The organism is Streptomyces capparidis, assembly GCF_054782095.1.
In genome coordinates this window covers 113,590-295,733 of the sequence record NZ_BAAGTD010000002.1, presented here as the reverse complement: position 1 = coordinate 295,733, position 182,144 = coordinate 113,590, and the positions used below count along the sequence as shown (strand labels likewise).

General features: G+C 74.4%; 168 protein-coding genes, 1 tRNA gene, 2 other RNA genes, 2 pseudogenes and 1 riboswitch. Of the genes and pseudogenes, 81 read left to right on the top strand and 92 right to left on the bottom strand.

Annotated features, from left to right (window positions below; translation table 11 throughout):
• The first annotated feature begins 127 nt into the window (after positions 1-127).
• The gene (locus tag ACYVO2_RS03385; RefSeq protein WP_461006021.1) at positions 128-316 is read left to right on the top strand and encodes a hypothetical protein; all 189 of its coding nucleotides are present in this window, start codon (positions 128-130) and stop codon (positions 314-316) included.
• Here ACYVO2_RS03385 and ACYVO2_RS03380 read toward each other — a convergent pair.
• A complete protein-coding gene (locus ACYVO2_RS03380; protein ID WP_461006020.1) occupies positions 291-1,184 on the bottom strand; it encodes a hypothetical protein in 894 nt (297 codons plus the stop codon). The genes ACYVO2_RS03385 and ACYVO2_RS03380 overlap by 26 nt on opposite strands.
• 94 nt (positions 1,185-1,278) lie before the next feature.
• Here ACYVO2_RS03380 and ACYVO2_RS03375 point away from each other — a divergent pair, with 94 nt between their 5' ends.
• Positions 1,279-2,106 (top strand): hypothetical protein, encoded by an 828-nt coding sequence (locus ACYVO2_RS03375; RefSeq protein WP_461006019.1) that lies wholly within the window; start codon positions 1,279-1,281, stop codon positions 2,104-2,106.
• A 9-nt stretch (positions 2,107-2,115) separates the two neighbouring features.
• On the opposite strand, the gene ACYVO2_RS03370 is transcribed toward ACYVO2_RS03375, so the two are convergent.
• The 4 genes from ACYVO2_RS03370 to ACYVO2_RS03355 all read right to left on the bottom strand — a co-directional run bounded on the left by ACYVO2_RS03370 (position 2,116) and on the right by ACYVO2_RS03355 (position 5,439).
• Positions 2,116-2,916 carry an alpha/beta fold hydrolase gene (locus ACYVO2_RS03370; RefSeq protein WP_461006018.1) on the bottom strand — a complete coding sequence of 267 codons (801 nt, stop codon included), beginning with the start codon at positions 2,914-2,916 and terminating at the stop codon, positions 2,116-2,118.
• A gap of 25 nt (positions 2,917-2,941) precedes the next feature.
• On the bottom strand, positions 2,942-3,763 hold the full coding sequence (locus ACYVO2_RS03365) for a DUF3152 domain-containing protein (protein WP_461006017.1): 822 nt from the start codon (positions 3,761-3,763) through the stop codon (positions 2,942-2,944).
• Between the two features lie 345 nt (positions 3,764-4,108).
• Positions 4,109-4,534, bottom strand: a complete 426-nt coding sequence (locus ACYVO2_RS03360) for a nucleoside deaminase (RefSeq protein ID WP_461006016.1) — start codon at positions 4,532-4,534, stop codon at positions 4,109-4,111.
• The gene (locus ACYVO2_RS03355; RefSeq protein WP_461006015.1) at positions 4,531-5,439 is read right to left on the bottom strand and encodes an LLM class flavin-dependent oxidoreductase; all 909 of its coding nucleotides are present in this window, start codon (positions 5,437-5,439) and stop codon (positions 4,531-4,533) included. Before ACYVO2_RS03355 ends, ACYVO2_RS03360 begins: the two co-directional genes overlap by 4 nt.
• A gap of 93 nt (positions 5,440-5,532) precedes the next feature.
• Between ACYVO2_RS03355 and ACYVO2_RS03350 the strand changes: the two genes are divergently transcribed.
• A complete protein-coding gene (locus ACYVO2_RS03350) occupies positions 5,533-5,985 on the top strand; it encodes an Lrp/AsnC family transcriptional regulator (protein ID WP_461006014.1) in 453 nt (150 codons plus the stop codon).
• Between the two features lie 9 nt (positions 5,986-5,994).
• Here the strand turns inward: ACYVO2_RS03350 and ACYVO2_RS03345 are convergent, their stop codons facing one another.
• The 3 genes from ACYVO2_RS03345 to ACYVO2_RS03335 form a co-directional block, all read right to left on the bottom strand.
• The gene (locus tag ACYVO2_RS03345) at positions 5,995-6,789 is read right to left on the bottom strand and encodes a VOC family protein (RefSeq protein WP_461006013.1); all 795 of its coding nucleotides are present in this window, start codon (positions 6,787-6,789) and stop codon (positions 5,995-5,997) included.
• Between the two features lie 99 nt (positions 6,790-6,888).
• A complete protein-coding gene (locus tag ACYVO2_RS03340; RefSeq protein WP_461006012.1) occupies positions 6,889-7,407 on the bottom strand; it encodes a cupin domain-containing protein in 519 nt (172 codons plus the stop codon).
• A gap of 577 nt (positions 7,408-7,984) precedes the next feature.
• Positions 7,985-8,530, bottom strand: coding sequence for a TetR/AcrR family transcriptional regulator (locus tag ACYVO2_RS03335; RefSeq protein ID WP_461006011.1), 546 nt, complete (start codon positions 8,528-8,530; stop codon positions 7,985-7,987).
• A gap of 101 nt (positions 8,531-8,631) precedes the next feature.
• Between ACYVO2_RS03335 and ACYVO2_RS03330 the strand changes: the two genes are divergently transcribed.
• The 4 genes from ACYVO2_RS03330 (at position 8,632) to ACYVO2_RS03315 (ending at position 13,205) form a co-directional block, all read left to right on the top strand.
• Positions 8,632-9,051: a nuclear transport factor 2 family protein gene (locus ACYVO2_RS03330; RefSeq protein ID WP_461006010.1), complete on the top strand. Its 420-nt coding sequence runs from the start codon at positions 8,632-8,634 to the stop codon at positions 9,049-9,051.
• A gap of 88 nt (positions 9,052-9,139) precedes the next feature.
• The gene (locus tag ACYVO2_RS03325) at positions 9,140-9,895 is read left to right on the top strand and encodes a helix-turn-helix domain-containing protein (RefSeq protein ID WP_461006009.1); all 756 of its coding nucleotides are present in this window, start codon (positions 9,140-9,142) and stop codon (positions 9,893-9,895) included.
• Positions 9,892-10,680: an ABC transporter ATP-binding protein gene (locus ACYVO2_RS03320; protein ID WP_461006008.1), complete on the top strand. Its 789-nt coding sequence runs from the start codon at positions 9,892-9,894 to the stop codon at positions 10,678-10,680. The genes ACYVO2_RS03325 and ACYVO2_RS03320 overlap by 4 nt, the downstream gene beginning before the upstream one ends.
• The gene (locus tag ACYVO2_RS03315) at positions 10,677-13,205 is read left to right on the top strand and encodes an FtsX-like permease family protein (protein WP_461006035.1); all 2,529 of its coding nucleotides are present in this window, start codon (positions 10,677-10,679) and stop codon (positions 13,203-13,205) included. Before ACYVO2_RS03320 ends, ACYVO2_RS03315 begins: the two co-directional genes overlap by 4 nt.
• A gap of 53 nt (positions 13,206-13,258) precedes the next feature.
• Here ACYVO2_RS03315 and ACYVO2_RS03310 read toward each other — a convergent pair whose 3' ends face one another.
• Positions 13,259-13,864 carry a DJ-1/PfpI family protein gene (locus ACYVO2_RS03310; protein ID WP_461006007.1) on the bottom strand — a complete coding sequence of 202 codons (606 nt, stop codon included), beginning with the start codon at positions 13,862-13,864 and terminating at the stop codon, positions 13,259-13,261.
• Between the two features lie 9 nt (positions 13,865-13,873).
• Positions 13,874-14,863, bottom strand: coding sequence for a GlxA family transcriptional regulator (locus ACYVO2_RS03305; protein ID WP_461006006.1), 990 nt, complete (start codon positions 14,861-14,863; stop codon positions 13,874-13,876).
• A 322-nt stretch (positions 14,864-15,185) separates the two neighbouring features.
• On the opposite strand from ACYVO2_RS03305, the gene ACYVO2_RS03300 reads away from it, so the two are divergent.
• Genes ACYVO2_RS03300 through ACYVO2_RS03290 form a run of 3 tightly spaced genes read left to right on the top strand, consistent with a single transcriptional unit; the run spans position 15,186 to position 19,205 of the window.
• Positions 15,186-16,583 (top strand): alpha-amylase family glycosyl hydrolase, encoded by a 1,398-nt coding sequence (locus tag ACYVO2_RS03300; RefSeq protein WP_461006005.1) that lies wholly within the window; start codon positions 15,186-15,188, stop codon positions 16,581-16,583.
• Positions 16,576-17,997: a glycosyltransferase gene (locus ACYVO2_RS03295; RefSeq protein WP_461006004.1), complete on the top strand. Its 1,422-nt coding sequence runs from the start codon at positions 16,576-16,578 to the stop codon at positions 17,995-17,997. Before ACYVO2_RS03300 ends, ACYVO2_RS03295 begins: the two co-directional genes overlap by 8 nt.
• A complete protein-coding gene (locus ACYVO2_RS03290; RefSeq protein WP_461006003.1) occupies positions 17,994-19,205 on the top strand; it encodes an MFS transporter in 1,212 nt (403 codons plus the stop codon). Before ACYVO2_RS03295 ends, ACYVO2_RS03290 begins: the two co-directional genes overlap by 4 nt.
• Before the next feature lie 7 nt (positions 19,206-19,212).
• Here ACYVO2_RS03290 and ACYVO2_RS03285 read toward each other — a convergent pair whose 3' ends face one another.
• Positions 19,213-20,385: a Gfo/Idh/MocA family protein gene (locus tag ACYVO2_RS03285; protein ID WP_461006002.1), complete on the bottom strand. Its 1,173-nt coding sequence runs from the start codon at positions 20,383-20,385 to the stop codon at positions 19,213-19,215.
• A gap of 183 nt (positions 20,386-20,568) precedes the next feature.
• On the opposite strand from ACYVO2_RS03285, the gene ACYVO2_RS03280 reads away from it, so the two are divergent.
• Both ACYVO2_RS03280 and ACYVO2_RS03275 read left to right on the top strand, forming a co-directional pair.
• On the top strand, positions 20,569-21,600 hold the full coding sequence (locus ACYVO2_RS03280; protein WP_461006001.1) for a LacI family DNA-binding transcriptional regulator: 1,032 nt from the start codon (positions 20,569-20,571) through the stop codon (positions 21,598-21,600).
• Positions 21,601-22,241: 641 nt separating this feature from the next.
• Positions 22,242-23,840, top strand: a complete 1,599-nt coding sequence (locus tag ACYVO2_RS03275) for a cellulose binding domain-containing protein (RefSeq protein ID WP_461006000.1) — start codon at positions 22,242-22,244, stop codon at positions 23,838-23,840.
• A gap of 99 nt (positions 23,841-23,939) precedes the next feature.
• On the opposite strand, the gene ACYVO2_RS03270 is transcribed toward ACYVO2_RS03275, so the two are convergent.
• Complete coding sequence (locus ACYVO2_RS03270; protein ID WP_461005999.1) at positions 23,940-24,248, bottom strand: hypothetical protein; 309 nt, start codon at positions 24,246-24,248, stop codon at positions 23,940-23,942.
• A gap of 403 nt (positions 24,249-24,651) precedes the next feature.
• Here ACYVO2_RS03270 and ACYVO2_RS03265 point away from each other — a divergent pair, with 403 nt between their 5' ends.
• Positions 24,652-25,035 carry a hypothetical protein gene (locus ACYVO2_RS03265; protein WP_461005998.1) on the top strand — a complete coding sequence of 128 codons (384 nt, stop codon included), beginning with the start codon at positions 24,652-24,654 and terminating at the stop codon, positions 25,033-25,035.
• Positions 25,036-25,124: 89 nt separating this feature from the next.
• Here the strand turns inward: ACYVO2_RS03265 and rpsN are convergent, their stop codons facing one another.
• Together rpsN and rpmB are read right to left on the bottom strand one after the other, a co-directional pair.
• Entirely contained in the window at positions 25,125-25,430 is a 306-nt protein-coding gene (gene rpsN, locus ACYVO2_RS03260; RefSeq protein ID WP_461005997.1) for a 30S ribosomal protein S14, read from the bottom strand.
• A gap of 1 nt (position 25,431) precedes the next feature.
• Positions 25,432-25,668 (bottom strand): 50S ribosomal protein L28, encoded by a 237-nt coding sequence (gene rpmB / locus ACYVO2_RS03255; RefSeq protein WP_461005996.1) that lies wholly within the window; start codon positions 25,666-25,668, stop codon positions 25,432-25,434.
• 77 nt (positions 25,669-25,745) lie between these two features.
• On the opposite strand from rpmB, the gene rpmG reads away from it, so the two are divergent.
• From rpmG to rpmF, 5 genes are read left to right on the top strand one after another with little or no spacing between them, the layout of a single operon-like run.
• The gene (rpmG, locus tag ACYVO2_RS03250) at positions 25,746-25,910 is read left to right on the top strand and encodes a 50S ribosomal protein L33 (RefSeq protein ID WP_461005995.1); all 165 of its coding nucleotides are present in this window, start codon (positions 25,746-25,748) and stop codon (positions 25,908-25,910) included.
• 44 nt (positions 25,911-25,954) lie between these two features.
• Entirely contained in the window at positions 25,955-26,206 is a 252-nt protein-coding gene (locus ACYVO2_RS03245; protein ID WP_461005994.1) for a type B 50S ribosomal protein L31, read from the top strand.
• 18 nt (positions 26,207-26,224) lie between these two features.
• Complete coding sequence (locus ACYVO2_RS03240; protein ID WP_461005993.1) at positions 26,225-27,373, top strand: CobW family GTP-binding protein; 1,149 nt, start codon at positions 26,225-26,227, stop codon at positions 27,371-27,373.
• A gap of 19 nt (positions 27,374-27,392) precedes the next feature.
• Positions 27,393-27,635: a 30S ribosomal protein S18 gene (rpsR, locus tag ACYVO2_RS03235; protein ID WP_461005992.1), complete on the top strand. Its 243-nt coding sequence runs from the start codon at positions 27,393-27,395 to the stop codon at positions 27,633-27,635.
• A 30-nt stretch (positions 27,636-27,665) separates the two neighbouring features.
• Complete coding sequence (gene rpmF, locus ACYVO2_RS03230; RefSeq protein ID WP_461005991.1) at positions 27,666-27,836, top strand: 50S ribosomal protein L32; 171 nt, start codon at positions 27,666-27,668, stop codon at positions 27,834-27,836.
• 132 nt (positions 27,837-27,968) lie between these two features.
• Here the strand turns inward: rpmF and ACYVO2_RS03225 are convergent, their stop codons facing one another.
• Both ACYVO2_RS03225 and ACYVO2_RS03220 read right to left on the bottom strand, forming a co-directional pair.
• On the bottom strand, positions 27,969-28,811 hold the full coding sequence (locus ACYVO2_RS03225; protein ID WP_461005990.1) for a helix-turn-helix domain-containing protein: 843 nt from the start codon (positions 28,809-28,811) through the stop codon (positions 27,969-27,971).
• 356 nt (positions 28,812-29,167) lie between these two features.
• The gene (locus ACYVO2_RS03220) at positions 29,168-29,611 is read right to left on the bottom strand and encodes an ATP-binding protein (protein WP_461005989.1); all 444 of its coding nucleotides are present in this window, start codon (positions 29,609-29,611) and stop codon (positions 29,168-29,170) included.
• A gap of 157 nt (positions 29,612-29,768) precedes the next feature.
• On the opposite strand from ACYVO2_RS03220, the gene ACYVO2_RS03215 reads away from it, so the two are divergent.
• From ACYVO2_RS03215 to ACYVO2_RS03195, 5 genes are all read left to right on the top strand, one after another.
• On the top strand, positions 29,769-30,650 hold the full coding sequence (locus ACYVO2_RS03215; RefSeq protein WP_461005988.1) for a helix-turn-helix domain-containing protein: 882 nt from the start codon (positions 29,769-29,771) through the stop codon (positions 30,648-30,650).
• Positions 30,647-30,838, top strand: coding sequence for a DUF397 domain-containing protein (locus ACYVO2_RS03210; protein ID WP_461005987.1), 192 nt, complete (start codon positions 30,647-30,649; stop codon positions 30,836-30,838). Before ACYVO2_RS03215 ends, ACYVO2_RS03210 begins: the two co-directional genes overlap by 4 nt.
• Positions 30,839-30,846: 8 nt before the next feature.
• Positions 30,847-31,017: a DUF397 domain-containing protein gene (locus tag ACYVO2_RS03205; RefSeq protein ID WP_461005986.1), complete on the top strand. Its 171-nt coding sequence runs from the start codon at positions 30,847-30,849 to the stop codon at positions 31,015-31,017.
• A gap of 203 nt (positions 31,018-31,220) precedes the next feature.
• Positions 31,221-32,417: an ATP-binding protein gene (locus ACYVO2_RS03200; RefSeq protein ID WP_461005985.1), complete on the top strand. Its 1,197-nt coding sequence runs from the start codon at positions 31,221-31,223 to the stop codon at positions 32,415-32,417.
• Entirely contained in the window at positions 32,414-33,481 is a 1,068-nt protein-coding gene (locus ACYVO2_RS03195; RefSeq protein ID WP_461005984.1) for a ParA family protein, read from the top strand. The genes ACYVO2_RS03200 and ACYVO2_RS03195 overlap by 4 nt, the downstream gene beginning before the upstream one ends.
• Positions 33,482-33,515: 34 nt before the next feature.
• Here the strand turns inward: ACYVO2_RS03195 and ACYVO2_RS03190 are convergent, their stop codons facing one another.
• The 8 genes from ACYVO2_RS03190 to ACYVO2_RS03155 form a co-directional block, all read right to left on the bottom strand.
• Positions 33,516-34,139 (bottom strand): GAF domain-containing protein, encoded by a 624-nt coding sequence (locus ACYVO2_RS03190; RefSeq protein ID WP_461005983.1) that lies wholly within the window; start codon positions 34,137-34,139, stop codon positions 33,516-33,518.
• Entirely contained in the window at positions 34,136-34,954 is an 819-nt protein-coding gene (locus ACYVO2_RS03185; protein WP_461005982.1) for a S8 family peptidase, read from the bottom strand. The genes ACYVO2_RS03190 and ACYVO2_RS03185 overlap by 4 nt, the downstream gene beginning before the upstream one ends.
• Positions 34,951-38,103 (bottom strand): adenylate/guanylate cyclase domain-containing protein, encoded by a 3,153-nt coding sequence (locus tag ACYVO2_RS03180; RefSeq protein ID WP_461005981.1) that lies wholly within the window; start codon positions 38,101-38,103, stop codon positions 34,951-34,953. The genes ACYVO2_RS03185 and ACYVO2_RS03180 overlap by 4 nt, the downstream gene beginning before the upstream one ends.
• A 52-nt stretch (positions 38,104-38,155) precedes the next feature.
• A complete protein-coding gene (locus ACYVO2_RS03175) occupies positions 38,156-38,371 on the bottom strand; it encodes an aroma-sacti cluster domain-containing protein (protein WP_461005980.1) in 216 nt (71 codons plus the stop codon).
• A gap of 91 nt (positions 38,372-38,462) precedes the next feature.
• Complete coding sequence (locus tag ACYVO2_RS03170) at positions 38,463-40,076, bottom strand: MFS transporter (protein ID WP_461005979.1); 1,614 nt, start codon at positions 40,074-40,076, stop codon at positions 38,463-38,465.
• An 82-nt stretch (positions 40,077-40,158) separates the two neighbouring features.
• Positions 40,159-40,920 carry an iron-containing redox enzyme family protein gene (locus ACYVO2_RS03165; protein WP_461005978.1) on the bottom strand — a complete coding sequence of 254 codons (762 nt, stop codon included), beginning with the start codon at positions 40,918-40,920 and terminating at the stop codon, positions 40,159-40,161.
• Complete coding sequence (locus ACYVO2_RS03160; RefSeq protein WP_461005977.1) at positions 40,917-41,945, bottom strand: radical SAM protein; 1,029 nt, start codon at positions 41,943-41,945, stop codon at positions 40,917-40,919. The genes ACYVO2_RS03165 and ACYVO2_RS03160 overlap by 4 nt, the downstream gene beginning before the upstream one ends.
• Entirely contained in the window at positions 41,933-43,066 is a 1,134-nt protein-coding gene (locus ACYVO2_RS03155; RefSeq protein ID WP_461006034.1) for a radical SAM protein, read from the bottom strand. Before ACYVO2_RS03155 ends, ACYVO2_RS03160 begins: the two co-directional genes overlap by 13 nt.
• Before the next feature lie 932 nt (positions 43,067-43,998).
• Here ACYVO2_RS03155 and ACYVO2_RS03150 point away from each other — a divergent pair.
• Together ACYVO2_RS03150 and ACYVO2_RS03145 are read left to right on the top strand one after the other, a co-directional pair.
• Positions 43,999-45,204 (top strand): MAB_1171c family putative transporter, encoded by a 1,206-nt coding sequence (locus tag ACYVO2_RS03150; RefSeq protein ID WP_461005976.1) that lies wholly within the window; start codon positions 43,999-44,001, stop codon positions 45,202-45,204.
• A gap of 70 nt (positions 45,205-45,274) precedes the next feature.
• A complete protein-coding gene (locus ACYVO2_RS03145; protein WP_461005975.1) occupies positions 45,275-45,967 on the top strand; it encodes a nucleotidyltransferase domain-containing protein in 693 nt (230 codons plus the stop codon).
• Positions 45,968-46,010: 43 nt separating this feature from the next.
• Here the strand turns inward: ACYVO2_RS03145 and ACYVO2_RS03140 are convergent, their stop codons facing one another.
• Entirely contained in the window at positions 46,011-46,292 is a 282-nt protein-coding gene (locus ACYVO2_RS03140) for a hypothetical protein (protein ID WP_461005974.1), read from the bottom strand.
• A gap of 160 nt (positions 46,293-46,452) precedes the next feature.
• Between ACYVO2_RS03140 and ACYVO2_RS03135 the strand changes: the two genes are divergently transcribed.
• The 3 genes from ACYVO2_RS03135 to ACYVO2_RS03125 are packed head-to-tail and all read left to right on the top strand — an operon-like array spanning position 46,453 to position 49,552.
• Complete coding sequence (locus ACYVO2_RS03135) at positions 46,453-46,896, top strand: hypothetical protein (protein ID WP_461005973.1); 444 nt, start codon at positions 46,453-46,455, stop codon at positions 46,894-46,896.
• Between the two features lie 9 nt (positions 46,897-46,905).
• Positions 46,906-48,504, top strand: coding sequence for an Eco57I restriction-modification methylase domain-containing protein (locus ACYVO2_RS03130; protein WP_461005972.1), 1,599 nt, complete (start codon positions 46,906-46,908; stop codon positions 48,502-48,504).
• 58 nt (positions 48,505-48,562) lie between these two features.
• The gene (locus ACYVO2_RS03125; RefSeq protein WP_461005971.1) at positions 48,563-49,552 is read left to right on the top strand and encodes a BsuBI/PstI family type II restriction endonuclease; all 990 of its coding nucleotides are present in this window, start codon (positions 48,563-48,565) and stop codon (positions 49,550-49,552) included.
• A gap of 51 nt (positions 49,553-49,603) precedes the next feature.
• Here ACYVO2_RS03125 and ACYVO2_RS03120 read toward each other — a convergent pair whose 3' ends face one another.
• Both ACYVO2_RS03120 and ACYVO2_RS03115 read right to left on the bottom strand, forming a co-directional pair.
• Positions 49,604-50,686 carry a hypothetical protein gene (locus ACYVO2_RS03120; RefSeq protein WP_461005970.1) on the bottom strand — a complete coding sequence of 361 codons (1,083 nt, stop codon included), beginning with the start codon at positions 50,684-50,686 and terminating at the stop codon, positions 49,604-49,606.
• 47 nt (positions 50,687-50,733) lie between these two features.
• Positions 50,734-51,510: an SDR family oxidoreductase gene (locus ACYVO2_RS03115; protein ID WP_461005969.1), complete on the bottom strand. Its 777-nt coding sequence runs from the start codon at positions 51,508-51,510 to the stop codon at positions 50,734-50,736.
• A gap of 201 nt (positions 51,511-51,711) precedes the next feature.
• Between ACYVO2_RS03115 and ACYVO2_RS03110 the strand changes: the two genes are divergently transcribed.
• Together ACYVO2_RS03110 and ACYVO2_RS03105 are read left to right on the top strand one after the other, a co-directional pair.
• Positions 51,712-52,587 carry a helix-turn-helix transcriptional regulator gene (locus ACYVO2_RS03110; protein WP_461005968.1) on the top strand — a complete coding sequence of 292 codons (876 nt, stop codon included), beginning with the start codon at positions 51,712-51,714 and terminating at the stop codon, positions 52,585-52,587.
• Between the two features lie 55 nt (positions 52,588-52,642).
• Positions 52,643-53,446 carry a nucleotidyltransferase domain-containing protein gene (locus ACYVO2_RS03105; protein ID WP_461005967.1) on the top strand — a complete coding sequence of 268 codons (804 nt, stop codon included), beginning with the start codon at positions 52,643-52,645 and terminating at the stop codon, positions 53,444-53,446.
• Positions 53,447-53,495: 49 nt separating this feature from the next.
• Here ACYVO2_RS03105 and ACYVO2_RS03100 read toward each other — a convergent pair whose 3' ends face one another.
• On the bottom strand, positions 53,496-55,715 hold the full coding sequence (locus tag ACYVO2_RS03100; RefSeq protein WP_461005966.1) for a LuxR C-terminal-related transcriptional regulator: 2,220 nt from the start codon (positions 55,713-55,715) through the stop codon (positions 53,496-53,498).
• 211 nt (positions 55,716-55,926) lie between these two features.
• Here ACYVO2_RS03100 and ACYVO2_RS03095 point away from each other — a divergent pair, with 211 nt between their 5' ends.
• Positions 55,927-56,454, top strand: a complete 528-nt coding sequence (locus ACYVO2_RS03095) for an XRE family transcriptional regulator (RefSeq protein WP_461005965.1) — start codon at positions 55,927-55,929, stop codon at positions 56,452-56,454.
• Positions 56,455-56,649: 195 nt separating this feature from the next.
• Here the strand turns inward: ACYVO2_RS03095 and ACYVO2_RS03090 are convergent, their stop codons facing one another.
• The 6 genes from ACYVO2_RS03090 to ACYVO2_RS03065 all read right to left on the bottom strand — a co-directional run bounded on the left by ACYVO2_RS03090 (position 56,650) and on the right by ACYVO2_RS03065 (position 71,550).
• Positions 56,650-57,171 (bottom strand): ParH-like protein, encoded by a 522-nt coding sequence (locus tag ACYVO2_RS03090; RefSeq protein ID WP_461005964.1) that lies wholly within the window; start codon positions 57,169-57,171, stop codon positions 56,650-56,652.
• An 83-nt stretch (positions 57,172-57,254) separates the two neighbouring features.
• Entirely contained in the window at positions 57,255-57,728 is a 474-nt protein-coding gene (locus ACYVO2_RS03085) for a cupin domain-containing protein (RefSeq protein WP_461005963.1), read from the bottom strand.
• Positions 57,729-57,880: 152 nt separating this feature from the next.
• A complete protein-coding gene (locus tag ACYVO2_RS03080) occupies positions 57,881-59,926 on the bottom strand; it encodes an MBL fold metallo-hydrolase (RefSeq protein WP_461005962.1) in 2,046 nt (681 codons plus the stop codon).
• Positions 59,923-66,534 carry a hypothetical protein gene (locus tag ACYVO2_RS03075; RefSeq protein WP_461005961.1) on the bottom strand — a complete coding sequence of 2,204 codons (6,612 nt, stop codon included), beginning with the start codon at positions 66,532-66,534 and terminating at the stop codon, positions 59,923-59,925. The genes ACYVO2_RS03080 and ACYVO2_RS03075 overlap by 4 nt, the downstream gene beginning before the upstream one ends.
• A 337-nt stretch (positions 66,535-66,871) precedes the next feature.
• Positions 66,872-70,396, bottom strand: coding sequence for a substrate-binding domain-containing protein (locus ACYVO2_RS03070; RefSeq protein ID WP_461005960.1), 3,525 nt, complete (start codon positions 70,394-70,396; stop codon positions 66,872-66,874).
• A gap of 182 nt (positions 70,397-70,578) precedes the next feature.
• Positions 70,579-71,550: a pectate lyase family protein gene (locus ACYVO2_RS03065; RefSeq protein WP_461005959.1), complete on the bottom strand. Its 972-nt coding sequence runs from the start codon at positions 71,548-71,550 to the stop codon at positions 70,579-70,581.
• A gap of 161 nt (positions 71,551-71,711) precedes the next feature.
• Here ACYVO2_RS03065 and ACYVO2_RS03060 point away from each other — a divergent pair, with 161 nt between their 5' ends.
• The 3 genes from ACYVO2_RS03060 to ACYVO2_RS03050 all read left to right on the top strand — a co-directional run bounded on the left by ACYVO2_RS03060 (position 71,712) and on the right by ACYVO2_RS03050 (position 72,616).
• Complete coding sequence (locus ACYVO2_RS03060; protein ID WP_461005958.1) at positions 71,712-71,951, top strand: DUF2277 domain-containing protein; 240 nt, start codon at positions 71,712-71,714, stop codon at positions 71,949-71,951.
• A 91-nt stretch (positions 71,952-72,042) separates the two neighbouring features.
• On the top strand, positions 72,043-72,324 hold the full coding sequence (locus ACYVO2_RS03055) for a type II toxin-antitoxin system Phd/YefM family antitoxin (protein ID WP_461005957.1): 282 nt from the start codon (positions 72,043-72,045) through the stop codon (positions 72,322-72,324).
• A 4-nt stretch (positions 72,325-72,328) separates the two neighbouring features.
• Entirely contained in the window at positions 72,329-72,616 is a 288-nt protein-coding gene (locus tag ACYVO2_RS03050) for a type II toxin-antitoxin system RelE family toxin (protein WP_461005956.1), read from the top strand.
• 42 nt (positions 72,617-72,658) lie between these two features.
• Here ACYVO2_RS03050 and ACYVO2_RS03045 read toward each other — a convergent pair whose 3' ends face one another.
• Together ACYVO2_RS03045 and ACYVO2_RS03040 are read right to left on the bottom strand one after the other, a co-directional pair.
• The gene (locus tag ACYVO2_RS03045; protein ID WP_461005955.1) at positions 72,659-74,797 is read right to left on the bottom strand and encodes a SpoIIE family protein phosphatase; all 2,139 of its coding nucleotides are present in this window, start codon (positions 74,795-74,797) and stop codon (positions 72,659-72,661) included.
• A 205-nt stretch (positions 74,798-75,002) separates the two neighbouring features.
• A complete protein-coding gene (locus ACYVO2_RS03040) occupies positions 75,003-76,301 on the bottom strand; it encodes a CAP domain-containing protein (RefSeq protein WP_461006033.1) in 1,299 nt (432 codons plus the stop codon).
• A gap of 290 nt (positions 76,302-76,591) precedes the next feature.
• Here ACYVO2_RS03040 and ACYVO2_RS03035 point away from each other — a divergent pair, with 290 nt between their 5' ends.
• Positions 76,592-78,010: a hypothetical protein gene (locus ACYVO2_RS03035; RefSeq protein WP_461005954.1), complete on the top strand. Its 1,419-nt coding sequence runs from the start codon at positions 76,592-76,594 to the stop codon at positions 78,008-78,010.
• The gene (locus ACYVO2_RS03030; protein WP_461005953.1) at positions 78,007-78,657 is read left to right on the top strand and encodes a hypothetical protein; all 651 of its coding nucleotides are present in this window, start codon (positions 78,007-78,009) and stop codon (positions 78,655-78,657) included. The genes ACYVO2_RS03035 and ACYVO2_RS03030 overlap by 4 nt, the downstream gene beginning before the upstream one ends.
• Before the next feature lie 15 nt (positions 78,658-78,672).
• On the opposite strand, the gene ACYVO2_RS03025 is transcribed toward ACYVO2_RS03030, so the two are convergent.
• A complete protein-coding gene (locus tag ACYVO2_RS03025) occupies positions 78,673-81,099 on the bottom strand; it encodes an ATP-binding protein (protein ID WP_461005952.1) in 2,427 nt (808 codons plus the stop codon).
• A gap of 186 nt (positions 81,100-81,285) precedes the next feature.
• Between ACYVO2_RS03025 and ACYVO2_RS03020 the strand changes: the two genes are divergently transcribed.
• Both ACYVO2_RS03020 and ACYVO2_RS03015 read left to right on the top strand, forming a co-directional pair.
• A complete protein-coding gene (locus ACYVO2_RS03020; RefSeq protein ID WP_461005951.1) occupies positions 81,286-84,459 on the top strand; it encodes an AfsR/SARP family transcriptional regulator in 3,174 nt (1,057 codons plus the stop codon).
• Positions 84,460-85,033: 574 nt separating this feature from the next.
• Positions 85,034-86,068, top strand: a complete 1,035-nt coding sequence (locus tag ACYVO2_RS03015) for a CobW family GTP-binding protein (protein ID WP_461005950.1) — start codon at positions 85,034-85,036, stop codon at positions 86,066-86,068.
• Positions 86,069-86,104: 36 nt separating this feature from the next.
• Here ACYVO2_RS03015 and ACYVO2_RS03010 read toward each other — a convergent pair whose 3' ends face one another.
• From ACYVO2_RS03010 to ACYVO2_RS02995, 4 genes are all read right to left on the bottom strand, one after another.
• Positions 86,105-86,515 (bottom strand): hypothetical protein, encoded by a 411-nt coding sequence (locus ACYVO2_RS03010; protein WP_461005949.1) that lies wholly within the window; start codon positions 86,513-86,515, stop codon positions 86,105-86,107.
• 71 nt (positions 86,516-86,586) lie between these two features.
• Positions 86,587-87,003: an ATP-binding protein gene (locus ACYVO2_RS03005; RefSeq protein ID WP_461005948.1), complete on the bottom strand. Its 417-nt coding sequence runs from the start codon at positions 87,001-87,003 to the stop codon at positions 86,587-86,589.
• A 21-nt stretch (positions 87,004-87,024) separates the two neighbouring features.
• Entirely contained in the window at positions 87,025-87,336 is a 312-nt protein-coding gene (locus tag ACYVO2_RS03000; protein WP_461005947.1) for an STAS domain-containing protein, read from the bottom strand.
• Positions 87,337-87,639: 303 nt separating this feature from the next.
• Complete coding sequence (locus tag ACYVO2_RS02995; protein WP_461005946.1) at positions 87,640-89,046, bottom strand: helix-turn-helix domain-containing protein; 1,407 nt, start codon at positions 89,044-89,046, stop codon at positions 87,640-87,642.
• Positions 89,047-89,421: 375 nt separating this feature from the next.
• Here ACYVO2_RS02995 and ACYVO2_RS02990 point away from each other — a divergent pair, with 375 nt between their 5' ends.
• Positions 89,422-90,444, top strand: a complete 1,023-nt coding sequence (locus ACYVO2_RS02990; protein ID WP_461005945.1) for an ATP-binding protein — start codon at positions 89,422-89,424, stop codon at positions 90,442-90,444.
• A 25-nt stretch (positions 90,445-90,469) separates the two neighbouring features.
• Here ACYVO2_RS02990 and ACYVO2_RS02985 read toward each other — a convergent pair whose 3' ends face one another.
• Positions 90,470-90,688 carry a hypothetical protein gene (locus ACYVO2_RS02985; protein WP_461005944.1) on the bottom strand — a complete coding sequence of 73 codons (219 nt, stop codon included), beginning with the start codon at positions 90,686-90,688 and terminating at the stop codon, positions 90,470-90,472.
• A 39-nt stretch (positions 90,689-90,727) separates the two neighbouring features.
• Positions 90,728-91,060 carry a winged helix-turn-helix transcriptional regulator gene (locus tag ACYVO2_RS02980; RefSeq protein WP_461006032.1) on the bottom strand — a complete coding sequence of 111 codons (333 nt, stop codon included), beginning with the start codon at positions 91,058-91,060 and terminating at the stop codon, positions 90,728-90,730.
• Positions 91,061-91,291: 231 nt separating this feature from the next.
• Here ACYVO2_RS02980 and ACYVO2_RS02975 point away from each other — a divergent pair, with 231 nt between their 5' ends.
• A complete protein-coding gene (locus ACYVO2_RS02975; RefSeq protein WP_461005943.1) occupies positions 91,292-92,113 on the top strand; it encodes an SDR family oxidoreductase in 822 nt (273 codons plus the stop codon).
• A gap of 9 nt (positions 92,114-92,122) precedes the next feature.
• Here the strand turns inward: ACYVO2_RS02975 and ACYVO2_RS02970 are convergent, their stop codons facing one another.
• On the bottom strand, positions 92,123-93,007 hold the full coding sequence (locus ACYVO2_RS02970; RefSeq protein ID WP_461005942.1) for a helix-turn-helix domain-containing protein: 885 nt from the start codon (positions 93,005-93,007) through the stop codon (positions 92,123-92,125).
• 98 nt (positions 93,008-93,105) lie between these two features.
• Here ACYVO2_RS02970 and ACYVO2_RS02965 point away from each other — a divergent pair, with 98 nt between their 5' ends.
• Positions 93,106-93,900: an NAD(P)H-dependent oxidoreductase gene (locus tag ACYVO2_RS02965; RefSeq protein WP_461005941.1), complete on the top strand. Its 795-nt coding sequence runs from the start codon at positions 93,106-93,108 to the stop codon at positions 93,898-93,900.
• Positions 93,901-94,118: 218 nt separating this feature from the next.
• Here ACYVO2_RS02965 and ACYVO2_RS02960 read toward each other — a convergent pair whose 3' ends face one another.
• The 17 genes from ACYVO2_RS02960 to ACYVO2_RS02880 all read right to left on the bottom strand — a co-directional run bounded on the left by ACYVO2_RS02960 (position 94,119) and on the right by ACYVO2_RS02880 (position 104,091).
• Positions 94,119-94,658, bottom strand: a complete 540-nt coding sequence (locus tag ACYVO2_RS02960) for a choice-of-anchor K domain-containing protein (protein ID WP_461005940.1) — start codon at positions 94,656-94,658, stop codon at positions 94,119-94,121.
• A gap of 721 nt (positions 94,659-95,379) precedes the next feature.
• Positions 95,380-96,558, bottom strand: a complete 1,179-nt coding sequence (locus tag ACYVO2_RS02955; RefSeq protein ID WP_461005939.1) for a tyrosine-type recombinase/integrase — start codon at positions 96,556-96,558, stop codon at positions 95,380-95,382.
• A 1-nt stretch (position 96,559) separates the two neighbouring features.
• Entirely contained in the window at positions 96,560-96,769 is a 210-nt protein-coding gene (locus tag ACYVO2_RS02950; protein ID WP_461005938.1) for an excisionase family DNA-binding protein, read from the bottom strand.
• Complete coding sequence (gene repSA, locus ACYVO2_RS02945; RefSeq protein ID WP_461005937.1) at positions 96,754-98,133, bottom strand: replication initiator protein RepSA; 1,380 nt, start codon at positions 98,131-98,133, stop codon at positions 96,754-96,756. Before repSA ends, ACYVO2_RS02950 begins: the two co-directional genes overlap by 16 nt.
• Before the next feature lie 102 nt (positions 98,134-98,235).
• Positions 98,236-98,487 carry a hypothetical protein gene (locus ACYVO2_RS02940; protein ID WP_461005936.1) on the bottom strand — a complete coding sequence of 84 codons (252 nt, stop codon included), beginning with the start codon at positions 98,485-98,487 and terminating at the stop codon, positions 98,236-98,238.
• Positions 98,488-98,510: 23 nt separating this feature from the next.
• On the bottom strand, positions 98,511-98,684 hold the full coding sequence (locus ACYVO2_RS02935) for a hypothetical protein (protein ID WP_461006036.1): 174 nt from the start codon (positions 98,682-98,684) through the stop codon (positions 98,511-98,513).
• Complete coding sequence (locus ACYVO2_RS02930) at positions 98,681-100,198, bottom strand: DNA cytosine methyltransferase (RefSeq protein ID WP_461005935.1); 1,518 nt, start codon at positions 100,196-100,198, stop codon at positions 98,681-98,683. The genes ACYVO2_RS02935 and ACYVO2_RS02930 overlap by 4 nt, the downstream gene beginning before the upstream one ends.
• Positions 100,192-100,383, bottom strand: coding sequence for a hypothetical protein (locus ACYVO2_RS02925; RefSeq protein WP_461005934.1), 192 nt, complete (start codon positions 100,381-100,383; stop codon positions 100,192-100,194). Before ACYVO2_RS02925 ends, ACYVO2_RS02930 begins: the two co-directional genes overlap by 7 nt.
• A gap of 87 nt (positions 100,384-100,470) precedes the next feature.
• Complete coding sequence (locus tag ACYVO2_RS02920; RefSeq protein ID WP_461005933.1) at positions 100,471-100,761, bottom strand: hypothetical protein; 291 nt, start codon at positions 100,759-100,761, stop codon at positions 100,471-100,473.
• 19 nt (positions 100,762-100,780) lie between these two features.
• Complete coding sequence (locus ACYVO2_RS02915; protein WP_461005932.1) at positions 100,781-100,972, bottom strand: mobile element transfer protein; 192 nt, start codon at positions 100,970-100,972, stop codon at positions 100,781-100,783.
• A 14-nt stretch (positions 100,973-100,986) separates the two neighbouring features.
• Complete coding sequence (locus tag ACYVO2_RS02910) at positions 100,987-101,667, bottom strand: DUF2637 domain-containing protein (RefSeq protein ID WP_461006031.1); 681 nt, start codon at positions 101,665-101,667, stop codon at positions 100,987-100,989.
• Positions 101,668-101,735: 68 nt separating this feature from the next.
• Positions 101,736-101,807: hammerhead ribozyme type II (locus ACYVO2_RS02905), an RNA gene on the bottom strand.
• 5 nt (positions 101,808-101,812) lie between these two features.
• Entirely contained in the window at positions 101,813-102,001 is a 189-nt protein-coding gene (locus ACYVO2_RS02900; RefSeq protein ID WP_461005931.1) for a hypothetical protein, read from the bottom strand.
• Between the two features lie 16 nt (positions 102,002-102,017).
• Positions 102,018-102,085: hammerhead ribozyme type II (locus ACYVO2_RS02895), an RNA gene on the bottom strand.
• Positions 102,085-102,282: a hypothetical protein gene (locus tag ACYVO2_RS02890; RefSeq protein WP_461005930.1), complete on the bottom strand. Its 198-nt coding sequence runs from the start codon at positions 102,280-102,282 to the stop codon at positions 102,085-102,087. The genes ACYVO2_RS02895 and ACYVO2_RS02890 overlap by 1 nt, the downstream gene beginning before the upstream one ends.
• Positions 102,283-102,370: 88 nt before the next feature.
• Positions 102,371-103,720, bottom strand: coding sequence for an FtsK/SpoIIIE domain-containing protein (locus ACYVO2_RS02885; protein ID WP_461005929.1), 1,350 nt, complete (start codon positions 103,718-103,720; stop codon positions 102,371-102,373).
• A gap of 5 nt (positions 103,721-103,725) precedes the next feature.
• Positions 103,726-104,091, bottom strand: coding sequence for an SCO3933 family regulatory protein (locus ACYVO2_RS02880; protein ID WP_461005928.1), 366 nt, complete (start codon positions 104,089-104,091; stop codon positions 103,726-103,728).
• Positions 104,092-104,283: 192 nt separating this feature from the next.
• Here ACYVO2_RS02880 and ACYVO2_RS02875 point away from each other — a divergent pair.
• Together ACYVO2_RS02875 and ACYVO2_RS02870 are read left to right on the top strand one after the other, a co-directional pair.
• Positions 104,284-104,469: pseudogene (locus tag ACYVO2_RS02875) on the top strand (winged helix-turn-helix domain-containing protein); the annotation flags it as partial.
• Positions 104,470-104,595: 126 nt separating this feature from the next.
• Entirely contained in the window at positions 104,596-105,015 is a 420-nt protein-coding gene (locus ACYVO2_RS02870) for a UTRA domain-containing protein (protein ID WP_461006030.1), read from the top strand.
• A gap of 1,039 nt (positions 105,016-106,054) precedes the next feature.
• Here the strand turns inward: ACYVO2_RS02870 and ACYVO2_RS02865 are convergent.
• From ACYVO2_RS02865 to ACYVO2_RS02855, 3 genes are all read right to left on the bottom strand, one after another.
• The gene (locus tag ACYVO2_RS02865; protein WP_461005927.1) at positions 106,055-106,507 is read right to left on the bottom strand and encodes a hypothetical protein; all 453 of its coding nucleotides are present in this window, start codon (positions 106,505-106,507) and stop codon (positions 106,055-106,057) included.
• A gap of 125 nt (positions 106,508-106,632) precedes the next feature.
• Positions 106,633-106,719, bottom strand: a tRNA-Ser gene (locus ACYVO2_RS02860).
• A gap of 49 nt (positions 106,720-106,768) precedes the next feature.
• The gene (locus tag ACYVO2_RS02855; protein ID WP_461006029.1) at positions 106,769-108,079 is read right to left on the bottom strand and encodes a S1C family serine protease; all 1,311 of its coding nucleotides are present in this window, start codon (positions 108,077-108,079) and stop codon (positions 106,769-106,771) included.
• Between the two features lie 332 nt (positions 108,080-108,411).
• A riboswitch (TPP riboswitch) is annotated at positions 108,412-108,523 on the top strand.
• Here ACYVO2_RS02855 and ACYVO2_RS02850 point away from each other — a divergent pair.
• From ACYVO2_RS02850 to ACYVO2_RS02835, 4 genes are all read left to right on the top strand, one after another.
• Positions 108,517-109,911 (top strand): purine-cytosine permease family protein, encoded by a 1,395-nt coding sequence (locus ACYVO2_RS02850; protein WP_461005926.1) that lies wholly within the window; start codon positions 108,517-108,519, stop codon positions 109,909-109,911. It overlaps the preceding riboswitch by 7 nt.
• Before the next feature lie 4 nt (positions 109,912-109,915).
• Positions 109,916-110,791, top strand: coding sequence for a glycerophosphodiester phosphodiesterase family protein (locus ACYVO2_RS02845; RefSeq protein ID WP_461005925.1), 876 nt, complete (start codon positions 109,916-109,918; stop codon positions 110,789-110,791).
• Between the two features lie 140 nt (positions 110,792-110,931).
• A complete protein-coding gene (locus ACYVO2_RS02840) occupies positions 110,932-111,516 on the top strand; it encodes an ATP-binding protein (protein ID WP_461005924.1) in 585 nt (194 codons plus the stop codon).
• Between the two features lie 213 nt (positions 111,517-111,729).
• Complete coding sequence (locus ACYVO2_RS02835; RefSeq protein ID WP_461005923.1) at positions 111,730-112,707, top strand: DUF5926 family protein; 978 nt, start codon at positions 111,730-111,732, stop codon at positions 112,705-112,707.
• 844 nt (positions 112,708-113,551) lie between these two features.
• Here ACYVO2_RS02835 and ACYVO2_RS02830 read toward each other — a convergent pair.
• On the bottom strand, positions 113,552-114,295 hold the full coding sequence (locus tag ACYVO2_RS02830; RefSeq protein ID WP_461005922.1) for a bifunctional DNA primase/polymerase: 744 nt from the start codon (positions 114,293-114,295) through the stop codon (positions 113,552-113,554).
• 645 nt (positions 114,296-114,940) lie between these two features.
• Here ACYVO2_RS02830 and ACYVO2_RS02825 point away from each other — a divergent pair.
• Positions 114,941-116,380, top strand: coding sequence for a PP2C family protein-serine/threonine phosphatase (locus ACYVO2_RS02825; RefSeq protein WP_461005921.1), 1,440 nt, complete (start codon positions 114,941-114,943; stop codon positions 116,378-116,380).
• 152 nt (positions 116,381-116,532) lie between these two features.
• Complete coding sequence (locus ACYVO2_RS02820) at positions 116,533-118,020, top strand: aminopeptidase P family protein (RefSeq protein WP_461005920.1); 1,488 nt, start codon at positions 116,533-116,535, stop codon at positions 118,018-118,020.
• A gap of 96 nt (positions 118,021-118,116) precedes the next feature.
• On the opposite strand, the gene ACYVO2_RS02815 is transcribed toward ACYVO2_RS02820, so the two are convergent.
• Positions 118,117-118,626: an ATP-binding protein gene (locus ACYVO2_RS02815; RefSeq protein WP_461005919.1), complete on the bottom strand. Its 510-nt coding sequence runs from the start codon at positions 118,624-118,626 to the stop codon at positions 118,117-118,119.
• 229 nt (positions 118,627-118,855) lie between these two features.
• On the opposite strand from ACYVO2_RS02815, the gene ACYVO2_RS02810 reads away from it, so the two are divergent.
• The 10 genes from ACYVO2_RS02810 to ACYVO2_RS02765 all read left to right on the top strand — a co-directional run bounded on the left by ACYVO2_RS02810 (position 118,856) and on the right by ACYVO2_RS02765 (position 129,870).
• The gene (locus ACYVO2_RS02810) at positions 118,856-119,626 is read left to right on the top strand and encodes a hypothetical protein (protein WP_461005918.1); all 771 of its coding nucleotides are present in this window, start codon (positions 118,856-118,858) and stop codon (positions 119,624-119,626) included.
• A 110-nt stretch (positions 119,627-119,736) separates the two neighbouring features.
• Positions 119,737-120,531 (top strand): YcnI family copper-binding membrane protein, encoded by a 795-nt coding sequence (locus ACYVO2_RS02805; protein ID WP_461005917.1) that lies wholly within the window; start codon positions 119,737-119,739, stop codon positions 120,529-120,531.
• A 139-nt stretch (positions 120,532-120,670) separates the two neighbouring features.
• Positions 120,671-121,345: an SCO family protein gene (locus ACYVO2_RS02800; RefSeq protein ID WP_461005916.1), complete on the top strand. Its 675-nt coding sequence runs from the start codon at positions 120,671-120,673 to the stop codon at positions 121,343-121,345.
• The gene (locus ACYVO2_RS02795; RefSeq protein ID WP_461005915.1) at positions 121,342-121,917 is read left to right on the top strand and encodes a copper chaperone PCu(A)C; all 576 of its coding nucleotides are present in this window, start codon (positions 121,342-121,344) and stop codon (positions 121,915-121,917) included. The genes ACYVO2_RS02800 and ACYVO2_RS02795 overlap by 4 nt, the downstream gene beginning before the upstream one ends.
• A 9-nt stretch (positions 121,918-121,926) precedes the next feature.
• On the top strand, positions 121,927-123,882 hold the full coding sequence (locus ACYVO2_RS02790; RefSeq protein ID WP_461005914.1) for a copper resistance CopC/CopD family protein: 1,956 nt from the start codon (positions 121,927-121,929) through the stop codon (positions 123,880-123,882).
• Positions 123,883-123,923: 41 nt separating this feature from the next.
• Entirely contained in the window at positions 123,924-125,228 is a 1,305-nt protein-coding gene (gene efeB, locus ACYVO2_RS02785) for an iron uptake transporter deferrochelatase/peroxidase subunit (protein WP_461005913.1), read from the top strand.
• Positions 125,229-125,312: 84 nt separating this feature from the next.
• On the top strand, positions 125,313-126,239 hold the full coding sequence (gene pheA / locus ACYVO2_RS02780; protein ID WP_461005912.1) for a prephenate dehydratase: 927 nt from the start codon (positions 125,313-125,315) through the stop codon (positions 126,237-126,239).
• Positions 126,240-126,772: 533 nt separating this feature from the next.
• The gene (gene serS / locus ACYVO2_RS02775; protein ID WP_461005911.1) at positions 126,773-128,050 is read left to right on the top strand and encodes a serine--tRNA ligase; all 1,278 of its coding nucleotides are present in this window, start codon (positions 126,773-126,775) and stop codon (positions 128,048-128,050) included.
• Entirely contained in the window at positions 128,047-128,868 is an 822-nt protein-coding gene (locus ACYVO2_RS02770) for an HAD family hydrolase (protein WP_461005910.1), read from the top strand. The genes serS and ACYVO2_RS02770 overlap by 4 nt, the downstream gene beginning before the upstream one ends.
• A gap of 312 nt (positions 128,869-129,180) precedes the next feature.
• Positions 129,181-129,870, top strand: coding sequence for a hypothetical protein (locus ACYVO2_RS02765; RefSeq protein WP_461005909.1), 690 nt, complete (start codon positions 129,181-129,183; stop codon positions 129,868-129,870).
• 65 nt (positions 129,871-129,935) lie between these two features.
• Here the strand turns inward: ACYVO2_RS02765 and ACYVO2_RS02760 are convergent, their stop codons facing one another.
• The 4 genes from ACYVO2_RS02760 to ACYVO2_RS02745 are packed head-to-tail and all read right to left on the bottom strand — an operon-like array spanning position 129,936 to position 133,468.
• Complete coding sequence (locus ACYVO2_RS02760) at positions 129,936-130,655, bottom strand: ABC transporter permease (protein ID WP_461006028.1); 720 nt, start codon at positions 130,653-130,655, stop codon at positions 129,936-129,938.
• A 19-nt stretch (positions 130,656-130,674) separates the two neighbouring features.
• Positions 130,675-131,592: an ABC transporter ATP-binding protein gene (locus tag ACYVO2_RS02755; RefSeq protein ID WP_461005908.1), complete on the bottom strand. Its 918-nt coding sequence runs from the start codon at positions 131,590-131,592 to the stop codon at positions 130,675-130,677.
• The gene (locus ACYVO2_RS02750; RefSeq protein ID WP_461005907.1) at positions 131,589-132,488 is read right to left on the bottom strand and encodes an ABC transporter permease; all 900 of its coding nucleotides are present in this window, start codon (positions 132,486-132,488) and stop codon (positions 131,589-131,591) included. Before ACYVO2_RS02750 ends, ACYVO2_RS02755 begins: the two co-directional genes overlap by 4 nt.
• Positions 132,485-133,468 (bottom strand): ABC transporter ATP-binding protein, encoded by a 984-nt coding sequence (locus ACYVO2_RS02745; protein ID WP_461006027.1) that lies wholly within the window; start codon positions 133,466-133,468, stop codon positions 132,485-132,487. The genes ACYVO2_RS02750 and ACYVO2_RS02745 overlap by 4 nt, the downstream gene beginning before the upstream one ends.
• Positions 133,469-133,790: 322 nt before the next feature.
• Between ACYVO2_RS02745 and ACYVO2_RS02740 the strand changes: the two genes are divergently transcribed.
• Positions 133,791-135,575, top strand: a complete 1,785-nt coding sequence (locus ACYVO2_RS02740) for an SDR family oxidoreductase (RefSeq protein WP_461005906.1) — start codon at positions 133,791-133,793, stop codon at positions 135,573-135,575.
• Between the two features lie 61 nt (positions 135,576-135,636).
• Entirely contained in the window at positions 135,637-136,524 is an 888-nt protein-coding gene (locus ACYVO2_RS02735) for a MerR family transcriptional regulator (protein WP_461005905.1), read from the top strand.
• Positions 136,525-136,631: 107 nt separating this feature from the next.
• On the opposite strand, the gene ACYVO2_RS02730 is transcribed toward ACYVO2_RS02735, so the two are convergent.
• Entirely contained in the window at positions 136,632-137,078 is a 447-nt protein-coding gene (locus tag ACYVO2_RS02730) for an SgcJ/EcaC family oxidoreductase (RefSeq protein ID WP_461005904.1), read from the bottom strand.
• A gap of 262 nt (positions 137,079-137,340) precedes the next feature.
• Between ACYVO2_RS02730 and ACYVO2_RS02725 the strand changes: the two genes are divergently transcribed.
• From ACYVO2_RS02725 to ACYVO2_RS02715, 3 genes are all read left to right on the top strand, one after another.
• On the top strand, positions 137,341-139,647 hold the full coding sequence (locus tag ACYVO2_RS02725) for a peptidoglycan recognition protein family protein (RefSeq protein WP_461005903.1): 2,307 nt from the start codon (positions 137,341-137,343) through the stop codon (positions 139,645-139,647).
• 103 nt (positions 139,648-139,750) lie between these two features.
• The gene (locus tag ACYVO2_RS02720) at positions 139,751-140,662 is read left to right on the top strand and encodes an LLM class flavin-dependent oxidoreductase (protein ID WP_461005902.1); all 912 of its coding nucleotides are present in this window, start codon (positions 139,751-139,753) and stop codon (positions 140,660-140,662) included.
• A 63-nt stretch (positions 140,663-140,725) separates the two neighbouring features.
• Complete coding sequence (locus tag ACYVO2_RS02715; protein ID WP_461005901.1) at positions 140,726-141,583, top strand: HAD family hydrolase; 858 nt, start codon at positions 140,726-140,728, stop codon at positions 141,581-141,583.
• A 40-nt stretch (positions 141,584-141,623) separates the two neighbouring features.
• On the opposite strand, the gene cydD is transcribed toward ACYVO2_RS02715, so the two are convergent.
• From cydD to hisC, 4 genes are all read right to left on the bottom strand, one after another.
• On the bottom strand, positions 141,624-145,232 hold the full coding sequence (cydD, locus tag ACYVO2_RS02710) for a thiol reductant ABC exporter subunit CydD (RefSeq protein WP_461005900.1): 3,609 nt from the start codon (positions 145,230-145,232) through the stop codon (positions 141,624-141,626).
• Positions 145,229-146,386, bottom strand: coding sequence for a cytochrome d ubiquinol oxidase subunit II (cydB, locus tag ACYVO2_RS02705; protein ID WP_461005899.1), 1,158 nt, complete (start codon positions 146,384-146,386; stop codon positions 145,229-145,231). The genes cydD and cydB overlap by 4 nt, the downstream gene beginning before the upstream one ends.
• A 30-nt stretch (positions 146,387-146,416) precedes the next feature.
• Positions 146,417-147,928, bottom strand: coding sequence for a cytochrome ubiquinol oxidase subunit I (locus tag ACYVO2_RS02700; protein WP_461005898.1), 1,512 nt, complete (start codon positions 147,926-147,928; stop codon positions 146,417-146,419).
• 421 nt (positions 147,929-148,349) lie between these two features.
• Positions 148,350-149,444, bottom strand: a complete 1,095-nt coding sequence (gene hisC, locus ACYVO2_RS02695; protein ID WP_461005897.1) for a histidinol-phosphate transaminase — start codon at positions 149,442-149,444, stop codon at positions 148,350-148,352.
• Between the two features lie 323 nt (positions 149,445-149,767).
• On the opposite strand from hisC, the gene ACYVO2_RS02690 reads away from it, so the two are divergent.
• The 3 genes from ACYVO2_RS02690 (at position 149,768) to ACYVO2_RS02680 (ending at position 153,351) form a co-directional block, all read left to right on the top strand.
• Positions 149,768-150,874: a LacI family DNA-binding transcriptional regulator gene (locus ACYVO2_RS02690; protein ID WP_461005896.1), complete on the top strand. Its 1,107-nt coding sequence runs from the start codon at positions 149,768-149,770 to the stop codon at positions 150,872-150,874.
• A 247-nt stretch (positions 150,875-151,121) separates the two neighbouring features.
• Positions 151,122-152,240: a metallophosphoesterase gene (locus ACYVO2_RS02685; protein WP_461005895.1), complete on the top strand. Its 1,119-nt coding sequence runs from the start codon at positions 151,122-151,124 to the stop codon at positions 152,238-152,240.
• Between the two features lie 259 nt (positions 152,241-152,499).
• On the top strand, positions 152,500-153,351 hold the full coding sequence (locus ACYVO2_RS02680) for a hypothetical protein (RefSeq protein ID WP_461005894.1): 852 nt from the start codon (positions 152,500-152,502) through the stop codon (positions 153,349-153,351).
• Positions 153,352-153,608: 257 nt separating this feature from the next.
• Here ACYVO2_RS02680 and ACYVO2_RS02675 read toward each other — a convergent pair whose 3' ends face one another.
• Positions 153,609-153,986 (bottom strand): phage holin family protein, encoded by a 378-nt coding sequence (locus ACYVO2_RS02675; protein ID WP_461005893.1) that lies wholly within the window; start codon positions 153,984-153,986, stop codon positions 153,609-153,611.
• Positions 153,987-154,104: 118 nt separating this feature from the next.
• Here ACYVO2_RS02675 and ACYVO2_RS02670 point away from each other — a divergent pair, with 118 nt between their 5' ends.
• From ACYVO2_RS02670 to ACYVO2_RS02655, 4 genes are all read left to right on the top strand, one after another.
• Entirely contained in the window at positions 154,105-154,422 is a 318-nt protein-coding gene (locus ACYVO2_RS02670; RefSeq protein ID WP_461005892.1) for a cupin domain-containing protein, read from the top strand.
• Between the two features lie 47 nt (positions 154,423-154,469).
• Positions 154,470-155,129 carry a thiaminase II gene (tenA, locus tag ACYVO2_RS02665; protein ID WP_461005891.1) on the top strand — a complete coding sequence of 220 codons (660 nt, stop codon included), beginning with the start codon at positions 154,470-154,472 and terminating at the stop codon, positions 155,127-155,129.
• A gap of 145 nt (positions 155,130-155,274) precedes the next feature.
• Complete coding sequence (locus ACYVO2_RS02660) at positions 155,275-155,469, top strand: DUF5326 family protein (protein ID WP_461005890.1); 195 nt, start codon at positions 155,275-155,277, stop codon at positions 155,467-155,469.
• Entirely contained in the window at positions 155,466-156,557 is a 1,092-nt protein-coding gene (locus ACYVO2_RS02655; protein ID WP_461005889.1) for a pyridoxal-phosphate dependent enzyme, read from the top strand. Before ACYVO2_RS02660 ends, ACYVO2_RS02655 begins: the two co-directional genes overlap by 4 nt.
• Here the strand turns inward: ACYVO2_RS02655 and ACYVO2_RS02650 are convergent.
• Positions 156,494-158,059, bottom strand: coding sequence for a YibE/F family protein (locus ACYVO2_RS02650; RefSeq protein ID WP_461005888.1), 1,566 nt, complete (start codon positions 158,057-158,059; stop codon positions 156,494-156,496). The two genes, ACYVO2_RS02655 and ACYVO2_RS02650, sit on opposite strands and share 64 nt — an antisense overlap.
• A gap of 192 nt (positions 158,060-158,251) precedes the next feature.
• On the opposite strand from ACYVO2_RS02650, the gene thiC reads away from it, so the two are divergent.
• Complete coding sequence (thiC, locus tag ACYVO2_RS02645) at positions 158,252-160,072, top strand: phosphomethylpyrimidine synthase ThiC (protein WP_461005887.1); 1,821 nt, start codon at positions 158,252-158,254, stop codon at positions 160,070-160,072.
• A gap of 73 nt (positions 160,073-160,145) precedes the next feature.
• On the opposite strand, the gene ACYVO2_RS02640 is transcribed toward thiC, so the two are convergent.
• Both ACYVO2_RS02640 and ACYVO2_RS02635 read right to left on the bottom strand, forming a co-directional pair.
• Complete coding sequence (locus tag ACYVO2_RS02640; RefSeq protein ID WP_461005886.1) at positions 160,146-160,634, bottom strand: MarR family winged helix-turn-helix transcriptional regulator; 489 nt, start codon at positions 160,632-160,634, stop codon at positions 160,146-160,148.
• 100 nt (positions 160,635-160,734) lie between these two features.
• Positions 160,735-161,196, bottom strand: a complete 462-nt coding sequence (locus ACYVO2_RS02635; protein ID WP_461005885.1) for a nuclear transport factor 2 family protein — start codon at positions 161,194-161,196, stop codon at positions 160,735-160,737.
• A 249-nt stretch (positions 161,197-161,445) separates the two neighbouring features.
• On the opposite strand from ACYVO2_RS02635, the gene ACYVO2_RS02630 reads away from it, so the two are divergent.
• Positions 161,446-161,961 carry a PPOX class F420-dependent oxidoreductase gene (locus ACYVO2_RS02630; protein WP_461005884.1) on the top strand — a complete coding sequence of 172 codons (516 nt, stop codon included), beginning with the start codon at positions 161,446-161,448 and terminating at the stop codon, positions 161,959-161,961.
• A 126-nt stretch (positions 161,962-162,087) separates the two neighbouring features.
• A pseudogene (locus tag ACYVO2_RS02625) lies at positions 162,088-162,579 on the top strand (low molecular weight protein-tyrosine-phosphatase); the annotation flags it as partial.
• 421 nt (positions 162,580-163,000) lie between these two features.
• Here ACYVO2_RS02625 and ACYVO2_RS02620 read toward each other — a convergent pair.
• The 3 genes from ACYVO2_RS02620 to ACYVO2_RS02610 form a co-directional block, all read right to left on the bottom strand.
• Positions 163,001-163,876, bottom strand: a complete 876-nt coding sequence (locus ACYVO2_RS02620; RefSeq protein ID WP_461005883.1) for an RNA polymerase sigma-70 factor — start codon at positions 163,874-163,876, stop codon at positions 163,001-163,003.
• Positions 163,873-164,430 (bottom strand): carboxymuconolactone decarboxylase family protein, encoded by a 558-nt coding sequence (locus tag ACYVO2_RS02615; protein ID WP_461005882.1) that lies wholly within the window; start codon positions 164,428-164,430, stop codon positions 163,873-163,875. Before ACYVO2_RS02615 ends, ACYVO2_RS02620 begins: the two co-directional genes overlap by 4 nt.
• Before the next feature lie 149 nt (positions 164,431-164,579).
• Positions 164,580-165,497: a phosphotriesterase family protein gene (locus ACYVO2_RS02610; RefSeq protein WP_461005881.1), complete on the bottom strand. Its 918-nt coding sequence runs from the start codon at positions 165,495-165,497 to the stop codon at positions 164,580-164,582.
• Between the two features lie 220 nt (positions 165,498-165,717).
• On the opposite strand from ACYVO2_RS02610, the gene ACYVO2_RS02605 reads away from it, so the two are divergent.
• Positions 165,718-167,007 (top strand): glucarate dehydratase family protein, encoded by a 1,290-nt coding sequence (locus ACYVO2_RS02605; protein ID WP_461005880.1) that lies wholly within the window; start codon positions 165,718-165,720, stop codon positions 167,005-167,007.
• Between the two features lies 1 nt (position 167,008).
• Here the strand turns inward: ACYVO2_RS02605 and ACYVO2_RS02600 are convergent, their stop codons facing one another.
• Positions 167,009-167,419, bottom strand: a complete 411-nt coding sequence (locus ACYVO2_RS02600; RefSeq protein ID WP_461005879.1) for a PPOX class F420-dependent oxidoreductase — start codon at positions 167,417-167,419, stop codon at positions 167,009-167,011.
• A gap of 281 nt (positions 167,420-167,700) precedes the next feature.
• Here ACYVO2_RS02600 and ACYVO2_RS02595 point away from each other — a divergent pair, with 281 nt between their 5' ends.
• Positions 167,701-168,591: a LysR family transcriptional regulator gene (locus ACYVO2_RS02595; RefSeq protein WP_461006026.1), complete on the top strand. Its 891-nt coding sequence runs from the start codon at positions 167,701-167,703 to the stop codon at positions 168,589-168,591.
• A 152-nt stretch (positions 168,592-168,743) separates the two neighbouring features.
• Positions 168,744-169,241 carry an NUDIX domain-containing protein gene (locus ACYVO2_RS02590; RefSeq protein WP_461005878.1) on the top strand — a complete coding sequence of 166 codons (498 nt, stop codon included), beginning with the start codon at positions 168,744-168,746 and terminating at the stop codon, positions 169,239-169,241.
• 9 nt (positions 169,242-169,250) lie between these two features.
• Here the strand turns inward: ACYVO2_RS02590 and ACYVO2_RS02585 are convergent, their stop codons facing one another.
• The 4 genes from ACYVO2_RS02585 to ACYVO2_RS02570 form a co-directional block, all read right to left on the bottom strand.
• Positions 169,251-169,976 (bottom strand): pyridoxamine 5'-phosphate oxidase family protein, encoded by a 726-nt coding sequence (locus tag ACYVO2_RS02585; RefSeq protein WP_461005877.1) that lies wholly within the window; start codon positions 169,974-169,976, stop codon positions 169,251-169,253.
• 62 nt (positions 169,977-170,038) lie between these two features.
• Entirely contained in the window at positions 170,039-171,583 is a 1,545-nt protein-coding gene (locus tag ACYVO2_RS02580; RefSeq protein WP_461005876.1) for a globin domain-containing protein, read from the bottom strand.
• 514 nt (positions 171,584-172,097) lie between these two features.
• The gene (locus ACYVO2_RS02575) at positions 172,098-172,724 is read right to left on the bottom strand and encodes an HAD family hydrolase (protein WP_461005875.1); all 627 of its coding nucleotides are present in this window, start codon (positions 172,722-172,724) and stop codon (positions 172,098-172,100) included.
• A 140-nt stretch (positions 172,725-172,864) separates the two neighbouring features.
• A complete protein-coding gene (locus ACYVO2_RS02570; RefSeq protein WP_461006025.1) occupies positions 172,865-173,800 on the bottom strand; it encodes an NADP-dependent oxidoreductase in 936 nt (311 codons plus the stop codon).
• Between the two features lie 136 nt (positions 173,801-173,936).
• Between ACYVO2_RS02570 and ACYVO2_RS02565 the strand changes: the two genes are divergently transcribed.
• Positions 173,937-174,989: a GlxA family transcriptional regulator gene (locus ACYVO2_RS02565; protein ID WP_461005874.1), complete on the top strand. Its 1,053-nt coding sequence runs from the start codon at positions 173,937-173,939 to the stop codon at positions 174,987-174,989.
• Here ACYVO2_RS02565 and dnaB read toward each other — a convergent pair.
• The gene (dnaB, locus tag ACYVO2_RS02560) at positions 174,962-176,461 is read right to left on the bottom strand and encodes a replicative DNA helicase (RefSeq protein ID WP_461005873.1); all 1,500 of its coding nucleotides are present in this window, start codon (positions 176,459-176,461) and stop codon (positions 174,962-174,964) included. The genes ACYVO2_RS02565 and dnaB overlap by 28 nt on opposite strands.
• 458 nt (positions 176,462-176,919) lie before the next feature.
• Between dnaB and ACYVO2_RS02555 the strand changes: the two genes are divergently transcribed.
• Positions 176,920-178,341, top strand: a complete 1,422-nt coding sequence (locus tag ACYVO2_RS02555) for an MATE family efflux transporter (RefSeq protein WP_461005872.1) — start codon at positions 176,920-176,922, stop codon at positions 178,339-178,341.
• 102 nt (positions 178,342-178,443) lie between these two features.
• Here ACYVO2_RS02555 and rplI read toward each other — a convergent pair whose 3' ends face one another.
• The 4 genes from rplI to rpsF all read right to left on the bottom strand — a co-directional run bounded on the left by rplI (position 178,444) and on the right by rpsF (position 180,159).
• On the bottom strand, positions 178,444-178,890 hold the full coding sequence (gene rplI, locus ACYVO2_RS02550; protein ID WP_461005871.1) for a 50S ribosomal protein L9: 447 nt from the start codon (positions 178,888-178,890) through the stop codon (positions 178,444-178,446).
• 17 nt (positions 178,891-178,907) lie between these two features.
• A complete protein-coding gene (rpsR, locus tag ACYVO2_RS02545) occupies positions 178,908-179,144 on the bottom strand; it encodes a 30S ribosomal protein S18 (RefSeq protein ID WP_182660364.1) in 237 nt (78 codons plus the stop codon).
• Between the two features lie 81 nt (positions 179,145-179,225).
• On the bottom strand, positions 179,226-179,801 hold the full coding sequence (locus ACYVO2_RS02540) for a single-stranded DNA-binding protein (RefSeq protein WP_461005870.1): 576 nt from the start codon (positions 179,799-179,801) through the stop codon (positions 179,226-179,228).
• A 67-nt stretch (positions 179,802-179,868) separates the two neighbouring features.
• Entirely contained in the window at positions 179,869-180,159 is a 291-nt protein-coding gene (rpsF, locus tag ACYVO2_RS02535) for a 30S ribosomal protein S6 (protein ID WP_461005869.1), read from the bottom strand.
• A gap of 364 nt (positions 180,160-180,523) precedes the next feature.
• On the opposite strand from rpsF, the gene ACYVO2_RS02530 reads away from it, so the two are divergent.
• Together ACYVO2_RS02530 and ACYVO2_RS02525 are read left to right on the top strand one after the other, a co-directional pair.
• On the top strand, positions 180,524-180,835 hold the full coding sequence (locus tag ACYVO2_RS02530) for a hypothetical protein (protein ID WP_461005868.1): 312 nt from the start codon (positions 180,524-180,526) through the stop codon (positions 180,833-180,835).
• Positions 180,836-180,958: 123 nt separating this feature from the next.
• Positions 180,959-182,077 carry a lipid II:glycine glycyltransferase FemX gene (locus tag ACYVO2_RS02525; RefSeq protein ID WP_461005867.1) on the top strand — a complete coding sequence of 373 codons (1,119 nt, stop codon included), beginning with the start codon at positions 180,959-180,961 and terminating at the stop codon, positions 182,075-182,077.
• Positions 182,078-182,144: the final 67 nt, after the last annotated feature.

The following is a 182,144-nucleotide window of genomic DNA, read 5'->3' as shown; positions in this document are numbered from 1 at the left end:
AGGCCAAGCGGTCTTAGGAAGACAATCGGAAGGCACACCTCCTTGGCTCACAGAACGACATGGCTACGATCCGACTTCGGCCCGGGCGTCCGCGGGCGCGCCGCTGCCGGACGGGGAGCGGGGGGACGTGGCCCGGGTGGCGGCGGCGGCGCGGTGGGCGCTGGGCGAGGCGGGGTACGCGGCGGCGTACGCGCGCGGCGGGGGGCTGACCACGGAGCTGGCGGCGGCGCTGGCCGCCGGGGCGGGCGGGGCGGGGCCGTGCGCGGACGACGGGCCGGGCGGCGGCGCCGTCACGCGCAGCCCATCCCCCTCCTGACCTGCGGCCACTTCTCCACGCCCGCGGGGGTGCGCACATACACCGCGGAGCGGTCGGGGACCGTCCACAGTTGCCAGTCCCGCAGCCGGTAACCGGTGTCCTCCGCGTCGCGGGGCAGGGCCGCCGTGGCGTCGAAGGGGGCGGTGAGCATCTCCCGCGGCAGCACGCCCTCGGGGTCGCGGGCGTACAGGCGCGCGTCGGGGCCGCGGCCGGTGCCGAGGAAGTGCGCCGTCTGCCATTCGCAGTGCTCGGGCCCGGTGTTGCTGCTCACCGCGGTGGTGGGTACCCGGCGGCCGTCGCGGTCCGTCCAGATCTCGTACGCGTCGGGCCTGGCATCGGTGAAGCTCTCCGGCAGCTCGGCCGGGTCGCAGGAGGCGGTGCTGTCCGGGCCCCAGCCGGGGCGGTGCGGCTGGTCCTTGGCGACGACGACGGCGACCTTCGTCTCGCCGGCCACGTCCAGCGAGAACAGCACCCGGTCCGGCTCCCGGCGCTCCACGCGGTAGCCGGACTCGGGCAGGCCGGGCTGCTCGATGTCGAACCAGGCGAGCAGGCCCTCCTCGGGGGTGTCGCCGCCGTCGCCCTCGCTCCACCGGTCGCCGCCTCCGCCGGAGTACACGTCCCCGTCGCACTCCAGGGCCAGCCCGGCGGCGCCCGCCCTGGCCATGATCGCCTCGGGCTCCTCCGAGTCGGCCTCCTCGTCGTCGGCGGGCTCCGCCACCGGCACGTGCAGCGGTCCGCGGTACGGGGTGGGCGGCGGGCTGCCCGACGTCACCAGGTCCGCGGGGACCTGGCCGCCGTCCCCGCCGCACCCCGCCACCGCGGCGGCCACCAGCACCGCCGCCAGGCCGCCCCCTCGCCGCACGCGCATCGCCCGCCCCCTTCTCCCCGGGTCCGCCCCGGGTGCGGCGGTTGGACGGCGCCGGGCGCGGGCCGGTTCCCCGCCCCGGGATACGGTGGCCGCCATGTGCGTCTCCACCGACCGCGCCGAGTTCTCCGGCACCACGGTGTACGCCGGGCGGGTGCGGCGCCCCGGGCACGGGCTGATCCATGTGCTGGGCTACCAGAACACCGCCGTGAACCTGGCCGCGGGCCCCAACGCGATGCTGCTGCACCTGCCCGCGCTGCCCACCGTGGGGCCGGGCAACTTCGTGTCCACGGCGGGCGTGCCCGACCTGCTGACCCGCATGGTGGACGCCGTCCGCCCCCGCTCCGTGGGCCCGGACGACGGCATCGCCTGGATGGGGTGGGACGGCGCGGAGCGGGTGCGGGTCTTCGAGCACGACGTGTACACGGTGCTGCTGGCCGCCGACCCCACCGCGATCCCGGCCGCCCTGGCCCGGGTCCCGGAGCGCCGCCGCCCCCGGCTCGACCCGGCGCTGCTGGAGTTCTACGCCGTCCACTACCCGCTGCACACCGTCGCCGTGTGCTGCTTCGACAACGCCGACGCCAGGCGGGCCAAGCCGCTGCTGCTGTGGTACGAGCCGCTGGAGCCCGACCTGCTGGTGGCGCCCGCCCTGGACTGCCACACCGGCGGGCCGCCGTCGCTGGACGCCCGGGTGCCGGTGGACCACTGGGTGCTGTTCGGCTCGGACGAGGCGCCCGCCGGGTGGGGCTGCCCCGTCGCCTACCCGCCCCGGCTGCGGCACTCCCTGCGCGCCTGTCTGCCCGACGCGGTGATCGGCGCCGCCCACACCGGTGCCCTGCCCAACGGCGACTTCGCCCTCACCCACGCCGACCTGCTCGCCGGGGACCCGGACCGGGTGCGCCGCCTGGCCCCGGGCGAGGGCTGAGCGCCGGTCTCAGCCCTCGCCGAGGAACGCGGCGAGCAGCGCGGCGAGCGCGTCGGGCCGCTCCAGGTGCAGGTCGTGGCCGGTGCCGGGCACGCTCACCGCCGTCACCCCCTCCGGCCGCTCCCGCGGCATCCGCTCCACGTCACCCGGCGGCAGGAACCCGTCGCGGGCCAGCACGACCAGGGTGGGGCAGCGCACGCTCCGCCACTCGTCCCAGAAGTCCCGCCGCGCGTGCTCGGCCAGCGCGGCGACCACCACGTCCCGCTCGAAGCGCGGCCACCACCCGCCGTCCCGCTCCGCCAGGCCGTCGGCCCAGCCCCGGCCGGCCGGGCCGCCGCCGAAGAACTCCGCCGCGGCGTCCCGGGACGGGAACGGCACCGGCCAGGAGTCCAGCCAGCGGGCGATCCGCCGCTGCCCTCCGGTGTCCCTGCCGCCGGGCCCGGCCTCCACCATCACCAGGCCGCGGACCAGCTCCGGGTGCGCGGCGGCGGTCTGCATGGCGGTGAGCCCGCCGAGGGACTGGCCGACCAGGAACACCGGTCCCAGGCCGAGGCGCTCGACGACGGCGGCCGTGTCGGCGACGTGCGCGGCGCGCGACATGTCGCCGGGGCGGCGCTCGCTGCCGCCGTGGCCGCGCTGGTCCACCGCCACCAGCCGGTACCGGCCGGCCAGGTCCGCGGTGGCCGCCGCCCACTCCCCGGCGTGCCCGGCGAGCCCGTGCAGCAGCACCACGGCCGGCCCCGGGCCGTCCCGCTCCACGCAGCGCAGCCGCACCCCGTCGCGGGTGACGGTGCGTTCGGTCCAGGTCATGGGGCCTCCCCGGGTGGTGCGGCGCTCATCCCTCCGGGTTCGGCCACGCGTTCGGGCGGCAGGTGACGCCGCCGATCGTGAGGAACTTGGTCTGCTGCATCATCACCGGGGCGAGCGCGCCCTGGCGCGGGCAGACCACGTGGCCGAACCCGAGGCGGTGGCCGGTCTCGTGGTTGATCAGCATCTGACGGTACTCGTGCATCCGGTCCGGGCCGAAGGTCTGCGCGCCCTGGGCCCACCGCCAGGCGTTGATCATGGTGCGCTCGGTGGAGGCGGAGTCGCAGGAGACGTTGAGCCGGGTGACGTCCAGGCCGGACCGGGCGCACCACTCCGCGGTGGTGCCGGGGCTGGCCAGGGTCAGCACCACGTCGGCCGGGCCGGAGCCGACCCGCCGGAACGCGCGGACGCCGCCGTGGGTCCAGCCGCGCGGGTCGGCCAGGGTGCGGTCCACGGCCTCGCGGAACAGCTCGCCGTCCAGCGGCAGGCCCTCCTCCACGTCCACGCGGTAGCGCACCACGGGGCCGGGCCCGGTGGGCTCGCCGTCGCCGCCGAGGGTGCGGAAGCGGCCGGACAGCTTCAGCGCCGGGTCCAGGGGGTACCGGGCGGCCATCCGCTCCTCGTGGCTGGGCGGGTCGGGCGCGGCCGGCCCGGACACGGCGGCCTGCGGGGTGGCGGGGCCGCCGGCGTCCGCGCTGTCCGCGCCGGCGGTGGCGGACGCCGCGGCCGGGGGCGCCGCGGACCGTCCGGCCGCCGGGGCCGGGCCCGCGCACCCGGCGAGCAGCGCCGCGGCGACCAGGGCGACGGTGGACGGAAGGAGGCGTGCGAGCCGGCTCTTCGTGTCGTTCACACCTGGTCAACCCGGCGGGCGGCGGCGCGGGTTGCCCTCGGGCGCGGCCGCCGGGATCCGGGCGCGGTCGCCGGGGTCCGGGTGCGGCCGGGCCGAGGGGTCAGTGGTCGGTGCCGGGCCCGGTGAACGCGGTGACGGCGGCGTAGCCGCCCGCGGCCAGCAGGCACAGGCCCGCGAGGGAGGCGAGGACGGTCTGGAACACGGTGTAGATCTCCATGGGACGACGATCCCTCCACCGCGGCCCCGCGCGCGTCGGCCTCCCGGGCGGTTCCCGCGGCCCGGCGTCGGCCTCCGGGTGCAGGCGCGGGTCCACCTGCGGAGGGAGCCGAACCCTGAGAACCCCGGTCAGTGGTAATACCCCTCCAGGGGGATCCGGGCCTCGTCGTACAGCGCCGGGCCCTCCAGCACCACCACCGAGGCGGGGCCGACCGGCTTGAGGGCGGTGAGCTGCTCGGTGGACAGCGCGAACACCACCCGGCCCAGGCCGGAGCGGTCGATCGCGCCCGCGCACATCCCGCAGGGCTCGCAACTGGTGTACATGGTGGTCCCGGCGGCCGTCTCCGGGTCCAGCTCGCGCGCCGCCCACCGGGCCAGCTTCTGCTCGGGGTGGGCGCTGATGTCCCGGTCGGTCAGCACGGTGTTCCAGTCCTCGGCCAGCACCTTGCCGTCCGGGCCGACCAGCAGCGAGCCGAACGGCGCGTCGCCGCTCGCGCGGGCCTGGGCGGCGAGTCCGATGGCCCGCCGCAGGAAGTACTCGTCCTCGGGGGTCACCGCTCCACCTCCGGGTCCAGGCCGCCGAGGAGCTGCTCGAACGGGTCGGCGGCGGCGCCCCCGGGGGCCAGCGCCCGGTGCGCGGCCACCGTCGCCAGCGCCTGCCAGGCCGCCTGCGGGTGGCAGGTCTCGGCCGGGTCGCCGTCGAACGGGTCGAGGACCACGGTGTCGGCGCCGAGCAGGCGCAACTGCTCCAGGTCGTCCAGGATCTGCCCGAGGGTGCCCACTCCCGCCGGGCGGTCCTCCCCGGTGACCGGCGTGTCGGTGAGCTTCAGCACGATCCGCGGCGCGAACGCGGGCACCGGGCGGCCCTGCTCGGCGGCGACCGCCTCCAGCCGCCGCTTCGCCTCGCGCAGCCACGGCAGGGTGTTCCGCAGCGGATGCCAGGCGTCGCCGGTGCGCACGGCCCGGCGCATCCCGGCCTCGCTGTTGCCGCCCACCCACACCGGGATCCGGCCGGTGCCGTAGTCCTTCTCGTTCTCCCAGGCGGCGCGGAGCGCGTCCAGGTACTCGTCGGTGAGCGCCCCGCGCCGCTCGAACGGCACCCCGAGCGCCGCGAACTCCTGCTTGGCCCAGCCGACGCCCACCCCGAGGACCAGGCGCCCGCCGCTGAGCCGGTCCAGGTTGGCGGCCATGCGGGCGGTCAGCAGCGGATGCCGGTAGGGCAGGATCAGCACCGTGGTGCCCAGACTGATCCGCTCGGTGACCCCGGCCAGCCACGACAGGGTGGTGAAGGGCTCGTAGAACGGCGCCGGGTACTGCTCGGCGACGTCCGGGGTCACCGCGACGTGGTCGGAGACCATGAGCAGGTCGTAGCCGAGTCCTTCCACCGTCATCGCCCAGCGCCGCAGCCCTTCCGGGTCGGTGCCGGGGCCGAAATTCGGGACGTTCACGCCTATTCGCATCGCCTCAGGCTAGTCAGCGGCCGACGACCGCCGGAAGGGATTCCTGCCTGACCAGCGGGGCGCTCACCGGGGAAGTCCCGGTATTTTTGGCCAATGACCATGAGTCTTGACGCGACGGACTGGGCCATCCTCGCGGAGCTCCAGCAGGACGGCCGCCTACCGCTCACCGAGCTGGGACGGCGGGTGAACCTCAGCGCCTCCGCCACCACCGAACGGGTCAAGCGCCTGGAGGCATCCGGTGTCATCACCGGCTACCGGGCCGACGTCGACCTGGAGAAACTGGGCTACCCGCTGCTCGCCCTGGTGCGCCTGAAGTACCCCGGCAGCAGACACCAGCCGCTGCACCGGCTGCTGGAGCGGCGCCCCGAGATCCTGGAGTGCCTGCGCACCACCGGGGAGGACTGCTACACGCTGAAGGTGACCGCGACCAGCATGACCCACCTGGAGCGGGTGGTGGACGAGCTGTCCGAGTTCGGCAACGCCACGACCAGCGTCGTCTACCGCCGCACGCTGCCGTTCCGCGGGATGCCCCGGGGCGAGCAGTAGCGCGCCGGATCAGCCGCCCGCCGGGGTCAGCACCACGAAGTCCGCGCCCGCCGGGTCCACGCACACCGCGAGGCGCCCCACGCCCTCCGCGTCCTCCGGGCCCATCTCGACCGTGCCGCCGTGCTCGGTGAGCCTGCCCACCACGGCGTCGCAGTCGTCCACCGCGAACACCGGGTGCCAGTAGGGGCGGCCGCCGGTCAGGCGCAGGTCCTCCGGGCGCAACTGCATGATGCCGCCCTGCATCCGCTCCTCGCCCAGCCCCGCCGGGAGGACCAGCTCGTACGCCCCGCCGTCGTCCGGCAGCGGCATCGCCTGGGTGGTCCAGCCGAACAGCGAACCGTAGAACCGCTTCGCGGCCTCCGCGTCCGTGGTGTACAGCTCCGTCCAGCACAGGCTGCCCGGCTGGTCCACCACCTCGAGACCCGGGTCCGTGCCCGGCTGCCACACGGCGAACTGCCCGCCCTGCGGGTCGGTGAACTGCGCCATCCGCCCCTCGTCCCCCATGCCCATCGGCGCCACCCGCACCCGGCCCCCCGCCTCCTCGACGGCGCGGGCCGCGGCTTCCGCGTCCGGGTGCCGGAAGTACAGCATCCACGCCGACCTGGCCCCCTCCTCCGACAGCGGCCCGAGCCCCGCGGCGGTCTTCCCGCCCACCCGGAAGAGGCCGTACCCGCCCGCGTCGGGCCCCATGGACTGGTACTCCCAGCCGAGCACCGCGCTGTAGAACCGCGCCGCGGCGTCCACGTCCGGGGCGCCGAGGTCCACCCAGCACGGGGAGCCGGTGACGAATTCGGTGGTGATCATGGTCCGTGTCCTTCCCGGTGTCCGTGACGCCAGCGTGACACCCACCCCCGCCCTTCGCCCCCCGACCGCTTCCGTCAGAGGGACGGCGCCCCCACCGCCCTACTCCGCCCCGCCCTCGAAGTCCTCCACGAAGTAGCTGTCGTGCCGGACGCGGAACTGCTTGAGCTCCTCCCCACCGCGCCGCGTCATCTCCGCCACCCGCTCGAAGTACTCCTCGCGCGGCGCGCCCGGGGTGAAGAGCATGAGCATGGACATGGGCTCGTCGGTCGCGTTCCGGAACGCGTGCAGGCCACCGACCGGCACGTACAGGAAATCCCCCTCGCGCCCCGTCACCCACCTTTCGCCGTCGAAGAGCTCCAGCTCCCCCGACAGGATGTAGAACGACTCCGAGATCGCCCGGTGGAAGTGGGCCTTCGCTCCCGGGGACCGCGGCCCCAGCACCGCCTTGTACAGCCCGAACTCCCCGCCGGTCGACTCCCCGGTGGCCAGGTAGTGGGTCGAGCCACCGGGCGAGGAGATGTCCGGCGGCGTATCCGCAGGACGGAAGACCGCGTTCACCTCACCCTTGTCACCGTGGTAGCGGGGCTCCGGGTACTGGAAGTGCTCCGGGTACGACATGACGCGCTCCTTCGTGCAGGTCTCCACCGGCATGGTGACCCGCGTCCCCGGGAGTCGGCATCCGGCCTCCGGATGATCTCGGTGGGTCCTGGGGCACCTTCCGACGACCGGCCCAGCGGCGGGGGCTCGCCCCGGGCTGCGGGCCGCCCGACTCCGTTGGCACCAACGCGTGCACAGCCAGATGCCGATCGCCCGGTCGATGAGGACGTGTGCCGCCCGCCCGTCCCGTTCCAGCGCGAGCCGCCGCCCGTGCGACGGGCAGGTGCGATCAGCCGTAGGAGGCCGACCATCCGCCGCGTGTGAAGTGGCAGACGCCGTCGGGTGAGATGTGCACGCGGCTGCCGTGGATGGGCAGGCCGCCCTCGGCGTTCAGCCGGTGCCGGATGCGTTCCCGGCACCCACCGCGGACGGGTCTGCGAGCAGTGGCAGATCGAAGTGACCGGCGGCGGACGCGTCTGGTATCTGCTGGACGCCGCCCACGACACCTGCTGGATCACCTTCGCGGGAACAGGGCATCCTCGCGCCACCGACCGCCGCTGAACCGCGGCGGAAGGCCCACCGCGCCCCGCCCCGGTTCTCAGCGCACCCCGAACGCGTCCAGCAGCGCGCGCGCCGCCTCGCGGGCGGTGGTGGCGGGGGTGGGGGTGCCGGTGAGGGCGGCGGTGGTGATGGCGCCTTCCATGAGGAGGGCGAGCTGGTCGGCCAGGGGGGCGGGGGCCAGGGTGGTCAGGTGGGCGTGGACGGCCTCCTTGTGGTCGCGGGCGGCGCGGGCGACGGCGGGGGAGGTGGCGCCGAGTTCGCCGAAGGAGTTGACGAAGGCGCAGCCGCGGAAGCCGGGTTCGGTGAACCACAGGTGCAGCCAGTCGAAGACGGCGAGGACGCGCTCGCGGGGGTCGTCCACGGCGGCCACGTGCGCGGCGAGCCGTTCCCGCCAGCGGGTGTCGCGGCGTCTGAGGTACGCCTCGACCAGGTCGGCCTTGGCGGGGAAGAGCCGGTAGAGGCGTTTGAGGGAGACGCCGGAGGCGGCGCGGACGGCGTCCATGCCGACGGCCTGCACGCCGCGGGCGTAGAAGAGCTCCTCCGCGGCGTCGAGCACCCGTGTCCTGGCGGTTTCGTCATCCATGTGCCGCCGCCCCTTCCTTGTGCGAGAACGGTCGTTCTCCTACGGTAGCGGGGAGAGCGGGAGAACGATCGTTCTCCCACCGGTCGGAGGAGAGGAAGACCATGTCGGAGTCCAGGCCGCCCCTGCCCCCGTTCACCGAGGAGACCGCCCGGCGGAAGGTGCAGCTCGCCGAGGACGCGTGGAACACCCGTGATCCGCGCCGGGTCGCGCTCGCGTACACCGAGGACTCGCGGTGGCGGAACCGGGACGAGTTCCTCAGCGGGCGGGAGGAGATCGTCGCGTTCCTCACCCGCAAGTGGCAGCGGGAGCTGGGCTACCGGCTGCGCAAGGAGCTGTGGGCGTACACCGGGAACCGGATCGCGGTGCGGTTCGAGTACGAGTACCACGACGCGGACGGGCAGTGGTTCCGCGCGTACGGGAACGAGAACTGGGAGTTCGACGGGCGCGGGCTGATGCGCGCCCGGTACGCCAGCATCAACGACCTGCCGATCACCCCTCAGGAGCGCCGCGTCGCCGTCTGACCCGGCCGCCGTGGTGGGGTTATCCCCCGTACGCACTCGCCTGCCCGCACCCGTGCCCACGACCCTGTGCACAGGCGAGTGTGTACGCATGACGGAACCCACGGAGCGGCCGGACCCCGAGGTCAGGGTGGTGGACGACCTCGCGGCGCTGGCCGTGCTGGCGCACCCCCGCAGGCGGCGGGTGCTGGAGCACCTGCGGGAGCACGGCCCGGCCACCTCCGCGATCCTGGCCCGCGCCCTGCGCCTGAACACCGGCGCCACCAGCTACCACCTGCGGGAGCTGGCCGCCCACGGGTTCGTGGCGCGGGCGCCGGGGCGCGGGCATCCGCGGCAGCGGTGGTGGCGGGCTGTCCCCGCCGACCTGCGGTTCCCGCCGCGCGGCGGGCAGGACGAGGCGACCCGCGCGGTGCTGGACGAGATGAACCGGCTGGCCTTCGCCGCGGACGTGGAGGCGTTCGGGCGGGCGCAGCGCGAGACCCGCGGGGAGTGGGCCGACGGCCTGCCGTACTCGCGCGGCTCCGTCCAGGTCACCCTGCCGGAGCTGCGGGAGTTCTTCGAGGAGTTCATCGCCCTGCTCAACCGGTACAAGCGCGACCCGGCGGAGCTGCCGGAGGGGGCGCGGACGGTGCTGACGCGGCTGTGGGCGTTTCCGGCCCCGGAGCCGGAACCGGGGCCGGATCCGGGACCGGGGGACGGCACCGCGGGCACGGACACCGGCACCACCACGAACACCGGCACCACCACGGACACGACGAGCACGGCGGACACGACGAGCACGGCGGACACGACGAGCACCGCCGACACGACGAGCACCGCCGACACGACGAACGGGGAACGGACATGACAGCGCGGATCGCGCCGAGGGGCGCAGCCACGGGAACGCCGCCGGACGGGGACGGCGCCGCCGTGCGGCTCGTCGGGGTGACCCGCGCCTACGGCCGCGGGCAGCGGGCCGTGCGGGCGTTGGACGGGGTCAGTGTGACGATCCCGCGCGGCACCTTCACCGCCGTGATGGGCCCCTCGGGCTCGGGCAAGTCCACGTTCCTGCACTGCGCCGCGGGCCTGGCCGCGCCGACCTCGGGCGCGGTGTTCCTCGGCGGCACGGAGCTGACCGGGATGAGCGAGACCCGGCTGACCGAGCTGCGGCGCTCCCGGGTCGGGTTCGTCTTCCAGGCGTTCAACCTGGTGCCCGCGCTGACGGTCCGGCAGAACGTGGCGCTGCCGCTGCGCCTGGCCGGGCGCCGCCCGCCGCGGGGCGGGGTGGACGAGGTGCTGCGCCAGGTGGGCCTTCAGGGGCGCGCCGATCGCCGCCCGGCGGAGCTGTCCGGCGGCCAGCAGCAGCGGGTGGCGATCGCCCGCGCCCTGGTCACCGGCCCTGACGTGATCTTCGGGGACGAGCCGACCGGCGCGCTGGACACCGTCACCGCGGGTGAGGTGCTGCGCCTGCTGCGGGAGTGCGTGGACCGGGACGGGCAGACGGTGGTGATGGTCACCCACGACCCGGCCGCCGCCTCCTGGGCGGACACCGTGCTGTACCTCGCCGACGGCAGGATCGCCGGGCGCGACGACGCCCCCACGGCGGACCTGGTGGCCGGTCGGATGCGCGCCCTCGGGGCGTGGTCCCGGTGACGGGGTACGCGCTGGCGACCCTGCGCGCCCGCTGGAGCGGCTTCCTCGGCGCGTTCCTCGCCCTGTGCTGCGCCGCCGCCATGGTGACGGCGTGCGGGGCGCTGCTGGAGACGGGGCTGCGCGGACGGATCGCCACCGAGCGGTACGCCGCCGCGCCGGTGGTGGTCGCCGCCGACCAGAAGGTGCACCGCACCACCGTCAAGGAGAAGAACGGCAAGCGGAAGGTCAAGCACAAGGCGAAGCCGCTGGCCGAGTGGGCGTGGCTGCCGCAGTCCGCGGTGGACGAGGTGCGGCGGGTGCCGGGGGTGCGGGCGGCCGTGCCCGAGCTGACGTTCCCGGCCCGCCCGGTGACTGCCGACGGGCAGGAGCCGCCCGCGCACGGCCACGCCTGGTCGTCGGCGCGCCTCACCCCGTTCGCCCTGACCTCGGGCGCGGCGCCGCGCGGGGCGGGCGAGGTCGTGGTGGACCGGGAGCTGGCGCGGCGGGTGGGGCTGCGGCCGGGGGACGAGCTGGTGGTCAGGTCCACGGGGGCGCCCCGCGCCTACCGGGTCAGCGGGGTCGCCGCCCCGTCCGGCGGGGACCTGGCGCACCAGACGTCGCTGTTCTTCGACGGCGCCGAGGCGCGGCGGCTCGCCGGACGGGCCGGGCAGGTCGCCGCGGTCGGGGTGTTCCCCGAGCCGGGCACGGACACCGGCGTGCTCGCGGAGCGGGTGCGGGCGGCGCTGGACGGCACCGCGGCCCGGGTGCACACCGGGGACGGGCGCGGGGCGGTGGAGTTCCCCGACGCGGCGCACGCCCGGGTGAAGCTGATCAGCATGGGCGGCGCGATCGGCGGGACCGCGCTGCTGGTGGCCGCGCTCGTGGTGGCGGGCACCTACCAGTTGACCGTGCAGCAGCGGCACCGGGAGCTGGCCCTGCTGCGGGCCGTCGCCGCCACGCCGCGGCAGGTGCGGCGGCTGATCGGGCGGGAGGCGCTGCTGGTGGGGCTCGCCGCGGGGCTGGTCGGCGCGGTGGCCGGGCTGCCGCTCGCCGGGTGGCTGCACGGGCGGCTGGTGGACCTCGGCGCGGTGCCCGGCACCCTGGAACTCTCGCTCGGCCTCGCGCCGATGGCGGCGGCGGTGCTGGTGACCGCGTTCGGCGGCTGGGCGTCCGCCCGGGCCTCGGCCCGCCGCGCGGCGCGGACGGCGCCCGCGGAGGCGCTGTCGGAGGCGGCGGGCGCCGGGCGGCGCACCCCGTGGGCCAGGTACGGCGCGGGCCTGGTGCTGCTGGCCGGGGGCGCGGTGCTGCTGGCCGTGCTGTCGGGGCTGAACACCGAGCCCGCGTCCACCCCGGTGACGTTCCTCGCGGTGGTGGTGCTGGGCGGCGCGGTGTCCCTGCTGGGGCCGCTGTTCGCGCGGGCCGCGGGGGCCGTGCTGGGCCCGCTGCTGCGGCTGTCGAGGACCAGCGGGCACTTGGCGGCGGCCAACGCGCGGGCCAACGCCGCCCGGACGGCGTCCGCGATCGCGCCGCTGGCCCTGCTGGTCGGGATGGTGTGCACCGTGCTGTTCACCCAGACCACGCTGGGCGGCGCCGCGCGGGCCGAGGAACGGGCGGGCACCCGCGCCGCCTGGGTGCTGGCCGCCGACGCGCCCGGGGTACCGGGGGCGGCCGCCGACGCGGCGCGGCGCGTGCCCGGGGTGACCGCGGTGACGGAGGTCGTCACCACCGAGGTGCGGGTGGGGCTGGCGAAGTACTCGGCGCGGGGCGTGACCGCCGCGGGCCTGACCCGCACCTGGGACCCCCGGGTCACCGCGGGCACCCTGGAGGGCTTCGGCGGGCGGGACGTCGCGGTGAGCGAGAACGCCGCGGACCGGCTCGGGGTGCGGCCCGGCGACACGCTGCGCCTCACCCTCGGGGACGGCACGCCCGCCGCCCTGACGGTGTCCGCCGTGTACGCCCGGGGCCTCGGGTTCGGCGACCTGGCGATGGACCACGCCCTGGTGGCCGGGCACGTGGACAACCCGCTGGCGGCGACGGTGCTGGTCGCCGCGGAGCCCGCGGTGGCCCGCGCGGCGCTGGACCGGGCCGTGCGGCCCTACCCCGGCGTCGCGGTCCTCAGCCCCGGGCAGGCGCTGGACGCGGGCGACGAGGTGCGGCGCACCAACGCGGAGGTGCAGTTCCTGGCCATGGGCCTGGTGCTGGCGTTCACCGCCATCGCCGTGGTCAACACCCTCGCCACGGCCACCGCCGACCGCGCCCGGGAGCTGGCGCTGCTCCGCCTGGTCGGCACCACCCGGCGCCAGGTGCTGCGGATGCTGCGCCTGGAGGCCCTGGTGGTGGCGCTGACCGGCGCGGTGCTCGGCTCGGCGATCGCGCTGGCGACGCTGGCCGCGTACAGCGCGGGCATGACCGGCACGGCGGTGCCCCGCCCCGACCCGCTCGTCCACGGGCTGGTGGTCGCCCTCGCGGCGGCCCTCGCCCTGGCGGCCACGGCCGTGCCGGGGCGGCTGGCCCTGCGCGGCGGGACCGGCGCCGCGGCGGGCTGAGCCGGACCGGGGCGGTGACGGCCGGGGCGGGCCCGCCCCGGCCGTCACCGCCGTCAGGCCGCCTCGGGCTCGTCCGCCAGGTACGGCGGGGCGGGCTCGTACTGGATGTAGCGGCGCACGTCACGGGCGTGGTGGCGGCCGTGCAGACGGCCCACCAGCCACAGGGCCATGTCGATCCCCGCGGACACGCCCTGGCTGGTGACGACGTTCCCGTCCACCACGTAGCGGGCGTCCCGGACCACGGTGACCTCACCGCGGGCCTGGAGCTCGTCCTCGAAGCTGTAGTGCGTGGCCACGCGGCGGCCACGCGCCGGACCCGCCTCGTGCAGCAGCAGCGCCCCGGTGCACACGCTGGTCGTCCACGCCACCCGGCCGGAGGTGGCGCGGATCCAGTCGATGAGGACGGGATTGCGCACCTCGCGGCGGGTGCCCCGGCCGCCCGGCACCAGCAGCACGTCCAGCGTCGGGTGGTCGTCCAGGGTGTGGTCGGGCAGCACCCGCATGCCCTTGGCGCAGCGCACCGGGTCGGGGCGTTCGGCGATCAGCACGGCGGTGTCGGCGCCCTCGCGCCGCATCGCGGAGGCGGTGAACACCTCCCAGGGCCCGACGAAGTCGAGCTCCTCCGCTCCGTCGAAGACCAGCAGGCCGTAGGTCGTCATGAGTGCTCCTCACTGGGTCGGGGTCGTCAGGGCTGGGCCGGTCGAGCGGAAGCGCTGCCGGTAGTCGGACGGCGGCACGCCGACGTGCCGGTGGAAGGTGCGGCGCAGCGTCTCGGCGGTGCCGAAGCCGTAGCGGCGGGCGATCGCGTCCACCGGGTCGTCGCCCTCGGCGAGCGCGCGCTGCGCCGCCTCCACCCGCACCCGCTCCACATAGGCGGCGGGCGGGGTGCGCAGCTCCGCGGTGAACCGGCGCTGGAGGTGGCGGGGGCTGAGCCCGGCGCGCGCGGCCAGCTCGGTGACGCCGTGCCGGGCGCCGGGGTCGGCGTGCACGGCGGCCACCGCGGCGCGGATCGGGTCGCTGGACGGCTGCGCCGACCACAGGGGCACGCTGAACTGGGACTGGCTGCCCGGCCTGCGCAGGAACAGCACCAGCTCCCGGGCCACCTCGTGCGCCACGTCCCGGCCGAGGTCGTCCTCGACCAGGGCCAGCGCCAGGTCCATCCCCGCGGTGACCCCGGCGGACGTCCACACCCGCCCGTCCCTGATGAAGATCGGGTCGCAGTCGGCGAGCACCTCGGGGTGCTCCCTGGCCAACTGCTCGGCGCGCCGCCAGTGCGTGGTGACCCGCCGCCCGGTGAGCAGCCCCGCGGCGGCCAGCAGGAACACGCCGCTGCACACCGAAGTCACCCGGCGCGCCCCGGCGCCCGCCGCCGCGATCCAGCCGGTCAGCGCCGGGTCGTGGCGGGCCAGGTCCACCCCGCCGCCGCCCGCCACCACCAGCGTGTCCACGCCGTCCGGGTCGAGGTCGGCGACGCCGTACGCGGCGTGCACCGGCAGCCCGCTGCGCGCCGTCACCGGGCCCGGCCGGGCGGCCACGACCTGGCAGGTGTAGTGGCCGCCGGACAGCGTGCCCGCGTAGGAGAACACCTCGTGCGGGCCGACGAGGTCCAGCGGCTGGAACCCGTCGAAGACGACGAAGACGACACGGCGATCGGTCATGTGACCACTCTGCGCGCGGCCACCGCATGGCGTCCACGACACGTGGCCCACGGATCGCGCCATGGGGCGGGGCGGCGGAGAGGGCGGGGTGGCGGGCCCCACGCGCGCAGGCCGCCTCCCGCACCCGCAACCGCACGGCACCCGCACCCGCACCCGCCCGGGCAACCCCCGCCCACCCGGCCGGTTCTCGTCTTTACACTCTCGCCCCTCGCGCCAATTTGACCGATATTCGTCTGATCATCCGACCGCCACCATGCATAGTTTCCTGTCCGGAAACCGGAATCACGAGTTCCCACGACCACGGATTCGGGAGTGAAGCGGCTTGGCCGACTGGTGGCGGAACGCGGTCATCTACCAGATCTACCCCCGGTCGTTCGCCGACTCCAACGGCGACGGCGTCGGCGACATACCCGGCATCATCTCCAGACTCGATCACCTGGCCTGGCTCGGCGTGGACGCCCTGTGGTGCACCCCGCTGACCGTCTCCCCCAACCGCGACTTCGGCTACGACGTGGCCGACTACACCGCGATCGACCCCTCGTTCGGCACCATGGACGACTTCGACCGCCTGGTCGCCGAGGCGGGGCGGCGCGGCATCCGGGTCATGCTCGACCTGGTGCCCAACCACACCAGCCGCGAGCACCCGTGGTTCCGCGACGAGCGCACCAAGTACGCGTACTACGTCTGGGCCGACCGGCCCAACAACTGGATCAGCTCCCTGCACGTGCCCGCCTGGACCCTCGACCCGGAGGCGGGCCGCTACTACCTGCACAACTACCTGCCCGACCAGCCGGACCTGGACTGGTGGAACGAGGACGTCCGCGCCGAGTTCGACCGCATCCTGCGCTTCTGGTACGACCGCGGCGTGGCGGGCTTCCGCATCGACGCCGCCTACGTGATCGTCAAGGACCGCCTGCTGCGCGACAACCCCCCGGCCACGCGCGAGGACCACCTGTGGGACCGCAACCGCGGCCAGCGGCCCGTGCACAGCGCCCACCAGCCCGAGGTGCACGAGGTGCTGCGGCGCTGGCGGGGGATCGGCGACGCCTACGACCCGCCGCGCCTGCTCATGGGCGCCACCTGGGTGCCGGACCCGGCGGAGCTGGCCGCGTACTACGGGGCGGGCGACGAACTGCACCTGCCGCAGTACTACCAACTGCTGTTCTGCGACTTCTCCGCGCAGGAGCTGCGGGCCGCGGTGGAAACCTGGCTCGGCACCCTCAAGCCGGAGAACGACCCGGTGTGGCTGGCCTCCAACCACGACCTGTCCCGCTTCCCGACCCGCTGGTGCGACGGCGACGAGCGCAAGGTGCGCATGGCGCTGACGATGCTGCTCACCCTGCCCGGCGCCTGTGTGCTCTTCCAGGGCGACGAGCTGGGCCTGGAGGACACCGTGGTCCCCCCGGACCGCACCCGGGACACCGCGCCGCTGCCCCGCGACGCCAGCCGCACCCCGCTGCCGTGGACGCCGGAGCCGGGCGGCGGCTTCACCACGGGCGAGCCGTGGCTGCCGCTCGGCGACACCTCCCGCAACGTCGCCGACCAGCTCGCCGACCCCGGCTCCGTGCTGCACCTGACCCGCCGTCTGATCGCCCTGAAGAAGCGGCTGACCGGCCCCTACGAGGCGCTGCCCGCCCCGGAGGGCCACTGGCGCTACCGGCGCGGCGGCGTCACCGTCGATCTGGACTTCCGGCAGTGGGAGGTGACCGTCGATGAGTGAGGTCGCCCTCGTCGACCCGGGTTCGCTCACCGCGCCCGGCGGCCCCGGCACCGGCCGCACACCGGTCGTCAGGCCCGAGCCGGCCCGGGCCGCCGCCGCGCTGGCCGGGCACACCGTCTGGCACGTCAACACCACCGCCGTCGGCGGCGGCGTCGCCGAGCTGCTGCGCACCGCCGTGCCCTGGCACGAGCGGGCGGGGCTGCGCGCCAGGTGGCTGGTGATGACCGGCGACGGCGGCTTCTTCCGGCTCACCAAGCGGCTGCACCACCTGCTGCACGGCAGCCCCGGCGACGGCGAGCCGATGACCGGCGCGGACGGGCGGCGGTACGCGGAGGCCACGGACGAGGCGGCCCGCGCCGCGCTGGCGCACATGGCGCCCGGCGATGTCGTGCTGCTGCACGACCCGCAGGTCCTCGGCATGGCCCCGCGGCTGGCCGAGGCCGGGATGCGGGTGGCCTGGCGCAGCCACATCGGCACCGAGTCGTGGTCGCCGCACGTGGCGCGGGGCTGGGAGTTCCTCGCCCCGTACCTGCCGGTGCCGCGCCTGTGCGCGTTCTCGTCCGCGGACTACGTGCCGCCGTCGCTGCCGCGGGAGCGGGCCGTGGTCGTCGCCCCGTCGATCGACCCGGATTCGGCCAAGTGCCGTCCCATGGCCGAGGAGGAGGCCGCGGCGCTGCTCGCCGCCGCCGGGCTCACCGCGGGGCGCGGCGGCGGCCTGCCGGAGCGGGTCGCCGGGTACGCCGCGTCCCGGGTGCGGGTGCTCCAGGACGAGCCGCTGCCGCCCGGGGCGCCCATGGTGCTCCAGTTGTCCCGCTGGGACCCGCTGAAGGACATGGCGGGGGTGCTCGCGGGCTTCGCCGAGCACGTGGCGCCGCACGGCGACGCCCATCTGGTGCTGGCCGGGCCCGACCCCGACGACATCCCCGACGACCCGGAGAACCGCGCCGTGTTCGACGAGGTGCTCGCCCGCCACCGCGCCCTGCCACCGCTGGTGCGCCGCCGCGTGCACCTGCTGGTGCTCGGCCTCGCCGACGACGAGGCCGAGACGGAGGCCAACGCCCTGGTGGTCAACGCCCTCCAGCGCCGCGCCGCCGTCGTCGTCCAGAAGAGCCTGCGGGAGGGGTTCGGGCTCTCGGTCACCGAGGCGATGTGGAAGCGGCGCCCCGTGGTGGCGGGCGCGGTCGGCGGGATACGCGAGCAGGTCGCCGACGGTGTGCACGCGCTGCTGCTGCGGGACCCGGCGGACCTGGCCGCGTTCGGCGCCGCCACCACGGCGCTGCTGCGCGACCGGCGGTTGCGCGAACGTCTGGTGGACGCGGCCGAGCGCCGCTGCCGGGAGCGGTTCCTGGTGGAGCGGGAGCTCGCCGACTACGCCCGGCTGTACCTGGCCCTCACCGGCGACGGCACCACGTGAACGACCCGGTGCGGTCCGCGGACGCCCCGCGGTCCGGCACGGAGCGGGCCGCGCCGGCGGTGCACCCGGGGGCGCGGCGGGCCCGGTGGGCGGTGTGCGCGGTGTTCTTCACGCACGGCGCGGCCGTGGGCACCTGGGTGTCGGAGATCCCCGCGGTGCAGGCGCGGCTCGGGCTCGGCGAGGGTCAGCTCGGGCTGGCGCTGGCCGGGCCCGGCATCGGGGCGCTGGTGGGCAGCCAGGCGGGCGGGCGGCTGGTGTCCCGGTGGGGCAGCCGCCGGGTGAGCGCCGCCTCGGCGCTGCTGCTGTGCGCCAGCCTGCTCCTGGTGCCGTTCGCGACCGGCGCGGGCACCCTGCTGGCCTGCCTGCTGGTGCTCGGCGCGGCCGACGCGGCCATGGACGTCGGCATGAACTCGCAGACCGTGGAGCTGCAACGGGCCTTCCCCCGGCCGATCCTCAACGGCATGCACGCCACCCGCAGCCTCGGCGCGGTCGCCGGGGCGCTCGGCGGCTCGCTGGCGATCGCGCTGGGCCTGCCGGTGCGCGCCCACCTCGCCCTGGTGGCGGTGGCGCTGGCCGCGCTGGTGTTCGCGGCGGCGCGGTGGCTGCTGTCCTCGGACGGCGCGGCGCGGCGGCCCGGCGCGGCCCGCGCCCCCGGCGGGCTGCGGCAGTGGCGGGCGGTGGGGCCGCTGGCGCTGCTGGCGTTCCTGGCCGCCGTGGTCTCCGACATCCCGGCCTCCTGGGGCGGGGTGTACCTGAAGGACCTCGGCGCCGCGGGCGGGGTGGCCGCGGCGGCCTACGCGGTGTACTCGTGCGGGGAGATCCTGGGGCGGCTCGCCGGGGACCGGGCGGTGGCCAGGTACGGGTGGGCGCGGCTGATCAGGGCCGGGGCGGTCGGCACGGCCGTCGCGGTGGCGCTGGCGCTGCCGACGGGGCACGCCCCGCTGATGCTGGTGGTGCTCGGGCTGACCGGGCTCGGCATCAGCGTCACCTTCCCCGGCGCGTTCGCCGGGGCGGGGTCGCTGCCCGGGGTGGCGCAGGGCGCGGCCATCGGGCAGGTGACGTTCGCCGGGCGGCTGGGCTGGATGGCGGTCTCGCCGCTGGTCGGCGGCCTGGCCACGGTGTTCGGGCTGACGGTGGCGCTGGCGGTGCTGCCGCTCGCGGCGCTGGCGATCGCCTTCCTGGCCCCGGTGACGGAGCCGGGGCGGTAGGGGTGGGTCAGCCGCCGAGGGGGACCCAGCCGCCGGTGCGGGCGGAGGCCGCCATGGCGTCGAGGGCGGCGGCGGCCCGCACCGCGTCGTCGAGGGTGGCGCCGTACGGCCTGCCCTCGGCGACGGAGCGCAGGAACTCGTGGGCCTCGATCACCTTCAGGTCGTCGTAGCCCATGGCGATGCCCGCGCCCGGCTGGAACTCGGCGTACCGGCCGTGCCCGGGGCCGACGTACCGGGTGCTCACCGGCTGGTCCTGGTAGGCGGTGCCGAGGCTCACCCCGAGTTCGCCCATGCGGCGGAAGTCCCAGAACAGCGCGCCCGCGGTGCCGTGGATCTCGAAGCCGTAGGAGTTCTGCTCGCCGACGGAGACCCGGCTGGCCTCCAGCACCCCGCGGGCGCCGGAGGCGAACCGCAGCAGGCAGCAGACGTAGTCCTCGTTCTCCACCGGGCCCATCTCGCCGCCGGCGGCCCTGGCGTGGCCCGCGGTGGCTCCGGCGGGGCGGGCCCGCTCGGGCAGGAACACGGCGGTGTCCGCCACCAGCTCGCCGATGTCGCCGAGCAGGTGGCGGGCCAGGTCCACGCCGTGCGAGGCGAGGTCGCCCAGCACCCCGCTGCCGCCGCGGGCGCGCTGGTACCGCCAGGTCAGGGCGGACTCGGGGTGCGCGGCGTAGTCGCTGAACAGGCGGAAGCGGGCGTGGGTGACCCGGCCGAGCTCGCCCGCGGCGACCATCTCCCGGGCGGCGGCCACCGCGGGCGCGTGGCGGTAGTTGAAGCCGACGGCGCCCCGCACCCCGGCCGCCCGCGCGGCGTCGGCGACCGCCCGCGCGTCGGCGCCGTCCAGGCCGACGGGCTTCTCGATCCACAGGTGGCGGCCCGCGCGGGCCACGGCGGTGCCGATCTCGCGGTGCAGGAAGTTGGGCGCGGTGACGCTGACCACCTCCACCCGCGGGTCGGCGACCGCCTCGCGCCAGTCGCGGGTGGCCGTGGCGAAGCCGTACCGCTCGGCGGCCTCCTCCGCCCGCCCCGGCACCTCGTCGGCGACCGCGACCAGCTCCGGCCGCAGCGGCAGCCCGGGGAAGTGGTGCGGCACCCTGGCGTACGCCTGGGTGTGGACGCGGCCCATCCAGCCGAAGCCGATCACGGCGACCCCGACCGCGCGGCGCTGCCCGTCTGTGCTCATGCCGTCCGCCCGCCTCTCTTTTGGACCGGTCCACACAGCGTTCCGCTGCCACCCTGAAGCCGGCGCACCCGCGCGTCAACCCTTGCCGCGGCGTTTCTCCCGGTCCTGCCCGGGTGGACGCGCGGCCTTTGACAGCGGAGCGGCCGAATGGAAGGGTTCCGGCTGTGTGGATCGGTCCAAACCATGGCTGACCGCCCCAGGCCCCCGACGATCCGCGACGTCGCCGAGCGCGCCGGGGTGTCCAAGTCGCTGGTCTCGCTGGTGCTGCGGGACCCCGAGCGGGTGCGGCCGGAGAAGCGCGGCGCCGTGCTGCGGGCCGTGGAGGAGCTCGGCTACCGGCCCAACGCCGCGGCGCGCAGCCTCAGCGAGCGGCGCACCCGCACCGTCGGCGTGCTCCTCAACGACCTGCGCAACCCCTGGTTCGTGGAGCTCCTCGACGGCCTGAACGCGGTGCTGCACGACGCCGGGCTGCGCATGCTGATGGCGGACGGCCACATGGCCCGCCGCGTCGGCGAGGACCTCACCCGCGCGTTCGTGGACCTGGGGGTGGACGGCATCGTCGCCGTGGGCACCCAGCCCGACCCCGCGGCGCTGCGCGAGGCCGCCCGCGGCGTGCCCACCGTCGTCGCGGGCGCCCGGGACCCGGGGCCGCCGCACGCGGACGTGGTCGCGGGCGACGACGAGCGCGGCGCCCGCCTGGCCACCGAGCACCTCCTCGGGCTCGGCCACCGCCGCGTCGCGCACATCGCGGGCCGCGGCCAGGTCGGCGAGCTGCGCCGCCGCAGCTTCGAGGCGGCCGTGCGCGGGCACGGCCTGGCCGGGCGGGCGGCCGTGGAGACGTGCGACATGACCGAGGAGGGCGGCCACCGGGCCGCCGTGCGGCTGCTGAGCGGGCCCGCCCGGCCCACCGCGGTGTTCGTGTGCAACGACACCGCGTGCGTGGGCGCGCTTTCGGCCGCGGAGCAACTGGGCCTGCGGGTGCCCGAGGACGTCTCGCTCGTCGGCTACGACAACACCTATGTCTCCCAACTGCGGCACCTGTGGCTGACCACGGTGGACAACGCGGGCCACGAGGTCGGCCGCCGCGCCGCCCGCCTCCTGCTGGACCGCATCGCCGACCCGGCCCGCCCGGCCGGACTGCACCTGGCCGCCCCGGCCCTGGAGGTCCGCGGCACCACCGGCCCGCCACGCCTGGGGGAGCCGGGGCGCGCGTAGGGCGGCGCGGAGGCGACCGGAGCGGAGGGGCGCACGCACCGGGGGTGTCCGGGCAGCCGACGACGGAGACACGCACGGGCCGCCGGGAAACGGCACACCCGTCCCCGCCTCCCGCTCCGCCCCCACCCCGCCGCAGCCCCGTCCGCGACCGTCCGCCGCGCACCCCGCCGCGGCCCTTCGCGGCCATTTCCAGCCGTCACCCGCGGTATCCCGCCACCGCCCTTCCCGATGTCCGCCAAGCGCGTTCGACCGGTCGAATGAGCGGAATTGGATTCACGCCGCACGGCCTTCTCCGGAAAACCCCCGGGAAACACCGAAAGGCGGAGCCGGCGAATCCGCGGCCCTCCCACCGGCCCGCCACCGGCCCCCGGGACACGGCCGGTTGGGCCCGGCGGCCACCGCCCCGACGGACACCCCCGAGGCCACCGACAAGGGCGAAAGCCCCCCGCGGAAAGCCCTCCCCGGCACCTGGCCTCCTCGCCTTGTCAGTTGTGTCGCAACCGTGAAAAGCTCGCGCCACGCGCCCCTCACGGCGATCCCCAACGCCCCAGGCATGTCTGCCACTTGGCCCGAAGTGCCCGCGCAATTCCCCGGGGCACCGGCGGGGTCCGACGCTGCCCGATGAGTGAGGAATTGGCTCCATGGCCGACGAGTCGTTTCCCCCCGGCACCTCCTCCGCGCCGACCGGAAGGCGCTCCCCGGCGCCCGCGGGCGCCGGGGCCGCGCCCGGTGCGCCCGCCGGGTACTCCGAGTCCTGGGAGGCCGTCCGCTGGTACGCCGAGCTGTGCACCACCGGCCGCGCCGAGGGCGTGCGCCTGGCCGCCGAGGCGTTCGCGCACGGCCTCCAGGAGGTGCGCGCACCCCGGGGCGGCAGGAGCGGCGGGCCGCGGCTGCCGTGGTTCCCGCTGCTGCTGACCGCGGTGCGGGAGACGGCCGCGTCCTGGGAGGAGCAGGGCCGCGGGGACCGGCTCAACCCGGAGCTGCGGGCCTGGCTGACCGCGGACCGGGCCGCCCGCGGCTCCGGCGCCCGGCGGCGCGAACCCCTGGCGCTGCGCGCGCTGCGCGGCATGCCGGAGGAGGAGGGCGCGCTGCTGTGGGCGGTGGAGGTGGAGGCCCAGCCGATCGAGGTGACGGGCCGGCAGCTCGGGATGGTGAACGCCTCCGCGGCGGCGGAGGTCGCCCGGATCCGCGAGGTGTTCCGGGAGCGCTGCCTGCACGCGCACACCGAGTCGCTCGCCGACGCCGGGTGCCGCGGCTACGTCGGGCTGCTGGACGCGGCCACCCGCTCCCGCCACGCCACCGTCCCCGACGACCTGCGCCGCCACCTCGCCGAGTGCCTGGAGTGCGGGGAGGCCGCCTCCTGCCTGTCCCTGCACGGCGGCGGCCTGGCCGGGGCGCTGGCGGGCGGCGTCATCGGCTGGAGCGGCCTGGTGTACCTGGAGAAGCGCCGCGCGGACGCCGCCGGGCAGGGCGGCGGGAAGCGGCGGGCCAAGGCGGCGGCGCTGTCCGCGTCGGTGCTCGGCGCCGAGGGCGCCCGGGAGCGGGGCACCCGCCACGCGGGCCCCGGCGGGGCGCGGGCCAGGACCGCGGGGGTGCTGCTCGGCTTCGCCGTGGTGTGCGTGGCCGCGCTCGTCGCCCTCGCCGTCACCCCGTCCGACGGCCACGAGGACACCGCCGCCGCCCGGGACCCGGGCAGCCGCACCGCGTCGCCGCCCGCCCCGGGCCCGGCGGTCAGCCCGTCGGCGAGCCCGTCGCGCTCGTCGTCATCGCCCTCCCCGTCGAGGCCGATGGACATGGAGGGCGCCGCCGCCGAGAGCTCCCTCACGCCAGCGCCGCCGCGGCCCACCGCGAGCCGCACCCCGGACCGCTCCGGCTCGGGCGCGGTGAAGCCCAAGCCCCCGGCCGGTTCGCGGCCGCCCGCGCCACGGCCCTACTGCACCGTCCACTTCCGGGTGGTCAACGACTGGGGCGACGGCTTCCAGGGCTCGGTCGAGGTCACCGCCCGCGACCCGCTGCACCAGTGGTGGCTGGGCTGGCGGTTCACCGGGCGGCAGCACGTGGACCAGATGTGGAACGGCACGTACCTCCAGCGGGGCACCACCGTCGCCGTCGGCCCGGAGAGCTACAACTCCCGTGTCCCGGCCGGGCAGCGCATCGACATCGGCTTCCTCGCCTCCGGGCACTCCGGCCGCCCCACCGCCACCGCCTTCACCCTGAACGGGCACCACTGCCGGAGCTGACGGTCCGCCGGGCGGCGGACCCGGCGGGGCCCGGGCGCGGCGAAAGGCCGCCGGACCCGGTGAGCGCGGGTCCGGCGGCCTGATGGAGCCGTGGGACGGCTAGGGGGTGACTCCGGGGACAGCGCCGGTGACGCCGCCGAGCCCGCCACCCCCGCCGGTCAGGCCCCCGAGGAGACCGCCGAGACTGCCGAGACCGCCGCCTCCGCCGCCGCCGAGGAGACTGCCGAGGAGATCCGAGACCGGGTCTCCCGCGGCGGGTGCGGCGGCGAGCGGCGACCGCTCCGGCTGCGCCGGGGACGGTGCGCTCGGCGGGGCGGCCGCGGTGGCCGCGGCGGCGTGGGCGGTACCCGCGGCGGCCAGTCCCACGGTGAGCAGGGCGGCCACGACGGCCATGCGGAGCTGGTTCATACAGCCTCCTTGTCATATCGGCTTTTCACCAGGTCACCCGACCAACGACCCATCGCCCCCGCGGGTACGGCGGGACACCCCTCCCCGGAGGGCGTACGGCGGCGTGAAGGGGGCGCGGCACGGCGGAGAGGGCGTGGGCGGGGCCGGACGCGGGGCGCGGGGGACGGAAGGGACGCGCGCCCACCGAGCCTCGGGCGCGGCCGGTGCCGGAGTTCGCCGGGCGGCTGCTCGCGGCGGCCCCGGGTTCGCTGCCGAGCGCGGTGGTCGTGGACGTCGGCCCGCCGTCCGCCCCGGACACCGGCCGCCGGGACGGCATTTACCTTTGCATCCAAATATGATCTACTCGCAAAGGCACCCACAGGGCAGCCTCCGCCCCCACCCACCCCCCGAACGGAGCCCACCCATGCCCCACCTCACCGTCCACATCAGCGAGGAAGCCCTCGACGGAACCACCGAGCCCAAGCTGATCGGCGCCCTGACCGACGCGGTCGGCGCCGTCTACGGCGAGGGGTTCCGCCGCCTGGTCGGGGTGGACCTGATCGGCGTCCCCCGGCACCGGCGGGGCATCGGCGGCGCCCCGACGGACAAGGTCGCCCCGCTCGTCACGCTCAGCATGCGCGAGGCCGCCTACCACCTGCCGCAGGTTCCGGACGCCCCCGCCCGCCTGGTCGCCGCCGTCACCGACGCGGTGGCGGGCGCGCTCGGCGAGGACGTCCGCGAGCAGGTCATCGTGACGATCGCCGGAGTGCCTGAGGGCCGCACGGGGGTCGCGGGCGCGGTGGCCTGACCCCCCGTCCGCGGCGTGCGCGGGCCGGAGCCGTGCGGCTCCGGCCCGCGCACGCGTTCTCGGTCGCGTCAGGCCCGCCGAGGCCCCGCTCACCAGCTCGACTTGCGCACCCCCGGCAGCATCCCGGCGTGGGCGAGGGTGCGCAGGTTGATGCGGGACAGGCCGAAGGCGCGGAGGTGGCCGCGGGGCCTGCCGTCCACCGCGTCGCGGTTGCGCACCCGGGTGGCGCTCGCGTCGCGGGGCTGGCGGCGCAGTTCCCGCTGCGCGGCGAGCAGCTCCTCGGGGGTGCTGCGGGGGCTGCGGATGATCTCCTTCAGCTCGGCGCGGCGGGCGGCGTGGCGGGCGACGACCTCGCGGCGCCGCTCGTTCTTGGCGATCTTGCTCTTCTTGGCCATCTCAGATCTTCTCCCCGCGGGCCCGCATCACGGCGACGGCCTTCTCGATGCCCATGGCGTCGATGGTCTTGATGCCCTTGGCGCTGAGGGTGAGCCGGACGTGACGGCCCTCGCTCGGCAGCCAGTAGCGCTTGCGCTGGATGTTGGGGTCGAAGCGGCGCGAGGTGCGCCGGTGGGAGTGGGAGATCGAGTTGCCGAAGCCGGGCTTGCGGCCGGTCAGTTGGCAGTGGGCGGACATGGGTCTCCAGGGGAGTCGTCGGTACGCTTCATCCCGAGCTTACTGAAAATGAAAACCGTTTTGATACAGTGGTCGCCATGGCACGCAACGAGCTGCGCCCGGTGATCAAACTCCGCTCCACCGCGGGGACCGGCTACACCTACGTGACCCGCAAGAACCGCCGCAACGACCCCGACCGCCTCACCCTGCGCAAGTACGACCCCGTCGCCCGCCGCCACGTCCTGTTCCGCGAGGAACGCTGACCGGCCAGCCCTCCGCCCGAATGAGCCCGAACGAGGCAGCCACCATGAAGCCCGGCATCCACCCCGAGTACCGCCCGGTCGTCTTCCGCGACCGCGCCGCCAACTTCGCCTTCCTCACCCGGTCCACCGCGAACAGCGAGAAGACCGTCGAGTGGGAGGACGGCAACACCTACCCCGTCATCGACGTCGAGATCTCCTCCGCGAGCCACCCCTTCTACACGGGCACCGCCCGGGTGGTGGACACCGCCGGGCGGGTCGAGCGCTTCGCGCGCCGCTACGGCCGCCACACCCGCTGACAGAAAGGCAGGTCACCCATGGACAGCCGCCCCGGGCTGCCCGTCGTCCTGGTCGCCGGGCTGCACGAGCGGACCCGGCAGGACGCCGTGTGGGAGCTGCTGCGCACCGTGCCCGGCTCCGTCGTGCTCCACCACGACCTGTCGGCGGCGCCCGACGGCACGGTGCGGCGCGTGGTGCGCGACGCCTCCCGCGTCCTGGACACCGGCGACGCCCCGCTCGTCAACGACTGCGCCTGCTGCGCCCTGCGCGAGGACCTGGTGCCCGAACTGCTGCGCCTGGCCGAGCTGGGGACCTGCCGCCTGGCCGTGGTCGAGCTGTGGGACTCCGTGGAGCCCCGCGCCATGGCGGAGATCGTCGCCGCGCGGGACGGCCTGCGGCTCACCGGCGTCGTCACCGCCCTCGACCCGTCGCTGCTCCTGCCCTACCTGTCCTGCGGCGACGACCTGAGCGAGGTCGGGCTCGCCGCGGCGCCCACCGACGAGCGCACCGTCGCCGACACCCTCGTCCGGCAACTGGAGTACGCCCCCGTGCTCGCCCTCGCCGCCGACGCCTCCCCCGACCCCGGCGACCTCGCCCTGCTGCGCCAGCTCCACCCCACAGCCCACCGGGTCCCCCTCGGCCGCGGCCTGCTGGCCCCCGCCGCGCTCGCCGGCTTCGACACCGAGGCCGCCGCCGACCGGCAGCACCCCGCGTGCGCGCTGCTGCCGCAGGAGGCGGACGAGCACGGGGTGTCCACCCTGGTGTGGCACCGGGTGCGCCCGTTCCACCCCGGTCGGCTGCACGACGCGCTGGAGGACATCACCTGCGCCGCCGCCCGCAGCCGGGGCCGCCTGTGGCTCGCCGACCGGCCCGACACCCTGCTGTCGTGGGACGCGGCGGGCGGCGCCCTGTGCGTGGAGGAGGCGGGCCCGTGGCTGGCCGCGCTGCCCGACGCCGCCTGGGAGCTGGTGCCGCCCGTGCGCCGCGCCGCCGCCGCGGTGGACTGGCACCCCGAGCACGGCGACCGCGCCCAGCACCTGGCGTTCACCTCGCCCGACCTGGACCGGGACAACCTCACCGCGCTGCTGGACTCCTGCCTGCTCACCGACGAGGAGTACGCCGCGGGCCCCGCCGCGTGGCGCACCCTCTCCCGCGCCTTCGACGACCTGCTGTCCCCCGCCGACTGACCCGCCCCCGGAGCACCCCATGCCCAAGCACCGCCCCGCGACCGACCGCCGCAAGCCCCGCCCCAACCCGCTGGACGCCGCCGGGATCACCTACATCGACTACAAGGACACCGAGCTGCTGCGGAAGTTCATCTCCGACCGAGGCAAGATCCGCTCCCGCCGGGTCACCCGCGTCACCGTCCAGCAGCAGCGCGCCCTCGCCCGCGCCATCAAGAACGCCCGCGAGATGGCCCTCCTCCCCTACGGCAGCACCCCCCGCTGACCCGCCCGCCCGCCCCGGAAGGACCCCGCCATGGCAGTCCCCAAGCGCCGCATGTCCCGCAGCAACACCCGCCACCGCCGCGCCCAGTGGAAGGCGACCACCCCCGACCTGGTCCCGATCACCATCGAGGGCCGCCAGCACCTGGTCCCCCGCCGCCTGGTGCGGGCCTATGAGCGGGGGTTGCTGCTGCCGGAGGAGTGAGGAGGCTCCGGAGGCTCCTTCTCCGCCGCATGGCACCGCCAGAAGTCCTCCTCGTCCCACTCCCGCGCCAGTTCCACGAAGCGCCGCCGGGCCTCGCCGCCCCGGCGGCGCTCGGCGTCTCCGGGCACGTCGCTAGGCGGCGGTCGGTGCCGTCGTGGGGCCGTCCGCCGCGCCGCAGTCGCGGCACAGGCCCGGTGCCGGGGCGCGGAAGGCGCGGTCGCAGCCGTCGCAGGTCTGGAACGGGTCGGGGCGCGTGTGTGGGGCCTGGGCCGCGGCCGGGAGAGGCGGCGGGAGCAGCGCGGTGAGGCGGTGCGCGAGGAGGGCGGCGGGGTGGCGCAGGTCGGGCGGGATGCTCGCGGTCAGCGCGCGGCGCAGGGCCTCGGGGGCCGCGCCGCGGCGCAGCCAGGTGGCGGCGGCCGGGGTGAGGCGGTGCACGTCCCGCTGGGAGAGCAGCAACCGGGGATCGTGTCGGCGCAGCTCGGCGAGGACGGCCGCCGCGGTGCGGTCCTCTTCGGAGGCGGGCGGCCGGGGCTGCCCGTGCGCGGGCGGCGGTGCGGGACGGGTGGCGGCGGGGGCGGGCGGGGTTTCGGAGCGGGGTGGTTCGGGCTCCTCGGGGGCGTCGGGCACGGCGGCAAGACCCGGGCGCTGCGTCCGCCGGGCGGCGGCTTCCCGAGCCATGCGGGCACGGGTGGCCTCGGGGTTGTTGAAGACGTAGGTGCGAGTGACGATCTGCCCCTCGGGGGTGCGCTCCCGCTCCCGCTTGATGTACCCGTGCTGCTCCAGCTCCCGCAGGGCGGCGGCGACACGGTTCCGCCCCTCGGGGAAGCGCTCGGTCAGGGTCCTGATGTCCACCTGGGCGCCGTCGGGCAGCGACTGGAGGTACACGCCCAGACCGATCGCGATCAGGGAGAGCTCGGCATGCTGCGTGAGGTGGTCCCCGATGATCGTGTACTGGTCGGGCTGGTGCTCACTCACTCGAATGACTCCCCCGGCGGATCGGCGAACGACGAGAACGGTTCGCGTGCGGACGCTAAGCTGCTGTTCAGCCATCGGGAAGGTCTCGCTTCCTGGGTGGTAAGGCCCTCGATCGGGATCGCTACTCCCGGCCGGGGGCCGCGCGTTTTCTGGTGCTCTGACGAGCGGGAGCCTGCCCTGCCTGAGCGTCCGTTCGCCAGCCGAGTTAAGCCGATTCACCCGACTGAGTGACATGGGTGAGGTTTGGGCGGGGATGGGTGGGGTTTTCCGAGGTTCTTTCCTCGAGGTTCTGGGGTTTAGATCTCCCGAAACCCCGAAGGCCAGGCCCACCGCAGCCCGCCCGCCCGGCCTCCGGTTCAGGTCCGAAGGCCCAGCTCCGCCCAGACGGTCTTCCCGTGCCCGGGGCCGCTGGAGGCGCCCCAGGTGTCGGCGAGCTGCTGGACGATGCGCAGGCCGTGGCCGGATCGGCCGTCGGTGTCGTGGGGGCGGCGGACGGCGGGGAGGTGCGCGGGGCGGGAATCGGCCACCTCGATCCTGAGCCTGTCCGCGCCGGTGAGGGTCAAGGCGAGGCGGAAGGTCCGGCCCGGGTCGCTGCCGTGCAGGGCGGCGTTGGCGCACAGTTCGGCGATGACGAGGCGGGCGTCGTCGGGCGGCACGCCCCAGTCGGCGAGTCGGCGGCAGGCCAGGATCCGGGCCTGGCGGGCCCCGGCGGGGGTGCCGGGGAGCCGGACGGTGAAGCGGCGCAGGGGCGCCGGGGCGGGGGAAGCGGACGTGTCGGTTCGGGTGATTTGCTCATTCACGTCACTGAGCGTGGCGAGGCGTGTCTAGGCTGAAAAGCAGCGACGCCTGTACCGAGGGTGACCGTGCGGCCGTGGTCCGGCATCTGTCCGGCCGGTCCGCCGTGACCCGCCCGGCGCGGGCGGCGTTGGACTCGGACGCGTCGGAGGTGGGGGCGGCATGACCCTGAGCAGCGGCGGAACGGGCAAGGACTACACCACGGACGGGGCGGACGGCCCCGGGTGGGACCCGGGCCTGGACGACGACACCGGGCCGGTGGTGCGGGCGGTCGGCCGCCAGATCAAACTCTGGCGCGAGGCCGCCGGGCTGAAGCAGGCCGAGCTGGGCGCCAGGATCGGCTACGGCGAGGAGATGGTCGGCGCGGTGGAACGCGGCCGCCGCATCCCCAAGCCGGAGTTCCTGGACAACGCGGACAAGGCCCTGGGCGCGGGCGGGCGCATCTCGGCGATGAAGGGGGATGTGGCGGAGGCCAGGTATCCGAAGAAGGTGCGGGATCTGGCGAGGCTGGAGGCGGAAGCGGTCGAGCTGGGGGCGTACAGCAACCACAACATGCATGGCCTGCTTCAGACGGAGGAGTACACACGGGCGTTGTTCGAGATGCGGCGGCCGTCGTACACCGAGGACGAGATCGACCGGCAGGTGGCGGCCCGTATGGCCAGGCAGCATATCTTCGCCCGGACTCCGTTGCCCACGCTGACATTTGTCCAGGAAGAGGTGACGCTACGGCGCCCGATCGGAGGCAAGATGGTGTTGCGGCGGCAGCTCGAACGCCTCCTGGAGCTGGGCCGGTTGCGGCACGTGGAGATCCAGGTCATGCCGACGGACCGTGAGGACCACGCCGGAATGGCTGGCGAGCTTCGCGTCCTGAAGCTCAACGACGGCAACACGGTGGGGTACTCCGAAGCCCAGCTCACCAGCCGCGTGGTCTCCAACCCCAGGGAGGTCCACGTCCTTGAGATGCGCTATGGGATCATCCGGGCCCAAGCCCTTACGCCGCGCGAGTCGCTAGCCTTCATCGAGAAAGTGCTGGGAGAGACATGACCTCGAAGCCGACGCTGAAGTGGATCAAGAGCAGCTACAGCAGCAACGATGGGCCGGACTGCGTGGAGGTAGCGGCGAGCCCCGGCGCGATCCATGTCAGGGACTCGAAGAACCCCGATGGCCCGCAACTCGCGTTCATTCCTGAGGCATGGACGGCCTTCGTGGCCTTCGCCGCCCAAAGGGGGTGACGGCCCCCGTGAACTGGGTCAAGAGCAGTCACAGCACCAACGACGGCCCTGAGTGCATCGAGGTCGCCGCCACCCCCGCCACCATCCACGTCCGCGACTCCAAAAACCCTGGCGGCCCCCACCTCACCTTCACCCCCGAGGCCTGGGCCGCCTTCGTGGCCTTCGCCGTCGGGCGCTGACGAGGGCACCGGCCCCTGCTGTCTGCGTCGTCCTGCCCTGGGCCGTCAGCAGGGCGGCGCCGCAGTCGCACCCGTCGGCCCTCGCGGGGGCCTGGTCGGCATGGTCCCCGACGAGGTCCGGGTGGACCGACGGGGGCTCGCGAGCCCGGAAACCGTCGCCCGCCTCCCGGTCGGAGCGTGGGTCGGCACGGCAGAATGAGGCCGTGAGCGACGAAGACGTGGATCTGGCCGACTTGCTGGGAACCCAGGAATCCGCCTGCCTTGAGTTCAAGCGCAGCCCCAAGCGCGAGGGCAAACGGGGTGACGCCATCGGTAACGCGGTGTGCGCCATGGCCAACGACCTGACTGGTCGTGGTGGGGGGGACATCCTCGTGGGAGTGGACGACAAGGGTATGCCTGTCGACGACGTCGACCTGAGCGATCGCGCGCTCCTCCAGCTCACCGAGATCCGGGACTCCGGCCTCATCCTCGACCGTCCGTCCCTCACGGTCGAGCGAGCCGTCTACCGAGGCAAACCCGTCGTCCGGCTCCACGTGGCCGCGTCCGCGACCCCGCCGGTGCGGTTCGACGGTGTCATCTGGGTTCGCCCGGGCCCCACCACGCGCAAGGCCAACCGGGAGGACGAACGGGTTCTCACTGAGCGGCGACGAGCCAAGGACCGCCCCTTCGACACGCGCCCGCTGGAGCTGGCCCGCGTCGATGACCTGGATCTGAATGTGTTCCGGCAGTCGTATCTGCCTTCCATGGTCGCCCCGGACGTCATCGAGGAGAACGGCCGCCCCATCGACCTTCAGCTCTCCTCACTCCACCTCGTAACCTCCGACGGCACGCCGACCACCCTCGGTGTGCTGGTGGTCGGACTCGATCCCACCAGTCATGTACCCGGGGCCTACGTACAGTTCGTCCGCTACCAGGGCACCGACCTCGACGCCCCGATCGTCGACGAGCAGGAACTCCGACAGAACCTGGTAGGGCTCTCGGCGCGTCTGGAACCCCTCATCCGCAGTAATCTGCGCACGAGGCTGGCGGAGGACGGCTTCCGGGAGACACCCCGCCCGGACTACCCGCTCGATGCGTTGCGCGAGCTGTGCATGAACGCGCTCATGCACCGGAACTACGAGACCTCCTACGCGCCGACCCGGATCGTCTGGTTCGACGACCGAATTGAGATCACCAATCCCGGCGGGCCGTTCGGGCAGGTCCGGGGTGACAACTTCGACCGTGTCACCGACTACCGCAATCCGTCCCTGGCAGCCGCGATGAAGGGGCTCGGATATGTGAACCGGTTCGGCCGGGGCATCGGGCGAGTAAGGAGGGCACTGGAGGACAACGGGAATCCGCCCGCCGAGTTCGAGGTGGACGATTCGTCGTGGGTCGTCGTGATCAGGAGGGCCGCATGACATCGATCGCGCTGTTCAACAACAAGGGAGGCGTGGGAAAGACCACCCTCACCTACCACCTGGCCCACATGATCCGGCGCCTCGGCCTGAGCGTTCTCGCCGTGGACCTGGACCCGCAGGCGAACCTGACCTCCATGTGCCTGGACGAGACGGAGATCGAGGAGCTCTGGGAGAACCCCTCCGAGCTCATCAACCAGGGCGCGGTACCGGCGGGCCTCCCCGGGGCCGGACGGGTTCGCAGCGGGCAGACCATCGCCGACGCCGTCCGTCCCATCCTCGAAGGGATGGGTGACATCGCGGCTGTCGAGCCCGTCAGGCTCCAGCCGGACCTCTGGTTGTTGCCCGGCAGCCTCGACCTCAGCCGCTTCGAGGACAAGCTGTCCAACGAGTGGTCCCGTGCCTACGCGGGCGACATCGCGGCCATCCGTACATCGACGGCGTTCCACCGGATCATGGAGCAGGCCGCGCGGGCCGTGGACGCCGATGTCGTGCTGATCGACGTCGGCCCCAACCTGGGAGCGATCAACCGGGCCGCGTTGATCTCCGCCGACACGGTACTGATGCCCTTGGCCGCGGACCTGTTCTCGCTCAAGGGCCTCAGCAACCTGGGGCCGACACTGCGCCAGTGGCGTACCGACTGGCAGCAACTCGTCCTCCCCAGGGTGCCGCAGAACATCTCCGCACCCCAAGCCGAGATGCGGCCCCTCGGGTACGTGATCATGCAGCCGGAGATGCGCCTCGACCGGCCGGTCAAGGCGTATGAACGGTGGCTGAAACGGATCCCATGGGTCTACTCCTCGGCGGTTCTCGACGAGGCGCAGCCCAACCACCACAGCGATCACCGCATCGCGACCATGCGGAACTACCGGAGCCTGATGCCGCTGTCGCACGACGCGAGGAAGCCCATGTTCGATCTGAAACCGGCCGACGGCGCCCTGGGCAGTACCCAGCAGTACGTGAAGACCTGCTTCAAGGAGTTCCAGACGCTGTCCCGCGAAGTGCTCGAACGGATCGGTGACCCTCTGGAAGAGGGGCAGGCAGTGGCACCGGCCGGCCCGAGCTGACCTCAACTTCGCAGTGACGGTCCGTCCGTCCCCTTCACGCCAGCACGTCCCGCAGCGCGTCCAGTAGGCGGCGGCCCGCGTCCAGGCGGTCGGCGGGGAGGTCGTCGAGGTGGCCGACGAGGGCGCCGAGGGCGGAGTGGTGGAGGTGGCGGTTGTGGTGTTCGGTGAGTTCCAGGGCGAGGGCGGCCTGGCCCGCGAAGAGGGCCAGGAGGTCCATGCCCGCCAGGGAGGTGCGCAGGTCGGGGTCGCGGTCGAGGACTTCGAGAACGCCGAGGACGCGCTCGCCGCACAGCAGGGGGGCGGCCATCAGGGCGGACGGGACGTAGTGGGTGGCCTCGGCGATGTCGCGGGCGAAGCCGGTGCGGCCGGACAGGTCGTCCACGGTGACGGGCTGGCGGGAGCGGACGACCCATCCGGCGATCCCGCGGGAGGCGGGGAAGCGCCTGCCGATCAGGAACTCCTCGCCCTGGCCCGCCACCGCGGCGAAGACCAGCTCGTCGCGGTCCTCGTCCAGCAGGAAGATGGAGCTGGCCTGGGCTTCGAAGATGGCCCGCGCCACCTCCACCACCGACTGGAGCAGCCTGCGGTGGCTGAGGGTGAACTCGTCGGGCGGCAACTCGTCGGGCCTGGCGGGCCGCAGCGGTCCGTCGTCGGTCATCGGGTTTCCCTCACATTGGCCGAGGTGAGCATGAGCAGGTGCTTGACCTGGAACGGGCGCAGGCCCGGGTGCCGGGACAGGATCAGGGCGCAGCGCCCGGCCACGTAGGGGGTGGCGAAGCTGTTGCCGGAGCAGACGGTGGTGCCGCCGCCGGGCCAGGGCACGGTGACCTTGCTGCCGCGGGCGAAGAACTCCACCGGCGGGGCGGGGTTGTACAGGACCAGGTCGGGGTCCTCGCGTTCGTGGCTGCCGACGGACAGCACGGAGGAGAACCGCCACGGGAAGCTCTCCACGGGCGTGTTGTGCGCGGAGGCGACCAGGACCACGCCGGAGAAGTAGGCGTGGTCGGCGAGTTCGCGCAGCGCGGGCGCGAAGCCGCGGCGGGTGGTGGACAGGCTGAGGTTGACCACGTCGAAGCGCTGCTCGACGGCCCAGCGCAGCCCGGCGATCAGCGCGTCGCCCGCCCCGGTGAGGCCGGAGTCCAGCACCCGCAGGCTGTGCAGTTCGCACTCCGGCGCCACCTGCCGCACCACCCCGGCGCAGGCGGTGCCGTGGCCGCAGGAGTCGCCCTCGGTGTCGGGGACGACGGTCAGGTCGCCGGACCCGTCGCGGCGCACCACGTGGGACCCGGCGAGCGGGCCGACCAGCGGGTGGTCGCCGTCCACGCCGGAGTCCACCACGCACACCCGCACCCCGGCGCCGGTGGAGCCGCCCCAGGCGTACTCGGGGGTGGGGTCCTGCGGCCACGGGGTGGTGAGGGCGATGTCCTCGGGGCCGCGGCCGACGAGCTTCCAGGTCAGCGGCGGCGCGGTCACGGGCCTGCTCCCTCGGTCGGGGCGGATGCGAGGCGCTCGGCCCGGGCGGCGCCGACGAGGTGGCCCTTGTCGGTCAGGCGGCGGTGCGCGGACGACGCGGCGGCGCGGGCCCGCTCCCTCGGCCGCGCGCCGTCGGGGGCGGCGCGGGCCAGGTCGGTGAGGGCGTGCGCCAGGTCGAGTTCGGCGGCGGCGAGGCTGAGCGGGGACTCGGTGCCGCGGGCCGCGGTGAGCGCGACGTCCAGGTGGGCCAGGGCGGCGTCGGCGTCGCCGCGGCGGGCCAGCGCCCTGCCGTGCAGGGCGTGCAGCTCGGCCGCCGCGGTGGGCGAGTCCGGGGTGTGCTCGGCGTCGGCGGGCCCCGCGACCTGCCGGGCCTCGTCGTGCCTGCCCTGGTCCAGCAGCACCCGGGCGAGGTCGCGGGTGGCGGTGGCCAGCAGTTGGGCGTCGCCGAGCCGCCGCAGGTCCTCCCGCGCGGAGCGCAGCAGCGCCTCGGCGTCCGCCCACCGCCCGGCGAGCGCCTCGACGTTGGCGGCGAAGACGTCCACGGCCGGGACGGCGAACAGGTGCCCGAGGTCGCGCAGGGTGCCGGTGGCCAGCGCCAGCCGGTCCCGGGCCTCGTCGAACCGGCCCCGGGTGGCGAGCAGCACCGCCATCGGGCAGGACAGCGCGGCCTGGGCGAGCCGCCGCCCGTCGAGTTCGGCGGCGAGCAGCCGGGCGCACCGGTCCAGCGCGGCGGGCACCGGCTCGGGGCCGAGCCACAGCGACACCCCGAGCGCGCCGACGGTGCCCGCCCGCTCCAGCTCGGCGCCGACCCGCCCGGCGTGGTCGAGGGCGCGCACCAGGTCGTCCAGGGCCCGGGCGTACCGTCCGGCGCTCTGGTGGGCCTGGCCGACGCGCAGCCAGGCGCGGGCGAGCCCGAGGTCGTCGCCCGCCCCGGCGAGCACGGGCAGCGCCGCGCGGGCCACGTCCAGGGGCGCGCCGACGCCGGGGTGGCCGGGGTCGAGGTAGGCGAGCTGGAGCCGGACCCGGGCGGCGGTGGCCTGCTCGCCCGCGGCGACGGCCTCGTCGTGCACGGCCCGGAACGCGGCGACGGCCTCCTCGGTCCTGCCGGTGGCGACCAGCGCCTCGGCGAGCGCGGTGCGCAGGTCCAGGCGGGCGGGGCGGCCGGGGTCGCCGTCCGCGCAGGCGTCGTCCGCGCAGGCGTCGTCCACGGCGCGGGCGCGCTGGAGCAGGGCGCCCGCCCAGCGGACCTCGCCGCGGGCCAGGGCAGCGGCCCCGGCGGCGGTGAGGTGGTCGGTGGCGGCGGCGCCGGTGTCCCTGGCCCGCCGGTCGAGCACGCCCAGGGCGTGGCGCTGCCGGAACGCCCGCTCCAGGTGGCCGCCGACGGTGACGTGGTCCACCTCGCCGTGCGGCCGGTCCAGCAGCCACGCGGCGAGCCGCTCGTGCCGCTCGGCCCGGGTGGCGCGGGGCAGCCCCGCGTAGGCCACCTCCTGGAGGAGCTGGCTGGTGAAGCGGTGCGCGGACGGGTCGACGGGGTCGGGTTCGAGCAGCCCGCGCCGGGTGACGGCGGCGAGCAGCGGGTCAGGGTCGGCCCCGTCCGGCGCGGCCTCCCGCCACACCACCCGCACCTGCGCGAGGGGCACCTCGCGGCCGACCACGGCGGCGCACTCGACGAACGCCCGCTCGCCTGCGGGCAGCCGGTCCAGGCGGGCCTCCATCACGCCGCGCACGGACGGCGGCACCGCGTCGGGGCTGCCGCCGTCCCGCAGCATGGCCACGATCTGCTCGACGAACAGCGGGTTGCCCCCGGCGCGTTCGGCGATCCGCTCGGCCACGCCGTCCCCGGCCAGATGCGCCACCACCTCGCCCGCGGGGTGCAGCAGCGCCACCAGGCTGCGGCAGTCGTCGGCGCCGAGCGGGCCCAGCGGCAGCCTGCCCGCGGGGGTGTTCCGCGCCCAGTCGGGGCGGTGGTCGAGCAGTTCGGTCCTGGCCACGCACAGCAGCACCACCGAGGCGGGCCCCACCCCGGCGGCCAGGCGCTCCACCGCGTCCAGCAGGTCGGGCTCGGCCCACTGCGCGTCGTCGAGCACGGCCACCACGGTGCGGTCCCGGCCCAGCGCGGCGAACAGGCGGGCCAGGGCCGCGTCCACCTCCTCGGGCCGGGTGCCGGGCGCCTCGCCGCGGCGCAGCCGGTCCAGCAGCCGCGCGGTGGACCCGGCCGCCTCGCCGCCGCCGAGCGCCGCGGCGGCCCGCTCGTGGAAGCCGCCGGTGCCGGGCAGCCCGGCGGCCGACTGCTCCAGCAGCGGGGCGAGCGGCGCCAGCGGCCCCGGGCTGCCGTACGGGGGGCAGCCGGTGACGGCGACCAGCGCGCCGCGGCGCAGCGCCTCCTGGGCGTAGGCGCGGGCGAGCCTGGACTTGCCGACGCCGGGGTCGCCGAGCAGGGTGACCAGGCGGCAGGTGCGGGTGAGGGAGGCGGCGCGGTGCTCGCGCAGCAGGGCGTCGAGTTCGGTGACCCGGTCCACCAGGGCGCAGTCGTTGCCGCGGCGCACCCCGGGCACCAGGTCCCTGGCCCGCACCACCCGCCAGGCGGGCACCGGCCGGGAGATGCCGCGCACGGTGAGCGGCTCCACGGGCTCGGTCTCCACCTCGGCGTCCACCAGCGCCCGGGTGGCGGCGCCGACCAGGATCTCGCCCGGCTCGGCGTGCTGCTCCAGGCGGGCGGCGACGTTCACCGTCTCCCCGGCCACCAGCGCCTGGTCGGCGCCCGGGGTGACGGTGGCGACGACCTCGCCGGTGTCCACGCCGATGCGCACGGCGACGGTGGTGCCGAGCTCGGCCAGCAGCTCCGCGTTGAGGCTGTCCAGCGAGGCGCGCATGTCCAGGGCGGCCCGCACGGCGCGCAGCGCGTCGTCCTCGTGCACCACCGGCACGCCGAACACGGCCATCACCGCGTCGCCGATGAACTTCTCCACGGTGCCGCCGTGGTCCTCCACGCACATCCGCATCCGGGTGAAGTAGCGGAGCATGACGTGCCGCAGGGCCTCCGGGTCGAGGCGTTCGCTGAGCGCGGTCGAGCCGGTCATGTCGCAGAAGACGACGCTGACGGTGCGCCGGGAGGCGGGTGTGTCGAGTCGTGGGCCCGGGCTGTGCATGGTCCGCTCCTTCCTCCGGGCGGGCGCCGCCGTTCGCGGCGGCGCGCCCGGTTCAGAACAGGACGCCGCCGATGATCGGCTCGGCGGAGTGGGCCTCCACCTCGGGGGCGTGGGCGTCCATGCGCTCCTTGACGGAGGTCAGCACCGCGACCTCGTCGGCGGACAGGCCGGCCAGCACCTCGCGCTGCCCGTCCGGGAGCGCGTCGACGGGGAAGCCCGCGTCGCGCAGCGCGGCCAGGTTCCCGGCCGTCTCGTCGTGGGGGGACATCGTCTTCCTCCGTTGGTCGTCGGGCGGCGGGTGCCTGCCGCGCGGGGTGCCGGGCAGCGGCCGGTCCACCCCGCGCGGCGGGCGGGCGGTGTCACCAGATGACGACGCCGATGTCGGTGCCCTCGTTCTCCTTCTCCGTGTGCGCCTGGACCTCGACGGCCGCCTCCATGCGCTCCTTGACGGAGGTCAGCACCGCGACCTCCTCCGCGGACAGGCCGGCCAGCACGTCGCGCTGGCTCTCCGGGATCCGGCCGGTGGGGATGCCGGCGGCGTTGAGGGCGTTGAGGTTGTCGCTCATGGGTGCTCCTTCGGCTGTGGTGTGTGCGGCTGTGGTGTGCTCGGGTGTGGTGCCGGGTGGTGCCACCGGCGCGGACTGGCGCGCCGGAGTCGGTGCGGCCGGGCTCTTCGGGGCGGCCGGCCGGTCGGGGGAGGGGGCGGGCGCCGGGGCGCGGCGGCCGGTGCGCCACAGCCACAGCAGCAGCCCGATCACGGCGAGCCCGCCCCCGGCGTACATCAGGACGAAGGTGAGGCCCTGCCAGACCACCAGGGCCGCGCTCAGCGGCGGGGCGCCGAGCTGGAGGACGGTGGGCAGCACGCCGGTGGCCGCGGCGACCCGTCCCATCAGCCGCTCGGGTGTCTCGCGGCGCAGCACGTACGGGTAGACGACCATGATCCCGGAGGAGGCCAGGCCGATTCCGAAGGCGTAGACGGTCCACACCGCGCGCGGCCCCGACCACTCGGCGGCCACCGCCGCCCCGATGCCGCACACCAGCAGCCCGGTGGCGAACTGGCCCGCGCCCATGACCTTGAACGGGTCGAGTCCGCGGCCCCACTGCGCGGTGGCGAACGCCCCGCACATGGCGCCCGCGCCGACGGACGCGACCACCAGGCCGAGCGTGGACTCGTCGATGCCCAGCTCCATCAGCGCCAGCGGGGAGAGGGTGTCGAAGGTGAGGACCAGGAAGAGCGTCGCGGCCATGCTGAGGGTGACGGTGAGCAGCGCCGGGCTGCGCGCGATGAACCGCAGCCCCTCGGCGAACTCCGCCCACAGGCCCCGCGCCCGCCCGCCCCGGCCGCTGCCCGCCGCCCCGGCGGGCCCGTCGCCGGGGGCCGGCTCCGGGGCCCGCGGCGGCAGGTCGAGCCGGGACAGGAACGCCACCGACACCAGGAAGGTCAGCGCGTCCACGGCGAACGCGCCGCGCACGCCGATCCCGGCGACCACCAGGCCGCCCAGCGCGGGCCCGACGACCTTGGCGATCTGCCCGGTGAACACCCCGAGCGCGGTGGCCTGGAGCAGGTCGTCCTTGGGCACGACCCGCACCACGGTCGCCTGGTAGGTGGGGTTGAACAGCGTCGAGCAGGCGTTCTTGCAGAACACCAGGACCAGCAGCACCTCGATGCCGGGCGCCGCCAGGTACCCGGCGACCAGGGCGCAGCGCGCCAGGTCGGTGAGGATCAGCACCCGCCGCTTGTCGGCGACCCGGTCGGCGAGCACCCCCGCCACCGGCGCGATCAGCACCCAGGGCGCCACCATGGCCAGGGCGAGCGCGGCCAGGTCGCCGGGGCCGCCGCCCCACCGGAAGCTGATCAGGACGATCAGGGCCAGGTAGTCCATCCAGTCGCCGATGGCGGAGACGGCGGTGCCGCCGTAGAGCAGGCGGAACCGGCGGTGGCGCAGTGGTGCGGCGAACTCGACGCGGGCCATGCTGGTCCTCCCTGCTCGGCGGGTCGGGGACGGCGGCTCGGGCGGTGGGCGCTCAGGCGGCGGGGGGTCGGGCGGTGGGCGCTCAGGCGGCGGGGGCGGGCCTCGGCAGCGGCGGGACGGTGCTGCGCGCGCCGGGGCCGAAGGCGTCCGCCAGGTCCCGGAACAGGGTGACCAGGGCGTCCATGGTGTGCAGCGCGGACAGCCCGAGGGCGCGCTCCTGAAGCTCCGTCAGCGGCAGGGCGTCGATCACCCGGAACAGCTCGTCGCGGTGCCTGACGTCCAGCGCGGAGTGCAGCCGCAGCGTGCGGAAGCCCTCCCGGGGCAGGCCGGTGCGGGCGCCGAGCAGCTCGGCGACCTCGCGGCTTGGCGGGTTGCCCTCGACCACCGCGATGTGCCCGAGCAGGGCGACCGGGTGGTAGTGCAGGATCCAGTAGTACTGGCTGCCGACCAGGGTGGCCACGGTGGCGCCGGGCAGGCGGCGCAGCGGCTCGTCCGGGTCGCGGCCGATCGCCGCCAGGTCCTCGCGCAGCCACTCGTCGTGGCCGCTCTCCTCGCGGATGTGCCGCTCCCAGTACGGCACCAGCAGCTCGCCGACCGGGTCGCCCCGCTCGGCCAGGGCCCGGGAGCGGGCCAGGGCGGCCTCCATCAGCGGGACGGTGGACCGGACCGTGGTGTGCAGCACGCACAGGTACTCCGGGTACAGCTCGGCCACCTCGGGCACCGACCACAGGCGGCGGCTGACGGCGCCGAACTCCGGCATCACCAACTGGATCTTGGCCCGCAGCCGGGCCGAGCAGCCGGTGCGCCGGTCCTGCCCGGGCCTGCCGTTCGTGTGCGCGGTCATCCCACTCGCTCCTCTCCCAGGACCCGGATCGCGTCGATCAGGCCGTCCCTCGGCTCCTCCGGCGCCCGCCGCGCCATCACCCAGCACAGCTCGCACACGCTGGCGAACTCCCGCCCCGCCAGGTCCTGGTAGCGCGGGTGGGCGGTGAGCAGCCCCGGGCCGACCGTCCCGATGGCGCGGTAGAGGGAGTCACCGGTGAAGCCGGACAGGGCCGCGGTGACCTCGGCGCGGTCCGCGCAGCGGCGGCGGATCCGGCGCGGCCCGGCGCCGGTGATCACCATCTCGTTGCAGCACATGACGGCGGTGCCGTCGTAGCGGATGACGGGCACGTTCGCGGTGGGGCACACCCCGAACGCCTCGGCCCTGCGGCGCGGGCGGGGGCGGCGGAACGCAGGCGACTCCAGGTCGCGGGCCCGGCCGTAGGGCAGCGGCGGGGCGGTGGCGACCTCGGCGTGGCTCGCCCAGTCCGCGCCGAACGCCAGCGTCAGCAGTTGCCCGGCGCGCTCCACCATCTCCGGCTCGTTGACGACCTGCACCACCAGCCACACGTCCTCGGCGGCGACCGTCCTGGCCGCCTCGGCGAACCGGTCCTCGTGCACGGACGCCTCGTGGTAGGCGTCCGTGCTGAGGTAGACGGCGCCGGCCCGGCGGATCACCGCCCTGGCCCACTGGGGCGCCCGCCCGGCCGTACCGGCGTCCTCGCCGCGCCCGCCCCAGAACCCGCTGGTGTACAGGATCAGCTCCTTGCCGGACTCGGTGATCCGGCGGGAGGCCAGCTCGAGGCCCCGGCGCTCCACGAACGGCTCACCGCCCGAGATGCCCACCACCTTCGCGGTGGGCAGCGCGCACAGGCCCTCGACGACCTCCTCGAACAGCGGGAAGTCGGTGATGCGCGGGCTGTCGGGGCGGGAGTCCACCGAGCAGTGGCCGCAGCCCACCGGGCACCGGTCGGTGATGAACAGCAGGGCCAGGGTGCCGCGTTCGCGCCGCCCCGCCTCCAGGTCGGCGAATCTCAGACGGCGCACGCCGGGCCTCCCACGATCCGGCCGGCGCGGTCGCCGGGGGTGTAGCCGAGCGTCAGCAGCTCGGCGTATCTGCGGGTGCCGAAGGTCCGGGCCAGGCCCAGCGGCCCCGCCTCCCCGACCAGCTCGGCGATGCGCTCCTCCAGCAGTTGGGTGCCGGGGGCGTCCATGAACCGCTCCGCCTCGGCCACCGCGGCGGGGTCCTCCGACAGGGCGTGGCAGCTCTCGCAGTAGCCGGAGCAGACCCGCCCGCCGGTGCGCTCCGCCAGGTACTTCGGCCCGAACGCCCGCACCCCGCGCAGCAGGTGACGGGTGCGCTGCCGCCGCGCCACGGCGGGCCAGCCGTCGGTGGCGGCGTGCCCGAGCCGCAGGTGCGCGGGCAGGCGCCCGCCGAGGCCGTCCACGACGTTCTGGTTGCAGCAGGCCACGATCGTGCCGTCGAAGGACACCAGCGGCCAGGACGCGATCTCGCACGGCACCGGGTCCGCGCGGTACGGCCCGCCCGCCCCGGCCGCCCGGTCCGGCCCCGGCCGCAGCTCGGGCAGCCACTCGGTGGCCCGTCCCGCGTTGCCGACCAGGGACACCCACACCGGCGCCCGGTCCTCCAGGGTGGTCCTGATGTCGTCGGTGACCTCCGCCAGGTACGGGTCGTCCTCGTCCATCCCCACCACCTGGAGGCTGACGTCCTTGCCCTCGTCCAGCAGCTCCCGCAGCACCCGCAGCACCGCCGCGCGGGGCACCTGCTCCTCGTGGAAGACGTCCAGGCTGGCCGAGAAGTGGTCCACGGCGTCGATGGCCCGGCGGATCCGGTCCGGGATGCGGCGCTGCCGGGCGAAGAACATCCCCGACAGGATGTGGCTGCGGCTGCCCGCCTCCGCGGCCCGCCGCGCGATCCGCTCCACCAGCCCCGGCCGCAGCAGCACCTCGCCGCCGGACATCAGCACGAACTCCGGGCGCTCCTGCGGGGTGAAGGTGCCCACGAACCGCTCGAACATCGCCGCCGAGTGCTCCTCGCTGTCCAGCGTGGACTCGGTGGAGCAGTGCCGACAGGACAGCGGGCAGCGCCGCGTCAACGCCAGCATCACCCCGGCGCCGGGGGTCGCGCGGGCCTGCATCACGTCCATGAGATGCACGGATGGCTCCTTCTTCCGAGGGGCGCTGGGGTGGGGTGCCGGTTCGCGGCGGGGCGGCTCCGGGCCCGGGGGCGGGTTGGGGCTCGGGGCTCGGGGCGCATTGGGGCTTCGGCTCGCGGCTTCGGCTCGCGGCTCGCGGCTCGCGGCTCGCGGGCTTCGGCTCGGGAGGGGCGGGCCCCCGGGGGGCCCGCGTGGTGGATGCGTCGTCTTAGAAGTCGTACGTGGTCCTGGGTACGGGTCCTGGGTGTACGGGCGGCCTCGGGTGCGGACGGCCCCGGGGGTGCGGACGTCCGGCGCCCGGGCCTCCCGCGCGGCCCGCCGCCCACCCGGACACCGCGGCGGCGGGCCGGCGAGGGCGGCGGTGAGCGGGAGGTCCGGACGCCACCCCGCTCACCGCCGGGCACGCTCCGATTCTGCTGACGCGGCACCGCGGGCAGGTATCCCAGTTCCCTGGCAGGCAGGGCACCGCCCCCGCCGCCACCGGTCCGCCCGAACCGGCAGATCCCTGCCATGCCACCCCATGCCCCCAGGGCATCCCCACCCACCCGGCGCACCCTGAGACCCCCACCGCGCGGGCGTGCGCCCCTCCGGGCCGCGGGGCTACCCTGCTCCCCGAGAGCCACCCGCGCGGCGGGGGCCGCGGCCCGGGGGGAAGGAGCCGCCCGTGAGCGGACCAGCACGACCGGGCGAGCGCCGGGCCCCGTCACCCGCGTCACCCGCGTCATCCCCGTCGCCCAGGCCGTCCGCGTTGTCCGGGCCCTCCGTGTTACCCGCGCCGCCCACGCCCGCTACACCACCCACGCCCGCGAAGTCCCCCGTATCCGCGACACCCCTCGCGTCACCGGCGCCGCGGCCCTCCACGCCACCGCAGCCGCCCACGCCCCCCGCCTCTCCCCCACCCCCACCCCCACCGGACCCGCCCCGTGGGTGACGTGGCGGCGTTCCTCCCGACGCTGGTCGCCGCGCTGATGGCCGGGTACGAGCTGCGGATGGCCCGCGGCGGCCACGCCAGCCGGGTCTCCAAGCTGCTCGCCGGGTTCGGCCTGTGCGTGGGCGCGGCCATGGCCGTCCGCACGTCCGTCGTCACCGGCGCGCTGGAAGCGGTCTCCCCCGTGCCCAACACGGCGTTCCTGCTCGGCCGGGAGCTGATGATCGCCTCCCTGTGCCTGCTGGCCCTCACCGCCCTCACCCTGGAGCCCGCGGACGCGCGCCGCCTCGCCCGCCGCTGGCACCTGCCCCTCACCGCCGTCACCGCGGCGGGCTGCGCCGTGCTGCTCGTCGCCGCGCACACCGGCTTCCGGGACGGCGCCGTGGTCGCGCACGGCACCGGCAGGGCCGCGGTGATGGCCTTCGACTCCCTGTACGGGCTGTACAGCCTGTGGGCGCTGACGCTGTTCCTGCTGGTGGTGCCCAGACATGTGCGCCACGTCGGCCCCGGGCACCTCAGGGTGGGCCTGGTCCTGATCACCGCGGCCGTAGCGGTCGGCATGCTGTGGGCGCTGTGGGGCGCGGAGGGCGTCAGGAGCATGGCGCTCACCGGGCGGCGCGGCGCGGGCGACGACCCCGTCGCCGTGACCCTGAGCGCTGTGTGCCTGGGCCTCGGCGTGCTGGGCGCGACCGCGGCCCGGTGGGGCGCGGCCCTGACCGCGCCGACGCGCTGGTTGCGGGCCTACCGCCGCCACCGCGCGCTGGAGCCGCTGTGGTCGGCGCTGCACGCCGCCGTGCCCGGCATCGCCCTGCCGGACCGGGCCACGGGCCGGTCCCTGCCGCCCCGCGACGCCGAGTTCGCCCTCTACCGCCGCGTCATCGAGATCCGCGACGCCTACCTCGCCCTGCGCCCCTACCGGCACCCCGACACCCCCGCCTGGACCGCGGACGCGGCCGCCCGGCACCCCGTCCCGGCGTCCGCGCTGGCCGCCGCGCAGGAGGCGGCGGCGCTCGCCGCGGCCGTGGAGTGCACCCGGGCCCGCGTCGCCTGCGGCCCCGGCGGCAGCATCGGGCAGGCCCCGCGGGCGGACACGTTCGAGGCCGAGGTGGGCTGGCTGCTCCAGGTCAGCGAGGCGTTCGCCCGCTGCCCGCTGGTCGAGGACGTCCGCGCGCGGACCAGGGCCCGGGTGGGCGGGACCTGAGCGACCGGCACCGTCCGCCCGCGGGGAAAACCGCTGGCCGCCCGGCCGCCCCCGCCGCCAGCATGACCGTATGACAGCAGGCCACCACCTGGTGGAGCGGCACTCCATCCTCTCCGTGGTCGTCGGCTCCCGCGCCCACGGCCTGGCCACCGCCGACTCCGACACCGACCGGCGCGGCGTCTACGTCGCCCCCACCACCGCCTTCTGGCGCCTGGCCAAGCCGCCCACCCATGTGGACGGCCCCGGGCCGGAACGGTTCAGTTGGGAGGTGGAACGGTTCTGCGAACTCGCCCTGACGGCGAACCCCAACCTGCTGGACGTCCTGCACAGCCCGCTGGTGGAGCACCTCACCCCGCTCGGCGCCGAACTGCGCGACCTCGCCCCCGCGTTCCTCTCCCGCACCGAGGTCCACCGCACCTACTCCCGGTACGCGCACGCCCAGTTCGCCAAGGCCCGCGCCCGCAGGGAACGGGAGGGCGCGCCCCGCTGGAAGCACGTCCTGCACATGCTGCGCCTGCTCGCGGCGGGCGCGGAACTCCTGGAGACCGGCACCCCGCGCCCGGACGCGGGCCCCGACCGCGACCGCCTCCTCGCGGTCCGCCGCGGCGAGGTCCCCTGGGAGGAAGTCACCACCTGGCAGTCCCGCCTCACCACCCGCCTCGACGACGCCCTCACGACCAGCCCTCTCCCCGAACACCCGGACACCGCGCGTGTGGAGGGGTGGCTGGTGTCGGTGCGGCGGAGAGGGCTGCCGGGCGGGTGACGGGCGCCCGCACGGCGGCGGCCCTCCGCGCCGCCCGTGCCGCTCAGGTCAAGAAGATCAGGTACAGATCCCACCCGCCGTTCTTCGCCACGCACTCGTAGTCGTCGGAGCCACCGGGGTGCGTCGGGTACAGGTAGGACTCGCCCACGGCGACGCACTCCGAGAGGTGCTGGTAGTGCCCGTGGTACTGCCAGTAGTCCATCACCCGGGCACTCACCGCCCCCGCCTCCTGCCCCGCGGGCGCGGCCACCGCCGCCCCGCCACCGAGCACGAGCCCGGCACCCATCGCAGCCGCGACGACCCCCGCACGCACCCGAGATCGCATCACAAGAACCCTCCTCACCCGCACCCAACAACGCAGTAAGCGCTTTCATTAAAGGCCGCCGGACGCTCTCAGACCAGAGGTGCGACCACACCCCGTCACCCGGCCGCCCAACGCCCCCTCACCCCTCCCCCTCCCCGACCCGAGTGCCCACAGGGCGAGCGTGCGGGACACCGAGTACCCAATTGGCGGTGGAGTCACCGGACGGGTTGCCGCAGTGATGGCCCACTACAAGCAGCACATGCCGAGCACAGTGGAGATCCGGCTCCACGACACACCGCTCTACAACTCCATCTACCGTTTCGACGAGGAAATGATCGTCAACGACCATGTCTACGGCGTGCTGGCGGCATTCACGCCCTGTCTACACCTACGCCGCATGGACGGCTCCTACTTCAATACCTACATCGAGTCATACGAGCGCGTATGGGCCTCGGCCCGGTCCCCTGCCCACACCGAGACGGAGGCGCTCCGGGCCCGCATCGGGGAGGTACCGTCCGTGCCGCCGACGGGGCTGCGGGCGGCCTCGTCAAGACGGACGACGGCACGAAAGCAACGGAAGCACGGGTTTCCTCGACCGACTCGGTTGGCGGACACCGCTGACTAAGCTGTGCCCATGGCGACAGAAGCACCACCGGTGGCGGCGGACCTCGTACTCCGGGCGGAGGCGCGAAGGAAACTGTCGTCGGCGGGGCTCGACCGCGAGCAGCGCGCGAAACTGGGCCAGTACTTCACGCCCGCCCCCGTCGCTGACTTCATCGCCTCGCTCGTCAGGCCGCAGGCTGCGGGCGTCATCCGCGTTCTCGACCCCGGCGCCGGGACCGGTTCCCTCACGGCGTGCCTCCTCACGCGGATCCTGCGCGACCGCCCTGGGACGCGGATCAGCGTGACGGCGTGCGAGGTGGATCCGCGGCTGCACGGCGCCCTGGAGGCCACCCTCGAAGACTGTGCCGACACAGCCCGCACACTCGGCAGTCACGTCGAGGTGAACCTCGTACGAGGCGACTTCATCGCATGGGCCACCGAGTCCGGCGGATTGTTCGGGGAGGCTCGCGGGCCGTTCGACATAGTGATCATGAACCCTCCGTACCGGAAGCTCGCCGCGAACTCCCGCGAACGTCGGGCAGTGGCAGCAGCATGCACCGAGACGTCGAATCTGTACTCGGCGTTCATGGCCCTCGGCGTCCACCTCCTCGCCCCTGGTGGCCAACTGGTGGCCATCACACCCCGAAGCTTCGCCAACGGGGCCTACTTCCGGCCGTTCCGCAGGTACTTCCTCAGTCGCATGCACATCGACCACGTGCATGTGTTCGAGGCTCGGAACGAGTTGTTCGCCGAAACCGAGGTACTGCAAGAGAACGTGGTCGTCTCGGCCACCCGCACGGATTCCGCGAAGCGCGGCACAGTGACAGTGTCGACCAGCAGGAACCTCTCCGGCGAGCTGCGCAGCCGTACCGTCCGGTACGAGGACATGGTGCACCCGGCGGATCCCGAGCACTTCGTCCACATCAGCGCGGACGAGGAGGACGCCCAGCTGGCTGCGGCGCACGCGAATCTACCGGCCACTCTCTCCGAGCTCGACTGCCAGGTTTCCACGGGCCGTGTTGTGGACTTTCGCAGCAAGGAACACCTGCGCCTCCTACCGACAGGCGGGGCGGTGCCTCTCATTTACCCCCTGCACATGAGAGCGGGTGGAATCGTCTGGCCTGTCTCCGGGAGCAAGAAGAACAACGCCATCATGCTCAACGGAGAAACCGAGAGGATGACGTTCCCATCCGGTTATTACGTCGTGGTCAAGCGCTTGTCCTCCAAGGAGGAGAAGCGCCGGGTCGTGGCTTCCGTGTTCGATCCGGAGGAGACGGCGTGCGAGCGGATCGGCTTCGAGAATCACGTGAACGTCTTCCACAGCGGTGGCGAGGGCATCGAGAAGGAGGTGGCACGCGGCCTCTGCCTCTGGTTGAACTCCACCATCCTGGATCGCTTCATCAGACGGTTCAGCGGACACACGCAGGTCAACGCCACGGACCTGCGGAACCTCCGCTACCCCGGCAGGTCTCAGCTGGCCGCCATCGGCCGCGACTGGCCGCAGGGCACGCTGCCCGACCAGAACGTGATCGACGATCTGGTCGAGCACCACTTGCATCAGGCGCCGTTCCAGCCGGGCCCTCGCGATGACTGCCTCCGATGCCAGCCGCCCACCCTTCCTGGAAGGTGACCGGAGTCGGGCCCCTGCGCGCGAGCCGTCGAACCACACTCTCGGAGAGATCAGGTAAGTGGCTGAGGAACACCAGGGGAAGAAGGTCGCGGAAGCCAAAGAGGTTCTCGCGGCCATGGGCATGCCCAAGCAGCAGCAGAACACACGTACCGCCCTTGTGCTGCTTTCCATGTTCGACCTCCGCCCGGCACAGGAGTGGGCGGAGGTCAAGTCGAACACACTCGGCATCACCGAATGCATGGACTGGATGGCCGAAAACTACCCGGACATCCCCAAGGGGCGGAAGGATCCGACCAGGTACGCGCCGAACAGCCGAGAGTCCGTGCGCAAGGAGTCCGTACACCAACTGGTCTCCGCCGGAATCCTGCTCAAGAACTCCGACGCACCGGGCAGGGCCAAGAACGACAAGAACAACTGTTACCACCCGAACCCCATGGCCGTCGCTGCTCTGGCCACGTTCGGCACCCCTGCCTGGGATCAGGCTCTGGAGGAGCTCCACGCGCAGTGCGGGAAGCTCCGCGAGAGCTGGGCAGCCGAACGCAAGGCGCACCGAGTCCCTGTGGTACTTCCCGACGGAACCGTCGCGTCCTTGAGTCCTGGCGATCACAGCGACCTCATCAGGGACATCGTCGAGTCCTTCGCCCCGCAGTTCACCCCCGGCGGCACTGTGGTGTACCTGGGTGACACCGGATCCAAGTGGATCGTCGAAAAGCCGGAGTATCTGGCGGATCTGGGCGTAGTGGTCGACCCGCACGGCAAGATGCCGGACGTGGTGATCCACCACACCGAGAGGGACTGGCTCGTACTGGTGGAAGCAGTCACCTCCACAGGACCCGTCAACAGCCTGCGGATGGCCCAGCTCAAGGAATTGTTCGCCGGTGCCCGCCCGGGCCTCGTGTTCGTCACCGCGTTCCGGACGAAGAAGAAGTTCAGGCAGTTCGCGACCGACATCGCCTGGGAAACGGAAGTCTGGATCGCAGAGGACAGCACGCACATGGTCCACTTCAACGGCGAGCGCTTCCTGGGTCCGTACGGTCAGCCTGAGTGAGCGGCTCACCCCGGGACTCGACACCGACTTCCCTTCCTGCCCCGCCGCCCCTCACCCCACCCCCCACCTCCGCAGCACCCCGCCGTCCCTCGTCAGCCACGTTCCGTCGCCAAGGGCCGTTACGGGGTTGGTCGTCGGGACGGGGTAGCGCAGCCGCCCCAGGGGGTGGAGGGTGTCCGCGTCGTGGAGCCAGTGGGACGGGGTGAGGGGGCCTTCGCGGGGGAGCCAGTCGGAGGTGACCAGGACGTGGGCGGGGCCGAGGGGGTGGGCGTCGTCGTAGTCGTCCTCCTCGGGGTGCCAGGAGAGGGTGGTCAGGTCGAGGGCCGCGGTGCGGGTGGGGTCGTGGACGTCGTGCCAGGCCAGTTCGTACTGGTCGTCGTCCGGCAGGAGGTGCTCGGCGCGGCGCAGCGTCAGGGTCCGGGCGGTGCCGGGCAGGAAGCCGACGGCCTCGTGGTACGCCGTCCCGCCGAGGGTGCGCCCGGCGGTGTCGCACCAGTACGTGGTCCAGCTATACCAGGGGGTCCAGCAGGAGGCGGTGAACACCGTGCCGTCCGGGTGCCAGCGCAGGGTGACGGCGCCGGAGAGGGCCGCGACGGGGCGGCGGGCGCGGACCTCGCCGGTGGCCGCGTCGATCAGGAGCAGCCGGTCCTGGCCGTAGCGCACCCGGGGCGGGCCGTCGTGGACGGCCACCTCGCCGGGCTCGCCGTCGGCCAGGCGGTGCGGGACCACGGCGGCGACCCAGGTGCCGCAGGGGCTGACGGCCGGGGCGCCGGGGGGCCGGGGCGGGGTGTGGCCGCCGTGCCAACCGTCGTGCGGCAGGCGCCAGCGCGGTGCCCCGTCGGCGGTGCGGGCGGCCAGCGCCGCGCCCTCGGCGAGGACGAACCCGCCGTCGGGGGCGACGGCCGCGCGGGTGCGGGGTGGCAGGTGGAGGCGGGACAGCGGCTCGCGCGCGCCGGAGAGGAACGCGTCCCGTGCGTGCACCTCCACCACCTCCCGGGTCCGCACGGCGAGCCGTCCGCCGGGGAGCGGCTCGACCGTTCCGGCGGGGGCGGGGGTGGCGCCCAGCGGCACGGCGTCGATCCGCGCCAGGCGGGGGTCGGTGCCGGGGCGGGGAGGGTGCGGCGAGTCGGCCATGCGCGGCAGGCTACGGCCCACGCCCCGGCGTCGGCCCCCGGCGGCGGTCAGCTCGCCTGGGCGGTGGGCATGATGGTGACCTGCTGGAGGTTGGCCCGCGGCGGGAGGCTCGCGAGGAAGCCGATGGTCCGCGCGACGTCCTGGGGCGTGAGCCACTCCATCGTCTCCTTGGAGCTCTCCAGCCACCGCAGCGCGCCCTCGTCGGTGACGTGGTCCTGTAGTTCGGTGCCGACGATGCCCGGCTCGATCGCCGAGACCCGGACGTTCTTCGCGCCCAGTTCGGCGCGCAGGTGCCGGGAGAGGTGGGTGACGTACGCCTTGGTCGCGGAGTAGACGGCGAAGTTCGGGAAGATGTTCCGCGCCGCGATCGACGAGGTGTTGATCAGGTCGGCCACCCCGCGCTCACCGGCGGCCCGGACCAGTTGGGGGGTGAACGCGCCGATGACGTTCATCAGGCCGGTGACGTTGAGGTCGATCTGGCGCTGCCACTGGTCGGTGGCCAGTTCCTCGATCGGGGCCGGGAGCATGACGCCCGCGTTGTTGAGGAGCAGGTCGGCGCCGCCCAGCTCGGCCGACACCCGGTCGGCGGCGGCCCGGACCGCCGCGGCGTCGGTCACGTCCACGGCCAGGGCCAGGGCCTCGCCGCCGTTCTTCCCGATCCGGGCGGTCAGCTCGTGCAGCCGCTCCGCGCGCCGCGCCAGGACGGCGACGCGGGCGCCCAGTTCGGCCAGGTGCTCGGCCGCGGCCTCGCCGATGCCGCTGGAGGCGCCGGTGACGACCGCGACACGGCCGGCGAGGGGACGGGCGTGGGTCTGCGTGGTCATGGTGCACACCTTCCGGGGTGAGTGGGGAGTGAGGCGCGGGGCGACGGCCGGTCGCCGTTCCCGCCACAACCAGAACACCAGCCGCCACGGCCTTCCGGGGCGCCGGAAAGCGCCCTGACCGGGCAGGTATCGGCGAGGCAGGTACTGGCAGGGCCACCCGGGCCCGGGGCCGTGCCCCGCCCGGCTTGGCACACTGAGGGCATGGAGGACCGTCGCCGCGAGCTCGCCGATTTCCTGCGCTCACGCCGTGCCCGCACCACCCCGGAGCAGGCGGGGCTGCCCGCCGACGGCCGGGCCCGCCGCGTGCCCGGCCTGCGCCGTGACGAGGCCGCCCGCCTGGCCGGGGTCAGCACCGAGTACTACACCCGGCTCGAGCAGGGCCGCGCGCACAACCCCTCCCCCGAGGTCGTCGAAGCCTTGGCGAGCGCCCTCCACCTCGACGCCTCCGAGCGGGAGCACCTCACCGACCTGCTGGCCCGCCCCGCCACCGCCCGCCGCGCAGCGGCCGCCCCCCAGCGGGTCCGTCCCGGACTGCACCTGATGCTGCACACCCTGGAGCACGTGCCCGCCTTCATCCTCGGCCGCCGCACCGACGTCCTGGCCTCCAACCGCCTCGCCCGAGCCGTCCTGACCGACTTCGACGCCCTCCCCGCGCCCCGGCGGAACCTGGCCCGCTACTACCTGCTGGACCCCGAGGCCCGCGAGCGCGTCGGCGACTGGGAGCGGATCGCCGCCGAGACCGTCGCCATGCTCCGCCTGGAAGCCGGCCGCCACCCGCACGACCGGCAGCTCGCCGACCTGGTCGGCGAGCTCACCCTGAAGTCGCCACGGTTCTCCACCTGGTGGAACGACCACCGCGTGCTGCGCCGCACCCACGGCACCAAGTCCTACCGCCACCCCCTCGTCGGCGACCTGCACTTCTCCTACGAGTCCTTCCAGGCGCCCGGCGACACCGACCAGACCCTGTGCGTCTACAACGTGGAACCGGGCTCCGCCACCGCCGAGGCCCTCACCCTCCTCACCAGTTGGACCGCCCCGCAGCCCGACGCGCCGGGCCGCACGCAGCATCAGGGCTGAGCCCGCTGCGGAAAAGGGTTCCGCGGGGCGTGCCGGGTTGGGGCACAGTGCCCTCATGGACCGGCGTGGGTTGCGGGTGGACGGGACGATCGCGCGGGAAGGAGCGCTGCGGCGGGTGCCGGAGGTGTTCCGGCCGGTGGTCGCGGCGGCGCGGCGGCGGGTCGGGGCGGCGTTCGAGGAGCGGCTGCACAGCGCCTACCTGTACGGGAGCGTGCCCCGGGGCACCGCCGTGCCGGGGGTGTCCGACCTGGATGTGATGGTGGCGCTGCGGGCGGAGCCGGACGAGGGTGACCGGGCGCGGGCACGGGCGGTGGAGGCGGCACTGGACGACGAGTTCGCCGAGGTCGCCGGGGTGGGGGTGCTGGTGTTCGGGGTGCCCACGCTGCTCAGTGAGCTGGAGCGGCACGACCTCGGCTTCTTCGTCGCCTGCCTGTGCACGCCGCTGCTGGGGGAGGACCTGGCGGCGCGCCTGCCCCGCTACCGGCCCACGGCCCTGCTCGCCCGGGAGACGAACGGCGACCTCGGCCTCGCGCTGCCGCACTGGCGGGAGCGGGTGGCCAGGGCCTCGGCGGAGGCGGAGGTGCGGGCGGTGGCCCGGGAGGCGGGGCGACGGATCACCCGGACCGGGTTCACGCTGGTGATGCCCCGGTGGGGCGGCTGGACCAGCGAACTGGAGGAATGCGCCGAGATCTTCGCACGGCACTACCCCCGGCAAGCCGCCCCGATGCGCCTCGCGTCCCGTACCGGCCGCACCCCCGTGGCCGACCCCGCCGTGCTCACCGTCCTCCTGGACGAGCTGGGGCCGTGGCTGGCCGGGGAGTACCTGGCCGTCCACGGGGAGAAGGCGCCTCGGCCGTGAGGGCACGGGCTGGTGCGGCCCGGCCCCGTGCCCGGCCGCCGAGGGCCGTCTACCCCCGCCCCGTCCCCGTCGCCGTCCCCGCCAGGATCCAGCCGGCTATCTCCACGCGGGAGGTGCAGCCGAGCTTCTTCATGGTCTCGCGGATGTGGTTCACCACCGTCCACTCCGAGATCGCCAGGCGCCTGGCGATCTGCTTGTTGCTCAGGCCGTCCGCGATGAGTAACGACACCTGGGTCTGGCGGGGGGTGAGCGGTCCCGCGGGGCGGGAGTCGAGGGTGGCGGGGGGCGGGTCGGCGGGTGGGGCGGCGAAGTCGTGGAGGAGGGTGGGCAGGGGGGTGGCGGCGCCGTCGCGGAGGGCGGCGAGGAAGTCCCGCTCGTCCAGCAGGCCGCGCAGGTGGCGCTCGGCGCGGGCGACCGTGAAGTCGGGGTCGGCGGGCTCGCCGAACAGGCCGGGGCGGGCGGCGTGGAAGCTGCCGAGCAGACGGGCGACGGCGGTGGCCCGCGCGGTGACGCCGGGCCGCAGGGGGCTGCCGAGGATGGTGGTGAACGCGCCCAGGACCGCGGGGGCGCCGAGGGTGCGCAGGTGGGCCATGGCGCGTTCGTAGTAGCCGTCGGCGACGGTGCGGCGGCCCTCGGCGGAGGCGTACACGCTCAGGTGCAGCAGGGCGGTGCCGACGGTGAGGATGTCGTGCCGGGCCAGGGCGGACGGCAGGACGTCGCCGGCGAGCGCGGTGGCCTCGGCGGTGCGGCCGTCCAGGAACTCGGCGAGGGAGGTCTCCAGGGCGGTGCGGGACGCGGCGGGCTCGTCGTCCCCGGCGCGGTACGCGGCCAGGGCGCGGCGCAGCAGGGCGATGCCCTCCGCGGGGCGGTGCGGGAGGGTGGCCAGGCCGCGGACGCGGTCCAGGCGGGCGGCGGGGCCGGTCACCCGGTCCAGCAGGGCGAGGGCGTTCTCCGGCTCCCCGGCGCGCACGGCGGCCTCCGCCAGGAGCAGGCACAGGCGGGCGCGGTCGGCCTCGGCGGCGGGCGCGGGGGCGGCGGCGAGGCGGTCGGCCCAGGGGAAGGGGGTGCCGAGGGCGTCGAAGTGGGTGCGGGCCTGCTCGGCGAGGTCCAGGGCGCGGGCCGGTTCGCCGTCGGTGAGCCGGGTCTCCAGGGCGGCGCGGATGTTGCGCTCCTCGGCGCGGAACGCGGTCAGGGCCGCGGCCTGGTCGCCGGCGTGGAGGGCCCGCGCGGCGTCGCGGGTCAGCCCCTCGTAGTAGCGGGCGTGCGCCAGGCGGGCGGCGCCGGGGTCGAAGCCGGGCGCGTCGGCGGGCGGGGGCGCGCCGAACGGCACGTGCAGCCGCACCCGGGTGAAGCCGCCGAGCCGGCCGGAGGGCAGCCCGGACAGGGCCAGCAGGTGCGCCTCGAGCAGGGTCTCCAGGGCGGCGGGGAACCGCGGCAGCGGCACGTCGGCGACGGCGCGCAGCGCCTCGGGGCCGAAACCGCCGGCGAACAGCCGCGCCGCGGCGAGCAGCCGCAACTGCTCGGGGGTCAGCCCGTCCCCCGCCGCGGGCCGGCCCGGGGTGTACGCGTGCAGCAGGCGGTGCGCGGGGTCGTCGGCGGCGTCCAGCACCTCGGGGCCCTCCAGCGCGGCGATCCGGGCGGCCCCGCACAGCTCGCCGGGGATGCCCCGCAGCTCGGCGACGGTGCGGGCGACGGCGCGGTGGTTGTCACGGCGCAGGGCGAAGCCGGGGTGCAGGGCGCGCAGGCACGCGGTGTACAGGAGGACGGACGGCACCCGGGCGAGGCCGTCGAGGTCCAGGGCGGAGCAGTCCAGCGGGACGGGCAGCGGGGCGAGGGAGTAGCGGTGCAGCGCGGTGGTGAGGGGGCGGCGGGCGGTGGCCAGGACGGTGACCCGGGCCGCGGCGGGGACGGCCAGCAGGGCCCGGTGGTCGGTGAGGTCAAGGCCGTCGATGACCAGCAGGCCGCCGGGGGTGAGCGCGGGGAGCAGCCGTTCCGCCTCGGCGGCCGGGTCGGGGTGCCGGGCCGCGTCGAGGACGGCCGTGGCGGCGCCGGTGCGCCGGGCGTGCTGGGCGGCGGCCGCGGCGGCCAGCCGGGTCTTGCCGAGGCCGGGGCCGCCGCACAGCAGCACGCCCCCGCAGGTGCCGTCGGCGAGGAGTCCGAGCAGGTCGGCGAGCTCCTCGTCGCGGCCGACGAGGTCGGCCGGGAAGGGGTCCGCCGCGGGTGCGGACGGTCTGGTCTGTGGTGCGGTGCTCAGTACAGGGATCGTCATGGACAGTGCCACCCACCCATCCGCAAGCCCGTGTGGATATTCAGCTTTATGTGATTCATTTGTGCTGATGAAGTGCCGATGGGCGTCAGCATCAACGGTTGGCTGGCAGTGTGTCAACCAGCGTGAATGAAGGCTGAGTTACTGTTCATCCCAGCAGAGTCCGGGTGGTCCCGGGCAGGCATCCGGCAGCGCACCCGGACAGGAGGTGACGGTGACGGCGGAGGAAGCCGCGGCGACCACGCTCGCCCAGCGCATCGACCGGCTGTTCGACCTCGTACGCCGCCCCGACCGGCAGCAGTACACCCACGAGGAGGTGGCCCGGGCCTGCCGGGCGGCCACCGGGGAGTCGTTCTCGGCCACCTACCTGTGGCAGTTGCGCACCGGGCGGCGGGACAACCCGACCAAGCGCCACCTCGAGGCGCTGGCCCAGTTCTTCCAGGTGCCGCCCGCCTACTTCTTCGACGACGAGCAGGGCGAGCGGGTCGCCCGCGAGGTGGAGCTGCTCGGGGCGCTGCGCGACGCGGGCGTGCGGGACGTGGCGCTGCGCGCCGTCAACCTCTCGCCCGAGGCGCTGGGCACCATCAGCGACCTGATCGACGTGATCGCCCGGCGGGAGCGCGAGGCCGCGCGGCGCGGCGGGCAGGCCGAGGGGGACGGCGACGGCGGTGACGGCAGCAGCGGTGGCGGTGACGGCGGCGGTGGCGGCGGCGGTGGCGGTGAGGTGGCCGGAACCCGCTGACAGCCACCCCGCACGACTCTGCCGGAAGGACCCGGGTGGCCGGATCCGGACGACGGGGTTCTGCCACTGTCGCCGCCGGGCCCGCGCCGCCTAGCGTCATCGGTACCACCCATCGCGGCGCCGGGACCTGCCCCCGGCGCCGCACCGGGCGGCGAGCGGGACAGGGCCGCGACGGCACGGCGTGCGGGCGCCGGGTCACTCCGGCCCGGGCGCGCCCACCAGCGGGCCCAGCGGCGACTGGTCCGGACGGGGGGCGGACCCGGAGCGCAGCGCCCGCCGCAGGATGAGGGAGGCCAGCAGTTCGGCCTCCCTCTCCTGCGGCTCGGAGTAGACGGTGCGGCCGAGCACCCGCCGCACCAGCGAGGGCGACAGGTGCGGCACCAGCGCCGGGTCGGGCGTGCCGTGGTGGCCGCACAGCAGGTGCGCCACCTCGTGCAGGATGATGTGCTGGCGGTGCAGGGCGGTGGTGTCGGCGGCGTAGACGATGTAGTCGGCCCGGTCCGTGGTGACCAGCAGCCCGCAGGGCACCGAGGGGCGCGCCGCCACCGGCATCAGCTCGATGGGCCTGCCCCGCCGCTCGGCCAGCAGGGCCACCAGCGCCTCGGCCCGGAAGGGGTGCGGCAGCGGCAGCTCCTCCGCGAGCCGCGCCGTGCGCCGCCGCAGTCGCCTCGACTCCCGGGCCTCGCCCCGTCGTCCCCGCGGGAGACGTACGCGCATGGACGGCTCCTCCCCCTCGGCGGAAAGCGGCGCACTTCCGCGCGCTCACGACTGTAGTACCGCCTGCCGCCTGTGCGGAGGCTTCAGTCCCGCTCGCGCCACACGGCGCTGTCCACGTAGTGGTTGTCGTACCGCCCGCCGGACGCGGCGATCTCCTTCGGGTCGGCCTCGCCGCGGTTCACCCGGTCCAGCAGGCGGTAGTAGCCGAACCGGTCCATGCCGGGCGTGAACGTCACCAGCACGTCGGCGTGCGAGCCGGGCGCGGGCGCGAAGGCGTGCGGGATGCGCGGCGGGACGACCAGGAAGTCACCCGTCTCCAGCACCTCGATCCGGTCGCCGAGCAGCACCTGGAGGCGCCCGGACAGGACGGTGAAGCACTCGCTGGCCCGGGTGTGGAAGTGCGGCGGCGCCCCGGCGGCGCCCTCGCTGAGGGTGGCGCGGTTGCAGGTCAGGGCCCCGTCGGTGCGGTCGGAGTCGGCGAGGAGGGTGATCAGGCTGCCGGGGGCGTCACTGAGGACCTCGGCGTCGGCGGTGCGGACGAGCACGGGAACGGACATGGTTCTCTCCCTGGGGTGGTGGTGCCGTTCGCGGCGGGCCCGCGGGGGCTCCGCCGTCTTCCACCACCGAATCTAGGCGCGCGGGTGACCGGGGCCGTGGTGCATTGCGGGGCCCGTTCCGTGGGTCAATCCGGCGCGGTCGGCGGGGCGGCTCAGGTGCCGGGGCCCAGCCACTCCCCGGTGCGGACCGCGGTCTCGCCGCGGGCGGCGAGCAGGTGGCGGAAGCGGTGCTGGGCGGCGGGGCGGCCGTGGACCAGCATCACCCGGCGGGGGCGGGCGCGCTCCAGCACGGACAGCAGGCCGTGCCGGTCGGCGTGCGCGCCGAGCTGGAACTGGCGGACGGCGGCGCGCACCTCCACCGGGCCCTCGGGCAGCTCCAGCCTGCGGGCGCCCTCGGCGAGCTCCAGCAGGCGGCGGCCCGGCGACTCCTCGTCCTGGAAGCCGGAGACGAACAGGGCGCCCGCCGGGTCCGGCAGGATGTCCCTGGCCCAGTCCACGGCGGGCCCGCCGCGCAGCGTGCCCGAGGTGGAGATCACCACGCCCCGGCGGAAGGTCAGCCGCTGGGCGCGGCGGTCGGTGACCTTGGTGACGTTGTCGCTGAGGACCGCGCGCGGCTCGGCGCCGCCGCCGTCGGCGAACCGGCCGTACACCTCGGCGACGGTGGCCGCGAGCCCGTCCAGCAGCACGGGCACCCCGGGCAGGTGGGCGCCCAGGCACAGCGCGATCTCCTGGGCGCGGCCCAGCGCCATCGCGGGGAACAGCACCCGGCCGCCGTCCTCGCAGGTCTCCCGGACGGCGCGGACCATGTCGTCCACGGTGTCGCGGCGCGGCCGGTGCTCCACGTCGCAGCACGTCGACTCCAGCAGCAGCAGGTCGGCGTCGCGCGCGGAGTCGGGCAGCGCCAGCGGCTCCGCGCCCAACTGCCGGTCCACCGACACGTCCCCGCCGACCACGACCCGCCGCCCGCCGCCGCCCACCACCACCCCGGCCGACCCCAGCACGTGCCCGGCCGGGAACAGCTCCACCGTCAGGTCCCCGACCGCGGCGCGGGTGCCGTACGGCAGGTCCTCCAGGCGGCGGCACGCCTCCCCGACCTCGGCCGGCCCGTACAGCGCGTCCGCGGAGGCGTCGCCCCACGCCCTGCGGTCCCGGGAGCGGCGGCGCAGCACGTCGGCGGCGTCCCGCCACATCAGGGGCAGCAGCTCCGCGGTGGGCGGTGAGCACAGCACCCGCAGCCCGGGCACCCGCGCCACCAGGGCGGGCACATAGCCGCAGTGGTCGTTGTGGGCGTGGGTGACGACGACGGCGCGGATCGGCGGGCCTTCGCGCAGGGCGTCGGCGAGACCCGGCGGCGGGGCCTTGTCGGCGCGGTCGTCCTGCCGCACGCCCGCGTCCACCAGGATCCGCGTCCCGGCCAGCTCCACCAGCACGCAGGAGCCGCCGATCTCCTCCCCGCCGCCGAGCGGGACGACACGCAGCGCCCGCTCCGCGGTGACGGCGGCCCGCGGGGCCTCGCCCGCGGCGGGGCGCGGCGGCACCAGCAGGCGGTCCAGGGTGGCGCGCAGCCCGTCGGCGGCCACCCCGGCCTCGTCCAGGACGCGGCGCAGCTCACCGGGCGCGCCGTCGGCGGGGCGCAGGGCGCGGTGCAGGGTGCGCAGGGCGTGCAGGGGGTCGCGGGCGCGGCGGGAGAGGGCGTCGCGCTCCAGCGCGGTGGCGGCGGCGGCCTCCTCGGCCTCCCGCGCCCGCTCCTCGAGCGCGCGCACCCGCTCCCGCAGGGCCTCCGCCTCCTGGCGGGCGACCTGCTCGCGGCCCCGGTGCAGGTCCACCTTGTCGCGCAGCTCCCTGGCGCGCTGGTCGGCGCGGCGCAGCAGCTTGGCGTCGCGGACCCGCTCGTCGCGGCACCGGTCGCCGCACGGCTCGCCGGCGGCGGGGGACGCGGCGTCGGGGGCGGGGGACGGGGGCGGCGGCGCGGGGCGGGCCGCGGCCGACCCGTGCTCCTCGGCGCGGCGCACCGCCTCCCGCAGCGGCGGCGAGGTCTCCCACAGCAGGCGCAGCCGCTCCGCGTTGCGGGCCGCGTACTCGCGCGGGGTGGTGCCGGCCGCGACCTCGGCCATCACCGGCCTGGCCAGCACCACCTCCGCGATCCGCTCCAACTGCCGGGGGCTCGGGGCGCCGGTGGCGCGGCGGGTGGCGGTCACCGCTCCTCCCCGGCCCCGGCCAGCCGCTCCAGCCGGGCCAGCACCGGCTCGCAGCGCAGCATCCCGGCCGTGCCGGGCACCAGCGCGCCCAGCATCTCCAGCACGTCCACCAGGCCGCGGTGGCCGCGGAACCCGTCCCTGGCCAGCGCCGCGGGGCTCAGCTCGCCCTCGCCGGACGCGGCCTCCAGCAGCTCGGCGAGGAACTCCGGCTCGGCCTCGTCGTGGTCGGCCAGCTCCACCAACTGCCGCCACGCGGCGCGCAGCGAGCCCAGCGCGTGCACCCCGGCCAGTCGCGGCAGCCCCCCGGGGTCGGCCGCCAGCTCCGCCTCGACCAGCTCCAGCGCGGCGTCCCGCCCGGGGACCCGCTCCTCGGCGAGCAGCGTCGTCACCCGGTGCACCAGGCACGGCCAGGCGCCGGTGCGCTCCAGCAGCTCGGCGTGGACCCGCCGCTCCTGGAACGGCAGCTCCGTCTCGTGCATCCACAGCCGGATCCCGGCCGGGTCGAACCGGCGCAGCTCCATCAGTTCCAGCGGCGACCCGGGTTCCCGGTGCTCCGCCCACAGCGCGCTGTGCCGCGGCCCGGTGACCAGCACCACGGCGAGGGTGCCGCCGGCCGGGGACGCGCCGGCGCGCGGTTCCCGTCCGGCGGCCACGGCCACCGCCGCCCGGGCCTCGGCCGTGGACGCGCCGGTCAGGTCGGCGACCACCAGTCGGTGCCCGGGGCCGGGGGGCCGGCGCAGCTCGGCGGCGAGCTCGGCCGCGCCGCGGGCGACCCGGGGCCGCTGCTGCACGTGCGGCCCGGCCGCCTTGTCCTCCACCGCCGCCTCCACCGCCCCGCGCACCCGGTCCACGTGGGTGGCCAGGGACCCGGCGACCAGGAAGCAGGCGTCGCGGGGCCGGAACAGCCGCCCGAGCTGCCCGGTGGTCAGCGGGGCGCGCTCGTGCGGCCGCCCGCGGTACGCGGCCCGGTAGGAGGCGCCGTCGAACTTGCGCGGCACCTGGAGGTTGGACGGGGCGGAGTCCAGCTCCTGGTCGATCTCGTCGCGGGTGCCGAGCAGCCGCAGCAGGTTCGGGGTGCGCAGCCGGTAGCCGTGCCCGTCGGTGGCCAGCACCCCGAGTTCCACGCACTCCCCGAGCAGCCCGGCGAACTCGTCGCTGGTGCACTCGGCGAACCCGGCGGGCCACCGGCCGCGGCACACCTCCATCAACTCCTGGCTGGTGGCCGTGGCCGCCACCCCGCAGCGCAGCGCCATGTGGGCCACGCAGTAGGCGATGACGCGGTAGCGCAGGTCCAGGTCGAGCGTCCAGCGGAACCGCTCCCGGAAGTTGTCCATCAGGGTGCGGTCCTGCCACACGGCCTCCACGTCCGCCCGGGTGATCAGGTACGGCGGCGCGTCACCGTCCAGGGGCGCGCGCCGCATCCGCTCCAGCAGCGCCGCGGCGAACAACTGCACGAGGGCGGGCGCGTTGTTGGCCAGGGCCAGCACACGGGCGGCCAGCGACGGGTCCTGGAAGCCGTGACCGAGCGCGCCGAGCGGGCGGGTGAGCAGGTCGAGCGCGTCGCGGGGGGCGAGCGGGCCGACGGAGACGGGGTCGCCGAAGTGGGCGAGCGGCTGGTTCGACAGGCCGTTGAACCGGGCGGTGCTGTGCAGCCCGGCGAAGACCACCTTGGCCCTGCGGTTGGTCTCGTCCATGATCTGGCGGATCAGGTGGACGTTGTGGAACTGGCGCTCCTCCGCGTCGCAGCGCAGGAAGTCGTCGGCCTCGTCCAGCAGGATCAGCAGTTGCCGGTCGGGGTCGGCGTGCAGCCAGTCCTGGATGCCGCGGTGGGTCTCCTTGCCCAGCTCCGCGGTGCGCGGCACCTCCGGCAGGATCCCGGCGTCGGCGAGCTTGGTCCACAGCGCGGGCCACAACTGGTCGGACGAGCTGGACTTGCCGACGGAGTAGATGCTCTCCAGGATCACCACCCGGTGCGGGTTCTCCGCCAGCGCCCGGCGCCTGGCCGCGCGCAGCAGCGCGGACTTGCCCAACTGCCGCCCGCCGTAGACCAGGCAGGAGCCGAACCGGTCCAGCACCTGGTCCAGTTCGCGGTCGCGGCCGAAGAACATCTCCTGCGGCACGTCGCCCGCCGCCTTGGGCGTGTACGGGTCGGTGGCGGTGAACGGCGCGAGCACCTGGGTGAGCAGCCCCCAGTCCGGCACCTGCCGGGTGGCCAGGTACACCAGCGCCGCCTCGTCGAGCACGGCGACGACGCTGCGCGGGCGGCGCCTGGCGGCCTGCGCCAGATCGCGCCGGTCGGCCGGGGAGAGCACCCCGAAGTAGAACACCAGCACGGTCTCCTCCGCGGGGAGGTGCTGGGTGAAGCCGAGGAACTGGCTCGGCGCCGCGCTGCCGCGCACCAGCAGCACCGTCAGGCTCTCGCCCGTGGGGCTGACCAGGCTGCCGAACTGCGGCAGGACCGGCGCGCCGTGCGGCCGGACGCCCGTCACCCGCACCCATGCCCGCTCCCCGCTCCGGCCGCCCTTGCCGCCGTCGGGGATCTCCTCCGCGCCGGTGGACTCCATGCCCAGGTACGCCAGCACCGCGCGTACGCTCTCCGCCCGATTGCCGGGGTTCTTCGTCTCCGCCAGGTGCCGCCACTGACCGAGGGTCCGCTTGGCCTCCAGGGCGCGCGCCGGTCCCAGGCGTATCCCGCCGAGCGCCTCCACCACGGCCCGCACCCGCGGTTCCTCGGTGCGCCCGCCCGACTCCAGCACGGCCCGCACCAGGCGGATCCGGTCCGCGGCCTGGCTGGCGAAGGTGCCGCGCTCGGGCAGCATCCGCGCCATGGCCCGCGGCACCGCGGGGAAGAACTCGCGCACCCCGATCGGGTCGTCGCCGACCCCCACCGGCAGGTCGCGGCCCGCCTCGGCCTGGGCGAGGAACTCCTCGGCCGTGGTCAGGTCGGACGCCTCGATGCGCTCGCTGATCCGGTCGGCCACCTCGGCCACCCCGGGCCGCGCCGCGCACGCGGCCCGCAGCCGCTCGCGCAGCCCCTGCCTGGCCCGCTCGAACCGGTCGTCCAGGTCGGCGTCGAGCTCGTCGGCCTGGCGGCGCACCAGGTCGAAGTCGTAGCGGTCCGGGTCGTCCAGCGCCTGCGCCCGGAACGCCAGCGCCGACCAGGAGTTCTCGTCCAGCAGCCCGTCGCGGCGGCCCGCGCTGATCCGGTCCGACAACTGCCGCAGCCGTCCCCGCAGTCGCTCGCGCTCCTCCCCGACCAGTCGCTCCCGGCGCGCCCGGAGCTCCTGCGCCAGCTCCCGGTCGCCGACCTTGACCACCCGGACGATCTCGCCGGTGCCGACGTGGTCGCCGCGCCGCGCCCGCGCCTCGAACGCGGCGACGTACGGCTCGTAGGCGCCGCCCGGCGGCTCCGCCGGGCGCTCGGCCAGCGCGGCCAGCTTCGGCAGCCAGCGGGCGCCCACCGGCTCCAGCGGCTCCAGGGTGCCGCGGGCCAGCGGCAGGTCGGCGACCAGCAGCAGCTCGCCGCGCAGCAGCCGGTCCGGGTCGGCGTCGGCGACCGGCTGCGGCACACCGTTCAGCAGCGGGAACGCGCCGTGCAGCACCAGTTGGGCCGCCGAGTCGAACGTCGCCGCCTCCAGCGGGTCCGCGGCCTCGGCGGCCAGCTCGGCGAACGCCTCCTCCACCGGGCCGCGCAGCGCGTTGGTCCGGGCCCGCAGGTCGTTGACCAGGCGCACCAGCCAGTCGTGCCGATCGTGCCGCCGCACCCGGGACTGGAGGCGCCCCGCCCAGTCCGCCCAGTCCGCGGCGTTGTTCACGGACGTGGTGATCAGGTCGCGCAGCTTGTCCCGGGCGCCGTAGTCGATCCGCTTGCCGCCCTTGGCCATCCGGCGGGTCGCGTCGTCGATCTCCCGCTCCACCTCGTCCGGCTTGCGCAGCCGGGCCACCTCCTGGCGCACCGCGGTCAGCTCCCCCGGGTCGTCCCGCGCCACCCGCGCGCTCAGCGCCCCCACCACCCCGGCCTCGTCGGCCATCTGGTGCCACACCTCGGTGGCCAACTGGTAGCGCAGCTTGCGCTGCGGCCCGTTGCGCACCAGCTCGGCGGCCTCCAGGGCGGCGGCCCGGCAGCGCTCCTCCACCGCCGCCTCGTCCCGCACCGCGCCCAGGATCTCCGGGACGATGAACGTGCCGCGCTGGCCCGCCTCGGCGAACGCCTCCGCCAACTGGAGCAGCGGCTGGCGGCCCCGCGCCGCGTACGACGACAGGTCCCGCACCAGCGCGGACGTCTCCGCGGACGGCGCCACCAGGCCCACCCGGATCCCGGTGGCCCAGGCCAGCACCGCGCCCGCCCGGTCCCGGTCGAAGTGCTCGGCGGCGAGACCGGCCAGCAGCTCCTGGCAGCGGCGCGCGCCGTCGCCGGTGCCGCTGTTGAGCCGGACGGCCAGGGCGGCGGCCTCCCTGACCCGCACCGCCGTGCCGTCGCCGCCCGCGGCCCGGCGGATCCACGCGGCGAGCGCGAACCTGCGGGCCCGCAGGGCGCACGCCTCCGCGTGGAGGGGGGACGCGGAGGGCTCGGCGGGGGCGGGGGCGGGGGCGGGGGCGGGGACGGGGTCGGACGGGGGCCGCTGGGTGGTGACGGGGGCGGTGCGGGCGGGGGTGGCGCCCGTGCCGTGGGGCCGTGAGCCGTTGGGGGTGGCGGCGTCGGGGGCCGCGCCGTTCGGGTGGGGACGCGGGACGGGGTCGGGGCCGAGCAGGACGCGGGCGATGTCGCGGTCCAGGTCGGAGGCGGGGGTGGCGGGCGGCGCCGTGACGGTGCCGCCGGCGGTTGGGGGGTCGGACGTCTCAGCGGCTTCTTCGGGCTCCCGGGCTTCGGCGGCCCCTCCGGCCTCGGGCTCCCGGGCTTCGCGGGTCCCTGCGGCCTCGGCGAATCCCCGGGTCTCGCGGGTCTCTCGGGTCTCTCGGGTCTCTCCGGTCTCGCCGAACCTTGTGGTCTCGCGGATTCCCCCTGCCCCGCGGACACCGCCGGTCTCCGTGGTCTCTCCGCTCCCTCCGGCCCGTTCGGCCTCGCGCGGCGCCTCCCGGGCCGCCACGGCCCGCACCGCCTCCCCGGTCCCGTCCGTTCCGACGGCCACCGGGGCGGTTCCTGCCCCGCCCCGCGTCGATCCGCCGCCGGACGCCGGGGTGACCCGCTCGGGGCCCGCCGTCTCCGTCTCGTCCGCCGTCTCGTCCGCCGCGGTGCCGCCCAGCCGCAACTGGCCGATCGTCGCCACCGCAATCAGGGAGTGCCACCGCGCCGGCAGCCGCTCCGCGAGCAGCGGCATCAGGCGCTGCTGGAGGTCGGCGCGCTCGGCGTCGCGGTCGTGACCGGACAGGCGGATGAAGTCGGCCAGCGCCATCAGGTCGGCCGCGTCCGGCTGCTCGGTGGAGCCGGTGTCCTCCAGCAGCTCGCCCGCCCTGCGCCGCACCTCCTGGAGCACGTCCGCGCACCACTGCGGCCCCTCCAGGTCCGCCAGGCCGCGCAGCTCGGCGCGGGTGCCGCTGAGCCGGTCCGCGCGGTCGCGGACGGCGCGCAGCCCGTCCAGCGTCAGCCCGTCCGCGGACGCCTCGGGCGGGAGGCCGAACCCCTCCGCGGTGTCCTGGAACAGCCGCACCACCCGGTTCACCGCGGCCGTGTCACCGGGCGCGGGGCACGCGCCCCCCGCCAGCGCCGCCGCCGCCCGGGACGCGGCCTCGGCCGCGGCGGGCAGCAGGTCGGCGAGGGAGTCCAGGAGCTCGGCGGGGGCCACGGGCGCGGGCCGCCCCGGGCAGGCGCCGTCCTCGTGCTCGTCCTCCGCCATGTCGTCGTCCTCCTCGTCGGCGTCCTCCTCGTCGGCGCCCGCCGACGGCACGGCCTGCGCCTCCGGCTCCCTGGTCGCGGCGGCCAGCGTGCTCAGCTCGCCCCACCCGATGGGCCGCTCCGGCAGCCCGCGCACGTCCTCCGCCAGGCCCCGCCACACCGCGCCGAGCCCGGCGAGCACCGGGTCGGGCAGCGCCGGGCCCTCGCCGTAGAGCAGGCCGAGGGCCAGCGCGCCGAGCGGGCAGGTGGGGTCGGCGAGGACCAGGGCGAGGTTCCAGCGCAGGTAGGCCACGGGGTGGGAGTGCAGCGACCTGACCAGGCGCACCGTCTGCGGCGCCCGCTCCAGCACCGCCCTGGCCGGGCCGCCCCCGCCGAGCAGGTCGAGCACGGCCCGCTCGTCGAGCCGGTCGGGGTTGCCGAACAGCATCTGGAGGTTGCCGACGATGAACCGGCGGGCCGCGGCCGGGTCCGCCTCCACCTCGTGCAGCGGCACGCCCGGCCAGTCATCCGCGAGCGGGGCCGGGAACGGCAGGCGTGTCCCGCCCCCGAGCACCGCGGGCCGCCTGGGGCCCGCCGCGGCGGCGACGTGCCGGAGCTGGTCGGGTGTCACCCTGCGGCAGAGCTGCTTGGCCAGCTCGGCGCAGTCGGTGAGCCGGAGCACCCGCGGAGTGGTCGCGAGGACCGGCGCGGCGCTCCTCGCGGCCTTGAGCACCTGGTGCTTCCTCCGGCGGCGCACATGTCGCGGAGGCTTGTCGAACGTGGACACGGGCGCCACCCCCAGATGATGGCTGATGCGTCGCCAGTACGGCTCGACGGCAGGAATCAACCACTTGTATACCGGTGCTCCACACCGGAAGAGTGGCTCTGCCGCAACTCACCCGTCTTCCGGCCCTAACTGCCATCATCACCGGTCGGTGAGCGGATGAGTACGGACGGGTGAGGTTATCACCAGAAACCTGCCGCCTCCTCACCCTCCTGGCGCACACCGGCGCAAACGCTCCACCACCACCGATCCCGGTCCGCCACCGGCGTCCGCCGGGCTCACGCGGGAGCGCCGGGGGGCGCCTGCGTCCCGGCGGAGCGGGACGGCGCCGCGGCGGCGGGCGCTCCGGTCACGACACCTCGCGGTAGGCGTGCGGCGCCACACCGGTGACCTTGCGGAAGACGCGGCTGAAGTACGCCCGGTCGGCGAAGCCCACGGCGCGGGCCACGGCCTGCACGCTGTCGTCGCTCTGCCGCAGCCGCTCCTTGGCGCGCTGCACCCGCACCCGGGTCAGGTACTCCCACAGCGTCAGGCCGAGCTCGCGGTGGAACAGCCGGGACAGGTGGTCCTCGCTCAGCCCCACCGCCTGGGCGACCTGCCAGCGGGACACCCGCCGCCGGTAGTTGCGCTCCAGGTACGCCATGGCGTGCCGGACCGGCGCTCCGGTGCGGTGCGCGCCGGGTTCGCCGCGCTCGGCCATGCCGGCCAGCAGCCGGGCCGTCTCCTGCTCGGTGAGGATGTCCCGGCCGAGCAGCAGCAGCCCGGGGTAGGGCCCGGCGCGCTCGATGTCGGAGTACGCCGGGCCGCGCTCGCCGAGCATCAGCACCGGCACCCCGAAGTGGCCCGCGCGGTCGTACATCCGCTCCACCACGTCGAACCCGTCCATGTCCGGCAGGGTCCTGGCGACGACGAGCAGGCACGGCACGTCCTGCTCGAACAGGCCGAGCGCGCCGCCGCCGTCCGCCGCGGTGCGCACCGCCCGGCCCGGCAGCACCGCCGCCGCGATCCGGCGCAGCGCCTCCCGGGACTCCGCGGACCCGTCCACGACCACCACCGGGTCGGCGAGCCCGGCGGGCCGCAGGGCGCTCAGCGCGCCCGCGAGGTCGTCGCCCGCCACCGGGCCGTACAGCAGGAACGGGGTGTGGCGCAGCGCCGGGTGGTCGTGCAGCCGCTGCACCGACGGCCACTCCTGCGGCGCGGCGCGGCCCGCGTCCCAGGCGACGGCGGCGGGTTCGCCGCGCGCGGTCAGGTCGGCGACCACGCCCGCCAGGTCGTCGTCGGGGTGCAGGCGGCGCAGCGGCAGGCCGCGGCGGCGGGCCAGCGCGGCGATCTCCGGGGGCGGCTCGTCCGGGGGCGCGGCGGCGGTGGCGGCCAGCAGGACCCGGGAGCGGGCGGGGACGGCGCCGGGGGCGGGCAGGGCGCCGGGCGGCTCGGCGGGGGTGGGCAGGGGCAGGTGGAGGCGGAAGCCGCGGGGGCCGTCCCCCGCGGCGGGTCCCTCGCCGCCGTCCAGCGTGACCGAGCCGCCGTGGAGGACGGCCAGCCGGCGGGCGATGGCCAGGCCGAGCCGGGAGCCGGGCCGGTCGGAGGCGAACGGCTGGAACAGGTCCTCGGCCCGGCCCGGCAGGGCGGCGAGGCCGGGGCCGAGCACGCGGACGGCGAGCAGCGGCGGGTGCGCGTCCGCGGTGAGGAGGACGCCGGGGCCCTCCGGGTCGGCGGGCCCGGCCGCGGTCGTCAGCAGGTTGCGCAGGATGCGCCGCAGCCGGCCCGGGTCCGCGCGGATCGCCGGCAGGTGCGGCGGCAGGTGCAGGCGCCAGGCGCGGCCGTCGGGGCGGGCCCGCGCCACCTCGTGGAAGACCTGCTCGACCAGCGGGCGGGGGTCGAGCATGCGGCGGGTCAGACCCAGGTCGTCGATCTCGGAGCGGGACAGGTCGAGCAGGTCGTCGATGAGCCGCAGCAGCCGGGCCGCGTCGCCGTGGGCCAGGCGCAGCGCGCCGGGGCCGCCGTCCGCGGTGTGCCGCAGGATCGACTCCACGGGGGTGCGCAGCTCGTCGGTGGCGTTGTTCAGCAGACGGGTCTTGAGGCGGTTGGCCCGCTCGGCGGCGTCCCTGGCCCGGCGCACCTCGTCGAACAGCCTGATGCCCTTCAGCGCCGCGCTGACCTGGTCGCCCAGCGCCCGGTACAGCGCGCCGCGGTGGGCCGCGCCGCCGCCGGGGCCGGTGTCGAACACGGCGAAGCCGAGCTGCTCGCCGCCGATGTGCAGCGGCTCCAGGACGAGGGTGAAGCGGCGGTCCCGCGGCAGCAGCGCGTCGGGCAGCAGCAGCGACGCCGGGTAGGCGGGCTCCTCGTGCCCCGCGGCGGCCTCCTCGGGGGCGGGCACCAGGCGGGCCCGGCCGGGGCCCGTCCCGTGGCCGTCGCCCCGGTACAGCACCAGGCGGCAGTGGGGCACGCCCATGCCGGGCAGATGGCGGGCCAGCGCGCCGGTGAGCGCGTCGATGTCCACCGCCGTGGTGAGGGCGGTGGCCAACTCCCGCAGCTTGCGGGCGTCCTGCTCCTCGGCCCAGCGCTCGTACTCGAGCAGGCGGTGCGCCTTGTCCGCCACCAGCAGCCTGGCCTGGCCGAACAGCCGCTCCGCCCGGGCCCTGGCCGCCTCGGGCAGTCGGGGCAGGGCGGTGGCGCGGGCCCGCAGCAGCGCCCGGTCCCAGGCGGCGACGGTGTCCCGGGTGGGGGCACCGCCGCCGACCAGGCGCTCCAGCAGGTCGAGGAAGGCGGTGCCGGGCGCGTCGCCGTCCAGGTCGGCCCGGAACGCCGCGGCGAGCCCGTCACCGGCGCCGGCGCCGGGCAGCCCGGCGAACACCGCGCCGAGGTCCGCCACCCCGCGCCCGCGCCCGTCACCGCCGCCGTCCCCGTCGGCCGGGTACTCGTCGCGGGCGCCCTGCGTCACCAGCGCCGACTGGCAGCCGCAGGACCTGCGGGTGACCAGCGTCCCCGGCACGGCCCCCCGCGCGGGCGGCGCGGTGCCGCGCAGCCGGGCCACCAGGGTGTCCACGGCCAGCGCGCCCAGCTCGGCGAAGGGCAGCGCCACCGACGTCAGCGGCGGGTCGGCCAGCCGCGCCTCGACCGAGTCGTTGAAGCTGACCACCGCGACGTCCTCCGGCACCCGCACGCCCCGCCCGGTGAGGAACCGCAGCGCGTCGGCGCCCAGGACGTCGCTGCACGCCACCAGCGCGTCGAAGTCCCGCCCCGGCCGCAGGCCCCGCACGTCGAGCAGCACCCGCAGCGCCGCCGCCCCCGCGCCGCCGCCGAAGTCCGGGGACGCGCCGACCAGGGAGCGGTCCAGGGGGATGCGGTGCGAGGCCAGGGCCTCGGTCCAGGCGCGGTAGCGGTCCAGGGTGACGGGGTTGGACAGCGGGCCCCTGACGCACGCGAGACGGCGGCGGCCGTGCTCCCTGACCAGGTGCCCGACGGCCTCCCGCATGCCGGAGCGGGAGTCGAGCAGCAGGGTCTCGTGGCCCTCCAGGGCGCGGTTGAGGCTGACCACGGGCAGGTCCCGCAGTCGCGCCACCAGTTGCCCGGCCCGCTCGCCCGCGGCGGGCAGGCCGAGGGTGGACGTCCAGCAGATCACGCCGTCCAGGCGCTCGGGGCCGATCAGGTCGTACAGGGCGCCGCGCGGCTCGCCGTCGGGCCATAGCGGGCCGCCGGGGAAGCACACGACGTTGACGTCGTTGCGCTCCGCCGCCGCCAGCACCCCCGACCACAGGGTGGCGCCCACCCCGAGGTGGATGTTGGCGGTTACCAGGCCGAGGGTGAGCCGCCTCGCCGCCGCGTCCGGCCGCCGCCCCGCGGCTGAAGGGCGCGCCGGCTGGTGTTCCGCCATGGGCTGCCTCGCTCGTCCGGAAAGGTCCCATGCCGTGCTGGCATGCTCTCAACAAAAAGCCGGGAGAGTCGAGGAACCGTAACGGAACGCGCGGGTCCGGACAAGACCGGTGACACACCGGTCCTGCCCGGACCCTCGGCGCGGCCGCTCACACGACCCGCGTTCCGATCGAACCGCTCCGGTCAGATCTTGCCGACGCCCGCCCCGGCCATCACGATCGATTTCACGCCGGACGCGGAGTCGACCGAGTAGCCGTACGGGATGCTCGCGACGCTGCCGCCGGCCTGGCCGGAGCCGGAGTTCACGAAGTGGTTGTTCCTGGCCACCAGGGTGCCGGGCCCGGAGTCGCCCTCGCCGAGGTGGTACGGGTCCTCGGTGTTCTCGAAGTAGTTGCCCTCGACCAGCACGCCCGCGCCCTCGGTGGAGGCCACGCCGTAGCTGCCGACGCCGTCGAAGTAGTTGTTCAGCACGTGCACCGGGTTGCCGAACCGGACACGCGGGTTGCGCTGGTTGGTGCCGTCGAACCAGTTGTGGTCGTAGGTCACCTTCAGCTTGCCGATGTCCTCGCCGCCGTTGCCGTCGTCGTGGCCGAGCAGCATGTTCTTGTCCTGGTTGTACATGCGGTTCCAGGACACGGTGATGTTGTTCGAGGCGCGCTTGATGTCGATGGCGCCGTCCTTCGCGCCGGTGAGCGTGTTGTGGTCGATCCACACCTTGGTGGAGTACTGCACGTTGATCGCGTCGTCGGCGGAGCCGCTGAACGTCAGGTTCTGGATGATGACGTTGTTGGCGTTGGCGACGTTCAGGCCGTAGCCGGTGATCCGGCCCGCGGTGCCCACGCCCTGGATCGTCTTGTTCGACGCCACCTTGGTCATGCTGCTCAGCGAGATCGTGCCGTTGACCCGCACGATCGTCGGGCTGCTCGACTGGACGGCCGAGATGAACTGGGAGGCGCTGGTCACGGTGACCGTGGACCCGCCCGCCCCGCCCGTGGTCCCGGCGCCGAACCCGATCGGGCCGGCCGCTGCCGCCGAGGGCGGGCTGGTGCTGGGGGCCGCGGAGCCGCTGCCCGCGGCCACACCGGTCAGTGCGACGACGGCGGAGGTGACCGCGACCGCGCTCGCCAGCTTGAACCGTGCGCTCGTCCTGCGCATGAGAGATCTCCGTCCGTGGGGGGTGTCTGGAGACGTTCGGCTTGCGTCGCCGGTGCCGCGCGGCTGGCATCGCCACGATGCTAGGGCGGCGGCTGTGGACGATGGCGGGCCCCGTGTGGACTATTGCGCGCGCTGTCAGTGACGCGCGCCACACTGGGGGCATGTGCCGCAGCATCAAGACCCTCCGCCCGCCGATGACCCCCGACGCCACCGAGGCCGACATCGAGGCCGCCGCCCTCCAGTACGTCCGCAAGATCAGCGGCTTCCGCTCCCCCGCCGCCCACAACCGCGCGGCCTTCGACGAGGCGGTGGCCGCCGTCACCGCGGCCACCCGCACCCTGCTGTCGACGCTGGAGGTGCGGGGGGCGGGGGGACGGTCGGGGAGGGATGAGGAGGCATAGCGGCAGCGCAAGGCTCACCGGTCTGTGCAGCCTCATGGACATCACGTCTATGTACATCAGCGCCATCACGTACTCGATGTACATTGGAGCCATGAGCGAGCCGGTAATCGAGTCCATGGCGGAAGTCCGCGCCCACCTCGCGGATGTCATCGACCGGGCCCGTCGGGAGGAGACCCCGACGATCATCACCCGGCGAGGCAAGCAGGAGGCCGTCGTGATCGATGTCGAGGAGTACCGGCAGTTGCGCCGACTTGCCGAAGCGTCCGAGGAGGCGTGGCTCAACGAGCTGGCGGACCAAGCCGAAGCCGAGGGGACCGAGGGCTCGGTCACCCTGGAGGAGATGGCCGCGCTGCTCCGCGACCACCGGGGCTGACCCCATGGGGCACGTCACCCGTTTCACCCCGCACGCCCAGCGGGACATGCTGAAGATTCCCCGTACCGACGCCGTGCGCATCCTCCACCGGCTCGCCGAACTACAGAAGGCCATGGACAAGGGGGACACCTCCGCCTTCGACATCAAGGCGCTCCAAGGGCACAGCTCCCGCTGGCGGCTCCGGGTCGGGGACCACCGCGTCGTCTACACGGTCGAGAACCAGGAGCTGATCGTGTGGGTGCTGGCCGCGGGCCATCGCCGCGACGTGTACCGGAGGGATCCCGAGGGGTGACGGCCCCGGGCCCGAGCCGCCCTGCCGCGGTCCGCGCCCTCCTCAGTGCAGTGCCTGCTCCGCCCAGATCGTCTTGCCCGTCGGGGTCTGGCGGGTGCCCCAGCCCTGGGTGAGCTGGGCGACCAGCAGCAGGCCGCGGCCGCCCTCGTCGAAGGTGTGGGCGCGGCGTAGGTGGGGGGCGGTGCTGCTGCCGTCGGAGACCTCGCAGATCAGGGAGCGGTCCCGGATCAGGCGCAGCCGGATGGGTTCGCCGCCGTACCGGATGGCGTTGGTGACCAGTTCGCTCACCACCAGCTCGGTCACGAACGTGTACGCCTCCAGGTCCCACTCGGCCAGTTGCGCCGACGCCCGGGTGCGGGCCTCGGCGACGACGGCGGGGTCGGTGGACAGGTCCCAGGAGACGACCTGGTTGGTGTGCAGCGCGCGGGTGCGCGCGATCAGCAGCGCGACGTCGTCGGTGGGGCGCTCGGGCAGCAGGGACTTCAGCACGGTGTCGCAGGCCAGTTCGAGCGAGCCGGGGGCGGTGGCCAGCGCGCGCGCCAGGGCGGCCATGCCCGCCTCGATGTCGCCGTCCCTGGCCTCCACCAGGCCGTCGGTGTACAGCGCGAGGACGCTGCCCTCGGGCAGGATGCGGCAGGACGACTCGAAGGGCAGGCTGCCCACGCCCAGCGGCGGACCCGGGCTGAGCGGCAGCGGCTCCGGGGTGCCGCCGGGGCGCACCACCAGGGGCGGCGGGTGGCCCGCGGAGGCCAGGGCGCACTCCCGGGAGACCGGGTCGTAGACGGCGTACAGGCAGGTGGCGCCGATCTCCGCGGCGGGCTCGCCGCCGGGTTCGCCCGCGGTCCTGTCGTCGCTGTTGAGGTGGGTGACCAGGTCGTCCAGGTGGGTGAGCAGTTCGTCCGGCGGCAGGTCCACGTCGGCGAGGGTGCGCACCGCCGTGCGCAGCCGGCCCATGGTGGCCGACGCGTGGATGCCGTGCCCGACCACGTCGCCGACGACCAGGGCGACCCGGGTCCCGGACAGCGGGATCACGTCGAACCAGTCCCCGCCGACGCCGAGGGAGGAGCCTGCGGGCAGGTAGCGGTGGGCGACCTCGACGGCGGCCTGCGCGGGCAGCCGCCGCGGCAGCAGGCTGCGCTGGAGGGCCAGCGCGGTGGCGTGCTCCCGGCCGTAGCGGCGGGCGTTGTCGACGCACACCGCGGCCCGGCTGGCCAGCTCCTCCGCCAGCGCCAGGTCCTCCCGGTCGAACGGCTCGGCGCGCCGCACCCGGGCCAGCACGGCGACGCCCAGGCTGCTGCCGCGGGCCCGCAGGGGCACCGCGATCAGCGAGTGCACCGCCCGCCGGCCGCCGGTGGGGTCCTGGGCGGCCCAGCGGGCGAGGCCGGGGTCGTCCCGGCCGCTGAGCACCGGGGCGCCGCTGGCCAGGCAGCGGGCGGGCGGGGTGCCCTCCGGGTAGGTGTCGCGGTCGCCGAGGTCCACCACGGACTGCGCGCCGCCGTCCACGTCGCCCGCCCGGTAGGCGACCCGGCACAGCACGGCGGAGGAGTCGGGGGGCCCCGGCACCGGCTCGTCCCCGTGCAGCAGGGAGCCCAGCAGGTCCACGGCGGCCACGTCGGCGAACCTGGGCACCACCACCGCGGCGAGCTCGTCCGCGGTGCGCACCAGGTCCAGGGTGCTGCCGATGGCGCTGCTCGCCTCGGCGACCACGGCCATCCGCTCCCTGGCCCAGTACTCCTCGCTGTTGTCGTAGGTGGCCGCCGCGACGCCGGTGACCCGGCCCGCCTCGTCCTTCAGCGGCCACACCCAGGTGTGCCAGGCGGTCTTGCGGCTCATGTCGGTGGTGTGGGTGAAGCCCCGGAAGACGGTGGGCTCGCCGGTCGCGGCGACCTCGCGCAGCGCCCGGTAGTAGCCCTCCTGGCCCGGGTCGTCGTCGGAGCGCACCTCGCGGAAGTGGCGCCCGCGCACCCCCTCCTCGGTGACGGCGATCAGGCGGGCCGCCGCGTCGTTGATCCGCACGAACCGCTGCCGGGTGTCGAAGATGGACGAGAAGACCGGCGACTGGGTGAAGGTGCGGTCCACCAGGAGGTGGTCGTTCACCTCGCACACGGGCTCCCGGGCGGGGGGCTCGCCGCCGGGTTCCTCCCGGAAGGCGGCGTCACCGGTGTCCCTGGGCTCCTTCATCGCCTACCACCGTCTCGACCGCATCCCTTCCACCCTGCACGCTTCCCCGACCTGATCCCTGACCGCTCCCCTGAGTGCCCCTCCTGCCCCAAAGACTCCACTTGCTCCGCACTCGTTCCACATGCCCCAAGATGTCGCGCTTAGTCCAGGGTGCGCGCTCGGACCGCGGACCTCAAGCCGGTCGGGCGGCCCCCGCCCGCCCCGCTCAGCCCGCCATGCCGAACAACTGCGTCCAGTACGTGCCGGCGCGCCCGCCCGGCGCGTAGCCGACACCCAGGTGGGTGAACTCGGGCTTGAGGATGTTGGCGCGGTGGCCGGTGCTGTCCATCCATCCGCGGACCACCTCGGCGGGGCCGCGCTGGCCGCAGGCGATGTTCTCCCCGATGCCGCGGTGGGAGCAGCCCGCGGCGGCGGCCCGGTCCCACGGCTGCCGGCCCTCCGGGGTGACGTGCGCGTAGAAGCCGCGGGCGGCCATGTCGTCGCTGTGCGCCTGCGCGGCGGCGGCCAGCCGGGGATCGGGGGCCAGCGGCGGCAGCCCGGCGCGGGCCCGCTCGGCGTTGGTGAGCGCCAGGACGTCCCCCACGGCGCGGGCGAGGCCGGAGGGGGTGAGCGGGGCCGCCCACAGCGCCGTCCAGCAGTCGGGCCCCCGGGAGCCGCCCGCCCGGCCCAGCCCGACGTGGACCAGCGCCGCGTCCCGGAACGGGCGGGCCAGGTCCGCCGCCCCCAGGCAGTACTCCACCAGCTCCGCCGGGTCCCGCGGCCCGGAGACCAGGTGCTCGGCGACGGTCAGGTACGCGTACCCCGCCGCGGTGACCCGCTGGAACAGCGAGACGCCGTCCGGCCCCTCCGCGCCCAGGCGGCCCCGCGCCGCCATCCCCTCGCTGTGCGCCCGCGCCGCGGCCGCCAGCCGGACGTCCACCGCCACCGGCGGCAGCCCGCCCGTCCGGGACCGCTCGGCGTTGACCAGTCGCGCGAAGACCGCCGCCTCCGCCGGCGGCGGGCCCGCGCCCTGGTCCGCGCCGCCGTCGTCGTCCACGTCCACCCCGAAGTCCCGCGCCACCCCCGCGAGCCCGTCCGCGTACCCCTGGCCGAGCGCCCGCAGCTTCCACCGCGCGCCCCGCCGGTAGATCTCGGCGAGCAGCAGCACCGACTCCTCGCCCGGCGGCGGCGGGACGACCCTGGCCGGCGCCTCCCCGCCGCGCCCCGTCACGCTGAGCACCGGCGCGGGCAGTCGCCGCAGGGGCACCCCGGGCTCCGCGGCGCCGACCACCACCGTGACCCGGCTCGCCCCCGCCCGCAGCCGCCGCGGGTCCACCACGGCGGTGTCCCCGCGCAGCCGCACCCCGGGCGCGGCGGGCTGGTTGTAGAACACGAAGTCCCCGTCGCCCGCCACCCGCCCCTGCTCACCGGTGACCAGCAGCGACAGGTCGAACGGCCCGCGGACCCGCACGGTCAGCGCCCCGTCCGGCAGCGCCAGGTTCCCCCCGGCAGCCAACTCCTCCACCGCCACCCCCGCCCCGGCCACCCGGCCCGTCGAACCACCCACCCGGACAACGGGCACGGCGGCGGGAGGGGTTCCCCATGGGGCGGGGCGGGCACCGCCGCCGCCTCGGTACGCCGCCCGGCGGGGGCGCGCTCACCTGCCGGGCAAGGTTCTGCCAAGCGTTCGGCAGGGCTTCCGCCCAGCGTGCCGGGCAGGCAACCCCTCGTTGAGCTCTCCGCCCGCGCCACCGCGCCCGGCGGAGAGGAGGGGGCGGCCCGTATCAGGGCCTCTTAGGAGAACTCCGAGGAAGCATGTCGGCGATCAACACCTCACACCCCATCGGTCCGATCAGTATCACGAGCGGCACCAGTGACACCAGTGGCACCGGCGCCGCCGGTGGCGCGAGCGGCGGAGGCGACTGCGGCGCCGCGGACGGCCGCGGCGGCGCCGGCGGTGCGCGGGCGGGCGGCGGGCCCGGCGCCGTCACCGTGCCCGGCGTCTTAGCCGGCCCCGGCGGCCCCGCGGGGCCCGGGGCGGCCCACGCCCGGGAGTGGCTCACCCTGACGGGCCGCAAGAAGGTGCTCGTCATCGCGCACACCGTCACCTACCTCAAGCGGCTGCGCGAGGTCTTCTCCCTGCTGGAGACCGACCTGCGGATCCAGGTGGTCTTCAGCGCCCCGCCGCACGAGCTGGGCGACGGCGTCCCGCAGCTCCTGTCCCGGCTCGGCGGCGCCGTCGTGCCGTGGGAGCAGGCGACGCGGACCGCGTTCGACCTGGCGCTCGCGGCGGGCCCGCGCCATGTGGCGGACGTGCGCGCCCCCGTCGTCACGCTGCCGCACGGGGCGAACTACCTCAAGCGGATCGTGGGCGCGCCGGACTCCTACGTCGCCGGGCTCGGCAGGCAGGACATCCTGCTGTCCGGCGGCGCCCCGCCGGCCGCCGTCGTCCTGCCGCACCGGGACGAGCTGGCCGAGCTGGCGCGCCGCTGCCCGGAGGCGGTGCCCGTGGCGGCCGTGGTCGGCGACCCGATGCACGACCGGATCACCGCCTCCCTGCCCCTGCGCCGCGACTACCGGCGGGCGCTGGGGCTGCGGAAGGGGCAGAAGCTGGTCGTGATGGTCTCCACCTGGGGGCCGCGCTCCTCGTTCGGCCGCCTGGAGGCGCTGTTCCCGCGGCTGGTCCGCGAACTGCCCGCGCCGGAGTACCGGGTGGTACTGCTGCTCCACCCCAACGTCTGGTCCGGGCACGGCGTCCGGCAGGTGCGGGCCTGGCTGGCCAGGTTCCGGCGGCACGGCGTCGGGCTCGTCCCGCCCGAGGCCGACTGGCGCCCGGTGCTGGTGGCGGCGGATCGGATCATCGGCGACCACGGGTCGGTCACCCTGTACGGGACGCTGACCGGTGCCCCGATTGTCCTCGCCGCGGCGCCGGAGCAGGAGATCAACCCCGCGTCCCCGGCCGCCGCCCTCGCCGTGACGGCGCCCGCGCTGTGCCCCGTCCACCCGCTGGCGGCGCAGTTGGAGTACGCGGCGGCCGAGTACCGCAGGGAGGAGTACGCCGCCATCGCGTCCCGGATCACCTCCGAGCCGGGGCGGTTCCACCGGAACATGCGGCGCCTGATGTACCGGGTGCTCGGGCTCGGCCAGCCCGCCCACCCCCCGGTGACCGGGCCGCTGCCCGCGCCGCCGCCGCTGAGCACCTGGGCGGAGGACGACGTGGAGCTCCCGGCGTGAGCGCCACGCCGCGGCGGGTGCGGGTGGAGCTGGTGGCCGCCGGGCCGGGGCGCGGGTGCGCGCGGGCCGAGGCCGCGGCGGCCGCCGGGTGGCCGCGCGCGGCCGGGCTCGCGGCGTGCGCGCTCGCGGTGCGGGCGCGCACGGGCGGGTACCTCGCGCTGGTGCACTGCTGGACGGGCGGCCCGCGGGACGGGCTGCTCGGCGGGGGCCGCGGCCTCGACGAGCACCTCGCGGTCGGGCTCGCGGGGCTCGGCCGCGAGGAGGCCGGCCGCGCGGGGGAGGCGGCCCGCGGGCGGCCGTGGCCGGAGTGCGCCGACGTGCTGCACATCGGCGGGCCCCGGCCGGCGCTGCCCGCGCTGAAGCTGGCGCGCCGGCTGCTGGAGCGTCACCCCGGCTGCGCGGTCGCGGCGGTGGCGGTGGACGGCGGCGGGGCGGCGCTGGCGGAGCGGGGCGGCAGCCGCCTGCTGCGGCCGGCAGGCGGCGGAGGGCCCGGAGGAGGACCCGGAGGAGGGCCGTCGCACGTCCCCGTGGCCGTCCTCGCGTCCTTCCTGCACGGCTGGCTGTCCCTGGGCGGCCGCACCCGCGATCTGCTGTCGGTGACCGCGCTGCCCGCCGCCCGCGCCGCGACGGCGCGGCGCACCGGCTGACGCACGCCGAATCGTTCAGGCACCGGCCGGTCCGCCGCGGCCCTCCAGCCGGTGCCCGAGCCGGCGCGCGTCCTGCGGCGACGTCGTGGCGTACCCGGCGAGCGCACGCTCGTACCACCGCCGGGCGGCCTCGGCGTCGCCGTGCTCCTCGGCGCACTGCCCGAGCATGTCCGCCGCCCTGGCCTGCCAGTGCACGGCCCCCGACGACGTGAAGACGGCCAGGGCCCGCTCCAGGTCGGCCACGCCCGCCGCGTACGCGCCCGCGCTCGCCCGCGCGCGCCCCAGGAACGCCAGGGCGCGGGCCGCGTCGTGCGGGTCGTCCACGGCCACCAGCTCCTCGTGGGCCGCCGCGAAGAGGGCCGCCGCGGCGGCGGGGTCGGCGGTCTCCAGCGCGACCTGGCCGAGGACGACGCGGGCCAGGGCCGCGCCGCGCGGGTAGCCGCACTCCCGCCACAGCGCGACGGCCCGCTCCAGGTACGGCACGGCCTCCGCCCAGCGCCCCGCCTCGCGGTGGCAGTCGCCCAGGCCGAGCAGGGCCTGGCCCTCGTCGCGGGCGTCGCCCGCCTCCCGGGCCGCCCGGCGGGACCGGCCGTACCAGTCGATCGCCTCGTCCAAGCGGCCAGCCGCGCTCAGCCCGATCGCCCCGGAGTTGAGCATCTGCCGCTCGGCCGCCCGGTGCCCCGCCCCGCGGGCGGCGCGCAGCCCGATCTCGTGCGCCTCGATCCAGTCCTCGTAGTACCGCAGCCGCAGGAACAGCGGCCACATGGCGTCCACCAGCCGCCAGGCCGTCTCGTCCCACCCGCGCCCGGAGGCGGCGCGCACCACCGCCATGAGGTTCTCCCGGTGGGCGTCCAGCCACGCCAGCGCCGCGGAGTCGCTGCCGAACGCCACCGGAGGGCCGGGCACCGCGGGGCGGGGCAGGTCCCGGGCCATGGCGGCCTGCGCCGGGGTGAGCCTGAGCTGCGCCGTGACGGCCGTGCACAGGTACCAGTCGCACACCCGCCGCAGCGCCTCCTGCCCGGCCGCGGCGTTCCCCTCCGCGCGCCCCCGCTCCCCCGCGTGCAGGCGGACCAGGTCGTGGAACCGGTACCGGTCGGGGCCGGTCTCCTCCACCAGGTTGGCCTCCACCAGCGTGTCCAGCAGTGGCTCGGCCCGCTCCGCGGGCACCCCGGCCGCCGCGGCGGCGACACCCGCGTCGAAGAAGACCACCGGCAGCACCCCCAGCAGCCGGTACAGGCGCGCCGCCGCGTCCGGCAGGACCCGGTACGACTCCTCCAGCACGTCGTCCACCGCCGCCTCCCCCTCCACGTTGAGCACCGAAAGGCGCCGCCGGTCCTGGGCGAGCGCCTCCACCATGGCCCGCACCGGCTGCCGGGGCCGCGAGGCCAGCCGGGCCGCCACCAGGCACACCGCCAGCGGCAGGCCCGCGCACAGCGCCACCACCTCCCGCGCCGCCTCCTCGTCGGCCTCGACCCGCTCCGGCCCGATGCCCCGGCGCAGCAGCTCCAGGCCGGCCTGCCCGTCCAGCGGCCCGACCCGGTGGAACACCGCGCCGTCCATCCGCAGCCCGGTCAACCGGTGGCGGCTGATCACCACGGCCAGCGCGCCCGCCGAGCCCGGCAGCAGCGGGCGGGCCTGCGCGGCGGACAGGACGTTGTCGAGCACGACGGCGACGCGGCGGCCCGCGGTCGCCGAGCGCCACAGCGCCCCGAGTTCCGCCGGGTCGGCGGGCACGGCGGCGGCGCCGAGCGCGCGCAGGAACCGGCCCAGCGCCTCCTGCGGGGCGACCGGGCCGCCGGGCGCGTAGCCGCGCAGGTCGGCGTAGAGCACCCCGTCGGGGTGGTCGTCCGCGACGGTGTGCACCCAGCGGGCCGCCAACGCCGTCTTGCCGACCCCCGCGGTGCCGCTCAGCACCACGACCAGGGGCGCCGCGTCCGGGCGGGCGGCGCGCAGCCGGTCCAGGGCCGCAAGGTCCGGCTCCCGGCCGGTGAAGTGGCCGGTGACGGGCGGGAGCTGACGGGGCACCGGCGGACGGTCCGGCGGCGGCGCGTGCACATGGACTCCGCCCACCACGTCGCGCGCCTGCACCACCGGGCCGGTGAACGGCCCCGCGCCGCCGATGACGTTCGCCTGCCCGCCCCGGTCCCCGCCCGCCGTGTGCCGCTCGGCCCAGCCGCGCAGCGCCCCGGCGAGGCAGGGGCGGGCGCGGGCCTGGTGGAGCAGCTCACCGGCGAGCGCGTCCAGGTGCCGCTCGTCGTGCGGGACCGGCTCGCCCGGGGCCGTGCCGTCCAGGTGCCGGGCCAGCCGGCCGAGCTCGGGACCGCGCTCCACGGCGTGCGCGGCGGCCAGCTCGGCCAGCGCCCACCAGGCGTGCCACGGGCTGCCCCGCGCCGCCACCGCCGCGAACGCCCCGCGTAACTCGGCGAACGTCACCGTCCCCATGCACCGCCCCCCCGCCCCCGCAGTCGCCCGCCGTGGCTGTACACCGGTGCATGCCTACCCAGCGGCGGCCGCGGACACGCCGCGGCCCGCCGGTCGGCGGGAAGCCGCCTCCGCCCGTCTGGCGGAGCGTCAGTCGGCGTGTCATCCTCACTCGGGGCGAGGGATGACCGGCGAGAGGGGGCGCTGGTGCTGATCCACTTGCTGGGGCCGGTGGAGCTGCACGGGCACGGGCGGCGGTTCCCCCTGCGGTCCAACAAGGAACGCCTGGTCCTGGCCGCGCTGGCCCTCGACGTGGGCCGCCCCGTCGCGCGGGACACCCTGGTGGACCGGTTGTGGGACGACCGCGCGCCCGCGGGTGCGCGGGCCAACGTCCACTCCTACATCTCCCGCATCCGCGGGGTGCTCCGCCTCGCCGCCCCCGGGGAGGGCAGTTGGTCCCTCACCCACCAGAGCCACACCTACCGGCTCACGGCCGACCCGGACAGCATCGACCTGCACCGCTTCCAGCGCCTCACCGCCCAGGCCGGCGCCCTCGCGGACAGCGGCGACGACGTACGGGCCGCCGCGCTGCTGACGGAGGCGGAGGAGCTGTGGCAGGGCGAGGCCCTGGCGGGCCTGCCCGGCCGCTGGGCCGAGTCCACCCGCGAGAGCCTGGACGAGAAGCGGATCGCCGCCACCTCGGCCCGCGTCGCCGCCCGGCTGCGGCTCGGCCACTTCGCCGAGCTCACCGGCGAGCTGTCCGCGCTGGTGGACCTGCGCCCCGAGGACGAGACGCTGGTGGGCCACCTGATGGTCGCCTACCACGGCTGCGGGCGGCACGCCGAGGCGCTGCGCCTCTACCAGCGCACCCGCCGCCTGCTCCGCGAGGAGTTCGGCTCGTACCCGGACGAGGAACTGGCCGCGCTGCACCGCCGCATCCTCGCCCGGGAACCGGCGCTCACCCTGCTGGGCGGCGCCGCGGCCGGCACCGCCCCCGACACCGCGCCGCCGCCGCGCAACCTGCCGAGGTACACGCCGCTCGTCGGCCGCGAGACGGAACTGCGCAACCTGCGCGCCGCCGTCGAGACCGCGGCGGGCCACGGCTCGGTCGTCACCCTGGAGGCGATCTCGGGGATGGCGGGGGTGGGCAAGACGGCGGTGGCGGTCAGCGCCGCGGACCGGTTCGGTGAGCACTTCCCGGACGGGCAGTTCTACCTCGATCTGCGCGGGGCCGCCCTCAACCAGGAGCCGCTGAGCCCGTCCGCGGCGCTCGGCATCCTCCTGCGGGACCTCGGCGTACCGGCCAACACGGTGCCCTCCACCGTCGAGGAGCGCGCCGCCCTGTGGCGCACGATGCTGGCCCGCCGGCGCGCCGTCGTCGTCCTGGACGACGCGGCCGACCCGGAGCAGGTCCGCCCGCTGCTGCCCGGCCCCTCCCCGTCCCTGACCATCATCACCAGCCGGCGGCGGCTCACCGGGCTGCCGGGCGTCCGCTCCGTGGCGCTGGACGTGCTGCCGCCCGCCGACGCCATGGCGCTGTTCCGGGGCCTCACCAGCCCGGAGCGCACCCGGGACACCGACGAGCTGGCACGCGTGGTCCGCCTGTGCGGCTACCTCCCGCTCGCCGTCGAGATGGCTGCCGCCCGCTTCGACGCCCACCCGTCCTGGGACCTGGCAACACTGAGGGAGCGGCTGGAACGCAGCCCGGGGCGGCTCGGCGAGATCAGGGACGGCAACCGCGAGATCGCCCGCGTCTTCGAGGTCAGCTACCAGGCGCTGACGCGTGATCAGAGAACCGCGTTCCGGCGGCTCGGGCTCCACTTCGGTGCCGAGTTCGGACCGTATGCCGCGACCGCGCTGCTGGGCATTCCTCTGGAGCGGACGGAGCGGCTTCTCGAGGAACTGCACCACCGGCACCTGATCCAGGAGCCCACCGCTCACCGCTTCAAATTTCACGATCTCCTGGGTGAGTTCGCACGCTCGCTGGCTCTGTCCGAGGACGACGAGGAGGAACGCGCCCTCGCCCTGCGCCGACTGATCGACTTCTACGTGTGTGCCGCGGACCAAGCCGACCGTGCGCTTTTCCCCCGGCGCCTGCGGCTGGAGGTGCACCACGCCGTTCCAGCTCCTCCGCTGCCCCTGTGGAGAAATGCCGACGAGGCAAGAGGTTGGTTCGCCATGGAGCGCTCCACCCTGCTCGCCGTGGAGTCCCACGCGCGCACTCATGGCGCCCCTGAACGGGCCGCCGTCCTCAGCCACTTGCTGATGGGCTTTCTGGAGGCAGAGTGTCACTGGAGCGACGCGGAGCGGCTCAGCCGCCACGCGGTGGATCACTGGACGGGAAGCGACGACCGAACGGCCTTGTGCCTCGCCTTGCTGGACCTGAGTAACAGCCACACAAGCACGAGTCGCTACGCCGAAGCCACGGATGCGGGCTTCCGAGCCCTCGAACTGGCACGCGGGGACGGCAACACGGCAGCAGAGGCAGAGGCGCTGCGGGGGCTCGGGGTGCTGCACTACCACCTCGGCCAGCACCAAACGGCCCTCGCCTTCCACCGTGCAGGCCTGAGATTGCAAGAGGAGGCGGGAGAACCCCTGGGCGTGGCAAGCTGCCACAACAACATCGCCATCTCATTGCTGCACCTGGGTGACTATGAGAACGCGCTCGCTTACTTCAACCGCGCGCTCGCCGAGTTCCAGCAGACCGGACACCAACTCGGAGTCGGTAGAACGTTGAACAACCTGGGAGACCTCTACCTCCGCACGGGAGAACTCGCCTCCGCGCGCCGGACCTTCGAGGACTCGCTGTCCCTGACCAAGAAGTCAGGAAATGTGTCGGACCAAGCCATCACCCAGTTGAACCTGGTGGACATCCTCTCCGCGTGCGGTGAAACCACTTCGGCGCTCGACATCGCACGGGAGGCGCTGTTCATTCTGCGGCGCCTCGGAGACCGCAAGCAGCAGGCGAACGCATTGAATCGCATAGGGGTTGCCTACCAGGGCGCTGGTTGCGCCGAGGAGGCCCTCGCTCACCACCAGAGCGCCCTGGAGCTCTCCCGGGCCATTGGTGCGGCGCACGAAGAGGCGCAGTCACTTCGACACCTCGGAGAAGCCGAGGCCAGTCTCGGCCGCCTGTACATAGCGACCGAGCACTTGGAGGGGGCCGTCACTCTGGCCGACCGAATCCAGGCCATGGACGAGGGCGGCAGGGCCCGCGACGCACTTGCCGGGATACAGCTTCAGTCGGGTCAGTCGGAGAAGGCCTACGAGTTATGGCAACAGGCGTTCGACATGCTGCGAGGGCTTGACGGCACCACAGCAAGCAAAATTCACCAGAAGCTGATCAGTTTCGATCATATCAAGGGAGAATCGCAAACATAAAGACCCTGTCGGACGCTTGCTCGCTCCTATGCTCGATTTGATCTAGGGCGCTCTCGCACATATGATCAATACCGCCTGGCCAGGCTTCACCGAAAGCTCGTACATAGGGCGGAATTGTGACCTTGAGGTACAGTGCGTCGGCGGTGGTCCTGGTGGGTGCCGCCATCTTCGGAACGACCCTTCTCGCGCCAACCGCTTTCGCAGCGGAGCCGCGCCCTCACCACCCCCCGGCGGCTCCGGCCACCAGCCCGGGCGCGAGCCCCACCGGGCACCCCGTGGAGAGCTGGATATGCATCCCCACCAGCGAAAGCGCCGGGCTGCTGGACTGACTCCCGACGGGTCAGGCGCGAATCCCACGGCGTCCACTCCCCATGTGAGGGGTGGACGCCGTGGGCAGTCAGCACGAACATCCCGGCAGCGCACCGCAGCCCCACCGAGGGCCGGCTCGAACCCGGTCGGCCCTCGGCGGACGCTGCGCCGGGTAACGTGCCGGACGCGGCCTTGGGGGACCACCTCGTCCCACCAGCCGCACGCCGTCATGCCGCGAGTCCGACACGTGCAAGGAGGCCAGCCGATGCCAAGGAATCGAGTGCCGGTAACCGTGCTGAGCGGGTTCCTCGGCGCGGGGAAGACCACCGTGCTCAACCACCTGCTGCGGCACAGCGGCGGCGTCCGGATCGGCGTCGTGGTCAACGACTTCGGGCGGATCAACATCGACGCGCTCAGCGTCGCCGGGCAGGTCGATTCCATGATCTCGCTGGGCAACGGGTGCCTGTGCTGCGCCGTGGACACCAGCGACCTCGACGAGATGCTCACCCGCCTCACCCGCCCCCAGGCCGGGATCGACGTCATCGTGATCGAGGCGAGCGGGCTCGCCGAGCCGCAGGAGGTGATCCGGATGGTGCTCGCCAGCGGTAACCCCCGCGTCGCCTACGGCGGTCTGGTGCAGGTGGTGGACGGCGCGGAGTTCGGCGCGTCCCGGGCCGGGCACCCGAACCTGGACCGGCAGTTGCGGCTCGCCGACCTGATCGTCGTCAACAAGGCCGACCGGCTGGACGAGGCCGGGGCGCGGCGGGTCCGCGAGGAGGTGCGGCGGCTCGGGGAGGGGTCCCCGGTGGTCAGCGTCTCCTACGGCCGGGTGGACCCCGAGCTGCTGTTCGACCGGCGGTCCCGCCCCGCGGGGTCGTCCCGGGCCGAGCAGTTGTCGTTCGACGCGCTCACCGCGGCGGACGACGACCACGGCGCCCACGTCCACGCCGGCTACCAGAGCGTGGAGTTCACCAGCGATGCGCCGCTGCACCCGCGCCGGTTCATGGAGGTGCTCGACGGCCGCCCCGCCGGCCTTTACCGGGCGAAGGGCTTCCTGCGCTTCGGGGTCAGGGGCCGGTCGGGGCAGAAGTTCACCCTGCACACCGTGGGCGGGTACGTGCGGTTCCGGCGGTCCCGCTGGCAGCGGGACGAGCCGAGGACCAGCCGCCTGGTGATGATCGGCACCGGCCTGGACGCGGACACGCTGCTCAAGGCGCTGCGGGAGTGCGCGGTGGACGAGCCCGGCGGCCTCGACCCGCAGGAGCTGATGCCGGTGCTGCGCCATCTCGAACCGTCGTGAGCGCCTCCCCGGCCGGGCGCGACGCCCGCGGGCGGGTCACACCTTGCAGAACGCCGTCTCCACGGCCGCCACGATCCGGTCCGCCGTGGCCCGGTCCACCTCGCCGCCCCGCGCGCCCTCGCCGAACCCGGCCGCGGTCTGGTCCACCACGGTCTCCCGCGGCACCCCGGCCGCCAGCGCCTCGCAGGCGGTGACGCTGCCGCGCACCACGTCGCCCTCGTCGGCGGCGAGCTCGGGGGCGATCGCCTTCAGCGCCGTCACCAGCGCCCGCGTCTGGGCGGCGTCGGGGCTCGGCGCGGGCGCGGACTGCCCGTCGGGGGTCGGCGACTGGCTGTCGCTCGCGGGGACCCGGTCGTCCGCCGAGTCCCCGCCGGAGTCGGAACCGCAGGCGCCGAGGGCCAGCAGGGCGGCCGCGGCGGCGACGGTGACGCGGAGTGGGAAGCGCATGGCGCCAGAGTGCCCGAAGGGCGCGCGCACCGCCAATTCCGCTGCCGCGCCGCCCGGCCCCGCCGCGGCCCTTACCACGGCACCACCGCGTGCACGTCCTTGCCGTCCGGGCGCGGCACCGCCCCCGCCCTCCGGGCCAGGAGCCGCACCAGCGGCCAGCCGAGGCCGCCCCCGCCGGCCGGGTCGGCCTCGCGGACCCGGGGCAGGGTGCGGCTGGTGTCGCTGACGACGACCCGCACCCCGGCCCTGCTGTGCGACAGGTGCAGCACGCACGGCCCCGGCGCGTGCCGGACCGCGTTGGTGACCAGTTCGGAGACCACGAGCAGCAGGTTGTCGCGGGCGCCGGGCGCCCTGGCCGGGGTGTCGGCCGCCAGCGCGAGGGCGTACGCCGCGGCGGCCTCGCGGGCGGCGGCGATGGTGCCCCGGCCGCCCTCGAACTCCACCCGGACACGGACGGGCCATCCCCCACCGGTCCTGTGCCGTCCCACCGCCCCGGGTCCTCTCGCCGCCTAATCCCCGGCGTTCAGGAAGGCGTCGAGCCCCACGAGCCGCACCAGGCGGGCGGGCTGCGCCCGCAGGCCCACCACGGTCAGCCCGCCGCCGGAGGCCAGACAGCGCCGCCGGATGTCGATCAGGGCGTGGATCCCGGCCGAGTCCATGAACGGGACCCGGGACATGTCGATGGCGAGCGGCGGCAGCGGCTCCGGCATGCCCGCCACCGCGGCGCGCAGGGCGGGCACGGAGTCGTGGTCGACCTCACCATGGGGCTGGAGGACCACGGTGGAGCCGTCGTTGCGGACGACGACCGGCAGGGAACGCACGACGCTGACCCCTTGTGTGTCGCGGGTGAGGGCTTTCGGGGATGTCGCCCGCGGTGCCGGAGCGACCACGGAGCGCGAGAGCGCCCGTCTCCACCGTCACACACCGATCCCGCTCGTGCCACCCCGCCTTGACGGATCGCGGTAACCCGTGCGGCCTCCGCCCGGGCCGCCTCGCCCGGCGGGGCGAGGCGCCTGCCGCTCCTGCCGTAGCCCCGGGTACGCCCCCGCGTGCGCGGCCTGGCGCGCCGGCCCGGCCGCGGTGGCCCCGGCCGCCCGCGGCCCGCTGCGGCGCCGGGCGGAGGGCTAGTTGGCCTCGCGGGCTAAGGCCGTCGCCACCCGGTGCTCCAGGGCCTTGACCGCCCCGATCTTCTGGTACGGCTTCAACCTGGCGCGGAAGTCCTTGAGGTAGGCCCGCACCCGCTGCGACTGGATGTCCACCACGCCGGGCAGCGCCTGGAGCGCCACCTCGCAGGACCGCTCCACCTCACGGTCCAGCAGATAGGCGTTGGCCAGGGTGAACCGGGTGAACACCGCGCTGCGCGCGTATTTGGAGGTGCGGCACGACAGCGCGGCCGCCGCGTACCGGCGCGCCTCCCGGCCGCGCCCGAGCGCCACCAGGCAGTGCCCGAACTCGTCGGCGAGCTCGCCCGCGTCGAAGTACGCCAGCCACTCCGGTTCCTCGGTGGGCCGCACCGCCTCGAAGTGGCGTTCCGCCTGCGCGAGCGCCGTGTTGGTGGCGCGCACGTCGCCGAGCGCCGCGTGCGCCCGCGCCTCCATGGCGTACAGCACGGCGCGGCCCGCGGGCGTCGTCACCGACGCGCCCTTCTGGAGCGCGGCGTGGACGATGTCCAGCGCCTCCCGGTAGTCGCCGAGGAACACCGCCTGGTGGGCCAGCACCCCCAGGATGCGCGCCGCCAGCGGCCGGTCGTCCGCGTGGTGCGCCAGCGTCACCCCGAGCAGCAGATGGCGGCGGGCCAGGCCGTGCTGGCCGATGTCGTAGGCGATGTGCCCGCTGCGCAGGGCCGCCGTGGCGCCCGCGGCGAACAGGGAGCGGCCCACCGCGGCCCCGTACCTGCCGTGCAGCAGCGGCAGCAGCTCCGAGCGCAGGAAGTTGGTCACCGCGGTGCGCACCGCCCCGCCGCCGAACCGGTTCGCCAGCGCCGAGTGCACCGCGCTGGCCGCCCGCACCCTGGCCACGTCCGCGTTGCCCACCCGGGGCCCGTGCCCGTAGTACTTCGGCGGCGTGGACGGCGAGGCCACCAGCCAGCGCAGCACGGGACCGGCGAGCGAAGCCGCGGGCACCGGTGGCAGGCGCGGCCCGTGCGGGTCGTACTCCGTCCCCCACAGGGTGGCGGCGGCGTGCACGGCGGCGATGGGCAGCGTCGGGCCCTCCATCCCGACGTGCGGGTCCACGCTGTGCCCCGATGAGGCCATCCCTATGTCCGCGGGGGAGAGCACCTGTCCCGACGCCATCGTCAGCACCTCCGCGATGATCTCGGGAGGCACGGCGCGTGTCGGCGAACCCGACCGCCACCGCTTGACGGTGGTGTGGGTACATTTCAGGTCCAGTCCGCGCTGCGCACCCAGCCGGCGTATCCGCTGCGCCAGGCCCTTGTTCGACAGGCCGGCCTGGTTCATGGCCGCGATGAGCAGGGTGTTCCCCTCCGCCGCCGTGAACTCCCCTGGATCGTCTGCCCCGTTGGATGTCATGGCCGGACTGTAATCGGCGAAATCGGCCTGGAATTGTGACGATGAACCCCCGCGAACCCCTTGTGGGCCCTTGATCGTGCCGCGTGCCCCCCGTGGACTTCACCCGCGGCGCCGACCCGTGGTTCGCTGTCGCCCGGCAGTACCGCGCGCCGCCGCGGCCCCGCGCCCCTTCGCCCCGACACGAAGGCCGTCCGCGAGCCGCGCCGCCGGGCGCGCCCGCCGTGCGACGGTTCACACGGCGCTGACCCCTCGACGGTTCACGGGACGGTTGATGACACATCGCGGCGGCGGGCCGACACCCGCCCTGTCCCGTCCCCTCCACGGCGCCGGCGTCTGACGCGCGCCGCCCTCCCCCTTTTCCTGAGGACTCCACACATGGCCACCCCCGCCCCTTCCCGCTCCCGCTCCTCCCGCCCAGGACCCGCGCTGTGGTGGACCGGCGCCTGCGTGGCGGCGGCGCTGGGGGCGGCCGGGCTCGCCCTCCTGCCGGAGCCGCGGGAACCGGCGGGCCTGGCGCGGTTGGCGGCGGTGGCCCTCGCGGGCAACGTGGTGCTGTTCGCCGCCGCCGTCCTCCAGCGGCGGCTGGCGCTGCGGCTGCGCGCCGACGCCGAGCGCGGCGGCCGGGCCGCGGCGGCGGCGGCCGAGGAGTCCACGGCCCGCGAGCGGGAGCTGCGGGAGGCCGAGCGCTCGGCGTTCCTCGCCGTGGCGGACGACCTGCGCTCCCTCGCCCTGGACCAGCAGCGCGGCCTGGACCGGATGCAGCGCTCCCACGACGACCCCGAGACCCTCGACGGCCTGATGCGGGCCGACCACGCCGCCACCCAGCTCGCGCACCGCGCCGAGAAGCTGCTCGTCCTCGGCGGCACCCTGCCGCAGCCGCGGGTGGGCGGCCCGGTGCCGCTGCTCGACATCGTCCGCGGCGCCCAGTCCCGCATCCCGCACTACCAGCGCGTCCAGATCCACGGCGACCTCTCCCGGGGTGCCGCGCTCGCCGCTGCGCCGGGGGCCGCGGAGCCGCTGGTCCACGCCGTCGCCGAGCTGCTGGACAACGCCACCCGCTACTCCCCCGCCGACCGGGGCGTGGTGGTCACCGTCACCACCGTCCAGGACAGCGCCCTGATCGAGGTGGACGACGCCGGGCCCGGCCTGTCCCCCCGCGACCTGCACGAGGCCCGCGCCCGACTCGCCGGCCCCGACCCCCTGCCGCTGCCCTGCCTGACCGGCCCCCGCCCCCAGCTCGGCCTGCCCGCGGTGGGCCGGCTCGCCCGCGCCTACGGCTTCGCCGTCACCCTGGCCACCCCGTCCACCTACGGCGGGGTGCGCGCCTCGGTGACGATCCCGCACCCGCTGCTGTCCGGCCCGCTCACCGCCCCGATGGGCGCTCCGGCCCGCCACTGAACCCCGGCGCCCGCGGGGTCGCCGGTCAGCGGTTCCGGGGGTGGCCGCGCGCCGCCCGCTCGTTCCCCCGCTTGTACGCCCCCGTCCAACGGGCCATCACCACCTGCGCGTCCCCCGCGGCCACCTCGCCGAGGAACCGTTCCGCCCGGCCGCCCCGCAGCACCGCCGCCTGCCGGCCGTGATGCGTGACGACCACACTGCCGTCGGCCCGCCGCGCGTACTCGAACCCCTGTGCCTGTCCCATGCCGGGAGCCTAGGGCCCGTCCCGGGACCCCGTGGTGCGTCAGGTCCCCCGCCGCGCCGGCAGCCGCTCCCCCGCGTCGTACTCCTCCCGGGACCGCCCCACCTCGTCCAGGTGCGCGGCGGACCACTCGGCCAGCGAGGCGAACAGCGGCGCCAGGCTGCGCCCCAGCTCGCTGATCTCGTACTCCACCCGCGGCGGCACCTCGGGGTGGTAGGTGCGCACCACCAGGCCGTCGCGTTCGAGCTGCCGCAGCCGCTGGGTCAGCACCTTGGGCGTGATGGAGCCGATGCGGCGCTCCAGCTCCACGAACCGCTGCCGCCCGTGGGTGTGGAGCGCCCACAGGATCGGGGTCGTCCACCGGCTGAAGACCATGTCCACCACCGGCGCGATCGGGCAGGCCAGCTCGGGATCGTCGCCTCCCCACCCTGTGTCCTCCACCACAACAGCCCCTTCCCGCCAGTACTTTCCCCTAGGTACCTACTATCCCCACGAAGGTAGCGTCCTTCCCGTCCACCGAGAACGTCCACCGGGGACGCCCGCCGAGAACGTCCCCCGGGACGTGCGCCGAGGTCGTCCATCGGGGAGAACCGAGAGGAATCGACCATGATCGTGGTGACGGGAGCGACGGGCAACGTGGGGCGGCCGCTGGTGCGGGCCCTGGCCGGGGCGGGCGAGCGGGTGACGACGGTCTCCCGCGGCCCGTGGACCCCGCCGGACGGCGTGCGCCACCTGCGCGCCGACCTGGCGGAGCCCGAGGGCCTCAAGCCCGCGCTCGACGGGGCCGAAGCCCTGTTCCTGCTGTTCACCGGCGCCCTGCTGGCCGACCCCGCCCACGCCGGGGCCGTGCTGGCCGCCGCCCGCTCCGCCGGGGTGCGGCGCGTCGTCCTGATGTCCTCCCAGGGCGTGGGCACCCACCGCCACCCGCCCGCTTTCGAGGACGAGGTCCTGCGCTCCGGCCTGGAGTGGACCATGCTGCGCCCCGGGGGCTTCCACTCCAACACCCTGCTGTGGGCCGACGCGGTCCGCGCCCGGCGGGAGGTCGCCGCCCCGTTCGGCGACGTCGCCCTGCCCACCATCGACCCGGCCGACATCGCCGACGTCGCCGCCCTCACCCTGCGTACCCCCGGCCACACCGGCCGCACCTACACGCTGACCGGGCCGGCGCCCGTCTCCCCGCGCGAGCAGACCGCGGCCATCGCCGCCGCGCTGGGCGAACCCGTCCGCTTCACCGAGCAGACCCCGCAGGAGGCCCGCGCCGACCTGCTGACGTTCATGCCCCCGCCCGTCGCGGACGCCACCCTGTCCATCCTGGGCAGCCCCACCGCCGAGGAGCAGCGGGTGGACCCCACCGCGGAGCGGCTGCTCGGCCGCCGCCCCCGCGCCTTCGCCGAGTGGGCGGCCCGCAACGCGGACGCGTTCAGGTGACCGCGGCCCTCACGTCACCGCCGCCGCGGCCACCCGCCCACCGGCCCCGCCCACCGCTTCGGCCAGCCTGGCCAGCGCCGCGGCGTCCCCGCTGCCGTCCTCCGCGCTGAACACGTGCAGCACCAGCCCGGTCTCCCCGGGCGTGGCCGGCACGTGCAGGGTCTCGTAGTCCAGCGTGAGCCGCCCGGCCACCGGGTGCCACATCCGCTTGCGCCCCGCCGCGCACATCACCACCTCGCCGGTGTCCCAGATCCGCCGGAACTCGGGGCTGCCGCCGGACAGCTCGGCGATCAGCGCGGCCAGCCCCGCGTCGTCCGGGTAGCGCCCCGCGGAGACCCGCAACTGGCCCACGGCCTCCTGCGCCCTGGGCTCCCAGTCGGGGAAGACGTCCCGGGACGCGGGGTCCAGGAAGAGGTACCTGGCGTTGTTCCGGTCCCGGCGGGCCGGGTCGTCGAGGCCGCCGAGCAGCTCGGCGCCCAGGGCGTTCCACGCCACCACGTCCAGCCTGTGGTCCGTCGCGAACGCGGGGAAGCGCTCCATGCCGTCCAGCAGCCGCCGGAGCAGGGGGCTGACCCTGGCCGTGGGGACGGGGCGGGGCCGGGCGGCGGCGAGGGTGGCGAGGTGGCCGCGCTCCGCCGCGTCCAGGCCCAGCGCCCTGGCGAGCGCGTCGAGCACCTCGGGGGACGGCTGGGTGGCCCGGCCCTGCTCCAGACGCACGTAGTAGTCCACGCTGATCCCGGCGAGCTGCGCCAGCTCCTCCCGGCGCAGCCCGCGCACCCGCCGCCGCCCGCCCCCGGAGAGCCCGACGCGCTCCGGCGCGACCCGCCCGCGGCGGGCGCGCAGGAACTCGCCGAGCGCCCTGCGGGGGTCACCGATCCCGTCGCCACCGTCCATGGGATCAAGTATGCGTGGCCCTGCCAGTACCAGGACCGCCGATCCGCCGGTGGAACAGGGCTCTGGCTGCCTCCCCGCGCCCGCGGGAACGTGGCGTCATGACCGAGACCACCCCCCGACAGCCCAAGAAGATCCTCCTCGTCAGCGCCCACCCCGAGCCCCGCTCCCTCAACGCCGCCCTGACCTCCTTCGCGGCCGGGCACCTGCGCGCGGCGGGACACGAGGTGCGGTCCAGTGACCTGTACGCGATGAAGTGGAAGGCGACGGTGGACGCCGACGACTTCCCCGACCACGCCCCCGGCGGCCGCCTCGCGGTGATGGCCGCCTCCGAGGAGGCCACCCTGTCCGGGCGGCTGTCCCCCGACATCGCCGCCGAGCAGGAGAAGCTGCTGTGGTCCGACGCGGTCGTGCTCCAGTTCCCCCTGTGGTGGTTCTCGGTCCCCGCGATCCTGAAGGGCTGGATCGACCGCGTCTTCACCAGCGGCTTCGCCTACGGCCCCGCCGTCCCCCCGCCCTACGGCCAGGGTCCCCTGGCGGGCCGCCGCGCCCTGGTGTCGGTGACGATCGGCGCTCGCGAGACGTCCTTCTCCGACCGCGGCGTCCACGGCCACCTGAAGGACGTCCTCCACCCCCTCCTGCACGGCCTGTTCTGGTTCACGGGCATCGCCCCCCTGGAGCCGTTCGCGGTGCACGGCTCCAACGACCTCTCCGACGCCGGGTTCACCGCCGCCAAGGAGCGCTACGCCCACCGCCTCGACACCCTCTTCGACGCCGCCCCCATCCCCTACCGCTCCCTGACCGGCGGCGACTACGACCACGACATGCGCCTCCTGCCCGGCGTGGAACCTCCGGGCACGACGGGTCTCGACCTCCACATCCACCCGCGGCCCTGAGCCTGCCCGCCCCTCGCCCCGGCCCGCACTCCGGGCGGCACCGTCCGCCCACGGGCCGCGTCGGGGACCGCCCAGGCGGCACCCGGCGGCGCGCGGGCGGCCGACGAGCCGCCCGCGCGCGGACCCGGTTCGATTCACGGGGGCGGTATTCGAGGCCGTCGTCCCCCACCCTCCGAATCCGGACTTCCGCCCGCACCCCCTCCGCACCCGTACCGCGGTTACTTCGCTCCGCTGTAAGGAGTGATCTGAACGTGCAGATCGGCCCAGTTGGTGCCGCCCTCGGGGCTGACGAACCGATGGGAGAGCATGTTGGTGTTGTGCACGTACAAACCGGTGATCAGCAGGTCGCAGGCCAACCCGTCGACCTGCACGGCCCTTTCCACCTTGACGTCCTTCACCGTGACCACATCCGATTGCGCGGCCACCGGTCCCCGGTTGGGCGACTCGTAATGCTCGAAAGTTATGGTGAAGGGCTGCACCGGCCCGCCGTCGACGCTCACGCTGACCTCGAGGTCCACCGTGAACCGCTCGAACGGCAGATAGATCGGGAAGTTGTGGTGCGTGAACGTGCCCAGCAGGAACGGGTCACCGCCGACGTGCGCCTGGACGGAGACCCCGTCGAAGGCGTAGGAGCTGGTCTCCTTGTTGACCGCGGAACCCCAACTGAGCTGCGGATGCCCCAGTGGACTGAAGTGCGATGCGTACGACGGGTCCCCGCCGACGGCGACCCACTTACCGCTGGTGACAAGGTTGGCCATTACAGGACTGCCCCTTCCTCCGGTGCACCGGACGAGCCGCCTGTCGAAACGCCATGACACCCGAGGGCGAAGCACAGTGGCTGACTCATGCGCGCGAACAAGGCGAATACGGTGGCGGACGGTCAGGCATGGGCCGCTCTGGGCGCGAATGACGCGGAAACCGCCACGGATCCGGCGCGCACCGCGCCCACCGTGACAAAGTCGATTCCGCCGCCGACCTCGGTGCGGATATCCGCACAGGCCACACTCACCGCGCGCCCCTCCCATCAGCATTCCTGCCGATCCGCCGGTTCGCCCAAGGCTCGCGGGAACCGGTACGCCGCGCAAGGACCCCCAACAAGCAGGGCGCGCTTTTCGGACATACGCGCGACACACACCCCCACAAGCCGAAAGCGGCTCCGCCGAACGACGAGTCCGTCGCGTGCAATCCCGAGTCCGCGATTCCAGCGCCGGTCCGTGATTCCAGCGCCGGCCGCGATTCCAGCGCCGCACCGGCCCACCGCGGGCCCACCGACACCGAACCGACCCGCCGCACCGGCGAGCCCGGGCCCGACGCCCCCAAACGCAGAAGGGGCACCCCCGGATCGGGGGCGCCCCTTCTGACCAGCACCTACGGTGACCTCGGCGGAGGGTGTGGGATTTGAACCCACGGTGACGTCGCCGCCACGACGGTTTTCAAGACCTTCCGTCGATCACGGGTCGGTCGGCGTTCCCGCGCTGGTCAGACGAGTGCCGGAACACCCGCCGAGCCGTCGTCATCGTCGTCGTGCCCGCTACGTGCCCGATCCTGGTTGTCGTGCCCGGACGGCTTGAGCCATTCGTCGAGCCCCTGTGCCACCTCCGCATCCCGGCCGTCCATCGCTCGGGCGTAGTGCCGGGTCGTGACGCTGGCGTTGGAGTGGCCGAGCCGACGGGCGGCCGTCATGACGCCGTGCCTGTCGGCCACCCAGGTCGCATGCGAGGCCCGCAGGTCGTGCGGCGTCACGTCGGTGAGTCCCGCCGCCTTGACTGCCGGGTCGAAGTGGGCCTTGCGCCACTCGTTGTAGCGGAGCGGCTTGCCCTTGCTGTTGGTGAACAGCAGAGCGTCCGGCCGATCCGGCACGCCGGTAGCCAGGTGGGCGCGCAGCCTGCCGACGAGGGTTGCCGACAGGGTGAGCACCCGCGTTTGGTGCGACTTGGGCGTGTCGAAGGCCATCACCCCGCCTGCCTCGGCAAGGTTCTCATCCACCCGAAGCCACCCGTGTTGAAGGTCCACGTCCGAGCGGCGCAGGGCGAACGCCTCACCGATCCTCAGACCGGCGAAGGCCAGCAGGGAGATCAGCAGATCGTGAGGGGAGTCCGCAGCCCTGGCCACGCGCGAGGCTTCCAGGGGGGTGACGATGTGCGGCTCGGTGTGGGGCATCCTCGGCAGCCGCACGCCCCGGCACGGCGTCTCAGGGATCAGGCGGTTGACCACGGCAGCGGTCATGATCTGCGACAGCACCCGGTATGCCTGCCGGATCCGCGACGCGCTCAGACCCTGCCCGGTCATGTCCGCCACCCACTGAGCAACCATGATCGGGCGCACGTCGGCCACACCCATCTGCCCGAAGCACGGCGTGATCCTGGAGTTGATCAGCGAGCGGTACGAAGCACGGGTCTTGAGCTTCAGTTGCGGCCCCACCGACGACAGCCACTGTTCCGCCCACTCACCCACGGTGGTCTTCCCGTCGGCAGGGTCAAGCCAGCGCCCGTCTTCAATCTCGTCTTCCTTCTTGGCCAGCCACCGCTCAGCCTCCTTCTTGGTGCCGAAGGTGTGGGGCGCGGGGTGGTCAATGCCGTCCGGGCCCCGATAGCGGGCCTGCCACCGGCCGGAGGGGAGCTTGCGGACGCGCCCGAAACGACGCTTCTTGCCAGCCACGTCAGCTCACCGCCCGCAGGGTCCGGCGGACCGGGGGTAGCGGCAGGACCGTCCCGGCTTGGACGAACTCCTCAAGGGCACTCTCAGGGATGCGCACGTGCCGCCCCACCTTGACGTACGCGATCCGCCGTTCCTCAATCAGGCGGCGGGGGAAGCGCTCCGTGGTGCCCAGGCGTTCGGCGACTTCGGAGACGGTCAGCAAGCGGTCCATGCCCACACCCCCTCGTCTGCTTCGAGGTCGGCGCGGAGTTGCTTGGCGGCCTCTCGGTTGGTGCGGATGTCGTTGGCGATGGTCTGGGCGAGCCAGGACTCTCCGGGGGTGTGGCCGTGTCCGGCGTAGGTCCAGTGGGCGAGTACGAGTACGCCGTCTTCCTCCTGAGGCGTGGTGGGGTCTTGGGCGCTGCGGTAGTCGGCGCGTGCCTGCCGTAGAGCGCCGAAGGTGGTGGAGTAGGCGGAGGACTTGCTGAGGAAGTGGCCCCGGAAGCCGAGCATGTGCGCCCACTGGCGGAGTTTGCGGTCCGGGTAGGCGTCGTGCAGGGCCAGGCATGCCTCGATCAGTCGGCGCGGGTGGTCCGGGACGCCGAGCAGGACCAGGGCCTCCTTGTTGCCGATGCGGTGGTCAACGGTGCCGGTGGTCTCGGCGGCTTTGGTGGCGTACTTGGCGACGTAGGCGGCGACCGCCTGTTCGCTCAGGTCGTGGTCGGCGGCGCTGCTGCGGATGGGCCGTGCGTCGAGTTGGGTGCCCCAGCGTAGGACGCGGGCCGGGTGGGGTCCGGCGGCGGGCACGGTGATCTCGACGCGGGCGGCGGCGGCCCGGATGGCATCGGCGAGCAGGGTGTGTGTAGCCCAGGCCGGGGGCGGGTCGCCGGGGTCGGCGGGTCCGTCGATGCGGATGATGGCGTGGAAGTGGACCGCGCCTCGGCGCTGGAACTCGGCGACCTTGCCGAAGCTCACGCGGGCGTGCTCGCGCAGTTCGCGTTGGGTGAGTCCGGCGCGGCGGGCGATCTCGCGACGGAGGTTGATGGTGAAGCGTCGCCACAGGTCGGGGGCGTGGTTGTTCCACAGCACCGCTGCGGCGTAGTCGTACCGGTCGGGGTGCAGCGGTGTGCCCAAGGCGGCGTCGTTGTCGCGGTGGGCGGTGCCGCACCGGCAGCGGTCGGAGTCGGGCCGGTTGTGGACCGGGCCGAACGACGGGGCCGTGAGCGTGGCGAAGATCTTCGGGTGTGCGCGCACGTCGGCGGGGATGCCCTTGCCGCCGAGGAGTCCGGCGTGGACGAGGTGGAAGGCGTCTCCGGCGTAGGTCCAGGCGCAGGCGGGGCAGCGGGAGGCGCGGCGGTTGCCGCAGGCGATCCGCAGCCGTCCGCCAGGTTCCCGGTCGGTGGTGTAGGTGTGCACCGTCTGTCCGGTGGTGGCGTCGCGGGTGACGACGGTGCCGGACAGGTGGATCGGGTCGGCGCAGCCGCGGGTGCGGCGGATCTGCTCCTGCCAGCGGTCGAAGTCAGGCACCCCGGCGACCCGGAGGGCGTCGAGGAGGGTGACCGGATCGAGGTCGGGGGGAGTTGCCGTTCCCGGCACGCGAGGGGTCCTTTCCGTGATCTCGGTTGGAAGAGCGGGCCCGCCCCGGGGCGGCGGATGCTTGGCGGCTGGTGCCGCCCCGGGGCGGGGTGATCGGAGGTGCTACTTGCGGCGCTTGGTGCGGCGCAGGGGGTAGGCGGGCGGGATGGCGTCGTAGTCCTTCTCGCCCTGCTGGAAGGAGTTCCAGTCGGTGGAGGACAGGCCGTGCTCGCGCTCGAGCTGGCGGATGATCTGGTTCATGCGGCGGCGGTCCTTGTGGCGGCGGGCGATGGCGTAGTCACGGCCCAGTTCGGCCATCTGCGGGTCGGTCGAGGACTGGTCGCCGGTGTCCTTGTTGCGGCGGAACAGGCCCATGGCGGGCTCCTTTCGTGGTCGGGTTACTTGCGGTCGGTGTCCTGGCGGTTCAGCCAGTCCTCGGCGCAGACCTTGTGCACGGGCTTGCCCTTGTCGGAGCGGAGCGGGGTGGGCTTGTCGCACAGCACACAGGGCTTGTCGCCGGAGGCGTCGAAGTGCTCGGGGGAGCGCCAGTCGAGGAAGGCCATGGCGGTCACCGCTCCAGGTCGGTGCCGGTGACGGCTTCGACGAGCGCGGAGACGAGGATTTCGGCCACGGGCGGAGTGACCGCGTTGCCGTACTGGCGGACCTTCTCGCGCTTGTTGCCGAGCACGGTGTAGGTGTCGGGGAAGGCCATCGCGCGGCCGATCTCGTGCGGCTCCAGCATGCGGAACAGCACGTCGTCCAGATCCACGCTGCCGCGCACCAGGGCGTAGCGGTCGCGGGTGGTCAGGGTGCCCACGGGTTCGTTGACCGGGCGGGCGTTGCCGGTTCCGTAGTAGGGCACCAACAGGTGTTCCCAGTTCACCGGTTCCGCGTCGGTGATCAGGGCGTGGTGGTTGCCGGAGGCGGTGACGGTGGCCAGGGCGTCCAGTACGGGGCGGGCGTCGGAATGCCCGCCGCGCAGCTCGGCGATGAACGGCAGCCAGGCCAGGCCGGTCTCGTTGCGGGCGGTCTGGGTGCGCATCGGGACGTTGGCGGTGCCGGGCTCCTTGCCGTCGCGGCCCTCGACCGGTACCAGCAGCGGGGGTACGGCCAAGGCGTCGTTCTCATGGGTGGTGCGAGTGGGCATCGGGTCGGTGACCGCGGTGGCGTCCTGCCGCCAGGTCCCGCCGGCCGGGGCCAGGACGGGCACGGTGTAGCGGTCGAGCCCGGCACGGATGCGCGCGAGCGTCTTCGGGGACAGGCCGCGAGGGCGGTCGCCGACGCGGGTGCCGGGCAGACTCCAGTCGATCGCCACGGCGGCGGGCAGCGCGTCGGGTTCCACGATGGTGTTGCGGCAGGCCACGGCCGGGCAGCGGTAGGTGTACTGCTGGCGGTAGCGGCCCATGTCCCGACGGGGGTTCTTGAACGCCTGCACCGCTCGCACCGTGCGCTCGCATCCCGGGCACCAGGCGGCGGGCCTCAGCCACTTGTTCCAGTCCGGGTCACGGCCGAGGGACTCCAGCCAGTAGGCCAGGTACAGGCGGTCGCGGGACTGCGGGGCGGGGGCGGTGCGCACCGGGCGGGCGTGCATGGAGTTCAGCGCGATCAGGCGCGTGCGGTACCCGAGGTTGCGAATGGAGGCGACCCAGGTGTGCCACTGGCTCCAGGCACGGACGTCGATGACGTTCTCGACCACCCCGGCGAGGACGGGGCGCCCGCGCTGGCGCATGGCGGACAGGTAGCGCGGGACGTCCCACATCAGGGCGCGGGAGCGGTCGGCGGCCGGGTCGGGCAGGGTCTCGCCGAACAGGTCGGGCTGCTTGTCGAAGTCCCGGCGGGCACCGCGGGCGTTGGACCACTGCGGGCATTCCGGGGAGGCCCAGAACAGGTCGGCGGCCGGGAAGCGGGCCACGTCCGCGTCGTGCAGGTCACCTTGGAAGTGGTCCGCGTCGGGGAAGTTCGCCGCGTGGGAGGCGATCGCCTTGTCCCAGTGGTTGGCGGCCAGTACCGGCACCACCCCGGGCACCGCGTGTGCTCCCTTGGACGAGCCACCCGCTCCGCAGAAGAAGTCGATGTAGGTCAGCACGGCACACCCGCCTGGTGCTTGGTGACCACTGCGGGAACGGTGCCCGTGCCGCCGCAGTCGGGGCAGTTCACGGTGACGGTGGTGCGGGTGCCGTCGGGGTTGCGGGTGCCGGTGGTGATGGCGACAGCGGGGAAGCCGTCGCAGTCCGGGCAAACCCGGCCCAGGGCACGGCTGTCCTGAGGCATGATGGAAGTCCTTTCGATCACGGTTGGAAGGGGCCAGGCCCACCGGGGCGGCGGATGCTTGGCGGCTGGTGCCGCCCCGGGGGCCGGTTACTTGGTCTGCTGCTGGAAGGCGCGCACCAGGTACGCGACCACCAGCGAGGTCACCGCGAGGGACGCGGCGGCGATGGCGACCGCCAGGAGCATGGAGACCATCACCGCGCCGACGACGAGCACGGCGGCGGTTCCGGCGGCCACGGTCCCGGGGGTGAGCTGCACCACCGGGCGCGCCGGGGTCTGCGGCACCTGCACCGGGGCCGGGGTGTGGGCCGTGACCGGGGTCGGCGCGGGGGTGCCGCCGGGGTCGGGCGTGTCGGGGTTGGGGTACTTCGGCTGAAGCACGGGTCTTCTCCTTGTCGGGCTACTTGGGCTGGCAGCGGTGCGTGGAGGCGGCCAGGTCGGCGGCGGCGCGCGAGTCGTAGTCGGCCGACCAGTTGCAGCCGGGGACGGTGCAGGCCGCCGTGTGCTTCGCACGGCCCTTGGGGTTGTTGTGGGTGCCGACCTGGACGGGGCCGACGCGGATCACGTCGCGGAAGCGGGACAGGCGAGCCATGGACGGTCGTCCTTTCAGGTGAGTTGGGCGTGGATGGCGTGCGCGAGCTGCGGCGGGACACCGAGGCGGGCGCGCAGCGTGTCGGCGGTGATCGGCGTGCCGGTGGTGGTCTGGTGGCTGTCGGCGAGCTTGCGCGCGTGGTCGAGCAACGCGGCCGGAACCGGCGGCGCGGCGGGCGGCGGCTCGACAGCCGGGACCGGCTCAGGCTCGGGCGTGGGCTCTGGGGTGGGGGTGGGCGGTAGCTCCGGAGCCAACCCCACAGCCGGCGGGGCGGGGGTGACCTGTTCGACCGTGACCGCCGTGTCATCCCGGTCGTGGTCGGCCGCAGGTGCGGGACGGGTGTGGGCGAGCAGGGTGCCGCCGAAGAACGCCACCGCGGGCCACCCGGCGACCAGGATGCGCAGCCAGCCCGGTGGGTTGTTCAGGTCCAGCAGCCCGGCGGTGGCGACGTTGGCACCGAGGGAGGCGGCCAGGGCGATCAGGAACCAGAACCACCCGGCGACCTTGGCCGCCCCCGTGCGCAGGCGACGCCAGGCAGCCACCAGCAGCAGGTCCACGCTGATCGGGTAGGCCCAGGCTTTCCAGCCGTCCTGCCCGGCCGCTTCGGCGATCTCGTGCAGGTGAGCGAAGGACAGCGCCCCGGCGATCACGGCCTGTACGAGTACTGCGTCAACGCGGGTGAGTTTGACGCGCATACTGGCGAGCATCGCGAGGTCCTTTCACTTCTTGGGCTGTGACTCTTGGTGTTGACGCGGGTGGTGGGTTTGGCCTGTCTCGTCAGCACAGGGAGGCCATTTCCTGTGAACACCCCCACAGGGATAGGGGTGTTTCGACGCCCGATTACCGGTGATGCCTGATGTTGTGCTCGTGCCGGATCCGCTGTGCCTCAGTCCAGGTCAGGAACGGTTCGGTGAGCTTGTGCTCGTCGCACGACACTTCCGCCTGGCCCTTGATGCGCTTGCTGAACCGGCTCGGGGTCTCGCGCTGCGGGATCAGCCGGGCACCTTCGTCCTTCTTCTTTCCGAACACTGTTTCCTCCTCGCTGTCTGGCCTGTCTCCTCAGCGCAGGAAGGCCAACTCCTGCGGACACCCCGCACGCGGGGTGTTTCGACTCATTCCGAGGCTTCACCGGAGCCGAAGCAGGTCAGGCAGATGCCTTCCTGCTCGCCGACCGGGCGGCGCTTGCGGCCGACCCTGACCGTGCGGGCGACCTGCCCCTCTCCCTTGCAGGCGGGGCATTCCGGGGGCGGGACGGTGGCCTTGACCACGGGCCCGCGCGGGGCCGTGCCGCGCTTTCCGGCGGAGGCCATGGGTTCTCCTTTCGGGACGGTTTCGGGCATGGACCGGGTCGGGACCTGGCGCAAAGGACGGTCGCGCCGACCGGGGAAGGGGTGTGGATCAGGCCGCTTCGGTGTACTCGTTCACGGGCCCGGTGACCGGGCGGAACGGGGCCAGGGACGGCAGGTCCGGGATCATGTCCGCGTACTTCCGGCAGATGGCCGTCGCCGCCGACAGGGAGATCTCGGGGGTGCGGATGCGAGACCAGCCACCGGAGACATCCCCGGCCACGGCCGTTCCCGGGCGGTCCGGGCGGATGTGCGTCGCGGCCAGCACAGCGGCCTTGGAGATGTCCCCGAGCGCCATCTCCGCCGACGACTCATCGTTGACCCGGTGGCACACCCGCCCGGTCAGGTTCGCCCGCAGCAAGGTCGCGCCTTTGCCCAGGTCGGAGCCGAAGCGCTGCCCGCACACCTCCAGGTAGATGCCGACCGCGCGGGAGAGCTGAGCCAACCGGATCAAGTGCTGAACCAGCTCATCCCGCCGCTTCTCATCCTCCTTGGAAGCGACCATGAACAGCTCGGCCACCTCGTCCACGAACACGATCACCGGCACCGGCCGGGCGTGCGGGGGCAGGCCCCAGATGTCCGAGGTGATCTCGGCGTCCGGCACCCGCGATGAGACGCGCTGGTGTTCGCGCAGGGCCTCGAAGCGCTGGGGCATCTCCATCCCGGTCAGCACCCGCAGCACCTCAAGCGCCGCATCCGGGTCGTCCGCCAGCGCCGACAGGCGCGGGGCGAAGGAAGCCATCTCCACACCCAACTTGCAGTCGATGCCGACCATGGCCACCGGCTGAGGAGCCAGACGGGAGATCAGGTTCCGCTGGAACATCGACTTCCCGGACTGCCCGGCGCCGATGACCAGCTCATGCGGGATGGCGCGGAAGTCCCGCACGAACGCCGAACCGTCATCGCGCAGCGCCACCGGCACCCGCAGGAACTCGGCGCGGGCACGGCGCGGCATGCGCACCCGGCGCAGCACGTCATAGCCCAGGAGCCGCAGCTCCACCACGCCGGGCCGGATGGGGACGACGTGGACGGAGTACACGCCCCACGCGTGCCGCAGCCGCTCGGTCACCGCGATCACGTCGGCGGGCTCCTGTCCCGGGGCCAGGCGCAGGCGGAAGTTCAGGCCCCGGGTGGTGGGGCGCATCCCCGTGCGGCGCGGCGGAACCGGCAGAACCTCACAGTCCGTGGCCTTGGCGATCAGGCGGCGCAGCCGGGTCGGCTGGACGGTCAGGCCGCAGGCGTCCATCACGTTGCGGTAGGAGGAGGACACCCGCGCCACGGTCACCGGCAGGCCCACCGTCGCCCAGTACACCGACGGGGCCTTCACCCGGGCCACGGCCGCACCGGCCCCCGCCACAGCGAGCGGGGCACCAGTGCCAGCCACGGTCAGCCACTCGGACACGGCGATCAGCCCTTGCCGTTCGCCGAAGCCGGAACCGGGACCGGGGCGAGGGAGGTCACCGCGACCGCGCGGAAGGAGATCCCGTGCCGCTTCTGGCCGTTGAACTCCGACTCCCAGTCACGGGCCCGCAGGTCCGTCACCGCCACCAGCGTCCCCGGGGTCAGCCCCTCGGGCACACCGGTCTGCGGCACGGTCACCTGGTACAGGTTCCCCTCACCCTCGTCCGACACCAGCAGCCCGATCACCGCCAGCGGCGCACCGGTCTGGGAATCGGTCGCGATCTCCCCCGTCCGGCGGTTCGCCAACTTCGGCACGGGCGGCGTCGCCACGAACACCGTGGCGGTGGAAAGGTCGATCTTGAACGACGGCATGAGCACACTCCTCTGATGCGGCGATCTCCCTAGGGAGGTCCGTTGCGACCAGTAGAGCAAAGCTCCTTAGGGATGTCAACAGCCTTCCCTAGGGAGGATTCTGGGGTGGAGTGGCGAGCGTCGTCGCTCGCGCCTGTCGCGGGCCGGGACTAGACTGGCACCCTAGGGAGCTAAGGAGTAACCGTTTTGGCTATGACAGCGCGGCAAATCGCAGACGACTTGCGGGCGCGAATTGAGTCCGGGGAATTCCGTTCCGCAAAGAATCGCCTACCCGGCGAACCGGCACTCGTGCGCGAATATGGCGTCGCGAAGAACACCGCGAGCAAGGCCCTTAAAATCCTCGCTTCCGAAGGATTGGTCTACTCGAAATCCGGATCAGGCACCTACATCAGAGATTTTCAATCAATCCGGCGTGTCGCAAATGAGCGGCTCTCCCAATCTAACTGGGGGTCGGGAAGCTCCGTATGGTCGTCAGACATTGACAGTCGCTCACTCACTGTAAACGTGGACGTCCAGGAGATAGAAGCTCCAGCGCTCGTATCTCGCGTGCTTGAACTGGGGTCATCGGCCAGCGTGCTAGCCAGGATTCGGAAGTTCATCGTGGACGGTAGGCCGGTTCAGCTAGCGACGTCTTACTACCCTGCGGATCTCGTTCGTGGGTCACAGATTGAACAACGAGACACCGGGCCCGGTGGCGCCTACGCGCGACTGGCGGAATTGGAAGCTAAGCCGGAGCGATTTACAGAAGAACTCCGCTGCCGTGTCGCGGGTGAGGATGAGCGCGAAAGCCTTGATTTGCCGCCCGGAGCACACGTCATCGAGATTTGCAGGACAGCCTTTGCTGGCGACGGGAAGCGAGTGGAGTTCACCCAGATGGTTCTGGACGCAGGGAGCTATATCCTTGAGTACCGCCTGGAGGGGTGATCACCCTGGAGGGTGCGTTACGAGTTTCCCTACATCATCAAGCCCGCCCGTGCCGGGCGGGGAGGGGGCTCCCGGCCGGTGGGGGTGGGCGCCGGGGTGGTGGGGGCCGCAGAAGCTTTGCTTCCCTCCCTTGCCCGGTTCGGCTCGGGCGGGTGGTCGGCTCCGCCGCGGTGGCGGGGAAGGTGCGGCAGCAAGCCCGCCGCTCGCCGTCTCGACCGATCCCGCGTGACGTGCCCCGGAGCCCCGCCCCCGGGGCTTCTCCTCTTCCGGCGGCCCTTCCCGAGCAGGGTGCTTCCCTCCCGGCGGGGTCCGGTGCGGGCCGGGCAACCGGCTCACGCCGTCGCTACGGGTCCACCTCCCGGCCCGCCCGGCGGGCCGGGGGCCGGGGCCGGGCGCGCTCCTGTCTCCGCCCCGCGCGCCCGGCCCCGCCCCCGTACACGACAACGGGGGGAACCCGCTTCACGCTTTGCCCAGCCCAACCCCGGCACCGACCCCACCAGGAGCACCCAACCCCCGGTCCGGCCCGCCGATCCGAAACCCCGGGCCGGTCACACCGGGCCGTACGAGGCCGGGTCTACCGGGGTGGCCGACGCATCCCGCACACACGCACCAGGCACGCAACCGCCGACACGGAAACCGGGGGAGACAAGCAGCGCGGCACGACAAGGAAACCGGGAGGAGGCGGGTGGAGGTTGGGCGGGTGGGCGGCGGGGCTCCGCCCCGGACCCCGGCCGAGCCTGCCCAGGGAGGGGGAACCGATCCCTGCGGTTGGGCGGGTGGTGAGGAAGCCCTGGCCCTCCCCGGCAGGCCGGCACCCTGCGGGTGTACCCCGGAGAACCTGGGACCGCCAGCCTGGCAAGGCACGCTGCGGGACACCGGAGGTGGCGGCCCCAGAACCTCCGGGGTGCATCGAAGATGCCGACCAACCGGGGAGAACCAAGGCAGGGGCCGTCTCGCTGGCGCGAGCCAACCCCACCGGGGATCAGGACCTACTCACTTCATACTGCGGGGTCACGTCACCCAGGCGGTCGGCTCAGGGCTAGGAGAGCTGTTGAAAGCGCTTGATCGCCTTCTCCGTCCACTCTGCGCACGTCCCCGCGCACTCAGCCTGCTCATGAACCAGACGCACGACTTCCTCTCGACTGGACTGCTCAAAGGTGACAGCGAGCCGAGCGAGCATCAGGTATCTGACGGCATTGTCTATCTGCATAGATAGCTGAGCGTCACTGATCAACACCGAGACCTCACGGAGCCGCTTTTCGATGTCTCGCACACCGGAGCCGCTCCACCACTCATGTTCCTTGTAGCCAGCGACTACTTCTTTCGCCGACGAGGCAAGTCGCGCCAGCAGATCGCCGACCTCGGGAGGGGGCGCCTGACGACGCCGTTTCTCCTGCACATGCTGGTGCCATGCTGCCCAGAGGCCCGCAGGACCACCGATTGCGCCGACGATGCCACCGCCCGCGGCGAGCCATTCCAACGCCCCAGCCATCCACACTCCCCGTGCCCGTCACGTGCCCGTTAGTGCGGTGAACCAGAGGCAGTGACGGTGCTCCACAGTTAGATGAAAGCAAGTGGGCCCCCGACCGATAGAGCTGGTCAGGGGCCACCTACCTGCGGAGGGTGTGGGATTTGAACCCACGGTGACGTCGCCGCCACGACGGTTTTCAAGACCGTTCCCTTAGGCCGCTCGGGCAACCCTCCAGTGCCGTCACTGCCCGTGACGGCACGGAGGTCAGCCTAACGGTAGGGGTCAGGGGTTGTCGCCCTTCCTTTCGCCGAGGGTGAGGGTCACCTCGCGGCTCTGGCCGTTGCGCTCGTAGGTGACCTTCACCTTGTCGCCGGGCTTGTAGGTCCAGATCTCGCTGACCAGTTGCGGGCCGCTCTCGATCAGGGTGTCGTTCAGCTTGGTGATCACGTCGCCGGGCTTCAGGCCCGCCTGGGCCGCCGGGCCGCCGGGGGTGATGGCGGGGGTGCCGTCGATGGAGTCGGGGGAGATCTGGGCGCCCTTGCCGTCGTACTCGTCGTTGCGCAGGACGCCCATCACCGCGTACACCGGCTCGCCGGTCCTGATCAGGGTGTCGGCGACCCACTTGGCCTGGTTGATCGGGATGGCGAAGCCGAGGCCGATGCTGCCGCCCTGCTCGGTGCCGCCGAACGGATCGCTGCCGCTGTCGGCGGGGCGGATCGCGGAGTTGATGCCGATCACCCGGCCGGAGCCGTCCAGCAGGGGGCCGCCGGAGTTGCCGGGGTTGATGGAGGCGTCGGTCTGGATGGCGCTCATGTAGGACGGCTGCGTGCCGTCGCCGCCGCCGGCCGCGACGGGGCGGTTCTTGGCGCTGACGATGCCGGTGGTGACGGTGCCGGACAGGCCGAAGGGGGCGCCGATGGCGATGGTGGGGTCGCCGACGACGACCTCCGCGGAGTTGCCGAGCGGCAGCGGGGTCAGCTTGACGCCGGAGGGGTCGTCCAGCTTGATGACGGCCACGTCGTAGCCCTGGGCGCGGCCGACCACCGAGGCGCGGTACTGCTTGCCGTCGGAGAAGGTGACGGTGAGCTTGCCGCCCTCCGCGGCGGGGGCGACGACGTGGTTGTTGGTGAGGATGTGGCCTTCCTTGTCGTACACGAAGCCGGTGCCGGTGCCGCTCTCGCCCTGGCCCTCGGCGTTGATCGTGACGACGCTCGGCAGGGCCGACTTCGCTATGCCCGCCACGCTGTCCGGCTTGCGGTTGAGGGCGGCCGGGTCGGCGGAGGTGGACACGGTGGTGCTGCCGCCGCCTCCGTCGGAGCTGTCGGCGGCCACGTAGCCGATGCCGCCGCCGAGGGCACCCGCGAGCAGCGCGGCCGCCGCGACCAGGGCGACGAGGCCGCCGCGGCCGCGGCGGGGAGGGGCGCCGTGCGCGCCGTGGCCGGGCGCCTGCGGCCATCCGGGGAAGGTGGCCGTGGGCGGGGCGGCGTACGGGGAGCCGTGGACGGGGCCGGGGGCGTACCCGGGGGGTGGCGGCGGGCCCGCGGGGTTGGGGGCGGGGGTCGCGGCGGCGGGGAACTGCGCGGTCGAGTCCATGCCGGGCTGGTCGGGCCCTCCGGCGCCCGTCGGCCTGTTCTCGTGCTCGGTGCTCACAGCGGTCTCCTTCGTCGCACAGTCAGCCGGTGGTAGGGGCGGTCGCCCGGCGTACGGCCGCTCCGCGTGCCGGGGCGGCGGCTCGGTGGCGCCGCGTCCCGGACTGTTCCGTCGTCCTTCAGTGCCCAAGCCTCTCTCATCCCGCGTTGAACCGCCGTAAGCAGTCCCGGCACGGAGCGGGCGTCTTCTTTATCTCCGGTTAATGTTCCTATTTTGGGATCTTCTGGTCGTCGCTGCTTGGCGGGCTCCTGTACAGCGCCTACCATGCACCGGTCGAACGCACACGCGGGAGCTCGGGGAACCGGGCTGAGAGGGCACTTGGAGACCGTGCCGACCGCCTGAACCTGTCCGGGTAATGCCGGCGTAGGGAGAGAGCCGTCGTGACGGCACCGTCATCGGCGCGCGAGGATTCCGCGCGCACGTCCACCCGTACGAGTGACCCGGCGCACGCCGAGGCTCCTCTGGTCCTCGACACCGCGCCGCCCAGGCCCCTCGGCCTGCGCGACCAGGCCGCCTTCTGGGCCAACCTCGGGGTGAGCCTGCTCGGCTTCTCCGGCGCCGCCTGGGTGCTCACCCCCAGCGGCCACCCGCAGTTGTCCCTGCTCGCCGCGCTCACCGCGACCGTGGTCGGCACCCTGTTCGGCACCGCCATGCTCGCCGTCTCCGGCGTGCTCGGCGCCCGCACCGGCGCGCCCGCGATGGCGCTGCTGCGCGGCCTGTTCGGCACCCGCCTCTCGTACCTGCCGACCGTGCTGAACGTGGTGCAGTGCATCGGCTGGGGCGTGTTCGAGCTGACCGTGATCACCATGGGCGTGGAGGCGATGACCGACGGCCGCGGGCCGCACTGGCTGTACGTGGCGCTGGCCGGCGTGCTCACCACCGCGCTGACCATCCGGCCGCTGGGGTCGGTGCGGCTGCTGCGGCGGTACGTGACCGTCGCCGTGGGCGTGGCGATGCTCTACTTCACCGTCCAGTTGCTGCGCGCGGACACCCCGCCGCTGAACGACGGCTCCTGGGACGGCTTCCTGCCCGCCGTGGACTCCGCGCTCGCGGTCGCGGTGTCGTTCGTGCCGATGGCCGCCGACTACACCCGGCACTCCCGCTCGTCCGCCCGGTCGTTCTGGGGCACGCTGGTCGGCTACTCCACCGCGCAGGTGTGGTGCTACCTGCTGGGCCTGATCGCCCTGCTCCAGGTGGGCGGGGACACGGACAAGATCTTCGACACGTTCCTCGGTGTGACCGCGGGATGGGTGTTCTTCCTGGTGCTGGTGGTGCGGGAGGTGGACCAGTCGTTCGCGAACGTCTACTCCACCGCGATGTCCCTGCACAACCTGCTGCCCCGGGTGGACCGGCGGATCCTGACCCTGGGGATCGGGACGCTGGTGACCGTGCTCGCGATGATGGTGGACGACTTCTCCACATACGAGTCGTTCCTCTATCTGATCGGTTCGGTGTTCGTCCCGATGTTCGCCGTGACCGCCGCCGACTACTTCCTCGGCACGGGACGGCGCGGCTGGGACATGTCGCAACAGGCCCCGACCCGCTGGGCGATGCTGCTCCCCTGGGCCCTCGGCTTCGCCACGTACCAGCTCATCAACCCCACGCAACTCACCGGCTGGGCGGACTTCTGGCCCCGGTTCTGGGCCCGCGCCCAGGAACTGACGGGCATTCACGCCACCGAGTGGACCTCGGCGTCCCTGTTCTCCTTCGTCGTCGCCGCGGTCGCGGCCCTGGCCCTCTCCTTCCCCGTCCGGCGGCGGGCGGTGGCACGATGACCCGGTGACTACCGCGTACACCGGCCCGGGCGGCGCCCGCGGCGCCATCCGCGTCGTCGCCCACCGCGGCTCCTCGGAGGACGCCCCCGAGCACACCCTGGCCGCCTACCGGAAAGCGATCGAGGACGGCGCCGACGCGCTCGAGTGCGACGTGCGGCTGACCGCGGACGGCCATCTGGTGTGCGTCCACGACCGCCGGGTCGACCGCACCTCCAACGGCCGCGGCGCCGTCTCGACGCTCGAACTCGCCGACCTGGCCGCGCTGGACTTCGGCTCGTGGAAGGCGGCCGAGCGCGGCGAGCGGTCCGCGGGCGACGACTGGGAGGGCGTGGAGACCACCGGCGCCGAGACCCCGGGCGCGGGCGGCACCGGCCGCAGGCACTCCGTGCTCACCCTGGAGCGGCTGCTGGAACTGGTCGTGGACGCCGACCGCCGGGTGGAACTGGCCGTGGAGACCAAGCACCCCACCCGGTGGGCCGGGCAGGTCGAGGAGCGGCTGCTGGAGCTGCTGCGCCGGTTCGGGCTCGACCGCCCGCGGCCGGGGGAGCCCTCGCGGGTGCGGGTGATGAGCTTCTCAGCGCGCTCCCTGCGCCGCGTCCTCGCGGGCGCGCCCGACCTGCCGACCGTGTTCCTGATGACGTACCTCTCGCCGCGCTACCGCGACGGGCGGCTCCCGCCCGGAGTCCGCGTCGCCGGGCCCAGCATCCGGCTGCTGCGCGCGCACCCCGGCTACGTCGCGCGGCTGCACCGGGCCGGGCAGCGGGTGCACGTGTGGACCGTGGACGACCCGGACGACGTCGAGCTGTGCGTGCGCCAGGGCGTGGAGGCGATCATCACCAACCGTCCCCGGAAGGTACTGGAGCAACTCGGGCGCCTCTGACCACGCTCACTGGTAGTGCGCGGGCGCGTTCGGACCGTGTTCGATCGCCTGATCTGATCCAGTTGTTCCCGACAGGGTCGTTTCCTTCCTCGATGGGCCGGGCATCCATCCCGTGGCGTGGGGTGAAGGAGGTTCCGGGGGTGGCGGTGGTGGTGGCCCAGGAGGTACCGACGTCCTCGATCATGTCCCTGCCCCATGGCCCGGCGGGCGTGGGGCGGGCACGGCGGCGGTTGCGCGACGACCTGCTCCGGCAGGGCGCGGCGGACCCGGTGGTGGACGACGCGGTGCTGATCCTTTCGGAACTGCTCAGCAACTCGGCGCGGCACGCCCGTCCGCTGTACGGAAGGACGCAGAACGGGCACGGTCCCGGTCAGGTGCCCGCCGAGGTGCAGGGCGCGGAGTGGGACGGCCACGCCGAGCAGGGCGTGGTCAAGGTCGCGTGGCACATCGACGTGGACGGGCTGCTCACCCTTGAGGTGACGGACGGCGGCGGGCCCACCCGGCCCAGGCCCTCCAGCCCCTCCCTGACCGCGCGGGGCGGGCGCGGCCTCGGCATCGTCGGGGAGCTCGCCCTCCAGTGGGGGGTGCGGGACGCGCCGGGCGAGGTGACGGTGTGGGCCGTGCTGCCCATCCGCGCCCGCCACGCCCGCCGGGAGGGCTTCTCGCGGGGGTTCGTGGACGGGTACGGGGTGGCGCGGATGGGCGCGTCGCTGGAGTTCGACTAGGACGGCGGTCGCGGGCAGCACGACGGACGCGGTCCGGCGGCGGTGCCGCAGCGGCGCGGGCCTCAGGTGTGGCGAGGAACCGCCGAGCAGCGCCGGGGGGTGCCGCCATCCGCGGGACGGAGCCGTTCCGGGGCGCGGTGACAACTGGGCGGTGGCACCGGCGGGCCAATAGGCTCCGGGCGGAACCGTATCCGCACCAGGAGAAGACCAGTCATGGCCAAGAAGCGGCAGAACACCAAGGCCCGCGGAACGCGGACCGCGCCCGTGCGCGACGGCGCCGACATCCCGGTCGTCGGCGCGCGGGAGCCCTGCCCGTGCGGGTCGAACCGCCGGTACAAGGCCTGCCACGGGCGCGAGGCCGCGCACGCGGCACAGGAGCTGGTGCGCCGTCCGTTCGAGGGGCTGCCCGGTGAGTGCGACTGGGTGGCGATGCGCGAGCTGGTGCCCGCGGCGACGGCGAAGCTGACCCTGGCCTCCGGGCTGCCGGACGGAGTGACATCCGTCACCCTCGCCACGGTGCTGCCGCTGGCCTGGCCCGCGCTGCGGCGGGACAACGGCGTGGTGCTGGTCGGCCTTCAGAACGACGCCGCGTCCGGCGACATCAGCCGGGACCTGGCGGGCACCCTCCAGCGGGCGCTCACCGCCGAGCCCGGCACCCCGGTCGGCGTGGAGCGCCCGGCCGCGGACGGGCCCCGCCTCCAGGACCTGATCGACCTCTCCGCGCCGTTCGAGCCGGTGGTGCACACCGGGTTCGAGTTCTGGCTGGAGAACGCCGAGGCGGCCACCGGCGAGGTCGCCGCGTCCCTCGAACGAGCGAACGCGGCCGCGATCCCCACCGTGCGCCTGTCCGGGGTGGAGGCCGCCTACTGGTGCCGCACGCCGGAGAAGAACCACCTGCGCTGGGTGACCCCGCACCCGGAGGAGGGCCTGCTGGACGCGCTCGCCCGGCTGCACGCCGCGGGGGCGTCGGGCCTGGGCGAGGGCACCCGCCTGGTGGGCTCGTTCCGGGCGCACGGGCTCGTGGTGCCGGTGTGGGACCTGCCGGTGTCGATGGAGGCGGACGAGGTGGAGAAGCCCGCCGCCGCGTTCGCCGAGCGGCTCGGGGAGGCCCTGGCCGTGGACGCGCCGCTGACCGCGGAGGAGCGCAAGGCCCGCAACGGTCTGGCGAACCGGCAGATCACCCTGAGCTGAACCGGTCCGCGTCCGGTCGGGACCGCCGGAGGCGCCGGGCCCCGCGGCCCGGCGTCCGCGATACCGGACGCGGTGCCGGACACGGTGCCGGACGCGGTGCGGACCGTACCCGGCCCATGCGGAAATCCAAGGCCATGGCTGCACCGTGCGTACCAAAGAGGAATTCCGACCGCCGGTTTTTCGATGCTCGGGACGTGACTCCGGTCACAACCGCGCTCTCGGACACGAATTCGACCTAAAAAGTGCCCTCTCTGAATTTGCGAACGGGCGATCTCTTGTTACCGTTTTAACAGCCCGGTCGCTGGTGCATCCCCCGTCGCCAGCGATCGGGCCTTTTTTGCCTCTGGGGCAACGGGCGGCCGCCGCGCCGCCCCCGCGCGGTCGGCGCCGCCCCTGCCCCGTATCGACGAGCCCGGTCCCGGCGGCGGACCGCTTTCCCATCGGGCCCGTCCCCGCGAGCGGCACTCGTGCGGGAACCGAGGTATCCGAGAGCGTCACCCGTGGAAACGGCGAAACGCCGCGCGAGCGCCATTAGGAGTAGCGGTACTCGACACCGCGCCGAACCGCTTTTGCCTCACAGGCGCCTTTGCCGAGGCCGCCTCGAGTTCCGCGGTGTTTTCGGCGCGGCGAACGTCCCCGGCTCCGATGCCCGGCTCCGATCCCGGCCGCGTCCCGTTCCCGCCGGACGGCCACGGCGTCGCGGAACGGCCCCGCCCGGGCGCCGGTACCTCGCGCGGCGGGGCCCCGGGACGCCGACGGCCGCCGGCGCCCGCTCGGGGCGGCGCCGGCCACCGGCCGGACACCCGCCGGCGCGCCCCCGGCATGCGGAGGCGCCCCGGCGGGCTCAGTACGCCAGGCGGCTGCCGTCCGGTTCGCTGGAGCTCACCGCGACCAGCGTGTTGATCACCGTGGTGATCGTGGGCAGCCACGGCGCCGCGCTGCGCGCCACCGGCGGGCGCACCCACTTGACCGCTCCGGCACCCGTGGTGGACGGCGGCAGCACCACGTACCCCCCGCTGCCGTGGTAGCGCAGCGACGTCGGCACCCACTCGTGCTGCTCGAGCAGCTCCCCCAGTTCCTCCAGCGCGTAGGGCCGGACCAGGAGGGTGAAGCGGGTCGGCGAGGCGGTGACCGGGCCCAGCCGCACCCCGGCGCGGTCGAACGCGGCCAGCGCCCGGGCCCCGGCCAGGGCCGGCAGGCTCACCGCGGCGGCCTTGGTGCCGGTGGCCAGGACGATCGGCGCACTCGGACGGTTGGTCCACCACCAGCGGACCATCCGGGGGTCGCTGGTGGCCGCCAGCAGCCCCGGGTCGTGGGGGTGGGCGCCCGGGACCGCGCAGTCCGGGCGGGGGCAGGCGCACACCGCGGGCGGCGGGGCCGCCGGGCTCTCACCCGCCTCACGGGCGGACGCCGAGAGGGCGCCGAACCTGCCGAACAGCGAGCGGACACCACCACGACGCGCCCGGCGCGGCTGGGGTTGCAGACCGGCTCCGGGCACCACCGGCCACTGCCAGTGCTCGGCGCATATGAGCGCCGCGTTCAGCAGCGCCGACCTGTTCCTGCGTCGCCTTACGAGGATCTCGCGCATCTGCGCTCGTCCTTTCCGTTAGCGCTCAAGGACCTGCACGTACACCACCGTCCACCGGGCAGCGCATCACGTCGGCCACCGAGCGTGGAACATGGCGCGGGGTGGCGCAGGGTAGCGGATGGCTGCCGTCTTCCCGCTGGGTGTTTCGCAGCCGACCACCCGGGGGATCACACGAGGTTGCCTGTTCGTCCGGTGGCGCCTGTAGAGCATGGCGCATCGAGGTGTGGGACGCGTCAGCGGCCCACCTGGTTCCGTCCAACGGATGAGGGGCTGTACTGCGACTTCCCCTCCGCACCCCTCACCATCGTACGTACCCGCGGGCCCCGATATGACGCGTAGCCGAAAACGACTGGTCAACGATGCCCAGCCGTGACCATGGATCAGACCGCCCTCCGCGCGGATCATTTTCGGCCAACTGTGGTTCGGCCCGACACCAGCCCCGCGACCAGGGCAATCCTGGACATCCCCGCAGCAGGACGTGTACAAGGGAGGTCAGGGATTGCTATAGCGGAGCACCACGACACGGGGGTTCGCGATGCTATCGAGGCATGCATGGCGGTTTGCTCCGCCGGACGTCCACCCCGCGCTCTCCGCCGTCCGCCCGGCGCCTCCTCCGGGTTCCGTTCCAGCGGACCGCGCTCGGCCATGAGCGGTGCTCCTCTCCCCGACGTGGCTGGATTCGGACCTTCTGCCCCTCACTCCGCCCCCCACACCGCCGAACAGGCCCCCGTCGCCGGCCTCCCCGCCCCGCCGCAGGGGGCCGCACCGCCCGGCGACCGCTCCCTCGCCCAGCTCACCGCGCTCCAGGACCAGCTCGCCTCCTGGCTCACCGACCTCACCGCCCTGCACGAGCTGACGGAGCGGGTGGCCAGGGCCGACTCCCTGGACACCGTGCTGCGCGAGCTGCTGGCGGCGGGCGCGGGACTGGTCGGGGCCGGCCGTGGCGTCGCCGTCCTGCGGCCCGCCGACGGGCGCGGCCCGGAGACCTCGGTCGGCCTCGGCCTGGCCCGCTGCGACCTCGGCACCCTGGAGACCGTCCCGCCGTCCGTGCCGTTCAGGGGCCGTGACGGCGGCGCGGGGCCGCCGGAGGGCGCCAGGGCCGCGCCACTGCCCGAGCTGATCCACCCCGACATCGCGGCCGACCCCGACCTGCCGCCGCGGCACCGCGAGGTCGCCGCCGGGCTCGGCATCGCGGCGAGCTATGCCCTGCCGCTCGTCACCGAGGCCACCGGCCCGCTGGGGTCGGTGGTGTGGCTGTACGACGAGCCGGCCGTCCCCAGCGAGCGGCAGCGGCATCTGGCCGCGCTGTACTGCTCGTTCGCCGCCCAACTGGTCGCCAAGCAGCTTCACCTGTTCAGGAGTCGGCGGGAGGCGCTGGCGCTGCGCGAGGCGCTGCTGCCGTCCCGGTTGCCGTGCGTGCCCGGGGTGCGGCTGGGGGTGCGGCACCGCTGCGGCGCGGACGGCGGCGGCGACTGGTACGACGCGCTGGTGCTGCCGGAAGGGGCGCTCGGCCTGTCCGTCGGCGGCGTCACCGGCACCGGCCCCGCGGCGGCCGCGGCGATGGGCCGGCTGCGCACCAGCCTGCGGGCGTACGCCGTGATGGAGGGCGAGGACCCGGTGGCGGTGCTCTCCGACCTGGAGCTGCTGCTGCACATGACCGAGCCGGCCCGCTCGGCCACCGCGCTGTTCGTGCACACCGAGCCGGCGCGGCGGCGCCTGGTGCTCGCCGGGGCGGGGCACTGCCCGCCGCTGCTGGTGGGGGAGGGCAGGACGGAGCTGGTGGAGACGTCGCTCTCCGCGCCGCTGGGGATGCTGGGCTGCTGGGAGGCGCCGAGCGCGGAGCTGTCGGTGGAGCCCGGGGAGACGCTGGTGCTGTACACGGACGGGCTGCTGCACCACAGCGGGGGCACGCTCGACCAGGCGTTCGCCCGACTGCGGGGCGCGGGGGCGCACGCCCCGCGCGCGGCCCGGGAGGACCCGGGGCTGCTGTGCGACCACCTCCTGGCGTCCTGCCTGTCCGAGGAGGCGGCGGAGCAGGCGGACAGCAGCGAGGACATCGTCATGCTCGCGGTGCGCTTCGACTAGCGCCCCGCTCCCCCCGCCGCCACCTCGACCACCCATTTGTTCGATTAATCGCCCATTCGTACGGGCTCACGTGTTCCTACGTACGATGGACCCCGCTCGGTGGGCTCCCACCACCCCCGCCCGAGCCGCCCGAGCCGACGAGGAGGCAGAACGTGACCGAGGACCACCCGGCCCAGCAGTCCGCGACCCCCGGACGCACCCCCGAGGACCAGCCGATCAAGGGCAGGAAGAACGGCCTGTACCCCGCCGTGTCCGACGAGCTCGCCACGCTGATGAAGACCGGCTGGGCCGACACCGAGCTGCGCGACCTCGCGCCGCTGGAGCAGGCGGAGCACGCGGCGAGGCGCCGGGCGGCGCTGTCCGCGCGCTTCCCCGGCGAGCGCCTGGTGATCCCCGCGGGCAACCTCAAGACCCGCTCCAACGACACCGAGTACCCCTTCCGCCCCTCCTGCGACTACGTCTACCTCACCGGCGACCAGACCCAGGACGCCGTCCTGGTCCTGGAGCCCTCGCCGTCCGGCGGCCACGAGGCGACGGCGTACCTGCTGCCCCGCTCCGACCGCGGCAACGGCGAGTTCTGGCTCGACGGGCACGGCGAGCTGTGGGTCGGCCGCAGGTACAGCCTCGCCGAGAGCGAGCGGCGCCTGGGCCTGCCCTGCCGCGACGTGCGCCGGGTCGCCGACGAGCTCAGGGCCGCGCCGCCCGCGCCGACCCGGATCGTGCGCGGCCACGACGCCGCCGTGGAGGCCGCCGTCGCCGAGGCGGCCGGCCCGGGCGCCGAGGAGCGCGACGCCGAGCTGAAGACGTTCCTCGACGAGCTGCGGCTGGTCAAGGACGAGTGGGAGGTCGCCCAGTTGGAGAAGGCGGTGGCGTCCACCGTCCGCGGCTTCCACGACGTGGTCGCGGTGCTGGACCGCGCCGAGGCCACCTCCGAGCGGTACATCGAGGGCACCTTCTTCCTGCGCGCCAGGGTCGAGGGCAACGACATCGGCTACGGCACCATCGCCGCGTCCGGCCCGCACGCCTGCACCCTGCACTGGGTCCGCAACGACGGCCCGGTCCGGCCCGGCGACCTGCTGCTGCTCGACGCCGGGGTGGAGACCGACACCCTCTACACCGCCGACGTCACCCGCACCCTGCCGGTCAGCGGCGCCTTCACGCCGGTGCAGCGCAGGATCTACGAGGCGGTGTACGACGCCCAGGAGGCGGGCATCGCCGCGGTCAAGCCCGGCGCCGCCTACCGCGACTTCCACGACGCGGCGCAGCGGGTGCTGGCCGAGCGGCTCGTGGCGTGGGGGCTGCTCGAAGGGCCCGTCGAGCGGGTGCTGGAGCTCGGCCTCCAGCGGCGCTACACGCTGCACGGCACCGGCCACATGCTGGGGCTTGACGTCCACGACTGCGCGGTGGCCCGCACCGCGACGTATGTGGACGGCACGCTGGAGCCCGGGATGGTGCTGACGGTGGAGCCGGGCCTGTACTTCCAGCCCGACGACCTGACGGTGCCGGAGGAGTACCGGGGGATCGGCGTGCGCATCGAGGACGACATCCTGGTCACCGAGGGCGGCAACCGGAACCTGTCGGCGGCGCTGCCCCGGCGGGCGGAGGACGTGGAGGAGTGGGTGGCGGGGGCCCGCGGCTGACCGGACCGCCCATCGGGACCGGCGCGCGGGCGGAGGGGCGTCCCGCCTTCGTCCGAGGAGGGCCCCGCGGGCGCGCGACGGGCCGTCAGTCCCCGCTCAGGACGCCTTCAGCAGCGCGCCGTCCCGCCACTTCAGCGCCTTGTCGAAGCTCACGGTCGCTCCCCGCGGCGCGTGGTTGCGGAACTGGACGTGGTCGGCCAGGGCCTCGATGAGGTGCATCCCCCGGCCGCTCTCGGCGGAGGACGGGGCCGGCTCCAGGCGCCGTTCGACAAGGAGCCCGGTACCGATCCGCTCGGTACCGGGCCACGTGTCCGGAAGGGAGGGGCGCGGGCTCTCCTCGGGGAAGCCCGGTCCCAGGTCGCGTACCTCGATACGGCATCTGTCGCCGTCGATCCGCGCCGTTACCTGGTATCCGTCGTCGGCGTCGGGACCTCCGCCGCCCGCGTGCTCGACCACGTTGGCACACGCCTCGGTGAGTGCGACGCCCAGTTCGTAACTGATGTCCGGGTCGACTCCGGCCGTGTCCATCGCGCCGAGGAGCAGGCGCCGGGCGAGCGGAACGCTCGCAGCCTCGCGCCGCAAGTGGAGGGTCCACCAGATGCTCATGCTCCAGCCTCCTGGCTGCGGCTCGACATACCACTACGTATTGCCGGAGGGAAGAGGGCCTAAGCCTGGAACGAGCGGCACTCCATTCATTCGGCGGAGTGGAGTGAACGGACGAACGTCCATCCGGATGCGCGCCGGACGGCCCACTCCGGGCGCCCCCGGCCCGCCGGGAACGGGTCCGGCCCCGCCCGGCGCGCGACGGCGCCCGGAATGAGATGATGGCGCGGCCATGCCCAGCCACCCCCGTGCCGCAGTGGACCTGCGAGCGGCCAGAGCGGCGATGTTCGCCCTGGCCTGCGTCGCGCTGTCCGCGGCCGGGCACGGCGCGGCCTCCGGGCAGGCCGTGCCGCTGTGGTCGCTGGGCGCCGCCTGGCTCGGCGTCTTCGCCGTCGCCATGGCCCTGGCCGGGCGCGAACGCTCCCAGGCGGGCATCACCACCTGCCTGCTGGCCGGCCAGCTCGCCCTGCACACGCTGTTCACCCTGGACCGGCCCCGGATGCCCGCGGCGCACCGGCACGCCCCGTCCGACCTGGAACTCGTCGCCGGGCGGCTGCTGTGCGGGCTGCCCGCCGACGCCGCCGGGCACCGCACGCTGCCGCACGGCGCGGACGCCGCCGGGATCGTGCGGCACGCCGGGCTCGACCCGTCCGCCTACAGCGACGCCCCCGCCGCCAACGCCGACTGGTGCGCGAACCTGTCGTCGGCCAGCCCGATGCTGATCGGCCACCTGCTCGCCGCGCTGGCCGCGGGCTGGTTCCTGCGGCGGGGCGAGGCGGCGCTGTGGCGCCTGGTGCGGCTGACCGCGCGGGTCGCCGAGGTCTCCGCGTTCCCGCTGCACACCGCGCTGGCGCTGCTGCGGGCCCTGCTGCGCGGCCTGGACGGCGCCCCGGCCGCCGGATCCCTCGCGCCGACGCGCGGCGAGCAGCCCGCGGAGGCGTCCGTACTCCTCCAGCACTGTGTCGTCCGGCGGGGTCCGCCGGAGTTCGCCCTGGCGGCCTAGGCACACCCGTGCCCGGGCTCGGCCACACGAGCGCACTCCCGTCACGACACCCGTCGGCACGCCCGGCCACGCCGCTTCCGCGTGCCCGCTCCGGATGGAGTCTTGTCAGCATGAAGTCACGCAAGCACCTTTCGCCCGTTTCGCTGCTTTCGCCGAGGGTCGCCGCCGTCGGCGCCCTCGCCGGAACCGCCGTCCTGCTGCTCGCCGGACCGGCCGCCGCGCATGTGACCGTCCAGCCCGAGGAGGTCGAGCAGGGCGGCTACAGCAAGATCGTCTTCAAGGTCCCCAACGAGCGCGACAACGCGGGCACCACCAAGATCGAGGTCAGCCTGCCCGCCGACCACCCGCTGGCGTCGGTGTCCACCCAGCCCGTGCCCGGCTGGAAGGCGGAGGTCACCCGGAGCAAGCTGGCCAAGCCGCTTGAGGTGCACGGCGAGCAGGTCACCGAGGCCGTCACCAAGATCACCTGGTCCGGCGGGACGATCAAGCCGGGCGAGTTCCAGGAGTTCCCCGTCTCCGTCGGCCCGCTGCCGGAGGACACCGACCGGCTGGTGTTCAAGGCGTTGCAGACCTACCAGGGCGGCGAGGTCGTCCGCTGGATCGAGGAGCCCAAGGAGGGCGAGGCGGAGCCGGACACCCCGGCCCCGGTCCTGAAGCTGGTCAAGGGCGAGGACGACGGGCACGGCGACGCCGCCGAGCCGACCGACTCCGCGGCCGAGGAGGCGTCCGACGGCGCCGAGGACAACGGCGGCAGCGAGCAGGCCGCCGACTCCGGGTCCGACTCCGACTCCAGCGACGGCACCGCGCGCGCCCTGGGCATCACCGGCATCGTCGTCGGCGTCGTCGGCGCCGGGATCGGCGTCTACGGCATGCGCCGCCGCCCCGGCGGCAGCCCGTCGGCCTGACCGGTCCCGCCCCGCGGGCCACGCCGCCCCGGCCGCCGCCTCCCGCGCGGCCGGGGCACCGCGGCCCGCACCGGCCGGGCCCGGACACCGCGCCCGGCCGGCCCCTCTTCTCGATCGAGCACCTCACAAGGGACGTTCCATGCCCTCCAGCACCCTCACCCGTCTCGCTGCCGCGGCCGCGGCGGGGGCCCTCGCCCTCACCCTCGCCGCGTGCGGCTCGGACGGCGGCTCGGACAGCGCGTCCGGCTCCGCCGCCGACGTCTCCGTGGACAAGCCGAAGACCCCCTACAAGGGCACCCCCTTGGAGAAGGGCTTCAGCAAGCCCGACGTCACCCTCACCGCCACCGACGGCAAGCCGTTCGACCTGCGCGAGCGCACCAAGGGCCGGGTCACCCTGCTGTACTTCGGCTACACCCACTGCCCCGACGTGTGCCCCACCACCATGAGCGACATCGCCCTCGCCAAGCAGGAGCTGCCCGCGGCGGACCGCGAGAAGATCGACGTCGTCATGGTCACCACCGACCCGGAGCGCGACACCCCCAAGAGCCTGCGCGCCTGGCTGGACGCCATGGACAAGTCGTTCATCGGCCTCACCGGCTCCTACGAGGACATCGCCGCCGCCGGCCGGACCGTCGGCGTGGACGTGCCCAAGGCCGTGAAGGAGAAGGACGGCAGCATCACCGTCGAGCACGGCGCCCAGGTGCTCGCCTACTCCGCCGCCGACGATCGCGCCCACCTGCTGTACACCGCGGGCACCGAGACCAGCGCGTTCGCCCACGACCTGCCGCTGCTGCTGAAGGGCGTCAAGCCGTGAGGCGCGCGGCGCCCGCGGTCTGCCTCGCCTCGTCCGCCCTCGCCCTGACGCTGTCCGCGGCCGCCCTCACCGGCTGCTCCTCGGCGTCCGGCTCCGAGGGCTCCCCCCGCCTCGACGTCGTGCACGCCTACATCCCCCAGCCCGCCTCACCGCGCGTCGCCGCCGGGTACCTGACCGTCCGCAACGACGGCGGGGCCGCGGACCGGCTGGTGCGGGTCACCAGCGACGTCACCGGCGACGTCACCATGCACCGCACCTCGGGCCAGAGCATGCGCGAGGTGAACGGGTTCGACGTGCCCGCGGACGGGCGCCTCACCCTCGACCGCGCCGGCAGCCATCTGATGCTGGAGGGGCTGCGCGAGCCGCTGGCAGTGGGGGAGAAGGTCCGCCTGGAACTGCGGTTCGCCAAGTCCGGGACCGTCGAGGTGGAGGCCCCGGTGCGGCCGCTGACCTACCGGCCGCCGTCCACGGAGGGCGACGGGGACGGCCCCGGCGGTCCGGACGGCGGGACCGGCGGCGCGGACCACGGGACGGCGGGACACGGCACCAGCCACGACGGACACGAGGAATAGGAGTCAGCGATGGCCACCGCCCTGCCCCGCCGTCTCGGTGGGCTGCTGCTCGTGCTCGGCGCGACGCTGGCCCTGCTCCTGGGCGGCGCGCACCCGGCCGCGGCGCACGCCGCGCTGACCGGCAGCGACCCGGCCGAGGACGCGGTGGTGCAGACCGCCCCGGAGCGGGTGACGCTCACCTTCAGCGAGGCCGTGCGCCTGAGCGGGGACGCGATCCAGGTGCTGGACCCCGACGCGCGCGACGTCGTGGACGGCGAGGCGGGGCACGCCCCGGGCGGCGACGCCACCGCGGAGGTGAAGCTGCACTCGGGGCTGCCCAACGGCACCTATGTGGTGGCCTGGCACGTGGTCTCGGCGGACAGCCATCCGATCAGCGGGGCGTTCAGCTTCTCCGTCGGGGCGCCCTCCGACACCGCGGTGGACCTCGACCGCCTGCCCTCCGCGGACGGCGGCTCCGCGGAACGCCCCTACGACCTGGCCCGGTACCTCGCCTACGGCGGGTTCGCCCTGCTCGTCGGCTCGGCCGCGTTCGTCCTGGTGTGCTGGCCCGAGGGCGGCGCGCGCAGGCCGACGCAGCGGCTGCTGCTGACGGGCTGGGCGACGCTGCTGCTGTCCACGCTGGCGCTCATGGCGCTGCGCGGCCCCCTGGAGGGACGCGGGGGCGGCGGCCTGGGCGCGGCGCTCGACCTGTCCGTGCTCCAGGAGACGCTGGACACCAAGCCGGGCGCGGCCCTCGCGGTGCGGCTGCTGCTGCTCGCGGGCGTCGGCGCGTACCTGGCGGTGCTCGCCGGGGAGACCGGGCGGGACCGGCACCGCGAGGTGCGGCTCGGCCTGTACGGGGCGGGGCTGCTGCTCGGGGCGGGCCTGGCCAGCACCTGGGCGGTGATGGAGCACGCGTCGGCGGGCATCCAGACCGGGATCGCCGTGCCGGTGGACGTGGTGCACCTGATGGCGATGGGCGTGTGGACGGGCGGCCTGGCCACCCTGCTGACCGCCCTGTACGCCCCGGCGGGCCGGCCGATCGGGACGGCCGCGGTGGAGCGCTTCTCCGCGCTGGCGTTCTGGTCGGTGGTGGCGCTGGTCGGCACCGGGCTGTACCAGGCGTGGCGGCAGGTCGGCTCGCTGGACGCGCTCACCTCCACCGACTTCGGCAAGCTGCTGCTGGCCAAGGTGGCGGGGGTGGCCCTGCTGCTGGGCGCCGCCTGGTACTCGCGGCGCTGGGCCCGCGGCCTGCGGTCGGCGCCCGCCCCGGCGCCGTCCGGTGCCGGATCCGGTGCCGGTGCCGGGCCGGGAGGGGGGGCCGAGGGTGACCGTGCCGAGGAGGACGCCGCGGCACGGGACGGCGGCGAGGAGCCGGGCCGGGAGGCCGCCAGGGCGGCCCGCAGCGGCAACCCGGCGCGCGCCGCCGAACTCGCCAGGCAGCGCGCCGCCGTGGCCGCCGCCCGCGCCAAGCGGGAGCGCGACGCCGACCAGGGCCGCCTGCGCCTGCGCCGCTCGGTGCTGGTGGAGGTCTGCGTCGCGGTCGTGGTGCTCACCATCACCACCTTCCTGACCACCACCGAGCCCGGACGCACCGCGGAGGCCGCCCCGGCCGGAGGCGCCTCCGGGCAGGCCGCGGCGGGACCCGTCACCGTGGAGCTGCCGTACGACACCGGCGGCGCCGGCGGGAAGGGCACCGCCGAGATCACGCTCGACCCCGCGCGCAGCGGCACCACGAACGAGCTGCACGCCAGGCTCCTCGACCCGGCGGGCAAGCCGGTGGACGCCCCGGAGCTGCGGGTGTCGCTCTCCCTCCCGGCGAAGGACCTGGGCCCGCTGAAGGTGAACGTGCAGCGCCTGAGCGACGGGCACTGGATCGCCGACGGGGTGCGGCTGCCCCTGGCCGGCGAGTGGGAGGTCGCCGTGACCGTGCGCACCTCCGACATCGACCAGGTCACCGAGAAGAAGACGATCGAGATCGGCTGAGGCCGACGCCGACGCCGACGCCGAGGAAGCAAGCTGTGGCTGTGGAGAAGACTGTGCACAAGCCGACGCGCGAGAGCGCGCCCGCGGCGGACGCGGACACCGCGGGCGCCGGCAACGGGGGCGCGCCCGCGGGCGTGCCCCGCCGCGCCCTGCTCGGCGCGGCGGGCGCGGCCGGCGCCGCAGGCCTCGTCGCCGGCGCCGCCGCCGGGGCCGGCGGGTACGCGCTGGCCGCCGACCGGCCGGTGGAGCTGACCGCCGTGGGCGCCGCCGCGGTGCCCTTCCACGGCCGCCACCAGGCCGGCATCAGCACCCCGCTCCAGGCCCGCGGCCACCTGGTCGCCTTCGACCTGGCGGCGGGCGCGGGCCGGAAGGAGGTGGCCGCGCTGATGCGGCGCTGGTCGGACGCGGCGGCCGCGATGACCCAGGGGCGCCCGCCCCGGGACGACGACCAGGTCGCGCTGGACGCGGGCCCGTCGTCGCTGACCGTCACCTTCGGGTTCGGGGCGTCCTTCTTCGACCGCGCCGGACTGCGCGACCGCAGGCCGGAGGCGCTGGTGGACCTGCCCGCGTTCTCGGCCGACGCCCTGGACCCGCGGCGCGGCGACGGCGACCTGTTCGCGCAGATCGGCTCCGACGACGCGCTGGTGGCGTTCCACGCGCTGCGGGTGCTCCAGCGCCTGGCGGCGGGCACCGCGAAAGTCCGCTGGCAGATGAACGGGTTCAACCGCACGCCCGGCGCCACCGCGCGCCCCATGAGCGCCCGGAACCTGATGGGCCAGGTGGACGGCACCAACAACCCCAAGCCGCGGGACGCGGACTTCGAGTCCGTGGTGTTCGTCCCCGAGGGCGGTGACCCGGCGTGGATGGCGGGCGGCTCGTACGCCGTGGTGCGCCGGATCAGGATGCTGCTCGACTCCTGGGACCACCTGTCCCTCGAGCAGCAGGAGAAGGTGATCGGACGGCGCAAGAAGGACGGCGCCCCGCTGTCCGGCGGTACCGAGACCACCCCCGTGGACCTGGGCAAGCAGAACCCGGACGGCTCGCTGGCCATCGCCGGCGACGCCCATGTGCGGGTGGCGGCGCCCGAGTCCAACGGCGGGGCGGCGATGCTGCGCCGCTCGTTCTCCTTCCACGACGGCTACGACGCCAAGGGCGAGCCGGACGCGGGGCTGTTGTTCGTCGCCTGGCAGGCCGACCCGCGCAGGGGGTTCCTGCCGGTGCAGCGCAAACTGGACCGCGGGGACGGCCTGTCCCGGTTCCTCCGGCACGAGGCGAGCGCGCTGTTCGCCGTGCCCGGCGGCTGCGAGCCCGGCGGGTACGTGGGGCAGCGGCTGCTGGAGGGCTGAGCGCGGGAGCCGCGGGACGGGGCGCGGCGGGCGCCGGCAGTCGCTATCGTGGCAGGGCCGCACAACGATCGGGAGCCGACGAGGATGTCGTCCAGCAACTACACCTATCTCGGCCCGGAGGGCACCTTCACCGAGGCCGCGCTGCGCACGCTGCCCGAGGCCGCCACCCGGGTGCTGGTGCCGGTGATCTCCGTGCCCGCGGCGCTGGACGCGGTGCGGCGCGGGGAGGCGGGCGCCGCCATGGTGCCGCTGGAGAACTCCGTCGAGGGCGCGGTGCTGGTCACCGTCGACGAACTGGCCACCGGTGAGCCGCTGACGATCGTCCGTGAGGTGTTCCTGCCGATCTCGTTCGCCCTGCTGGTGCGGCCGGGCACCGGGCTCGCCGACATCAAGACCGTCACAGCCCACCCGCACGCCCAGCCCCAGGTCCGCAGGTGGCTGGCCGCGCATCTGCCGGACGCGGCGTGGGAGTCGTCGGCGTCCAACGCGGACGGGGCGCGGCAGGTGCAGGAGGGCCGGTTCGACGCCGCGTTCGCCGGGGAGTTCGCGGCGGAGCGCTACGGCCTGGTGCCCCTGGAGACCGGCATCCACGACGCCCCGAACGCCATCACGCGGTTCGTGCTGGTGGCGCGGCCGGCCCGGGTGCCCGCGCCGACGGGGGCGGACCGGACCTCGCTGGTCTTCCAGTTGCCCGACGACCACCCGGGCGCGCTGCTCGAGCTGCTCCAGGAGTTCGCGGTGCGCGGGGTGAACCTCACCCGCATCGAGTCGCGGCCCACCGGCGAGGGGCTCGGCAAGTACTTCTTCTCCATCGACTGCGAGGGTCACATCGCCGAGGCCCGGGTCGGAGAGGCGCTGAAGGGCCTGCGGCGGATCTGCCCGGACGTGCGCTTCCTCGGCTCCTACCCGAGAGCGGACCAGGTGCCGACCCGGCCGCGCCCCGGCACCGCGGACGACGACTTCGCGCGGGCCTCGGACTGGCTGGCGCGGTGCCTGGACGGCCGCCTCTGAGGGGTGCCGGCTCCGCCCGCCCCCGCCCCGTGCACAGCGGACCGCCGCGGCGCCGTCACAACTTGTCCACAGGCCCGGGCCCGGCCTGGGGATAAGTCGACACCGGAGTCGCCACCCACACCCCTTTAACCGGCAAAGCCCACGAAGCGCACTTCTCCCCCTCAAGCCCCACAGCCTCCACAGCTCCCCCCAGATCACTCCGTTCACGGCGACCATCCCTCCCCCGGGCAATTCCCCCGTCGATCTCCGCCGAGCGCACGGCGAATATCCGCACCAAGCACATATTTCCGGCGTGCTCGTCGCTCGCGCATCTCCAGGCTTCACCAACACAAGCCTTTTGCCCACACCCTGTGGACAACCGCCGCCATCGAGCGCCGCCCTGTGGATAACTCGGGAGACCCCGGGGACCTACCGGGGCAAAGCGCCCCCGCGTCGGTGCCGGGAAGGGGATCCCCCGCAAGCCGCGTCCCCCTGTGTCCACAGCCCGGCTCCGCCGTGGGTAAAGCCGTGGACGCGCCCGGTAGCCTGGTGCCGTGATTGACCTTCGCCTGCTCCGTGACGACCCGGACCGAGTGCGCGCCTCGCAGCGCGCCCGTGGAGAGGACGTCGGCCTGGTCGACGCCCTGCTGGCCGCCGACGAGCGCCGCAGGTCCTCCGGCGTCCGCTTCGACGAGCTGCGCGCCCAGCAGAAGGTGCTCGGCAAGCAGATCCCCAAGGCCCAGGGGGAGGAGAAGGCCGCCCTGCTCAAGCAGGCGTCGGACCTTTCCACCGCCGTGAAGGCCGCGGACACCGAGCGGGACGCCGCCGCCCAGGAGGCGCAGGCGCTGCTGCGGCAGCTCTCCAACGTCGTCGACACCGACGCCCCGGTCGGCGGCGAGGAGGACTTCGTCACCCTGGAGACCGTGGGCACCCCGCGGGACTTCGCCGCCGAGGGCTTCGAGCCCCGGGACCACCTGGAGATCGGCCAGCGCCTCGGCGCCATCGACGTCGAACGCGGCGCCAAGGTCTCCGGCTCGCGCTTCTACTACCTCACCGGCGTCGGCGCCCTGCTGGAGCTGGCCCTGGTGAACATGGCCATGGCCAAGGCCACCGAGGCCGGTTTCACCCCCGTCATCCCCCCGGCGCTGGTCAAGCCGCACGCCATGGAGGGCACGGGCTTCCTCGGCCAGGCCGCGGAGAACGTGTACCACTTGGAGAAGGACGACTACTACCTCGTCGGCACCTCCGAGGTACCGCTCGCCGCCTACCACATGGACGAGATCCTCGACGCGCAGTCGCTGCCGCGGCGCTACGCGGGCTTCTCGCCGTGCTTCCGCCGCGAGGCCGGCTCCTACGGCAAGGACACCCGCGGCATCTTCCGCGTGCACCAGTTCGACAAGGTGGAGATGTTCTCCTACACGCTCCCCGAGCACGCCGCCGAGGAGCACCGGAAGCTGCTGGAGTGGGAGAAGGAGTTCCTGACCAGCCTCGAACTGCCGTTCAGGGTCATCGACGTGGCGACGGGCGACCTCGGCGCCTCGGCCGCCAGGAAGTTCGACTGCGAGGCGTGGATCCCCACCCAGGGCAAGTACCGGGAGCTCACCTCCACCTCGAACTGCAACGAGTTCCAGGCCCGCCGCCTGTCGGTCCGGTCGCGCGACGAGAATGGGGTGCGCCCGCTGGCCACGCTCAACGGCACCCTGGTCGCGATCACCCGCACCATCGTCGCCCTGTTCGAGAACCACCAGCAGGCCGACGGCTCGGTGCGCGTGCCCGACGCCCTGCGCCCCTTCCTCGGAGGTCGCGCCGTCCTGGAACCGGTCGCTGCGTGAGCGCGTTCCCCTACCGGCTCGTCGCCACGGACCTGGACGGGACGCTGCTGCGGCACGACGGCACCATCTCGCGCCGCTCCCGCGACGCGCTCGCGGCGGCCACCGCCGCGGGCGCCTTCCACATCGTCGTCACCGGCCGCGCCGTGCCGTGGGCCAGGCACATACTGGACGACCTCGGCTACGACGGCCTCGCGGTGTGCGGGCAGGGCGCGCAGGTCTACCACGCCGGGGAGCACCGTCTGCTCACCTCGGTGACCCTGGACCGCCAGGTCGCCGCGCTCGCCCTGGCGAAGATCGAGGCGGAGATCGGCCCGCTCACCCTCGCCGTCAGCCGCGACGGCCTCGACGGCAAGATCCTGCTGGAGAACGACTACCAGGTGCAGCCGATGCTCCCGGTGAACCGCATCCACAGCCGTGACGAGCTGTGGACGGAGCCTGTGAACAAGATCTACCTCCAGCACCCCGCGCTGAACGCCGACGCCCTGACCTCCGCCGCCCGCGCCGTCGTCGGCGACATGGTGGGCGTGGTGATGGCGGGCGAGGGCATCGTGGAGATGCTCCCCCTGGGGCTGACCAAGGCCACGGGCCTGACCCTGGCCGCCAGGCGCCTGGGGATCAAGGCCGGGGAGGCGATCGCCTTCGGCGACATGCCGAACGACGTCCCGATGCTGGAGTGGGCCGGCTGGGGCGTGGCCATGGGCAACTCCCACGCCGAACTGCGAGCGGTCGCGGACGAGGTCACGACCTCCAACGAGGAGGACGGGATCGCGGTGGTGCTGGAGCGGCTGCTGGGCGGGGCCGGCGGGGGAGTGGTCTAGACCGGAGGTCGTCGGCAGGGCCTCTGACCTGCGTACGATACATCTTGTCACTTAGAAAAAGTGGGTTATCCACAGGCTGCGGCTCACTGGCTGAGTGGTCCTCGGACGAACTGCACGGGTGACTTCCGCGCGATCCTCTCGTTGAACCGATCGCGCGGAGGCAGTCGAAGTTCGTGGATACGAAACGCGAGTAGTGGAGAGTGGCCGGGCACGAGTCCCGGTCGGTTGAGGATGTGGGTCGGTAAGCGACCTCCGCTCCTGGCCCCGGATAGGGGCGCCCTCAGTCATCACTAGAGGCCAGGAGGCCGATCCATGCCCCCACCCGACTTCGCGCTGCTCGAATCGCGCAGCCTCAGGGAGAGCGTCCGCCACCGCGTCGAGACCTTGGACAAGGTCAAGGTGCTGGCGACACTGCCGGACGGCCTGCACGTCACCAGCGAGATGGTCGCCGAGTACTTCGAGGTGCCGGAGATCACCATCCGTCAGCTCGTCGCTCGCCACCGGGAGGAGCTCCAAGACGCCGGGTACACCCTGCTGAAGGGCTCTGACCTGCAAAGTTTTCTAAGTCTCAACATGAGTCTTAGAAAAATTCCGGGGCGCGGCCTCGCCGTCTTCCCCCGCCGGGCCGTCCTCAACGTCGCCATGCTGCTGCGCGACAGCGAGGTCGCCCGCAAGGTGCGCGCCTACCTGCTCGACGCCGAGCAGGCGCACCGGACCGAGGCCGCCCGCGACTCCATCGAGGCGATCGTGGTCCGGCTCGCCGAGGAGGCCGCCGAGCGGGTCACCGCGCCCGCCTTCGCCGAGGTGAACCTGCGCCTCGACGCCCACGGCCGGGTCATCTGCGCGATGAGCGAGCGGCTGTGCCGCCTCGGCGAGGACATGCGCGAGATGCGCCGGGACATGGCCGACATGCGCCACGACATGGCCGAGTTCCGCCGCGACCTGGCGGAGATCCGCACCACGCTCGCCCGCGGGCAGCGGCGACCGCGCCACAGGAGGTAGCCCACCAGGACGGACCCGGGCTCGTCGGCGGCACCACGCCGCCGGCGAGCCCGGCCGTCCCGGCGTCAGTCGTCCCCGGCCAGCGTCAGCGAGCGCAGCCGCTGCCCCGCGGCCCACGTCGCCGCCGCCGTCACCACCACCAGCAGCACGCATGCCGCAGGCAGCCCCACCGCGGCGTCCACCACGCCCGGGTCGGCGATCTCCTCGGCCAGGGACAGCGACCACTGCTGCACGCTCAGCGCCTTGGCACCGTCCACCAGGGCACCGAGCGCGCCCTCCCAGACCAGCGCGTAGATCAGCCCGACCGTCACCGCGTGCCGGGTGGCGACGCCGAGCAGCAGGAACAGTGCGCCGTACACCACGGACGACGTCAGCGCCGCCGTGCCGTACGCGACCGCTATGCCGCGGTCCGCGCCGTACAGGATCAGCCCGGCCGCGAAGGTGGGTATCGCCGCGAACGCCATGGTGACCACCACGGCCACCAGCAGCTTGGTCAGGATGATCCGCGGCCGGGGCACGGGCTTGGACAGCAGGTACACCACCGAGCCGTCGTCGATCTCGGGGCTGATCGCCCCCGTGCCCGCGATGACACCGATCAGCGGCACCATCGTGGCGATCGCGAAGCCGGACAGCACGTCCGTGCCGGCCGTGTCCTCCTGGTCGGCGAGCAGCCGCACCGCGACCGCGATCACCAGCAGCAGCGCGGGCAGGGCGAACAGCAGGGCCGCGCGGCGGCGGCCGAGCAGGCCGCGCACAGTGAGCCGGGCGACCGTCGGGTGGATCAGTTGGTTCATCAGTTCGTCCTCACGCCGCGACCAGGTAGGAGAAGACGCTTTCCAGCGACTCGTCCGACGGGGAGACCGTGTACAGCCGGATGCCCGCCTCCTTGGCGACGCGCGGCAGCAGCTCGGTGAAGCGCCGGAAGTCGATCGCCTGGACGCGCAGCGCCTTCTCGGCCCAGTCCAGTTCGATCCCGGCGGTGGAGGCGTCGGCGATCAGGGCGGCGGCCAGGCGCCGGTCGTCGGAGGAGCGCACCAGGTAGCGGTGCGGGCGGTCCGTCATCAGGCGCCGGATCTCCCGGAAGTCCCCGGACGCGGCGTGCCGCCCGGCGACGACGACCTCGATGTGGTGGGCGAGCTGCTCGACCTCCTCCAGGATGTGGGAGGAGAACAGCACGGTGCGGCCGTCCGCGCCCATCCGGCGCAGCAGGTCCATCAGGTGCAGCCGCTGGCGCGGGTCCATGCCGTTGAACGGCTCGTCGAGCAGCAGCACGGACGGCTCGTGGACCAGCGCGGACGCCATCTTCACCCGCTGCCGCATGCCCTTGGAGTACGTGGAGATCTTCCGGTCCTGCGCGTGGGTCATCTCCACGGTGGCGAGCGCCCGCCGCGCGGCGGGGCCCGGGTCGGACAGGCCGTGCAGTTCGGCGTTGGCGAGCACGAAGTCCCAGCCGGTGAGGAAGTCGTACATGCCCTCCCGTTCCGGCACCAGGCCGATGGAGCGGTACGCCTGCTCGTTGCGCCAGATCGGGGTGCCGTCCAGGGTGACCGTCCCGGCCGACGGCGGCAGGAACCCGGCCATCATGTGGATCAGGGTGGACTTGCCCGCCCCGTTCGGCCCGAGCAGGCCGGTGACGCCGGGACCGATGTCCATGGTGACGTCGTTGACGGCCACGACGTTGCCGAACCAGCGGGAGACGTGGTCGATGGTCAGGGTCGTCACGACAGACCGACCTTCCGGTAGCGGCGTATCAGCAGGCCGAACGAGCCCGCGACGAGGCCGAGGAGGACGAGGAGGAACACGAGGCCGCCGAGGTGGCCGGGGGGACCCTCGGGGGCCGCGGAGGTCGCGCCGAGCGCCCAGCTCTGCATCCCGTCGAACAGCGTGATGGGGGAGAACAGGCCGAGCCAGCCGGCGGCGGTGTCGTTGCCGTTGGTGTCGGCCACCTCCTGGAGGGTGCTGACGGCGCCGTAGGGGATGGTGAACAGGGCGATGATCGCGGCGACCCCGAAGCCGCGGCGCGGGGTGAGCGCGGCGACCAGCAGGCCGAGGCCCGCGTACAGCAGCGCCAGCGCGGCGGCCGCGACCAGGGAGAGCGCGAAGTCCTTGGTCTGGGTGCCGACCGGGAACTTCGCCAGCAGGGCGCCCGCGTAGAGGATGACCAGGGGCACCGCCAGGAGGACGAACAGGGCGGCCACCGTGGCGGCGAACTTCGCCACCACGTAGTCCAGGCGCTCGATGGGGCGGGAGAAGTACAGCGGCACGGTCCGGAAGCGCAGGTCGCGGGAGACCAACTGGGGCGCTTGGGCGGACACGAAGAGGGTGAGGACCGCCTGGAGGTAGATGGCGTACCGGGTGTACTCCAGCGGGAGCTCGTCCGAGGTGGCGTTGATCACGGCGATGGCGGTGATGATCAGTGCGGGCAGGCACATGATCACCAGCAGGAGCATCGGCAGGACCTTGGACTTCGCGGACCTGCCGAGGCCGTACGCGCCGCGCAGGCTGTGCACGAACAGCGACTTGGCGGCGTAGGACCGGCCGAGGCGCGGCCCGTCGTAGTGCCGGTAGCCGATGTTGTGGATGGACGTCCCCGACGGGGAGGTCTTCGCGTCGCTCATGCTTCCCTCCGCGCCGCCAGAGCCGCCCGGGCGGCCGCTTCCTCAGGGGGCGGGCCCGCCGTGCCCGCCGCCTGCTCGCCGCGGAACAGCTCGGCGATGTGGTGACGCCGCTGCTCCATCCGGACCAGGCCGAGGCCCAGGGCGGCGACGGCGTCGCGCACCGCGTCGTACGTCTCGTCGTCCGCGATCTCGACCACCAGCAGGTGCCCGTCGGCGGCCACGGTCAGGCCCGCCCGGCGCAGCTCCCCGCCCACCGCTGCGGCGCCGTCCGGGTGCTCGGCGCTGTCGGTGACCTCGACGGCGAGGGTGCGGGTGGCTTGGGTGTACTCGGCGGTGGACTGCGAACGCAGCAGCGCGCCGCCGTCGATGACGACGATGTGGTCGCAGGTGCGCTCCAGCTCGCCGAGCAGGTGCGAGGTGACCAGGACGGAGATGCCGAAGTCGGTATGGACGCGGCGGATGAGGCCGAGCATCTCATCGCGCCCGACCGGGTCGAGGCCGTTGGTCGGCTCGTCCAAGAGCACCAGGCGGGGGTCGTGCACCAGCGCCTGCGCGAGCTTCACACGCTGCTTCATGCCCGTGGAGTAGCCGCCGATGGGGCGGTACCGCTCCTCGTAGAGACCCACGTGCCGCAGCGTGTCGGCGGTGCGCTCACGGGCGGCGCCGGCCGGGAGCCCGGACATGCGGGCCATGTGCACGACGAACTCCGTCGCCGACACGTCCGGCGGCAGGCAGTCGTGCTCCGGCATGTACCCGACCTGCTCCCTGATCCGGGAGCCCTCGGTGGACACGTCCATGCCGAGGACGGACGCACGGCCGTCGGTGGCGTCGAGCAGCCCGAGCAGGATCTTGATGAGGGTGGACTTTCCGGCACCGTTCGCCCCGACGAGGCCCACGACTCCGGGCTCGATGTCGAGGGTGAGCCGGTCCAGGGCGGTCACCCGTGGGTACCGCTTGGTGAGGCTTTCCGTCACGATCACAGACACGGTTCGACGGTAGTGGCGACGGATGCCCCCTCGCGTCACTCCTGAGGAGCACTCGCGCCTACTCCTCAGGACAGGTGACCCGTAGGGGATCGCCTACCGAGGGACGGGACTGGGGTCTCTTGGCGGGTTGCCACTCGAAAGAAGTAACTGTTCGCATTGACGCTGCCACGAACTGTTGTCACAGTGAGTAATGGCATTGTCGAACGGAACGGACGGCGGGACGGCGGGACAGTGGGACGGCGGCACGCCCGGTCGGCAGGTCGGCAGGTCGGCGGAGCGGTAGGACGGCGGGATGGCGGAACGACGGGAGGGGACCATGGAGGCACACCCCGGTGATGGGCGGGGATCCACCGAGAGGGCGGGGGCGAGGGAGCGCCGGGTCCCGGCCGGGGAGGTGGAGCTGGCCGTCGCCGAGTGGGGCGAGCCAGGACGGCCGACGGTGCTGCTGCTGCACGGCTACCCGGACAGCAAGGAGGTGTGGACGCGGGTCGTGGAGCACCTGCGGGACCGCTACCACGTCGTGGCGTACGACGTGCGGGGGCACGGCGGGTCCACGGCCCCCAGCCCGGCGCGCGGCGGCTACCGCCTGGAGCGGCTGGCCGACGACTTCGTCGCGGTGCTGGACGCGGTCAGCCCCGCCCGGCCGGTGCACCTGGTCGGGCACGACTGGGGGGCGGTGCAGGGGTGGGAGTTCGCCTCCCTGGAGCGGTTCGACGGGCGGCTGGCGTCGTTCACGTCGGTGGCCGGCCCCGGCCTCGACCACTTCGGCCGGTGGATCAAGGAGCGGCTCGCCCGCCCCTCGCCGCGGGGCCTCGCCCAGCTTCTCGAGCAGTCCCTGCGCTCCTGGTACGTGTACGCGCTGCACACGCCGGTGGTGCCCGAGCTGGCGTGGCGGGGGCCGCTGAGCCGGCTGTGGCCCGAGCTGGTCCGGCGCAGCCACCGCCTCCCGGCGGACGACGGCTGCGCCGCGCCTTCGCTGCCGGACGACGCCTCGCACGGCGCCTGGCTGTACCGCGACAACGTCCGTGACCGGCTGCGCCACCCCCGCGACGACGCCCGCGCCCGCGTCCCGGTGCAGTTGGTCACCCCGACCAGGGACGTGTTCCTCTCCACCCACCTGTACGACGACGCCGCCGGGTGGGCGCCCGAGCTGCGCCGCAGGACGGTGGCCGCCAAGCACTGGCTGCCGCGTAGCAGGCCGGAGCTGCTGGCGCGCTGGATCGGGGAGTTCGTGGACGACGTGGAGCACGGGGCCGCGCCCCTCGGCGGCAGCGGCGGGGGCGCGTTCGACGGCAGGCTGGTGCTGGTCACGGGCGCGGCGAGCGGGATCGGGCGGGCCACGGCGCTGGCGTTCGCGAGGCAGGGCGCGCGGGTGGTGGCGGTGGACATCGACGGGGAGGGCGCGGCCCGCACCGCCCTGGACGCCGAGAAGGCCGGGGCGGCGCAGGCGTGGGCCCACGGCGTGGACGTCTCGGACGAGCGGGCCATGGAGCGCCTCGCCGCCGCGGTGCACGAGGAGTGCGGCGTGCCCGACGTGCTGGTGAACAACGCGGGCGTCGGCATCTCGGGCCGCTTCCTCGACACCTCCGCCGAGGACTGGCGGCGCACCCTGGACGTGAACCTGTGGGGCGTCATCCACGGCTGCCGGCTGTTCGGCGCGCGCATGGCCGAGCGCGGGCAGGGCGGGCACATCGTCAACACCGCGTCCGCCGCGGCCTACGGGCCCACCCGGATGCTGCCCGCCTACAGCACCAGCAAGGCCGCGGTGCTGATGCTGAGCGAGTGCCTGCGCATGGAGCTCGCGCCGCACGGGATCGGGGTCACCGCGCTCTGCCCGGGCTTCGTGCACACCGGCATCACCGCAACGGCCCGCTTCACGGGCGTCCCCGACGCCGAGCAGGAGCGGCTGCGCCGCAGGACGACGCAGCTCTACCGGCGGCGCGGCTACTCCCCGGAGAAGGTCGCCGAGGCGGTGCTGCGCGCCGTCGAGAAGAATGTGGCGGTGCAGCCGGTGACCCCGGAGGCGCACGCGATCCGGCTGCTGTCCCGGCTCTCGCCCAGGGCCATGCGCGCGGTGGGGCGCATCTCCCTCCGCCTGTGACGATGTCCCCCATCACCGACGTCCCCACCACCGGCGTCACTCACCACGACCAGGAGCCCGCTTGCCCGAGTACCGCATCGAAGACCTCGCCCGCGAGACCGGCACCACCGTGCGCAACATCCGCGCCTACCAGGACCGCGGCCTGCTGCCGAAACCGGCGAGACGCGGCCGGAGCAACGTCTACGACGAGACGCACCTGGCCCGGCTCCGGCAGATCGCGGGCCTGCTGGAGCGCGGCTACACCCTGGCCAGCATCCGGGAGCTGCTGGAGGCGTGGGACAGCGGGCGCGGGCTGTCCGGGGTGCTCGACCTGCTCGCCGAGGTGGAGGGCCCCTGGTCGGACGAGACGCCCGACCGGCTCACCCGGGAGCAGCTCGTCGAGACGTTCGACGGCGCCGAGGACGAGGACGCCATCGCCGAGGCGGTGGCCCTGGGCGTCCTGGAGCCCGACGGGGACGACGCGTTCCTGGTACCGAGCCCCCAGTTGCTGTCGGTCGCCGCGGAGCTGCACGCGGCGGGTGTCCCGCTGGCGGCGATCTCCGGCCATCTGCGGGAGCTGCGGGCCCAGGTGGAGCACATCGCCCGCCGCTTCCTGGAGTTCACCACCGAGTACGTCTTCCAGCGCTATCTCGACCACCCGCCGAGCGACGCGGACGCCGCCCAGGCCGCCGACCTGGTCCGCAGGCTGCGCCCGCTCGCCCGCCAGAGCGTGGACGCGGAACTGGCCCGGGCCATGCGCACCCTGGCCACCCGGCACGTCCACCAGGTCCTGGTCCAGCCGGCGGCGGACACCCCGGAGGCCACCTACGCCCCCACCCGGCACGCCGCCGCACCCCTCCCGCCCACGGTGCACGTCGAGGTGTCCATCCCGGAGGAGACGGCCGCCCTGCTGCGGGCCCTGCTGGACCGGGCGGCGCCGGGCCCGAAGCCGAACCCGCCGAGCAGGTGACGCCCGCCCAACGGCCCACCCGTCCGCCCGCCCAGCGGCCCACCGCCTCCCGGCCACGTCCGGCCGCCCCCGCCGCGCCCGGCCGCCCTCAGCGGTGCCGGGGGGTGTCAGGAGTCGGCCACCTCGGTGTTCTGGCAGGCGGTCAGCAGCCACCGGCCGTCCTCCTTGGCCATCACGTACATGGGGGACATCGGGTTGCCGAGCTGCCGGCCGTCGGGGGTCCAGTACCGGGCGCGGGCCTTGACGGCGGCCACGTCGGGGCGGATGAACAGCACGTCCACCACCTCGTAGGTGACCGTGGAGTCCTTCATCGCCCCGGGGAGCACCTGGTGGGTGAACGCGGAGATCTCGTCCCGGCCGTTGAGGAACCTGCCGCCGCCCGTCGTCCAGATGGCGTCGTGGCGGAAGAGGCCGACGAACTCCTCGGGGAGCTCGTTCCGCTGGGAGTGCTCGAGCGTGGCGACCACCTGCCGGATCGCCTCGATCTCGGCCTCACGGGCCTGGTCCGCCGTCTGCGCCGCCGTCTGCTGGGGTGCCTGCTGTGGTGTCTGCATGGGACAAGCGTGCCTCCTCAAGCGCACTTGAGGTCAAGCCGGTTCCGCGCGGCCCGGCCCGGCGGTGTCCGAGCGCGCCGGCGGGAGGGCCCGGGCCCTTCGTCCGCCGGTCGGACCTGAGCTGACGTACGCACATTTCCGAGCCAAGTCATACTCTGTCCACTATTCGATCACTTGTCGTCGCACCGATGGTGTAGGTTGCGCCTTTCGGTGGCGTCGGCAGACGCCACCTTCTTCCGGGCGAAGGACGGGGCAGGGCGGCATGAGACGTCGTCGTTGGTGGGGGGTGTCCGCGGCCGTGGCCGCGGGGGTCACCGGAGTGCTGGTGGTGCAGGCCGCGGCCGGGGGGCCCGCGGACGGCGCCGGCGCGCGGGACGGCGAGCGTCGCACGCCCGTCCCGGTCAAGGGGGAGCTGCACACCACGGCCCTGCGGGTGGCCGAGGACGGCGGGACCGCGACGCTGGGCAGGCGGGACGCCGAACCGTTCAGCATGCTGGGCGTCACCTGGACCAAGCCGTCCGAGAACGTGCGCGGCACGGTCGAGGTCCGCACCCGGGACGCCGGGACCGGTCAGTGGTCGCGCTGGCTGCGGCTGGACACCGACAACGGCGGCGAGAACGGCGCCGCGCGCGGCGGCACGGAGCCGGCGTGGGTGGGCCCGTCCGACGGCGTCGAGGCGCGGGTGACCGCCGACGGCAGGACGTCCTCCCGACTGCCCGCCGGCCTGCGCCTGGCCATGATCGACCCCGGTGGCGCCGAGAGCACCGCGTGGGAGCCCGCGGCGTTCGCCGCCGACGAGCCGGGCACCTCCTCGGACTCCCCGTCGCCCGGCGACTCCGCGTCCGAGTCCGCCGACCCGTCCCCCTCCTCGCCCGAGCCCTCCGGCTCCTCCCCCGCGGCGACGGACTCGCAGTCCCCTTCGCCGTCGGAGTCCACGACGCCGAGCGACCCCCCGCCCACGTCCACCTCCCCGTCCCCGAGCCCGCCCACCTCACCGCCGCCGGAGCCCACCCCCACGGCGACCGTGCCGACCGCGCCGCCGTCCACCGCGCCGCGCCCGCCGATCACCCCGCGGGCGGGCTGGGGCGCCGACGAGTCGATCAGCCCGGAGGAGCCCGGCTACCTGCCGGGCGAGAAGATCAAGGCGGTGGTGGTGCACCACACCGCCGAGTCCAACGACTACACCTGCGCGCAGGCGCCCGAGGTGGTGCGCGGCATCTACGCGTACCACGTCAGGGAACTCGGCTGGAAGGACATCGGCTACAACTTCCTGGTCGACAAGTGCGGCACGGTCTACGAGGGCCGCAAGGGCGGCGTGGACCTGCCGGTGATGGGCGCGCACGCCTACGGCTTCAACTCCGAGACCACCGGCATCTCCGTCCTCGGCACCTACACCGCCACCGCGCCGACGCAGGCCGCCATGGCCTCCGTCGCCCGCGTCGCCGCCTGGAAGCTCGGCCAGTACGGGGTCAGCCCCACCGGCACCACCACCCTCACCGCGGGCGACAAGGGCACCAACTACTTCGGCAAGTCCTGGGCGAAGGGCGCCCAGCTCACCTTCCCCACCATCCACGGCCACCGCGACGGCTACAACACCCAGTGCCCCGGTGACGCCTTCTACGCCCAGTTGCCCACCCTGCGCACCTGGGCCGACGGACCCGTCACCGGCCTGGCCCTGAAGTCGATCACCGGCGCGGGCGTGTCCGGCACGACGTACTACACCAAGGCCCAGATCACCGCGAACTGGTCGGCCACCACCCCCGCCCCGCTGATCTCCCGCTTCGAGCTGCTGGTGGACGGCAAGGTCGCCGCCACCGCCGCGGGCACCGCCACCTCCGCCAAGGCGTCCCTGGCCGTCGGCACCCACAAGGTGCAGGTGCGGGCGGTGCACCAGTCCGGGAGGACGACGACCACCGCGGCCGCCACCGTCGTCGCCGAGACCACGCCCCCCGCCTTCACGGCCAAACCGTCCCTGGCCCTGCGCACCGGCACGGTGAACACCACCGCGGTGCCGCTCACCCTGAAGTGGAAGGCCACCGACACGGCCGCGCTGCGGGAAGTGCGTCTGACGGCCCCGCTGGCCAGGACGTACGGCCCGACGGTCACCAGCGCGAACCACACCGCCAAGTCCGGCACCGCCACCACCTGGTCGATGACCGCCCAGGACCAGGCGGGCAACACCGCGGGCGCGTCGGTCGCCGGCACCCCGGTGATCCTCCAGGAGACCGCCGCGACCAGGACAGGCACCTGGACCACCCGGTCCTCCAGCAGCTACCTGGGCGGCAAGTCGTACTCGTCCACCGCCAGGAACGCCTCGCTGACCTGGACGTTCACCGGCCGCTCGGTGGCCTGGGCGGTCTCCCGCGCCTCGACCTCCGGCCAGGCGCACGTGTATGTGGACGGCACCAGGGTGAGCACCGTGGACCTGAAGTCCTCCACCACCAAGTACCGGGACGCGATCTGGACGAAGAGCTGGTCCACCAGCGGCAAGCACACCGTCAAGATCGTCGTCGTGGGCACGGCGGGCCGTCCCACCATCACCACCGACGGCATCGTCTACCTGAAGTGACCCGGCACCGGGCCCGGCAGCCCTCGGAGGGCTGCCGGGCCCGCCGCACACCACCACCCCCGGTGGCCCCGGGCGCCCCGCGGGTCGCCTAGGCTCCGGTCCCATGAGCCCCGCCGCCCCGCGTCTGAGCACCGTGATCCTCCCCGTCCGCCGCTGGCACGAAGGCGGCCGCGACGAGTGGCTGCGCGCGGAGGAGCTGGGCTTCCACGCCGCGTACACCTACGACCACCTGTCCTGGCGCAGCTTCCGCGACCGGACCTGGTTCGGCGCGCTGCCCACCCTGACCGCCGCGGCGGGCGCCACCGCGCGGCTGCGCCTGGGCACCCTGGTGACGTCCCCGAACTTCCGCCACCCCGTCACCCTCGCCAAGGAACTGATCACCCTCGACGACGTCTCCGCCGGCCGGGTCACCCTGGGGGTGGGCGCGGGCGGCACCGGCTTCGACGCGACCGCGCTCGGCCAGGAGCCGTGGAGCCCGCGCGAGCGCGCCGACCGGTTCGAGGAGTTCGTCGGCCTGCTCGACCGGCTGCTGACGCAGCAGGCGGTCACCCACGCGGGCGCGTTCTACTCCGCGCACGAGGCCCGCACCGTGCCCGGGTGCGTCCAGCGTCCCCGCCTGCCCTTCGCGGTCGCCGCCACCGGCCCGCGCGGCCTGCGCCTCGCCGCCCGGCACGGGCAGGCCTGGGTCACCACCGGCGACCCGAGGATCTCCGCCACCGGCACCCCCGAGGAGTCCCGCCGGGTCGTGCGCGACCAGCTCGACCGGCTCGACCGGGCGTGCGCGGAGGCCGGCCGGGACCCGGGCACGCTGGAGCGGATCCTGCTGACCGGCTTCACCCCCGAGGGCAACGCCGTCCTCGACTCCGTGGACGCCTTCGTGGACTTCGCCGGCGCCCACGCCGAGATGGGCATCACCGAGATCGTCGTGCACTCCCCCGTCCCCGACTCCCCCTTCGCCGCCGACCCCGGCGTCTTCGAGCGGATCGCCGCACAGGCCCCGCGGCAACTCGGCTGACGTTCCGCGCGGACTCCTCCGGCCCCCGGCGCCCCCTCGACCGGGGTGCGCGAGGATGGGCGGGTGACCTCGACCTGTTCACGGCCTCCCGGGCGGCCCGGCGCGGAACCGCTGCCCCGGCTGATCGCCACCGATCTCGACGGGACCCTGCTGCGCAGCGACAAGACCGTCTCGCCGCGCACCGTCGCCGCGCTCGCCGCCGCGGAGGACGCCGGGATCGAGGTGTTCTTCGTCACCGGGCGGCCCGCCCGGTGGATGGGGCTGGTCAGCCGGTACACCGCCCGCCACGGCATCGCGATATGCGCCAACGGCGCCGCCGTCCACGATCTGCGGCGCGACCGGCTCGTCGATGTGCACCCGCTGGCGCCGGGCGACGCCCTCGCCGTGGTGCGCGCCCTGCACGCCGAGATCCCGGACGCGGCGTTCGCCGTGGAGCGGACGGAGGGCTTCGGGTACGAGCCGGGCTACCCCGTCCAGGAGACCTGGGCCACCCCGGACTCCCCCGTCGCCCCGGTCGAGGAACTGCTGGCCATCGGCTCGCGCGGGCCGGTGCTGAAGCTGCTCGCCCGGCACCCGTCGATGGACCCGGACGGGTTCCTCGCGGTGGCGCGCCGGGCGGCGGGGAAGCACGCCGAGTTCACCAGGTCCGCGCCGGTGGCCCTGCTGGAGATCAGCGCGCGGGGGGTGAGCAAGGCGACGACGCTGGCCCGCTGCTGCGCCGGGCTCGGCATCGAGCCCTCGCAGGTGGTGGCCTTCGGGGACATGCCCAACGACCTGGAGATGCTGGCCTGGGCCGGCACCTCCTACGCGGTGGCGAACGCGCACCCGGAGGTGCTGGCGGCCACCACCCACCGCACGGCCGCGAACGACGACGACGGGGTGGCGCGGGTGATCGAGTCCCTGCTCGGCGCGGGCAGGTAGCCGGTTCCCCGCGGTCCCGCCGCGTCGCCGGCGCCGCGGTTCACGCCACCGGCAGGGCCTGCGCCGCCTCCTCGCGCAGCCGCATCCGGCGCAGCGGCCCTTCCGTGTGGGCGAGCTCGTCCCAGGTGCCGCGCTGCACCACCCGGCCGCCGTCCAGCACCACGATCTCGTCCACCGCGCCCGGCGCGGCCAGGCCCGCCAGGCGGTGGGTGATCAGAACGGTGGTGCGGCCCCGGGTGGCGGCGAGCAGGTCGGCGGTGAGCGCGTCGGCGGTGGGCAGGTCCAGGTGCTCGGCGGGCTCGTCCAGGACGAGGACGGGGAAGCCGGCGAGCAGCGCCCGGGCCAGGGCCAGCCGCCGGCGCTGGCCGCCCGACAGCCGGGCGCCGTGCTCGCCGACCATCGTGTCCAGGCCGCGGGGCAGCACGTCCACCCAGTCCAGCAGGCGGGCGGCGGCGAGCGCCTCGCGCAGCTCGGCGTCGGAGCAGCCGGGCCTGGCCAGCCGCAGGTTCTCCCGCAGCGAGCTGTCGAAGATGTGCGCGTCCTGCGCGCACAGGCCCACCACCCGGCGCACGTCGTCGCCGTCCAGCGTGCGCGTGTCCCGTCCGCCGAGGGTGACCGCGCCGGACTCGGGGTCGAGGAACCGCAGCAGCACTTGGGCGAGGGTGGTCTTGCCGGAGCCGCTGGGGCCGACCACGGCGATCCGGCGGCCCGGCGCGAGGTCGAGGTCCACGCCGTCGAGCGCGGGCCTGACCTGCCCCGGGTAGCGGGCGGTCAGGCCCGCCACCCGCACGGGGAAGGGGTCCTCGGGCAGCGGCTCGGGGTGGATCGGCTCCGCCACGGGCTCGGGGGCGCCCAGGATCTCGTTGACGCGCTCCGCGGCGCGGCGGCCCCGCTCACGGAACTGGGCGGCCTGCGGCATCCCGGACACGGCCTCGAACGCGGCGAGCGGGGTGAGGACGACGACGGCGAGGGCGACCCCGTCCAGGCGGCCCGCGGCGACCGCCTGCACCCCGGCGAGCGCGGCGGCGACGACGGTGAGGCCGCAGGTCAGCGCGGTCAGGGCGGCGCCGAGCGCGGCGGTGCCGCTGGACCGGGCGGCGATGCGGGTGAGCGCGGAGTCGGCGTCCTTCGCGGCGCCCAGGGCGCGGGGCAGGGCACCGGCGACGGTGAGCTCGGGGCTGCCGGTGAGCAGGTCGACGACGGCGGTGGACAGCTCGCCACGGGCGGGCGCGAGCCGCCGTTCCGCGCGCTGGGACAGGCGGCGTGCGAGCCGGGGCACCAGCGCGCCCGCGATGAGCAGGCCGGCGGCGAGGATCAGGCCGGCCTCGGGCAGCAGCAGACCGGTGAGCAGCACGGACGCCGCGCCCACGGTGACGGCGGCGGTGGCGGGCAGCAGCCAGCGCAGGAAGTGGTCCTGGAACGAGTCGACGTCCGCGACCAGGCGGGAGAGCAGGTCGCCGCGCCTGGCCCGGCCGAGGCCCGCGGGCGCGATGCGGGTCAGGCGGCGGTAGACGGCGACCCGCAGGTCGGCCAGCACGCGGAAGGTGGCGTCGTGCGCGACCAGGCGCTCGGCGTACCGGAACACGGCGCGCCCGATGCCGAACGCGCGGGTCGCGGTCACGGCCACCATCAGGTACAGCACGGGCGGCTGCTCCGAGGCGCGGGAGATCAGGTAGCCGGAGGTGGCCATCAGGCCGACGGCGCAGGCCAGGGCGAGGCTGCCGAGCAGCGCGGCGAGCAGCATCCGGCCCCGGGGGAGGCGGGGCAGGGCGACGAGGGCGGGGGTGTCCGCGGCGCGGTCGTCCTCGCCCGGGGGGAGGGCGGGCGCGGGGCCGGCCGCGGCGGGGGGCGCGCTCCGCGGCGGGGCGGGGGGCGCCTCCGCGGGCGCGGGGGCGGAGGCCGGCAGCGCCACGACCCGGTCGGCGACGGCGAGCAGTGCGGGCCGGTGGGCGACCAGCAGCACGGTGCGCCCGGCCGCCAGGCGCCGCACGGCGTCCACGATCCCGGCCTCCGTCTCACCGTCGAGGTTGGCGGTGGGCTCGTCCAGCAGCAGCAGCGGCCGGTCGGCGAGGAACGCCCGGGCGAGCGCGATCCGCTGCCGCTGGCCCGCGGAGAGCCCGGCGCCGTCCTCACCGAGGTGACTGTCAGTGCCCTCTGGCAGGCTGTCCGTGAAGTCGAGCAGCCCGGCGTCGCGCAGGGCGGCGCGCACCTGCGCGTCGGTGGCGTCCGGGCGGGCGAGGCGGACGTTGTCGGCGATGGTGCCGGCGAAGAGATGGGGACGCTGGGGGACCCAGGCGATCTGCGCGCGCCAGGTGGCCGGGTCCAGCGCCGTCAGCGGTGTGCCGCCGACGGTGACCCGGCCGCCGGAGGGGGTGGTGAAGCCGAGCAGGGTGTGCAGCAGGGTCGACTTGCCCGAGCCGCTGGGGCCGGTCAGGGCGAGGATCTCACCGGGGCGGAGCGCCAGCGAGGTCGCGGGCAGCGAAGGGGCGGACCGGCCGGGGTGGCGGACGGTCAGGTCCTCCACGCGGACGGGCACGGGGGCGCGGGCCAGGTCGGGGGCGGGGGTGCGGCCCGCCTCGGGCAGCGGGGCGTCCAGCACCGCGAACACCTGGTCGGCGGCGGCCAGGCCCTCGGCGGCGGCGTGGTACTGGGCGCCGACCTGGCGCAGCGGCAGATACGCCTCGGGCGCGAGCACGAGCACGACGAGCCCGGTGTACAGGTCCAGGTCGCCGTGGACGAGGCGCATGCCGACGCCCACGGCGACGAGGGCGACGGAGATGGTGGCGAGCAGCTCGAGCGCGAAGGAGGACAGGAACGCGATCCGCAGGGTGCGCAGCGCGGCGGTGCGGTAGTCGCCGGTGATCCGGGCGATGGCCGTGGCCTGCGCCCTGGCCCGGCCGAACACCTTCAGGGTGGGCAGCCCGGCCACCACGTCGAGGAAGTGGCCGGACAGCCGGGCCAGGGTGCGCCACTGGCGGTCCATCCGGGTCTGGGTGACCCAGCCGATCAGGACCATGAACACGGGGATGAGGGGGAGGGTGACGGCGATGGTGAACGCCGACCACCAGTCGGCGGTGACGATACGGGCCAGCACGGCCACGGGGACGACGACGGCCAGGCCCAGTTGGGGGAGGTAGCGGGCGAAGTAGTCGTCCAGGGCGTCCAGGCCGCGGGTGGCCAGCGTCACCAGCTCGCCGGTGCCGCGGGGCGCCTCGGGGCGGGGGGCGCCGGCGGGCGGGGCGGCGGGCCCGGGCAGGGCCGAGCCGGGCGCGGGTGCGTCGGGTACGGGTGATCCGGGCGCGGCCGAGCCGGGCGGGGCCGCGTCGCGGAAGGGGGCCAGGCGGGCGGCGTGGTCGAGGAGCCGCGCGCGCAGTTGGGACTTCACCGCGGCGCAGGCCCGGTGCGCGGCGAGTTCGGTGAGCCAGGCCACCGCGGCGCGGCCGGCGGCGACCGCGGCGAGCAGCAGGAAGGAGGTGCGCAGGTCGGCCGCCGAGGCGCCGTCCTGGAAGGCGGAGACGACGATGTCGGCGATCAGCGTGGCCTGGGCGATGACCAGGCCGGCTCCGAGCACGCCGAGCAGCACGGAGGCGGCCAGGAAGCCGCGGCTGGCGCGGGCGTGCCGGAGCAGGCGCGGGTCGACGGGCTTCACGATCCGTCCCGCCCCGGCGCGGCGTGGGCGGCGGACCCGGGCTCGGCGGACCGGGGCGCCGGGACGGCGGGGCCGCCGGGCCCGGTGGCGGCCGCGGCGTCGCCGGGGGCGGCGGGCCCGCTGGTGGGCCGGTCCCGGCCGGTGGAGGCGCCGGGGCCGCCGCCCGGGATGTGCTGGGTGCCGATGCGCTTGCGGAACACCCAGTACGTCCACGCCTGGTAGCAGATCACCATGGGGGCGGCGAACGCCGCGACCCAGGTCATGATCTTGAGCGTGTAGGGGGAGGAGGAGGCGTTCTCGACGGTCAGCGACCAGTCGTCGTTCAGGGTGGAGGGCATCACGTCGGGGTAGAGCGTGAGGAACAGCGTGGTCACGGCGGCCGCGATGGTCACGCCGGAGAAGGAGAACGCCCAGCCCTCGCGGCCCCTGGCGTTGGCGGCCAGCGCGGCGAGCAGGGCGGCCACCGCCACGGCCGCGGTCGCGGCGCTGCGGCCGTTGCCGTGCTCGCCCTGCGTCCACAGCAGGAAGGCCGCAGCCAGCACGGCGGTGGCCAGGCCGAGCCGGGTCGCCAGGGCGCGGGCGCGCTCGCGGATGTCGCCGAGCGTCTTCAGCGCGGTGAACACCGCCCCGTGCAGGGTGAACAGGCCCAGCGTCACCAGGCCGCCGAGCAGCGTGTACGGGGTGAGCAGGTCCAGGACGCCGCCCCGGTACTCCTTGTCCGGGCCGATCGCCACTCCGTGCGCGATGTTGGCGAAGGCCACGCCCCACAGGAAGGCGGGGAGCAGGGAGGTCCAGAAGATGGCGTGCTCCCAGTTGCGCTTCCACCGCTCGTCGTCGCGCTTGGCCCGGTACTCGAACGCGACGCCGCGCACGATCAGGCAGACCAGCACGAGCAGCAGCGGGAGGTAGAAACCGGAGAACAGGGTGGCGTACCACTCGGGGAAGGCGGCGAAGGTGGCGCCGCCCGCCGTGAGCAGCCACACCTCGTTGCCGTCCCAGACCGGGCCGATGGTGTTGATCAGGACGCGCCGCTCGCGCTCGTCGCGGGCGAGCAGCTTGGTCAGCACGCCCACACCGAAGTCGAAGCCCTCGAGGAAGAAGTAGCCGATCCACAGGAAGGCGATGAGGACGAACCAGACGCTGTGCAGTTCCACGGGGGTGTTCCTTCCGTCTCGTGGGCCGGCTCAGTAGGCGAAGGCCAGCGGCTTGTCGGCGTCGGCGTCCGCGTCCGGCCCGTCCTCGCCGGGGTCCCTCAGGTCCTCGGGGGTGAGCTCGGCGGGGCCCGCCTTGGCGTACTTGACCAGCAGCCGGACCTCGATCACGGCGAGGACGGCGTACAGGACGGTGAAGACGACGAGGGAGGTGACCACCTCGGCGGTGGAGACGCCGGGCGAGACCGCGTCCTCGGTGCGCAGCAGCCCGTACACCACCCACGGCTGGCGGCCCATCTCGGTGAAGATCCAGCCCCAGGAGTTGGCGATCAGCGGGAAGCCCATGGTGAGCAGGCCGATCCGCCAGAACCAGCGGCTCGGGGTCCCGCCCAGGCGGCGGTTCCTGGTCACCATCAGGTGCGGCGGCTCGTCGGAGACGGTGCGGTGCTCGGGGGCCACCCAGAACCGCCTGCGGGTCAGCCACAGGCCGACCGCCCCGAAGGTGAAGGACGTCATGCCGAAGCCGATCATCCAGCGGAAGCCCCAGTAGGTGACGGGGATGTTGGGCCGGTAGTCGCCGGGCCCGTACTTCTGCTGCTCCGCCTCGTTCAGGTCGTTGATGCCGGGCAGTTCGGCCGAGAAGTCGCCCTTGGCCAGGTAGGACAGCAGTCCGGGGATCTCGATGGCGACCTTGTTGTGGCCCTCCTCCACGTCGCCGTAGGAGAACACGGAGAACGGGGCGGGCTTCTCGGTGTCCCACAGCGCCTCGGCCGACGCCATCTTCATCGGCTGCTGCTCGTACATGACCTTGCCGAGCATGTCGCCGCTGATCGCCGTGCCGAGGCCGAAGACCACGGCGACGGTCAGCGCCAGGCGCAGCGAGGTGCGCATGACCTTCACATGCCTGCGGCGGGCCAGGTGGTAGCAGGCGATGCCCGCCATGAAGGCGGCGGCGGTGAGGAAGGCGGCGGTGAGGGTGTGGAAGATCACCACCAGGGCGGTCTTCTGGGTGAGCACCGCGACGATGTCGGTCATCTCGGCGCGGCCGCTGACGGGGTCGATCCGGTAGCCGACGGGGTGCTGCATCCAACTGTTCGCGGCCAGGATGAAGGAGGCGGACAGGATGGTGCCGATGGAGACCATCCAGATGCAGGCCAGGTGCACCTTCCGGGGCAGCCGGTCCCAGCCGAAGATCCACAGCCCGATGAAGGTGGACTCGAAGAAGAACGCGAGCAGCGCCTCAAAGGCCAGGGGGGCGCCGAAGACGTCGCCGACGAACCGCGAGTAGTCGGACCAGTTCATGCCGAACTGGAACTCCTGGACGATGCCGGTGACCACGCCCATGGCGATGTTGATCAGGAACAGCTTGCCCCAGAACTTGGTGGCCTGGAGGTAGTGCTCCTTGCCGGTGCGCACCCACGCGGTCTGGAGGCCCGCCGTGAGGGCGGCGAGACCGATGGTCAGCGGGACGAACAGGTAGTGGTAGACGGTCGTGATGCCGAACTGCCATCGGGCGACATCGACCTGCTCCAGGGCCAGGTGCACGCCACGTCTCCTTCGCACGTTCTCGGAATGGAGGCGATCACCCCATTCGCACCACTCGCCCGGGATTCACCCGGAAGCGGCAGCGCTCGTGAATGTGAACGCATTCACAAGCACCATTATGGCGGAGCCCTTTCGACGCGTCGCAGGGGCCCCTCGGGGTCGTCCAGGGGCCGGCAGGACCGGGAGGCATGGGGCCGATGGGCTCAGGAGCCCCCGCCTGACCAGCGGAAACAGGGAAGAGCGAGCAGGAGGGGCGCGGCAGGGGGAACCGGCGCGGCGCTCCGAGCGCGCCGGGACCGGACGGGCGCGTGACGGATGTCTCATCTCCTACTTGCGCCCGGCACAGGGCGGGGTCGCCAAAGCGGGCCGGGCCGGGCGGGGGTCACCCCCGCCCGGCCCGGCCCGCCGGCTGCTCGCCCGCCTACAGCTCCTTGCGGAACTCCTCCGCCGCCCGCAGCAGGATGTCGTTGGCCTCGGGCTCGCCGATCGTGATGCGCGTGCCCTCGCCGGTGAACGGGCGGACGACCACGCCCGCACTCTCGCAGGCCTGCGCGAAGGCGTCGGTGTGCTCACCGAGCCGCAGCCAGACGAAGTTGGCCTCCGACCGCGGCACCGTCCAGCCCTGCGCGAGCAGCGCCTCCCGCACCCGCTCCCGCTCGCCCACCAGCTTCTCCACCCGCTCCAGCAGCGCGTCCTCCGCCCGCAGCGACGCCACCGCCGCCTCCTGCGCCACCTGGCTCACCCCGAACGGCACGGCGGTCTTGCGCAGCGCCGCCGCCACCGGCTCGTGCGCCACCGCGAAGCCGACCCGCAGCCCCGCCAGGCCGTACGCCTTGGAGAACGTCCGCAGCACGCACACGTTCGGCCGGTCCCGGTACAGCTCCAGGCCGTCGGGCACCTCGGGGTCGCGGACGAACTCCCGGTACGCCTCGTCCAGCACCACCAGCACGTCCCGCGGCACCCGGTCGAGGAACCGGATCAGCTCGGCGCGGCGCACTGCGGTGCCGGTGGGGTTGTTGGGGTTGCAGACGAAAACCAGCCGGGTCCGCTCGGTGACGGCGTCCGCCATCGCCGCCAGGTCGTGCTCCTCGCCCGCCGTGAGCGGCACCCGCACCGAGGTGGCGCCGGAGATCTGGGTGATGATCGGGTACGCCTCGAAGGAGCGCCAGGCGTAGACGACCTCGTCGCCGGGGCCGCTGGTGGCCTGGAGCAACTGCTGGGCCACCCCGACCGAGCCGGTGCCGGTCGCGATGTGCGTCGCCGGCACCGAGAACCGGTCGGCCAGCTCGGCGACGAGCGCGCCGCAGGTCATGTCCGGGTAGCGGTTGAACGACGCGGCGGCCGCCACGGCGCGCTCCAGCACCCCGGGCAGCGGCGGGTACGGGTTCTCGTTCGACGACAGCTTGTACGACGGCACGTCCGCGTCCGCGCCCTCCCGGGCCGCGGCGGGCCGCCCGGGCTTGTAGGTGGGGATCCCCTCCAGCGCCCCGCGCAGCCTGGGCCCTCGCTCGCTCACCTTCCGGCCTCCACTCGCCTCGTCCGTCCTGCCGACCTCACCCTATGGGGGGCGTGCACATGGCGGGAGATGTCGCGCGCTCGGGCGTGCGCGGGTGGCGCGAGCCAGGGCGCGCATCACCCGTACAGGTGAGTTACCCCGAGCCGCCCCTCCGGTGTTCTCACCCGGCAATCCGACTCTTCGTGCCCGAAGCGCCGAACTGATCCCCGAATGACCTCAAAAATCAAGGCCGCAAGCCCATTACACCTTGCAGAAACCTATCCGCAAATCCTTCTCCGTGTACTCCCCCCTGGTATGGGCCCGAGCCCTACTATCGGCTCGCCATGACAGCAGCAGGACACCACCAGGCGAGCCGGCCCAGCGGCCGGCGGCTGGAGCGGGCAGGTATCCGGGACGTGGCCGCAGCGGCCGGAGTCTCGATCACCACTGTCTCCGACGCGCTCAATGGCAAGGGCCGCCTTCCCGAAGCCACCCGCCGTCACGTCCGTGAGGTAGCCGACCGTCTCGGCTACCGACCGTCCGCCGCCGCACGCACGCTGCGCACCGGCAAGTCGGGCCTGATCGGTCTCACCGTCACCACCTACGGAGAAGAACCGTTCACCTTCACGGAGTTCGCCTACTTCGCCGAGATGGCCCGCGCGGCCACCTCGGCCGCGCTCGCCCGCGGCTACGCGCTGGTCATCCTGCCCGCGTCCTCGCGCCACGACGTGTGGAGCAACGTGGCGCTCGACGGCACCGTGGTCATCGACCCCTCCGACCACGACCCGGTCGTGGAGGAGCTGCACCGGCAGGGCGTGCCCGTCGTCAGTGACGGCCGCCCCGGCAACTGCCCGGTGCACGCCTGGGTGGACAACGACCACGAGGCCGCCGTCCTGCGCATCCTCGACCACCTCGCCGACGCCGGCGCCCGCAGGATCGGGCTGCTCACCGGCACCAGCACCGACACCTACACCCGCCTGTCCACCACCGCCTACCTCTCCTGGTGCGAGCGGGTCGGCCAGGAGCCGGTGTACGAGAGCTACCCCGCCCACGACCCGTGCGCGGGCGCGGTCGCCGCCGACCGCTTACTGGCCCGCCCCGACCGCCCCGACGCCGTCTACGGCCTGTTCGACCCCAACGGCACCGACCTGCTCGCCGCCGCCCGCCGCTACGGCCTGCGCGTCCCCGAGGACCTGCTGCTCGTCTGTTGCAGCGAGAGCGACGTCTACGCCAGCACCGAGCCCCCGATCACCACGCTGTCGCTGAAGCCCGGCCGGATCGGCACCGCCGTCGTCCAGCTCCTCATCGACGCCATCGAGGGCGTCGGCAGCCACCGGCCCGCCGACCCCATCCACCAGGTCATGCCGACCGACCTGATCGTCCGCACGTCGTCCCTGCGCCGCCCGCCCCGGATCAAGGTCAGTCCACCCCGCTCCCCCGGCTCCGGCTGAGCCCCGCCCGCGGGCACGCTCCGGCGCACTCGGGGGACAGCGGATTTCATCACGTTTTGTGGGCACCGCACCGAATCACGCCCCCCGGGTGCGTCACAACCCGACAGCGTCGTTCCTATGATGGGCGAATGACACCGGAAGAGCCCCTCTCGCCCAACAGGCTCTCCTGCCCGGTGGCGGGCAGGGGGACAGGGGCGGACAGGTCGGATCTCCCGGTGGGCAGCGCGGCGCGAGGGTGGAGGGGTCGATGACACAGGGGGCCGGTCCAGGACCCGTTGTCCAGGCATCAGTGAGCTGGCGTCCCCCGGCTGCCGACTCTCCCACCGACGCGCCTCCCACGGTGCCGCCAGCGCCCGCGCCTCCTCCCCCGCCCGGGCCCGGCTACACCCCCACGCAGCCCAACCTCCCGCTGGACCCGTCCCTGATCGGCGGCCCCCCGCGGGACACCCCGACCGTGCAGCTCAAACCGGTGACCGCGGCCGGGACGGCGCCGCAGTCGGGCCCCGGGCCGCTGTTCGTCGTCGGCGACGTGCACGGCTACCTCGACGAGCTGCGCGAAGCCCTGTACGCGCACGGCCTGGTGGACCACGACGGCCACTGGTCGGGCGGCAACGCGCGGCTGTGGTTCCTCGGCGACTTCACCGACCGCGGCCCCGACGGCGTCGGCGTCATCGACCTGGTGATGCAGTTGTCCGCGGAGGCCGCGTCCGTGGGCGGCTACGCCAAGGCCCTCATGGGCAACCACGAACTGCTGCTGCTCGGCGCCAAGCGGTTCGGCGACAAGCCCGTCAACTCCGGCGCGGGCACCGCCTCGTTCCTGGCCGCCTGGCGGCTCAACGGCGGCCAGCCCAGCGACATGGAGCGCCTCCAGGACCACCACGTCGCGTGGATGGCCCGCCTGGACGCCGCCCACCTGGAGGACGACCACCTGCTGCTGCACTCCGACACCACCGCGTACCTGGAGTACGGCGGGACCATCGAGGACGTCAACGACAACGTGCACGAGGTGCTGCGGCGCGGCGACGCCGACGAGTGCTGGGAGCTGTTCCGCAAGTTCACCAAGCGCTTCGCCTTCCGCGGCGACGCCGGGCCGACGGCCGTGCGGGAGCTGCTCGACACCTACGGCGGGCGGCGCCTGGTGCACGGCCACAGCCCGATCCCCTACCTGCTGGGCGAGGTCGGCTCCGAGAACGGCGACGGGGACGGCGTGCCCACCGTCTCCGGGCCGCACGTCTACGCCGACGACCTGGCGGTGGCCATGGACGGCGGGGTCACCATGGACGGCAGCCTCCTCGTCGCCCGGCTCCCCCTGAACGGCCCGCCCGCGGGCGCCGCGCCGCCCGCCGACGGCGCCCCGGCGCACTGAGCGCTCCCGCGCCCCGCCCGGTCCCCCGCCACCCCAATTCTGGAAAGACACTGCCACCGTCTCACTTCCCGGCTTTACCATCGAGGCATCTGACCAAGGCCCTCCACGTCCATCCGCCCGCCGAGCCGGGGATCCGGGCTCACCGAGCCCGATCGGCACAGCCGGGGGAATGAGCATCGGAGGGAGCAACGGGGGGACTCCGCCGTCACGGCCGCCCCGTGGATGGGTACAGCGGAGTCAGGAGAAAGCTGGGATACGAATGAACAGCGCTCCGCACTTGCAGAGCGAGGACCGCCAGGACTTCGAAAGGGTTCTCGACGAGGCCCTGCACGACGAGGAGAAGCGCCATGTCGGCCTCGGCGCGCCCGCGCGCCTGAACTCCGAGCAGCTTCGCACACTCGCCCTGGAGGCCGTCGCCGCCATCAACGCCTGCGCCGCCGCCGAGTACGCGCGCTACCTGGACGTCCGCGAGGAGGTCAGGAGATCCGGCTCCGGCGAGCGGGCGGTGGCGGACGGGACCACCGGTACGGACGACGGCGGCGGGGCGGGCATGCTCGCCGTCGTCACCGTCCTCACGCCGATCCTCGCGGGCCTGTCCGCCGTGGTCCTGCTGTGCGTCGGCTACCTGATGAAACTGGAGGACCCGGACCCGGACGCCGCGGGTTCGCTGGTGTTCGCCGGGTGGCTGTTCGCCGGGATCGCGGTCGCCGGCCTGGTCACGGGCATGATCGCGGTGGTGCTGACGGCGCTGCGCAACACCGCGGCCGACGCCGAGGCGCTGCGGGTCGCCGCCTCCCCCGAGGTGGCCGCGGCCAGGGACGCGTGGCGCGACGCCCTGCGGGAGCGGGGTGTGCGCCCGTTCCTCGAGCGCGCGCTCAGCGCCGCCGAGCCGGCGGACCGCACCCCGCCGGTGCCGTCGGGCAACGCGGGGCCGGCCCGGCGCACCTCACCGCTGGGCTACAGCCGCCCCGGCTTCAGCAGCCCCAACCCCGACGACCCGGCCGAGCCCCGGCACGGCCCGGAGTTCTCCAGCCCGCGGTACACGAGCCCGGAGTTCTCCAGCCCCGACTTCGACACCGGCTTCGGCCGCCCCGACACGGACCGCGCCTGAGCCACCGGCGGCCCCGCCGGGGTTAATGTGACGGGAAGGGGCACAACGGCGCCGTCCGCTCCCGCCGCGCCAACGGCCTCTCGCGGCCGGGAGCGGGCGGTCTTTCCTTCTGCGGGGCAACCGGCGCGTCCAGTCGGGCGAACGCCCGGCTCACGGGCACGGGGCTCGCGATGGGGTGGTGGGCGGGGAGACGGGTGGGCGGGCGGTCTTCCCTTCTGCTGGGGCAACCGGCGCGTCCAGCCGGGCGAACGCCCGGCTCACTCGCCGTCCGGCAGGGCCACGCTGACCGCCCAGGAGACGACGCTCACGATCAGGGCGCCGAGCAGGGCCGTCCAGAAGCCGTCCACCTCGAAGCTCAGGCCCACCGCCTCCGAGGCCCACGAGGTGAGCCACAGCATCAGCGCGTTCACCACGAACGTGAACAGGCCCAGGGTGAGGACGAACAGCGGCAGCGCCATCAGCCGCACGATCGGCTTGACCAGGGCGTTGATCACCCCGAACAGGAGCGCGACGAGGACCAGGGTGACCGCCTTGCGCGCGGTGCCGTCCTCGGACAGGGTGATCCCGGCGAGGACCCAGGTCGCCACCCCGAGGGCCACCGCGTTGGCCACCGTCGTGACCAGGAAGTTCTTCATCGGAGGATCGTCGCAGCCGGGGGGCCTCCAGTCGAACGCCCGGGCAGGGTTGAATGACCTCGGCGGTTGACCACACGCGGCCGGAAGGCCGTGCACCGAGCCCGGGAGGCGGCAGCAGATGAAGGTGTTCCGCTTGGACGACCTCGAGGCGGAGCGTTCCGCGAACCGGGGGGCCTACCTGCGGTTCCTCACCGAGCGGAACATGTCCGCCGGTCTGTACGCGCTGTCGCCCGGCGAGCTCGACACCCAGCAGCCGCACGAGCAGGACGAGGTGTACCTGGTGGTGAGCGGCCGCGCCTCCATCACCGTCGGGCAGGAGACCACCCAGGTCGCCCGCGGCTGCGTGGTCTACGTCCCCGCGGGCGTGCCGCACCGCTTCCACCACGTCACCGAGGACCTCCGGGTGCTGGTGGTGTTCTCACCCCCGGAGGGCTAGAACCCTCCGCGCCCCGACACCCCCACCCCACACCCCCGAGGAGCCCCGTGCCCCCCTTCAGTCGGCAGCTCTGGGACAGTGCCCAGTCCACCTACGCCGCCATCCTCGACCACCCCTTCATCCGGGGCCTGACCGACGGGTCCCTGCCGCACGGCGCGTTCCGGCACTTCGTGGTGCAGGACTCCCACTATCTGAAGGACTACGCCAGGGCCCTCGCGGTGTGCGCGGCCAAGGCGCCGGGGGACGACGACGTGCGGGCGTTCGCCGGTGACGCGGTGGGCGCGATCGCCGCCGAGCAGGAGATGCACCGCGGCTTCATGGAGGCGCTCGGCGGGGACCGCCCGGGTGACGAGCAGGTGCTGCCGACGACCCGCGCCTACACCAGCTATCTGCTGGCGACCGTGCACCAGGGCTCGTTCGCCGAGGGCCTGGCCGCGGTACTGCCCTGCTACTGGATCTACGCGAAGGTCGGCGCCGAGCTGCTGGCCAAGTCCTCGCCCGACCCGCTGTACGCGCGCTGGATCGGCGTGTACGGCGACGAGGAGTTCCAGGGCGTGGTGCGCAGGGTGGTGGCGCTGGCCGACCGGGTGGGGGAGGAGCTCTCCCCGGTGGAGCGCGAGCGGGCGACCGCCCACTTCGCGCTGACCGCGCGTTACGAGTGGATGTTCTGGGACGCGGCGTGGCGCCAGGAGACCTGGCCGGTGTGAGAGCCCGGTATGAGGGCCGGGGGCCGCGGCGGGGCCCGCGTCCCGTAGGGGGCGAATCCGGGGCCGGTGGGGCCCTTGGGCCCTTCGTGGGGCGCCGGAGGCGGTCGTAAGCTCGACAGCAGCCAAGGAGGAGGGCCGGTTCGAGATGAAGAAGGTGCTCGCGGGGCTGCCCGCGTGGGTGCGCTGGGGCCTGCTCCCGGTGCTGGTGCTGCTGGTGTTCGGCTCGGTGCTGATGAGCGTGCTCAGCTTCGTGATCGGCCTGCTGTTCAAGGTGCTGCTGCTGGTCGCCCTGGTCGCGCTGGTGCTGTTCGTGGTGAAGAAGTTCACGGCGCGGACGTGACGGAGCGGCTGGCGGCGCGGCGGTGGAGCGCCGAGGCGCTCGACTACCTGGCACTGGAGGCGCGCGCGGTGCCGCGGATGCCGCTGCACGCCTTCCCGCTGCCCGCCGAGTGGGGTCTCGGGCTGTACGTCCAGGACGAGTCGGCGCAGCCCACCGGCAGCCTGAAGCACCGGGTGATGCGGGGGCTGTTCGCCGAGGCGGTGGAGAGCGGGCGGATCGACGAGGGCACGACCGTCGTCACCGCGACGGGCGGCGCCGCCGCGGTGGCCGCCGCCTACTTCGCGCGGCTGCTCGACCTGCCGTTCGTCGCCGTGGTGCCGGAGCGCACCCCGGCCGAGCGGACCGCGGAGATCGAGGCGCACGGCGGCAAGTGCGTCCGCCACGGCGGCCCGCCCCCGGCCGTGTACGACGAGGCGCGGCGGATCGCCGCCGAGTGCTCGGGCCACTACCTGGACCACTTCGCGGGCACCGACCTGGCGCTGGCCCACGAGGCGGGCACGGTGGCCTCCGACCTGTTCGCCTCGCTGGCGGAGGCCGGGGCGGCGGTTCCCGCGTGGATCGTGGTGGGCGCGGGCACGGGCGCCACCTCGTCGGCGGTGGGCCGCCATCTGCGGCGGAACGGCTACGCCACCCGGCTGGCGGTGGTGGACCCGGAGAACTCGGCGTACTTCCCAGGCTGGATAAGCGGCGCCGCCGACTACGCCACGGGCATGCCGTCACGGATCGACGGGATCGGGCGGCCCCGGATGGAGCCGGGCTTCCACCCGGACCTGGTGGACATGGTGGTGCCCGTCCCGGACGCGGCGAGCGTGGCGGCGATGCGGCGACTGCGGGCGGACACCGGCCTGGAGTCTGGCCCGTCCACGGGCGCCAACCTGTGGGGGGCGTTCGAGCTGATCGCGGTGATGCGCCGGGACGGGCTGCGCGGCTGCGTGGCCACGGTGCTCGCGGACGGCGCCGCGCACCACAGGAACACGTACTGGGACGACGCCTGGGTGCGCGGGCGCGGCCTGGACCCGGGGCCCTACCAGGACGCCGTGGAGGCGTTCCTGTCCGGCGGCGACTGGCGGCCGCCCGCCGGGCCCTGACGGCGCCGCCGCCCGGTGCCCCGCCCGGGGCCGCGCCCGCCCAGCCTCGGCAGGCCCTTGCCCGCGCCGCCGTCCCCCCCGTGGTCCGCCGACGCGATCAGCGCGGCCAGCGCCGTGGTCACCGGCACGGACGCCACCAGGCCGATGCCGCCGACCAGGGTACGCACGATCTCCTCGGACACCAGCTCGCTGTTCGCCACCGTCAGCACGTCGCTGCGCGCGATGGAGAACAGCAGCAGCATCGGCAGCGCGGCGCCCGCGTAGGCCAGCACCAGGGTGTTGACGGTGGACGCGATGTGGTCGCGGCCGATGCGCAGGCCCGCCCGGTACAACTGGCGCGCGGTCATGGACGGGTTGGCGGCCTTCAGTTCCCACACCGCGGAGGTCTGGGTGACGGTGACGTCGTCGAGCACACCGAGGGAGCCGATGATGACGCCCGCGAGCAGCAGGCCGCGGATCTCGATGTCCGGGTACAGGGAGTGCACCAGGCCGGTCTCGTCGGAGGTGTTGCCGGTCAGTCTGGCCCAGCCGATGAACAGCGAGCCCAGCAGCCCGATGAGCAGCAGCGACACCAGTGTGCCCAGCACCGCGACCGAGGTGCGGGCGGACAGGCCGTGGCACAGGTACAGCGCCGACAGCATGATCACGCTGCCGCCGACGACGGCCACCAGCAGCGGGTTGGAGCCCTGGAGGATGGCGGGCAGGATGAACAGCGTCAGCACCCCGAAGCTGATGACGAGGGCGATCAGCGCCGTCAGTCCGCGCAGCCGCCCCACGCCGACGACGACCAGCGCGAAGAGTCCGGCGAGCAGCGCCATCGGGAAGCCGCGCTGCACGTCGGTCACCGAGTACTGGAGCTCGCGCGGGGCGTTCGGGGCGTAGGCGACGACGACGCCCTGCCCCACCTCGTACCTGCGCAACTGGTCGGGGCGGATCACCTCGGTGAAGGTGCGGCCCTTGTCCTTGCCGGTGGTGACCTCGATGGTGGCCAGCTCGCAGTCGTCCTCGGCCGCGCCGCCCTGCCCGTCCTGCCCCGTGCCGCCGGGCTGCTGCTGGGCGGGGCCCGCGTTCAGCTCGGCGCAGGACCGCTGCTCGACCTTGACGACCTTCGCCTTCTGCGTCTCCTGGTCGAAGCCGACCCCGGTGCGCTCGTGCGGCGGCACCCCGCCGGGCCACAGCACCACGAGCCCGGTGAGCACGGCCGCCGCGAACGGCACCAGCACGGCCGCGATCACCTTGCGCAGATGGGTGGAGACGGGCTGCGCCGGGCCGTGGGCATGGCCGTGCCCGTGGCCGTGCCCCTGCTCGGGGCCGGGGCCCTGCCCGTGCCCCTGCCCGGGGGCGGGCCCCGGGGGATGGCCGTGACCTGGCCCTTCGCCGGGCGTCTGCCCGCCTCCGCCCGGTCCTTCCCCGGCCGCCGCCCCGCCGTACGGGCCCTCGTTCTCCGGCTGCCCCGCGTTCTGCCGCACGTCGTGGCTCCTCTCCGCATCCGGTCCGATCATCCGTGTCCCCCTGGCGCGGGCGCCAATCGAGCGGCTAGCTTGGTCGCGTCTTCGCAATGAACGCGGGAGCTCGGAGCACCGGGCTGAGAGGGCGCTGACATCCGTGGATACGCATCCGCGCCACGGAATCCACGCTGCGCCGACCGCTGAACCTGTTACCGGGTAATGCCGGCGTAGGGAGTGGGTCTTCGCATGACCATGCAGGATGCGCACACGTCTGCCTCCGTGTCGGACGGCCCTGAAAAGGGCCCGATCGGGTGGCACAAGGACCACCTGGTGGGATCCCGTCCGGATCTGCGGGTGCCCGTGCGCCGAGTCCATCTGACCGACGGCCGGGGCGTCACGCTGTACGACACCTCCGGCCCGTACACCGACCCCGCGGTCACCACGGACGTCCGCCGCGGGCTGGAGCCGCTGCGCCAGAACTGGATCACCGGCCGCGGTGACACCGAGGAGTACCCGGGCCGCCCCGTGCGCCCCGAGGACGACGGGGTCCGGCACACCACGCCCCGGAGCGGTGCCCTGGACAACCTGGACGCGGTGTTCCCCGGCCGCCCCCGGTTGCCGCGCCGGGCCCGCGGCGGCGCCGCCGTCACCCAGTTGGCGTACGCGCGGCGCGGGGTGGTCACCGAGGAGATGGAGTTCGTCGCGCTGCGGGAGAACGTCCCCGTGGAGGTGGTCCGCGAGGAGATCGCGGCGGGCCGCGCGGTGCTGCCGGCGAACGTCAACCACCCGGAGATCGAGCCGATGATCATCGGGAAGCGGTTCCTGGTGAAGGTGAACGCCAACATCGGCAACTCCGCGGTGACCTCCTCCATCGAGGAGGAGGTGGAGAAGATGACCTGGGCCACCCGGTGGGGCGCGGACACCGTGATGGACCTGTCCACCGGGCGGAACATCCACACCACCCGCGAGTGGGTGCTGCGCAACTCGCCGGTGCCCATCGGCACCGTGCCGCTGTACCAGGCGCTGGAGAAGGTGGGCGGCAGGGCGGAGGAGCTGAGCTGGGAGGTCTACCGGGACACCGTCGTCGAGCAGTGCGAGCAGGGCGTGGACTACATGACCGTCCACGCGGGCGTGCTGCTGCGGTACATCCCGCTGACGGCGCGCCGGAAGACCGGCATCGTCTCCCGCGGCGGCTCGATCATGGCGGCCTGGTGCCTGGCGCACCACCGGGAGAACTTCCTGTACACGCACTTCGAGGAGCTGTGCGAGATCCTGCGCGCCTACGACGTCACCTACTCGCTCGGTGACGGCCTGCGGCCGGGGTCGGTCGCGGACGCCAACGACGAGGCGCAGTTCGCGGAGCTGCGCACGCTGGGCGAGCTGAACCGGATCGCCCGCGCCCACGACGTGCAGACCATGATCGAGGGCCCGGGCCACGTCCCGATGCACCTGATCAAGGAGAACGTGGAGCTCCAGCAGGAGATCTGCGACGGCGCGCCGTTCTACACCCTCGGCCCGCTGACGACGGACATCGCCCCCGGGTACGACCACATCACGTCCGGGATCGGCGCGGCGATGATCGCGTGGTGGGGGACGGCGATGCTCTGCTACGTCACCCCGAAGGAGCACCTGGGGCTGCCGGACAAGGACGACGTGAAGACCGGCGTCATCACGTACAAGATCGCGGCGCACGCGGCGGACCTGGCCAAGGGGCACCCGGGCGCGCGGGAGTGGGACGACGCGCTGTCGGACGCGCGGTTCGAGTTCCGGTGGGAGGACCAGTTCAACCTGTCCCTCGACCCGGACACGGCGCGGGCGTTCCACGACGAGACGCTGCCCGCCCAGGCGGCGAAGACGGCGCACTTCTGCTCGATGTGCGGCCCGAAGTTCTGCTCGATGAAGATCTCGCGCGACATCAGGGGCGAGTTCGGCGGGGCGGGGCGGCCCGGGGACGCGCAGGGCCCCGCGGACGCCGAGGTCCTCGCTGACGCCGAGGCGGGCATGCGCGCGAAGGCGGAGGAGTTCGCCGCCTCGGGGCACCGGCTGTACCTGCCCGTGGTGGAGTAGCGCCCGCCCGGTGACCGGTCTCCCGCCCGTGGGGCAGCGCGGGCGGGAGGCGCCGGGCGCGGGCGCCCCCGCGTCAGCCGCGCGCCTGGCGGGCCCTGCGCACCTGCCCGCCGCACTCCACCGGCTCCGCCAGATGGCCCTCCGCGAGCCGGGTCAGCGCCCGGACCAGCACCTGTGCCTCGTCCTCGGCCAGGGCTCCGAGCACCTCGCGGTGCACCCGGTCCGCGATGCGGGCGCCCTCGGCGGCGACGCGCTCGCCCTCCTCGGTGACGGAGATGATCCTGGCCCGCCGGTCCCTGCCGGAGGGCCGGCGCTCGGCGAGGCCGGCCCGCTCCAGCTCGTCCACCGTGACGACCATCGTCGTCTTGTCCAGGTCGGAGATCTCCGCGAGCTGGATCTGGGTGCGCTCCTCCTCCAGGGCGTGGAAGAGCACGCAGAAGGCGCGCGGGGTGATGCCGACCTCGGCGAAGGCCGCCGCCATCCGCGTCGCCAGCACATGGCTGGTGTGCGCCAGCAGGTGGGAGACGTCCGGGACGGTGCGGCTTGGGGTGCTGGTCGTCATGGAGCCAGTCTAGGCCGGATAGGGGGCTAGCGGATTATCCGCCAAGCGAACTATCCGGCGGAGTCCGGAGACGCACCTGGGAGACGCGCCCCGGGGCGGGCTACTCCGGGATCCGGGGCGGGGTGCCGCGCGTCCACGCCACCCGCAGCGAGGTGGCGCTGATCCGCCAGCCCTCGGCGGTCCTGACCAGCTCGGTCTCCGTGTGGCCCGCGGAGACGAAGAGCTCCTCCTGCTCCGAGCCGTCCGCGAGCACATGGGTGCTCAACTGGGCGCCGCGCGCCGTGGCCCGGTCGCCGTCGAGCTCGACGACGACGTTGGTGCTCAGGTGCACGGTCCGGTCGAACAGCGCCATGGCGCTCCGGGTGCGCTCCAGGACGGTGTCGCGCCCGTGGAACGTCCCGACGGGCATCCGCCAGACGACGTCCTCGGTGTGGAAGGCGCGGGCCCACTTCTCGTCGATGCGGCCCTCGTCCAGGGAGCGCAGGTAGCGGTCGAGCAGTTCGGTGATCTCGGCGCGGTCGGTCAGTTCGCGGAGCTGCCGCGCCAGGGTGTCGGTGTCCATGCCGGTCAGCCTCCTTCCTCAAGTTCGCTTCAGGTCAACCCCTGTCACACCAGGTGAACTCGATACGGAGGGAGATAGTTTTGAAGTAGACGTTCTGCTAATGTCTTAACCGGTGGCCCGCACAACACCGCCGACAGGTCTCCGACCAGCGACGACCGCAGTCCTCAGCGGTCGGAGCGCCCCGGAGGGCCCGGCGGCCGTCCCCTCCGAGCCGCCGACGACGAACCCCACAGCCACAAGGGAGACCCCATGTCCGCCACCCCCTCCCCCACCGAGACCGCCGAGCCCACCGAGACCGCCGAATACGGCCCCGGCGGCGGCCCGCCCCCGCGCTCCCTCGCCGACGGCGCCCTCTCCGGGCTCCTGGCCGGCCATGTCTTCGGGGCGCTGGCCACCACCAGGAAGGACGGCAGCCCTCACCTCAGCACCGTCGTCTACTCCTGGTCGCCCGAGGAGCGCCTGATCCGGATCAGCACCACCGCCGACCGCCTGAAGGTCCGTCAACTGCGCCGGGACCCGCGCGCCTCGCTGTACGTCTCCTCCGCCGACCACTGGTCGTTCGCGGTGGCCGAGGGCCGGGCGGAGCTGTCCGAGGTGAGCACCGAGCCGGGCGACGCCACCGGCCGGGAGCTGCTCGCCCTCACCCCGGGCTTCGCCGACAGCGCGGACGAGGCCGCGTTCCTCGCCCAGATGGTCGCCGATCGCAGGCTGGTGATCCGGCTGCGGGTCTCCCGGCTCTACGGGACGGCCCTCGACGTCCCGTGACGGCCCCGGCACCTCCAAGGGTCACGACGCCGTCACGGTCCGGTGCTCCCGGCCGCGCCATCACCGATGATGGAGGGCATGACAGCACCCCCGGTCCGTGGCGTCGCCGCCGCCCCCGCGCCCGTGATGCGGGCCGGCAGCGCCCTGTACCGCGTGTGCTTCGTGTGCACCGCCAACATCTGCCGCTCCCCGATGGCCGCCTCCGTCTTCCGGTCCCGGGTGGCGGCGGCGGGCCTGGCGGACCGCATCAAGGTGAACAGCGGCGGAACGGGCGGCTGGTTCGAGGGGGAGGGCGCCGACCTGAGGACCGTGGCGGTGCTCGCCGAGCACGGCTACCCCGACGACCACTCGGCGCGGCAGTTCAAGGTCGAGTGGTTCGTCGGCCTCGACCTGGTGGTGGCGCTGGACGAGGGCCACGCCCGGTTCCTGCGCCACCTCGCGCCGACACCGCGGGACGTGGAGAAGGTCCGCCTGCTGCGCACGTTCGACCCCGCCGCCAGCGGGCCGCACCTGGACGTGCCGGACCCGTACTTCGGGGGGATGGACCAGTTCCGGCTCTGCCTGGAGCTGATCGAGGCGGCCTCGGACGGGCTGCTCGAGGCGATCCGGGCGCACGTGGCACCCGCGGACGGCGGCAGGAACGGGGCCGGGAGCGGGAGCCGGACGAGCGGGCCGGGCGGGCCCGGCGTCGGGGGCGGGGGCGGGAAGGACGGCGACGGCCCCGGGCGGAACGGGGACGGCGACGGCCGGAGGAACGGCGGGGACGCCGGCAGCGGTGAAAGCGGCGGGAACGGCGAGGGCTCCGCGAACGGGGAGAGCGGGAAGGACTCGAAGAACGACGTCAAGGACGGCAAGAGCGGGAAGAGCGGCAAGAGCGACGGCAGGAACAGCAGGAGCGCGAAGGGCCGCGAGGACGGCCGGGGCGCCGAGGGCGGCCGGGGCGGCAGGCTCGGCCGGGTCGGCGGCCGCGGCAGGCACGCGAGGGGCGGCGGGCGGCGCGGCGCGGCCCCCGGGTCGTGCCAGGGCGCCTGAGCCCCCCTCAGGGCGCGGTCACTCCCCGGAGCTTGTCCGGGTTGCGGATCAGCCGGACCGCCTCGACGGCGCCGTTCTCGTCCACCTCCACCAGGCCGACCCCGTCCGGCTTCCCGTCCACGGTGACCAGCACCCCCGGGTCACCGTTGACGTCCACCGCGTGGACCGCCATGCCGGGCAGCAGCCCGGTCACCACCCCGACCACCCAGCGGGCCACCTTCTCCGCGCCGTACAGCGGGCGCAGCGCGGCGCGGACCTTGCCGCCGCCGTCCGTCCAGGCGGTGACCTCGGGCGCGAGCAGCTCCATCACCCGGTTGATGTCGCCGCCGACGCACGCGGCCAGGAACTCGTCGGTGACCTGCCGCCGCCGGTCGGCGGGCGCCCGGTAGCGGGGCCTGCGCGCCCGCACATGGCCGCGCGCCCGGCTGCCGACCTGACGCACCGACGCCTCGCCGCGGTCCAGCATCCGCGCGATCTCGGTGTAGGAGAAGCCGAAGACCTCCTTCAGCACGAACACCGCGCGCTCCAGCGGCGAGAGCGTCTCCAGCACCACCAGCATCGCCAGCGACACGTCCTCGGCCCGCTCCACGTCCCCGCTGGCGTCCGGCGCCGTCACCACCGGCTCCGGCAGCCACGGGCCGACGTACGCCTCGCGCCGGGCGGACGCGGCGTTGAGCCGGTTCAGGGAGAGGTTGGCGACGGTCCGCACCAGATAGGCCCGCGGCCGCTCCACCGCCGCAGCGTCGACCGTGCTCCACTTCAGCCAGGCGTCCTGCACGACGTCCTCGGCGTCGGCGACGCTGCCCAGCATGCGGTAGGCGATGCCGAGCAGCGTCGTCCGGTGCTCCTCGAAGGTCCGCAGGGCGGTGGAGGTCTCGGTCACGACCTCGACGGTACCGCGCAGCGGTCGGTGAACCCCTGGCCGGTCAGGCCGAACGCGGCGTTCATGCGGGAGCGCAGGTTCTCCACCGCGACGATCGCGGTCAGCTCGACGAACGCGGGCTCGCCGAGCCTGTCCACCAGTTGCTTCGCCATCTCGTCGGTGACGGCGGGCACGGACTCGGTCATCGCCACGGCGTACTCCATGACGGCGAGCTCCAGCTCGCTGAAGGCCTCGGGGCGGTCCCGGAACTCCGGCACGGCGCGCAGCTTCTCCGCCGGGACGCCGATCCGGTGCCCCTCCCAGTAGCCGAAGTCCACGCACCACGAGCACCCGATCCGGACGGCCGTGGCCATCACGGCGAGCTCCTTGAGCACCGGGTCGAGCCGGTCCCACTTGGCGACCTTCCGCTCGAACCCGGTCAGCCCGAGCAGCACCTTGGTGTTGTGCGCCCACGCCCGGCCCGGGTCGAGCACGGCCCCGTACACGCGCTTGGAGTACCACTCGCCGATCCGGAAGAGCAGGCCGCGCGGGGGGTCGAGGGAGATGCGTGCCACGTGCGTTCGCCTCCTTGTCGATGTGCCTCGGCGCGTGCCCGCCGCGGTCGGTGCCGCGGCCCGGTGCGCGCCCTCACAAGGAGGACAGGGCGGGCCCGCGGAGTGTGACACGGTCCCGGGAGGACGAGGCGGCGCGGGCCGGTTCCGCGTCAGCCGCGCCACCGCACGGCCAGCGCCCGCGCCGGGTTGGCGGTGAACACCGCGGCGGCGAACTCCTCGCCGAGCGCGCGCACCAGCCTGGGCCGCAGCGCGGTGAGCAGGTGCGCCATGCCGGGGCCGCCGCCGGTCGCGGCGCGGGCCGCGGCGGTGGTGGTGTCGCCGCCGAGCAGCACCTGCCCGGCGTGCCCGGCGTCGGCGAGCGCGGTGAGGGCGTCGAGGAGCCGCCAGTCGGTGGCGTGGTGGGCGCGGGAGGGCCCGTCGAACGCCAGGAACACGCCGCGCTCGGCCGCCCACCGGTGGACGCGGATGTCGGGGAAGCGCCCCAGGTGGCCGAGGACGACCCGCTCGGGCGGCATCCCGTGCTCGCCGCACAGCAGGTCGATCACCTCCAGGGCGGCCGTCCCGCCCTCCAGGTGGACGGCGACGGGCGCGCCGGTGGCGTGGTGGGCCGAGGCGGCGGCGGCCATGGTCCTGCGGGCGTGGCCGTCCAGTCGGTGGAAGTCCCCGGCGACCTTGATCAGTCCGGCCCGGACCGGCGCCGTGGTCAGCTCCGCGGTGAACAGCTCGGCCAGGCCGTCCCCGATCCGCTCCAGCACGCCCGGCGGGTAGTGCACGGCCTGGTGCAGCCCGGTCGCGGCGACCAGGTGGACCCCGGTCCTGCGGGCCAGCGCGGCCAGGTCGGCGCGGCGGCGGCCCATGCCGTGCGGGGTCCACTGCACCACGGCCGCGCCGCCCGCCGCGCGGAAGGCGGCGAGTTCGGCCTCGGCGGCTTCCGGGTCGTCCAGTTGCTCGCCGGGCAGTCGCGGGCTGCGCAGGAACAGGTGGTCGTGGGCGTCGCAGACGCCCAGCTCGCCCGGGGGGATGTCCCCGAGCACGGTACGGACGGCCGCCTCGCCCGGCTCCGCCATGTCCTCACCTCCGGATCCGTGTGATCGGATCAAGCCTCCCGCACCCGCGCCGGACGGGCGTGGCCGGGGGCGGTCCGCCCGCCGGAGGCGCCATTGACGGGGCCGGTCCCCCTACCTAGCCTTCATCTGCGTACGTCTCATCTGCATACATGGACGACGTCCACAAGGGGAGACAGGCTCCCGCTGCGGGGCGCCCGGACCTGGCGGAAGGACTCACCCGATGACGACCACGATCGCCGACGTCCGGCTCACCCCAATCCTCGTCGCCGACCCGCCCCTGCTGAACACCCAGGGCGTCCACCAGCCGTACACCCCGCGCCTAGTGGTCGAGGTCACCACGGACGGCGGGGTGACCGGCGTCGGCGAGACCTACGGCGACACCAAGTTCCTCGACCTCGCCCGCGCCCTCGCCGACCGTCTCCCCGGCCACCGGGTGGAGGACCTCAACGGCCTGGCCGCCCTCGCCGACGAGGTCGCCGTCGATCCCACCGGCTCGGACGCCTCCGTCACCGCGGGCGGCCTGCGCGGCGTCCAGACCGCCGACAAGCTGCGCCTGTCCGTGGTGTCCGGCTTCGAGGTGGCCTGCCTGGACGCGCTCGGCAGGACCGTGGGCCGCCCGGTACACGCCCTGCTCGGCGGCAAGGTGCGCGACGCCGTCGAGTACAGCGCCTACCTGTTCTACCGCTGGGCCGCGCACCCGGACGGGGTCGCCGCCGAGACCGACGACTGGGGCCGGGCCCTCACCCCCGAGGAGGTCGTGGACCAAGCCCGCCGCTTCCACGACCGGTACGGGTTCGCGTCGTTCAAGCTCAAGGGCGGGGTGCTGCCGCCCGACGAGGAGGTGGCGGCGGTCCGCGCGCTCGCCGCCGCGTTCCCCGGCCGCCCCCTGCGGCTCGACCCCAACGGCGCCTGGTCCGTGGAGACCGCCTGCCGGGTCGCCGACGAGCTCCGCGACGTGCTGGAGTACCTGGAGGACCCGGTCACCGGCGCCCCGGCCATGGCCGAGGTCGCCGCGCGCACCGGCGTCCCGCTGGCCACCAACATGTGCGTGACCACCTTCCCGGAGATCCCCGGGGCGTTCACCCGCGGCGCCGTGCAGATCGTGCTGTCCGACCACCACTACTGGGGCGGGCTGCGCAACACCCAGACCCTGGCCGCGATCTGCCGGACCTTCGGGGTGGGCGTGTCCATGCACTCCAACACCCACCTGGGGATCAGCCTGGCCGCGATGACCCAGGTCGCGGCGACCGTGCCCAACCTCGGCCACGCCTGCGACACCCACTACCCGTGGCAGACCGAGGACGTGCTGACCGAGCGCGTCCCCGTCCGCGGCGGGCGGGTGGCGGTCACCGACGCCCCGGGCCTGGGCGTGGAGCTCGACCGCGCCCGGCTGGCCGCGCTGCACCGGCGCTGGCTGGACGACGACGGCGCGCTGCGCGACCGCGACGACGCCGCCGCCATGCGCAGGGCCCGGCCGGAGTGGACCACCCCGGCCGCGCCCCGCTGGTAGCTCACCGGGCGGCGGTGCCCACCACCCGCTCGGGGGTGACGCGCAGCACCACCCGCACCACCTCCGGCGGCAGCTCCAGGTACTCCCGGCCCGCGCCCTCCCCCTCGTACTCCTCGGCGAGCCGGACGGCCAGCCTGCGCCCGGTGTCCTCGGCGACGGTGGCCCGGCCGCGGATCTCCGCGTAGCGCAGCGGGTCGGCCGGGTCGTACACGGTGAGGCTCACCCGGGGGTCCCGGTGGACGTTGCGCTCCTTGCGCCGTCCCGCGGCCGTGGAGATCAGCAGGTCGTCCCCGTCCCGGCACACCCACACCACGGACGTCTGCGGACTTCCGTCGGGGTTCACCGTGGCGAGAACGGCGGGGATCGGCTCGTCGAGGAGCCCGCGCACCGCGTCGTTCAGTGAGACAGCCATGACGGCGGATCCTAGGCGGGCCGGACACCGCAACGCCGCACCTTTTCCGGAGCGGCGGCGGGAGCGGCGGCAGGAGCGACGGGGGCCGGTGCGGCGGCGGCCGGGATCTCCCCCCTCGTGATCCCGGCCGCGCGGACGTGGGGCCGCGCGGACCGTGGCACCATTCGGTCAACGCGCGGAGACACGCCCACAACAACGGTAGTTGACTCAGCGTCAGTGTCCAATCACAGTAACTCGCCACACCCATCGTTATTTTTATGGCTCGCCCGGAGGAGGGTGCCGTGGACCTGACCCTGCTGCGCACCTTCGTCACCGTGCACCGCGCCGGCTCCTTCACCCGGGCCGCCCAGTTGCTGGGCCTGTCCCAGCCCGCCGTCACCGGGCAGATCAGGTCGCTGGAGCGGCAGGTCGGGCGCCCGCTGTTCCTGCGGCTGCCCCGCGGCGTGGCGCCGACCACGGTCGGGGACGAGCTCGCGCACAAGGTCGCCCCGCACCTGGACGCGCTGTCGGAGATCACCGAGGCCGGGGTCGGCCGGGACACCCCGCGCACCCTGCACCTGGCCGGGCCCCGCGACTTCACCGCGCGCCGGGTGCTGCCCGCGCTGGCCGGGCTGGTCGCGGACGGGGTGAAGCTGCGGGTGTCGCCGGGCGCGGACGAGGAGAACCTCAACGGGCTCGCCGCCGTCCACCACGACCTCGTCGTCACGGCCACCCGCTCGCGCGCCCGGCTGTTCACCGCCACGGTGCTGTGCGACGAGGAAGACGTGCTGGTCGCGGGGCCCGACTGGGCCGGGCGGATCGACCCGGAGGACCTGCGGGCGCAGGGGCCGCGGGTGCTGGCGGGCGTCCCGCTGATCGACTTCGACGAGGACCTGCCGTTCGTCACCCGCTACTGGGCGCACGTCTTCGACGCCCGGCCGTCCGGGACGGGTGCGGTGGTGGTGCCCGACCTGCGCGCGGTGCTGGAGCTGGTGCGCGCGGGAGCGGGGGCGGCGGTGCTGCCCAGGTATCTGTGCGAGGAGGCGGCGGCGGCCGGGGAGGTGGTCCCGCTGCTCGAACTCGCGGTGCCGCCGCTGCGCACGTTCTTCCTGGTGGCGAGGGCGGGAACGCTCGCCCAGCCGCACATCGCGCGGGTGCACGAGCGGCTGCTCGACGCCGCCGGGCAGTGGTGAACGCCGGCCGGGGGGCGCGGGCGGGCCGGTCGCCGGGCGCTCGCGGCAAAGGAATCGGAACCCGCCACTCCGGTTCGCTCCGGCAGGGACGTTTCGCCCGGCCCCGCCGGCGGCACACTCCCACCACGGGCAACACGGAAGGACCGGCGTTCATGCACGATACGGGAGCGGCGGAGGAGCGGCCGGTGGTCAAGCGCACCGCCCGCGCGATCCTTCTGGACGGCGGCGACCTGCTGCTGATCAAGCGGACCAAGCCGGGCGGGCCGCCCTACTGGATCACCCCGGGCGGCGGGGTGGAACCCGGGGACGGCAGTGTGGTGGAGGCGCTGCACCGCGAGGTGGACGAGGAGCTCGGGGCGAAGGTCACCGACGTCGTCCCCGCGTTCGTGGACACCGTCGCGCACACCACCGAGGACGGGCGGGCGGGGGTGAAGGTCCAGCACTTCTTCGTGTGCAAGCTGGCCTCCATGGACCCCGCCCGGCGCCACGGCCCCGAGGTGGACGAGCCCAACGGCACGTACGAGATCGTGCGCATCCCCTTCAGCCGCGCCGGGATCGGCTCGGTGGAGGTGGTGCCGCCGTCCCTGCGCGCCTATCTGCGGGCGAACGTGGAGGGGGTGCGGGCGCTGCTCGCGGCCGACCTGGCGTGAGGCGGGCCGCTACTTGTGGGTGAGGGGCGCCCCGCGCTCGCGCGCCGGGACGAACCAGCCGCTGAACGGCTCGGGCGCCGGGTCCTCCGCGGCCTCCGCGGACTGCTCGGCCTCCTGGTGCCGGCGCGCCGCCGCGCCGAAGAAGTCGCCGCCCTTGCGTCTGGAGTCGTCGGTGCCCCAGGCCCGGCCGCCCGCCGTGGGCAGCTTCGCCATCCGCGGGATGTGCTTGGAGCAGTGGATGTACGCCTCCTTCACCGCTATCTCCACCCACGCCTGCGGGCGGCGCCCCGGCACCGGGTCCACCGGCAGCAGCGGCCACGTGGTGCGCATCTCCCGGTCGGTGCGGACCGTGGCCCGGCCGTTGACGTGCAGCCCGATGCGGTCCCGGACGAAGTCCATCAGCAGCAGGCCGACGTTCGGGTTCTCCGTGATGTTGCCCAGGCTCGCCATCACCCCGTTCCCCCGGTACTCGGGGTAGGCCAGGGTGCGCGAGTCGAGCACCTGGAGGAACCCGGGCGGGCCCGCCCGGAAGGTGTTGTCGCACTCCCCGCTCGCGTCCGCCGTGGCCAGGAAGAACATCTCCTGCCGGGCCACGAAGTCCCGCATCCTGGGGTTGAGGTGGTCCAGCACCTGCTCGTCGTAGAACCGGTCGGCGCGGGCCGTGGTGCCCATCTGCTCCTGGAGGCGGTGCTCGGCCGGCGACCCGGGGCGGTCGGGGCGCTCATCTCGGTACACGATGTGCCGTGCCTTTCGGTTTGGTGCGGTGCTGTCTGAACGCGGGACGGGCCGTGCGGCCGTCAGTCCGCCGTCACCAGATCGCCCACGAAGTCGTGGCGGATGCGGTGGGTGGGGATACCGATGCCGGTGAGGGTGTCGACGCCCCTGCGGATCATCCCGGGCGGGCCGCTGAGGTAGGCGTCGAAGGCGTGCCACGGGCCGTACTTGCGCACCACGTCGGGCAGCGGCCCGATCACGTCCCGGCCGTCCACCACCGGATGCACGCCAAGCCACGAGTGGCGCCGGGCGAGCTGGACCAGCGTGTCCAGGTCGTACAGGTCGTCGTCGCTGCGCGCCCCGTAGAACACCTCGACCTTGCGCCGGCGCCCCGCCCCGGCCACGTCCTCCACCAGGGCCTTGATCGGCGCTATCCCGGTGCCGCCGCCCAGGCACAGCAGCCCGTTGTCCGAGGTGTGGTCCACCACCATGGAGCCCGCGGGCGGGCCGAGCCTGATGACGTCGCCCGCCCTGGCGCGGTGCACCAGCGCGGTGCTGACCCAGCCCGCGGGGACGGCCTTGACGTGGAAGCTGAGCAGCCCGTCGGGGCTGGGCGCGGAGGCGAAGGAGTAGTGCCGCCACACCCGCGGCCACCACGGGGTCTCCAGCGTGGTGTACTGCCCGGCCAGGAACGGGTACGGCTGGTCGGGCCGCACCGTGATCACGGCGATGTCGGGCGTGCGCAGCTCGTGGGAGACGATCTCCGCCTGCCACCAGGGCGGGGAGCGCAGCTCGTCGTCGGCTGCGGCGTCGATCATGATCTGGGAGATCGTGGTGTAGGCGCGCACCCAGGCCGCCTCGACCTCCTCGGTCCACGTCTCGCCGGCGTACCGGGCGAGCGCGGTGATCAGGGCCTCGCCGACCGCCGGGTAGTGCTCCGGCACGGTGCCGTACTTGCGATGGCCGCGCCCGAGGTTCGACAGGTACTGGGTGAGGAACTCGGTGTCGTCGATGTGCTTGGCCGCGATCAGCAGGGCCCGCATCAGGCGGTCCCGCTGGTGGTCCATCGCGGCCGGGAAGAGCTCGCGCACCTCGGGGTTGTGCAGGAACAAGGTCGCGTAGAAGTACGAGATGACCTTGTCGGAGGCGGGCTTGACGGCCTCCATGGTGCGGCGGATGAGGATCGCGTCGGGGGAGGCCGGCTCGCCGTCGAGCGGCGCCGACAGCGGGAGCGGGCGGTGCGGGGCGGGGCCCGGGCCGGCGGGGCGGTCCTGCTCCGGGCGGTCCGGCGCGGGTGCCTGCGGCGCCGGGCTGCCGGGAGCGGGACGGCCGGGGGCCGGGTGCTCCACCGGACGGTCGGGGGCGCTGCCGTCGGCCGGCTGGTGGTCCCCCGGCTCGTCCTGCTCCGACCTGCGCCGCGGCGCGAACCAGCTCCACCCGCCGTCGCCCTGGCCCGCCGCGGCCTCGGGGGCGGGGGCGCCGCCGTGCCGCCCGGTGCCCTGCCGTGCCGCGGCGTTCGGCTCGGGCGGGCGCGACCGGGGCATTCCCTGCGGGGAGGGCGCGCCGGTGCGCTCCTTTTCCTCCCGCGGATTTCCCTCGTGCGCCGACGTGGCTCTCAGAGCGTCCATCGTCTGCCTCGCCTCACGCTTCTCACCGTGTACATCTCGACCCCGATAAGGAAGGCGTCCCCATTTGCCTCGAACGGCTGCCTGATTCCGCCACCATTGCCCACCTCACGTGCGAGAACCGTTGCCCGGAACACGGATCGCGGATCCTGTGAAGATCGGGTGCGGACGCTGTGTGGGCAGCGTTGCCGGGCGGAACGGCTCGCACGGGCGGTGTGGTGGACCGGGCACGTGGCCGCGAGTTCGGGAGCGGGGTTCCACGCCCTGTCAGACATGTTGACTCTTAGTGGGGGCCTCCGTGTCGTTTTCTGTTGGCTGAACGCAGATGACCATACCGGCCCAACACGAATACACAACCCCTGGCCTCCCTTACGCAACTCCGCCCTTTCTGTTCGTTCCTGTCACTCCCTTGCCGTTTCGGCACCGTGGTCGAAAAACGGTGCGTACCGCCCCGGGGGCCCGGCACGCCCTCGGTGCCGTCTGCCACGCCTTCCCCGGTCTCATGCCTGACGAATTGTCAGCGCACCAGCGCGTAGGCCTCCCTCAGGTCGCCCCCGGTGTAGGCGTACCGCGCCAGGCCGCTCACATGGTGGTCCGCGTTGATCGCGACGGTGGTGTTCAGGGTGGTGAACAGCGGCGCGTCCGACATGGAGTCGCCGTAGGCCACGCAGTCCGCCCGGTCCACCCCGAACATCGCGCACAGCTCGTCGGCGACCGTGACCTTCGACTCGGGCAACAGGATCCCGGTCGGGTCGAGCGCCACACCGGCGAACGGCAGTTCGGGGAAGATCGACGCCCGCGCCTCGTGCGCGCCCCACTCGCGCAACCGGCGCACGAAGAAGTGCGGTGAGAGCGAGATCACGGCGCAGTACTCCCCGCGCTCCCGGATGTCGGCCCACACCTCCTGTATGCCGGTCAGCCACGGCGCACGCGCGAACGCCGCCGCGACGTGCGCCTCGCTCAGCCGCTCCCACAGCACGTAGGCGCGCGCCGCGTAGCCCTGGGGGTCCGTCAGCCCGGCCGCGAGCTCGCGCTCCAGGGCGTGGAACTCCTCCACCAGGCCCATCTCGCGCGCGATCTCCATCGAGGCGGAGGAGCCGCGCATCAGGGTGCCGTCCATGTCGAAGATGTGCAGTCGTGTCACGGCGACAGGGTAGGCGGATTACCTGGACGGGGACACGCCAAAAACCCCGGCCGCCGCGGTGCCGCCGCCGGACGAGGCGGCGCGGCACCGCGGGCCGGGGCGCACCACCGGGTGCCGGCCGCCCGCACGGCGGGCCCGGGTCACTCCGCCGCGGTGAGGACGATCTTGCCGCTGACGCGGCCCCGCTCCCCGATCTCGTGGGCCTCGGCCGCCGACTCCAGCGGCAGCACCGTGTCGATCACCGGCCGCAGCAGCCCGCGCTCCACCAGCGAGGCGATCTCCAGCATCCCCGCCCGGTCGGCCTCCACGATCATGAAGGCGGCGCGCCGCCCGACCGCGCTCGCCCGCTCGGCGAGCCGCGCCTCCTCGGGCGAGGCCAGCGACACCACCATCCCGCCCTCCCGAAGCGTCCGCAGCGAGCGCGGCCCGTACTCGCCGCCGACGGCGTCCACGACCACGTCCACGTCCCGCACCGCCTCGGCGAAGTCCACCCGCGTGTAGTCCACCACCTCGTCCGCGCCCAGGCCGCGCACCAGGTCGTGCTTGCCCGCGCTGGCGGTGCCGACGACGTACGCCCCGAGCGCCTTGGCGATCTGCACGGCGACATGGCCCACCCCGCCCGCCGCCGCGTGCACCAGCACCCGCTGCCCCGGGCGCACCCCCGCGGTATCCACCAGCGCCTGCCACGCGGTGAGCGCCACCAGCGGCAGGGCGGCGGCCTCCGCGTGGGAGAGCCCGGCGGGCCTGCGCGCCAGGTGCCGGGCGGGCACGGCCACGTACTCGGCGTAGGTGCCAGCCGGGAGGGGCTGGCGCGGCATGCCGAACACCTCGTCCCCGGGCCGGAACAGCGTCACGCCCAGGCCGACGGCCTCCACCGTGCCGGAGACGTCCCAGCCCAGCCGGATCGGCGCGCCGCCGGCGAGCCCCCCGGTGGCCCGGTGCCAGAAGTCGGTCGGGTTCACCGCGGTGGCGTGCACCCGGACCAGCACCTCGCCGGGCCCCGGCGCAGGCCGCTCCACCTCCACGACCTTCAGCACCTCGGGCCCGCCGAGCCGGTCCTGGCCGATCGCGCGCATCGTCGCCACGGTCTTCTCCTCCGCTGTCGTCCTCCGGCACCCGGTTCCGACCGGGAGCGCCGCGTACCAGGAGCATCACCGAGGCGCCGAGGGCGCCACGAGTGGCCGGGGTGACAGCATGTGCAAGGATCCAGCCATGCATCGTGTCGCCGTGCTGGCCGTCGAGGGTGTCTATCCGTTCGAGCTGAGCATCCCCGTGCGCATCTTCGGCACCGCGGCCGGTCCCGGCGGCGAGCCGCTGTACGAGGTGCTCACCTGCGGACTGCGGCCCGGCCCGGTCACGACCAGCGCCGACTTCGCCATCGCGGTCGAGCACGGCGCCGACGCCCTGGAGACCGCGGACACCCTGGTGATCCCGCCGTTCGTGTGCACCCCCGACGAGGGCACCGACTGGATACCGGGCGGCCTCACCGAGGTGCTCGCCCGGCTGCGGCCCGACACCCGCGTGGTGTCGTTCTGCACCGCCTCCTACGTCCTGGCCGCCGCGGGCCTGCTGGACGGGCGCCCCGCCACCACGCACTGGAACCAGGCCGACCGGTTCCAGCGCGCCTTCCCCGGCGTCCGCGTCGACCCGGACGTGCTGTTCGTGGACGACGGCCGCGTGCTCACCGCGGCCGGGGTGGCCTCCGGGATCGACCTGTGCCTGCACCTGGTGCGCCGCGACCACGGCAGCGACGCGGCCAACCGGGTGGCCCGCCTGTGCGTCGTGCCGCCGTGGCGCGAGGGCGGCCAGGCCCAGTTCATCGAGCGCCCCGTGCCCGCGCCGACGGCCGCGAGCACCTCCGCCACCCGCGCCTGGGCGCTGGAGCGGCTGCACCGCCCGCCGACGCTCGCCGAGCTGGCCGCGCACGCCCGGATGAGCGTGCGCACCTTCTCCCGGCGGTTCCGCGACGAGGTGGGCACCACCCCCGGGCAGTGGCTCACCCAGCAGCGCGTCGAACGCGCCCGCCGCCTGCTGGAGACCACCGACCTGCCGGTGGACCGGATCGCCGCGGAAGCGGGCTTCGGCACCGCCGCCTCACTGCGCCTGCACCTGTCCACCGCGATCGGCGTCTCCCCGACGGCCTACCGCACCACCTTCCGCGCCGGCCGGCCCACCGCTCCCGCGGCTCCGCGATCCGCCTCACCGGGACGGCGGCGTTCCGACCCGGGGGCCGCCGGCTACGCCATGTCCACGAAGCGGGAGTAGTGGCCCTGGAAGGCCACCGTGATCGTCGCGGTCGGGCCGTTGCGGTGCTTGGCGACGATCAGGTCGGCCTCGCCCGCCCGCGGGGACTCCTTCTCGTAGGCGTCCTCGCGGTGCAGCAGGATCACCATGTCGGCGTCCTGCTCGATGCTGCCGGACTCGCGCAGGTCGGAGACCATCGGCTTCTTGTCGGTGCGCTGCTCGGGGCCGCGGTTGAGCTGGGACAGCGCCACCACCGGCACCTCCAGCTCCTTCGCCAGCAGCTTGAGGTTCCGGGACATCTCCGACACCTCCTGCTGGCGGCTCTCCGGCCGCCGCGAGCCGCCGCTCTGCATGAGCTGGAGGTAGTCGATCACCACCATGCGCAGGTCGTTGCGCTGCTTCAGGCGGCGGCACTTGGCCCGGATCTCCATCATCGTCAGGTTCGGCGAGTCGTCGATGTACAGCGGCGCCTGGGTGACCTCCGGCATCCGGCGGGCCAGCCGCGTCCAGTCCTCGTCCGTCATGGTGCCGGAGCGCATGTGGTGCAGCGCCACCCGCGCCTCGGCGGACAGCAGCCGCATCGCGATCTCGTTGCGGCCCATCTCCAGCGAGAAGATGACGCTCGGCATCATGTTCTTGATCGAGCACGCCCGCGCGAAGTCCAGGGCGAGCGTGGACTTGCCCATGGCGGGACGGGCCGCGATGACGATCATCTGGCCGGGGTGGAGGCCGTTGGTCAACTGGTCGAGGTCGGTGAAGCCGGTCGGGACGCCGGTCATCTGGCCGCTGCGGGAGCCGATCGCCTCGATCTCGTCGAGCGCGCCCTCCATGATGTCGGCGAGCGGGGCGTAGTCCTCCGAGGTGCGCTGCTCGGTGACGGCGTAGATCTCGGCCTGGGCGGCGTTGACGATCTCGTCCACGTCACCGTCGGCCGCGTAACCCATCTGGGTGATCCGGGTGCCCGCCTCGACCAGGCGGCGCAGCACCGCGCGCTCGTGCACGATCTGCGCGTAGTACTCGGCGTTGGCCGCGGTGGGCACGGACGACACCAGCGTGTGCAGGTACGCCGCGCCGCCGACGCGGTTGATCTCGCCGCGCTTGACCAGCTCCGCCGCCACCGTGATCGGGTCGGCGGGCTCGCCGCGGGCGTACAGGTCGAGGATCGCGCCGTAGATGACCTCGTGGGCGGGGCGGTAGAAGTCGTTGCCCTTGAGGATCTCCACCACGTCGGCGATGGCGTCCTTGGACAGCAGCATGCCGCCGAGCACCGACTGCTCGGCGTCGAGGTCCTGGGGAGGGACGCGCTCGAAGGCGCCGCCCCGGTCGCCGTACCCGTCGTCGCCCTGGCGGCCCCCGTCGCGCCCGTCGCGGCGGCGGGCCCTGGGGGGCGGCAGCCGGTCGCCGGGGATGTCGTCGGGCGGCGGGGGCTCGTCCGGCCAGGGAAGGTCGGGGGGCGGGGCCGAGCCCCCCGCTCCGTGCCCGGAAAGGCTCATCCCGCCCGCCTCCTCCCGTCCGCGCCCGGACCGTCGTCCCGTCCTGTGAAAGCCAGTACTGCGCCCCTCTTGTTTACGGCACGGCTGTGACAAAAGGGGCGTGGAGTCCGCGTCCGGCGCGTCGGGGAACACGGCGCGCAGCGGCCAACGCTAGGGGTCCGCGGCACCGTCAGCCAAGATGGTTATCCACAGGCCATGTGGATGAGTGCGCCAAGTCTGTGGAGAAGTTCCCCCAACCTGTGTACAGGGTGGGGGAAGACGCTGTGGACAACTTCTCACCTTCGCCGCGATCACCCCGCTGACCTGCGCTTTCCTTGTCCACCGCCTGTGCATGGGAAAAACTTCCGCACCTTCTTCAAGATCGCGACAAACGGTGCGCAGACCATCACCCCACGGTGACGGAAGTAATGACTGCTGAGGCGTTGTGTCTATTACCTGTGGACGACTATCGTGGACACATGCCCGACGCCGCCCCCACGCCAGGAGCCAGCCCGGACGCCACCCCGGGACCGTCGCGGGGAAAGCCGCAGGGCACCCCCGCCGGCGAGCCCGGCGCCTCCCCCCGCGATCCCGGGCGGCGCCACGACCGCGAGATCGTCGCGCTCGCCCTGCCCGCCTTCGGCGCCCTGGTCGCCGAGCCGCTGTTCGTGATGGTGGACTCCGCCGTCGTCGGCCACCTCGGCACACCCGAGCTGGCCGGGTTCGGCGTCGCCGCCTCCCTGCTCACCACCGCCGTGGGCGTCTTCGTCTTCCTCGCCTACGCCACCACCGCGGCCGTCGCCCGCCGGGTCGGCGCGGGGGACCTGCGCTCCGCCATCCGGCAGGGCGTGGACGGCCTGTGGCTGGCCGCCCTCATCGGCGCCGCCGTGGTGGCCTTCACCCTGCCCGGCGCCCCGCTGCTGGTGGACCTGTTCGGCGCCTCCCGCACCGCCGCCCCGCACGCCGAGACGTATCTGCGGATCAGCTCCCTGGGCATCCCCGCGATGCTGCTGGTGCTGGCCGCCACCGGCGTGCTGCGCGGCCTCCAGGACACCCGCACCCCGCTGTACGTCGCCGTCGCCGGCTTCTCCGCCAACGCGGCCCTCAACGTGGCCCTGGTGTACGGCGCCGACCTCGGCATCGCCGGATCCGCCTGGGGCACCGTCGCCGCCCAGTGGGGCATGGCCGCCGCCTACCTCGCCGTCGTGGTGCGCGGCGCCCGCAGGCACGGCGCGCCGCTGCGGCCCGACGCCGCCGGGATACGCGCCAGCGCCACCGCCGGGGTGCCGCTGCTGGTGCGCACCCTCAGCCTGCGCGCCGTGTTCGTGATAGCCACCGCGGTGGCCGCGCGGATGGGCGACACCGAGGTCGCCGCGCACCAGATCATCCTCACCCTGTGGACGCTGCTGGCGTTCGCCCTGGACGCCATCGCCATCGCGGGCCAGGCGATCATCGGCCGCTACCTGGGGGCGGGCGACGCGGCGGGCGCGCGGGCGGTGTGCCGCCGGATGGTGTGGTGGGGCGTGGTGGCGGGGGCCGTGCTCGGCCTGCTGCTCCTGGCCGCCAGGCCCCTGCTGCTGCCGCTGTACACCTCCGACGCGCAGGTGCGCGACCAGTTGCTGGTCACGCTGGTGGTGGTGGCGCTCGCCGAGCCGGTGTGCGGCGTGGTGTTCGTCCTGGACGGGGTGCTGATGGGCGCGGGCGACGGCCCGTACCTGGCCTGGGCCGCGTTCGGCACCCTCGCCGTCTTCGTGCCCGCCGCGCTCGCCGTCCCCGCCCTAGGCGGCGGCCTCACCGCGCTGTGGTGGGCGATGAACGCGTTCATGCTCGTCCGCCTGGCCTTCCTGGCCGCCCGGGCCCGCTCGGGCCGCTGGGTGGTGACGGGGGCGGTGCGGGCGTAAGCGGGACGCCGCTCCGCCGCGAAGCCGACCGGGCCCGGCCCCCTCGCGGGGACCGGGCCCGGTGCGCGTCGCTGCCGCCGGCCGCCGGGGCCGGGCGGAGACTCAGCCGCCCACGACCTCCAGGTCGAGCTTGGCCGAGACCTCCGAGTGCAGCCGCACGGTGAACTGGTGCGAGCCGACCGTCTTGATCGGCGCGCCCAGCTCGATGCGGCGCTTGTCCACGTCCGGGCCGCCCGCTTCCTTGATCGCCGAGGCGATGTCGGCCGGGGTGACCGAACCGAACAGCCGGCCGCTGTCGCCGGCGCGGGTCCGCAGGCGGATCCGCACGCCCTCGAGCTGCGCCTTCACGCTGTTGGCCGCGTCGAGCGTCTGGATCTCGCGCACCCGGCGGGCACGGCGGATCTGCTCGACGTCCTTCTCGCCGCCCTTGGTCCAGCGCATCGCGAAGCCGCGCGGGATCAGGTAGTTGCGGGCGTAGCCGTCCTTGACCTCGACGACGTCGCCCGCGGCGCCGAGGCCGCTGACCTCGTTGGTGAGGATGATCTTCATGCTTCGGTCACCCTCTCTCAGCGCGCGGTGGAGGTGTACGGCAGCAGCGCCATCTCCCGGCTGTTCTTCACAGCCGTGGCGACGTCGCGCTGGTGCTGGGTGCAGTTGCCGGTGACCCGGCGGGCACGGATCTTGCCGCGGTCGGAGATGAACTTCCGCAGCAGGTTCGTGTCCTTGTAGTCCACGTAGGAGATCTTCTCCTTGCAGAACACGCAAACCTTCTTCTTCGGCTTGCGCACTGGCGGCTTCGCCATGATGCCTCTCCAATAAGGATCAAGAAGTTCGTGCAGCCCACACGCGGCTCCGGCACAGCCGGCCGGGACCGGGAGCGCGGGCTAGAAGGGCGGTTCCTCCGAGTAGCCGCCACCCTGCGGGGCGCCGCCCCAGCCGCCGCCCTGCTGGCCGCCGGGGGCCGGAGCCCCCGTCGCCCACGGGTCGTCGGCGGGAGCACCGCCCTGGCCGCCCTGCTGGCCGCCGGCCGGGGGACCGCCCCAGCCGCCGCCCTGCGGGGCGCCGCCACCGAATCCGCCACCCTGGCCGCCGCGGCCTCCGGTCTTGGTGACCTTGGCGCTGGCGTAGCGCAGCGAGGGGCCGATCTCGTCGACCTCCATCTCGATGACCGTCCGCTTCTCGCCCTGCTGGGTCTCGTACGAACGCTGCCGCAGCCGCCCCTGGGCGACCACGCGCATCCCGCGCTGGAGCGACTCCGCCACGTTCTCCGCGGCCTGCCGCCAGATCGAGCAGCGCAGGAACAGCGCTTCGCCGTCCTTCCACTCGTTGGTCTGCCGGTCGAAGGTGCGGGGCGTGGACGCGATCGTGAAGTTCGCGACCGCCGCGCCGCTCGGAGTGAAGCGCAGCTCGGGGTCGTCGGTCAGATTGCCGACGACGGTGATGACGGTCTCGCCTGCCATGGTTGGGTGACCTCTCGGCGGGTGTGCTGGCTTGCTCGGAGCCCGGTCACGGACCGAGCCGTTGGACTCAGTGCATGTCCGGGCGCAGGACCTTGGTCCGGAGCACCGACTCGTTCAGGTTGAGCTGCCGGTCGAGCTCCTTGACGACCTCGGGGTTCGCGTTGAGGTCGATGACCGAGTAGATGCCCTCGGACTTCTTCTTGATCTCGTACGAGAGGCGACGGCGACCCCAGGTGTCGACCTTCTCCACCTTGCCGCCGCCGTTGCGGACGACGGAAAGGAAGTTCTCGATGAGCGGGGAAACCGCCCGCTCCTCGAGATCCGGGTCGAGGATGACCATCAGCTCGTAGTGACGCATGCGTGAACCCACCTCCTCTGGACTCAGCGGCCACGGTCTCTCCGTGGCAGGAGGGTTGTGTTGCGTCGGCAACGGTACGTGCCGGCACTGACAGTGCCGGGTGTCCGCTGTCCGCCACTCGGTGGTGGAGGGCACCCGGTCCCGGGAGCCACCGGTCCCGGAGTTCACCGGTCGCGGGGGCGCGGAAGCGGGGCCACCGGTGCGGGGGACCCACCAGCACGGAGGGCCGCAGACACCGAGGCGGACGCTACAGCGTACCTGTACCCGGACGGCCCCTTGAAATCCGCCCGAATCCGGAAGCAGTCTGGTACGGATCGGGCGGTTTCCGCGCCCGTCGTCCCCTTCCGGTCCCCGGAGGTGCCCCATGGCACACACGGTCCGCACTCTCTCCCAGGTGACGCTGAACACCGACGGCAAGGCCCACCCGAAGGAGAACGCCCTCGCACTGGCGACCGCCGTGCTCGGCCTCGTCGCCTTCGTCACAGGTTTCTGGGAGGGCCTGCACCTGCTCGCCTCCTGGGCGGGCCTGGCCGGGCTGCTCACCGGCGCCTGGTCCCAGATGGTCTCGGCCACCACCGGCGAGCGGTTCGTCAACGTCATCGGGCTCGGGGCCGCCGGCGTGGGCTTCTTCCTCGGCATGGCGCACGGCGGGCTGTTCGGCGGCGTCCTGGGCTGACGGCGCGCGGGAGCGGGCGCGGCCGGGGGCCGCGGGACGTTCCGGGAGAAGCTCCGCGGGGCTGGCGCGCTGCGGGCCACAGTAGGCTGCGGCTCGACAGCCTTACCCCCTAGGAGCGCCCGCATGACCCTGCGCGTGAGGACCATCAGCCGCCAGGAGCACCTGGCCTTCATCCAGAGCCTGCCCTCGGCCAGCCACATGCAGGTTCCGGCCTGGGCGGACGTGAAGTCCGAGTGGCGGTCGGAGAACCTGGGGTGGTTCGACGAATCGGGCCAGCTCGTCGGCACCGGCCTGGTGCTGTACCGGCAGTTGCCGAAGGTCAAGCGCTACCTCGCCTACCTGCCCGAGGGCCCGGTGATCAACTGGTTCGACCCGAACCTGGACCGGTGGATCAAGCCGATGCTCGCGCACCTGAAGAGCGCTGGCGCGTTCTCGGTCAAGATGGGCCCGCCCGTCGTCATCCGGCGCTGGGACGCCCAGGTGATCAAGGACGCGATCGCCGCCAAGCAGGCCAAGCGGCTGCGCGACGTGGAGGCCAGCTTCATCGAGCCGCGCGCGTTCGAGGTCTCCGACCGGCTGCGCCGCATGGGCTGGCAGCAGGGCGAGGACGGCGGCGCGGGCTTCGGCGACGTCCAGCCCCGCTACGTCTTCCAGGTGCCGCTGGCCGGCCGCAGCCTGGAGGACATCCACAAGGGCTTCAACCAGCTCTGGCGGCGCAACATCAAGAAGGCCGAGAAGGCCGGCGTCGAGGTCTACCAGGGCGGCTACGACGACCTGCCCACCTTCCACCGGCTCTACGTGGTCACCGCGGAGCGCGACGGGTTCCGCCCGCGCCCGCTGAGCTACTTCCAGCGCATGTGGCAGGCGCTGAACACCGAGGACCCCAACCGCATGCGCCTGTACCTGGCGGTGCACGAGGGCGAGGCGCTGGCCTCCACCACGATGCTCATCGTCGGGGAGCACGTGTGGTACTCCTACGGCGCCTCCGCGAACCACAAGCGCGAGGTGCGGCCCAGCAACGCCATCCAGTGGCGCATGCTCCGCGACGCCTACGCGCTCGGCGCGGGCGTGTACGACCTGCGGGGCATCGGCGACTGCCTGGAGGAGGACGACCACCTGTTCGGCCTGATCCAGTTCAAGGTGGGCACGGGCGGCCAGGCCGCCGAGTACATCGGCGAGTGGGACTTCCCGCTGAACAAGCTGCTGCACAAGGCGCTCGACATGTACATGTCGAGGCGCTGACCGGCCGCGGTTCGCCCGTCCCGACCAGCCCGACCAGCTCGACCAGCCATCCAGGAAGGCGACCGAC

Coding starts and splice junctions, on each gene's coding strand:
- ACYVO2_RS02830 (WP_461005922.1), bottom strand. CDS start 114,295: ATGCGCGAGATCCTCGTAAGGCGACGCAGGAACAGGTCGGCGCTGCTG.
- ACYVO2_RS02985 (WP_461005944.1), bottom strand. CDS start 90,688: ATGGGACAGGCACAGGGGTTCGAGTACGCGCGGCGGGCCGACGGCAGT.
- ACYVO2_RS02610 (WP_461005881.1), bottom strand. CDS start 165,497: ATGGCGGAGCCGGGCGAGGCGGCCGTCCGTACCGTGCTCGGGGACATC.
- rplI (WP_461005871.1), bottom strand. CDS start 178,890: ATGAAGATCATCCTCACCAACGAGGTCAGCGGCCTCGGCGCCGCGGGC.
- rpmB (WP_461005996.1), bottom strand. CDS start 25,668: ATGTCCGCCCACTGCCAACTGACCGGCCGCAAGCCCGGCTTCGGCAAC.
- ACYVO2_RS02555 (WP_461005872.1), top strand. CDS start 176,920: ATGCCCGACGCCGCCCCCACGCCAGGAGCCAGCCCGGACGCCACCCCG.
- ACYVO2_RS02680 (WP_461005894.1), top strand. CDS start 152,500: ATGAACAGCGCTCCGCACTTGCAGAGCGAGGACCGCCAGGACTTCGAA.
- ACYVO2_RS02525 (WP_461005867.1), top strand. CDS start 180,959: ATGACCCTGCGCGTGAGGACCATCAGCCGCCAGGAGCACCTGGCCTTC.
- ACYVO2_RS03210 (WP_461005987.1), top strand. CDS start 30,647: ATGACCTCGAAGCCGACGCTGAAGTGGATCAAGAGCAGCTACAGCAGC.
- ACYVO2_RS03050 (WP_461005956.1), top strand. CDS start 72,329: ATGGGGCACGTCACCCGTTTCACCCCGCACGCCCAGCGGGACATGCTG.
- ACYVO2_RS03170 (WP_461005979.1), bottom strand. CDS start 40,076: ATGGCCCGCGTCGAGTTCGCCGCACCACTGCGCCACCGCCGGTTCCGC.
- rpmF (WP_461005991.1), top strand. CDS start 27,666: ATGGCAGTCCCCAAGCGCCGCATGTCCCGCAGCAACACCCGCCACCGC.
- ACYVO2_RS03070 (WP_461005960.1), bottom strand. CDS start 70,396: ATGGCGGAACACCAGCCGGCGCGCCCTTCAGCCGCGGGGCGGCGGCCG.
- ACYVO2_RS02540 (WP_461005870.1), bottom strand. CDS start 179,801: ATGGCAGGCGAGACCGTCATCACCGTCGTCGGCAATCTGACCGACGAC.
- ACYVO2_RS02650 (WP_461005888.1), bottom strand. CDS start 158,059: ATGATCGGACCGGATGCGGAGAGGAGCCACGACGTGCGGCAGAACGCG.
- ACYVO2_RS03110 (WP_461005968.1), top strand. CDS start 51,712: ATGGAGGACCGTCGCCGCGAGCTCGCCGATTTCCTGCGCTCACGCCGT.
- ACYVO2_RS03165 (WP_461005978.1), bottom strand. CDS start 40,920: ATGACCGCGCACACGAACGGCAGGCCCGGGCAGGACCGGCGCACCGGC.
- ACYVO2_RS03140 (WP_461005974.1), bottom strand. CDS start 46,292: ATGCGATCTCGGGTGCGTGCGGGGGTCGTCGCGGCTGCGATGGGTGCC.
- ACYVO2_RS02910 (WP_461006031.1), bottom strand. CDS start 101,667: ATGCGCGTCAAACTCACCCGCGTTGACGCAGTACTCGTACAGGCCGTG.
- ACYVO2_RS03325 (WP_461006009.1), top strand. CDS start 9,140: ATGACGGAACCCACGGAGCGGCCGGACCCCGAGGTCAGGGTGGTGGAC.
- ACYVO2_RS02530 (WP_461005868.1), top strand. CDS start 180,524: ATGGCACACACGGTCCGCACTCTCTCCCAGGTGACGCTGAACACCGAC.
- ACYVO2_RS02975 (WP_461005943.1), top strand. CDS start 91,292: ATGATCGTGGTGACGGGAGCGACGGGCAACGTGGGGCGGCCGCTGGTG.
- ACYVO2_RS02640 (WP_461005886.1), bottom strand. CDS start 160,634: ATGACGACCAGCACCCCAAGCCGCACCGTCCCGGACGTCTCCCACCTG.
- ACYVO2_RS02730 (WP_461005904.1), bottom strand. CDS start 137,078: ATGCAGACACCACAGCAGGCACCCCAGCAGACGGCGGCGCAGACGGCG.
- ACYVO2_RS03155 (WP_461006034.1), bottom strand. CDS start 43,066: ATGGACGTGATGCAGGCCCGCGCGACCCCCGGCGCCGGGGTGATGCTG.
- ACYVO2_RS03035 (WP_461005954.1), top strand. CDS start 76,592: ATGTCGGCGATCAACACCTCACACCCCATCGGTCCGATCAGTATCACG.
- rpsF (WP_461005869.1), bottom strand. CDS start 180,159: ATGCGTCACTACGAGCTGATGGTCATCCTCGACCCGGATCTCGAGGAG.
- ACYVO2_RS02570 (WP_461006025.1), bottom strand. CDS start 173,800: ATGCGCGCGATCGGCCAGGACCGGCTCGGCGGGCCCGAGGTGCTGAAG.
- ACYVO2_RS03340 (WP_461006012.1), bottom strand. CDS start 7,407: ATGTCGTACCCGGAGCACTTCCAGTACCCGGAGCCCCGCTACCACGGT.
- ACYVO2_RS03085 (WP_461005963.1), bottom strand. CDS start 57,728: ATGTCCGTTCCCGTGCTCGTCCGCACCGCCGACGCCGAGGTCCTCAGT.
- ACYVO2_RS03270 (WP_461005999.1), bottom strand. CDS start 24,248: ATGAACCAGCTCCGCATGGCCGTCGTGGCCGCCCTGCTCACCGTGGGA.
- ACYVO2_RS03060 (WP_461005958.1), top strand. CDS start 71,712: ATGTGCCGCAGCATCAAGACCCTCCGCCCGCCGATGACCCCCGACGCC.
- ACYVO2_RS02630 (WP_461005884.1), top strand. CDS start 161,446: ATGTCCGCCACCCCCTCCCCCACCGAGACCGCCGAGCCCACCGAGACC.
- ACYVO2_RS03015 (WP_461005950.1), top strand. CDS start 85,034: ATGCCAAGGAATCGAGTGCCGGTAACCGTGCTGAGCGGGTTCCTCGGC.
- ACYVO2_RS03120 (WP_461005970.1), bottom strand. CDS start 50,686: ATGGCCGACTCGCCGCACCCTCCCCGCCCCGGCACCGACCCCCGCCTG.
- ACYVO2_RS02660 (WP_461005890.1), top strand. CDS start 155,275: ATGAAGAAGGTGCTCGCGGGGCTGCCCGCGTGGGTGCGCTGGGGCCTG.
- ACYVO2_RS02950 (WP_461005938.1), bottom strand. CDS start 96,769: ATGGACCGCTTGCTGACCGTCTCCGAAGTCGCCGAACGCCTGGGCACC.
- ACYVO2_RS03065 (WP_461005959.1), bottom strand. CDS start 71,550: ATGCGCAGGACGAGCGCACGGTTCAAGCTGGCGAGCGCGGTCGCGGTC.
- ACYVO2_RS03175 (WP_461005980.1), bottom strand. CDS start 38,371: ATGTCCCCCCACGACGAGACGGCCGGGAACCTGGCCGCGCTGCGCGAC.
- ACYVO2_RS02725 (WP_461005903.1), top strand. CDS start 137,341: ATGAGACGTCGTCGTTGGTGGGGGGTGTCCGCGGCCGTGGCCGCGGGG.
- ACYVO2_RS03310 (WP_461006007.1), bottom strand. CDS start 13,864: ATGACGACCTACGGCCTGCTGGTCTTCGACGGAGCGGAGGAGCTCGAC.
- ACYVO2_RS03190 (WP_461005983.1), bottom strand. CDS start 34,139: ATGACCGACGACGGACCGCTGCGGCCCGCCAGGCCCGACGAGTTGCCG.
- ACYVO2_RS03345 (WP_461006013.1), bottom strand. CDS start 6,789: ATGATCACCACCGAATTCGTCACCGGCTCCCCGTGCTGGGTGGACCTC.
- pheA (WP_461005912.1), top strand. CDS start 125,313: ATGTCGTCCAGCAACTACACCTATCTCGGCCCGGAGGGCACCTTCACC.
- ACYVO2_RS03105 (WP_461005967.1), top strand. CDS start 52,643: ATGGACCGGCGTGGGTTGCGGGTGGACGGGACGATCGCGCGGGAAGGA.
- ACYVO2_RS02690 (WP_461005896.1), top strand. CDS start 149,768: ATGACAGCAGCAGGACACCACCAGGCGAGCCGGCCCAGCGGCCGGCGG.
- ACYVO2_RS03055 (WP_461005957.1), top strand. CDS start 72,043: ATGAGCGAGCCGGTAATCGAGTCCATGGCGGAAGTCCGCGCCCACCTC.
- ACYVO2_RS03275 (WP_461006000.1), top strand. CDS start 22,242: ATGGCCGACGAGTCGTTTCCCCCCGGCACCTCCTCCGCGCCGACCGGA.
- ACYVO2_RS02565 (WP_461005874.1), top strand. CDS start 173,937: ATGCATCGTGTCGCCGTGCTGGCCGTCGAGGGTGTCTATCCGTTCGAG.
- ACYVO2_RS02980 (WP_461006032.1), bottom strand. CDS start 91,060: ATGGTCTTCAGCCGGTGGACGACCCCGATCCTGTGGGCGCTCCACACC.
- rpsN (WP_461005997.1), bottom strand. CDS start 25,430: ATGGCCAAGAAGAGCAAGATCGCCAAGAACGAGCGGCGCCGCGAGGTC.
- ACYVO2_RS03195 (WP_461005984.1), top strand. CDS start 32,414: ATGACATCGATCGCGCTGTTCAACAACAAGGGAGGCGTGGGAAAGACC.
- ACYVO2_RS02810 (WP_461005918.1), top strand. CDS start 118,856: ATGCCCAGCCACCCCCGTGCCGCAGTGGACCTGCGAGCGGCCAGAGCG.
- ACYVO2_RS03240 (WP_461005993.1), top strand. CDS start 26,225: ATGGACAGCCGCCCCGGGCTGCCCGTCGTCCTGGTCGCCGGGCTGCAC.
- dnaB (WP_461005873.1), bottom strand. CDS start 176,461: ATGAGCCTTTCCGGGCACGGAGCGGGGGGCTCGGCCCCGCCCCCCGAC.
- ACYVO2_RS03355 (WP_461006015.1), bottom strand. CDS start 5,439: ATGCGAATAGGCGTGAACGTCCCGAATTTCGGCCCCGGCACCGACCCG.
- ACYVO2_RS02720 (WP_461005902.1), top strand. CDS start 139,751: ATGAGCCCCGCCGCCCCGCGTCTGAGCACCGTGATCCTCCCCGTCCGC.
- ACYVO2_RS02600 (WP_461005879.1), bottom strand. CDS start 167,419: ATGGCTGTCTCACTGAACGACGCGGTGCGCGGGCTCCTCGACGAGCCG.
- ACYVO2_RS02995 (WP_461005946.1), bottom strand. CDS start 89,046: ATGACATCCAACGGGGCAGACGATCCAGGGGAGTTCACGGCGGCGGAG.
- ACYVO2_RS03145 (WP_461005975.1), top strand. CDS start 45,275: ATGACAGCAGGCCACCACCTGGTGGAGCGGCACTCCATCCTCTCCGTG.
- ACYVO2_RS03370 (WP_461006018.1), bottom strand. CDS start 2,916: ATGACCTGGACCGAACGCACCGTCACCCGCGACGGGGTGCGGCTGCGC.
- ACYVO2_RS03375 (WP_461006019.1), top strand. CDS start 1,279: ATGTGCGTCTCCACCGACCGCGCCGAGTTCTCCGGCACCACGGTGTAC.
- ACYVO2_RS02675 (WP_461005893.1), bottom strand. CDS start 153,986: ATGAAGAACTTCCTGGTCACGACGGTGGCCAACGCGGTGGCCCTCGGG.
- rpsR (WP_461005992.1), top strand. CDS start 27,393: ATGCCCAAGCACCGCCCCGCGACCGACCGCCGCAAGCCCCGCCCCAAC.
- ACYVO2_RS02740 (WP_461005906.1), top strand. CDS start 133,791: ATGGAGGCACACCCCGGTGATGGGCGGGGATCCACCGAGAGGGCGGGG.
- thiC (WP_461005887.1), top strand. CDS start 158,252: ATGACCATGCAGGATGCGCACACGTCTGCCTCCGTGTCGGACGGCCCT.
- ACYVO2_RS02960 (WP_461005940.1), bottom strand. CDS start 94,658: ATGGCCAACCTTGTCACCAGCGGTAAGTGGGTCGCCGTCGGCGGGGAC.
- ACYVO2_RS02825 (WP_461005921.1), top strand. CDS start 114,941: ATGAGCGGTGCTCCTCTCCCCGACGTGGCTGGATTCGGACCTTCTGCC.
- ACYVO2_RS02815 (WP_461005919.1), bottom strand. CDS start 118,626: ATGAGCATCTGGTGGACCCTCCACTTGCGGCGCGAGGCTGCGAGCGTT.
- ACYVO2_RS02940 (WP_461005936.1), bottom strand. CDS start 98,487: ATGGGCCTGTTCCGCCGCAACAAGGACACCGGCGACCAGTCCTCGACC.
- ACYVO2_RS03320 (WP_461006008.1), top strand. CDS start 9,892: ATGACAGCGCGGATCGCGCCGAGGGGCGCAGCCACGGGAACGCCGCCG.
- ACYVO2_RS03025 (WP_461005952.1), bottom strand. CDS start 81,099: ATGGGGACGGTGACGTTCGCCGAGTTACGCGGGGCGTTCGCGGCGGTG.
- ACYVO2_RS02750 (WP_461005907.1), bottom strand. CDS start 132,488: ATGAGCGACGCGAAGACCTCCCCGTCGGGGACGTCCATCCACAACATC.
- ACYVO2_RS03245 (WP_461005994.1), top strand. CDS start 25,955: ATGAAGCCCGGCATCCACCCCGAGTACCGCCCGGTCGTCTTCCGCGAC.
- ACYVO2_RS03280 (WP_461006001.1), top strand. CDS start 20,569: ATGGCTGACCGCCCCAGGCCCCCGACGATCCGCGACGTCGCCGAGCGC.
- rpsR (WP_182660364.1), bottom strand. CDS start 179,144: ATGGCGAAGCCGCCAGTGCGCAAGCCGAAGAAGAAGGTTTGCGTGTTC.
- ACYVO2_RS03045 (WP_461005955.1), bottom strand. CDS start 74,797: ATGAAGGAGCCCAGGGACACCGGTGACGCCGCCTTCCGGGAGGAACCC.
- ACYVO2_RS03215 (WP_461005988.1), top strand. CDS start 29,769: ATGACCCTGAGCAGCGGCGGAACGGGCAAGGACTACACCACGGACGGG.
- ACYVO2_RS03010 (WP_461005949.1), bottom strand. CDS start 86,515: ATGCGCTTCCCACTCCGCGTCACCGTCGCCGCCGCGGCCGCCCTGCTG.
- ACYVO2_RS03115 (WP_461005969.1), bottom strand. CDS start 51,510: ATGACCACGCAGACCCACGCCCGTCCCCTCGCCGGCCGTGTCGCGGTC.
- ACYVO2_RS02970 (WP_461005942.1), bottom strand. CDS start 93,007: ATGGACGGTGGCGACGGGATCGGTGACCCCCGCAGGGCGCTCGGCGAG.
- ACYVO2_RS02605 (WP_461005880.1), top strand. CDS start 165,718: ATGACGACCACGATCGCCGACGTCCGGCTCACCCCAATCCTCGTCGCC.
- ACYVO2_RS02865 (WP_461005927.1), bottom strand. CDS start 106,507: ATGGCTGGGGCGTTGGAATGGCTCGCCGCGGGCGGTGGCATCGTCGGC.
- ACYVO2_RS02915 (WP_461005932.1), bottom strand. CDS start 100,972: ATGGCTCGCCTGTCCCGCTTCCGCGACGTGATCCGCGTCGGCCCCGTC.
- ACYVO2_RS02990 (WP_461005945.1), top strand. CDS start 89,422: ATGGCCACCCCCGCCCCTTCCCGCTCCCGCTCCTCCCGCCCAGGACCC.
- ACYVO2_RS03330 (WP_461006010.1), top strand. CDS start 8,632: ATGTCGGAGTCCAGGCCGCCCCTGCCCCCGTTCACCGAGGAGACCGCC.
- ACYVO2_RS02670 (WP_461005892.1), top strand. CDS start 154,105: ATGAAGGTGTTCCGCTTGGACGACCTCGAGGCGGAGCGTTCCGCGAAC.
- ACYVO2_RS02855 (WP_461006029.1), bottom strand. CDS start 108,079: ATGGACTCGACCGCGCAGTTCCCCGCCGCCGCGACCCCCGCCCCCAAC.
- ACYVO2_RS02685 (WP_461005895.1), top strand. CDS start 151,122: ATGACACAGGGGGCCGGTCCAGGACCCGTTGTCCAGGCATCAGTGAGC.
- ACYVO2_RS02765 (WP_461005909.1), top strand. CDS start 129,181: ATGCCCCCACCCGACTTCGCGCTGCTCGAATCGCGCAGCCTCAGGGAG.
- ACYVO2_RS02580 (WP_461005876.1), bottom strand. CDS start 171,583: ATGGACGCTCTGAGAGCCACGTCGGCGCACGAGGGAAATCCGCGGGAG.
- ACYVO2_RS02635 (WP_461005885.1), bottom strand. CDS start 161,196: ATGGACACCGACACCCTGGCGCGGCAGCTCCGCGAACTGACCGACCGC.
- ACYVO2_RS03350 (WP_461006014.1), top strand. CDS start 5,533: ATGACCATGAGTCTTGACGCGACGGACTGGGCCATCCTCGCGGAGCTC.
- ACYVO2_RS02590 (WP_461005878.1), top strand. CDS start 168,744: ATGCACGATACGGGAGCGGCGGAGGAGCGGCCGGTGGTCAAGCGCACC.
- ACYVO2_RS02965 (WP_461005941.1), top strand. CDS start 93,106: ATGACCGAGACCACCCCCCGACAGCCCAAGAAGATCCTCCTCGTCAGC.
- ACYVO2_RS03295 (WP_461006004.1), top strand. CDS start 16,576: ATGAGTGAGGTCGCCCTCGTCGACCCGGGTTCGCTCACCGCGCCCGGC.
- ACYVO2_RS02880 (WP_461005928.1), bottom strand. CDS start 104,091: ATGCCGTCGTTCAAGATCGACCTTTCCACCGCCACGGTGTTCGTGGCG.
- ACYVO2_RS03305 (WP_461006006.1), bottom strand. CDS start 14,863: ATGACCGATCGCCGTGTCGTCTTCGTCGTCTTCGACGGGTTCCAGCCG.
- ACYVO2_RS03100 (WP_461005966.1), bottom strand. CDS start 55,715: ATGACGATCCCTGTACTGAGCACCGCACCACAGACCAGACCGTCCGCA.
- ACYVO2_RS03380 (WP_461006020.1), bottom strand. CDS start 1,184: ATGCGCGTGCGGCGAGGGGGCGGCCTGGCGGCGGTGCTGGTGGCCGCC.
- ACYVO2_RS03285 (WP_461006002.1), bottom strand. CDS start 20,385: ATGAGCACAGACGGGCAGCGCCGCGCGGTCGGGGTCGCCGTGATCGGC.
- ACYVO2_RS02890 (WP_461005930.1), bottom strand. CDS start 102,282: ATGGCCTCCGCCGGAAAGCGCGGCACGGCCCCGCGCGGGCCCGTGGTC.
- ACYVO2_RS03265 (WP_461005998.1), top strand. CDS start 24,652: ATGCCCCACCTCACCGTCCACATCAGCGAGGAAGCCCTCGACGGAACC.
- rpmG (WP_461005995.1), top strand. CDS start 25,746: ATGGCACGCAACGAGCTGCGCCCGGTGATCAAACTCCGCTCCACCGCG.
- ACYVO2_RS02925 (WP_461005934.1), bottom strand. CDS start 100,383: ATGCCTCAGGACAGCCGTGCCCTGGGCCGGGTTTGCCCGGACTGCGAC.
- ACYVO2_RS03335 (WP_461006011.1), bottom strand. CDS start 8,530: ATGGATGACGAAACCGCCAGGACACGGGTGCTCGACGCCGCGGAGGAG.
- ACYVO2_RS03130 (WP_461005972.1), top strand. CDS start 46,906: ATGGCGACAGAAGCACCACCGGTGGCGGCGGACCTCGTACTCCGGGCG.
- ACYVO2_RS03180 (WP_461005981.1), bottom strand. CDS start 38,103: ATGCACAGCCCGGGCCCACGACTCGACACACCCGCCTCCCGGCGCACC.
- ACYVO2_RS02835 (WP_461005923.1), top strand. CDS start 111,730: ATGGCCAAGAAGCGGCAGAACACCAAGGCCCGCGGAACGCGGACCGCG.
- ACYVO2_RS03090 (WP_461005964.1), bottom strand. CDS start 57,171: ATGCGCGTACGTCTCCCGCGGGGACGACGGGGCGAGGCCCGGGAGTCG.
- ACYVO2_RS02805 (WP_461005917.1), top strand. CDS start 119,737: ATGAAGTCACGCAAGCACCTTTCGCCCGTTTCGCTGCTTTCGCCGAGG.
- ACYVO2_RS02800 (WP_461005916.1), top strand. CDS start 120,671: ATGCCCTCCAGCACCCTCACCCGTCTCGCTGCCGCGGCCGCGGCGGGG.
- ACYVO2_RS02790 (WP_461005914.1), top strand. CDS start 121,927: ATGGCCACCGCCCTGCCCCGCCGTCTCGGTGGGCTGCTGCTCGTGCTC.